Source organism: Tranquillimonas alkanivorans (assembly GCF_900115595.1).
GTDB lineage: Bacteria > Pseudomonadota > Alphaproteobacteria > Rhodobacterales > Rhodobacteraceae > Tranquillimonas > Tranquillimonas alkanivorans.
In genome coordinates this window covers 55,325-278,112 of sequence record NZ_FOXA01000002.1, presented here as the reverse complement: position 1 = coordinate 278,112, position 222,788 = coordinate 55,325, and the positions used below count along the sequence as shown (strand labels likewise).

At 68.4% G+C, this 222,788-nt stretch carries 216 protein-coding genes, 1 tRNA gene, 1 other RNA gene and 3 pseudogenes (2 of these 221 running past the window's edge); 106 read left to right on the top strand and 115 right to left on the bottom strand.

All coding sequences use genetic code 11. The features are described 5' to 3' along the window. Both BM162_RS04870 and BM162_RS04865 read left to right on the top strand, forming a co-directional pair. Positions 1-524, top strand: partial view of a phosphoglycerate kinase gene (locus tag BM162_RS04870; protein WP_093418490.1) — the end only. Its footprint begins 655 nt before the window's first position; only the last 524 of its 1,179 coding nucleotides appear in the window; its start codon lies off the left edge, out of view; its stop codon occupies positions 522-524. Between the two features lie 132 nt (positions 525-656). Then, positions 657-1,586 (top strand): class I fructose-bisphosphate aldolase, encoded by a 930-nt coding sequence (locus tag BM162_RS04865; RefSeq protein WP_093418487.1) that lies wholly within the window; start codon positions 657-659, stop codon positions 1,584-1,586. A gap of 137 nt (positions 1,587-1,723) precedes the next feature. On the opposite strand, the gene BM162_RS04860 is transcribed toward BM162_RS04865, so the two are convergent. Beyond that, positions 1,724-3,319, bottom strand: a complete 1,596-nt coding sequence (locus BM162_RS04860; RefSeq protein WP_093418484.1) for an acyl-CoA dehydrogenase family protein — start codon at positions 3,317-3,319, stop codon at positions 1,724-1,726. Positions 3,320-3,465: 146 nt separating this feature from the next. Here BM162_RS04860 and BM162_RS04855 point away from each other — a divergent pair, with 146 nt between their 5' ends. The 5 genes from BM162_RS04855 (at position 3,466) to BM162_RS04835 (ending at position 8,070) form a co-directional block, all read left to right on the top strand. Continuing rightward, positions 3,466-3,768 carry an FtsB family cell division protein gene (locus tag BM162_RS04855; protein WP_245759169.1) on the top strand — a complete coding sequence of 101 codons (303 nt, stop codon included), beginning with the start codon at positions 3,466-3,468 and terminating at the stop codon, positions 3,766-3,768. Positions 3,769-4,062: 294 nt separating this feature from the next. After that, positions 4,063-5,058 (top strand): pyruvate dehydrogenase (acetyl-transferring) E1 component subunit alpha, encoded by a 996-nt coding sequence (pdhA, locus tag BM162_RS04850; protein WP_093418481.1) that lies wholly within the window; start codon positions 4,063-4,065, stop codon positions 5,056-5,058. A gap of 43 nt (positions 5,059-5,101) precedes the next feature. Beyond that, complete coding sequence (locus BM162_RS04845) at positions 5,102-6,475, top strand: pyruvate dehydrogenase complex E1 component subunit beta (RefSeq protein ID WP_093418478.1); 1,374 nt, start codon at positions 5,102-5,104, stop codon at positions 6,473-6,475. Positions 6,476-6,482: 7 nt separating this feature from the next. After that, the gene (locus BM162_RS04840; protein WP_093418475.1) at positions 6,483-6,740 is read left to right on the top strand and encodes a hypothetical protein; all 258 of its coding nucleotides are present in this window, start codon (positions 6,483-6,485) and stop codon (positions 6,738-6,740) included. 1 nt (position 6,741) lies between these two features. Beyond that, positions 6,742-8,070: a pyruvate dehydrogenase complex dihydrolipoamide acetyltransferase gene (locus BM162_RS04835; protein ID WP_093418472.1), complete on the top strand. Its 1,329-nt coding sequence runs from the start codon at positions 6,742-6,744 to the stop codon at positions 8,068-8,070. 93 nt (positions 8,071-8,163) lie between these two features. On the opposite strand, the gene BM162_RS04830 is transcribed toward BM162_RS04835, so the two are convergent. The 6 genes from BM162_RS04830 to BM162_RS04805 form a co-directional block, all read right to left on the bottom strand. Further along, a complete protein-coding gene (locus BM162_RS04830) occupies positions 8,164-9,453 on the bottom strand; it encodes an O-acetylhomoserine aminocarboxypropyltransferase/cysteine synthase family protein (RefSeq protein ID WP_093418469.1) in 1,290 nt (429 codons plus the stop codon). Between the two features lie 376 nt (positions 9,454-9,829). Further along, on the bottom strand, positions 9,830-10,306 hold the full coding sequence (locus BM162_RS04825; RefSeq protein ID WP_093418467.1) for an Hsp20 family protein: 477 nt from the start codon (positions 10,304-10,306) through the stop codon (positions 9,830-9,832). A 179-nt stretch (positions 10,307-10,485) separates the two neighbouring features. After that, positions 10,486-11,307 carry a trypsin-like serine peptidase gene (locus BM162_RS04820; protein WP_245759168.1) on the bottom strand — a complete coding sequence of 274 codons (822 nt, stop codon included), beginning with the start codon at positions 11,305-11,307 and terminating at the stop codon, positions 10,486-10,488. Between the two features lie 66 nt (positions 11,308-11,373). Next, positions 11,374-12,774: a glycolate oxidase subunit GlcF gene (gene glcF / locus BM162_RS04815; RefSeq protein ID WP_093418464.1), complete on the bottom strand. Its 1,401-nt coding sequence runs from the start codon at positions 12,772-12,774 to the stop codon at positions 11,374-11,376. Between the two features lie 37 nt (positions 12,775-12,811). Next, the gene (locus BM162_RS04810; RefSeq protein ID WP_093418681.1) at positions 12,812-13,927 is read right to left on the bottom strand and encodes an FAD-binding protein; all 1,116 of its coding nucleotides are present in this window, start codon (positions 13,925-13,927) and stop codon (positions 12,812-12,814) included. 93 nt (positions 13,928-14,020) lie between these two features. Beyond that, a complete protein-coding gene (locus BM162_RS04805; protein WP_093418462.1) occupies positions 14,021-15,454 on the bottom strand; it encodes an FAD-linked oxidase C-terminal domain-containing protein in 1,434 nt (477 codons plus the stop codon). 84 nt (positions 15,455-15,538) lie between these two features. Here BM162_RS04805 and BM162_RS04800 point away from each other — a divergent pair, with 84 nt between their 5' ends. From BM162_RS04800 to BM162_RS04785, 4 genes are all read left to right on the top strand, one after another. Then, positions 15,539-16,246 carry a DUF599 domain-containing protein gene (locus BM162_RS04800; protein ID WP_093418459.1) on the top strand — a complete coding sequence of 236 codons (708 nt, stop codon included), beginning with the start codon at positions 15,539-15,541 and terminating at the stop codon, positions 16,244-16,246. Positions 16,247-16,281: 35 nt separating this feature from the next. Next, the gene (locus tag BM162_RS04795) at positions 16,282-16,632 is read left to right on the top strand and encodes a hypothetical protein (protein WP_093418456.1); all 351 of its coding nucleotides are present in this window, start codon (positions 16,282-16,284) and stop codon (positions 16,630-16,632) included. Positions 16,633-16,713: 81 nt separating this feature from the next. Continuing rightward, positions 16,714-18,000, top strand: coding sequence for an MFS transporter (locus BM162_RS04790; protein WP_093418453.1), 1,287 nt, complete (start codon positions 16,714-16,716; stop codon positions 17,998-18,000). A gap of 56 nt (positions 18,001-18,056) precedes the next feature. Further along, a complete protein-coding gene (locus tag BM162_RS04785) occupies positions 18,057-18,449 on the top strand; it encodes a hypothetical protein (RefSeq protein ID WP_093418450.1) in 393 nt (130 codons plus the stop codon). Between the two features lie 42 nt (positions 18,450-18,491). Here the strand turns inward: BM162_RS04785 and BM162_RS04780 are convergent, their stop codons facing one another. Next, positions 18,492-20,054 (bottom strand): bifunctional metallophosphatase/5'-nucleotidase, encoded by a 1,563-nt coding sequence (locus BM162_RS04780; protein WP_093418448.1) that lies wholly within the window; start codon positions 20,052-20,054, stop codon positions 18,492-18,494. Positions 20,055-20,207: 153 nt separating this feature from the next. Between BM162_RS04780 and BM162_RS04775 the strand changes: the two genes are divergently transcribed. From BM162_RS04775 to BM162_RS04740, 8 genes are all read left to right on the top strand, one after another. After that, the gene (locus BM162_RS04775; protein WP_093418678.1) at positions 20,208-20,546 is read left to right on the top strand and encodes a DUF952 domain-containing protein; all 339 of its coding nucleotides are present in this window, start codon (positions 20,208-20,210) and stop codon (positions 20,544-20,546) included. Next, complete coding sequence (locus tag BM162_RS04770) at positions 20,543-21,601, top strand: quinone-dependent dihydroorotate dehydrogenase (protein WP_093418445.1); 1,059 nt, start codon at positions 20,543-20,545, stop codon at positions 21,599-21,601. The genes BM162_RS04775 and BM162_RS04770 overlap by 4 nt, the downstream gene beginning before the upstream one ends. A gap of 238 nt (positions 21,602-21,839) precedes the next feature. After that, positions 21,840-22,877 (top strand): rod shape-determining protein, encoded by a 1,038-nt coding sequence (locus BM162_RS04765; RefSeq protein WP_093418443.1) that lies wholly within the window; start codon positions 21,840-21,842, stop codon positions 22,875-22,877. A gap of 96 nt (positions 22,878-22,973) precedes the next feature. Then, a complete protein-coding gene (mreC, locus tag BM162_RS04760) occupies positions 22,974-23,876 on the top strand; it encodes a rod shape-determining protein MreC (RefSeq protein ID WP_093418440.1) in 903 nt (300 codons plus the stop codon). Further along, on the top strand, positions 23,869-24,408 hold the full coding sequence (locus BM162_RS04755) for a rod shape-determining protein MreD (protein ID WP_093418438.1): 540 nt from the start codon (positions 23,869-23,871) through the stop codon (positions 24,406-24,408). The genes mreC and BM162_RS04755 overlap by 8 nt, the downstream gene beginning before the upstream one ends. Continuing rightward, positions 24,405-26,351 carry a penicillin-binding protein 2 gene (gene mrdA / locus BM162_RS04750; protein ID WP_093418435.1) on the top strand — a complete coding sequence of 649 codons (1,947 nt, stop codon included), beginning with the start codon at positions 24,405-24,407 and terminating at the stop codon, positions 26,349-26,351. The genes BM162_RS04755 and mrdA overlap by 4 nt, the downstream gene beginning before the upstream one ends. Next, the gene (gene rodA / locus BM162_RS04745) at positions 26,348-27,493 is read left to right on the top strand and encodes a rod shape-determining protein RodA (protein ID WP_093418432.1); all 1,146 of its coding nucleotides are present in this window, start codon (positions 26,348-26,350) and stop codon (positions 27,491-27,493) included. Before mrdA ends, rodA begins: the two co-directional genes overlap by 4 nt. Then, positions 27,490-28,419, top strand: a complete 930-nt coding sequence (locus BM162_RS04740) for a 2-hydroxyacid dehydrogenase (protein WP_093418429.1) — start codon at positions 27,490-27,492, stop codon at positions 28,417-28,419. The genes rodA and BM162_RS04740 overlap by 4 nt, the downstream gene beginning before the upstream one ends. A 164-nt stretch (positions 28,420-28,583) precedes the next feature. Here the strand turns inward: BM162_RS04740 and BM162_RS04735 are convergent, their stop codons facing one another. Together BM162_RS04735 and BM162_RS04730 are read right to left on the bottom strand one after the other, a co-directional pair. Then, entirely contained in the window at positions 28,584-29,369 is a 786-nt protein-coding gene (locus BM162_RS04735; protein ID WP_093418426.1) for an SseB family protein, read from the bottom strand. Further along, on the bottom strand, positions 29,366-29,950 hold the full coding sequence (locus BM162_RS04730; protein ID WP_093418423.1) for a uracil-DNA glycosylase family protein: 585 nt from the start codon (positions 29,948-29,950) through the stop codon (positions 29,366-29,368). Before BM162_RS04730 ends, BM162_RS04735 begins: the two co-directional genes overlap by 4 nt. Before the next feature lie 281 nt (positions 29,951-30,231). On the opposite strand from BM162_RS04730, the gene BM162_RS04725 reads away from it, so the two are divergent. The 6 genes from BM162_RS04725 to BM162_RS04700 all read left to right on the top strand — a co-directional run bounded on the left by BM162_RS04725 (position 30,232) and on the right by BM162_RS04700 (position 37,118). Then, positions 30,232-30,573 carry an ArsR/SmtB family transcription factor gene (locus BM162_RS04725; RefSeq protein ID WP_093418675.1) on the top strand — a complete coding sequence of 114 codons (342 nt, stop codon included), beginning with the start codon at positions 30,232-30,234 and terminating at the stop codon, positions 30,571-30,573. Continuing rightward, positions 30,566-31,606 (top strand): permease, encoded by a 1,041-nt coding sequence (locus BM162_RS04720; RefSeq protein WP_093418421.1) that lies wholly within the window; start codon positions 30,566-30,568, stop codon positions 31,604-31,606. Before BM162_RS04725 ends, BM162_RS04720 begins: the two co-directional genes overlap by 8 nt. A 149-nt stretch (positions 31,607-31,755) precedes the next feature. Beyond that, a complete protein-coding gene (locus tag BM162_RS04715; RefSeq protein WP_093418673.1) occupies positions 31,756-32,415 on the top strand; it encodes an ABC transporter ATP-binding protein in 660 nt (219 codons plus the stop codon). Next, on the top strand, positions 32,393-34,036 hold the full coding sequence (locus tag BM162_RS04710; RefSeq protein ID WP_093418418.1) for a KpsE/RkpR family capsule polysaccharide export protein: 1,644 nt from the start codon (positions 32,393-32,395) through the stop codon (positions 34,034-34,036). Before BM162_RS04715 ends, BM162_RS04710 begins: the two co-directional genes overlap by 23 nt. Before the next feature lie 743 nt (positions 34,037-34,779). Continuing rightward, positions 34,780-34,854 (top strand) — tRNA-Gln (locus tag BM162_RS04705). 308 nt (positions 34,855-35,162) lie between these two features. After that, complete coding sequence (locus BM162_RS04700) at positions 35,163-37,118, top strand: tyrosine-type recombinase/integrase (protein ID WP_093418415.1); 1,956 nt, start codon at positions 35,163-35,165, stop codon at positions 37,116-37,118. A 334-nt stretch (positions 37,119-37,452) separates the two neighbouring features. Here the strand turns inward: BM162_RS04700 and BM162_RS04695 are convergent, their stop codons facing one another. The 3 genes from BM162_RS04695 to BM162_RS23090 form a co-directional block, all read right to left on the bottom strand. Then, entirely contained in the window at positions 37,453-39,552 is a 2,100-nt protein-coding gene (locus BM162_RS04695; RefSeq protein ID WP_143096108.1) for an ATP-binding protein, read from the bottom strand. Positions 39,553-39,613: 61 nt separating this feature from the next. Next, complete coding sequence (locus BM162_RS04690; protein WP_093418409.1) at positions 39,614-40,363, bottom strand: LuxR C-terminal-related transcriptional regulator; 750 nt, start codon at positions 40,361-40,363, stop codon at positions 39,614-39,616. 977 nt (positions 40,364-41,340) lie between these two features. After that, positions 41,341-41,790, bottom strand: coding sequence for a helicase RepA family protein (locus tag BM162_RS23090; protein WP_218153071.1), 450 nt, complete (start codon positions 41,788-41,790; stop codon positions 41,341-41,343). An 18-nt stretch (positions 41,791-41,808) separates the two neighbouring features. Here BM162_RS23090 and BM162_RS04685 point away from each other — a divergent pair. Both BM162_RS04685 and BM162_RS04680 read left to right on the top strand, forming a co-directional pair. After that, positions 41,809-42,689 (top strand): annotated as a pseudogene (locus BM162_RS04685) (IS3 family transposase); the annotation flags it as partial. Between the two features lie 41 nt (positions 42,690-42,730). Then, positions 42,731-42,919 (top strand): annotated as a pseudogene (locus BM162_RS04680) (transposase); the annotation flags it as partial. 296 nt (positions 42,920-43,215) lie between these two features. Here the strand turns inward: BM162_RS04680 and BM162_RS04670 are convergent. The 3 genes from BM162_RS04670 to BM162_RS04660 are packed head-to-tail and all read right to left on the bottom strand — an operon-like array spanning position 43,216 to position 46,311. Beyond that, positions 43,216-44,271 (bottom strand): ABC transporter substrate-binding protein, encoded by a 1,056-nt coding sequence (locus BM162_RS04670; RefSeq protein WP_093418402.1) that lies wholly within the window; start codon positions 44,269-44,271, stop codon positions 43,216-43,218. Next, entirely contained in the window at positions 44,268-45,644 is a 1,377-nt protein-coding gene (locus BM162_RS04665; RefSeq protein WP_093418399.1) for a sensor histidine kinase, read from the bottom strand. The genes BM162_RS04670 and BM162_RS04665 overlap by 4 nt, the downstream gene beginning before the upstream one ends. Further along, positions 45,637-46,311, bottom strand: coding sequence for a response regulator transcription factor (locus BM162_RS04660; RefSeq protein ID WP_093418396.1), 675 nt, complete (start codon positions 46,309-46,311; stop codon positions 45,637-45,639). Before BM162_RS04660 ends, BM162_RS04665 begins: the two co-directional genes overlap by 8 nt. A gap of 158 nt (positions 46,312-46,469) precedes the next feature. Between BM162_RS04660 and BM162_RS04655 the strand changes: the two genes are divergently transcribed. The 3 genes from BM162_RS04655 to BM162_RS04645 all read left to right on the top strand — a co-directional run bounded on the left by BM162_RS04655 (position 46,470) and on the right by BM162_RS04645 (position 49,515). Next, positions 46,470-47,462, top strand: coding sequence for a Bug family tripartite tricarboxylate transporter substrate binding protein (locus tag BM162_RS04655; protein WP_093418394.1), 993 nt, complete (start codon positions 46,470-46,472; stop codon positions 47,460-47,462). A 70-nt stretch (positions 47,463-47,532) separates the two neighbouring features. Continuing rightward, entirely contained in the window at positions 47,533-47,964 is a 432-nt protein-coding gene (locus tag BM162_RS04650) for a tripartite tricarboxylate transporter TctB family protein (RefSeq protein WP_093418392.1), read from the top strand. A 9-nt stretch (positions 47,965-47,973) separates the two neighbouring features. Further along, a complete protein-coding gene (locus BM162_RS04645) occupies positions 47,974-49,515 on the top strand; it encodes a tripartite tricarboxylate transporter permease (protein ID WP_093418389.1) in 1,542 nt (513 codons plus the stop codon). A 186-nt stretch (positions 49,516-49,701) separates the two neighbouring features. Here BM162_RS04645 and BM162_RS04640 read toward each other — a convergent pair whose 3' ends face one another. The 9 genes from BM162_RS04640 to BM162_RS04600 form a co-directional block, all read right to left on the bottom strand. After that, complete coding sequence (locus BM162_RS04640) at positions 49,702-50,748, bottom strand: ABC transporter ATP-binding protein (protein ID WP_093418387.1); 1,047 nt, start codon at positions 50,746-50,748, stop codon at positions 49,702-49,704. 4 nt (positions 50,749-50,752) lie between these two features. After that, positions 50,753-51,991: an MGH1-like glycoside hydrolase domain-containing protein gene (locus tag BM162_RS04635; RefSeq protein ID WP_093418384.1), complete on the bottom strand. Its 1,239-nt coding sequence runs from the start codon at positions 51,989-51,991 to the stop codon at positions 50,753-50,755. 61 nt (positions 51,992-52,052) lie between these two features. Continuing rightward, a complete protein-coding gene (locus BM162_RS04630) occupies positions 52,053-53,255 on the bottom strand; it encodes a carbohydrate ABC transporter permease (protein WP_093418381.1) in 1,203 nt (400 codons plus the stop codon). Continuing rightward, positions 53,252-54,484, bottom strand: a complete 1,233-nt coding sequence (locus BM162_RS04625) for a carbohydrate ABC transporter permease (protein WP_093418379.1) — start codon at positions 54,482-54,484, stop codon at positions 53,252-53,254. The genes BM162_RS04630 and BM162_RS04625 overlap by 4 nt, the downstream gene beginning before the upstream one ends. Positions 54,485-54,537: 53 nt before the next feature. Then, complete coding sequence (locus BM162_RS04620) at positions 54,538-55,890, bottom strand: ABC transporter substrate-binding protein (RefSeq protein WP_093418376.1); 1,353 nt, start codon at positions 55,888-55,890, stop codon at positions 54,538-54,540. A gap of 13 nt (positions 55,891-55,903) precedes the next feature. Then, entirely contained in the window at positions 55,904-56,974 is a 1,071-nt protein-coding gene (locus tag BM162_RS04615; protein WP_093418374.1) for a LacI family DNA-binding transcriptional regulator, read from the bottom strand. Positions 56,975-57,234: 260 nt separating this feature from the next. Further along, complete coding sequence (locus BM162_RS04610) at positions 57,235-58,659, bottom strand: mannose-1-phosphate guanylyltransferase/mannose-6-phosphate isomerase (protein ID WP_093418371.1); 1,425 nt, start codon at positions 58,657-58,659, stop codon at positions 57,235-57,237. A 353-nt stretch (positions 58,660-59,012) separates the two neighbouring features. Then, on the bottom strand, positions 59,013-59,648 hold the full coding sequence (locus BM162_RS04605; protein ID WP_093418369.1) for an SGNH/GDSL hydrolase family protein: 636 nt from the start codon (positions 59,646-59,648) through the stop codon (positions 59,013-59,015). A 118-nt stretch (positions 59,649-59,766) separates the two neighbouring features. Beyond that, positions 59,767-60,810, bottom strand: a complete 1,044-nt coding sequence (locus BM162_RS04600) for an aldo/keto reductase (protein ID WP_093418366.1) — start codon at positions 60,808-60,810, stop codon at positions 59,767-59,769. A gap of 106 nt (positions 60,811-60,916) precedes the next feature. Between BM162_RS04600 and BM162_RS04595 the strand changes: the two genes are divergently transcribed. From BM162_RS04595 to BM162_RS04565, 7 genes are all read left to right on the top strand, one after another. After that, the gene (locus BM162_RS04595; RefSeq protein ID WP_093418363.1) at positions 60,917-61,513 is read left to right on the top strand and encodes an ImuA family protein; all 597 of its coding nucleotides are present in this window, start codon (positions 60,917-60,919) and stop codon (positions 61,511-61,513) included. A 217-nt stretch (positions 61,514-61,730) separates the two neighbouring features. Then, positions 61,731-62,474, top strand: a complete 744-nt coding sequence (locus BM162_RS04590; RefSeq protein ID WP_093418360.1) for an SDR family NAD(P)-dependent oxidoreductase — start codon at positions 61,731-61,733, stop codon at positions 62,472-62,474. A gap of 72 nt (positions 62,475-62,546) precedes the next feature. Next, positions 62,547-64,265 (top strand): methionine--tRNA ligase, encoded by a 1,719-nt coding sequence (metG, locus tag BM162_RS04585; RefSeq protein WP_093418358.1) that lies wholly within the window; start codon positions 62,547-62,549, stop codon positions 64,263-64,265. A gap of 99 nt (positions 64,266-64,364) precedes the next feature. Then, positions 64,365-65,000, top strand: coding sequence for a paraquat-inducible protein A (locus tag BM162_RS04580; protein ID WP_093418355.1), 636 nt, complete (start codon positions 64,365-64,367; stop codon positions 64,998-65,000). Then, complete coding sequence (locus BM162_RS04575) at positions 64,958-65,614, top strand: paraquat-inducible protein A (RefSeq protein ID WP_439332815.1); 657 nt, start codon at positions 64,958-64,960, stop codon at positions 65,612-65,614. Before BM162_RS04580 ends, BM162_RS04575 begins: the two co-directional genes overlap by 43 nt. Then, positions 65,611-68,706, top strand: a complete 3,096-nt coding sequence (locus BM162_RS04570; RefSeq protein ID WP_093418350.1) for a PqiB family protein — start codon at positions 65,611-65,613, stop codon at positions 68,704-68,706. Before BM162_RS04575 ends, BM162_RS04570 begins: the two co-directional genes overlap by 4 nt. Before the next feature lies 1 nt (position 68,707). Further along, positions 68,708-69,265 carry a PqiC family protein gene (locus BM162_RS04565; RefSeq protein WP_093418348.1) on the top strand — a complete coding sequence of 186 codons (558 nt, stop codon included), beginning with the start codon at positions 68,708-68,710 and terminating at the stop codon, positions 69,263-69,265. Between the two features lie 6 nt (positions 69,266-69,271). Here the strand turns inward: BM162_RS04565 and BM162_RS04560 are convergent, their stop codons facing one another. The 5 genes from BM162_RS04560 to BM162_RS04540 form a co-directional block, all read right to left on the bottom strand. After that, the gene (locus tag BM162_RS04560; RefSeq protein ID WP_177215055.1) at positions 69,272-70,873 is read right to left on the bottom strand and encodes a Tad domain-containing protein; all 1,602 of its coding nucleotides are present in this window, start codon (positions 70,871-70,873) and stop codon (positions 69,272-69,274) included. A gap of 309 nt (positions 70,874-71,182) precedes the next feature. Then, a complete protein-coding gene (locus BM162_RS04555) occupies positions 71,183-71,986 on the bottom strand; it encodes a hormone-sensitive lipase (protein WP_093418342.1) in 804 nt (267 codons plus the stop codon). Then, on the bottom strand, positions 71,986-72,222 hold the full coding sequence (locus BM162_RS04550; RefSeq protein WP_093418340.1) for an Lrp/AsnC ligand binding domain-containing protein: 237 nt from the start codon (positions 72,220-72,222) through the stop codon (positions 71,986-71,988). The genes BM162_RS04555 and BM162_RS04550 overlap by 1 nt, the downstream gene beginning before the upstream one ends. A gap of 398 nt (positions 72,223-72,620) precedes the next feature. After that, positions 72,621-73,835, bottom strand: coding sequence for a PQQ-dependent sugar dehydrogenase (locus tag BM162_RS04545; RefSeq protein ID WP_093418337.1), 1,215 nt, complete (start codon positions 73,833-73,835; stop codon positions 72,621-72,623). Positions 73,836-73,948: 113 nt separating this feature from the next. Beyond that, positions 73,949-74,290: a TraR/DksA family transcriptional regulator gene (locus BM162_RS04540; RefSeq protein WP_093418335.1), complete on the bottom strand. Its 342-nt coding sequence runs from the start codon at positions 74,288-74,290 to the stop codon at positions 73,949-73,951. Between the two features lie 80 nt (positions 74,291-74,370). On the opposite strand from BM162_RS04540, the gene cysE reads away from it, so the two are divergent. After that, complete coding sequence (gene cysE, locus BM162_RS04535; protein ID WP_093418332.1) at positions 74,371-75,195, top strand: serine O-acetyltransferase; 825 nt, start codon at positions 74,371-74,373, stop codon at positions 75,193-75,195. Between the two features lie 39 nt (positions 75,196-75,234). On the opposite strand, the gene BM162_RS04530 is transcribed toward cysE, so the two are convergent. Continuing rightward, entirely contained in the window at positions 75,235-76,140 is a 906-nt protein-coding gene (locus tag BM162_RS04530) for a LysR family transcriptional regulator (RefSeq protein ID WP_093418330.1), read from the bottom strand. Positions 76,141-76,235: 95 nt separating this feature from the next. Between BM162_RS04530 and metF the strand changes: the two genes are divergently transcribed. Next, positions 76,236-77,102: a methylenetetrahydrofolate reductase [NAD(P)H] gene (metF, locus tag BM162_RS04525; RefSeq protein WP_093418328.1), complete on the top strand. Its 867-nt coding sequence runs from the start codon at positions 76,236-76,238 to the stop codon at positions 77,100-77,102. A gap of 283 nt (positions 77,103-77,385) precedes the next feature. Beyond that, positions 77,386-77,865 (top strand): PaaI family thioesterase, encoded by a 480-nt coding sequence (locus tag BM162_RS04520; RefSeq protein WP_093418327.1) that lies wholly within the window; start codon positions 77,386-77,388, stop codon positions 77,863-77,865. Here the strand turns inward: BM162_RS04520 and BM162_RS04515 are convergent. The 3 genes from BM162_RS04515 to BM162_RS04505 all read right to left on the bottom strand — a co-directional run bounded on the left by BM162_RS04515 (position 77,849) and on the right by BM162_RS04505 (position 82,470). Next, positions 77,849-78,925, bottom strand: coding sequence for a T6SS phospholipase effector Tle1-like catalytic domain-containing protein (locus tag BM162_RS04515; protein WP_245759167.1), 1,077 nt, complete (start codon positions 78,923-78,925; stop codon positions 77,849-77,851). The two genes, BM162_RS04520 and BM162_RS04515, sit on opposite strands and share 17 nt — an antisense overlap. A gap of 16 nt (positions 78,926-78,941) precedes the next feature. Continuing rightward, positions 78,942-81,248: a xanthine dehydrogenase family protein molybdopterin-binding subunit gene (locus BM162_RS04510; protein ID WP_093418324.1), complete on the bottom strand. Its 2,307-nt coding sequence runs from the start codon at positions 81,246-81,248 to the stop codon at positions 78,942-78,944. Positions 81,249-81,327: 79 nt separating this feature from the next. Then, on the bottom strand, positions 81,328-82,470 hold the full coding sequence (locus tag BM162_RS04505; RefSeq protein WP_093418321.1) for a type III PLP-dependent enzyme: 1,143 nt from the start codon (positions 82,468-82,470) through the stop codon (positions 81,328-81,330). Positions 82,471-82,722: 252 nt separating this feature from the next. Here BM162_RS04505 and BM162_RS04500 point away from each other — a divergent pair, with 252 nt between their 5' ends. After that, the gene (locus BM162_RS04500) at positions 82,723-83,163 is read left to right on the top strand and encodes an Lrp/AsnC family transcriptional regulator (protein WP_093418318.1); all 441 of its coding nucleotides are present in this window, start codon (positions 82,723-82,725) and stop codon (positions 83,161-83,163) included. A gap of 287 nt (positions 83,164-83,450) precedes the next feature. On the opposite strand, the gene BM162_RS04495 is transcribed toward BM162_RS04500, so the two are convergent. Next, positions 83,451-83,768, bottom strand: a complete 318-nt coding sequence (locus tag BM162_RS04495) for a DUF6280 family protein (RefSeq protein ID WP_093418316.1) — start codon at positions 83,766-83,768, stop codon at positions 83,451-83,453. A 216-nt stretch (positions 83,769-83,984) separates the two neighbouring features. Between BM162_RS04495 and efp the strand changes: the two genes are divergently transcribed. Beyond that, positions 83,985-84,548, top strand: a complete 564-nt coding sequence (efp, locus tag BM162_RS04490) for an elongation factor P (protein WP_093418313.1) — start codon at positions 83,985-83,987, stop codon at positions 84,546-84,548. A gap of 4 nt (positions 84,549-84,552) precedes the next feature. On the opposite strand, the gene BM162_RS04485 is transcribed toward efp, so the two are convergent. The 4 genes from BM162_RS04485 to BM162_RS04470 are packed head-to-tail and all read right to left on the bottom strand — an operon-like array spanning position 84,553 to position 88,335. Continuing rightward, positions 84,553-85,101, bottom strand: a complete 549-nt coding sequence (locus tag BM162_RS04485; protein WP_093418311.1) for a C40 family peptidase — start codon at positions 85,099-85,101, stop codon at positions 84,553-84,555. Positions 85,102-85,155: 54 nt separating this feature from the next. Beyond that, positions 85,156-85,902 carry a CAF17-like 4Fe-4S cluster assembly/insertion protein YgfZ gene (gene ygfZ / locus BM162_RS04480; RefSeq protein ID WP_093418307.1) on the bottom strand — a complete coding sequence of 249 codons (747 nt, stop codon included), beginning with the start codon at positions 85,900-85,902 and terminating at the stop codon, positions 85,156-85,158. Positions 85,903-85,918: 16 nt separating this feature from the next. Continuing rightward, a complete protein-coding gene (locus BM162_RS04475; protein ID WP_093418670.1) occupies positions 85,919-87,655 on the bottom strand; it encodes an ABC transporter ATP-binding protein in 1,737 nt (578 codons plus the stop codon). Further along, the gene (locus tag BM162_RS04470) at positions 87,652-88,335 is read right to left on the bottom strand and encodes a phosphatase domain-containing protein (protein ID WP_093418304.1); all 684 of its coding nucleotides are present in this window, start codon (positions 88,333-88,335) and stop codon (positions 87,652-87,654) included. Before BM162_RS04470 ends, BM162_RS04475 begins: the two co-directional genes overlap by 4 nt. Before the next feature lie 131 nt (positions 88,336-88,466). Between BM162_RS04470 and BM162_RS04465 the strand changes: the two genes are divergently transcribed. Continuing rightward, entirely contained in the window at positions 88,467-89,663 is a 1,197-nt protein-coding gene (locus BM162_RS04465) for a pyridoxal-phosphate-dependent aminotransferase family protein (RefSeq protein WP_093418302.1), read from the top strand. On the opposite strand, the gene BM162_RS22695 is transcribed toward BM162_RS04465, so the two are convergent. From BM162_RS22695 to BM162_RS04455, 3 genes are all read right to left on the bottom strand, one after another. After that, positions 89,660-89,818: a hypothetical protein gene (locus BM162_RS22695; protein WP_177215054.1), complete on the bottom strand. Its 159-nt coding sequence runs from the start codon at positions 89,816-89,818 to the stop codon at positions 89,660-89,662. The two genes, BM162_RS04465 and BM162_RS22695, sit on opposite strands and share 4 nt — an antisense overlap. A gap of 77 nt (positions 89,819-89,895) precedes the next feature. After that, on the bottom strand, positions 89,896-90,087 hold the full coding sequence (locus BM162_RS04460) for a hypothetical protein (protein WP_093418300.1): 192 nt from the start codon (positions 90,085-90,087) through the stop codon (positions 89,896-89,898). A 68-nt stretch (positions 90,088-90,155) separates the two neighbouring features. Beyond that, the gene (locus tag BM162_RS04455; RefSeq protein WP_093418297.1) at positions 90,156-91,268 is read right to left on the bottom strand and encodes a pyridoxal phosphate-dependent aminotransferase; all 1,113 of its coding nucleotides are present in this window, start codon (positions 91,266-91,268) and stop codon (positions 90,156-90,158) included. A gap of 74 nt (positions 91,269-91,342) precedes the next feature. On the opposite strand from BM162_RS04455, the gene BM162_RS04450 reads away from it, so the two are divergent. Continuing rightward, a complete protein-coding gene (locus BM162_RS04450; RefSeq protein ID WP_093418295.1) occupies positions 91,343-92,566 on the top strand; it encodes a cation:proton antiporter in 1,224 nt (407 codons plus the stop codon). Here the strand turns inward: BM162_RS04450 and BM162_RS04445 are convergent. The 4 genes from BM162_RS04445 to BM162_RS04430 all read right to left on the bottom strand — a co-directional run bounded on the left by BM162_RS04445 (position 92,563) and on the right by BM162_RS04430 (position 98,385). Beyond that, on the bottom strand, positions 92,563-95,475 hold the full coding sequence (locus BM162_RS04445; RefSeq protein ID WP_093418292.1) for a valine--tRNA ligase: 2,913 nt from the start codon (positions 95,473-95,475) through the stop codon (positions 92,563-92,565). The genes BM162_RS04450 and BM162_RS04445 overlap by 4 nt on opposite strands. Positions 95,476-95,782: 307 nt before the next feature. Further along, complete coding sequence (locus BM162_RS04440) at positions 95,783-97,936, bottom strand: malate synthase G (RefSeq protein WP_093418290.1); 2,154 nt, start codon at positions 97,934-97,936, stop codon at positions 95,783-95,785. Between the two features lie 69 nt (positions 97,937-98,005). Continuing rightward, complete coding sequence (locus BM162_RS04435; RefSeq protein ID WP_245759178.1) at positions 98,006-98,137, bottom strand: DUF2256 domain-containing protein; 132 nt, start codon at positions 98,135-98,137, stop codon at positions 98,006-98,008. 50 nt (positions 98,138-98,187) lie between these two features. Beyond that, positions 98,188-98,385, bottom strand: coding sequence for a hypothetical protein (locus BM162_RS04430; RefSeq protein WP_093418285.1), 198 nt, complete (start codon positions 98,383-98,385; stop codon positions 98,188-98,190). A gap of 105 nt (positions 98,386-98,490) precedes the next feature. Between BM162_RS04430 and pepN the strand changes: the two genes are divergently transcribed. The 4 genes from pepN to BM162_RS04410 all read left to right on the top strand — a co-directional run bounded on the left by pepN (position 98,491) and on the right by BM162_RS04410 (position 103,107). Beyond that, positions 98,491-101,046 carry an aminopeptidase N gene (pepN, locus tag BM162_RS04425; RefSeq protein WP_093418282.1) on the top strand — a complete coding sequence of 852 codons (2,556 nt, stop codon included), beginning with the start codon at positions 98,491-98,493 and terminating at the stop codon, positions 101,044-101,046. Beyond that, positions 101,039-101,467 (top strand): PH domain-containing protein, encoded by a 429-nt coding sequence (locus tag BM162_RS04420; RefSeq protein ID WP_093418279.1) that lies wholly within the window; start codon positions 101,039-101,041, stop codon positions 101,465-101,467. Before pepN ends, BM162_RS04420 begins: the two co-directional genes overlap by 8 nt. A 59-nt stretch (positions 101,468-101,526) precedes the next feature. Then, entirely contained in the window at positions 101,527-102,087 is a 561-nt protein-coding gene (locus BM162_RS04415) for a type 1 glutamine amidotransferase domain-containing protein (protein ID WP_093418277.1), read from the top strand. Between the two features lie 138 nt (positions 102,088-102,225). Then, positions 102,226-103,107, top strand: a complete 882-nt coding sequence (locus BM162_RS04410; RefSeq protein ID WP_093418274.1) for a lysophospholipid acyltransferase family protein — start codon at positions 102,226-102,228, stop codon at positions 103,105-103,107. Between the two features lie 29 nt (positions 103,108-103,136). On the opposite strand, the gene BM162_RS04405 is transcribed toward BM162_RS04410, so the two are convergent. Next, positions 103,137-103,916: a transglycosylase SLT domain-containing protein gene (locus tag BM162_RS04405; RefSeq protein ID WP_093418272.1), complete on the bottom strand. Its 780-nt coding sequence runs from the start codon at positions 103,914-103,916 to the stop codon at positions 103,137-103,139. A 64-nt stretch (positions 103,917-103,980) separates the two neighbouring features. Then, positions 103,981-104,559 carry a transglycosylase SLT domain-containing protein gene (locus BM162_RS04400; protein ID WP_093418269.1) on the bottom strand — a complete coding sequence of 193 codons (579 nt, stop codon included), beginning with the start codon at positions 104,557-104,559 and terminating at the stop codon, positions 103,981-103,983. 245 nt (positions 104,560-104,804) lie between these two features. Here BM162_RS04400 and gatB point away from each other — a divergent pair, with 245 nt between their 5' ends. Next, positions 104,805-106,316: an Asp-tRNA(Asn)/Glu-tRNA(Gln) amidotransferase subunit GatB gene (gene gatB / locus BM162_RS04395; protein WP_093418267.1), complete on the top strand. Its 1,512-nt coding sequence runs from the start codon at positions 104,805-104,807 to the stop codon at positions 106,314-106,316. A gap of 111 nt (positions 106,317-106,427) precedes the next feature. After that, positions 106,428-106,880 carry a DUF4177 domain-containing protein gene (locus BM162_RS23085; RefSeq protein ID WP_093418264.1) on the top strand — a complete coding sequence of 151 codons (453 nt, stop codon included), beginning with the start codon at positions 106,428-106,430 and terminating at the stop codon, positions 106,878-106,880. Between the two features lie 3 nt (positions 106,881-106,883). On the opposite strand, the gene BM162_RS04385 is transcribed toward BM162_RS23085, so the two are convergent. After that, positions 106,884-107,141, bottom strand: coding sequence for a BolA family protein (locus BM162_RS04385; RefSeq protein ID WP_093418262.1), 258 nt, complete (start codon positions 107,139-107,141; stop codon positions 106,884-106,886). A gap of 74 nt (positions 107,142-107,215) precedes the next feature. Here BM162_RS04385 and BM162_RS04380 point away from each other — a divergent pair, with 74 nt between their 5' ends. Further along, on the top strand, positions 107,216-107,845 hold the full coding sequence (locus BM162_RS04380; RefSeq protein WP_093418259.1) for a DnaJ domain-containing protein: 630 nt from the start codon (positions 107,216-107,218) through the stop codon (positions 107,843-107,845). 27 nt (positions 107,846-107,872) lie between these two features. On the opposite strand, the gene BM162_RS04375 is transcribed toward BM162_RS04380, so the two are convergent. The 4 genes from BM162_RS04375 to msrB form a co-directional block, all read right to left on the bottom strand. Next, the gene (locus BM162_RS04375) at positions 107,873-108,118 is read right to left on the bottom strand and encodes an ATP-binding protein (RefSeq protein WP_245759176.1); all 246 of its coding nucleotides are present in this window, start codon (positions 108,116-108,118) and stop codon (positions 107,873-107,875) included. Continuing rightward, on the bottom strand, positions 108,115-108,627 hold the full coding sequence (locus tag BM162_RS04370; protein ID WP_093418254.1) for a histidine kinase dimerization/phosphoacceptor domain -containing protein: 513 nt from the start codon (positions 108,625-108,627) through the stop codon (positions 108,115-108,117). The genes BM162_RS04375 and BM162_RS04370 overlap by 4 nt, the downstream gene beginning before the upstream one ends. Next, positions 108,578-109,063, bottom strand: a complete 486-nt coding sequence (locus BM162_RS04365; RefSeq protein ID WP_093418252.1) for a hypothetical protein — start codon at positions 109,061-109,063, stop codon at positions 108,578-108,580. Before BM162_RS04365 ends, BM162_RS04370 begins: the two co-directional genes overlap by 50 nt. Positions 109,064-109,162: 99 nt before the next feature. Next, positions 109,163-109,645, bottom strand: a complete 483-nt coding sequence (msrB, locus tag BM162_RS04360; RefSeq protein WP_093418250.1) for a peptide-methionine (R)-S-oxide reductase MsrB — start codon at positions 109,643-109,645, stop codon at positions 109,163-109,165. A gap of 301 nt (positions 109,646-109,946) precedes the next feature. On the opposite strand from msrB, the gene cobS reads away from it, so the two are divergent. After that, positions 109,947-110,933: a cobaltochelatase subunit CobS gene (gene cobS / locus BM162_RS04355; protein WP_093418247.1), complete on the top strand. Its 987-nt coding sequence runs from the start codon at positions 109,947-109,949 to the stop codon at positions 110,931-110,933. Positions 110,934-110,947: 14 nt separating this feature from the next. Next, entirely contained in the window at positions 110,948-111,325 is a 378-nt protein-coding gene (locus BM162_RS04350; protein WP_093418245.1) for a hypothetical protein, read from the top strand. A gap of 3 nt (positions 111,326-111,328) precedes the next feature. Here the strand turns inward: BM162_RS04350 and BM162_RS04345 are convergent, their stop codons facing one another. Continuing rightward, a complete protein-coding gene (locus BM162_RS04345; RefSeq protein WP_093418243.1) occupies positions 111,329-112,120 on the bottom strand; it encodes a lytic transglycosylase domain-containing protein in 792 nt (263 codons plus the stop codon). A 347-nt stretch (positions 112,121-112,467) separates the two neighbouring features. Between BM162_RS04345 and BM162_RS04340 the strand changes: the two genes are divergently transcribed. The 14 genes from BM162_RS04340 (at position 112,468) to pdeM (ending at position 127,529) form a co-directional block, all read left to right on the top strand. Then, complete coding sequence (locus tag BM162_RS04340) at positions 112,468-112,701, top strand: Flp family type IVb pilin (protein WP_093418241.1); 234 nt, start codon at positions 112,468-112,470, stop codon at positions 112,699-112,701. Between the two features lie 136 nt (positions 112,702-112,837). After that, entirely contained in the window at positions 112,838-113,674 is an 837-nt protein-coding gene (gene cpaB / locus BM162_RS04335) for a Flp pilus assembly protein CpaB (RefSeq protein ID WP_093418239.1), read from the top strand. A 176-nt stretch (positions 113,675-113,850) separates the two neighbouring features. Next, positions 113,851-115,272 carry a type II and III secretion system protein family protein gene (locus BM162_RS04330; protein WP_093418236.1) on the top strand — a complete coding sequence of 474 codons (1,422 nt, stop codon included), beginning with the start codon at positions 113,851-113,853 and terminating at the stop codon, positions 115,270-115,272. A 5-nt stretch (positions 115,273-115,277) separates the two neighbouring features. Next, positions 115,278-115,925, top strand: coding sequence for an OmpA family protein (locus BM162_RS04325; RefSeq protein WP_093418668.1), 648 nt, complete (start codon positions 115,278-115,280; stop codon positions 115,923-115,925). 221 nt (positions 115,926-116,146) lie between these two features. Beyond that, the gene (locus BM162_RS04320) at positions 116,147-117,388 is read left to right on the top strand and encodes a CpaE/TadZ family protein (RefSeq protein ID WP_093418233.1); all 1,242 of its coding nucleotides are present in this window, start codon (positions 116,147-116,149) and stop codon (positions 117,386-117,388) included. Between the two features lie 16 nt (positions 117,389-117,404). Continuing rightward, a complete protein-coding gene (locus BM162_RS04315; protein ID WP_093418231.1) occupies positions 117,405-118,865 on the top strand; it encodes a TadA family conjugal transfer-associated ATPase in 1,461 nt (486 codons plus the stop codon). A gap of 3 nt (positions 118,866-118,868) precedes the next feature. Continuing rightward, entirely contained in the window at positions 118,869-119,837 is a 969-nt protein-coding gene (locus BM162_RS04310) for a type II secretion system F family protein (RefSeq protein WP_093418228.1), read from the top strand. A 10-nt stretch (positions 119,838-119,847) separates the two neighbouring features. After that, positions 119,848-120,825: a type II secretion system F family protein gene (locus BM162_RS04305; protein ID WP_093418226.1), complete on the top strand. Its 978-nt coding sequence runs from the start codon at positions 119,848-119,850 to the stop codon at positions 120,823-120,825. A 5-nt stretch (positions 120,826-120,830) separates the two neighbouring features. Further along, positions 120,831-121,385, top strand: coding sequence for a tetratricopeptide repeat protein (locus tag BM162_RS04300; RefSeq protein WP_093418223.1), 555 nt, complete (start codon positions 120,831-120,833; stop codon positions 121,383-121,385). 35 nt (positions 121,386-121,420) lie between these two features. Continuing rightward, the gene (locus tag BM162_RS04295; RefSeq protein ID WP_093418221.1) at positions 121,421-122,278 is read left to right on the top strand and encodes a tetratricopeptide repeat protein; all 858 of its coding nucleotides are present in this window, start codon (positions 121,421-121,423) and stop codon (positions 122,276-122,278) included. 1 nt (position 122,279) lies between these two features. After that, a complete protein-coding gene (locus BM162_RS04290) occupies positions 122,280-122,777 on the top strand; it encodes a prepilin peptidase (protein ID WP_093418218.1) in 498 nt (165 codons plus the stop codon). Between the two features lie 133 nt (positions 122,778-122,910). Then, a complete protein-coding gene (locus BM162_RS04285) occupies positions 122,911-124,218 on the top strand; it encodes a DUF8689 domain-containing protein (protein WP_093418216.1) in 1,308 nt (435 codons plus the stop codon). A 157-nt stretch (positions 124,219-124,375) separates the two neighbouring features. Further along, on the top strand, positions 124,376-126,814 hold the full coding sequence (locus BM162_RS04280) for a ligase-associated DNA damage response DEXH box helicase (protein WP_093418213.1): 2,439 nt from the start codon (positions 124,376-124,378) through the stop codon (positions 126,812-126,814). A gap of 37 nt (positions 126,815-126,851) precedes the next feature. Beyond that, on the top strand, positions 126,852-127,529 hold the full coding sequence (pdeM, locus tag BM162_RS04275) for a ligase-associated DNA damage response endonuclease PdeM (protein WP_093418211.1): 678 nt from the start codon (positions 126,852-126,854) through the stop codon (positions 127,527-127,529). A gap of 105 nt (positions 127,530-127,634) precedes the next feature. Here pdeM and BM162_RS04270 read toward each other — a convergent pair whose 3' ends face one another. From BM162_RS04270 to BM162_RS04255, 4 genes are all read right to left on the bottom strand, one after another. Next, on the bottom strand, positions 127,635-128,528 hold the full coding sequence (locus tag BM162_RS04270; protein ID WP_093418208.1) for an SDR family oxidoreductase: 894 nt from the start codon (positions 128,526-128,528) through the stop codon (positions 127,635-127,637). Between the two features lie 56 nt (positions 128,529-128,584). Next, on the bottom strand, positions 128,585-129,886 hold the full coding sequence (locus tag BM162_RS04265) for an 8-oxoguanine deaminase (protein WP_439332818.1): 1,302 nt from the start codon (positions 129,884-129,886) through the stop codon (positions 128,585-128,587). A 38-nt stretch (positions 129,887-129,924) separates the two neighbouring features. Next, positions 129,925-130,731, bottom strand: a complete 807-nt coding sequence (locus BM162_RS04260; protein ID WP_093418203.1) for an inositol monophosphatase family protein — start codon at positions 130,729-130,731, stop codon at positions 129,925-129,927. 67 nt (positions 130,732-130,798) lie between these two features. After that, on the bottom strand, positions 130,799-131,167 hold the full coding sequence (locus BM162_RS04255; RefSeq protein WP_093418200.1) for a helix-turn-helix domain-containing protein: 369 nt from the start codon (positions 131,165-131,167) through the stop codon (positions 130,799-130,801). 277 nt (positions 131,168-131,444) lie between these two features. On the opposite strand from BM162_RS04255, the gene BM162_RS04250 reads away from it, so the two are divergent. Further along, positions 131,445-132,404, top strand: coding sequence for an NADPH:quinone oxidoreductase family protein (locus tag BM162_RS04250; protein ID WP_093418198.1), 960 nt, complete (start codon positions 131,445-131,447; stop codon positions 132,402-132,404). Here BM162_RS04250 and BM162_RS04245 read toward each other — a convergent pair. Continuing rightward, positions 132,401-133,255, bottom strand: coding sequence for a LysR family transcriptional regulator (locus tag BM162_RS04245; protein ID WP_093418195.1), 855 nt, complete (start codon positions 133,253-133,255; stop codon positions 132,401-132,403). The two genes, BM162_RS04250 and BM162_RS04245, sit on opposite strands and share 4 nt — an antisense overlap. Before the next feature lie 127 nt (positions 133,256-133,382). Here BM162_RS04245 and BM162_RS04240 point away from each other — a divergent pair, with 127 nt between their 5' ends. After that, positions 133,383-133,592 carry a DUF1127 domain-containing protein gene (locus tag BM162_RS04240; RefSeq protein WP_093418193.1) on the top strand — a complete coding sequence of 70 codons (210 nt, stop codon included), beginning with the start codon at positions 133,383-133,385 and terminating at the stop codon, positions 133,590-133,592. Positions 133,593-133,747: 155 nt separating this feature from the next. Continuing rightward, on the top strand, positions 133,748-134,503 hold the full coding sequence (locus BM162_RS04235) for a Bax inhibitor-1/YccA family protein (protein ID WP_093418190.1): 756 nt from the start codon (positions 133,748-133,750) through the stop codon (positions 134,501-134,503). 102 nt (positions 134,504-134,605) lie between these two features. Here BM162_RS04235 and BM162_RS04230 read toward each other — a convergent pair whose 3' ends face one another. From BM162_RS04230 to BM162_RS04190, 9 genes are all read right to left on the bottom strand, one after another. Further along, on the bottom strand, positions 134,606-135,085 hold the full coding sequence (locus tag BM162_RS04230; RefSeq protein WP_093418188.1) for a GNAT family N-acetyltransferase: 480 nt from the start codon (positions 135,083-135,085) through the stop codon (positions 134,606-134,608). Positions 135,086-135,159: 74 nt separating this feature from the next. Beyond that, positions 135,160-135,327 carry a 50S ribosomal protein L33 gene (gene rpmG / locus BM162_RS04225; RefSeq protein ID WP_093418185.1) on the bottom strand — a complete coding sequence of 56 codons (168 nt, stop codon included), beginning with the start codon at positions 135,325-135,327 and terminating at the stop codon, positions 135,160-135,162. A gap of 78 nt (positions 135,328-135,405) precedes the next feature. Then, positions 135,406-135,846 (bottom strand): PAS domain-containing protein, encoded by a 441-nt coding sequence (locus BM162_RS04220; protein WP_093418182.1) that lies wholly within the window; start codon positions 135,844-135,846, stop codon positions 135,406-135,408. A gap of 98 nt (positions 135,847-135,944) precedes the next feature. Then, positions 135,945-136,317, bottom strand: an RNA gene (gene rnpB / locus BM162_RS04215) — RNase P RNA component class A. Positions 136,318-136,328: 11 nt separating this feature from the next. Continuing rightward, positions 136,329-136,988, bottom strand: coding sequence for an N-acetylmuramoyl-L-alanine amidase (locus tag BM162_RS04210; RefSeq protein WP_093418666.1), 660 nt, complete (start codon positions 136,986-136,988; stop codon positions 136,329-136,331). Positions 136,989-137,053: 65 nt separating this feature from the next. Beyond that, positions 137,054-137,785 carry a hypothetical protein gene (locus BM162_RS04205; RefSeq protein ID WP_093418180.1) on the bottom strand — a complete coding sequence of 244 codons (732 nt, stop codon included), beginning with the start codon at positions 137,783-137,785 and terminating at the stop codon, positions 137,054-137,056. A gap of 35 nt (positions 137,786-137,820) precedes the next feature. Next, complete coding sequence (gene gatA, locus BM162_RS04200; protein WP_093418177.1) at positions 137,821-139,302, bottom strand: Asp-tRNA(Asn)/Glu-tRNA(Gln) amidotransferase subunit GatA; 1,482 nt, start codon at positions 139,300-139,302, stop codon at positions 137,821-137,823. A gap of 2 nt (positions 139,303-139,304) precedes the next feature. Further along, positions 139,305-139,592 carry an Asp-tRNA(Asn)/Glu-tRNA(Gln) amidotransferase subunit GatC gene (gene gatC, locus BM162_RS04195; protein WP_093418175.1) on the bottom strand — a complete coding sequence of 96 codons (288 nt, stop codon included), beginning with the start codon at positions 139,590-139,592 and terminating at the stop codon, positions 139,305-139,307. A 30-nt stretch (positions 139,593-139,622) separates the two neighbouring features. Further along, positions 139,623-140,285 carry a ceramidase domain-containing protein gene (locus BM162_RS04190; RefSeq protein WP_093418171.1) on the bottom strand — a complete coding sequence of 221 codons (663 nt, stop codon included), beginning with the start codon at positions 140,283-140,285 and terminating at the stop codon, positions 139,623-139,625. A 57-nt stretch (positions 140,286-140,342) separates the two neighbouring features. Between BM162_RS04190 and BM162_RS04185 the strand changes: the two genes are divergently transcribed. Then, a complete protein-coding gene (locus tag BM162_RS04185) occupies positions 140,343-141,035 on the top strand; it encodes a metal-dependent hydrolase (protein WP_093418169.1) in 693 nt (230 codons plus the stop codon). A gap of 154 nt (positions 141,036-141,189) precedes the next feature. On the opposite strand, the gene thpR is transcribed toward BM162_RS04185, so the two are convergent. Beyond that, a complete protein-coding gene (gene thpR, locus BM162_RS04180; protein ID WP_093418166.1) occupies positions 141,190-141,732 on the bottom strand; it encodes an RNA 2',3'-cyclic phosphodiesterase in 543 nt (180 codons plus the stop codon). Next, positions 141,729-142,889 (bottom strand): acetoin utilization protein AcuC, encoded by a 1,161-nt coding sequence (locus BM162_RS04175; protein WP_093418164.1) that lies wholly within the window; start codon positions 142,887-142,889, stop codon positions 141,729-141,731. Before BM162_RS04175 ends, thpR begins: the two co-directional genes overlap by 4 nt. 125 nt (positions 142,890-143,014) lie before the next feature. Between BM162_RS04175 and BM162_RS04170 the strand changes: the two genes are divergently transcribed. The 3 genes from BM162_RS04170 (at position 143,015) to ptsP (ending at position 147,057) form a co-directional block, all read left to right on the top strand. Beyond that, positions 143,015-143,455 (top strand): DUF1178 family protein, encoded by a 441-nt coding sequence (locus BM162_RS04170; protein WP_093418161.1) that lies wholly within the window; start codon positions 143,015-143,017, stop codon positions 143,453-143,455. Between the two features lie 90 nt (positions 143,456-143,545). Next, the gene (locus tag BM162_RS04165; protein ID WP_093418159.1) at positions 143,546-144,787 is read left to right on the top strand and encodes an aspartate kinase; all 1,242 of its coding nucleotides are present in this window, start codon (positions 143,546-143,548) and stop codon (positions 144,785-144,787) included. Between the two features lie 17 nt (positions 144,788-144,804). After that, positions 144,805-147,057 carry a phosphoenolpyruvate--protein phosphotransferase gene (gene ptsP / locus BM162_RS04160; RefSeq protein WP_093418156.1) on the top strand — a complete coding sequence of 751 codons (2,253 nt, stop codon included), beginning with the start codon at positions 144,805-144,807 and terminating at the stop codon, positions 147,055-147,057. Between the two features lie 9 nt (positions 147,058-147,066). Here ptsP and BM162_RS04155 read toward each other — a convergent pair whose 3' ends face one another. The 3 genes from BM162_RS04155 to BM162_RS04145 all read right to left on the bottom strand — a co-directional run bounded on the left by BM162_RS04155 (position 147,067) and on the right by BM162_RS04145 (position 149,033). Then, the gene (locus BM162_RS04155; RefSeq protein WP_093418154.1) at positions 147,067-147,843 is read right to left on the bottom strand and encodes an EcsC family protein; all 777 of its coding nucleotides are present in this window, start codon (positions 147,841-147,843) and stop codon (positions 147,067-147,069) included. Positions 147,844-147,944: 101 nt separating this feature from the next. Then, positions 147,945-148,421: a hypothetical protein gene (locus BM162_RS04150; RefSeq protein ID WP_093418151.1), complete on the bottom strand. Its 477-nt coding sequence runs from the start codon at positions 148,419-148,421 to the stop codon at positions 147,945-147,947. Between the two features lie 114 nt (positions 148,422-148,535). After that, on the bottom strand, positions 148,536-149,033 hold the full coding sequence (locus BM162_RS04145) for a GNAT family N-acetyltransferase (RefSeq protein WP_093418148.1): 498 nt from the start codon (positions 149,031-149,033) through the stop codon (positions 148,536-148,538). A gap of 74 nt (positions 149,034-149,107) precedes the next feature. On the opposite strand from BM162_RS04145, the gene BM162_RS04140 reads away from it, so the two are divergent. Then, positions 149,108-149,713: a flavin reductase family protein gene (locus tag BM162_RS04140; RefSeq protein WP_093418146.1), complete on the top strand. Its 606-nt coding sequence runs from the start codon at positions 149,108-149,110 to the stop codon at positions 149,711-149,713. A 4-nt stretch (positions 149,714-149,717) separates the two neighbouring features. Here BM162_RS04140 and BM162_RS04135 read toward each other — a convergent pair whose 3' ends face one another. Beyond that, positions 149,718-150,050, bottom strand: a complete 333-nt coding sequence (locus tag BM162_RS04135; protein WP_093418143.1) for a GYD domain-containing protein — start codon at positions 150,048-150,050, stop codon at positions 149,718-149,720. Between the two features lie 272 nt (positions 150,051-150,322). Here BM162_RS04135 and BM162_RS04130 point away from each other — a divergent pair, with 272 nt between their 5' ends. Next, a complete protein-coding gene (locus BM162_RS04130) occupies positions 150,323-151,201 on the top strand; it encodes an S-methyl-5'-thioadenosine phosphorylase (protein ID WP_093418141.1) in 879 nt (292 codons plus the stop codon). A 70-nt stretch (positions 151,202-151,271) separates the two neighbouring features. Beyond that, positions 151,272-151,811 carry an adenine phosphoribosyltransferase gene (locus BM162_RS04125; RefSeq protein WP_093418138.1) on the top strand — a complete coding sequence of 180 codons (540 nt, stop codon included), beginning with the start codon at positions 151,272-151,274 and terminating at the stop codon, positions 151,809-151,811. A 59-nt stretch (positions 151,812-151,870) separates the two neighbouring features. On the opposite strand, the gene BM162_RS04120 is transcribed toward BM162_RS04125, so the two are convergent. From BM162_RS04120 to coxB, 11 genes are all read right to left on the bottom strand, one after another. Continuing rightward, complete coding sequence (locus tag BM162_RS04120; RefSeq protein WP_439332817.1) at positions 151,871-153,286, bottom strand: FAD-binding oxidoreductase; 1,416 nt, start codon at positions 153,284-153,286, stop codon at positions 151,871-151,873. A gap of 39 nt (positions 153,287-153,325) precedes the next feature. Further along, the gene (locus BM162_RS04115) at positions 153,326-154,153 is read right to left on the bottom strand and encodes an MBL fold metallo-hydrolase (RefSeq protein WP_093418133.1); all 828 of its coding nucleotides are present in this window, start codon (positions 154,151-154,153) and stop codon (positions 153,326-153,328) included. A 240-nt stretch (positions 154,154-154,393) separates the two neighbouring features. Next, positions 154,394-154,978, bottom strand: a complete 585-nt coding sequence (locus tag BM162_RS04110; RefSeq protein WP_093418131.1) for a GNAT family N-acetyltransferase — start codon at positions 154,976-154,978, stop codon at positions 154,394-154,396. After that, positions 154,978-156,240: a M16 family metallopeptidase gene (locus tag BM162_RS04105; protein WP_093418128.1), complete on the bottom strand. Its 1,263-nt coding sequence runs from the start codon at positions 156,238-156,240 to the stop codon at positions 154,978-154,980. The genes BM162_RS04110 and BM162_RS04105 overlap by 1 nt, the downstream gene beginning before the upstream one ends. Beyond that, positions 156,237-157,628 carry a threonine synthase gene (thrC, locus tag BM162_RS04100; protein WP_093418126.1) on the bottom strand — a complete coding sequence of 464 codons (1,392 nt, stop codon included), beginning with the start codon at positions 157,626-157,628 and terminating at the stop codon, positions 156,237-156,239. Before thrC ends, BM162_RS04105 begins: the two co-directional genes overlap by 4 nt. Then, positions 157,625-158,305 carry an SURF1 family protein gene (locus tag BM162_RS04095; protein ID WP_093418123.1) on the bottom strand — a complete coding sequence of 227 codons (681 nt, stop codon included), beginning with the start codon at positions 158,303-158,305 and terminating at the stop codon, positions 157,625-157,627. Before BM162_RS04095 ends, thrC begins: the two co-directional genes overlap by 4 nt. Positions 158,306-158,425: 120 nt before the next feature. Beyond that, positions 158,426-159,217, bottom strand: coding sequence for a cytochrome c oxidase subunit 3 (locus BM162_RS04090; RefSeq protein WP_093418121.1), 792 nt, complete (start codon positions 159,215-159,217; stop codon positions 158,426-158,428). A 27-nt stretch (positions 159,218-159,244) separates the two neighbouring features. Beyond that, positions 159,245-159,826, bottom strand: coding sequence for a cytochrome c oxidase assembly protein (locus BM162_RS04085; protein WP_093418118.1), 582 nt, complete (start codon positions 159,824-159,826; stop codon positions 159,245-159,247). Next, the gene (locus BM162_RS04080; protein ID WP_093418115.1) at positions 159,823-160,005 is read right to left on the bottom strand and encodes a cytochrome c oxidase system small membrane protein; all 183 of its coding nucleotides are present in this window, start codon (positions 160,003-160,005) and stop codon (positions 159,823-159,825) included. The genes BM162_RS04085 and BM162_RS04080 overlap by 4 nt, the downstream gene beginning before the upstream one ends. After that, complete coding sequence (gene cyoE / locus BM162_RS04075; protein ID WP_093418113.1) at positions 160,005-160,934, bottom strand: heme o synthase; 930 nt, start codon at positions 160,932-160,934, stop codon at positions 160,005-160,007. The genes BM162_RS04080 and cyoE overlap by 1 nt, the downstream gene beginning before the upstream one ends. 80 nt (positions 160,935-161,014) lie before the next feature. Continuing rightward, positions 161,015-161,917 carry a cytochrome c oxidase subunit II gene (coxB, locus tag BM162_RS04070; protein WP_093418110.1) on the bottom strand — a complete coding sequence of 301 codons (903 nt, stop codon included), beginning with the start codon at positions 161,915-161,917 and terminating at the stop codon, positions 161,015-161,017. A gap of 214 nt (positions 161,918-162,131) precedes the next feature. Here coxB and tldD point away from each other — a divergent pair, with 214 nt between their 5' ends. The 4 genes from tldD to BM162_RS04050 all read left to right on the top strand — a co-directional run bounded on the left by tldD (position 162,132) and on the right by BM162_RS04050 (position 168,387). Further along, positions 162,132-163,553, top strand: coding sequence for a metalloprotease TldD (gene tldD, locus BM162_RS04065; protein WP_093418108.1), 1,422 nt, complete (start codon positions 162,132-162,134; stop codon positions 163,551-163,553). A gap of 135 nt (positions 163,554-163,688) precedes the next feature. Then, on the top strand, positions 163,689-164,873 hold the full coding sequence (gene dprA / locus BM162_RS04060) for a DNA-processing protein DprA (protein ID WP_342741137.1): 1,185 nt from the start codon (positions 163,689-163,691) through the stop codon (positions 164,871-164,873). 173 nt (positions 164,874-165,046) lie between these two features. Next, complete coding sequence (locus BM162_RS04055) at positions 165,047-166,030, top strand: TAXI family TRAP transporter solute-binding subunit (protein WP_093418663.1); 984 nt, start codon at positions 165,047-165,049, stop codon at positions 166,028-166,030. 119 nt (positions 166,031-166,149) lie between these two features. Next, positions 166,150-168,387, top strand: a complete 2,238-nt coding sequence (locus BM162_RS04050; RefSeq protein ID WP_093418103.1) for a TRAP transporter permease — start codon at positions 166,150-166,152, stop codon at positions 168,385-168,387. Positions 168,388-168,457: 70 nt separating this feature from the next. On the opposite strand, the gene BM162_RS04045 is transcribed toward BM162_RS04050, so the two are convergent. The 8 genes from BM162_RS04045 to BM162_RS04010 all read right to left on the bottom strand — a co-directional run bounded on the left by BM162_RS04045 (position 168,458) and on the right by BM162_RS04010 (position 175,420). Continuing rightward, the gene (locus BM162_RS04045; protein WP_093418100.1) at positions 168,458-169,597 is read right to left on the bottom strand and encodes a sensor histidine kinase; all 1,140 of its coding nucleotides are present in this window, start codon (positions 169,595-169,597) and stop codon (positions 168,458-168,460) included. Next, complete coding sequence (locus BM162_RS04040; RefSeq protein WP_093418098.1) at positions 169,594-170,598, bottom strand: ATP-binding SpoIIE family protein phosphatase; 1,005 nt, start codon at positions 170,596-170,598, stop codon at positions 169,594-169,596. The genes BM162_RS04045 and BM162_RS04040 overlap by 4 nt, the downstream gene beginning before the upstream one ends. Further along, a complete protein-coding gene (locus tag BM162_RS04035; protein WP_093418095.1) occupies positions 170,595-171,002 on the bottom strand; it encodes an ATP-binding protein in 408 nt (135 codons plus the stop codon). Before BM162_RS04035 ends, BM162_RS04040 begins: the two co-directional genes overlap by 4 nt. Then, complete coding sequence (locus BM162_RS04030) at positions 170,999-171,361, bottom strand: STAS domain-containing protein (RefSeq protein ID WP_093418093.1); 363 nt, start codon at positions 171,359-171,361, stop codon at positions 170,999-171,001. The genes BM162_RS04035 and BM162_RS04030 overlap by 4 nt, the downstream gene beginning before the upstream one ends. After that, positions 171,354-172,238, bottom strand: a complete 885-nt coding sequence (locus BM162_RS04025) for an STAS domain-containing protein (RefSeq protein WP_093418090.1) — start codon at positions 172,236-172,238, stop codon at positions 171,354-171,356. Before BM162_RS04025 ends, BM162_RS04030 begins: the two co-directional genes overlap by 8 nt. Positions 172,239-172,338: 100 nt before the next feature. Beyond that, complete coding sequence (locus tag BM162_RS04020) at positions 172,339-173,829, bottom strand: PhnE/PtxC family ABC transporter permease (RefSeq protein WP_093418660.1); 1,491 nt, start codon at positions 173,827-173,829, stop codon at positions 172,339-172,341. A gap of 38 nt (positions 173,830-173,867) precedes the next feature. Continuing rightward, complete coding sequence (locus BM162_RS04015; RefSeq protein WP_093418658.1) at positions 173,868-174,533, bottom strand: ATP-binding cassette domain-containing protein; 666 nt, start codon at positions 174,531-174,533, stop codon at positions 173,868-173,870. Between the two features lie 17 nt (positions 174,534-174,550). Further along, positions 174,551-175,420: a putative selenate ABC transporter substrate-binding protein gene (locus BM162_RS04010; protein ID WP_093418088.1), complete on the bottom strand. Its 870-nt coding sequence runs from the start codon at positions 175,418-175,420 to the stop codon at positions 174,551-174,553. A 126-nt stretch (positions 175,421-175,546) separates the two neighbouring features. On the opposite strand from BM162_RS04010, the gene BM162_RS04005 reads away from it, so the two are divergent. Continuing rightward, on the top strand, positions 175,547-176,518 hold the full coding sequence (locus BM162_RS04005; protein WP_093418085.1) for an SDR family oxidoreductase: 972 nt from the start codon (positions 175,547-175,549) through the stop codon (positions 176,516-176,518). Positions 176,519-176,532: 14 nt separating this feature from the next. Here the strand turns inward: BM162_RS04005 and BM162_RS04000 are convergent, their stop codons facing one another. Next, positions 176,533-176,910 (bottom strand): response regulator, encoded by a 378-nt coding sequence (locus tag BM162_RS04000; RefSeq protein WP_093418083.1) that lies wholly within the window; start codon positions 176,908-176,910, stop codon positions 176,533-176,535. Positions 176,911-177,341: 431 nt separating this feature from the next. Here BM162_RS04000 and BM162_RS03995 point away from each other — a divergent pair, with 431 nt between their 5' ends. Next, a complete protein-coding gene (locus tag BM162_RS03995) occupies positions 177,342-178,373 on the top strand; it encodes a sodium:calcium antiporter (protein WP_093418655.1) in 1,032 nt (343 codons plus the stop codon). Positions 178,374-178,594: 221 nt separating this feature from the next. Here the strand turns inward: BM162_RS03995 and BM162_RS03990 are convergent, their stop codons facing one another. The 3 genes from BM162_RS03990 to gdhA all read right to left on the bottom strand — a co-directional run bounded on the left by BM162_RS03990 (position 178,595) and on the right by gdhA (position 180,989). After that, entirely contained in the window at positions 178,595-179,086 is a 492-nt protein-coding gene (locus BM162_RS03990; protein ID WP_093418080.1) for an MgtC/SapB family protein, read from the bottom strand. 81 nt (positions 179,087-179,167) lie between these two features. Next, complete coding sequence (locus tag BM162_RS03985; protein WP_093418078.1) at positions 179,168-179,569, bottom strand: DUF1622 domain-containing protein; 402 nt, start codon at positions 179,567-179,569, stop codon at positions 179,168-179,170. 73 nt (positions 179,570-179,642) lie between these two features. After that, complete coding sequence (gene gdhA, locus BM162_RS03980; RefSeq protein ID WP_093418075.1) at positions 179,643-180,989, bottom strand: NADP-specific glutamate dehydrogenase; 1,347 nt, start codon at positions 180,987-180,989, stop codon at positions 179,643-179,645. 159 nt (positions 180,990-181,148) lie between these two features. Here gdhA and BM162_RS03975 point away from each other — a divergent pair, with 159 nt between their 5' ends. The 8 genes and pseudogenes from BM162_RS03975 to BM162_RS03940 all read left to right on the top strand — a co-directional run bounded on the left by BM162_RS03975 (position 181,149) and on the right by BM162_RS03940 (position 189,683). Beyond that, entirely contained in the window at positions 181,149-181,517 is a 369-nt protein-coding gene (locus BM162_RS03975; RefSeq protein WP_093418073.1) for a response regulator, read from the top strand. Further along, positions 181,517-183,424 (top strand): chemotaxis protein CheA, encoded by a 1,908-nt coding sequence (locus BM162_RS03970; protein WP_177215051.1) that lies wholly within the window; start codon positions 181,517-181,519, stop codon positions 183,422-183,424. The genes BM162_RS03975 and BM162_RS03970 overlap by 1 nt, the downstream gene beginning before the upstream one ends. After that, positions 183,421-183,936, top strand: coding sequence for a chemotaxis protein CheW (locus tag BM162_RS03965; protein WP_093418067.1), 516 nt, complete (start codon positions 183,421-183,423; stop codon positions 183,934-183,936). Before BM162_RS03970 ends, BM162_RS03965 begins: the two co-directional genes overlap by 4 nt. Beyond that, positions 183,927-185,585 (top strand): methyl-accepting chemotaxis protein, encoded by a 1,659-nt coding sequence (locus BM162_RS03960; protein ID WP_093418065.1) that lies wholly within the window; start codon positions 183,927-183,929, stop codon positions 185,583-185,585. Before BM162_RS03965 ends, BM162_RS03960 begins: the two co-directional genes overlap by 10 nt. A gap of 7 nt (positions 185,586-185,592) precedes the next feature. Beyond that, positions 185,593-186,072 (top strand): chemotaxis protein CheW, encoded by a 480-nt coding sequence (locus BM162_RS03955; protein WP_093418652.1) that lies wholly within the window; start codon positions 185,593-185,595, stop codon positions 186,070-186,072. Then, positions 186,069-186,901 (top strand): annotated as a pseudogene (locus BM162_RS23550) (CheR family methyltransferase). Before BM162_RS03955 ends, BM162_RS23550 begins: the two are co-directional and overlap by 4 nt. Next, the gene (locus BM162_RS03945) at positions 186,898-188,010 is read left to right on the top strand and encodes a protein-glutamate methylesterase/protein-glutamine glutaminase (protein ID WP_093418062.1); all 1,113 of its coding nucleotides are present in this window, start codon (positions 186,898-186,900) and stop codon (positions 188,008-188,010) included. Before BM162_RS23550 ends, BM162_RS03945 begins: the two are co-directional and overlap by 4 nt. Continuing rightward, positions 188,007-189,683, top strand: a complete 1,677-nt coding sequence (locus BM162_RS03940; RefSeq protein ID WP_093418060.1) for a hypothetical protein — start codon at positions 188,007-188,009, stop codon at positions 189,681-189,683. The genes BM162_RS03945 and BM162_RS03940 overlap by 4 nt, the downstream gene beginning before the upstream one ends. A 13-nt stretch (positions 189,684-189,696) precedes the next feature. On the opposite strand, the gene BM162_RS03935 is transcribed toward BM162_RS03940, so the two are convergent. Then, positions 189,697-191,142, bottom strand: a complete 1,446-nt coding sequence (locus tag BM162_RS03935; RefSeq protein ID WP_093418057.1) for an aldehyde dehydrogenase — start codon at positions 191,140-191,142, stop codon at positions 189,697-189,699. A 217-nt stretch (positions 191,143-191,359) separates the two neighbouring features. Here BM162_RS03935 and BM162_RS03930 point away from each other — a divergent pair, with 217 nt between their 5' ends. Next, the gene (locus BM162_RS03930; RefSeq protein WP_245759163.1) at positions 191,360-193,087 is read left to right on the top strand and encodes a thiamine pyrophosphate-requiring protein; all 1,728 of its coding nucleotides are present in this window, start codon (positions 191,360-191,362) and stop codon (positions 193,085-193,087) included. A 31-nt stretch (positions 193,088-193,118) separates the two neighbouring features. Here BM162_RS03930 and araD read toward each other — a convergent pair whose 3' ends face one another. The 5 genes from araD to chvE all read right to left on the bottom strand — a co-directional run bounded on the left by araD (position 193,119) and on the right by chvE (position 199,800). Beyond that, positions 193,119-194,861 (bottom strand): L-arabinonate dehydratase, encoded by a 1,743-nt coding sequence (gene araD / locus BM162_RS03925; RefSeq protein WP_093418052.1) that lies wholly within the window; start codon positions 194,859-194,861, stop codon positions 193,119-193,121. Between the two features lie 35 nt (positions 194,862-194,896). Further along, positions 194,897-195,889, bottom strand: coding sequence for an AraD1 family protein (araD1, locus tag BM162_RS03920; protein WP_093418050.1), 993 nt, complete (start codon positions 195,887-195,889; stop codon positions 194,897-194,899). 5 nt (positions 195,890-195,894) lie between these two features. Next, positions 195,895-197,070, bottom strand: coding sequence for a multiple monosaccharide ABC transporter permease (gene mmsB, locus BM162_RS03915; protein ID WP_093418649.1), 1,176 nt, complete (start codon positions 197,068-197,070; stop codon positions 195,895-195,897). A gap of 29 nt (positions 197,071-197,099) precedes the next feature. Next, positions 197,100-198,629, bottom strand: a complete 1,530-nt coding sequence (gene mmsA / locus BM162_RS03910; RefSeq protein WP_093418047.1) for a multiple monosaccharide ABC transporter ATP-binding protein — start codon at positions 198,627-198,629, stop codon at positions 197,100-197,102. A 103-nt stretch (positions 198,630-198,732) separates the two neighbouring features. Continuing rightward, complete coding sequence (gene chvE / locus BM162_RS03905) at positions 198,733-199,800, bottom strand: multiple monosaccharide ABC transporter substrate-binding protein (RefSeq protein WP_093418044.1); 1,068 nt, start codon at positions 199,798-199,800, stop codon at positions 198,733-198,735. Positions 199,801-200,055: 255 nt separating this feature from the next. Between chvE and BM162_RS03900 the strand changes: the two genes are divergently transcribed. The 3 genes from BM162_RS03900 to BM162_RS03890 all read left to right on the top strand — a co-directional run bounded on the left by BM162_RS03900 (position 200,056) and on the right by BM162_RS03890 (position 202,808). Next, complete coding sequence (locus tag BM162_RS03900; protein WP_093418042.1) at positions 200,056-201,015, top strand: LysR family transcriptional regulator; 960 nt, start codon at positions 200,056-200,058, stop codon at positions 201,013-201,015. A 66-nt stretch (positions 201,016-201,081) separates the two neighbouring features. After that, the gene (locus BM162_RS03895; RefSeq protein ID WP_093418039.1) at positions 201,082-202,212 is read left to right on the top strand and encodes an aminodeoxychorismate synthase component I; all 1,131 of its coding nucleotides are present in this window, start codon (positions 201,082-201,084) and stop codon (positions 202,210-202,212) included. Next, entirely contained in the window at positions 202,173-202,808 is a 636-nt protein-coding gene (locus tag BM162_RS03890; RefSeq protein ID WP_093418037.1) for an aminotransferase class IV family protein, read from the top strand. Before BM162_RS03895 ends, BM162_RS03890 begins: the two co-directional genes overlap by 40 nt. On the opposite strand, the gene ruvB is transcribed toward BM162_RS03890, so the two are convergent. From ruvB to ruvC, 3 genes are read right to left on the bottom strand one after another with little or no spacing between them, the layout of a single operon-like run. After that, entirely contained in the window at positions 202,809-203,834 is a 1,026-nt protein-coding gene (gene ruvB, locus BM162_RS03885; protein WP_093418034.1) for a Holliday junction branch migration DNA helicase RuvB, read from the bottom strand. A gap of 3 nt (positions 203,835-203,837) precedes the next feature. Next, positions 203,838-204,509, bottom strand: a complete 672-nt coding sequence (ruvA, locus tag BM162_RS03880; RefSeq protein ID WP_093418031.1) for a Holliday junction branch migration protein RuvA — start codon at positions 204,507-204,509, stop codon at positions 203,838-203,840. Next, positions 204,506-205,000: a crossover junction endodeoxyribonuclease RuvC gene (gene ruvC, locus BM162_RS03875; RefSeq protein WP_093418028.1), complete on the bottom strand. Its 495-nt coding sequence runs from the start codon at positions 204,998-205,000 to the stop codon at positions 204,506-204,508. The genes ruvA and ruvC overlap by 4 nt, the downstream gene beginning before the upstream one ends. 314 nt (positions 205,001-205,314) lie before the next feature. Between ruvC and BM162_RS03870 the strand changes: the two genes are divergently transcribed. After that, positions 205,315-205,521: a DUF1127 domain-containing protein gene (locus tag BM162_RS03870; protein WP_093418026.1), complete on the top strand. Its 207-nt coding sequence runs from the start codon at positions 205,315-205,317 to the stop codon at positions 205,519-205,521. 54 nt (positions 205,522-205,575) lie between these two features. On the opposite strand, the gene BM162_RS03865 is transcribed toward BM162_RS03870, so the two are convergent. Continuing rightward, positions 205,576-205,857 (bottom strand): hypothetical protein, encoded by a 282-nt coding sequence (locus BM162_RS03865; protein WP_143096106.1) that lies wholly within the window; start codon positions 205,855-205,857, stop codon positions 205,576-205,578. Positions 205,858-206,036: 179 nt separating this feature from the next. After that, on the bottom strand, positions 206,037-206,906 hold the full coding sequence (locus BM162_RS03860; protein ID WP_093418020.1) for a 50S ribosomal protein L11 methyltransferase: 870 nt from the start codon (positions 206,904-206,906) through the stop codon (positions 206,037-206,039). A 174-nt stretch (positions 206,907-207,080) separates the two neighbouring features. On the opposite strand from BM162_RS03860, the gene BM162_RS03855 reads away from it, so the two are divergent. From BM162_RS03855 to BM162_RS03820, 8 genes are all read left to right on the top strand, one after another. Then, positions 207,081-208,016, top strand: coding sequence for a phosphate acyltransferase (locus BM162_RS03855; protein WP_093418017.1), 936 nt, complete (start codon positions 207,081-207,083; stop codon positions 208,014-208,016). Beyond that, the gene (locus tag BM162_RS03850) at positions 208,013-209,077 is read left to right on the top strand and encodes an acetate/propionate family kinase (protein ID WP_093418015.1); all 1,065 of its coding nucleotides are present in this window, start codon (positions 208,013-208,015) and stop codon (positions 209,075-209,077) included. The genes BM162_RS03855 and BM162_RS03850 overlap by 4 nt, the downstream gene beginning before the upstream one ends. A 60-nt stretch (positions 209,078-209,137) precedes the next feature. Continuing rightward, the gene (locus BM162_RS03845; protein ID WP_093418011.1) at positions 209,138-210,127 is read left to right on the top strand and encodes a 2-hydroxyacid dehydrogenase; all 990 of its coding nucleotides are present in this window, start codon (positions 209,138-209,140) and stop codon (positions 210,125-210,127) included. Next, positions 210,111-211,292: a glycosyltransferase gene (locus BM162_RS03840; protein WP_093418008.1), complete on the top strand. Its 1,182-nt coding sequence runs from the start codon at positions 210,111-210,113 to the stop codon at positions 211,290-211,292. Before BM162_RS03845 ends, BM162_RS03840 begins: the two co-directional genes overlap by 17 nt. Positions 211,293-211,344: 52 nt before the next feature. Then, positions 211,345-212,034 (top strand): phosphatidylserine decarboxylase, encoded by a 690-nt coding sequence (locus BM162_RS03835; RefSeq protein ID WP_093418005.1) that lies wholly within the window; start codon positions 211,345-211,347, stop codon positions 212,032-212,034. Between the two features lie 4 nt (positions 212,035-212,038). After that, positions 212,039-212,791 (top strand): CDP-diacylglycerol--serine O-phosphatidyltransferase, encoded by a 753-nt coding sequence (gene pssA, locus BM162_RS03830; RefSeq protein ID WP_093418002.1) that lies wholly within the window; start codon positions 212,039-212,041, stop codon positions 212,789-212,791. 4 nt (positions 212,792-212,795) lie between these two features. Continuing rightward, positions 212,796-213,416, top strand: a complete 621-nt coding sequence (locus BM162_RS03825) for a class I SAM-dependent methyltransferase (RefSeq protein ID WP_093418000.1) — start codon at positions 212,796-212,798, stop codon at positions 213,414-213,416. A 75-nt stretch (positions 213,417-213,491) separates the two neighbouring features. Continuing rightward, positions 213,492-214,247, top strand: a complete 756-nt coding sequence (locus tag BM162_RS03820) for a dienelactone hydrolase family protein (RefSeq protein WP_093417997.1) — start codon at positions 213,492-213,494, stop codon at positions 214,245-214,247. Here BM162_RS03820 and BM162_RS03815 read toward each other — a convergent pair. From BM162_RS03815 to BM162_RS03805, 3 genes are all read right to left on the bottom strand, one after another. Continuing rightward, a complete protein-coding gene (locus tag BM162_RS03815; RefSeq protein ID WP_093417995.1) occupies positions 214,244-214,957 on the bottom strand; it encodes a hypothetical protein in 714 nt (237 codons plus the stop codon). The two genes, BM162_RS03820 and BM162_RS03815, sit on opposite strands and share 4 nt — an antisense overlap. A 137-nt stretch (positions 214,958-215,094) precedes the next feature. Then, positions 215,095-215,661, bottom strand: coding sequence for a DUF1523 family protein (locus BM162_RS03810; protein ID WP_245759162.1), 567 nt, complete (start codon positions 215,659-215,661; stop codon positions 215,095-215,097). Between the two features lie 84 nt (positions 215,662-215,745). After that, positions 215,746-216,120, bottom strand: a complete 375-nt coding sequence (locus BM162_RS03805) for a hypothetical protein (RefSeq protein WP_093417992.1) — start codon at positions 216,118-216,120, stop codon at positions 215,746-215,748. A gap of 199 nt (positions 216,121-216,319) precedes the next feature. Between BM162_RS03805 and BM162_RS03800 the strand changes: the two genes are divergently transcribed. Beyond that, positions 216,320-217,318, top strand: a complete 999-nt coding sequence (locus BM162_RS03800) for a P1 family peptidase (RefSeq protein WP_093417989.1) — start codon at positions 216,320-216,322, stop codon at positions 217,316-217,318. A 14-nt stretch (positions 217,319-217,332) separates the two neighbouring features. Here the strand turns inward: BM162_RS03800 and BM162_RS03795 are convergent, their stop codons facing one another. From BM162_RS03795 to BM162_RS03785, 3 genes are all read right to left on the bottom strand, one after another. After that, a complete protein-coding gene (locus BM162_RS03795; protein WP_093417986.1) occupies positions 217,333-219,225 on the bottom strand; it encodes a bifunctional sugar phosphate isomerase/epimerase/4-hydroxyphenylpyruvate dioxygenase family protein in 1,893 nt (630 codons plus the stop codon). Between the two features lie 4 nt (positions 219,226-219,229). Then, on the bottom strand, positions 219,230-220,081 hold the full coding sequence (locus BM162_RS03790) for a shikimate dehydrogenase family protein (RefSeq protein ID WP_093417983.1): 852 nt from the start codon (positions 220,079-220,081) through the stop codon (positions 219,230-219,232). A 110-nt stretch (positions 220,082-220,191) separates the two neighbouring features. Continuing rightward, positions 220,192-221,058, bottom strand: coding sequence for an NAD(P)-dependent oxidoreductase (locus tag BM162_RS03785; protein ID WP_093417980.1), 867 nt, complete (start codon positions 221,056-221,058; stop codon positions 220,192-220,194). Between the two features lie 171 nt (positions 221,059-221,229). Here BM162_RS03785 and BM162_RS03780 point away from each other — a divergent pair, with 171 nt between their 5' ends. Next, complete coding sequence (locus BM162_RS03780) at positions 221,230-222,033, top strand: lytic murein transglycosylase (protein WP_093417977.1); 804 nt, start codon at positions 221,230-221,232, stop codon at positions 222,031-222,033. A gap of 5 nt (positions 222,034-222,038) precedes the next feature. Here BM162_RS03780 and BM162_RS03775 read toward each other — a convergent pair whose 3' ends face one another. Then, positions 222,039-222,788: the 3' portion of a GGDEF domain-containing protein gene (locus BM162_RS03775; RefSeq protein ID WP_093417975.1), read on the bottom strand. It continues 207 nt past the right edge of the window; the window shows 750 of its 957 coding nt (coding positions 208-957); its start codon lies beyond the right edge, outside the window; it ends in the stop codon at positions 222,039-222,041.

The window sequence follows — 222,788 nt, the reverse complement described above, 5'->3', positions numbered from 1 at the left end:
ACACCTTCCTCGCCGCGCAGGGTTACGACGTCGGAAAGTCGCTGTGCGAACACGACCTCGCCGACACCGCCCGCCAGATCGCCGACAAGGCCGCCGAGGTAGGCTGCGAGATCCTGCTGCCCCGCGACGTGGTCGTGGCGCGCGAGTTCAAGGCCGGCGCCGAGAGCGAGGTGGTGAAGGTCGAGGACGTGCCCCACGATGCCATGATCCTCGACACCGGCCCCGACAGCGTGGCGCATGTCATCCAGGTGTTCGAACGCTGCGAGACGCTGATCTGGAACGGCCCCCTGGGCGCGTTCGAGATCGCGCCCTTCGACGCCGCCACCAACGCCGCCGCCGCCCGCGCGGGCGAGCTTTCGACCGAAGGCAAGCTGATCTCGGTCGCCGGCGGCGGCGACACGGTCGCGGCGCTCAACAAGGCCGGCGCGGCCGGGAACTTCACCTACGTCTCGACCGCGGGCGGCGCATTCCTGGAATGGATGGAGGGCAAGACCCTGCCCGGCGTCGCCGCGCTGGAAGGCTGAGACCCGGCGATCCAGCGGCGCCCCCGCCGGATCGCCCGAATTGCGCGCGTGTTAGCGCCACCGACGTTGCGCCCGGGCGCGCCGTCTCCTAAGCCTGCGTGCAACGTCAAATTTCGGTGAAGGGAGCCTTGCATGAAAGCCTCGCGCAACGTCCAGAAAATCCTGTCGTATTACGAGGGCGAGACGCCCGGCGTGAAAGGCAAGCTGTGCCAGATGCTCATGCACGGCCGTCTCAAGGGCACCGGCAAGATGATCATCCTGCCCGTGGACCAGGGCTTCGAGCACGGCCCCGCCCGTTCGTTCGCGCCGAACCCGCCAGCCTATGACCCGCACTACCACTACCAACTGGCCATCGACGCGGGGCTGAACGCCTATGCCGCGCCGCTGGGGCCGCTCGAGGCCGGGGCCGATACCTTCGCGGGCCAGATCCCCACGATCCTCAAGTGCAACTCCGCCAACTCGCTCATGTCCTCGACCGCCGGGAAGAACCAGGCGGTGACGGCCAGCGTGGACGACGCGCTGCGGCTGGGCTGCGCGGCCATCGGCTTCACCATCTATCCCGGCTCGGACATGGCGCTCGACATGTTCGAGGAGATCGTCGAGATGCGGAAGGAAGCCGCCGCCAAGGGCGTGGCGACCGTCATCTGGTCCTATCCGCGCGGCGAGGCGATTTCGAAAGAGGGCGAGACGGCGGCCGACATCGGCGCCTATGCCGCCCATATCGCCGCGCTCCTGGGCGCCCACATCATCAAGGTGAAGCTGTCGACCGACCACCTCGAACAGCCCGAGGCCAAGAAGGTGTTCGAGGAGCAGAACATCGACATCTCGACCCAGGCCGCCCGCGTCAAGGAATGCGTGCGCTCGGCCTTCGACGGCAAGCGCCTGATCGTCTTCTCGGGCGGCGCGAAGAAGGGCGAGGATGCGGTCTACGAGGACGCCCGCGCAATCCGCGACGGCGGCGGCAACGGCTCGATCATCGGCCGCAACTCGTTCCAGCGCTCGCGCGAGGACGCGCTGGCGATGTTCGACAAGCTGGTGGCGATCTACAAGGGCCAGGAGTGAGCTTCGGCTTCATCCGGTGAAGCAAGCGGTGCGGGCCCTTCGGGGCCCGCATTCTATTTTGGAGCGCGCCTGCGGCGCGGCCGGGGGCTGTCTGCCCCCGAACCCCCGAGGATATTTCAGGACCGAAGATGCAGCCTTCAAGCGTTGTCCAGGCGTGAGAGGATGGCGGTGACATCGAGCGCCGGAAGACTGCCGGCAAGGCGGCCCCGATCGCCGGTGAGGCGCGTGGCGCAGTAGGCGTCGGCGACGGCCGGAGGTGCGGTGCGCAGGAGCACGGACGCCGTCAGGAGCGTGGCGCTGCGTTCGGCGAAGAGGCGGGCTTCGGCCTCGCCCGGCGAGCCGGTCCAGCGGGCGCGGTAGTCGCCCACGGCGGCATCGAAGCGGCGGTCGACGCCACGCGCGGCGTCGAGGTCGGCGGCGAGCGCCGCGGCGGCCTCGGGGTCGCGCGCGAGCGTGCGCAGGATGTCGAGGCAGATGACGTTTCCCGAGCCTTCCCAGATCGAGTTCAGCGGCGCCTCGCGGTAGAGCATCGGCAGCGGCGTGTCCTCGACATAGCCCATGCCGCCGAGCGCCTCCATCGCCTCGTAGGTCACGCCGGGACAGAGCTTGTTGTTGAGGAACTTGGCCAGCGCCACGGCGATGCGCGCGAAGGGTCGCTCGTCCGCGTCGAAGGCGCGGGCGACGCGGAAGGCGAGCGCCGTCGCCCCCTCCCAGTCGAGCGCGAGGTCGGCCAGCACGCTGCGCATCAGCGGTTGGTCGATCAGCTTGCGCTGGAAGGCGGTGCGGCGGGCGGTCCAGCGCTGCGCCTCGGCCAGCGCGGCGCGCATCAGGCCGGCGGGCGCCATGGCGGTGTCGAGCCGGGTGTGGTGCACCATCTCGATGATGGTGCGCACGCCCTGCCCCTCCTCGCCCAGCCGGTGGGCCAGCGCACCATGATACTCGATCTCGGCCGAGGCGTTGGCGCGGTTGCCGAGCTTGTCCTTGAGCCGCATCAGGTGGATGGCGTTGCGCCCGCCCTCGAGCCACCGGGGCACAAGAAAGCAGGTGAGACCGCCGGGCGCCTGCGCCAGCGTCAGGAAGCCGTCGGACATGGGGGCCGAGCAGAACCACTTGTGACCGGTCAGCCGGTACGCGCCGTCCGCCGGTTCGGCGCGGGTGGTGTTGGCGCGCACGTCCGAGCCGCCCTGCTTTTCCGTCATCGCCATGCCCAGCGTCGCGGCACGTTTCGCGGTGACCGGTGCGACCGACGAGTCGTGGCAGCGCGCCGTCAGCTTCGGCCGCCATACCGCCGCGAGCTCCGGGTCGGCGTCGAGCGCGGGCACGGCGGCGTAGGTCATGGTCATCGGGCAGCACGTGCCGGGTTCCACCTGGCTGTGCAGGTAGACCAGCGCCGCGTGCTCGACGTGCGAGCCTCCGTCCCAGGGCGCGGCGGCGTAGCCCGCGCTCAGCCCCAGCTCCATCAGCCGGTGATAGCCGGGGTGAAAGGCGACCTCGTCCATCCGCCGCCCGCCGCGGTCGAAGAGCCGCAGCTCGGGCGGGTGGCGTTCGGCGTCGCGTGCGGCCTCGCGCACTTCGGCCGATCCCAGCGTGCGCGCATGGGCGGCCAGTGCCTCGGCCCCGGCGCCGGTTGCGTGGTCGCGCAGCACCGGGTCGGAGGTCCAGAGGTCGAGGTCGCGGGGCGGCTCCGGCTGGTTCGTCACCTCGTGCGTCGGCAGATCGGCTTTGGGCTGCATCGGCTGTCCTCCCTTCCTCGAGCCTAGCGCCGCCGCGCCCCGCGCCGAAGCGCGCCGCTGCGTCACGAAGGGGATTCCCTGACGCGCCGCCCTGTGGCATGCTGCCTCGAAAGGCCCGCCAGAGGCCGTGACCGAGAGGCCGTGCAGTGACCCATTCCCGCAGCAGACCCGCCATCGGCGTGGTCGTCTATTTCTCGCTCGCCTTCGTGCTGGGCATGTATTTCACCTATGCCAGCGTGCAGGGCGACTATGGCATCTTCCGACGCGTCCAGATCGATGCCGAGGCCGCCGAGCTGAGGGACGAGCTCGCCGGGCTCGAGGCCGAGGTGGCGAAGCTTTCCAACAAGACGCGGCGGCTGTCGGACGCCTATCTCGACCTCGATCTTCTGGACGAGCAGGCGCGCGACGTCCTGGGCATGGTGCGCGCGGACGAGATCGTGCTGCGCTGAGGCGCGGGCGAGCGCGTTCGCGCGCTCTCTTGTCTGCCTGCGGAAGTCGGCGTGTGGGCCTTCTGCTCTGACGGTGAGAGATCCCCGCTTGCGCGGGGATGACAGGGTGCGGAACGGCGCGCCTTCGCCCTCTGTCATGCCCGCGGAAGCGGGCGCCTCCCGATCACCTGCGCCGTCGGTGAGACCTGCCGCTCTGAAGACACTGACCCCGGCGCACCCCCTTTTCATCTCCCGCATCCTGTGAAATGGTTTAATACTGAACCAATTTCCCGGATGACGGAGGGACCGCCTCTTATGGCCGCCAGGAAACCCGCCAAGCAGGCGAACGTCTCGAAGGACGAACTGCTTGCCTATTATCGCGACATGCTGCTGATCCGCCGCTTCGAGGAGAAGGCCGGACAGCTTTACGGCATGGGACTCATCGGGGGCTTCTGCCACCTCTACATCGGGCAGGAGGCCGTCGTCGTCGGGCTCGAAGCCGCCGCCGACGAGGGCGACAAGCGCGTGACCTCCTACCGCGACCACGGGCACATGCTGGCCTGCGGGATGGATCCCAAGGGCGTGATGGCCGAACTCACGGGCCGCGAGGGGGGCTACTCCAAGGGCAAGGGCGGCTCCATGCACATGTTCTCGAAGGAGAAGCACTTCTACGGCGGGCACGGCATCGTCGGTGCGCAGGTGCCCATCGGCGCGGGGCTCGCCTTCTCGGACAAGTACCGGGGCACCGACCGGGTGACCTTCACCTATTTCGGCGACGGCGCGGCGAACCAGGGCCAGGTTTACGAGACCTACAACATGGCCGAGCTGTGGGACCTGCCGGTGGTCTTCGTGATCGAGAACAACCAGTACGCGATGGGCACGAGCGTCAAGCGTTCGACGAAGTCGCCCAGCCTGTGGGAACGCGGCGCGGCCTACGGCATCGAGGGCGAAGAGGTCGACGGCATGGACGTGCTCGCGGTGAAGGCCGCCGGCGAGAAGGCCGTCGCGCACTGCCGCGCGGGCAACGGACCCTACATCCTCGAGGTGAAGACCTATCGCTACCGCGGCCACTCCATGTCGGACCCGGCCAAGTACCGCACCCGCGAAGAAGTCCAGAAGATGCGCGAGGAGCGCGATGCGATCGAGCACGTGCGCCAGCTTCTCCTGACGGGCAACCATGCCTCCGAGGATGAGCTCAAGGCCATCGACAAGGAGATCAAGGACACGGTCAACGAGGCCGCCGATTTCTCGCGCGAGAGCCCCGAGCCGTCCGTGGACGAGCTTTACACCGACATCTATGCGGGGGCCTGAGATGCGCGCCGCCGACACCCGTGCCAAGGGAGACCTCTGACACATGGCAACCGAAGTCCTGATGCCCGCCCTCTCGCCGACGATGGAGGAGGGCACGCTGGCCAAGTGGCTGGTCAAGGAAGGCGACAGCGTGAACTCGGGCGACATCCTCGCCGAGATCGAGACCGACAAGGCGACGATGGAATTCGAGGCCGTCGATGAAGGCGTCGTCGCGAAGATCCTGATCCCCGAGGGGACCGAGGGCGTCGCCGTGGGTTCGCCCATCGCCGTGATCGCGGCCGAGGGCGAAAGCGCCGACGACATCCAGGTCAGCGAGGCCGCGACACCCGCGACCGAGCCGCCGTCGTCCGAGGACATGCCGTCCGACAGCCGCGCCCACCCTGCCCCGGCGCAGCCGAAGGCCGCGCCGGAGATCGAGGTGCCGCCGGGGACCGAGATGCGCAAGACCACCGTGCGTGAAGCCCTGCGCGACGCCATGGCCGAAGAGATGCGGCGCGACGAAGAGGTGTATCTCCAGGGCGAGGAAGTCGCCGAGTACCAGGGCGCCTACAAGGTGTCGCAGGGGCTGCTTGACGAGTTCGGCGCGCGCCGTGTGATCGACACGCCGATCACCGAGCACGGCTTCACCGGCATCGCGGTGGGCGCGGCCTTCGGCGGCCTCAAGCCCATTGTCGAGTTCATGACCTTCAACTTCGCCATGCAGGCGATCGACCAGATCATCAACTCGGCGGCCAAGACGCTCTACATGTCCGGCGGCCAGATGGGCTGCCCCATCGTGTTCCGCGGCCCCAACGGCGCGGCGGCGCGCGTGGCGGCGCAGCACAGCCAGGACTATGCCGCGTGGTATTCGCACATCCCCGGCCTCAAGGTCGTGCAGCCCTATGCCGCCGACGACGCCAAGGGACTGCTCAAGTCCGCGATCCGCGACCCGAACCCGGTGATCTTCCTGGAAAACGAGATCCTCTACGGCCGCTCGTTCGACGTGCCGGTGATGGACGACTGGACCGTGCCGATCGGCAAGGCCCGCATCTGGCGCGAGGGATCGGACGTCACCATCGTCAGCTTCGGCATCGGCATGACCTATGCGCTCGAAGCCGCCGAGAAACTGGCCGAGCAGGGGATCGAGGCCGAGGTGATCGACCTGCGCACCATTCGCCCGATGGACACCGCCACGATCATCGAGAGCGTGAAGAAGACCAATCGTTGCGTGACGGTCGAGGAAGGCTTCCCGCAAAGCTCGGTCGGCAACTACATCACCTCCGTGCTGATGCAGGAGGCGTTCGACTGGCTCGACGCGCCCGTGATCAACTGCACCGGCAAGGACGTGCCCATGCCGTACGCCGCCAACCTCGAGAAACTGGCGCTGGTGACCACCGACGAGGTCGTGGACGCCTGCCGCGCGGTGACCTACCGCTGATCGCGCCATGCGAGTTCTGGGACGGGATACCGCACAAGACGCCTACCGCGTTCGCTTCGAAAGCGACGGCAAGGCGATCGTCGGTCTCGTCCCGGAAGCGCTTGTCGCCGAGGAAATCCGTGCGGCGGGAAACCCGTCGCACGAAGACGCCTACTCTTGGATCGGCCGGAACAGCGCCGCCATCGAGAAGGCATTGACGCAAATGTCCCGCGGTGCCCCCGTGCGGAGGCCGTTCGACCGGCTGAGACTCGTAGAGGACGAATGACATGCCCACCGAAATCCTGATGCCCGCCCTCTCGCCGACGATGGAGGAAGGCACCCTTGCCAAGTGGCTCGTGAAGGAGGGCGACACCGTCTCCTCCGGTGATCTGCTGGCCGAGATCGAGACCGACAAGGCCACCATGGAGTTCGAGGCCGTCGACGAGGGTGTCGTGGGCAAGATCCTCGTGGCCGAGGGCACCGAGGGGGTGAAAGTCAACTCCCCCATCGCCGTTCTGCTGGAGGACGGCGAAAGCGCCGACGACATCCAGACCGACACCACGCCCAAACCGCGCGAGGCGTCCTCGCACGCCGAGCCGGCCGAAGCCTCCGAACCGACCGCCCCCGCCGGCGGTTATGGCCGTGGCGAGGAACCGGCGAAGGAGGCGAAGGCCCCCGCCGCTCCGGCCTCGGGCACGGGCGAGCGCATCTTCGCCTCGCCGCTCGCCCGCCGTATCGCCAAGGATCGCGGGCTCGACCTGGCGCAGATCAAGGGCACGGGCCCCAAGGGCCGGATCGTGAAGGCCGACGTGGAAAGCGCCCAGCCGCAGGCCGCCGCCGAGAAGCCCGCCGCCGCGGCCCCGGTCTCCGCCCCTGCCGCCACCGGCCCCACGGCGCAGCAGGTCGTCGCCATGTACGAGGGCCGCGCCTATGAAGAGATCAAGCTCGACGGAATGCGCAAGACCATCGGCGCGCGCCTGACCGAGGCCAAGCAGACGATCCCCCATTTCTACCTGCGCCGCGACATCCGGCTCGACGCGCTGCTCGACTTCCGCAAGACGCTGAACGCCCAGCTCGAAGGACGCGGCGTGAAGCTGTCGGTCAACGACTTCATCATCAAGGCCTGTGCGCTGGCGCTCCAGCAGGTGCCGAAGGCCAACGCCGTCTGGGCCGGCGACCGCATCCTTCAGCTCAAGCCCTCGGACGTGGCCGTCGCCGTCGCTATCGAGGGCGGGCTGTTCACGCCGGTCCTGAAGGACGCCGAGATGAAGTCCCTCTCGGCGCTCTCGGCCGAGATGAAAGACCTCGCCACCCGCGCCCGCGACCGCAAGCTCGCGCCGCACGAATACCAGGGCGGCAGCTTCGCGATCTCGAACCTAGGCATGTTCGGCATCGACAACTTCGACGCCGTCATCAACCCGCCCCACGGAGCCATCCTCGCCGTCGGGGCGGGTGTGAAGAAGCCGGTGGTGGGCAAGGACGACCAGATCGAGGTCGCCACGATCATGTCCGTCACGCTGTCGGTCGATCACCGCGTCATAGATGGCGCGCTGGGGGCCGAGCTGCTGAACGCGATAAAGGACAACCTCGAGAACCCAGTCGCCATGCTGGCATAAGCGGCGGGGGAGGTCGCCCCTGCCCTCGCAGGCCTTCATCAGATGCGCGCCGCGGTTCCCCGCGGCGCGCAGTCGTTCAAGGGGCGTCCCTGCTCAGGCCGTGGCCTTGGCCAGCGCCTGGTCGAGGTCGGCGATCAGGTCGTCGGCATCCTCGATCCCGATGGACAGGCGCACCACCTCGGGGGCCGCGCCGGCCGCGCGCTGCTGTTCCTCGGTGAGCTGGCGGTGGGTGGTCGAGGCCGAGTGAATGATCAGCGAGCGCGTGTCGCCCAGGTTGGCCACGTGGCTGAACAGCTCGACCGAATCCACCAGCTTCACGCAGGCTTCGTAGCCGCCCTTGACCGCGAAGGTGAACAGGCCGCCCGCGCCGCGCGGGCAGATCGTCTCCATCCGCGAATGGTAGGGCGAGCTTTTCAGCCCGGCATAGGTCACCGTCTCGACGCGCGGGTCGTTCTCGAGCCACTCGGCCACTTTCACGGCATTCTCGCAATGCTTGCGCATGCGCAGGCTCAGCGTCTCGATCCCAAGGAGCGTGTAGTGCGCCGCCTGCGGGTTTAGCGTCATGCCGAGGTCGCGCAGACCCACCGCGATGGAGTGGAAGGTGAAGGCGGCGGGGCCGAACGTCTCGTGGAACTTCAGGCCGTGATAGGCGGGCTCGGGGGCACTGAGCGACGGGAACTTGTCCGAGGCCGACCAGTCGAACTTGCCCGAGTCGATCACGCAGCCGCCGGTCACGGTGCCGTTGCCCGTCAGGTACTTGGTCATCGAGTGTACGACCAGCGTCGCCCCGTGTTCGATCGGGCGGCAGAGGTACGGGGTGGCCGAGGTGTTGTCGACGATCAGCGGCAGCCCGGCCTCGTCGGCGATTTTCGCCAGTGCGTCGAGGTCGGTGATGTAGCCGCCGGGATTGGCGATGGACTCGCAGAAGATCGCGCGGGTGTCGTCGTCGATCGCGCCCTTAACGGCGTCCAGATCGTCGGTGTCCACGAAGGTGGCCGACCAGCCGAAGCGCTTGATGGTCTGGCTCATCTGCGTGACCGTGCCGCCGTAGAGACGGGTCGAGATCACGATGTTCTTGCCCGGCCCCATCAGTGGGAACAGCGCCATGATCTGCGCCGCGTGCCCCGACGAGCAGCAGACTGCGCCCGCGCCGCCCTCGATCGCGGCCATCCGGTTCTGCAGCGCCATGACCGTCGGGTTGGTCAGGCGCGAGTAGATGAAGCCGACTTCCTGCAGGTTGAACAGCGCGGCGGCGTGGTCGGCATCGCGGAAGACGTACGAGGTGGACTGGTAGATCGGGGTCTGACGCGCGCCGGTGGCGGGATCGGGCTCGGCGCCGCCGTGGATCTGCAGCGTGTCGAAACCTTGGGCTCTGTCGGACATGGGGGCCTCCCTTGGGTCAAGATTGCAAACGGGTTTAGGCGATGGGCCGGCGCCGCACAACATTCCGCTCGGCGCGGGCGCGAAACCTGCGTCCCTTTCCCGCCTGCGTGGTCCGACGATGATCCGAAGGCCGCGTGCGGTCCAACGACTATGTCCTTCGAGCGCCTGGTGACCGCGCTGATCCCGCTCGGCATGACGCTGAAGGGATGCCCTGTCGATGTGGCCGCGTCCCGCCCGTGTTCGGCGCGGACAATGGTCACCTCGCACGTGGCCCCTTTCCTGTTCAGCGAATGCCGAGTTTCCGCGAAAAGCCGATCTGCACGCAAAAGGGGCCGCTCCATCGGAGCGGCCCCGCGTCATGCCGAGCAGGCGGCAATCAGGCGTCCTGCGGCTCTTTCCGGCCCTCGACGGCCTTCGCCTCGACCGTGTCGCCCGAGGCGATCTCGATCCGGCGGGGCTTGAGCGCCTCGGGCACTTCGCGCACCAGGTCGATGTGCAGCATGCCGTTCACGTGGGTCGCGCCGGTGACGCGGACGTGGTCGGCCAGGGCGAAGCGGCGCTCGAAGGCGCGGGTCGCGATGCCGCGGTGCAGGTACGTGCGCTCTTTCTCCTCGGGCGCCTTTCGGGCCGCGACGATCAGGGCGTTCTCGCGGACCTCGACCGACAGTTCCGCATCGGTGAAGCCGGCGACGGCGATCGAGATGCGCCAGGCGTCGTCGGCGGTCTTTTCGATGTTGTAGGGCGGGTAGGTCTGGCTGCCGACGTTGTCGGACAGGACGCGGTCCATCAGGTCGGCCATCTGGTCGAAACCGACGGTGGCGCGATAGAGCGGGGCAAGATCGAAGCTTCGCATGAGGTCATCCTCCGTTGAGCGATACCGTATGTTCTCCGGCCCTCCGACGTGGACGGGCCGTCGTGCTGCGTGCCGGACCCTGTGGCGGCATCCGGCGAGGTTGAGTTAGGTATCGCCGCGCGGCGCTTCAAGTCCCACGCACCGAATTTTCTCGTGCGAAAGCAGAGGGCTGGGTCGGATCAGGGCCGCACGAACTTGGCGCCCGTCCGCCGCCGTGCCTCGGAGGCCGAAAGCCGCTCGACCCGAGGCTCGGCGCGCGTGAAGATGCCGTCGGTGCGGTTCATCAGCGCCATGAGCTCGGCCAGCGGCGCCTCGAGCGACGCCCCGAGCGACACCTTGCCGGAGGTGGCCCGCGCCTTGGCCGAGACGACCGAAACGATCCGGGGCTGCCCGTCCTCGATCACGAAGACCGGCGCGCCGGACGAACCAAAATCGACATCGCAGGACAGGATCAGCGCCTGCGAGCGGCGGTCGAGCACGTGGCAGAGCTCTTGCAGCGACGGCCGCTCGGACCGGTCGTGGGCGTAGGAGACGACGCCGACCTCCGCCCCGTCGGCGGGCCGCTTCTGGGTCGGGAACGGCAGAACCTGCGTGTCGCGGATGGGCCGGTCCAGTTCGACCAGCGCGATGTCCCGCGCCACGACGGCCATCTCTCCGGACCCGCCGGGCACGAACTCGGGATGCGGCAGGGCGCGCCGGACGCCGCGATAGGACTGTGCGCGCCCGTCGCGCCAGCCGGCGAGGAACTGGAAACCCGCCTCGTCCAGCCGCGCGCCGGTGCGCTTATCGAACAGGCAGTGCGCGGCGGTCAGCACGAGTTGCGGCGCAATCAGCGACGCCGTGCAGAACCCGCCGCCGCCGAGGTCGAGCCGCCCGACCCCGTCCCATTCGCGCGTCTCGTCCGCAGTCATCAGCGCGCGCAACGGCGATTCCTGCGCCTGCGCCACAAGCGGAAGCGCCGCCACCAGCAGCCCCGCCATCATCCGCCGAAGTCGCGCCATGCCCTGCCTCCTGCCGCTCAGCACCGTCAGCCTAGGCACGGCGTCGGGCAGGATTGTGGCCCGCGCTCAGCGAAGATCGGGCACGGCGGGCTCCCGCCGCGTCAGCGCAGGTGGCACGGGGCCGCCGGTGGCCCAGTCGAGTAGTTCGACCGTGTGCACCACCGGCGTCTCGGTGCCCGAGCCGATCTGCATCATGCAGCCGATATTACCCGCCGCGATCACGTCGGGCATCTTCGCCTCGAGCGTGCGCACCTTGCGGGTCTTGAGTTGGGCCGACAGTTCGGGCTGCATCAGGTTGTAGGTTCCGGCCGAGCCGCAGCAGAGGTGGCTGTCGGCGGGTTCGACCACCTCGAACCCCGCGCGTCTGAGCAGGTCTTTCGGGTACGTCTTGATCTTCTGGCCGTGCTGGAGCGAGCAGGCGGCGTGATAGGCCACGCGCATCGGCCCGTCCCCGCCGGGGCGCGGCGGCGCGTGCACGCCCTTGCCCGGCGCCGCGTCGATGCCCGCAACGCCATCCTTCGCGACGTTACCCGTGCGGGCTTCGTCCTCGCCCATCAGCTTGACCAGCACCTCGCTCACGTCCTTTGCCAGTGCGCTGACGCGCGCCGCGTCCTCGGCCAGCGGCGTGGTGCGGAACATGTGGCCGTAATCCTTCACCGTCGTGCCGCAGCCGCTGGTGTTGATCACCACGGCGTCCAGCCCCTCGCCCCGGTCCTCGGCCATCCAGGCGCGGATGTTCTTCTCTGCCGCCGCGTGGCTTTCGTCCTCTTTGCCCATGTGGTGGACCAGCGCTCCGCAGCAGCCCATGCCGCGTGCGATCACCACCTCGCAGCCCAGCCGGGTCAGAAGCCGGATCGTAGCGTCGTTGATGTCGGTGTTCAGCGCCCGCTGCGCGCAGCCGGTCATCAGGGCCACCCGCATGCGCCGCTCGCCCAGCGCCGGGAAGACCTGCGGGTTGTCGTTGCGGCTGACCGGCGGGATCGTCTTCGGCGCCATCTCGAGCATCGCGCGCAGCCGCACGTCGGGCATCCAGCGTGCGAAGGGCCGGCCCAGCTTCGCCCCCAGCAGCGCCAGCCGGAAGCGGCCCGGATACGGCAGCACCCGCGCCAGCACCCAGCGCAGCGCCCGGTCGCGCCACGGGCGACGATAAGTCCGCTCGATATGCGCCCGCGCGTGGTCGACGAGGTGCATGTAATGCACACCCGAGGGGCAGGTCGTCATGCAGGCCAGACACGACAGGCAGCGGTCGATATGCTTGACCGTCTTGGCGTCCGCCGGCCGGTCGTTTTCGAGCATGTCCTTGATCAGGTAGATGCGGCCCCGCGGGGAGTCGAGCTCGTCGCCCAGCACCTGGTAGGTGGGACAGGTCGCCGTGCAGAAGCCGCAATGGACGCAGGCGCGCAGGATCTCGTTCGATCGCGCGGTGTCCGGGTCCCTCAGCTGCGCCTCGGTGAAGTTCGTCTGCATGATGCCTCCAGGCCCTCGCCAGATGCGCGGCCGCGTGTCAGTCCATCAGCCCGGGGTTCAGGATGCCCCTCGGGTCGAATTTCCGCCGCAGGCCCGTCGTCAGCGCCGCGACGGGCGCGGGCTCGGGCGGGAATGGCGCGATCGAAGCCCGCGTCGCCTCCGCCGCCCTGACCAGCGTGGCGTGGCCCTTGAGCCCGTCGATGCGCGGACGCAGGTCCCGGCCTTCGGGGGTCAACAGCCAGACGAGCCCGCCGCCCCAGTCATAGAGCACCGCCTCCGCCCCGGCGCGACGGGCGAGCTCCGGCCCGTCCGAGGGCTTCACCGACACCCGCCACACGTCGCCCGCGCGATCCGCGAAGGCTTCGACGTCGCGCACCCGCCGCCACGCGGCGCGAACGTGCTCCGGGTCGCGCTCCACCTCGACCTCGCCGAACGGCGCCAGCACATCGCCCAGCCGCCCAGCGCGATAGGCCACCGAGTCCGCAAACCCCTCGATCCGCAGCATCGTCTCCCCGGCCTGCGGGTCGTGCGCCGCGCCCGTCACCTCGAACGGCGAGCCGAGGCCGGCGGTCAGGGCGCGCACGGCGTCATCGTCCGACAGCCCGCGCAGCCGCAGCGTCGCCACCTCGGCCGTGCGTGGAAGCACCTTGAAGGACACCTCGGTCAGCACGCCCAGCGTGCCCCACGACCCCGCCATCAGCTTCACGAGGTCGTAGCCGGTGACGTTCTTCATCACCCGCCCGCCGTTCTTCACGACCTCGCCAGAGCCGTCCACGAAGCGCACGCCCAGCAGAAAGTCGCGGCAAGCCCCCGCCTGAACCCGGCGGGGACCCGAGGCGTTGGCGGCGACCATGCCGCCCAGCGTCGGCTGCCCCTCGGTTCCCAGCAGCGCCCGGTGATCCACCGGTTCGAACGGCAGGCGCTGCCCCGCGCCCGCCAGCACCTCCTCGACCTCGGCCACCGGAGTGCCCGCCCGCGCCACCAGCGTCAGCGCACCCGGCTCGTGAAGCGTCACGCCGGACAGGCCGGCGACCGACAGCGCCTCGCCCGTCACGGGTCGGCCCACCGAGCGCGTGCCGCCGCCAATGATCCTGAGCGGCCCGTCGGTCGTCCGGACGACCTCGGCCAGTTCGGTTTCGCTATCCGGCGTCAGCACACGGCGCTCCGATCATTGTTCTGGAAATACTCTCGAGGTATCCCGCTCGGACGCTGGGGGCAGACAGTCCCCTCTCTACCGACCAGTCGCTCACGCCGCCCGCCTCTGCGCGCTCGCGTCCAGCGGAAACACCTTTGCCGGGTTCAGCAGCCACTTCGGGTCGAACACGTCCTTCACGCGCATCTGCGCTTCGAGGTCCGCGGGCGCGTACTGGTCGGCCATCAGGTCGCGCTTCTCGATGCCAACGCCATGCTCACCGGTCAGGCAGCCGCCGACCTCGACGCAGAGGCGCAGGATGTCGGCGCCGAGCGCCTCGGCCTTCTCGAGCTGGCCCTCCTCGTTCGCGTTGAACAGGATCAGTGGGTGCATGTTGCCGTCGCCCGCGTGGAAGACGTTGGCAACCTCGAGCCCGTAGCCCTCGGACAGCTCGCGGATGCGGCGCAGGACGTGGGGCAGCTCGCTCACCGGGATAGTGCCGTCGAGGCACATGTAGTCGTTGATCTGCCCCATTGCCCCGAAGGCCGACTTGCGGCCCAGCCAGATGCGCCCAGCCTCGTCGGCGTCCTTCGCCTCGCGCAGTTCCACGGGGTCGTGGCGGCGGGCGATCTGCAGGATCAGGCCCAGCTGCTCGTCGATTTCGGCGTCCGAGCCCTCGACCTCGACGATCAGCAGCGCCTCGCAATCCGGGTAGCCGGCATGGGCGAACGCCTCGCAGGCGACGATGCAGGGGCGGTCCATGAACTCGATCGCCACCGGCAGGACCCCGGCCTTGATGATGTCAGACACGCAGGCGCCCGCGACTTCGTTTGAGGAGAAGCCCATCAGCACCGGGCGCGCGCCCTCGGGTTTGCGCAGGATGCGCAGCGTCGCCTCGGTCACGACGCCGAGCTGCCCCTCGGATCCGCAGGCCAGCCCCAGCAGGTCCAGCCCGCCGGCGTCGAGATGCGCGCCGCCCAGTTCGACCACGGTGCCATCCATCTGTACCAGCGTCACGCCCAGCAGGTTGTTGGTGGTGACCCCGTATTTCAGGCAGTGCGCGCCGCCCGAGTTCATGGCGATGTTGCCGGCGATGGCGCAGGCGAGCTGCGAGGACGGGTCGGGGGCGTAGAAGAAACCGTTTTCCTCGACTGCGCCGGTGACGCTGAGGTTGGTGCGCCCGGTCTGCACGCGGATGAAACGGTTGTCGTAGTCGGTCTCGAGCACCTCGTTCAGCCGCGCGACGCCCAGGATCACGCTGTCGGCCGTGGGCAGCGCGCCCCCGGCGAGCGACGTACCCGAGCCGCGGGGGACGACCGGAACACCTTCGTCGTGGCAGATGCGCAGCACCGCCGCGACCTCCTCGGTCGAGGACGGCAGGACGGCGGCGAGCGGGGGGCATTTATAGGCCGTCAACGCGTCGCATTCATATGCGCGAACCTCGTGCGCCTCGTCGATGACGGCGTCCGCCGAGAGCACCCCACGCAGGCGCTCCACGATCCTCGCCTTGCGCGACAGGATCGCGGCGTTGGGTTCGGGCATCTGCATCGCGGGATCCTCCGACTGGATTGGTCAGAAAGTATAACCAATTTGCCACTGGGGCAAGACAAACCGCCACACTAAGGTGCGCGCATGTCCTTGCTCGACCGTCTTTCCCTGCTCTCCGTCCTCGACCTGGTCGCCGTCGCTTTCCTGCTGGGCGGCTGGGCCGTCATCGGCTGGTGGATCGAGCATCCGGGCACGCGCCGCCCCTCGGTCACGGTGGTGATGGCTGAGTACCGCCGCGCCTGGATGCGCGAGCTGGTGACGCGGCAGCCGCGCATCTTCGACGCCACGATCCTGGGCTCGCTGCGGCAGAGCACGTCGTTCTTCGCCTCGACCTGCGTCATCGCCATCGGCGGCGTGCTGGCGCTTTTGCGCAACTCCGAGCAACTGACGGGGCTGGCCGAGGATTTCACGGCACAGGACGTCCCCGACGTGATCTGGGAGATAAAACTCCTGCTCGTCGCGCTTTTCCTGACCAACGGGTTCCTCAAGTTCGTCTGGGCCAACCGGTTGTTCGGCTACTGCGCCGTTGTCATGGCCGCCGTGCCGAACGAAATTGACGACCCCCTTGCCTATCCCCGCGCGGCACAGGCGGCGGAATTAAACATCCGCGCGGCATGGAACTTCAACCGCGGCCTGCGCGCGATGTACTTCGCGCTGGGGGCGCTGACGTGGCTGCTGGGTGCGGTGCCGCTGATGATCGCCACCGGCGTGGTGCTGTGGCTGTTGTGGTCGCGGGAATTCGCATCGAAGCCGCGCGACATCCTCAAGGAGCCGCCGCACACGGCGACGTGAGGACGCGCGGTGTCCGGCTGCGCTAGGCTGGCGGCATGCACTATCTGCTTGTCCTAACTCTCTCCGCCGCCCCTGCCCTCGCCGATCCGGCCGTCGTCGAGGATATCTCGGCCACCCGCTCCGACGAGGGGTGGCGCTTCTCGGTCACGCTTGCCCACGGGGATACCGGGTGGGACGACTACGCCGACGGCTGGCGGGTGGAGACACCGGACGGCGAGGTTCTGGGCAGGCGGGAGCTGGTGCATCCGCACGTCGACGAGCAGCCGTTCACGCGCAGCCTGTCGGGCGTTGCCATACCCGCCGAACTGGACGAGGTGCACATTCGCGCCAGCACCAGCGTCGAGGGATGGGCCGAGACGACCGTCACGTTTCCGCTGCCGCGCTGACGGCCCGCTTGATCGCTCTGGCGCCGGCTGATTTTCTCGCCTACGAGCCGCGCCAAGAACGACGACCGGGGACAGTACGTAATGGTTCGCCAGATTCTGCCGATCAGCGCATTGCTGCTGGGGTCGGCCTTCCTTCTTTTCGCGGGCGGCGTGAACGGGCTGATCCTGCCGGTGCGCGGCTCGTTCGAGGGGTTCACCGCATTCTCGCTGGGCCTACTGGGGACGGGATGGGCTGTCGGTTACGTGCTGGGCTGCTTCTACACGCCCCGGCTGGTGGCGCGGGTCGGGCATATCAGGGCCTTCAGCGTCATGGCCGCTTTCGCCGCCATCGCGGTGCTGGGGTCGCTGCTGCTGCTGACGCCGTGGGCGTGGATTCCGCTGCGCGGCATCTCGGGCTTCTGTTTCGCGGGCGCGGCGATGATCGTGGAAAGCTGGCTGAGCGAGCGGGCCGAGCCGCAGACGCGCGGGCGCATCTTCGGAATCTACACGATGGTGAACCTGGGCGCGACGACCGGCGGGCAGATGATCCTGACGCTGGGCGACACGGCGGGCTTCGTGTTTTTCGTGATCCCGGCGATGTTCTACTGCCTGGCGCTGGTGCCCACGGCAATTTCCTCGACCACCACGCCCAAGCCGCTGGTGTCCGTGAAGCTGGACCTCGGCGCGCTGTGGCGGAACTCGCCCGTGGCGGTGTTCGCGGTCTTCATGGTCGGCATCTCGAACGCGAGCTTCGGCGCGCTGGCGGCGGTCTACGGCGACCGGATCGGGCTTTCCATCGCGCTGATCGCTCTGTTCACCAGCGTCCCGATCCTTGCGGGCGCGGTGGCGCAGGTGCCCATCGGGAACCTGTCGGACCGGATGGATCGCCGGAAAGTGCTTGTGGGCATCGCGGCGCTGGCCATCGTCGCGGACCTGGGCTTCATCCTGCTCGCGCCCGAGGGGCAGCTTCTGAACCTCGTGCTGGCGGGCATCTTCGGGATCGCCATCTTCTCGATGTACCCGGTGATCGTGGCCCACGCCAACGACCACGCCGAGCCCGACACCTATATCCAGACCAGCGGCGGGCTGCTGATGGTGTTCGGGCTGGGCTCGATCATCGGGCCGGTCGTGGCGGGCTACGGGATGACGGCCCTGGGCATCCGAGCGCTGTTCCTGACGACGGCGGCGGCGCACGTGCTGGTCATCGGCTACGCCATCTGGCGGATCATGCGCAGCGACCAGGTGAAGGCCGAGGAGAAGATCTCGTTCGTGGCCACGCCTGTGGCGCGGGCGAGCACGCCCGAGACCGCCGCCCTGGCGCTGCAGGACGACGTGGACGCCGCCATGGAGGCCAAGGAGGAAGAAGAGGCTGCGGCGGAGCAGCGCTGAAACTCCGCTGCCGCGTCGGACGTTGAGCCGGTGACGCAACCGCATCCGGAGGTCACATGCGCCGCAGCTTCATCCGCCCCGCCCTCGCCGCCAGCCTCGCCCTCGCCGCGCCCGCCGCCCCCGCGCAGGAGGAGGACCGCGACGAGACGCGCCTGCCGCCGGTTTCGTGGGAGACACGCTACGTCGGACGCTACGCCGTCGACGGCGAATGCGACGACCCGGCGAAGTTCTGGGTGCTGGCCGAGACCGCCGTGGACATGGGCCACACCGTCTGCATCGGGATCGGCAAGAGAACGTGGGAGGGTGACCGCCTGATGGTCCCCATGTCGGACTGCGTCGAGCGGGGCGAGGAACGGCCGGACCGAGTGCTGGGCTTCGAGGTCGTGGGGCCGGACGAGATCCTCGTTACCGCGGACGGGGAAGAGGTGATCCTGCGCCAGTGCTCGTGACGTGGGGGCGTCCCCCGGCGGGGCCGGAGGACGCGAAGGCGATTACTGCGCCTCGGTGATACGGCCGTCCGTGTAGGGCTCGTAGGGCGAATTCTCGGCCAGGTACTCGGCCGTCACGTCGGCAAGGTCCGGCCCGTAGTCGTAGGCGTTCTCGGCATCGACGAACATCGAGTAGCCGTCGCCGCCGTTGCGGACATAGTTGTTGGACACCGCGCCATAGGTCGCTTCGGGGTCTAGCGGCTCTCCATCGACCATGACCTCGGCGATCCGGCTGCCCGGCTCGGCGGAGGGATCGAAGGTGAAGGTCATGCCCGCGACCTGCGGGAAGCGGCCGGCGCCGTCCTCGATCTGGCTCACGCCGTTCTCGAGCGCCTCCTTCAGGGTCGCGCCGGTGATCTGGAAGGTCGACAGCGTGTTCTGGAACGGCAGAACGGTCAGCACCTCGCCCATCGTCACCTCGCCCGCGTCGATCGAGGCGCGCAGGCCACCCGAGTTGGCGATGGCCACGTCGATGCCCTGATCCGCCACGCGGTCGAGCATGGCGTCGGCGACGAGGTTGCCCATCTCGCATTCCTGCGCGCGGCAGACCGAGCGGTCGCCTTCGATCGCGGCGGCGCTTTCGGCGACCACCTGGTTGCGGATCTCGTCGAGCGGCTGGGCCAGCTCCGAGATACGATCGACCGTGTCCGGATCCTCGACCACCGCGGCATCCAGAAGCTGCGGCTCGCCCTCGGCCGAGATGATGTTGCCCTCGTCGTCGAACGTCACGTCGAGCTCACCCAAGAACTTGCCGTAGGCATAGGCCTGCACGATGGCGGTGTTGTCGATCATCGTCGGGTACGGCCCGGCCGCGCCCTCCTGCTCGTTCGACAGCAGCGTGTTGGTGTGCCCGCCCACGATCACGTCGACGCCGGTAGTGTTGGCCGCCACGTGCTGATCGACGCCGTAGCCCGAGTGCGACAACACGATGATCTTGTTGACGCCCTGCTCGGTCAGCTTGTCGACCTCGCCCTGCACGGCCTCGGACGGATCGGTGAAGATCACGTTGGGGCCGGGGCTGGCCAGCTCGTCGGTGTCCTGCGGCGTCAGGCCGATCAGGCCGATGCGCTCGCCATCCTTCTCGACGATCGTCGACTTCTGGATCGCGTCCTTCAGCAGCGGCTCGCCCGAGATGTCGGCGTTCGACATCAGGATCGGGAACTCGACCGCGTCGACGAAGCCGCGCAGCACTTCGGGGCCGTCGTCGAACTCGTGGTTGCCCACGGTCATCGCGTCGTAGCCCATCTTGTTCATCATCTCGGCCGCGGCCTCACCCTTGTAGTAGGTGTAGAACAGCGTGCCCTGGAACTGGTCGCCGCCGTCGACGAGGATCCAGTTGTCGTTGTTGGCCTTGGCCTCCTCAATCGCGGTGACGAGCCGGGCGGAGCCGCCGAAGCATTCGCCGGCGTCGTTATCCTCGGCGGCGCAGGTCGAATCGTACTTCGAGATCGGCTCGAACCGCGCGTGGAAGTCGTTGGTGTGCAGGATCGTCAGCGAGTACTCGGCCTGCGCGGCGCCCGCGCAGAGCGCGGCGGCGGCCGCCGTCGCTAGAAGTCTGACAGTCATAGGAAACTCCCGGTGTTGAACGTGTGGGGCGAGAGTGACCCGCCCCCGTGGGGCTGTCAAAGCCCGATGCGCGGGTGGCGTAGCGTCGCTTTGCGACGTGTTCGTGACAGGGCGCACTTGACCATGTGGCGGGCGCGCGGCATGCAGCCGCCCATGCTGATCTACAAGGTACTGCGTTCGGACGAATACGCCGCCCTGCGGCTCGCGGGCGAGACGCGCGGCGCGCCCGTCGACGTCTCGGACGGCTACATCCATTTCTCCGACGCCACCACGCTGCGCGGAACGCTCGAGAAGCACTTCGCGGGCGAGGACGGGCTGATGCTGCTCGCGGTCGAGGCCGACACGCTGGGCGACGACCTGAAATGGGAGCCGTCGCGCGGCGGCGCGCTGTTCCCGCACCTTTATCGCCGGCTTCGGATGGACGACGTCGCGTGGAGCAAGCCCGTCGCGTTGGTCGGGGGGCGCCACGACCTGCCCGAGGACCTGGCGTGAGCCTGCCCGAGCGGCTGGGTCTCGCCCTGCTTCACCGAATGGATCCAGAAGCGGCGCATGGTTTGGCCCTGCGCGCGCTCAAGGCGGGGCTGACCGCGACCCCCGGTCCCGTCACCTCGTCCCGACTGCGCACGACGCTGGCGGGGATGGAGCTGCCGAATCCGGTCGGATTGGCCGCGGGGTTCGACAAGAACGCCGAAGCCGTGGACCGGCTGGCCGCGGCGGGCTTCGGCTTCCTGGAGGTCGGCGCCGCGACGCCGCGCCCGCAGCCCGGCAACCCGAAGCCGCGGCTGTTCCGGCTGACCGAGGACCGGGCGGTGATCAATCGCTTCGGCTTCAATAACGAAGGCGCCGAGGTCATTGCTGCGCGGCTGGCCACCCGCCGCAGCACCCTGCCCTGCGGATTGAACCTGGGTGCGAACAAGGACAGCGCGGATCGGGCGCGGGATTTCGTCGAGGTGCTGTGCACCGCCGGGCCGCACGTCGAGTTCGTCACCGTTAATGTCTCGTCCCCCAACACCGAGAAGCTGCGCGACCTTCAGGGCAAGGCGGCACTCGCCGACCTGCTGGCGCAGGTGGTCGAGGCGAACCGGACGCTTGCCCGGCCGGTGCCGGTGTTCCTGAAGATCGCGCCGGACCTGACCGAGCCCGAGATCGTGGACGTGGCCGAGGTGTCGCTGGCCTCGAAGATCGCCGGCATCATCGCCACGAACACCACGCTGACACGGGATGGCCTGAAAAGCGGGCATGCCGGCGAGAAGGGCGGCCTGTCCGGCGCGCCGCTGTTCGAGATATCGACCCGCGTGCTCGCCCGGCTCTCACGCGAAACGGGCGGCGCGCTGCCGCTGATCGGCGTGGGGGGCATTGCCTCGGCCGAGGATACCTACGCCAAGATCCGCGCGGGCGCCTCGGCGGTGCAGCTTTATTCGGCGCTGGTTTACGAAGGGCTGTCGCTGGTGCCGCGCATCGCGCGGGGGCTCGACCGGCTGCTGGAGCGCGACGGTTTCGCCTCGGTCTCCGAGGCCGTGGGCAGCGGCCGCGACGCCTGGCTCTGATCCCGGAAGGCCGAATCGCACGGTCCCGCCCCCGGGGATCCGGGGCGCGAACTCTACCATCGAAGCCCGCAAGTCCCGCGCAGGGCGCGATGCAAGCCCGGGACTGGGCGAAATCACGCTGACGCCGCGCCGCACTGGCGCTTTCACCGAGGCTCTGCACTGTTATAAGGGCATCGGCCCGCTCCCTCGCTCAGAGTCGCGGGCCTTTCGCGCGAATGGGGAACGGGAAGGCCAAATAATGGCGAGTATTGCGGGTCTGTTTTCGTCGGACATGGCGATCGACCTCGGGACGGCGAACACGCTGGTCTACGTGAAGGGGCGCGGCATCATCCTGAACGAGCCGTCGGTGGTGGCCTACCACTCGAAGGGCGGTCGAAAGGAAGTGCTGGCCGTGGGCGAGGACGCCAAGCTGATGCTGGGCCGGACGCCCGGCTCGATCGACGCGATCCGGCCCATGCGCGAGGGCGTGATCGCCGACTTCGACGTGGCCGAAGAGATGATCAAGCACTTCATCCGCAAGGTCCACAAGCGCACGACCTTCTCGAAGCCGAAGATCATCGTCTGCGTGCCGCACGGCGCGACGCCGGTGGAGAAGCGGGCGATCCGGCAATCGGTGATCTCGGCCGGCGCACGCCGCGCCGGGCTGATCGCCGAACCCATCGCGGCGGCCATCGGCGCGGGCATGCCCATCACCGATCCCACCGGCAGCATGGTCGTCGACATCGGCGGAGGCACGACCGAAGTCGCCGTGCTGTCGCTGGCCGACATCGTCTATGCCCGCTCGGTCCGCGTGGGCGGCGACCGCATGGACGAGGCGATCGTCAGCTATCTGCGCCGCCAGCACAACCTGCTGATCGGCGAAAGCACGGCCGAGCGCATCAAGACCACCATCGGGACCAGCCGCATGCCCGACGACGGGCGCGGCGCGGCGATGCAAATTCGCGGCCGCGACCTCCTGAACGGCGTCCCGAAAGAGACCGAGATCAACCAGGCGCAGGTGGCCGAGGCGCTGTCCGAGCCGGTGCAGGCGATCTGCGAGGCGGTGATGACCGCGCTTGAGGCGACGCCGCCCGACCTTGCCGCCGACATCGTGGACCGCGGCGTTATGCTGACGGGCGGCGGCGCGCTTCTGGGCGATCTCGACCTCGCGCTGCGCGAGCAGACGGGGCTCGCCATCTCGGTGGCCGACGAGTCACTGAATTGTGTAGCCTTGGGCACCGGCAAGGCGCTGGAGTATGAAAAGCAGCTCCGGCATGTGATAGATTACGAAAGCTGATCCGGCGCCTGCGGGCGCCGGGCGGCAGAAGGCCGGACAACGGCCGATTGACGAGGCTTCATCAGGCCGGACGGGGACCCGGCCCGGGAGCAGCCCATGGCGAACGACACTTCCAGCGCGCAGTTCACCCGCCCGATCCGGCGCATCCTGATCGGCGGGCTGGTCCTTTTCCTGTTCGCGATCTTCCTGCTGTGGCGCATCGACAGTCCGCGGGCCGAGCGCGTGCGCGCGCAGATCGTCAACGAGGTGGTGCCGTCCTTCGAGTGGGCGCTGGTCCCCGTGACGCGCGTCGCCCGGATGGTCGAGGATTTCCAGAGCTACACGCACATTTACGAGCAGAACCAGGAACTGCGCCGCGAGCTCAAGCAGATGAAGGCCTGGAAAGAGGCCGCGCTCCAGCTCGAGCAGGAAAACGCGAAGCTTCTGGACCTGAACAAGGTGCGGCTGGACCCGCAGCTGACCTATGTCACCGGGGTGGTGCTGGCCGATTCCGGCTCGCCCTTTCGGCAGTCGGTTCTGCTCAACGTCGGCGCGCGTGACGGCATCCGCGACGGCTGGGCGACGACCGACGGGCTGGGGCTGGTGGGCCGTATCTCGGGCGTGGGCGCCACCTCGTCGCGGGTGATCCTGCTGACCGACAGCAACAGCCGCATCCCGGTGACCATTCAGCCCTCGGGCCAGCAGGCGATCCTGGCCGGCGACAATTCGAAGCTGCCGCCCATCGACTTCCTCGAGTCGCCTGAACTCGTGCGTCCCGGCGACCGGGTCGTGAGCTCGGGCGACGGCGGCGTATTCCCGGCGGGCCTGCTGGTGGGACAGGTCGCACTCGACGCCGAGCGGCGGCTGCGCGTGCGGCTGGCGGCCGATTACGAGCGGCTGGAGTTCCTGCGGGTCCTGCGTTCGCACCGGACCGAGGCCGTGGACGACCCCGGCACGCTTGTGGTTCCCGACCGCCGCGACACCCTGGCCGGCGCGCCCGGAGGGGGCGAGGATGGTTGATCCCGTCACCACCGAACGTTGGGGCTACCGGGCGCTCTTCGCGGCCCTGGCGGCGCTGGTCCTGTTCATCCAGATCCTGCCTTTCCAGGTGGTCAGCAGCCGCCTGCCCGGCCCCGACCTGCTGGTCGTGCTGGCCTTCGTCTGGGTGCTGCGGCGGCCTGATTACGTCCCCACATTCCTGGTCGCCGCCGTGGTGCTGGCCGCCGACATCCTGCAGGTCCGGCCCATCGGGCTTTGGGCCGGCATCACGGTGCTGGGGCTCGAGTTCCTCCGTGCGCGCGAGCACCTGATCCGCGATCTGCCGTTCATGCTGGAGTGGGCGATGGTTGCGGGGGTCCTTCTGATGATGAAACTGGCCTACGTCGCAGCGCTGGGGCTGTTCATGGTGCCGCAGCCGCCCTTGCGGCTGAGCATTCTGCAGGTCGCGACGTCGGTGCTGAGCTACCCGGTCCTCGCCGCGCTGTCGCGCTACGCCCTCGGCGTGTTCAAGCGTGCCCCGGGCGAGGTCGACGCGCTGGGGCATCGCCGATGAAGAGATCGTCCAGAGACACCGCGACCTCGGCCCGCCGCGTTTCGCGGCGCGCGCTGGTGCTGGGTGGGCTGCAACTGGGCGTCATGGGCGCTCTCGGCCTGCGCATGCGGCAAATGCAGATCGAGCAGGCCGACGAGTTCCGCCTGCTGGCCGACGAGAACCGCATCAACATGCGGCTCATCGCGCCCGCCCGCGGCCTTATCTTCGACCGCAACGGGCGGCCCATCGCCGAGAACGCGCAGAACTACCGCATCGTCATCGTCAAGGAGGACGCGGGCGACGTGGACGAGGTCATCGCCCGCCTGCAAAAGCTCATCCACCTCGACGAGGGCGAGCTGGAGCGCGCGCGCCGCGAGCTCGACCGCCGCAGTCCCTTCGTGCCGGTCACCCTCACCGACCAGCGGTCGTGGGAGGATATCGCAACCGTCGCCGTCAACGCGCCCGCCCTGCCCGGCATCACGCCGGACGTTGGCCTGACGCGCAACTATCCCCTGCGCGACGACTTCGCGCACGTGGTGGGCTATGTCGGCCCGGTCAGCGACTACGACCTCAGCCGCATGGACGACGACGACCCGCTTCTGCAGATCCCGAAGTTCCAGATCGGCAAGACCGGCGTCGAGAACAAGCTCGAGCGCCGCCTGCGCGGCAAGGCCGGCACCAAGCAGATCGAGGTGAACGCCGCCGGCCGCGTCATGCGCGAACTCGGCCGCGACGAGGGCACGCCCGGCTCGAACCTGCAACTGACCGTCGATGCGGGGCTGCAGAACTTCGTGCAGGCGCGCCTGGCGCTGGGGCATTCCGCGGCGGCGGTGGTCATGGACGTGCGAGACGGAGACCTTCTCGCCGTCGGCTCGGCCCCGGCCTTCGACCCCAACAAGTTCGTGCGCGGCATCTCGAGCGCGGATTACGCGCTCCTGACCGAGAACATGTACCGCCCGTTGTCGAACAAGGCGGCGCAGGGCGGCTATCCGCCGGGCTCGACCTTCAAGATGATGGTCACGCTCGCCGCGCTCGAGATGGGAGAGGTCACGCCTGACGAGACCATCTGGTGCCCCGGTTATCACACGCTGGGCAACCGGCGCTTCCACTGCTGGAAGCGCGGCGGGCACGGGCACGTGGATCTCGAGGAAAGCCTCCAGCAATCCTGCGACGTCTACTATTACGAACTCGCGCAGCGCGTCGGGATCGACAAGATCGCCGAGATGTCGCGCCGCTTCGGCTTCGGCCACAGGTTCGACGTGCCCATGTCGGCGGTCACCGACGGCATCATGCCCACCAAGCAGTGGAAACGCGACCGCTACGACAAGGGCTGGCTGGTCGGCGACAGCCTGAACGCTGCCATCGGCCAGGGCTTCGTGCTGGCCTCGCCCCTCCAGCTTGCCGTGATGAGTGCGCGGCTGGCCAGCGGCAGCGCAATCGAGCCGCGGCTGATCAAGTCCGTCGACGGGGTCGAGACCGAGGTGAAGGGCGGCGGTCCGCTCGGCGTGAACGAGAATCACCTGCGCCGGGTCCGCAAGGCGATGTACGCGGTGTCGAACTCGCGACGCGGCACCGCCTACGGCAGCCGCATCCAGGACGAGGCGCTGGCGCTCGCCGGGAAGACCGGCACCAGCCAGGTCCGCAACATCACCGCCGCCGAGCGGGCGCGGGGCGTGACCTCGAACGCCGACCTGCCGTGGAAACGGCGCGACCACGCGCTGTTCGTGGGCTTCGCACCCTACACTGCCCCGCGCTACGCGGTCTCGGTCGTGGTCGAGCACGGCGGCGGCGGGTCGTCGGCGGCCGCACCGGTGGCCCGCGACATCCTGCTCTATGCGCTGCACGGCAAGCTGCCGCCGCTGGAGAGCTATCCCACCAGCCAACGCCAGGAGATCGAGGAGATGCAGCGCACCCTGCCGCTCTCTCCGCTCGACCGCGATGGCGGAGGCCGCAGCCGCGCATGAGCTACCTCGAGTACAACGTCCCGCGCGTGCCCCGCGGCGTCGCCAAGGTCTTCTACCTGAACTGGGCGCTCGTGCTGCTCCTGACCGCGGTCTCGGCCGTAGGCTTCCTGATGCTCTACTCGGTCGCGGGCGGGGACCTCTCCCGCTGGGCCGAGCCGCAGATGAAGCGCTTCGCCATGGGCATGGTGTTGCTTTTCATCGTGGCGATGGTGCCGATCTGGTTCTGGCGCAACATGGCCGGACTCGCCTATCTCGGCTCGCTCTTCCTGCTGGTGCTGGTCGAGCTGATCGGCACCACCGGCATGGGCGCGCAGCGCTGGATCGATCTGGGTTTCATGCGGCTGCAGCCGTCCGAGCTGATGAAGATCACGCTCGTGATGATGCTGGCCGCCTATTACGACTGGCTGGACGTCGACAAGGTGTCGCGGCCCCTGTGGGTCCTGGTGCCGCTGGTCTTGATTCTCGCGCCCACCTTCCTCGTCCTCAAGCAGCCCGACCTGGGCACGGCACTTCTGCTGATCATGGGCGGCGGCGCGGTCATGTTCGCCGCCGGCGTCAGTTGGTGGTACTGGGGCGTCGTGGTCGCCATGGGCGCGGGACTCGTCAGCGCCGTGTTCTATTCGCGCGGAACACCCTGGCAGCTTCTCAAGGATTACCAGTACCGGCGGATCGACACCTTCCTCGACCCGTCGACCGATCCGCTGGGCGCGGGCTATCACATCACCCAGTCGAAGATCGCGCTGGGATCGGGCGGCTGGACCGGTCGCGGCTTCATGCAGGGCACGCAGTCGCGCCTGAACTTCCTGCCCGAGAAACATACCGACTTCATCTTCACCACTTTGGCCGAGGAATTTGGCTTCGTCGGCGCCTTCTCTCTACTCACGCTCTACGCGCTGATCATCCTGTTCTGCATCCACTCGGCCGTCACCAACCGCGACCGGTTCGGCTCGCTCATGACGCTGGGGATCGCGGCGACGTTCTTCCTGTTCTTCGCGGTCAACATGTCGATGGTCATGGGCCTCGCCCCCGTCGTCGGCGTGCCGCTGCCCCTGGTCAGCTATGGCGGCTCGGCCATGCTGGTGCTACTCGTCGCCTTCGGGCTGGTGCAGTCGGCCCACGTGCACAGACCGAGGGGACCATGATCAACGTTCTGTTTTCCGCGCCGGAGGGCCGCTGGGCGCAGTACGAGCGTCCGCTGACAGAGGCGCTAGACGACGCCGGCGTCGCGGCAAACCTCTCCACCCACCATTCCCCGGAAGACGTGGATTACGTCGTCTACGCCCCCAATGGCGGCCTGTCGGACTTCACCCGCTTCACCCGCACCAAGGCGGTGCTCAGCCTCTGGGCCGGGGTAGAGAGCATCGTGGGGAACGAGACCCTGACCATGCCGCTCGCCCGCATGGTGGACGACGGCCTGACCGAGGGGATGGTCGAGTGGGTGACCGGACACGTCCTGCGCCATCACCTGAACATCGACCTGCACCTCCACGGGCAGGACGGCGTGTGGCGCGACTGGGTGCCGCCGCTCGCCCGCGACCGCAAGGTCGGGGTGCTGGGCCTCGGCGCGCTCGGCTCCGCCTGCGCGCAGGCCCTCGCCGCGCTGAACTTCGACGTCACGGGCTGGAGCCGGACCGGGAAGGCCGTCGACGGCATCGCCTGCCACCACGGCCCCTCCGGACTGGACACGGTGCTGGCGCGGTCCGAGATCGTGGTCCTCCTCCTGCCCCGCACGCCGCAGACTGAGAACATCCTGGACGCCGCCGCCATCGCCAGGCTTCCCCAGGGCGCGGTCGTGGTGAATCCCGGCCGCGGCGCGCTCATCGACGACGACGCGCTGTTGGCCGCGCTCGACGCCAGTCACCTCGCCCACGCCACGCTCGATGTCTTCCGGACCGAGCCGCTGCCCAAGGACCACCCGTTCTGGGCACACCCTAAGGTAACGGTCACACCCCACATCGCCTCGGAAACCCGCCCGGCCAGTGCCGCGCGCGTCATCGCCGAAAACATCCGCCGCGGCGAGGCAGGTAAACCGCTTCTGCACCTCGTGGATCGCGATGCGGGCTACTGACGCCGCGCTCCAAATCCACTGACGCCGCGCTCCAAATCCAGCGCAGCTCCCCTACCATCTTTGGTCCTGAAATATCCTCAGGGGTCCGGGGGCAGACAGCCCCCGGCATCGCGGCTGGCGAAGCCCGCCGCAACAAAAGCAGTCGCGCCGCAGGCGCGTCCGCCTTACTTCAGCTTCGGCGGTCGGTCGGGGTCCATCCCCGGCGCGCCCCCCGGCACCTGCGGCCGCTCGGGCTCGGGCAGGTCGATCCTGAGCCCGGCGCGCGCCAGCCGCGCGGCGACCGGGTCGGTGCTGGCGAAAAAGGCGACGTCGAGCACGCCCGCCTCGAGACCCGAGAACGTCAGCGCCTCGCCCGTGGCCTGCGCCAGCGCGGCCTCGGCACCCGGGGCGGCGTCGATGAAGGCCAGGAGATGCCCCTTCGCGCCGGTGTCGTAGGTGACGGCGGCGAGATAGGCGAGCCGCGCGAGGCCCGAAGCCGTCGCGAGCTTGGCGTCGAGCGCATTGAGCAGGCGGTCGGGCAGCCCGTCGGGGCGGGACAGGTCCTGCGGCCGCGCCTCGACCGTTTCGGGCCGGTGCGACAGCGTCTCGGCCAGCCAGGCCAGCGCGTCACTGGGCAGCAGGATGGCCGACGGCGCGACGCCCAGATTGAGCCCCAGCGCCGCCCCCTGCCCCGCCAGCATGCCGGCGACCGCCCGCCCCGAAAGCGCGGCGTAGGGGCTGATCTGCCCGGTGAACTCGGCCAGCCGCTCCTCGGTGTCGAAGGCCAGCACCGTCGGTCCGCTTTCCAGCGGCCAGACGGCGGGGTTCAGCGTCTCGCCCTCGGGCTCTTCGTCGAGCAGCAGGAACAGCTCGGCCTCGGCCAGTCGATCGTAGAAGGCCAGCCGCGCCGCGTCGTCGTCGGGGGCGGCCTCCATCGTGGCATGGGCGCGGTCGAGCGGTGTCTCGGTCATTCCATCTCCTCGCGGACGCGGGCCCGCAGGACCGGCAGAAGCTCGGTTTCGAACCACGAATTTCGCTTCAGCCACGCCGTATTGCGCCACGAGGGATGCGGCAAGGGGAAGGTATGCGGCGCGTGGTCCCGCCAGCCCGCCACCGTGTCCGTGACGCCCTGCTTCGTGCCCAGGTGCCACTTCTGCGCATAGCCGCCGATCAGGATCGTCAGGCGGATGGTGTCCAGCCCCTCGAGGATCGGCGCGCGCCAGGTCCGCGCGCAGACGGGCGGCGGCGGCAGGTCCGAGCCCTTCGCATCGTAGCCGGGAAAACAGAAGGCCATGGGAACGATCGCGACGCGCTCGCGGTCGTAGAACTCGTCCTCGGTCATCCCGAGCCAGTCGCGCAGGCGGCGCCCGGACTGGTCCCAGAACGGGGTATTCGCCTCGTGCACGCGCAGCCCCGGCGCCTGGCTCGCGATCAGGACGCGTGCGCCCGGCTTGAACCAGACGACCGGGTTGGGGCGGTGGCGCGTGGCAGTGGCGGCAAAGCGGTCGGCGCAGAGCGTGCAGGCGCGCAGGTCGGTGCAGAGGGCATCCATGGGCCGCGAGGTAAGCTCCCGGGCCCGGCCGCTCAAGATGCACGCGACCGGGCACGCGGCCCGGTCACGCCAATGTTGATCCCGGCACGGGCGGTCAGCGCCGGACGAAGCGGCGGAAGACACGCCAGAGGGCGAGGAATTTCACGAGCTTCTTCATGGTCGGCCTCCTTTCGGGCTGCGCAGGGGCGCCCAACGCGCGGACGCCGACCCGGTTCGCCGGACATTTCGACGAACCTGAAAATGTTTTGCCGCCGGGGCGTCATTTCGATAAACGTCGAAACATGGAACCCGACGACCTGACCGACGCCACCCTCGCCCGCACCGCCACCGCCTTCGCGGCGCTGGGGTCCGAGCAGCGGCTGAACGTCCTGCGCACGCTTGTCCGCGCCGGGCCCGACGGCCTGAGCATCGGCGCGCTTGGCGCAAGGTGCGGCGTCACCGGGTCGACGCTGACGCACCACGTGAAGATCCTGGCGCAGGCCGAACTCGTTCAACAGACGCGGCAGGGGCGCAGCATCATCTGCGCCGCCGCCTCCTATGGCGAGGTGCGGGCGCTGTCGGATTACCTGCTCAGGGAATGCTGCGCGGATGCCGCGCCCGAGAAATGCCACGACCATGACTGATCTTGCGCCATCCACACCCCGCCTCGCGTCGCACTGGGCCCGCCTGCCGAAAGCCTGGCTCGCAATCGTCGCGATTCCGCCGGGCGTGGCGGTCCTCGACCCGGCGCAGGCCGTCGAGACGGTCGTCTTCGCAGCCAGCGCACTCGCGGAGACAGCCCCGTTCATCCTGTTCGCGGTGCTCGCCGTGGGCTACCTGAAGGCCAGCGGGGCCGAGCATCTTCTGGCCCGCGCCTTCCAGGGCCGCGAGGCGCGCATGATCCTGTTCGCCGCGCTGCTGGGCGGCCTCGCGCCCTTCTGCTCGTGCGAGGTGATCCCGTTCATCGCCGCCCTGCTGGCCGTGGGTGCGCCGCTTTCGGCGGTCATGGCGTTCTGGCTCGCCTCGCCGCTCATGGACCCGGCGATGTTCCTGATCACCTCGGGCACGCTTGGCTGGGACTTCGCGGTGGCGAAGCTGGTTGCGGCCGTTGGCATCGGCGTACTGGGCGGCGGCGTGGCGATGGCGCTCAAGCGCTCGCCCGTCTTCGCCGATCCGCTCAAGGCGCGTCCGAACACGGGCGGTTGCGGCTGCTGCGGCACGCCCGCCCCCTTCTCCGGCCGCCCTGCCTGGGCCTTCTGGCGTGACGGCGCGCGGGTCGAGACGTTCCGCGACACCGCGAAGGACAACGCGCTGTTCCTGCTCAAATGGCTGAGCCTTGCCTACCTGGCCGAGGCGCTGATGCTAGCCTACGTTCCCGCCGACTGGATCGCCGGCGTGCTGGGCGGGACGGGCGTCGGACCGATCCTGCTGGGGGCGCTGGTGGGCGCGCCGGCTTATCTGAACGGGTATGCCGCCATCCCGATGGTCGACGCGCTTTTGGCGCAAGGCATGTCACAGGGCGCGGCGATGTCATTCGTCATCGCCGGCGGCGTCAGCTGCATCCCCGCCGCGATCGCCGTCTGGGCGCTGGTCAAGCCGCGCGTCTTCGCGGCCTATGTCGGGATCGCGATGGTCGGCGCGGTGCTGGCCGGGCTTGTCTGGGCCGCCGTCGCGTAACGGGCGTCACGCGTGCCGCACGGGTGTGGCGAGAGTTCCGCGACCACGACATAATACCGCCAGATTGGACCCTTAGCTCTTAGCCTTGAAGCGGCGCAGCACGTAGCGTCGCACAGGGGCGGATCGCGCCCGTGGTCCGAAAGGCGCAGATGATCGAGTTCGACAACGTCAGCAAGTCGTTCTGGACGGGGCGGCAGAGGAAAGTGATCCTTGACCGCGCGTCGTTCCGGGTCGACCTCGGGCGGTCGATGGGCATCCTCGCCCCCAACGGCACCGGCAAGACGACGATCATCAACATGATGGCCGGGCTCGAAAAGCCCGACGAGGGCGAGATTCGGCGCACCAGCCGAATCTCGTTTCCGCTGGGCTTCATGGGCGGTGTCGTCAACCGGCTGTCGGCGACCGAGAACGCGCGCTTCATCGCCCGGATGTACGGGCTCGACCCCGATTACGTCGAGGCGTTCTGCCGCTGGCTCTGTCATCTCGAGGAATACTTCGACATGCCGGTCGGCACCTACTCGGCCGGGATGCGCGCGCGGCTGAGTTTCGCGCTGCTGCTGGCGCTCGACTTCGACATCTACCTGATCGACGAGGGCATGCCCTCGACCACGGATGTCGAGTTCAACCGCAAGGCCGGCGGGATCCTGCGCGAGCGGCTGGAGCGGGCGACCGTGGTGGTGGTGTCCCATCAGCCCGAAACGCTCGAGAAGTTCTGCCAGTCTGCGGCGGTGCTGCGCGACGGGCAGTTGTACATGTTCGATACGTTGGAAGAGGCGAAGCGGCTCTATGACTACCAACTCTCGGCCTAAGAAATACCGCATCCGCCGCTCGAGCGCCCTCGCCCAGGGCGTCGGCGCGGGACGTGCCGTTAACGACACCGCATCGCCCGAGGCCACGGCCCGCGTGCTGGTCGACGGCAGCATGGCGCTGCGGTCCGAGCCGGGTTCCGCCCCTACCGACCCACCGCATGCGGCAGGACGGGCCGAGCGCGACGCCGCGGACGCGATCGAGGAGATCCGGCGCGAGGGCCTGACCGGCCGCCAGCTTCGCATGGCTCGCCGGCTCGCCAACAAGCACGGGCTGTCGCCGGCCAACGATCTCGACGCCGTCCGCCTGCTGCGCGACCGCGGCATCGACCCGTTCGAACGCGCGAACCTTCTGGAACTGGTCGTCGCCGACCGCGGCTCCCCGGACGACGAGGCGCGGGTGCAGTTGCCCCAGACCGTGGACCGCGGCCCCGGCACCGACGTCGGCGCACCCGCCGCCCCCTATGGCCCGCCGGGCCGCGCGCGCGAGATCCTCGAGATCCAGCGCGACATCGCCCGCCGCCGCCGCCGCAAGCTCGCCCTGCTGTTCACGCGGCTGGCCTTCTTCGTAGGCCTGCCGACACTGCTGGCCGGCTATTACTACTACGCGATGGCGACGCCGATGTACGCCACCCAGTCCGAGTTCGTGATCCAGCAGGCCGACAACGCGCAGGCCGGGGCGCTTGGCGGCCTGTTCTCGGGCACGGGGCTGGCCACCAGCCAGGATTCGATCACGGTGCAAAGCTACCTGACCTCGCGCGACGCCATGCTGCGGCTAGACGACGAGGCCGGCTTCAAGTCGCATTTCAGCGACCCCTCGATCGACCCGATCCAGCGCCTGCCCGAGCAGGCCACGAACGAGCAGGCCTATGACCTTTACCAAGACAACGTGAAGATCGGCTACGACCCGACCGAGGGCATCATCAAGATGGAGGTCGTTGCCGCCGATCCCGAGGTCAGCGCCGAGTATTCCCGCCGCCTGATCTCATACGCGGAGGAACAGGTCGACCGCCTCACGCAGCGCCTGCGCGAGGACCAGATGCAGGGCGCGCGCGAAAGCTTCGAGGAAGCCGAGGCCAAGATGGCCGCTGCGCAAGCCCGCGTGCTGGCGCTGCAGGAAGAGCTGGGCGTGCTCGACCCCACCTCGGAAAGCTCGACGGTCTTCTCACAGATCGCGACCTTCGAGACCCAGCTGCGCGAGAAGCGCCTGGAATTGGCCCAGCTGACGGCCAACGAGCGGCCCAACCAGGCGCGCGTCGCCGGCGTCCGCGGCGATATCCAGCGTCTTGAGTCAGTGGTCGAAGAGCTGCGCGCCGAGCTGACCGAGGGCAGCGACGCCCGCGGCTCGCTCGCCAGCGTGACGGCGCAGCTGCGCGTGGCCGAGGTCGACCTACAGACGCGGACACTGATGATGCAGCAGGCGCTGCAACAGCTCGAAACGGCCCGGGTCGAGGCCAACCGCCAGGTCCGCTACCTGTCGACCGGAGTCTCTCCCGTCCCGCCGGACGAGCCCACCTATCCCCGCGCCTTCGAGAACACGATCCTCGCCTTCCTGATCTTCTCAGGCATTTACCTGATGATCTCGCTCACCGCTTCGGTGCTGCGCGAGCAGGTCACGAGCTGAACCCGCGGTTCCGCCACCCCGACGGCTGCATCGCGAATTGAGCCGGAAGCCTGAGCGCAACGCCAGCTGACCGCGAGCCGGCTTCGTGGCCGAGACAGTGCCGGCAAGCACACTTCAAGCTGAGCGAACAGTCTCCGTGCTGCGCGAACCGCTCGCAAGGGATCTTGATCACGGTTGCGCGGCCTGCCCCCCACGCTTCGCGCGCAACAACCTTCGCGCAACGTTCCGAACTGCCGGCGAGAGCCGTATCCCGGCTTCGCAGCGCCGGGACAAGCGCGAACCGCGCCCCTCTACCGCTGCTTGAATCCATCTCCGTTATCCATCCAGCGGTACAGGTTCACACATCGCGAAGGGGTTCTGACGGCGGCTGCCTCCGCAAAAGCGAGGAAGCGTCCGCCGATCCCTGCCAATCGTCGTCTTCTGGATGAATCGCCTCGTCGCCACCGCAATGTGCTTCTGGAAGATGCGCCGGCTTCACTGTCGCCCGGCTGCGTGCGCTTACCGGCCTTCTCGTGCCGCGACGCTCCTCAACGCTGAGACGCCCACTCCTGCCCGCAGCCAAGACCCGGCGCACATGCTCGTCAACCTGCCGCTCCGTGTATAAAGCGCCGACACATCACGCTCGCCCCTACTTCACCCACGTCTCATCGAGAAGGCTGCAGGTTGACGCCAAGTCCGTCCATTTTTCCGCCTCCCGCCCTCTTGCATCCAGCGCCGCCCTTGGCTAGTAACCGCCTCACCGTTGGGGTGTAGCCAAGTGGTAAGGCAGCGGTTTTTGGTACCGTGTACCGTAGGTTCGAATCCTACCACCCCAGCCATGATCCAGAAAAAATGCAGCAAAATCAGTGGCCCCGCCCCTGAGGCCGCAGGCCGGATCCAGGACCTTCCGACCGCTCCTGCCGCATCATCCCTCCCCTCCCGTCCGTTCGCAGTCGCCTCCCGGTGCGCGCGCCCCGGCGCGGATTCGCCCGCGCCCGGACCGCGGCCTCCCGCAAAAAAATCTGGGCGGGGGGATCAAACGGTTTGGGCCGGTTTTCCGTCTTTCCGCGACCGCATCGATGTCCCCTCCGCCGCGGCGACGGGGGGCATCCCGCTCCTCACCCCGACCGCGTCGGAGTGACAGAGCATGCATCATACCGAGACGGCCGCCCAGGCTCCCGTCAGCGTCGCCCAGATCAGCCGCGAAGTGGTTCGCCACGCGGTCTCCCGCATCATGACCGAAAGCTGCGATCCCGGCTTCGACGCCGAGGAGCGGCTCCAGGCGGTCGAAGACCTGCATGACATCCTCAAGCAGGAGATCCGGCAGAAAGCCTTCTCGACGGCCCTGCCGCTGGCCATGGAGGCCGCCCAGCGCCTCGGAGCCCCCTGCCCGGTGCCGATGCCGCCCGAGTTCGGCCGCGCCGTCTCGACCACGCTGAAGAGCCTCTGCCGGATCGAGATCGACGTCTACGAGGACGGCGAGGACGTGATCGAGGCGGCTTCCGGGCTTCTCAGCCGCCACGGGATCAGCGTCACCGACGGGAAGATCGCGCCCCTGCTGCGGATCTCCGACGCCCGGGACGCGGCCCTGCAGGGGGCGACCGAGGAAATGCGCCGCAAGCTCAAGGCCACGGCCGCCCTGGTCCTCGAGTTCCTCGGGGACATCCCGCTGGAGCTCCTGCCCGGGCAGGTCGAGAGCCTGATGGTCCAGCTCTCCCGCCTGCCCAAGCACCACGGCCAGCAGCACGGCAAGAACCGCTACGAGAAGGAGGGCAGATCCCTCTCCAAGCGCGAGGCCATCGCCCTCGCCGATCTGGCGGACGAGCAGAACGCGACGGCGCTCCGCGACCGGAGGGACCTCTCCGACGCCCAGCGGCGCGCCATGCTGGCGGAACGTCTGACCAAGCGCGTCACCCATACCAATCTGGAACGTCATCTCGACCGGCTGCACCAGATGCTCCGGGAGGCCGAGAAGAAACTCGGCTATGCCGGCAAGACGAAGCTGCTGACCTATGCCGAGCTGGCGAAGACCATGAAGGCCGATGCCGAGCGCCGGCGCAAGCAGGACCCCCTCTTCATCCGGGCGACACAGCCGAAGATCCGGCTGCGCTGGGCCGGCGCCCGGATCAAGACGCTTCTGACCTCGCCGCTCTACCGCGGCTGCTCGAGCCTGGGACGTCGGACCAATCCCGGGCGCCTGATCTTCCGCGACGCCAAGTACTGGGTCCCCCTGATCATGGTCACCATGGGCACCCGGGTGACCGAGGTCCTGCAGGCCAAGAAATGCGACCTGCTCCTGCGCGACGGCGTACACTGCCTGCGCCTGTGCTGGTCGGCCGAGCAGGACGGCAAGACCGTCAGCAGCACCCGCTTCGTGCCGATCCCCCAGGTGCTCCTGGATCTGGGCTTCGTGGAATGGGTCCGCGATCGCGGCGACGACCCCTCCACGCTGCTGTTCCCGGAGATCATCGGCGCCAACCCGGACCGCCCCGACCAGATCTTCACCAAGCAGATGCTCACCATCCGCAAGGGACTCGGCATCAAGGATTACAACGAGGACCTCTACGCCCTGCGCAAGACCCTCTCCTCGGCGCTGTGGAAGGGCGGCGTCAACGCCGAGGACCGCCAGATGATCATCGGCCACGTCTCCGACACCACGATCGGCAAGCACTACACCGAGGCCGATCTCGCCGCTTTGAAGACGCTGCTCGACAAGGCGGACCACGGCATCGTGGTCACCCGCGACACGGCTCACCGGTTCCCGGTGATCGCCGACTGCACGCTGATCTCCGGTGTCCCGGCCCGCCTCGACATCGTCCTCGACGACCATGGCAACCTCGGCGCCGTCCGCGTGCTCCGCGAGCATGACGGCCACCCATTGCTCGCGCTCGCCATCGACGGCGCCGCGCTCCCGGCCTTCCCGCAATGGGATGGCCTCGAGGTGGCCAGCCGTGCCGCGGCGCCGGAGATGGTGGCGGATCTTCTCGTCGAGTATCACATCCTGACGCCCGGCACCCCTGCCTGTCGCGACGCCTGGGAACACTTCATCGCCATGGCGGCGGATGGAAGCGAAGGAAAGGTGTGCCGGCGCAACACCAAGTGATTGATCCACAGGCGGCGGCTGTTCCTCAAGCCCGGCCGGAAAGGCTCGCGCGGCCCCGAGATGAAATAGCCGTCCGCGCCTGCCTCGAGCAGGAAATGTCGCTGGTGTCGTGACGGGGACGGCCCCCGGCCGGGACTGCGTCAAGAGCCGTAGTGAAGCCGAGGCGATGCGTCAGGCTGCATTCTCAGGCAACCTTCTTCGGGCGAATTCAGTGCTTCCACGGGGCGAAGCGACGCTCAGGACCCCGGTGCTTTGCCGTCACCAGCTCGACGACGTACGCGCCGAAACGACCGCTTCTGGCCGTGTGGCCCTCTTCACTTCGGTGACCGCCCTCTCAGGCGCTCTCGGCCGGGCACTCGGGAGCGCTCCCACGTGACAGTTCGACCGCCGCTTCCCCGGCCCGTGCGAAGGCGAACTCGACCCCGACGCCTTCCCGGCACGCCTCTTCCAGAGCAACGCAGGCCTCGGCGAACGCCATGTGGCCCAGCATACTCGACAGCGAGATCAACTCGTGGGCCCGCTGAGCCAGGTCGGGACGTCCGGCGCCGGCGGTTCCCGCCGAGAAGATGTCGGAGACCCGCCGGCGCAACTCGGCGCGAGCCGCTTCGGCTCTGCGCGGCCCCAGAAGGGCGAGGATGTCGCTCTCTTCGCCGCTATCCGCTTTCGTGGGCGCCGACGCCTCCGTCCGACTTAGGCAAACGGCAACCTTCTCGAGCAGTTCGCCCTTGCGAAACGGCTTCGCAACATGCCCGGTCATGCCCACCTCGCCAAACTTCTTGATCTGGTGCGGCAGGACGTTCGCTGTCATCGCGAGGATCGGGACGTCGGCGACCGGAGAGCCAAGCGCCCGGATCCGTTCCGTCGCCGCCAGCCCGTCGAGTCCCGGCATCTGAATGTCCATCAACACAAGGTCGTAGGGCTCCGCCTTGACCATCTCGATCGCCTCCAGGCCGTCCCGGGCAACGGCGACGAAGTAACCCGCCCCCGCGAGGATCACGGTCGCGAGATCGCGATTATACTCAAGATCCTCGACGAGCAGGAGCCGCGCGCCCTTCGCCGAAGCCGAAGTGGGCACAGCCTCGTCGGCCAGCGCGGCGCGCTCGTCGGCGGTCGGGTAGCGACAGGGTATGGTGAACCAGAACGCAGATCCCTCGCCCGGCTGGCTGCGAACGCCGATTTCCCCTCCCATGGCCTCCGTCAGGCGCTTCGAGATCGCGAGCCCGAGCCCCGTGCCACCGATACACGGCCTTCCAACCTGGCTGACCTGGTAGAACTGGTCGAAGAGCCGGTCGATCTGCTCCTCGCTGATCCCGATGCCGGTATCTTCGACGGTGAACCGGATGCAGGGCCCGGATGCGTGATCGATCCGGTCCACTGCCACGCGCACCTGGCCCCGTTCGGTGAACTTGACGGCGTTGTTCATCAGGTTCAGGAGCACTTGCCTGATGCGGTTCTCGTCTCCCAGGAGCATGTCCGGCAGGTCTTCCGCCAGGTCGAGGTTGAGGACCAATCCCTTTCGCTCCGCCTGATCGGCGACGATGGAGGCGGCGTTGTTGACCAAAGGCGACAGCGAAAACGCGTGCGGGCGGAGCTGCACATGTCCAGCCTCGATCTTCGAGAAGTCGAGGATGTCGTCCACCGTGGCCAGGAGCGCCGACCCCGCGAATTGCACGCGCTCCAGATAGCGGCGCTGCACGCGGTTGAGCTCGGTGTCGGAGATCAATTCCGAATAGCCGATGATCCCGTTGAGCGGCGTGCGGATCTCATGACTCATCGCGGCGAGGAATTCCGATTTGGAGCGATTCGCCTCCTCGGCGCGACGCAGGGCCGCCTCCGTCGCTTCATGGGCAAGACGCAGGGCGCGCGCGCCGCGTCGCGTCTGGCGAACATAGGCGAAGCCGGCGATACCCAGGATGAGGATCAACGCGATCAAGAGCGTCTGAAATCCGCTAGCCAAGAGTGTCAGGGCAACGGTTGGCCGCCGTTCCGATCGGGCATACGCCGCCACTTCGGCGCTGGCAGCGGTGATGAGCGCGCGGAGAGTGTCGTAAACGTGGTCAGTTAGGTCTGCCCCGCCCTGCGCCCGGAAGGCTCCCGCGTCGGTCCAGTCCCGCAGACCCGCGATAAGACGCTGGGCATCATTCTCCAGAGTCGTATCTTCGGTCAGCCGATCAAGCCGGACAAGAAGCGCCTGCAGTGCGGCGAGAATTGCGGCGCTGCGGTCGCGGGACGCTTCCTCGCCGGTTGCAGCATAGCGCAGACCCGCGATCTCGGCTTCGCGCACCGCGTCGCGTACCGACCAGATGACCGTGCGCGTCTCGATCATGGAATTCAGGTCGGTCACGCTGCGATCTCTGTCGATGTCGTCCCGTCGCAGCCCGCCCAGAACTACGCTGATCAGCAGAAGCAGCGTCAGTGACAGGAGCGCCGCCAACGGGATGACCCGCGCATCTCTGCGGGCCTGTGCGATGTCCTCGGACACGTCCTGCTCCGGCTCAGCCGGCCAGGATCTTGGCGCCCACCGCAGCCGCAGCCGAGCGGCTGCGGGTGCCGAGGCTCCGGAACAGCGCGGACATGTGCACCTTCACGGTGCCCTCGCCCAGGTCGAGGACGCGCGCGATCTCCTTGTTCGACTTGCCCAGGATCAAGAGGTTGAGGACATCTCTTTGCCGCGGCGACAGGCTGTCGAGCTTCGGTTGAGCCTGGTCCGCCTCCTGCGCCTCCCCTCCGTCTATCTCGGTGATCGACTGAGGCACATAAATCTGCCCCTCGAGTACCATCGTCAGCGTCTGATAGAGGTTGGTCGCTCCGATGCTTTTCGGGATGTATCCGTGGACACCACTGGTCAGAGCCGTCAGGATATCGCTGCGCCGCCGCGATCCAGAGATCACCGCGATCTTCAGAGCCGCGAACTCCTCGCGTACCGATCTGAGGCTGGCGGCACTCTTCATGCCCGGCATGGCGAGGTCGAACAGCGCCAGCGAAATGTCGCTGCGGCTGGAAAGCTGGTCGAGGGCGTCGTCGAGCGACGTCGCTTCAATGACTTCGGCGAACCCCAACCGGTCGGTCAGGATGACACCGAGCGCCATGCGGAAGAATTCGTCATCATCGGCAATGAGAGCAGCCCCCCGAGCGGCACTCGCCGGTCGTTTCGCGGCCTCTGTGACTTCTCTCCAACTCTGGCCGGCGCCGCCTTGCACGGAGGACGTTGCGTCCCAGTTCGCACCAAATTCGTCCGAGAACATGTTTTTGTCTCATTCTTCTACTAATAAGATCGTGCACAACTGAAGGCTGTCGCTGCAAAAAACACACAGCTAAAAAGAATCACCCAGCTGCAAGGTTCATGTTCACATGAGCGCTCCCCTTCCGGTAAAGATAAGATTTCGCGGGAGAATTGGCCGGATCAGCGGCTTCTCAACCACAGGCTGTGAAGGCGGGGAAATCCTCTCGGATAGATTGCACCCCAAGCCGCTCTTTCATTCAGAATCATGAAAATCACCTGCCCTGCGCGCCGGTTTCCGCACCGCAAGATCACAGAATTGTGATCAGATGCAGCGATCCTCGGCATGTTCCCGCTAGGGAAACGATCTCCGGCAGGGTCTCTGATTGGCCCCCTTTTCGCCTTCCGGACTGTTGGCAGCCGACGCGGGTCTCGAGTCGACAGCGGTCGCGCACGGGGTGCAAACAGGCGAGCCCGAGCCCACTTCTCGGCAGGCAGAACGCCGAGGTCCAGCGCCGGCGCCGGCCCCCGATGCCCGGGCGCCATCGGAAAACGGACCACCAAGGCCCGCTCCTCCAGCCATCGCCCGATGCCTGCCGCGAGGTCCATCGGCGACGCCGCCCGGACTCTCGCGCAGTCACGTTATCGTGATGCAGAGCGGTGATCGAGCCTCGTTATCCGGTCGTCATGCCTCAGGCCGCAATGGCGATGCGCTAAGCCCTGCCTGAAATAGTGGCGAACTATTTGCGGGCCACTTCGCGCATACGCCTCTCCGGGACCGACGCGCTCCGCTTTATGAGTTCGGAACCACTCGGTAAGAGCTTGAACGGCGGCGGCATCCTCGAGCAAGCAGGGAATGGCGATATCCGCATTGGCAACTGCCAATCGTCGCGAGTGGTGGCGCGGCGGCTCAAAGACGCGCCACGCCCCACCTCCGTCAGGTGATGATCCAGCCGTCGCCGTCCTTGAGGACCATGGCCCCCTCGCCTTTCGCAGCCTCCGTCAGCAGATCCCGCACGACCTTTTGCCGGCTGCCGGGCGCGAGACCCGTGAGCGTGCTGTCCGGGAGGTCGCCCAGCATCTGCTGGAGCGTGAAGCGGCAATGCGGCGCACCGAGGTTCTTCGCGTGGTCAGGACCGCGAGCAATGCCGTCCTCCGCGCCTCCTTACGGGAGCCTTTCGCGGCGGTCCCGGCACTCTCTGCCGGAGCCTCCTTCGGGACGATTTTGACCGTGGTGTAGGGCTCGTCGTCCTCGTCGAGGCCGAGGGGCACGGGTCCGGTGCCGAAGCTGAACTTCGCGCTCTTGGGCATGGTCCGCTGCTTCTCCACGGTCGCCAGCACGGCGCCCCCCCAGATCTGCAGCCGCAACTTGGTATCCACGGCGGCTTTCAGAGCCGATGTCCGGCGCGCGCCGCGCGCCTCGTCCTTGCCGCAATGGTGCACGAACAGCACGTGCGCATCGAGATTTTGCGCGAGGAGTTCGGGGTCGAGCCGATCTGCAGATCGCTGCCGATCGCCCGTCCACCTACTACGAACGCAAAGCGGTCGCACAGAACCAGAGGCGGGCGTCCCGGCGGGCCCAGCGGGACGCCGCGCTGTCGGACCGGATCCGGGAGGTTTGGTCGGCAAATCGCGGGCTCTACGGCGTCCGGAAGGTTTGGCATGCCCTGAAGCGCGACGGCGTCGTCGTCGCACGCTGTACCGTGGAGCGACTGATGCGTGAAATGGGGCTCAGGGGGGTGGTGCGCGGCAAGAAGGTCATCACGACGAACCCGGACGTCGCGCGGCCTTGCCCGGACGGCAAGGTCAATCGTGCCTTCCATGCCGAACGGCCGAACCAGCTCTGGGTGTCAGACTTCACGTATGTTCCGACCTGGTCGGGCACCGTCTACGTCGCCTTCGTGATCGACGTTTTCGCGCGTCGCATCGTGGGATGGCGTGCCTCTACCTCAATGACAACGCCCTTGGTGCTCGACGCGCTGGAGCAGGCCATATGGCAGAGAAAACCAATTGGAAACAGGAGCTTGATTCATCATTCCGACCGCGGCTCGCAGTACCTGTCCATCAAGTACACCGAGCGCCTGGCCGATGCCGGTATCGACCCTTCGGTCGGCACCGTCGGGGACTCGTACGACAATGCGCTCGCCGAGAGCGTGATCGGCCTGTTCAAGACCGAGGTCATCAAGCAGCGCGGGCCTTGGAAGACGATGCAGGACGTCGAGTGGGAGACCATGCAGTGGGTGGAATGGTACAACGAGCACCGGCTTCTCAGCTCGATCGGATACATCCCGCCGGCGGAGGCAGAGCGGCGGCATCTTGATCACGTCGGGACAATGGATAAGGTCGCCTGACGCGTTGAACGAAACGCCCTCCGGGCAACCCGGGGCGGTTCATCCCTGGCCGGAAGCAGCGGAACAAACCGGTGAAGTATGACAAGCGCCGCTACAAACGCCGAAATCGGATCGAGATCATGTTCGGCAGGCTCAAGGACTGGCGGCGGGTGGCCACGCGCTACGACCGGTGCCCCAAGGTCTTCCTCTCGGCCATCGCTCTCGCCGCTATGGTCATCTACTGGCTATGAGTCCTGACCTTAGAACAGCGTGCACTGCATCCGCCTGTGCTGGTCGGCGGAACAGGACGGCAAGACCGTCAGCAGCACGCGCTTCATGCCGATCCCCCAGGCGCTCCTCGATGCGGGTTTCGTCGACTGGGTTTGCGATTGCGGGACGATCCCTCTACGTCGCTTTTTCCGGGAGACCATCGGCGCCAACCCGCACAGTCCCGGCCAAATCGGTTCCAAGCAGATGCTCACCATCCGCAAGGGACTCGGCATCAACGATCAAACGCGCGGAGGCCGATACTCCGGACGCCTGAGGCTCACTCCACCTGCGGAAACGCGTCACGCCAGCGATGGACGAAAATCTCGCGCTTGTCGTCGTCCGTCGCGACCAGCAGCGTCGGGTCCAACGGGATGCGCCGCTCGATTGTCTCTACAGCACCCGAGACCTCTATCGGAGCGCCATCCTCCTCGCCCAGCCGAACAATCAGATCCTGTGCTTCGAGCTCGTCGCGTCCCGCGGGCGACAGCAGGTAATCTATCAGGTCTCCGGCCACGGACGCCGAACCTGCGCCGTGCGGGATCATGGCTGCCCGCGCGAGCACGAGTGTGTAATCTTTCGGTGCGACCACCCCAAGCCGTTCCTCCTCCCGCGCCCTTTGAAGGGCATAGGAGCCGAGGACATTGTAGGCGACCATGAAGCGGCCCGCCGTCACTGCATCGATGATTTCGGCCGAGCAACAGGTGGCGACGGCGCCGCTTCGCCCAAAGGCCTCCATCAGCCCGCCGAAGGTCGTGGCCTCCAGCGAGTCGCTGAACGCCAGGAGGAATCCCAGGCCCGAGTCCTCTATGTCGTACGTCGCGACTCGGCCCGCAAATCGGCTCCCGCTCGGGCGAAGGAGGTCGAGCAGGTCGAAGCGGGATCGCGGTATGTCTTCAGGTGCGAGCAGCTCCCGATTGTAGACCATCACCGCCGGTTCGCGCGTCACTCCCCAAAGCTGGTTGCGCCACACCAGTTGTGCCGGCAGCGCTCTGGTGGCGTTCGACGCGTAGCTCTCGGCGCAGCCTTGATTAACCAGGTCCACCAGGTGGTGAAGGGCCGAGCTGATGATCAGGTCGGCACCGGCTTGTCCCGCGACACAATCGGCCGCGCTCAGCGTGTACAGGTCGTTCGAGCCCCACTGTTCGTAGAGAATCCGCGTGTTGGGGCGCGTGTCCAGGTATGCCTCAATAACCGGACCGAGCGCGGCGATGTCGGTTGTGCTGCGCACCGTGGCTTGCCGAGCGGCGTCCTCGGGGCCAAAGGAGGCCGTCAACTCCGCCGCCGGCGCGGACAGTGGAAGACTGGCCAGTGCAAGCGCCGCAAGTCGTCTCATCCGCTCATCCTCGGCAGTTCGAGCGCCACCGTGAAGCGGGCGCCGTCATGGTTCATCCTGATCCTCCCTCCGTGCCCCTCGGCCACTTCCCGTGCAATGGCCAGCCCGATACCGCTGCCGCCGCTCCGGCCGGCCCCGGCGAACCGGGTGCTCAGCGTGGCCGCGCTGCCGGCCGGGGGGCCGCCCCCGCCGTCGCTGACCCACAGGCGGACCGTGGGACCGTCGGAGACGCCCAACCGGATTGGCGCGCGCCCATGGCGCAGCGCGTTGATCAGCAGGTTCTTGCCCGCTTCGGTCAGCGAAAGCGCATCGCCGCGAACGGGCACCACACGATCCGCGAGCTGCAGCTCGACTTCCAACCCCGCCTGCACAAGCAGATCGTCGCACGCCTCAAGCGTTTCGACCGCGACATCACGCAGATCGAGCTGCGCGGCCGGCTCACTGTCGGCGCGGTGAATGATCATCGCCCGGCTCAGTAGCTGGTCGAGAAGATGGCCCAGCCCGGCTGCGCGCTCTTGGACGCGGTTCACGATCCGGTTTCGCTTCACCGGGTCGGTTTCGCTCGCGGCAAGCTGGGCCTGCGCCCGGATCGCCGCGACTGGCGTGCGCAACTGGTGCGCCGCGTCGCCGATGAGGTTGCCCGTCGCCACGCTTTGGCGCTGAAGGCGGGTCATGAAGCCGTTAAGCGAGGCGAGCATGCCGGCGACTTCCTGCGGCGCCGACAGCGACAGGGGCGTCAGATCGGTCGGTTCTCGTGCAGCAAGAGCGGCTCCAATCCTTTGCAGCGGCCTGAGCGCGCGGCTGACGACGAGCCAGGCGAAGACCGCCATGGCGGCCCCTGCGATACCCAGCACCAGCAGCGCGTTCTGCGCGATGTCGCGCGCCAGTTCCCGCCGCGCCAGCAGGGTGTGGCCAACGATGACCTTCACGGGGCCGGAGAAGCTGCGCTCGGCGAAGCGACGGGTGAACGCGACGTAGCGCGCCGGCTCCGTACCAAAGGTGCCGTCGTAGAACGTGCTGCCTTCGCCATCCTTCTCCGGTGGCAACGGCACCGCCTCGTCGCCCGTGAGCGTCTTTCCGTCCGGTCCGACCACGCGGTAGCGGATGCGGTCGTCGGGGGCGAGCGACAGAAGCTCGAACGCCGAGACAGGCATGTCGACTACCGCCACGCCGTCGTGCACCAGTATCGTGCCCGCGATATCCGCCGCCGCGCCCAACAGCAGACGATCATACGCCTCGCGCGCCGCCTGCCGACCGTAAGCCAGTGCCGCAATCAGGACTACAACGCCGCCAAGCACGAGCACCGATGTGACGGCGATGGCAACGCGGCTCTTGAGTGACAGGGTTGCCTTGACCTGCCGCGTCTCAGCCATCCTTCGCGTCCAGCCTGTAGCCCAGGCCGCGATGCGTCTCGATCTCGACGCGCGAGCCAGCCAGCTTCTTGCGGAGCCTGGCCACGTAAAGCTCGACCGTGTTGGTACCGACCTCGGCACGGTCGAACGAGAAGAGGCCTTCGAACAGGCGCTCCTTCGAAAGAATCTGCCCAGGGTGCGAAAGCATCAAATTGAGCAGCGCCAGCTCCCGGCGGGTCATCTGCACCGGCGCGCCGCCGACGCGCGCGGTGCGGCCCACGGGATCCAAAGACAGATCAGCCAGCGTCATCACGTTGTCCGCCTGCCCTTTTTCGCGTCTCAGGAGCACACGCAGGCGCGCTTCCAGTTCGCGTAGGTCGAAGGGTTTGACCAGATAATCATCCGCTCCTGCGTTCAACGCCTCGACCCTCGCCGCGACTTCGAACTCGGCTGTCAGCATCAACACCGGCGTCCGCGTGCCACCGCCGCGCAGCTGTTTCAGAAGGTCCCGACCATCACCGTCGGGCAGGCTGATGTCGAGCACCAGAGCATCGTATTGTTGGACCGCCAAGAAGTCACCGGCATTGTCGAGCGTCGTCGCGAGGTCGCAGGCGAACCCGGCGCGAGAGAGGCTCGCCACGACCGCGTCTCCAACATCGGAGGTGTCCTCAACGATCAGTACGCGCATTCGTCGCCTCCTTCGCCGGGTGACCGTATTCCTCCCAGCGCCTGCGGAAAAGCGCCCGTTATGTGGGCATGACAGGTTCATGACAGGTTTCCGGCGTATCGTCAGCGCCGACCGGCTGCCCCCGTGGCGGCCGGCTGCATATTCGTGGAGGAGAATCTATGCAAATCTCGACAATCCGGCGCGGCCTTGTAGCTGCGGCTTTCGTGGTCTGCGCGCCGCTCGCGGCGTCCGCACAGGATTTCACGCCCGAGAACCCCGAGTGCATCGCGCCGGCGAACCCGGGCGGCGGCTGGGACTTCACGTGCCGGCAGGTCGGCAAGTCGCTTCAGGACCTCGGCCTGATCCCCTCGACCATGCAGGTCGTGAACCTTTCGGGCGGCGGCGGCGGTGTGGCCTTTGCCGAGGTCGTCAACAAGCGCAACGATGACGACGACCTCATCGTGGCCGCGTCCTCGGCCACTGCGACGCGGCTGGCGCAGAACGCTTTCCCGGGCAATACCATGGACCAGGTCCGCTGGATCGGCGCCGTGGGCGCGGATTACGGCGTGATCGCCGTGGCCGACGACAGCGAGATCCAGACGCTGCCCGAGCTGATGGACGCCATCAAGGAGGACCCGACCTCGGTCTCGATCGGCGGCGGTTCGGCCGTGGGCGGTTGGGACCACCTGAAGGTGCTGATCGCCGCGCAGGAAGCCGGTGTCGAGGACGTGCGCAACGTCAAGTACATCGCCTTCGCTGGCGGCGGCGAAGCCGTGACCCAGCTTCTCGCCGGATCGCTCCAGGCGTTCACCGGCGATCTGTCCGAGGCCCGCGGCTTCGTCGAGTCCGGCGACATTCGCGTGATCGCGCTGCTCGCGCCCGAGCGGCTCGAGGGCGAGTTCTCGGGCTTCGCCACCGCGCGCGAGCAGGGCATCGACGCCATCGGCGCGAACTGGCGCGGCTTCTACGGCCCGGGCAACATGAGCGACGCGGCCTACGACTACTGGGTCGAGCAGATCGACACGCTTTATGACAGCCCCGAGTGGAAGGCCGTCATGGAGGCCAACGGCCTCGCGCCCCTCGACCTTCAGGGCGAGGAATTCGAGCAGTTCGTCGCCGAGTCGGTCCAGAACATCGAGGAGCTCTCGCGCGAGATCGGTATCCTTCAGTAAACCTGTCGCGCCAGGCGCTTCCGGCCCGGCCGGAAGCGCCACCCTTCGCATACATCCGAGAGGAGTTCGCATGAGCGACCGGATCTTCGGCGGGATCGGGCTGATCCTCGCCGTCTTCTACGCCTGGCAGGCGTCGGTCATCCAGGAGAGCTTTCTGACCGATGCGGTGGGGCCGAAGATGTTTCCCTACATCATCGCCGCCGTCATGGGATTATCGTCGATCTACTTCCTGCTGAAGCCGGACCCCGAGCCGCACTGGCCCCGCGCGGGACGGCTCGCCGAGATCGGCTTCGCCGTGCTGGTTCTGTTCGCCTATGCACAGGTATTGCCGGAACTCGGCTTCGTCATCTCGACCGCCCTCGCCGCCACGTACCTGACCTGGCGGCTCGGGTCGCGGCCGCTGGAGAGCGTGGTGATCGGCATAGGCACGTCGGTCGGCATCTACGTCGTCTTCCGGCTTCTGCTGGGCCTGAGCTTGGCCCGTGGCCCCTTCGGTTTCTGAGGAGACACAATGGAACTGATGTCGAACCTCGCCGACGGTTTCGCCGTCGCACTGACCTGGCAGAACCTCGCGCTGGCGCTGATGGGCTGCTTTCTGGGCACGATCATGGGCGCGCTGCCCGGTCTCGGCCCCTCGAACGGCGTGGCCATCCTGATCCCGCTGGCCTTCACCCTCGGGCTGGGCGCGACGCCGTCGCTCATCCTGCTGACCTCGGTCTATTACGGCGCGATGTATGGCGGACGGATCAGCTCGATCCTGCTGAACATCCCCGGGGACGAACCGGCGATGATGACCTGCCTCGACGGCTATCCGATGGCACAGCAGGGACGCGCCGGAGAGGCGCTGGCGCTGTCGGGCATCGCGTCGTTCGTCGGCGCGTTCTTCGCCACCTGGGGGCTCGTGCTGCTGGCGCCGCAGCTCGTCAAGGTCGCGCTCCTGTTTGGGCCGGCGGAATACTTCGCGCTGTTCGCCCTGGCCTTCGCAACGCTCGGCGGCATCTCGTCCACAAACCAGGCGAAATCGGCCTTCGCCGCGGCCCTGGGGCTGGGCCTCGCCATGATCGGCGTCGACACCCAGACGGGCGTGCCCCGCTTCACCTTCGGCGAGGTGCACCTTTACGACGGCATCGACTTCCTCGTCGCCATCGTGGGCCTTTTCGCGCTGTCCGAGGTGTTCATCTTCCTCGAGCATCGGGGCACGGACCAGGACATTTCGACCAAGCCGAAGATGGTGATCGGGCGGATCGTCCCGACGTGGAGCCTGATACGGTCATGCATCCCGACCATGGGCCGCACGACGGTGCTGGGCTTCGTCGCCGGCGTCCTTCCCGGGGCGGGCGCGTCGCTGGGCTCGTTCATCTCGTACTCGATGGAAAAGCGGCTGGTCGACCGCAAGGGCACGTTCGGAAAAGGCGACCCGCGCGGGGTGGCCGCGCCCGAGACGGGCAACAACGCTGCCGCCGGTGGCGCGCTGGTCCCGATGCTGGCGCTCGGCGTGCCCGGCTCGGGAACCACGGCGGTTCTTCTCGCCGTGCTGCTGGCGCTCAACATCACGCCGGGGCCGCTTCTGTTCACGCAGAATCCGGACGTTGTATGGGGCCTTATCGCGGCGCTCTTCATCGGAAACGTCATGCTGCTGGCGATGAACATCCCGATGGTCGGGCTGTTCACCCGCGTCCTGCTGGTGCCGCCGCGCATCCTGATGCCCATCGTCGCCATGATCTCCTTCGTCGGGATCTACGGCATCTCGGGCTCGAGCTTCGACCTGATGGTGATGGTCGGCTTCGGCGTCATGGGCTGGGTGCTGCGCAAGCTCGATGTTCCCCTGGTGCCCGTGATCCTCGGCACGCTTCTCGGCAACGAGATGGAGGTGAACTTCCGCCGCGCGGTGAATATCGCGAACGGGGACTACTCGGTGCTGATCTCCTCGCCACTGACGATCCTTCTCTGGACCATCGCGGTGATCGGCTTCGTCCTGCCGATCCTCGTCGGCGGACTGATCCGCCGCCGGATGCGCATGGCGCGGGACGCGGAAGGCGGCGTGCGCGACTGACGTCGCCCGCAATGGCGGGAGGTCCGGTGGTTCAGCCACGACCGGACCTCCCGCCGACTGTGCAGGACTAGCCAAACAGCGGCCGCGGGCCCACCACCAAGCAGAATCGCGGTGTTCCGGGCCGGCCGCGCCCATGCCACTGGACGGCAACGGATTCAGCCACGAAGGCACGTTGATTGTCGGCCTTCAGCGCAGGGCGTGGCCCTCGGCGTCGAACAGGTGAACGGGGCCGGTGGCACGAATGCCGATGCGGTCGCCCACGGCCACGCCGGGCTCTCCGGCGACGCGGATCGTGATGCGCCCGACCTCGCCGGCATCGACGATCAGGTACGTGTCAGCGCCCAGATACTCCAGCACCTCGACCGTCGCATCGGCCAGGCCCTCGCCGGGCGCAGCGGGCGCCAGGTGCTCGGGCCTCACGCCCAGCCGCACCGGCGCGTCCGTGACCGGCACCTCGACCGGGCGCCCACCCGACACGACGACGCGGCCGCCCGAGACCCCGCAGGGCAGGATGTTCATCGCCGGCGAGCCGATGAACTCGGCCACGAAAAGGTTCGCGGGCCGCTCGTACAGCTCGCGCGGCGTGCCCGCCTGCGCGATGGTGCCGTACTCCAGAACGACGATGCGGTCGGCCAGCGTCATCGCCTCCACCTGGTCGTGCGTGACATAGATCATCGTGCGCCCCAGCGCGCGGTGCAGCTTGGCGATCTCGTAGCGCATCTCGACCCGCAGCGCCGCGTCGAGGTTCGACAGCGGCTCGTCAAAGAGGAACGCTGTGGGATCGCGCACGATCGACCGCCCTATGGCGACGCGCTGGCGTTGCCCGCCCGACAGCGCCTTGGGCCGCCGGTCGAGAAAGTCCTCGAGCTTGAGGACCCGTGCGGCCTCGCCCACCTTCTCGTCGATCTCGGACTTGGGCGCACCGGCGGTTTTGAGCGAGAAACCCATATTGTCGCGCACGCTCATGTGCGGGTAGAGCGCGTAACTCTGGAACACCATCGACAGGCCGCGCTTCGAGGGCGGGTCGCTGGTCACGTCGCGACCGTCGATCACCAGGTTGCCGCGGCTGATCTCTTCCAGACCGCCGATCATCCGCAGAAGCGTGGACTTGCCGCAGCCCGACGGGCCGACGAAGACGACGAATTCGCCGTCGCGGATGCCCAGGTCGATCCCCTTGATCACCTGCAGATCACCGAACCATTTCTCGATCCGGTTCAGTTCGATGGCGCCCATCGGCTCAGTCCTTTCCGTTCGCCCAGGCCAGCCAGATGGCGGCCGTCCAGGTGAAGTTGTCGCCTCCGCACGCCGTGCCATCGAGCGGGTCGAAGTACTCGAAGAAGCCGCCCTGGCGGATCAGCTCGGCCGTCTCGCGGCGCAGCCTGCGTTCTTCCTCGACACGGCCGGCGCTTTGCAGGCCGATGGCGATCAGCGCGTTCACCACGGGCCAGGTCGGCCCGCGCCAGTAGCGTCGGGGGTCGAAACTATCGGCGGCGGGATCGTTCGACGGGATGCCGTACCGCACGCTGTCCCAGATCCGCGCAAGCCGCGCCTCCATCGCCGCGTTTTCGACCCCCGCCAGCAGCCCCAGCGCCGCGCCGGACGAAATGGCCGAGGCGAACGAGCCGGTCGCGACGTCGCGCGCGACGTAGGCCTGAAGCGCGTCCGACCACAGCCAGGGCAGCGCGGCTTCAAGGTCGTCGGCCCATCGCAGGGGTGAGCTGTCGTCCTCGCCCAGGACGCGGGCGATGGCAGCAAGATCGCGGTTGGCCCGGATCAGGATGAAGGTGATCGCCGGGTCGCCCATCAGGAACGGCCCGTCGCGCAGGATCGTCTCTTGGTCCCAGCCGCAGGCGCGACCGAACTGCACGATCGCGATATAGCGGTCGTAGTCCTCTTTCCCTGGCCGCATCGAGGCGTCAACGTGGCCGGTGTCGCGGCGCGTGTATTCGCCGACGTCGCTGGTATCGACCCGTGCCATGCCGAGGTCCCAGTCGGGGCAGTTGTCCCGCCCCGATTCCCATGGATGCGTGACGCAGGCAACGCCATTCGGACACCGCCAGTCTCGCCACCAGCGATGCCACGCCAACAGCTTGGGGTAGAGTGCGCGCAGCCGCTCGGTATCTCCGGTCGCCTCGTGCATCCGTCGCGCGAGGATGGCTGCGACCGGCGGCTGCGAGATGCCCGAGGACGGCGGCGTCGCCCCGGTGGCCCAGACATCGGCTCCAGGGAAGTAGCCGGCGTCTTCCTTGTGGAAGATGATGTGCGGGACCATGCCGGTGACCCACTGGGCCGCAAACAGGGTGTCGAGCTCGTCCCAGCCCCGGCCGGGATCGAAGGTCGAGAAGCCCCAGGCCGCGAAGGCCGAGTCCCAGTTCCATTGAAAGGGATAGAGGCCGCCGGTCGGGATGGTGTAGCCGCCGCGGTCGTTGGCGCGCAGGATGGCGCGGGCGGTTTCGTCCAGGTCGCGATCTGTCATGACTTTCCTTCCGCGAAATCCGGGCGCTCTTGCCGAGGGCGAATTTGCGCCGCGTTCTTCGTCATCCCTTCACCGATCCCGCCGTAAGGCCGCGCGTCATGAACCGCTCGAGCCCAAGAAAGATCGCCATGATCGGGACGGTCGCGATGACCGAGCCGGCCATCAGGTGCTGGCGCGGGATCTCGGACGAGTTCAGTGAGGCGATCCCTCGCGTGAGCGTGAACTTCGACGGGTCGTCGAGCAGCATGAACGCCAGCAGGAACTCGTTCCAGGCGATCATGAAGACGTAGAGCGACACGCTTGCCAGTGCGGGCAGCGACAGGGGCAGTGTGATCTTCCAGATGACTTGTAGCCGCGAAAGCCCGTCCATCAGGCCGGCCTCCTCGACCTCGGCGGGCAGGCCCCGGAAATAGCCCTGCAGCATGTAGAGGGCGACGGGGATGGTCGTGACCGGATAGATCAGCACGATCCCGAGGATCGAGTTGCGCAGGCCCACCATCGAGTAACCGATGTAGATGGGCAGAGCGAGGACGATCATCGGCACCATGTAGATTAGCAGGATCGAGCGCGAGAACACTGCCGCACCACGGAACCGAAGCCGGGCGACCGCATAGGCCCCGGGGATCGAGAATGCCAGCGTCAGCGCGACCGTCAGGATCGAGACGAAGAAGCTGGTCCAGAGGTAGGAGCCGAAGTTGAACGTCGTCATCAGCTCGACATAGCTGTCGAACAGGCCCCATCCCCGCGACAGGTCCAGCGAAAAATCCAGAGGATTCTGAACCAGTTGCTGCTGGTTCTTCAGGCTCGTCATCACCATCACGTAGAACGGGATGGCCACGATCGCGGTAAAGAACACGTAGCCGAAGCCGGTCAGGAAACAGATCACCGCCGCCTCGAACTCGTGCCGGGTCAGCGGCCCGGCCCGCGCACCCACGAGTATCTTCACCAACCCCGCACCCGTCGCCGCCGCCAGCGCAACGTGCGCCATCACCGCGGCGAGCGGACCGGTCTCGGCCGTCTGCACCGGCCCTGCGCCCAGCAGACCGAGGGCCGCCAGCACCCCCGCCGCACCCATCGCGATTGCTCGGCCGTGGATCGAGGCTCCGCCGGCCAGCGCGCCAAGGCCCAGCGACAGCAGAAGCGACGGGCGGAATGCGTCGCCGGTGACGAAGGACATCGCCACCGCAACCATCACCGCCATCGTGAAGGTCCAGAGCGCCCCCAGCACAGCGCCGGTGACGTATCCGTTGCGCAGCAGTGTCATAGCCCCTCCTCCCGGCTGAGCACCTTGAAGAAGATTACCGAGAACAGCAGCAGGCAGGCGAAGATCACCACCGCCACAGCGGCCCCCGCGCCGATGTTCGAGACCGCGAAGGCCTGCTCATAGACGTTGACGGTCAGCGTGCGGGTGCCCGCGTTGCCGCCGGTCAGCAGGAAGATGTCGTCGAACTTGTTGAAGGTCCAGATGAAGCGCAGCAGGAACAGGACAGACAGGATCCCGAGAAGCTGCGGCAGCGACAGGTACCAGAACTTCTGGAACGGAGACGCGCCGTCCATGTCGGCCGCCTCGTACATGTCCTCGGGGATCGACTGCATTCGCGCCAGGATGAACAGGAACGACAGCGGGAAGTAGCGCCAGATCTCGAACACCGTCACCATGATCAGGGCGAGCGGCCGGTCTCCGAAGAAGTTGATTGCGCTCTCGGTCACGCCCATCCGCAGCAACAGCGCGTTGGCCGACCCCGAGAACGGGTCGAACAGGATGACCCAGGTGAACGCCACAGCAATAACGGGCGCGACGTAGGGAAACAGGTAGAGACCGCGCAGCACACCCTGCCCGCGGAACGAGGTATCGAGAAGCAAGGCCGCGAACAGCCCGACGACGAGTGCGCCGATGGTGCCGAAGACGGCGTAGAACAGCGTGACGCCCAGCACGCCCCAGAACTCGCCACCGTCGAAGATGCGGATGAAGTTCTCGAACGTGAACACGAAGTTGGTCAGCACGTTCGGCGCATCCCCGGTCAGGCGCGGCGGGCTCGCCTCGGCAAGATCGCCCAGCGGGTCGGTCGCAGTTTCGGCGGTGACGAATATCTCGATCTCGTGCCGTCCGCCCGGCTCAAGGTCGCCGAGGTCGCAGAACACGGCCGTCCCCTCGACCTCGCAGCGCGCATCTGGCTCGCGCACCGTAAGTCCCTTGGGTAGCGAATCCGATAGCGTCACCCCGCTGATCGCCACGTCGCGCGACGAATTCCTGAGCCGGTACTGCACGCGAAGGTCCTCGCCCTCCCCGCGCAGGTTCTCGCGCACAACCGGGGCGGGCGGGCGCAGGTCGGCCAGCCCGATGGGCTTGACCGAGATCCAGAAGATCGCGAGCAACGGCACAACCACCACCGCCGAGACGATGGCGATCGTGGGCAGAAGCAAACCCCACGCCAGCCGCGCCTCACGGCGCGCCAGCGGTCCGGCGCCCTTTGGCGGAATGGCTTCGGTCATCGCGCTCTCTCCCTTGATGGGCCGCGCGGGCCGAAGCGCGCGCGGCACCAGCCTCACTCGATCGAAGCCAGTTCGTCGTTCATCCGCGCCACGGCTTCGGATGCCTCGATCTCGCCGTCGATGAACTGGCGGACCACCCGATTGATGACCTGGCTGTTGATGATCTTGGACGCCAGCGCGAGCTGGCCGTCCTCGATGCCCCAACGCTGCGCGGTATCGAGGCCCGCGACGATCTCGTCGATCATCTCCGGGTCGTAAAGCTCGGACAGCGGCGCCTTGCGGTCCACGCCTACGGGAAGCTCGGACCACGCCTCGATGAACTGCTCGGGGTTTTCCGACGTCCCGCGGCGCACGGGAAACTTGCCCTCGGGCGCGATCGCGAGCGTCTGGGTGTAGCCGTCGCCCATCGAGTACTCGACGAACTGCTGCGCCTCGTCGATGTCGGCGTCCACTGTGATCCCGAAGTAGCGCACGTCGGCCCAGGCCGCGCCGTCGGGATTGGACGGTCCCGAGAAGCTGGTCACGATCCCGGTCTTCGACGCAAGCTCGGTCGAGGTGGGATCATCGTTGATGGTCGGCGGCGCGCTGTCGCGCAGGCCGGCGAGCTCGTCCAGGATGAAGGGCGACCAGATGATCATCGCGGCGTCGCCCCCGAAATAGAGCGTGCGCGACTGGTCCCAGTAAAGCTCGCCCGGCGGCGATGCCTCGGCCAGCGTCTTGTAGAACTCCAGAACCTCCGTCGTCCGGGCCTCGTCAAAGCCGGTGAAGCCGTCCGGCCCGACCGGGCTGGCGCCGTTGGCCAGGAACACGTGCTCGAGCACCTGGCTCATGAAGTTCTCGTCCACCTTGGTGGCGGCCACGAAGCCGAACATCTCGGGCGGGTTGTGCAGCGCCTCGATGGCGGCCTCGACCGCGGCATAGGTTGTCGGCGGCTCCAGCCCGTTCTCCTCGAACAGGTCCTTGCGGTAGAGGATCATCTGGGTCCAGCCGTCCACCGGAACGGCCGCCCAGCCGTCCTCGGTCGCGGCGAAATCCAGCGCACCGGGGGCGAAGGTGTCCGGGCCCAGCGCCTCGATCACCTCGGTGGCCGCGTCGACGTCCAGAATGCCCGCCTCGACCCAGGGCAGCGCGTATTGCAGCGTGTGATAGATGACGTCGGGCAGGTCGCCGGCGGCGAAAGCGGCCGTCGCGCGGGTGCCGAGCTCGGACTCGGTCACCGGGATCACCTCGACGGCGATGCCGGTCTCCTCCTCGAAGGCGGCGGCCAAGTCCTGCTGACGTTCCAGCCGCTCCGGCTGCTCCTCGGTCGTCCAGAAGCGGATGTCGGCCGCGGCGGGCCCTGCGGCGAGCGCCGTCAGCACCGTGCAGGTCAGCGCCCGCGTGACGATGGAAGATGTCGGTTTCATGTAGTCCTCCCGTTCAGGTCCTCTTTGATTGCGGAGCGGGGCCATCGGTCCCGCCGGGCCGCAGGGTCGCCTCTGCGGTCTCCCGCAGGGATTCGGGATCGGTGCCGTCGATCAGCGCGATCAGGATGTCGGCCAGGCGCGCGCCGGCGGCCGTCTGGTCCACAGCGTAGGTGGTCAGCGGCGGATCGGCTGCCCTGCCCTCGGGCGCGCCGTCGTAACCGATGACCGACACGTCCCGCCCCGGCTTCAGCCCCTGCATTCGCAGCGCCCTCACCGCACCGACGGCCAGCGTGTCGGTCGCGCAGACAAGCGCCGTCGGCGCCGGCTTGCCGGCCAGCAGCCGTGTGGCCGCGGCAAGCCCGTCTTCCGATGTCGCGTTGCCTTCATCGAACAGCACGTCGTCCGTCGGTAGCCCCGCCTTCAGCAGGGCCGCGTGCAGCCCTTCGCGGCGCTTCCTGGCATAGGTGAACTCGGGAGCGGCGCCGATGAACCCGATCCGGCGGTGGCCGAAGCCCTGCAAGCGCCGCACCGCGTCCTGCATCGCGGCGCCGCCACGAATATCGTACCATGCGCAGCCTTCGGCCTCGGCATCGGCGGTCCGGCCGAACAGCACGAACGGGCACCCCGCCGCACGCAGAAGGGCCACCCGCGGGTCGTGCCAACGCGTCCGAGGCAGGATGAAGCCGTCGGCCTTGCGCTCGGCGATCAGCCGCTCGTAGGTCTCAAGCCCCTCCTCCTCGCTTTCCGCGGTCGCCACCGTCAGCGTCCAGTTACGGGCCGAGGCGGCACGGGTGATCCCCCGCAGGAACTCGGCCAGGAACGGCCGCTGCGCGTCGTGCTGCTCCATCTGCAGGACCAGCCCCAAGGCGCGTGCCCGGCCGGTGCGGATGGCCTGGGCATGCGCGAGCGGTGCATAGCCCAGTTCGACCGCCGCCTGCGCCACGCGGGCACGCGTCGCGGGGCTGATGTCCGCATAGTTGTTCAGCGCCCTTGAGACGGTGCCCTTCGACATCCCCACGGCCTCCGCGACGTCGCGGATCGTGGGCCGCCCACCGGTGCGCTTTGTAGGACCATTGGTCGACATGGCGCCAATTCTGCCGCACCGAAACCGGTTTCGTCAACCGGAGAGAAGGCATCCCACGCCGCGGCTGGCCGCCCCCGCGCGACCGCCCGCACGATGCGGGTGTGGAGGGACGGAAGTCGCCGCCGACGACCAGCAGGCCGCCATGTTCGGTGCTGTGCAGGAAGGCGCGGGTGTAGCGGGCGCAGAGCTCGTCGGTCAGGTGCTCGATGAGGGCGCGCAGGCCGCTGGTGCCGACCTTCGGGGGGCTCCTTCAGGGGGCGTCAGCCGCGGGCGTAGACGTCTTCGTAGCGGATGATGTCGTCCTCGCCGAGATAGGCGCCGGTCTGCACCTCGATCAGCACCATCGGCACCTTACCGGGATTCTCCATCCGGTGCACCGCGCCGAGGGGGACGTAGATCGACTCGTTCTCGCTCACGAGCTTCACCTGGTCGTCCACCGTGACCTTGGCGGTGCCCGAGACGACGATCCAGTGCTCGGCCCGGTGGTGATGCGATTGCAGCGACAGCGACGCGCCCGGGTGCACCAGGATGCGCTTGACCTGGAAGCGGTCGCCCATAACCAGGCACTCGAACCAGCCCCAAGGGCGGTGGTCCTTCGGAAAACTCGTCGCCTGCTTGGCCTTCTTCGCCTTCAGCGCCTCGACCGCCTGCTTGACGTCCTGCGCGCGCGAGGCGTCGGCCACAAGCACCGCATCCGACATGGCCACGGCGATGGTGTTCTTCAGCCCCAGCCCCACGATCTCCAGCGTCTCGTCCTCGGATCGCAGCAGCGTATCGTCGCAGTCGATGGCGGTGGCGTGGCCGGCGGTGGCGACGCCGCGGTCGTCCCGGTCGCCCTCGCGCCAGACGGCGTCCCAGCCGCCGAGGTCCGACCAGCCGCCGTCGAAGGGCACGACCGCGAGGTTGTCGGCCCGCTCCATCACCGCGTAGTCGATCGAGATATCCTCGGCGCCCGCCCAGGCCTCGGGATCGAGGCGCAGGAAGCCGAGGTCGGGCCGCGCCTGGTTCACCGCCGCCTCGACCGGGGCGACGAGGTCCGGCGCGTGCGCGCGGAAGGCCTGCAGGATGGCGGAGACCTTGAAGAGGAAGATGCCGGCGTTCCACAGATGCTGTCCGGAAGTCAGCATCTCCTCGGCGCGGGCGGTGTCGGGTTTCTCGACGAACCGCTCGAGCGCCAGCGGGCGCGGCGTGAAGTCGGCCGGCACCTCGGCCAGTTCCAGGTAGCCATATCCGGTCTCGGCCCGGGTCGGGCGGATGCCGAAGGTGACGAGCTTGCCCGCCTCGGCCGCGCCGCGCCCCGCCTCCACGGCCGCCCGGAACGCCTCGGCGTCCGGCACCACGTGGTCCGACGGCGCCACCAGCATCAGCCCGTCAGGGTCGCTTTTCTCCAGCCACAGCGCAGCGGCCAGCACGGCGGGCGCGGTATTGCGCCCCTCGGGCTCGATCAGCACGCCGGCGGGGTCAATGCCGGCCCCTGCGAGCTGCTCGGTCACGATGAAACGGAAATCGGCGTTCGTCAGCACCGTGGGCGGCGCGAAGCCGCTCCCCGACAAGCGCCTAGCGGAGGCTTGGAACAGCGTCTCCTCTCCGACGAGGGGGACGAACTGCTTCGGGTAACTCTTGCGCGACAGCGGCCACAGGCGCGTGCCCGAGCCGCCGCAGAGAAGGATGGGGAAAATGTTCATGAATCTGTTCTTCAAACGAAAATGCCAAGAATGCGTTTCGTCCGGATGCGAAATCTGCACCCGTCGAACATCATCATTGCATGATTCCCGCTTTGCGGAGGTAAAAAAATGCAGCTCGCAGCAGGCGGTGCGACCTGAGGCCGGGCGTCACGGGGCCGCGCAGATCCAAGCCGCCCCTCGTCAACCACGTGCTAGGCGGCGTCTACGAGACGGCGGAAATCCTATCGCTCACATTCACCTCCAGCGGCCGCAGGCTGTGTCACGTTGTGCGTCGGAGACCCGATGAAGTCCCCTCACGGCCATCGGCACCGGGCGCAGGCAAGCCTTTTTTCCTTCATTTGCATGAGCGGTCTTCACGTGGCGCCGAACGTCGAGCGGACGACCTGCGCAAGCGCGCGGCCAAGGCGGACGTGAGCCTCGGGGGCGAAATGTACCCCATCGAGCGGATCGACCTTGACCTTTACATTGGCGTCGAAGAAGGCGAAGCCGTCGTTGTCGGCGATGCGCTCGACCATGGCCGGCAGCCCCTGCCCCCGCGCCTCGCATCCTTCGTAGATGGCGGCCAGCGCCCCTTGGGCGCGGGGCAGCGGCGGGCAGACGAGCATCACGGCCTTCGCGTGTCCCGAAGCGCGGATGGTGCGACCGATCCGGCCCAGCGCCAGCGCGACGTCCTGCGCCGGCACCCCGAACCGCATCTTGAGGTCGTTCGTCCCCAACATGACCAGCACGAGGTCGAGCGGCGCGTGGCTCTCCAACAGCGCCGGGAGCACGGTCAGGCCGTTGCGGTGCGGGCCGTCGATGGGGTCGTCGTGGACCGTAGTGCGGCCGGGCTGACCCTCTTCGAGCACCTCCCATTCCGGCCCGAGGTCCGCGGCCATGACGACGGGCCATCGCGTGGCGGCGTCCATGCGCTGCCAGGGGGCGCCCAGCACGTCCAGCGGCGGCGTACCGTGGGTGTTGCTGTCTCCGAAGCACATGACGCGGGGCATCTTTTCCTCCCTGATCGCTCCACGGGAGGGAACGCCAAATGGCGGGCCGGCGCAAGATGATCCCCGGCTCGTGCGAGGCAGGCCGGGGATCTTGGGTAACGTAGAAGAAGCCCCGGGCTTAGTACGGCATCGGGTGGGCCTTGTGGGTGGCCTCGATGTCGTCGAGCACCTCCTGGTCCAGCGTCAGGTCGGCCGCGCCCAGCGCCGTCTCGAGTTGCTCCATCGAGGTCGCGCCGAAGATTGGGATCGTCGGGAACGGCCGCGTCCGGGTCCAGGCGAGCGCCATCTGCACCGGGTTGAGCCCGTGCTTGGCCGCGACGGCGTGGTAGGCGTCGATCGCGGGGAAGACGCGCTCGGACTTGCGGCCACCCAGGTCGGGCGTCAGCGACATGCGGCTGCCCTCGGGCACCTGACCGTTCTGGTACTTGCCCGACAAAAGCCCCGCGGCGAGCGGCGAATAAGCCAGGAGCGTGACGTCCTCGTGCACCGCAAGCTCGGCGAAGTCGCTGTCGTACTGCCGGCAGAGCAGCGAGTATTCGTTCTGCATCGTGGCGACGCGGGGGCCGTCCGCGGCCTCGGCGGCGCGCAGCCACTGCATGGTGCCCCAGGCGGTGTCGTTAGACAGGCCGAAGGTGCGGATCTTGCCCTGCTGCACGAGGTCCTTCAGCACCTCGGTCACGCCCGCCATGGTGTCGAGGATCTCGGCCGTGTCCTGGCCCGAGGGATCGTAGCCCCAGATCTGGCGGAAGTGATACGAGCCGCGGTTGGGCCAGTGGAACTGGTAGAGGTCGATCACGTCGGTCTTCAGCCGCTTCAGAGAAGCCTCGACCGCCTCGGTCACCGTTTCGGGGTCAATGCCGCGCCCGTCGCGGACGAAGCCGCCGTTCTTGCCCGAGATCTTGGTGGCGAGGACGACGTCGTTGCGGCGGCCCGTCTTCTCGATCCAGTTGCCGATGATGGTCTCGGTGTCGCCCACCGTCTCGGCCTTGACCGGGTTGGTGGGGTACATCTCGGCCGTGTCGATGAAGTCCACCCCCGCGTCGAGCGCGTGGTCGATCTGCGCGTGGCCCTCGGCCTCCGTATTCTGGCTTCCCCAGGTCATGCTGCCCAGGCAGAATTCCGAGACCTCGATCCCGGTGCGTCCCAGCGTCATCCGTTTCATGTTCGTCCCTCCGGTTGCGGCTGCCGAAGGGGTAGCGGGCGTGGCGGGATTGGCAAGGGCAAGAACGGCATTGAGAACGTATGAGGAACATTCTAGAGTCGCACCCATGACCGCCCATACCGCATCCCACCTGCTGACCCGCGGTGCACACCGCCCCCGTCCCGGCCTGAACGTGCTGGGCGAGATGACGCTCGCTCCCGGCCGGGTGCACGAATTCTGCGGCCCCGCCCGCCGGACGCTGGCGGCGATGGTCGCGGCCCGCACCGAGGGTGAGGTGTTCTGGATCGCCCCCTCCTGGACGCTGGGCGGCCCGCATCCCGACGGGCTGCTGCGGTTCCTGTCGCCCGCCCGGATGACCTTCGTCAGCCCCAGGCGGCCCGAGGACCTGTTCTGGTGCATGGAGGAGGTGCTGCGCGCCGGCGTGGTGCCGCTGGTGATCGCCGATCTGCCCGCGCCGCCGGCCCTGACGCCGGTGCGCCGGCTGCACCTGGCGGCCGAAACCGGGGGCCAAGCGTCGCTGGGGCTGATCCTGACGCCCGAGGGCGCGGCGCAGGGGGTCGAGAGCCGCTGGTCCCTCGCCCCCCGCCACCACGGCGAGGAGGGGGAGGCGTGGAGGCTCGAACGGCTGCGGGCGCGCACTGCGCCGCGGGCGGCGTGGACGGTGGCGCCGGGGCGCGGGGGATACGTGGCGGAGGCTGTCTGAGTCGTTGCGGCGGTCACGAGGGCGAACCGGGGGATTTTCCGTCCGTCGCCATTGGGGCTCGAACCAATGCTGAGCCCGGAGGACATTCCCAGACAGAAGAAGCAGGGCCTTCGCGACCTTCGGCAGTTGCGCCAGATCAATGCCCGTGCGCCCGGGGCCTGCCATCACGCAGGCAACAGGCCGCCGAGGGGGCGGCCGCTGACGTGAGGGCTGAACGATGGAACACAGGTTCGAGGGCAAGACGGCGATCGTGACGGGCGGCGGCTCGGGAATCGGAGCGGCGATCGCGCGGGAGCTCGCGGCGGGCGGCGCGACGGTCATCGTGGCTGATATCGACGAGGGGCACGCCACCGCGGTGGCCGAGGAAATCGGCGAAAACGCGCATCCCTGCTCGGTCGACACCGGCAAGGCTGACTCGGTCGAGGCGATGGTGGAGTTCGCCGTGCAGACCACCGGCGCGCTGCATCTCTTGGTCAACAACGCCGGGATCGGCGGGCCGCAGGCGGTCACCGGCGAATACCCGGTGGACGCGTGGCAGCAGGTGATCGACGTCAACCTGAACGGCGTCTTCTACGGCCTGCGCTTCGGCCTGCCGAAGATCGAGGCTTCGGGCGGCGGCGCCGTGGTCAACATGGGCTCGATCCTCAGCTCGGTCGGCATCGCCCAAAGCCCGGCCTATGTCGCCGCAAAGCACGGGCTGGTGGGGCTGACCAAGAGCGCCGCCCTCGAATACGCGCCGCGCGGCGTGCGGATCAACGCCGTGGGCCCGGCCTTCATAGACACGCCGCTTCTGCAGAACCTGCCGAGGGAGATGTACGACGGCCTGGCGGCGCTGCATCCGGTGGGGCGGCTGGGGAAGGCCGAGGAGGTCGCGGCGCTGACCTGTTTCCTCCTGTCCGACGCGGCGAGCTTCATCTCGGGCAGCTATCACCTGGTCGACGGAGGATATACGGCGCAGTAGCGCACGCCCTCTGGCCCTTCCGGCGCGGGAACGCTACATGCGGGCGCGACGGCAAACGGAAGGCGGTTTCAGATGGCGCGCGTGCTCATCACCTCGGCGATTCCCTACATCAACGGGATCAAGCACCTCGGAAACCTGGTGGGCAGCCAGCTGCCCGCCGACCTCTACGCCCGCTACATGCGGCAGCGGGGGCACGAGGTCATGTTTCTGTGCGCCACCGACGAACACGGCACCCCGGCCGAGCTTGCCGCCGCCAAGGCGGGCGAGCCGGTGGCCGAGTATTGCGCGCGGATGCACGGCGTCCAGAAAGAGCTGTCGGACGGCTTCCGCCTGTCCTTCGACAAGTTCGGGCGTTCGTCCAGTCCGCAGAACCACAAGCTGACCCAGCATTTCGCCGGCCGGCTGGCCGAGGCCGGGCTGATCGAGGAAGTGACCGAGAAGCAGGTCTATTCGAACGCCGACGGCCGTTTCCTGCCCGACCGCTATATCGAGGGCACCTGTCCCAACTGCGGCTACGACAAGGCGCGCGGCGACCAGTGCGAGAACTGCACCAAGCAGCTCGACCCCACCGACCTGATCGAGCCGCGCTCGGCGATCTCGGGCTCCACCGACCTCGAGGTGCGCGAGACGAAGCACCTCTACCTGCGCCAGTCGCAGATGCGCGACACGCTGAACGAGTGGATCGACAGCAAGCGCGACTGGCCGGTTCTGACGACCTCGATCGCCAAGAAGTGGCTGAATGACGGCGACGGGCTGCAGGACCGCGGCATCACCCGTGACCTCGACTGGGGCATCCCGGTCAAGAAGGGCGACGAGGACTGGCCGGGCATGGAAGGCAAGGTCTTCTACGTCTGGTTCGACGCACCGATCGAATACATCGCCTGCGCCAAGGAGTGGGCCGACGAGAAGGGTCTGGGCGACGAAGCGTGGGAGCGCTGGTGGCGCACCGAACGCGGCGCGGACGACGTGCGATATGTCCAGTTCATGGGCAAGGACAACGTGCCGTTTCACACCCTGTCGTTCCCGGCCACGATCATGGGCTCGGGCGAGGACTGGAAGCTCGTCGATTACATCAAGTCGTTCAACTACCTGAACTACGACGGCGGCCAGTTCTCGACGTCCCAGGGCCGCGGCGTGTTCATGGACCAGGCGCTCGAGATCCTGCCGGCGGACTACTGGCGCTGGTGGCTGTTGTCGCACGCCCCCGAAAGCGGTGATGCCGAGTTCACGTGGGAGAATTTCCAGGTCTCGGTGAACAAGGACCTGGCCGACGTGCTGGGCAACTTCGTCAGCCGCGTGACCAAGTTCTGCCGCTCGAAGTTCGGCGAGGAAGTGCCCGGGGGCGGCGACTACGGCTCGGCCGAGATGGCGCTGATCGAGAGGCTGACGCCCCGCATCCGCGCCTATGAGGCGCACATGGAGGCGATCGAGGTCCGCAAGGCCGCGACCGAGCTGCGCGCCATCTGGGTCGAGGGGAACGAGTATCTTCAGGCCGCCGCGCCCTGGTCGGTGTTCAAGGAGGACCCGGACGCCGCCGCCGCGATCATCCGCCTGTCGCTGAACCTGATCCGCGTCTACGCCGTGCTCTCGCGCCCGTTCATCCCCGACGCGTCGGCCCAGATGCTCGCGGCGATGCAGACCGACGACGACAGCTGGCCAGACGACGTGCACGCGGCGCTGACCGCCCTGCCCCCGGGCCACGCCTTCACCGTGCCCGACGTGCTGTTCCGCAAGATCACCGACGAGGAGCGCGAGGGCTGGCAGGAGAAGTTCGCCGGCGTCCGCAAGTGACGCGGACGCGCCTGACGCGACGGCTTCGCGCGGGCCGCGGTTGCACATCCCCCTCGGCGGGCTATTGAATCGTCCAACGCCCCGCGCCGGGGCGCGGGGATGCACACGTTGGACACCAGCGACCTGTCGAAGCTGATCGCCTGCCCGAGCTGCGACGCCCTCTACTCCGAGGTGCGTCCCGGCCACGGGCGACGCGCGGTGTGCGAGCGGTGCCACACGGTGCTGATCTCGCCGCGCCGGAATGCGGGACTTCAGGTCATCGCCCTGTCGACGGCGGCCGTGATCCTAGTGATCGGCGCGACGATCTTCCCGTTCCTCCAGATCAACGTCGCGGGGATGAGCAACTCGGCCACGGTGCTCGACGCCGCGATGGCCTTCGCGGGCGGGCCGCTGCTGGCGCTGTCGCTGGCCGTCACGGCGCTGATCGTGCTGTTGCCGTTGATCCGGCTGCTGCTGATCCTCTACGTGCTCACGCCCATCGTCTTCGACCGCCCGCCCGCGCGGCGCGCGAAGCGGGCGTTCCGCATGGCCGAGCAGCTCAAGCCGTGGTCGATGGCCGAGATCTTCGCGCTCGGCTGCGCGGTGTCCCTCATCAAGGTGGCCGACCTCGCCCGGATCGAGTTCGGCCCCGCTTTCTGGATGTTCCTCGGACTGGTGGTCATCATCGTCGTGCAGGACGCCTTCATCTGCAGATGGTCGGTATGGAAGTCGCTGGAAGAACGTCGGCGCCCCTGACGGCGCGCCAAGCCGGGCTCGTCGGCTGCCAGCGCTGCGCGCGCGTCTGGCCGATGGGAACCGTCCGCTGCGGGCGCTGCGGCAGCCGGCTGGTGTCGCGCGACCGGAACTCGCTCCAGCGGGTGTGGGCATGGTGGATTGCCGGTGTCATCTGCTATATCCCTGCGAACCTGTACCCGATGCTGCGCACGCGCACGTTGTTCCAGAGCCAGGAGGACACGATCATCGCCGGGGCCATCGAGCTTTTCACCCACGGCGCGCCGTTCGTGGCGATCATCGTGCTGATCGCGAGCGTTGCGATCCCGCTGGCAAAATTCGCCGCCATCGCGGTGCTGGCGCTCGGCGTACGGCAGGGCTCGCGCATCCCGGCGGGGCGGCGGCATATCGTCTACGAGATCGTCGAATACATTGGCCGCTGGTCGATGATCGACGTGTTCGTCGTGGCGATCCTGTCGTCGCTGGTGCAGCTGAACGTGGTGGCGTCGATCAATCCCGGCCCCGCGTCGCTGGCCTTCGCGCTTTCGGTGATCTTCACCATGCTTTCCGCCCAGAGTTTCGACAGCCGGATGATCTGGGACCACATCGAGCCGGATCAGAAAGGCCCCGCCGCGTGACCGACACCCCACCCGAACCCAAGGTGCAGCCCGCGCGCCGCGCCCTCTTCCGCGGCGCGTCCGTCGTCTGGATGATCCCGCTGGCCGCGCTGGCCGTGGCGCTGTGGGTGGCGTGGCAGTCCATCGCCGACCGTGGGCCGCTGATCCAGATCGCCTTCGACGACGCCTCGGGCATCACCGCGGGCGAAACCGAGTTGCGCTACCGAGACGTGGCCGTGGGTATCGTCGAGGATGTGGCCTTCACCGCATCGCTCGACCAGGTTCTGGTGTCGGTCCGCATGGAGAACCAGGTCGCGCCCTTCGTGGACGACGGGGCCGAGTTCTGGGTGGTCGAGCCCGAGGTGACGACGCGCGGTGTCTCGGGCCTCGGCACCGTGCTGTCGGGCGTCTACATCGAGGGCCGCTGGGACACGACGCCCGGCGGGTTCCAGGAACGGTTCACGGGGCTGGCGGACGAGCCGCTGGGCGAAGCGGGCCGCGACGGGCTGCGCATCATGCTGCGCGCGAGCCGCGACCACGGGCTGAACGACGACACGCCCATCGTCTACAAGGGGGTCGAGGTCGGCCGCGTCGGCGAGGCCGAGATTTCCGAAGCCGGCACCTCGGTCATCGCGCCGGCCATCATCTACGAACCACACGACCGGCTGGTGACCACTGCCACGCGGTTCTGGGACACCTCCGGTTTCACCTTCTCGATCGGTCCCGGGGGCGCCGAGCTGGACTTCGGCTCCATCGCTTCGCTCGTTGCCGGCGGCATCACCTTCAACACGCTCGTCTCGGGCGGCGAAACGGCCGAGGACGGGGCGGTGTTCGAGGTGTACCCCGACGAAGCGCTGGCCCGCTCCAGCGTGTTCGAGGCCACCGAGGGCCGCACCATCGCCGTCGCCTCGATCTTCGAAAGCAACGTCGCTGGGCTCGCCTCGGGCGCACCGGTCGAGTTGCGAGGTATCCGCATCGGCGAAGTCGTCAACGTCACCGGCCTGGTGGACGAGGATCGCTTCGGCGACGACCGCGTGCGGCTGCTCGCGGTGATGGAGATCCGGCTCAACCGCCTCGGGCTCGCCGACGCGCAGAACCCGAACGCCGCGCTCGAGTTTTTCGACGAACGGGTCGAAGACGGCCTGCGCGCCCGCCTCGCCTCGGCCAACATCCTGACCGGCGGCCTGAAGGTCGAGCTCGTGGAGACGGAGGACACCGCCCCCGCCGCCTTCGATCCCGATGCCGAGCCGTTCCCGCTGATCCCGACCGTCGAGGCGCAGATCGAGGATGTCGCCGCAACGGCCGAAGGCGTGTTCCAGCGCATCAACGCCCTGCCCATCGAAGAGCTTCTGGAAAGCGCCGTGGTCTTTCTCGACACCGCCACGTCGCTTGTCGGCAGCGAGGACGTGCGCCAGACCCCGGCTGAGGTTCGCGGGCTTCTGGCCGAAGCCCGCGGCGTGATCGGCTCGGATGACGTGCAGGCCATTCCGATGGAGGTGTCGGCGCTGCTTGCCGAGCTTCAGGCGACGGCGACGCAGCTGAACCGCGTGGTCGCCACGGTGGAAGAGGCGCAGGCCGTCGACCGCGTGCTCGCCGCCGTCGACAGCGCGACGGCCGCCGCCGAGGGCGTTACTACGGCAATCGAGGGCGTGCCCGCGCTGGTCGCCGAGATCGAGGGCCTCGCCGCCGATGTCCGGGCGCTTCCGCTGGACCCGATCCTCGCCCGCGTCACCTCGCTTCTCGACGAGGTACAGCAGATCGCCTCCTCCGACGCCGTCCAGAGCCTGCCGGCCGAGGTGCTCGCCGCCGTGGCCGGTGTCGAGGACGTGGTGAACCAGGCGCGGGCGCTTGTCGCGTCCGAGGGCGTGCAGCAGGCCCCGCAGGAGCTGTCGGCACTGCTGTCGCAGGCACGTTCGGCGGTCGCCACGCTGGACACCGCCGTCACCGACTTCCGCGCCGAGGGCGGCGTCGCCCGTGCGCTCGCCGCGCTCGACGCCGCCTCCGCAGCGGCGGAAGAGGTCGAGCGGGCCGCCGCCGGCGTCCCGTCGCTCCTGTCCGAGATCGAGGCGCTGGCCGCCGAGGCCCGTGCCCTGCCCCTCCAGACCCTCGTCGCCCGCGCCTCGGACATCGTGGCCACCGCCGACAGCGTGCTAGACACCGAAGCCGTGCGCGCCCTGCCCGCCGAGGTCACCGCCGCCGTCGCCGACCTGCGCGGCCTCGTCACTTCGGCGCAGGCCACCGTGGCGCGGCTGAACGAGGAAGACGGGGTGGAGCGGCTGCTGGCAGCGGTGGACGCCGCCGCCGCCGCCGCTGACGACGTGAGCGTCGCGGTCGAGGGCGTGCCGTCGCTCCTGTCCGAGATCGAGGCGTTGGCCGCCGAGGCCCGTGCCCTGCCCCTCCAGACCCTCGTCGCCCGCGCCTCGGACATCGTCGCCACCGCCGACAGCGTGCTCGACACCGAAGCCGTGCGCGCCCTGCCCGCCGAGGTCAGCGCCGCCATCGCTGACCTGCGCAGCCTCGTTACCTCGGCGCAGAGCACCGTGGCGCAACTGAACGAGGGCGAGGGCGTCGAGCGGCTGCTGGCCGCCGTCGACGCCGCCGCCATCGCCGCCGACGACGTGAGCGCAGCAGTCGAGGGCGTGCCGTCCCTGGTCGCCGAGATCGAGGCCGTCGCCGCGCAGGCCCGCACTCTTCCGCTGGAACAACTGGTCGAGCGCACGAGTGCGATCCTCGCCACCGCCGATGAACTGATCGGCTCGGAGTCGGCGGCGCAGCTTCCCGCCAGCCTGAACGGTGCGCTGGCCGAGGTCGAGGCCGTGCTGGCCGAGATCCGCGAGGGCGGCGCCGTGCAAAGCGCCAACGCCGCCTTCGCCTCGGCCGAGGAAGCCGCCGACGCCATCGCCGTTGCCGCCGCCGAACTGCCGGGCCTTGTCGCGCAGATCAACACCGTGCTCGCGCAAGCCGACACGACATTGTCGGGCATCGACCCGAGCTCGGACCTCAGCCGCGAGGTGCGCGCCGCGATCCGCGACGTGCAGCGCGCCGCCGACGCCGTAGCCTCGCTCGCCCGCACAATCGAGCGCCGACCGAACTCCATCCTGCTGGGACGCTGACATGAGATACGCCGCCTTCCTCCTGCCCCTCGCCCTGATGGCCTGCGGCGACGACATCACGCGCTATGCCGCGCCCACCGTCGCCGCGCAGGACAGCGTGCGCATCGACTTCCGAACGCTCGAGGTGGCCGAGGTCGGCCTGCCCCTCTATGCGGCGAGCGAGGAGATTTGGGTCGAAACGCCCGAAGGCGCGCTGCAAAGCTCGCCGTCGCTGCTGTGGGCCGACGATCCGGCCCGTGCCGTGACACTGGGCCTGGTGCGCAACCTGACCGAGATCACCGGCGCCCGCGTCGCCCCAGGACCGTGGCCGTTCGAGGAGTTCCCCGACGCCCGGCTCGAGGTGCAGATCGAGGAAATGACCGCCGACCTTGCCGGAGAATTCCGCATCGCCGGGCAGTACTTCGTCGCCGCCGGGCCGGACGTGGGCGCCGACGACGCCGACCTCTTCAGCCTTTCGATGCCAATGCCCACCGCCCCCTCGGCCGGCGACGTCGCCGCTGCCCGCGCCGCGGCGCTGGCCGATCTCGCCCTGCTCATCGCGCGCGACGGGCTGCGCTAGCGCCCCTCACTTCGTCAGCTTGAGCTGCGTGATCGAGGTGGCGATGGTGTGGAAGGCGTCGTCGATCTCGGGCCCGTCGACATCGAAGTAATGGCTGGGCGACGAGGCGCAACCCTGCAGCGCGTTGAGCGAGCGCAGCGAGTCGACTTCGAAGCCGATGGTGAAGACGGTGATGCCCCGGCGGCGCGCGGCGGCGCAGATCGACTCGAGCCGATCGTCCTTCTCGCCGGGCTCGACTTGAGTGTAGGTGTCGTAAAACGTGTCGTAGAAGTCCGCGCCCTGCTGCGCCCGAAGCCAATAGGCCTGGTAGGCCATGGACATCTCGGCCCAGACCTCGCGCCAGGAAAGCTGCTTTTCGTCCAGCGGCGGGTTGTAGTTCTCGCCGATGGTGCCCCAATCGGTTCGGGAATAGCGCGAGGTTTCGTGGTTGTAGGCCCAGAAGTAGTACGGCTCGTCGCGGTCCCGGCCTCCGCGCCCCCACCGGGGCCCGCCTCTGTGAGAGCGCGACTCCTCCAGCAGGACAGAATAGTACGACCTCCCGTTGGCGCGGGCGCGCCAGATGTCGGAGGGGCCGTTCCGGAAGTCGGGCTCCAGCCTGTATTCGGGCATGTTTTCCCCGTCGGTCATCACCACGAGCAGTTTCATCGTGTCGCCGTTGCGCCCGTAGTCGAGGGGACGTTTGCCGAGCGAGGCGTCCACCACGCCCTTCTCGATCAGCGCGTCGATCAGCGGGCGCGAGGACGGGTCCAGCAATGCCACGCCCCACTTCACACCGATGTCGATCGAGGTCGATCCCTCGGCGTACAGCCCCTCGATCTGCCGCTTGAGCTCGAAGGCCGAGTTGGAGAACGCCCTGATGTGAAAGTCGTCGTCGATGCGGCACGTCCACCCGTCCGTGAGTGGCTCGTCCACCGTCAGGTACCCGCGCCGGTCCGTGCCCATCTGGAAGTGTGACGCCTGGCGCACGCCCAGTCCGCGCGGAATCGACGGCTGGTTGAAGTCGTTGGCACCGAACTCTAGGCAGTGAGAATACGGATGCGCGTCCTGCGGCGAGAACTCCTCCATGATGTCGGGCCCCGCCGAGACCTGCGTCGCGTACGGGATGAGCGAGATCGACACCCGCTCGGGATCCGAATTCTCCAGGATCTCGTCGATGAAGTTGCTGGCCGCGAAGCGCAGGTTCTCGATCCGGCCGTAGTTGCCCATCGACCCCGACACGTCGAGCACCAGCGAGATCTCGATGTTGTTGATGGCCTGCGTGGCCTGCGACAGCACGTTGACGTCCAGGCTCGGCATGTCCGCGAGGCGCATCAGGAAGGTGTTCATCGGAACGCTGGCCGACGCGGTGAGGGATCGTCCCGTGACCAAGGGGCCGGCCTTCGTCTCCTCGACCTCGATCTCAACGGGCAGGTCGCCGTACCCGGCCCTTGCGAGATAGTCCTGCACGACCAGTTCCGGATCCCGCTCCTGATCGACGCGGGTGGCGGCCAGCACGGCATTGTCCAGCGCGGCCTGCATCTCGGCGCGCCGGTGCTCATGGCGGAACAGATCCAACGCCACGCCCCCGATCAGCACCATCCCCAGGAACAGGAACAGCGAGAGGATCATGATCGACCCGCGCTCATCGCGCAGGAAAGGATGAACGGCTCTCCGCCGGCAAGGACTCATCAAGCACCTGGGTATTGTGTCACGGTGCTTGTGGCGCCGCACCTCGACCGAACGAAGTTTATTAAAAGGCCATTCGTTGAAAGACATGACGCGCGGCGGGTTTCATCGTGGCGGACATGTGACGGTACTCCCGCGTGCACCGTTGGCAAGAGGAGCAACGCGGCGATCGCCCCGACCAAGCGACGTCGCCACGCCTTGGTGGCGACGTAGACCAGGTGGCTGGGCGCCCTCGCCCGCCGGGCTCCCTGCCTAAGACAACAGCGCCCGCGTCAGTGGCGAGTCCGGCGTCTCGAGGTCCGCGATGACGTCGAAGTGGTGCCGATCCGGCGCGACGTGCAGTTCGGTGCCGGTCCATGCCTCGGCCAGCCACTCCGCCTGGTCTAGGAAGGCCGGGCGTTCCGCCCCGCCGACCCAGACCGTCACCGGTACGTCCCGCCGCTGGTCGTGCAGCATCGGGCTTTCGCGCAGCGCCTCGTCTTCGTCGATCCGCAGGTCGTCGTTCATCGTCGTCTCGATCAGCGGGCGCAGGTCGGACAAGGGCGAGATCGGCACGACGCGCCTCAGCCGCGCCTCGACCGGCGCGGGAAGCGGCACGTCGCGGCAGGCCATGCGGGCGACGAGGTGACCGCCCGCCGAGTGGCCCGTCAGGACGAGAGGTCCGCTCACCTGTTCGGCGATAACCGTGACGGCCTGCGCGATCTCCTGCGTGATGTCCCCGATCCGGGCGCCGGGCGCGAGCGTGTAGGACGGCATCGCTACCGCCCAGCCGCGGGCGCGCGGTCCGGCGGCGAGGTGCGACCACGTCTTGCGGTCGAAGGCGCGCCAGTATCCGCCGTGCACGAAGACGACGCAGCCCTCGGGCTTTCCGTCCGGCAGGAACAGGTCGAAGGCGTGCCGCTCACCGTCGCCATAGGGAAGGTCGAGCCGCGCCCGCCCCTCCCCCGTCAGTCGCTCGCGGAACGCCTCCGCCTCGGCGGTCCAGCGCGGCGGGTAACTTTGGGCGTCGGGGATGAAGTCGGCGTTGGCGTACGCAGTATCGTTCTTCTTCGCCATCAGAAAGCCTTGAAAGTCAGGGTGGTCAACGTACGCTCGATATCCTCGATATCCAGAAGGTTGTCGTTGATGTATTTGCCCACGTCCTGCTCTTCGGGGATGTAGAGCTTGAGCAGCAGGTCGAAGGCTCCGCTGGTCGAGTAAAGCTCGGAATGGATCTCGCGCAGGACGATGGCGTCGGCGACCTTGTAGGCGGTGCCGGGCTTGCAGCGGATTTGCACGAAGACGCAGTTCATGGGGCGGCCCTTTGCTGTGGTGTCGCCGGTATATGGCATGGCCGGCGCATGCGGGGCCAGTGCTTCGGACGCGCGGCGGGGCAGCGGAGGCCCAGGCCGGGCACATGGCGAGTTGCGGCAGTGCCAGCGGGTCGCGTGAACTCCCGCGCGCTGTGGTCAGCGCGCACCTGAAAACCGGACAGCGGACGTCCCATGGCTCTGGTGGCCGCGGCAGGACTGGCCGCACGCACCTCTGTCGGGGGCGGCATCCGTTCATGGCAGACGCGCAAATGCTGTCGGTCCGCCCGCCCCCCCCGGTGAAGGTCCGGACCAAGGGATGACAGGGCAGCGGGTCGAACATGCGCCGCCCTGCCATTGTCATGCCCGCGTCAAGCGGGCACCTCCATGCACCCGGCGCCTTACCCGCCCGAGGGCGTCACGTGGATCAGCTCGCCGTTGTCGTAGTCGGTGACCACCAGCAGCGTCCCGTCGTCCAGCACCTCGACGTCGCGGGTGCGGCCGACGTCGGTGATCAGGCGCTCCTCGGCTGAGGCAAGGTCGTTTTCGAGCGCCACCCGGACCAGGCCGCCCGAGACGAGGCCGCCGATCAGGATGTCGCCTTCCCATTCGGGGAACGCGTCGCCGCTGTAGAAGGTCATGTCGCCCGGCGCGATGACCGGGTCCCAGTAATAGAGAGGCTGCTCCATGTCCGGAGCCTGCGCTTCGCCGCTGCCGATGGGCTCGCCGCCGTAGCGCTCGCCGTAGCTGACGATGGGCCAGCCGTAGTTCTCGCCTGGCTCAGGGACGTTGATCTCGTCGCCGCCGGCGGGCCCGTGCTCGATGATGTAGAGCCGGTCACCGTCGCGCATGGCGGCGCCCTGAATGTTGCGGTGTCCGTAGGACCAGATCGAGTCGTCGGCGTCGGGATTGCCGACGAACGGATTGTCGTCGGGGATCGAGCCGTCGAGGTTGACCCGGATCACCTTGCCGTAGGTCTTGTCGAGGTGCTGGGCATAGTCACGCTCTTGCATGGTGAAGTGCTCGCCGGTGGTGATGAAGGCGTGGCCTGCCCCGTCAAAGACGATGCGGCTGCCATAGTGCATCGGCGAGGGCGACGGGGGCTGCTGGATCCAGATGTCCTCGAACCCCTCGATGGCGGTCAGGTCCTCGCTCAGCGTGCCGCGCCCGGCGGCGGTGGCGGACATGCCCTCGCCCTCCATCGGCTTGGCGTAGGTGAGATAGACCATCCGGTCTTCGGCGAAATTCGGGCCGAGCTTGACGTCGAGCAGTCCGCCCTGCTCGACCGCGTGAACCTGCGGCACGCCGGACAGGCGGGTCATGATCTCGCCGTCGGGGCCGATGTGCAGCAGGTTGCCGGTGCGTTCGGTCACCAGGTAGCCCTGATCGTCGGGCAGCGTCTCGACGGCCCAGGGATGCTCCAGCTGGTCGGTCAGGACCTCCGTCTGAAGCTCGTACGGCGACACCTCGATGGGCGCGCGGAACTGCTCGGGGAAGTTCGGCTCGAAGTCGGGGACGTTCATCTCGCCCCATTCGTGCGCCTCTCCGCCCGACTGGGCGAAGGCGGGGACGGCAAGCGCGAGCGTGAGCGCGGCGAAGCTGACGGCGGTCTTCATGGCGATTCCTCCTGTCGTGGACGTTCGCCGGCCAACTCTTGAACGAGGCGCCGGGGTTCCCGCGCCACTCCGCAAAGGCTGTGCGCTGACGCGGAGTTGATCGCCTCCGGTCCTCAGCCGCGCATGCAGGCGGCGCAGCGCGCGACGGTCGGATCGAGGTCGAGCCGCGCCTCGGCGATTTCGTCGCCGCACTCGGCGCAGAAGCCGTACTCGCCCTCGTCGATGCGGGCGAGCGCGGCGTTGATCTTGCGGCGAAGCTGCGCGCGGCGGGCCTGCGTGGCCTTGGCCATCGCCTGGTGCTGCATGGCGTCCAGGCGCGCCAGCCGCCCGACGCTCTGCTGGTCGAGTTCCACGGGCCGCGTTCCGTCGCGGCCCAGCGCGTCCTCGGAGTCGAGCGCGGCGCGGTCGGCCAGAAGGCGGTCGCGGAAGCGGGCGTCGATCTGCTTGTCAGTCATATTGGTTCCAGATTAAGCCTTCCCGCCTGTTGCGAAACCCCTATCTGCGCTACAACGGGCACGGCTGGAAAGGACATGTCATGGCCGATGTGAGAGAGAAAATCGCCGAGGTCGACCCGGTCTGGACACGGATCAAGGCCGAGGCCGAGGACGCCGTGCGCGACGAGCCGCTGCTGGGCGGCTTGGTGCACTCGTCGCTGCTGCACCACGCCACGCTGGAGCGGGCGCTGGCCTTCCGCATCTCGATGAAGCTGGCCTCGGGCGAGATGTCCGAGCAGATCCTGCGCGAGATCGCGGACGAGGCCTATGCCGCCGACGATCGGCTGGGCATCGCCGCCCGCGCCGACCTCGTCGCCGTCTACGAGCGCGACCCGGCCTGCCACCGGTTCCTGCAGCCGATGCTGTTCTTCAAGGGATACCAGGCGGTGCAAGCCTATCGGCTGGGCCACTGGCTATGGACGCAGGGGCGGCGCGACCTGGCGTATTTCATCCAGATGCGGGTGAGCGAGGTCTTCGGCGTCGACATCCACCCGAACGCGCGTATCGGCAAGGGGATCATGATCGATCACGCCCACTCGATCGTCATCGGCGAGACGGCGGTGGTCGGCGACAACGTGTCCATGCTCCACTCGGTAACGCTGGGCGGCACAGGGAAGGAAGACGACGACCGGCACCCCAAGATCGCCGACGGCGTGCTGATCGGCGCGGGCGCGAAGGTGCTGGGCAACATCAAGATCGGCTACTGCTCGCGCATTGCCGCAGGCTCGGTGGTGCTGGAAGAGGTGCCGCCGATGAAGACGGTCGCGGGCGTGCCCGCGCGCATCGTGGGCGAGGCCGGATGCTCGCAGCCCTCGGTGATGATGGACCACCTGCTCAGCGGCAGCGACCACTTGCCCGAGGGCTGAGCCCGGCCGGTCCCTGACTCAAGGGACCGCCCGCCCGGACTAGGCGCGTTGCAGCTTCAGCGGCTCGGTGCGCGCCAGCCGCAGAAGGTGCGACATGAAGGGGCGCGTCGTCTCGTCGCTGCGGGTGGCGGCATAGAGGCGGCGGGTCAGCCCGCCCTCGGTGATCGGCCGCGTGACGTAGTCGGAGTGATACTTCACCTCCCGCACCACCCAGTCCGGCAGCACCGCCACGCCGCGATTGGACGCGACCAGCAGCAGGATCACCGCCGTCAGCTCCACCTGCCGCACGGCGCGCGGCTCGACCTTGGCCGGGATCAGGAGCTGGCTGAAGACGTCGAGCCTCTGGCGCTCGACCGGGTAGGTGATCAGCGTCTCGCCGCGGAAGTCCTCGGCCTCGACGAAGGGCTTCTGCGCCAGCGGGTGCTGGGCCGCGGCGACGAAGACCGGCTCGTAGTCGAAAAGCGGCGTGAAATCGACCCCGTCGAGCGTTTCCGGGTCCGACGACACCACCAGGTCCACCTCCTCGCGCTGGAGCGCAGGCAGCGCGCCGAAGGCGAGGCCGGGGCGGATGTCCACGTCCACGTCCGGCCAGGCGTGGCGGAACTTCTCGAGCACCGGGAACAGCCACTCGAAGCAGGCGTGGCACTCGATGGCGATGTGCAGGCGGCCGGACTTGCCGGACTGGAGGCCCGCGAACTCGTGCTCCAGCGCCTCGATCTCGGGCAGGATTCGCTCGGCCGCGCGCAGCAGCTTCATCCCCGCCGCCGACAGCTTGAGCGGCTTGGAGCGGCGCACGAACAGCTCGACCCCCGCCTGGTCCTCGAGCCCCTTCACCTGATGGCTGAGGGCGGACTGCGTGATGTGCAGTTGGTCCGCCGCGCGGGCCAGTCCGCCGGCTTCGTGGATGGCCTTGATGGTCCGCAGATGACGGAATTCGATGTGCATGTGAGGGAGGGCTCATGAAGGTGATGAGTATTATGAATTTGTCTCACACCGCCCGGAATGGGACAAGGGGGCAACTTCAGGACAGGATCTCCGTCATGCCCCGCCCCAACGTTTCGTTCGAATTCTTCCCGCCGCAGTCGCTCGACGCGTCGTTCCGGCTGTGGGACACGGTGCGCCACCTCGCGCCGCTCGACCCGACCTTCGTCTCGGTGACCTACGGCGCCGGCGGGACGACCCGCGATCTGACACACGACGCCGTCACCACCATCGGCAAGAACTATGGCCTGAACGTCGCCGCCCACCTCACCTGTGTCGAGGCCACGCGGGACGAAACGCTGGCGATCGCCAAGCGCTATGCCGAGGCCGGAGTGACCGAACTGGTCGCGCTGCGCGGCGACCCGCCGAAGGGCAAGGGGCCATTTCGCGCTCACCCCGACGGCTTCGCCGACTCGTACGAACTGATCTCGGCGCTGGCCGAGACCGGCGACTTCCACATCCGCGTGGGCGCCTATCCCGACCCGCACCCGGACGCGGCCCACGACGGTGCGGACGTCGAGTGGCTGAAGCGCAAGGTGGATGCCGGCGCGACCTCGGCCATCACGCAATTCTTCTTCGAGGCCGAGACCTTCTTCCGTTTTCGCGACGCCTGCGAGAAGGCCGGCATCGACGTGCCGATCATCCCCGGCATCCTGCCGGTCGAGAACTGGAAGGGCGTGCGCAAGTTCGCCGAGACCTGCGGCGCGCGCATTCCGGCCTGGGTCGACGAGGCGTTCACAAAGGCCGAACGCGACGACCGCACGGAGTTGCTGGCGACGGCCCTGTGCAGCGAGCTGTGCAGCGAGCTGCTCGACGGCGGGGTCGAGGACCTTCACTTCTACACGCTCAACAAGCCGCACCTGACGCGCACGGTTTGTCACGCGCTCGGCGTGGTGCCGGAGGCGGTGCTGGAGAAGGTGGCCTGAGCGGAAGCGGCGTCCTGTTGTCGGGGAGGTGAGGTCGCACCGACCGTCTCGGCCCGGGCCGGCCTGCGCCCAGCCATGCCGGCAGGACACGGCGAGCGTATCTCGTCGCCTCTCCCCCCCCACGCCCGGGCCAGCGGCTTGGGCAGCATCCGCCCGCCCCCCATGGGCGGGCGCTGCCTTCGGGGCGGAGCCCGCCCCCCCCGGCGCAGCAGCCGCCTCTGGTTGCACGCCTGCACGGCGCTCCCTACACAGGCGCGATGCCAGCAGACGGAGCCCCTTCCCCATGAAGATCGCCCAGACGCCCGACGAACTCGCCACGCGGGAACAGATGCTTTCGATGTCGGGGCTCGAGTTCATGCACGCCATGCTCGAAGGGCGCGTCAGCGGTCCGGTGATCGCCGGCGTGATGAACTTCGCGCTCAAGTCCGTCGAGCCGAAGCGCGTGGTGTTTCGCGGCACGCCGGACACCCGGCACCTCAACCCGATGGGCGGCGTGCATGGAGGTTGGTACGGCACCGTTCTGGACAGCGCCTTCGGCTGCGCGGTGATGACGACGCTGCCCAGGGGCTCGTACTACACGACGCTTGAATACAAGGTGAACCTCACCCGCGCCCTGCCGATGGGGATGGAGGTCCTGGCCGAGGCCACCGTCTCGCACGCCGGCCGCAGCACGGCCGTGGTCGCCGGCGAGATTCGGGGCCGGGAGGACGGCAAGCTTTATGCCACCGGGACGAGCACCTGCCTGGTCATGACGCCGCGCTAGGCGGGCCCGGCAGCTCGGGTTCGACCGGGCCGAACAGCCGGTCGCGGATCGGGCGGCGGGAGCGTGCGGGCCGTCGGGCGGCCGGGTGCATCACCTCGGACGGGTCGGCGCCGATGACGCGTGGGTGCCGCGCAATGAAGCACTTGCCCCAGCCATGCATCGTGCCGATCGACGGCGCGTCGGGGTCCGCCGGGAAGCGGCGCTCCCACCTGTGGGGCAGGGTCAGGCCGCATTCCTCGGCCCGGCCCAACATCCAGCGGAGCGACACGTTGGCCAGGGGCCGCGCCGCCGCCACGTCCTCGATCTGCCCGCCCACGTCGCCATGGGTGCCGGGGAACCACATCTGCTCGAGCCGTCCGTCGAAGTCCGGCGGCGTCGTCCAAAGCACCGGGGCGTAGGCATCGCGCGTCTCGTCTGTGGCGAGCGCGTGGAAGCCGTTGCGGGTCACCCGCGTCAGATCGTGACCATGGAAGTCATGCGCCGGCTCGGTATAGCGCCAGACGACCGGCGCGCGCAGCCCCAGCGCCTTGACCGTGTCCCAGACGCCGATCACCTCGATCCGCACCTCGTCGTCGTGGCAATGCAAGCGGCGGAAGGCCTCGGCCGTGTCGCTGTTCGGGGAATACCGGTAGTGGCGATAGGCCTGCTCGATCGTGCGGACGGTTGCGTGCTCGGGGCGGACCAGCCCGACGCGGTCGATGACGCCCGCCAGCGAGCGTACGGCATAGGCGCCGCGAGAATAGCCGAAGAGAAAGATGCGGTCGCCGGGGCGATAGCGCGAGGCAAGCGCGCCATAGGCCCGCTGGATCTGGCGGTTGATGCCGCGCCCTTCGATCACGTCGCGAGTCGCGGACCAACTGCGCCACTGGATGCCGGCCTCGTAGCGCAGCGAGAGGCCCGCGCAGGGGGCCATCTCGCTCAGCAGTCGGTAAGTGAGGCCGGCGTTGGTTTCGCGCCCGGGCGTGAGTTCCGACATCGTGCCGTCGAGGATCACGATATGATCGACCGGCCCCCGCCGCTTGCGTCGCGGCGTCTGCTCGACCCGGCGAACCTTGTTCAACCAGGTCCATATGCGGTTACTCGGCCGCAATCCTCTCCGGTTTCGCCTCCTTAAGCATCGCCCACACCCGGTTCGGCGTGAACGGCATGTCCGCCTGCCTGATCCCGCGATCCCACACCGCATCGAGCGCGGCGTTCGCCACGGCGGCGAGCGCACCGACGGTGCCGGCCTCGCCGCAGCCCTTCATGCCCATCGGGTTCGCGGTCGAGGGCACGGGTTCTGTCGCGAACGCGATGAGCGGCATGTCGTGCGCGCGCGGCATCGCATAATCCATGAAGGTCGCCGTCAGAAGCTGGCCTTCCGGGTCGTAAACCGTGCGTTCGGTCACGGCCTGGCCGATGCCCTGGGCGATCCCGCCATGCACCTGACCCTCGGCCAGCATCGGGTTGATGAGGTTTCCGAAGTCGTCGACCACGGTGTACTTCTCGACGCTCAGCACGCCGGTCTCCGGATCGATTTCGACTTCTGCAACATGAGCACCATTGGGAAAGGAACGCCCCGGAAGCTTGGCGGTTTCATGAACCCGCAGAAGATCCTCGCGCCCCTTGGCGCGCGCCATTTCGGCCATCTCGAGCATTGTGGGGCTTTCGTTTCGGTTGCGCACGCGGAAGCGTTCGTCATCGAAGTCGACATCGGCAGCGTCGACGCCCAAATCCTCGGCCAGAAGCTCGGAGAAGCCATTCACCATCGTCGCGACCGTAGCGAGCGTGGCGTTGGTCTGCACGGTGACCGAACGCGAGCCGCCCGTGCCCCCGCCAGAGGCGATACGGTCGCTGTCGCCCTGCACGACGGTGATTCTGTCGGCGGGGATCCCGGTCTGGTCGCTCAGGAACTGGGCGAAGACGGTTTCGTGCCCCTGCCCGTTCGATTGGGTGCCGACATAGATGGCGGCGGTGCCATTCTCGTTGAATTCGACCGTCGCGCCCTCTGACGGGTCGCCCAAGATCGACTCAATGTAATAGCACAGGCCCATGCCCCTGAGCTTACCACGTTTTTCCGAGTCGGCCTTGCGCTGCGCAAAGCCCTGGCGGTCGGAGAACTCCTCGGCCCGCTTCAGCACGCGCGCGAAGTCGCCGACGTCATAGGTTTCGCCCGTGGCGGTCTTGTACGGGAAGTGGTCGGCGGAAATGAAGTTGCGGCGGCGCAACTCCCACGGGTCGACGCCAAGTTCGCGCGCAGCATAGTCCACGATGCGTTCAAGCGCATAGATCGCCTCGGGCCGGCCGGCGCCGCGATAGGCGTCGACGGGGGCGGTGTTGGTGAAGATACCCTTGCAGCGCATCCACGTGGTCTGCACGTCGTAGGTGCCCATCAGCACTCTCGAGAACAGGTTCGTCTGGATCTGCTGCGCGAAGTTCGAGCAGTACGCTCCGAGGTTGCAGACCGAGTCGATTCGGTAGGCGGTGATCTTCAGGTTCTCGTCGAAGGCCAGTTCGGCCTCGCTGACCAGGTCGCGGCCGCCGTTGTCGGTGAGCATCGCCTCGGTCCGGTCCGACATCCAACGCACCGGGCGGCCCAGCTTCATGGCGGCGGCGGCGATGGCGAAGTACTCGGGATAAGCGAAGCCCTTCATGCCGAAGCCGCCGCCCACGTCGGGGTTCGTGACGCGCACGTTGTCGGGGTCAAGCTTGAAGATCTTGCTCAGGTCGCCCTTGAGGCCCCAGACCCCTTGCCCGCCGAAGCAGACGTGCAGGCGGCCGTCCTCCCACTCGGCAAAGGCGCCGCGCGGCTCCATCGAGTTGACGATGATCCGGTTGTCCTCGATCCGCAGCTTCACGGTACGCGCGGCCTTTGCGAACGCGGCCTCGGCCGCCTCCTCGTCGCCCATGCCGAAATCGAAGGCGACGTTGTCGGGTGCCTCGTCGTGGAGGGCTGCGCCGCCGGGCACCGGGTCGATGTGGGCGTCGCGCTCATCGACGTCGAACTCGATCAACTCGGCGGCATCCTTGGCCTGCGCCAGCGTCTCGGCCACGACGACCGCGATCGGCTCGCCGACGAAGCGCACGCGGTCGCGGGCCAGGAAAGGACGCTCGGGCCGCGCGCCATCACTGCCATCAATGTTCTTCACGGTGGTGAAGGACATGCCCAGCCGCGCACCCATCTCCTCGATGTCTGCTGCGGTGAGGATGCAGTGCACGCCCTCGGCCTCGCGCGCGTCGTCGACGTTCAGCGTAGTGATGTCGGCATGCGAAACCGGCGCGCGGAAGAAGACGGCGTGCAGCGCCCCCTTCGGCGCGATGTCGTCCACGTAGCGACCGTGCCCCGTCAGGAGGCGCGCGTCCTCGACCCGTTTGACCGGCTGCGACTTGCCGAACTTTTCCATGCCGCCCTCCCTGCACATGTGGCTGTCCGGGGGCACGATAACGGCGAGCGGGGCCAAGTCCAGCCCCGCCCGGACGACGTCAGTCGGTCAGCGACATCACCGTCGCGATGTCGAGCAGTCCGAAGCCGTTGAACCGCGTCACCGTGGCCGTCGAATAGGCACCGAGCCCGTGGAACAGGACAAAGTCGCCCTCCTCCATGTCCGACGGCAGCGCCAGTTCGCCCGGCAGGCGGTCAACGCTGTCGCAGGTCGGGCCGAACACGATGCGGTCCCGCCCCGCGCCGGCGCGGCGGGCACCGTCTTCGTCGCGCACCTCGGTGCGATCGATGATGCCGATCAGAGGCAGCTCGGCGAGGCCGCCGTAGACCCCGTCGTTGAGAAACACGTGCGCGTCGTCGCGGATGGCGCGGACGCGGGTGGCCAGCGTAAAGCTTTCCGCCACCAGTCCCCGGCCCGGCTCGCAGACCAGCGCGGGGCGGTCGGCGCCGAACGCTTCGCCGGTCACGCGGTCGATGAGCGCGAAGATCGATTCCAGCTCCGGCGCGATCTGGTTCAGCCGGTGCGAGGGGAAGCCGCCGCCGACGTTGAGCCGCTGCAGGCGCACGCCCGCATCGCGGGTGATCTGCGCCGCCGTGCGGATATAGGCATCCCACGCCAGCGGGTCGGTGCATTGGGTGCCCGGGTGGAAGGTCAGCGAGGGCGCGTAGCCCAGGCGGTCGGCCTCGGCCAGAAGCTCGGTCGCCAGCTCGGCGGTCGCGCCGAACTTCGCGCCGAAGTTATAGGCGGCGCCCTGCACCGGCAGCTTGAAGCGCACCGAGATCTCGGCGCCCGGCGGCACGATGCCGGCCAGCTTGGCCAGCTCGGAGCGGCTGTCGACCGAGAACGAGCGCACGCCCTTCTCGACCGCATCGGTGATCTCGCGGCGGGTGCGAACGGGGTTGTTGTAGTGCATGGATGCACCCGGCGCGACGCGCCGGATCAGGTCGATCTCGTGGATCGAGGCGACGTCGTAGCCACGGATGCCGGCGGCGTCGAGGTTGGCGATCACCATCTCGTCCGGGTTCGACTTCACGGCATACGTGACGAGCCCGGGAAAACCGGCCAGGAACCGGTGCGCGGTCGCCTGCAGAACGGCGGGCGAGAAGAACAGCACCGGATTCTCCGGCTGCTCCTTGGCGAGGAATTCGGACGGTTTCGCCCAGATCGTCTTTGAAAGCCCCATCGACTTGCCTCCAGTCAACAAGGCGCAGCCACCTCTTGCCCCGGCTTTACGGGTCGGGAGACGCTTACGCGTGTCACCAAACCAGGCCAGGTACGGTTCGTCTGCCGCCCTTTGCTCCTGAAGAAAGTGTGCGGGATATGATCGCGAACTTCACCGATGAAAAGGGTTGAATTGTGCGATTTCGTGGGCAGAATAACGGTATATGCATACACATTAACGACGTTGCCAAGGCACAACGGAACGCAGGGCGCGATGGCGGAACTCGACGAGCTGGACCAGAAGATCCTGGCCGCCTTATCGGCGGACAGTTCGACCTCGACCTCGCGCCTGTCGCGGCGCTTCAAGGTCGCACGCTCAACCGTCCAGGCGCGGATCGAGCGGCTGGAGCGCTCCGGCGTGATCGCCGGCTACACGGTGAAGCTGGGGCAGGAAATGACACTCAGGCGCATCCGCGCCACGGTGCTCTTGCAGGTCGAGCCGCGCACGACGCCGGGCGTTCTGCAACGTCTCAAGGCCATGCCCGAGGTCGAGGTCGCGCACACGACGACGGGGCGCTTCGACCTGATCCTGCAGGTCGCCGCCGAGACGACGCAGGATCTCGACAGCGTGCTCGACCGGATCGGCACGATAACCGGCGTGAAGTCGTCGGAGAGCCTGATCCACCTGTCGACGAAGTTCGACCGGTCGATGTGAGGGGCGGGAGGGCGCGGGAGCCTTTCGCCGCAAGAGCGGGTGCCTGGTGCGTCGCGCTGGCGGCACGAGATCCCCGCTGGTGCGGGGATGACATCGGAGGACACGGCGGGTGAAGCGCGGCTGGCCTCGGCCTTAACCGCCGCCTGTCACCCCCGCGCAAGCGGGGGCCTCTCACGGTCCAGGCACCGCCCAGACCACAACCGGTCCGCTTTCACGGCACACCGGCCCTGCCGCCGAAAAAGAAGACGCGCCCCGGAGGGCGCGTCGTCAGTCGGAACGTCGAGAGGTCAGGCCGCTTCGGCTTGAGCGGCGTTGCGGCGCTCGCTCTCTTCGCGCGACAGCGCGACAGAGGTGCGCACACCTTTCGAAACGAATTCCATGAGACCCTGAACGACGCGTTCGTTCGGGTCGATACCGGCACAGCTCAGCACCTCGCGGCCATCGCGCGAGCGTGCCCAGCGGGCGATTTGTTCGGGACCATTGCCGTACTTCTTGTCGTCGGCGATGGCGTCGTCGAGCGCCGCGAGGACCACGGCGGCAAACAGCTTGCGTGCGCGGTTGCCTTGCTCGTGGTTGAAAGCGGTGCCGTCAACGAATTCAGACATCTCGTCGTCCTCGTGTTCTTGCTCTTGCGTTTTTCGGGCGTGCCGCTCCTTATGACGGATCGCCCCCGATTCTGGTTCTCTCATTCGGAATGGCAGGCATGCGCTTGGCGCATATCTCGGCCCCGCGGCAAGCTAGACCGGCCGCCTTGTCAGCGCTCCGATGCCCAGATATAGGTGCCGCCAATTTTCCATCAACCTCTCGCCAAGGTTTCGCCAATGCCCAAGATAAACGGAAACGAGATCCGCCCCGGTAACGTGCTCGAGCACAACGGCGGGCTGTGGGTCGCCGTGAAAGTGGACCACGTCAAACCGGGTAAGGGAGGGGCGTTCGCTCAGGTGGAAATGCGGAATCTCCGCAACGGTTCCAAACTGAATGAACGTTTCCGCAGCGCCGACAAGGTCGAGCGCGTGCGCCTGGAACAGAAGGATCAGCAGTTCCTGTACGAGACCGACGGCATGCTTGTCTTCATGGACAACGAGACGTTTGAGCAGATCGAACTGCCCGCCGAGATCCTGGGCGAGCGTCGGCCCTTCCTGCAGGACGGCATGACCATCCAGATCGAGTATTACGAGTCCGAGGCGCTGAACGCCACGCTGCCCCAGAAGGTCACCTGCACGGTCGTCGAGACCGAGCCGGTGGTTAAGGGCCAAACCGCCGCCAACTCGTTCAAGCCCGCCGTGCTGGACAACGGCGTGCGCATCATGGTTCCGCCCTTCGTCGGGCAGGACGAAGACATAGTGGTGAACACCGAAACGATGGAATACTCCGAGCGCGCCTGACCCGTCAGCCGAAGGGTTCGGCCGCCTCGGGCGGCGCATACCGCCGCCGTCCCGTCCGGGCCAGCCCTTCGGGCCAGCGGACTGTCACCAGCCGGTCCTTCGGGTAGCGCTGAATGGTGATGTGGTCGCGCTGGTTGCCGCCGAGCACGTGGAAGGCGTCCTCGTCCTCTGCCCAGTAGAACGCGACGTGCCCGAACGGGCTGCCCTGCCAGTAATGCCAGAACACCATGACGGCGCCGATCTGCGGATCGGCGTCCTCGCCCCAGGCCTTCCAGGGCCGGGCGCGGGCGTGGTGCGTCGGGATGTCGACCGCGGGAACCGCGGCGCGCAGGCAGTGCCCGACAAACAGGCCGCACCACGGCACCCCGAGGGGGACGCGGTGGTTGACCTTGGAAAGCAGGCGGAGCGCGGCGCGCCCCGAGTGCAGCCCGACGCGTCCGTCGTCCAGCATCAGTCGCCGCGCCTCGTTCAGCCAGGGAACTCCGGCGGGCAGCGGACGGCCGGCGGCCGAGTGTTCAGCCTGCTGCTCCCGTATCTCGAGTAGATCGCGCATGACACCAACCCGCCTGTTTCGCTGCGGGGGCAACGCCGCAAGCGGGCGGTTGGTTCATCCCGCCCCGTTGAAGGCGACCCGCGCCTCGCCCGCCTGCATGTCGCCCGTCGCGCGGTCGAAGCGCAGATAGGCGATCCCCCTGCCCCCGGCCTGCGTGTAAAGCGTGCCCGCGGCCTTGCCGCCAGCCGTGATGTCGGTGCCCACCGGCGCCTCGCCCTCGACCTCGACCGTGGCGAACCCTTTCCTGAGTTCGGTCTTGTGCTTCATGCGCGCCGTCACCTCCTGCCCGACATAGCAGCCCTTGCGGAAGTCCACGCCGTGCAGCCGGTCGAATCCGGCCTCGAGGATGAAGGTGTCGTTGGCGATCAGTTCGGTCCCGGCCTCGGGGATGCAATGCTCGACCCGGATGGCGTCGAAGTCGGTGCCGTCGTCGCCGCCCTCGGCGCCGTAAAGCCGCCAGCCCATCGCCGGGTGGCGCGGGTCGACCAGCGCACCCTCGGGCGCCTCGCCGGTGCCGCGGCGCACCTTCAGGTCGGTCTCCTCGAACGCAACGTCGCGGCGCAGCTTGTACATGCGCAGCCGTTGCAGCAGGTCGCCCGCCATCGGCTCGGCCACGTCCAGCATCAGCGTGCCGTCGCGCTCGAACAGGAAGAAGTCGGCCAGGTACTTGCCCTGCGGCGTCAGCAGCGCGCAATAGACCAGCCCCTCGGACACCCGGTTCACGTCGTTGGTCACGAGGTCCTGGAGAAGCTCGCGCGCCTCATTGCCCGTCACGGCAATCACCCTGCGGTCGGTCGTCATCGTGTGCTCCCTTCGGTCAGCTGCCGGCAAATTGCAGCCGGTGGAGATCGGCGTAAAGCCCGCCCCGCGCCAGAAGTTCCTCGTGCCGGCCCTGGTCCACCACCCGGCCGCGCTCCATCACGACAATGCGGTCGGCGTCCTGGATGGTCGACAGCCGGTGCGCGATGACCAGCGTCGTGCGCCCCTGGCTCAGCCGTTCGAGCGCCTCTTGGACCGCCGCCTCGGACGCGGCGTCCAGCGCAGAGGTCGCCTCGTCCAGCAGCAGGATCGGCGTGTCGCGCAAGAGCGCGCGCGCTATGGCCACCCTCTGGCGCTGTCCGCCCGACAGGTTCGCGCCGCGCGGCCCCGCCGGCGTGTCGAGCCCGCGTGGCAGGCCGTCCAGGAAGTCGGCCACATGCGCCGCCTCAATCACCTCGCGCAGCGTCTCGTCGTCGACGTCGGTGCGGCCCAGAAGGATGTTCTCGCGGATGGTGTCGTCGAACAGGAGCGTCTCCTGGCTGACGACCGAGATCCGGTCGCGCAGCGCCTCTAGGTCGACCTCCTCGACCCCCGTCTCGCCCAGCGCGACGCGGCCCGACTGTGGCTCGATCAGGCGGGTGATCAGCGCGAAGACGGTGCTCTTGCCCGCGCCCGAGGGGCCGACCAGCGCCGTCGTCTCGCCCGCCCGCGCGGTGAAGCTCAGGCCGCTGAGCACCGGGTCGCGATCGTAGGAGAAGCTCACCTCCTCGAACACCACGTCCGCGTCCTCGGCCTTCACGGCGCGGGGCCTGGCGGGCGACAGGATGGTCGGCCGTTCCTCGAACACGCCGTGCAACCGCTCGAGGCTGGCCGCGGCGACCTGCCATGTGCCCGACACGTTGCCCAGCCGGCGCAGCGGTTCGAAGACCAGCGCCATGGCGGTGAAGAAGGACATGAACTCGCCCACCGACTTCTCGCCATCGATGATCTGGAAGCCGCCATAGACCAGCACGCCGAAGAACCCGATCGCCGCCACCACGTCGATCAGCGCGGGAATGCCCGCTTGCCCCGCCGCCGCACGCAGCTCGGCCCCGACGAAACGGTCGAGCACGGCGTCGAAGCGGCTGCGGTCATGCTCTTCTATTCCGTTGAGCTTGATGGTGTTGATGCCGTGGAACGTCTCGTCCAGCCGGGTCGAGATCACGGCGGCGGCGCTGCGCGCGGCGCGTGTGGTGCGCCGCACCAGCCGCTGCAGCATCGCGATTGGCAGCATCAGAAGCGGCGCACCGGCCACCGCGATCAGCGTCCACAGCCAGTCCACCGACAGCGCCACGGCCAGAAGCGAAACCAGCGCCACCGTGTCGCGCCCCGCCGCGCCCAGCACCGCCGACCAGATCGAGGAAACCACCCGCGTGTCGCCCCGCACCCGTTCGATCAGCGTACCGGGCGAGTTGTCGCGGAAGTACGACGCGTCGAGCGTCAGCATGTGGCGCAGAAGGTTGCTTTGCATCTGCGCTGAGATGCGCCGCCCGACCACCGCCATCAGAACCCGGTGCCCGAACCCCGCCAGCGCACGGATGCCAAAGACACCGGCCACGCCGAAGGCCACCCAGACCACGGCCGAGCGGTCTCCGGCGACGAAAACCTGGTCGAACATGGGCTTCACCATGTAGCTCAGAAGCCCCAGCATCCCGCCTTCGAGCGCCATCAGCCCCAGCGCCGCCGACACCTTGAGCCAGTGCCCCCGCAGGTAGCCGCGCCAGATCCAGGCGATGAGGTCACGCTCGCGCGTCATCGGCCGGTCTGCGCCTTCCACTCCGCCGTCAGCCGCTCGGGGTCATAGCGGGTCTCGATCCAGTCGCGGATGCCCATCGGCGTCGCGCGACTGTCGGCTTCGTAGGCGTCGAGCGCGTGGTCGAGGATGCCGTAGACCGAGTTGCGCCAGTGGAAGTGGCGCCAGTGCAATTGCCGCCGGGCCTCGCCCACGCTCGCCCCCTCCTCGGCCAGCAGGTACAGCGCCGCGGCGAAGCCCGCGCGGTCGGCGCCCGACTTGCAGTGGATCAGGAACGGCTTCTCGACCTCGCGGAACGCGTCGAGAAGATCCAGCAGCCGGTCCTTCTCGGACAGGCGCTTGCCGCCGATCTGCCGGGTGACCAGCGCGATGTCGTGGCGCGCGCAGGCCTCCTCTTCGAGCAGGGTATAGCTGCGCCGCGACCGCCCGCGCAGCGAGATGATGGTGCGGATGCCCATGTCGGCATAGCGCGCCACGCGCCGCGGGTCCGGCTGGTTCGAACGGTAGACCCCCGGAGCGACCTGCGCCTGGTTGCTCCACAGCACCCGCAGGAAGGCGTGGTCGAACAGATGGAAATGCCTGAGCGCCGCGCGGCGTCCTTCGGGCGTCGCGATCTCGGCACCCTCCGGGCGGCTGGCCCGCCGCCACATCTGTTTCGCCCGCTGCGCGATGCCCGAGTGCATTGCCGTCCGTCCATGATCCGCGTCCCGCCCATGTAGCCGCCAGGCCCCGGGCACACAAGCTTGGCCGGATTGACGCACCTTTCCTGCGCGCGTAACGGATTGGCGTCGCCACGTCTTTCGGAGCCAAGCCCATGAGCCTCGCCGCAGGTCGCGAATACCTCGCCATCCCCGGACCTTCGGTCGTGCCCGACCGCGTGCTGCGGGCGATGCACCGCGCCTCGCCCAACATCTACGAAGGGTCGCTGCTGGAGATGGCGCCGACCATCCAGGCGGACCTCAAGCGCGTGGCCCGGACCGAGGGCGACTGCGCCATCTACATCGCCAACGGCCACGGCGCGTGGGAGGCGGCGCTGTCGAACACCATGTCGCGCGGCGACGCCGTGCTCGTGCTGGCCACCGGGCGCTTCGCGCTGGGGTGGAGCGAGGTGGCGCGCCGGCTGGGTCTCGAGGTCGAGGTCATCGATTTCGGCAAGCGCGCCGACGCCGACCTGGACCGCGTGGCCGAGGCGCTGAAGGGCGACGCCGCCCACCGCTTCAAGGCGGTGCTCACGGTGCAGACCGACACGGCGTCGAGCGTGCGAAACGACATTCCCGGCCTGCGCCGCGTGCTGGATGACGCCGGGCACCCGGCCCTGCTCATGGTCGACTGCATCGCCTGCCTGGCCTGCGACCGCTTCGAGATGGACGCCTGGGGCGTGGACGTGACGGTTGCGGCCTCGCAAAAGGGGCTGATGACCCCGCCGGGGCTGAGCTTCGTGTGGTTCAACAAGAAGGCGGCGCAGGCGCGCGAAACCGCCGACCTTGCCACTTTCTACTGGGACTGGCAGCCGCGGGCCGAGCCGGCGGAGTTCTACCAGTTCTTCGGCGGCACCGCGCCCACGCACCACCTGTTCGGCCTGCGCGAGTCGCTCGACATGATCTTCGAGGAGGGGCTGGAGAACGTATGGGACCGCCACGCCACGCTGGCCCGCGCCGTCTGGGCGGCGTTCGAGGCCTGGGGCGCAGACGGTCCGCTGGAGCTGAACATCGCGGACCCGGCCAAGCGCAGCCATGCCGTGACAGCGGTGCGGGTCGGCGGCCCGCAGGGCACCGAGATCCGTCGCTGGGTGATGGACAACGCGGGCCTGACGCTGGGCATCGGGCTGGGCATGGCAGAGAAGAGTTCGCCCGAGTGGCACAACTTCTTCCGCATCGCGCACATGGGCCACGTAAATGCGCATATGGTGCTGGGCGCGCTCGGCTCGATTCAGGCGTCGCTCAAGGCGGTGGGCGTGCCGCATGGCCCCGGCGCGCTGGACGCCGCGGCCGAGGTCTGCGCCGGCGGCTAACGCCGGTCCGTCGCCGGCCGCCCGATGCAGCGGTCGGCGACGAAGCCTGTGGCAAGCGCCGCGAACAGGCCGAACTTCACCCAGATGGCGAACAGACCGCAGAAGAGAAGGATGCACGCCCACACGAGGAAGGCATTGGTATAGTCCTCGACCATGGCGGCCTCCAATACGTGACCGGCTTCAGTTTACCGCACGCGGCGCGCCTGTCTCGCACGACTTCGTGCGGGCGCGATCAGCGCTCGTCGTTGTGGTCGCGCACCGTCACGCGCAGGCGCTGGCGGTTGATCTCGACATATCGCACGACAAGCTCGGCGGCGGCGGCGACGGCCACCACGGGCAGCAACCCCGCGACGGACCAGATCATCACCAGCAGCGACAGGACGGCGACATAGGCGGCGCAGAGGGACGTCGGGAAGATGGGCATGGCTCTCGAACCTCGATCCGTGTTCCTGGACTGTACGGTCAACGAAGCCGATGAAGAATTGGTTTCCGTCACTGACCGCCCTTGGCGTCTTCCAGCGCACGCGGCAGTTCCTGCGCCAGCACCTCCATGTCGGCGGGCGTGCCGCAGCTGATCCGGATGCAGCGATCCTCGGGCGCGACGAAGGGCATCCGCACGAAGACATCCCGCGCCACCAGCGCCTGCAGCACCTTCCGCGCGAAGGCCCCGTCCCGCCCGCAATCCACCGCGACGAAGTTCGTGGCCGACGGCAGTGCCTTCAGCCTGTTCGACGCCGCGATCTGCGCGATGCGCGTGCGCGACTGCGCCACCTGCGCCCGCACGTCGGCTAGCCACACGTCGTCCTGCAGCGCCGCCAGCGCCCCCGCCTGCGCCGCCCGGTTCATGCCGAAGTGGTTGCGGATACGCTCGAACATCGCGACCACCTCAGGGTGGCCGATGACATAACCGACGCGCGCGCCGGCCATGCCGTAAGCCTTCGAGAAGGTGCGCATGCGCAGGACATTCGGGTTCGTCACGTCGAGCGGCGGAGCCACGCCCTCGGGCGCGAACTCGACATACGCTTCGTCCAGCACCAGCAGCGTGCCGTCCGGCACCCGCGCGATCATGTCCGACACCACGCCCGCATCGTGCCAGGTGCCCATCGGGTTGTCGGGGTTCGAGAAGTAGACGATCTTCGCGTCAACCTCCGCCGCCTTCGCCAGCAGCGCCGCCGGGTCCTCGCGGTCGTCGCGATAGGGCACCTTGTGCAGCATGCCGCCGAAGCCCGCGACGTGGTAGTTGAAGGTCGGGTACGCCCCGTCCGAGGTCACCACCGCGTCGCCCTGCCCCACCAACAGCCGCACCGTGTAGCCCAGCAGCCCGTCGATCCCCTCGCCCACCAGCACCGCCTCGACCGGGACGCCGTGGTGGTCGGCCAGCGCGTGGCGCAGGTCGTGGCTGGTGGAGTCGCCGTACTTCCAGATCTCCGCCGCCTCGGCCTCCATCGCCTTCACCGCCTTGGGCGAGGGCCCGAACACGCTTTCGTTCGCGCCGATGCGGGCGCGGAACGGACGGCCGCGGGCGCGTTCCTGCGCCTCGGGGCCGACGAAGGGCACGGTGGCGGGAAGCGAAGCGACGAGCGGGGTGAAGCGAGGTCCGGTCATGCGCGCAATTCACCGCATAACCCCGCCGACAGCAAGAGCAGGAACCCGCCCGCAAGGCCCCGCCTTCAAGGAACATGGAGCAACTGAACCTGGCCATCGCATTGTGTGGGCTCATCGTCGTGGCGACGGGCCTGGTGTCATCGAAACTTCAGAACACTCCCCTTTCGGCGCCCCTCATAGCCTTGGCCGCAGGGGTTGCAGCGGGGCCGTTCGGCCTGAACTGGCTCAACACTCACGGATGGACGTCGCCCGAGCCGATCCTAAAAGAGGCGGCGCGCTTCACGCTCGCCATCTCGGTCTTTGGCGTTGGCATCCGGACGCCGCCGCAGAACTTCACGCGCCTTGCGCGGCCCGTGGGCATCCTGCTGACGCTGGGCATGGTGGCAATGTGGGCGGTGTCCTCGGCCGTCGCTTGGGCGGTCCTGGGCGTGGCGCCGCTGATGGCGCTTTTGCTGGGCGCGATCGTCACACCGACCGACCCGGTGGTGGCCTCGTCCATCGTGACCGGCAACGCGGCCGAGCGGATGCTGCCCGACTATCTACGCTCGACGCTGTCTCTGGAGTCCGGGGCCAACGATGGGCTGGGCTACCTGATCGTGATGCTGCCAATCCTGCTGATGACGGCGTCGGACGCGGCGTGGTCGCGGTGGCTGTGGGACGTGCTGGCCGTGGGCATCCTGCTGGCCGTCGCCATCGGCGTCGCCGTGGGCTCGGCGGGCGCCTGGCTTCTGCACCGGGCAGACAAGGCGCAGTGGGTGGAAAAGCACTCGCTCCTCGGCATGTCGGTGGCCATGTCGCTGATGGTGCTCGCCGGGGCGCATCTGATCGGGTCCGACGGCATTCTGGCCGCCTTTGCGGCCGGCGCCGCCTTCAACGTCGGCATCGACCGGCAAGAGGATCTCGAGGAGCAGCAGGTGCAGGAGGCGATCTCGAAACTGCTGAACCTGCCGATTTTCGTGCTGCTGGGCGCGATGCTGCCGCTCGCCGCCTGGAGCGCAGACGTTCCGCGCCTGGCGCTGTTCGCGGTGGCCGTATTGCTCCTGCGTCGTCCGCTTGCCGTGGCGGCCTGCACGCCGTTCCTTGGCGGAGGCTTACAGCGGCGGGACGATCTGTTCCTGGGCTGGTTCGGACCCGTGGGCGTCGCTGCCCTCTACTACGCGCTGCTGGCGCAGGAGAAGACGGGCGAAGGCCTGCCGTGGCACGCGACGAGCTTCGTCATCGCCGCGTCCGTCGCCGCGCACGGCCTGACGTCGGGGCCCGGCGTCAAACTCTATGCGCGGCGGGCGGCCCCGGCCTAGCCGACCTCGGCCAGCCGCTCCAGCGCCGCCTTCAGGCGCACCTCCTCGGCCTCCTTGTCGCGGGCCAGCTCGCGCGTCTCCTCGACCACCTCCTCGGGCGCGCTCTCGACGAACTTGGGGTTCGACAGACGGCCCTTGAGCCCGCCGAGTTCTTTCCCGAGCTTCTGGAGCTGCTTTTCAAGCCGCGCCTTCTCGGCCCCGACGTCGATGATATCGGCGAGCGGCAGGGCGAAGGTGCCCCCGGTGACTGGGATCGTCGCCGCGCCCTTCGGCGCGCTCTCGGCCTCGGTCACGCTGTCGATGCGGGCGAGCCGCAGGATCAGCGACTCGTTGCGGGCGAAGGCGTTGCGCCCGGCATCGTCGAGTTCCAGTTGCAGCAGCGGCACCTTCATGCCCGCGGGGACATTCATCTCGCCCCGGACCGAGCGGACCGCCTCGATCATGCCGATGACCCAGTTCATCTCGGCATCCGCGCCGGCATCCACCAGGTCCCTGGCGGTATAGGTCGGCCATTCGGCGTGGACGAGCATCTTGTTGCGCGTCGCCGTCTGGCCCCACAATTCCTCGGTGATGAAGGGCATGATCGGGTGCATCAGGATCAGGCACTGGTCCAGCACCCATGCCATCGTCTCGCGCGTCTCGGCGATCGCCGCTTCGTCGTCCGAGTTGAAGAGCGGCTTGGCCAGCTCGAGATACCAGTCGCAGACCACGCCCCAGACGAAGCCGTAGAGCGCGCTCGCCGCATCGTTGAAGCGATAGGCTTCGAGTGCGGCGTCGACCTCTTCGCGGACCTTCGCCGTCTCGCCCACGATCCACTTGTTCACGGTTGCCTGCGGCGCGGGAATGGTTGCGCTGCCGGTGCGCCCCTCGAACACGCCGTTCATCTCGGCGAAGCGGAAGGCGTTCCAGAGCTTCGTGCCGAAGTTGCGGTAGCCCTTGATGTTGTCGCGGGAAAGCTTGAGCGTCCCGCCCAGGGCCGCCATCGCGCAGTTGGCGAAGCGCAGCGCATCCGCGCCGTACTCCTCGATCAGCTCGATCGGGTCGATGACGTTGCCCAGAACCTTGGACATCTTCACGCCCTTCTCGTCCCGGACGAGGCCGTGAAGATAGACGGTGTGGAACGGCTTCTGCCCCACCACCGCGTATTGCATCATCATCATCCGGGCGACCCAGAAGAACAGGATGTCCTGCCCGGTCACCAGAACGTCAGTGGGGAAGTATTTCTCGTACGCCTCGTTCGGCTGCGGCCAGCCCAGAGTGCCGATGGGCCAGAGACCGGAGGAGAACCAGGTGTCGAGCACGTCAGGATCGCGGTAGACCGGCAGCGCCGTCGGCGCCTCGGGCGTACGGATCGCGCCTTCGTCACGCACTTCTCCGATGGCGGCGATCAGCAGTTCCTCGGCCTCGCGCTGGTCGGTGACGACCTTGAGATCCTCGTGGCCGTAGTACTCGGCCATCTTCGCGAAGGCCTCGTCCTGGGTCGGGGCGCAGAACGCGGTCCAGCCGGCGTCGGCGTCGATGGCGCCGTCGGTCAGCGTCGGGCCGTACCAGACGGGGATGCGGTGGCCCCACCACAACTGGCGCGAGATGCACCAGGGCTCGATGTTCTCGAGCCAGTGGTAATACACCTTCTCGCCGCTCTCGGGGATGATCTTGGTCTCGCCGTTGCGCACGGCGTCGAGCGCGGGGCCGACGATCTTGGCGGTGTCCACGAACCACTGATCCGTAAGGTACGGCTCGATCGCCACTTTCGAGCGATCGCCGTGCGGGACCGCATGGCGGTCGGTGTCGATCCCGTCGAGCCAGCCGTCGTCGCGCGCCGCGGTCACGATCGCATCGCGCGCCTCGTACCGGTCCACCCCGTCGAGCATCTGAACCACGTTCGCGAGCGCCTTGGCGTCGCAGCCCTCGGCGAAGGCCGGGTTGTCCTTCAGCCACATCGAGGCGTCGGGGTTCATCACGTTGATCGCGCGCAGCTCGGCGCGCTTGCCGACCTCCCAGTCGTTGAAGTCGTGCGCGGGCGTGATCTTCACCGCGCCGGTGCCCTTGGTCGGGTCCGCGTAGCTGTCGGCGACGATGGGGATCGAGCGGCCGACGAGCGGCAGGCGCACCGTCTTGCCGATCAGGTGGGCATAGCGCGCGTCGTCAGGATGCACGGCGACGCCGGTGTCGCCCAGCATGGTCTCGGGCCGGGTGGTGGCGACGGTGATGTAGTCGCGCGTCTCGCGCAGCGTCTCGTTGCCGTCCTCGTCCTTTTCGACGTACTCGAACGTCTCGCCGTTCTCGAGCTGATAGCGCAGGCGCCACATGTGGCCGTCGACCTCGACCTGCTCGACCTCGAGATCCGAAATCGCGGTCTCGAAATGCGGGTCCCAGTTCACCAGCCGCTTGCCGCGATAGATCATGCCCTTGTCGTACATGTCGACGAAGACGCGGATCACGGCGTCGTGGAACTGGCCGTCCATGGTGAAGGCCTCGCGGCTCCAGTCCATCGACGCTCCCAGCCGCTTGTCCTGCTGGACGATCATGCCGCCCGAGCGTTCCTTCCACTCGTGCACCTTCTCGAGGAACTTCTCGCGCCCCAACTCGCGCCGGCCGGGCTGCTGCGTCCTGGCCAGCTCGCGCTCGACCACCAGCTGCGTCGCGATGCCCGCGTGGTCGAGGCCGGGCTGCCAGAGCGTGTCGTGCCCGCGCATCCGGTGCCAGCGCACCAGGATGTCCATCAGCGTGTGGTTGAAGGCGTGCCCCGCGTGCAGGAAGCCCGTCACGTTGGGCGGCGGCAGCATGATGCAGAAGGTCTCGGCCCCCGGCGCGGCGTTGGCGCCTGCGGCGAAGGCGTCGGCCTTCTCCCACTCGGCGTAAATCCGCGGTTCGGCCTCGGCGGCGTTGAAGGTCTTTTCCATCGGCATCGCATCGGTCCTCTGCAGGGTCGCGGCACGGTCTAGCGAAGCCGCGCGAGAAGGGAAAGGGCGCGCGGGAGGTGGAGGCCGGCGGCGGCCGTGCATGCGTGGCGGCGGAAGCGCGAAAAGAGTGCGGCGTCCGCCCGTGAGGAGCTTTGCCGGAGCCGCTGCGCGGCGTAGGCGGGGTCAGGTATTGCGGGTAGGCCCTGTCATTCCCGCGAAAGCGGGAACCTCCAGCCGAGCGCGCAACATCCAAGCGTTACGCCCGCGGTGGGAGCCCCCCGCTTGCGCGGGGGTGACAGCGGAAGGCGGGCTCTTAGCCCTGCACCTTGCGCTCCAGGCGGCGGCGATGGAGGACCGGTTCGGTGTAGCCGGACGGCTGCTTCGTGCCCTCGAACACCAGGTCGCAGGCGGCCTTGAAGGCCGCGCCGCCGAAGTTGGGGGCCATGGGCGTGTAGGCCGGGTCGCCCTCGTTCTGGCGGTCGACGACCTGCGCCATCTTCTTCATCGTCTCCATTACCCGGTCGCGGTCCACGACGCCGTGATGCAGCCAGTTGGCCAGCGCCTGGCTGGAGATCCGGCAGGTTGCGCGGTCCTCCATCAGGCCCACGTCGTGGATGTCGGGCACCTTCGAACAGCCGACGCCCTGATCCACCCAGCGAACAACGTAGCCCAGAATGCCTTGGGCGTTGTTCTCGATCTCGGCCGTGATCTCCTCGTCCGACCAATTGACGCCGTGGGCGAGCGGGATGGTCAGGAGATGGTCGAGCGTGCCGCGCGGGCCGCCTGCGGCGATCTCGTTCTGCCTCTCGTGGACGTTCACCTTGTGGTAATGGATCGCGTGCAGCGTGGCGGCGGTGGGCGACGGCACCCAGGCGCAGTTGGCGCCGGATTCGGGGTGGCCGATCTTGGCCTCCAGCATCTCGGCCATGCGGTCGGGCATGGCCCACATCCCCTTGCCGATCTGCGCGCGGCCCTGAAGGCCGCAGGCCAGGCCGATGTCGACGTTGCGGTCCTCGTAGGACTTGATCCAGGCCGAGTTCTTCATCTCGCCCTTGCGGATCATCGGCCCCGCTTCCATCGAGGTGTGGATCTCGTCGCCCGTGCGGTCGAGGAAGCCGGTGTTGATGAAGGCGACCCGGTGCTTCGCGGCGCGGATGCACTCCTTGAGGTTCACCGAGGTGCGCCGCTCCTCGTCCATGATGCCGAGCTTCACCGTGTCGCGCGGCAGGCCCAGCATCGTTTCGACGCGGGTGAAGATTTCGTCCGCGAAGGCGACTTCTTCCGGCCCGTGCATCTTGGGCTTCACGACATAGACCGACCCGGCGGTGGAGTTGCCGCCCTCGCGCTTTAGGTCGTGGATCGCGATCAGAGTTGTGAGAGCGGCGTCCATCAGTCCTTCGAACACCTCGTCGCCATTGGCGTCGAGGATCGCGGGGTTCGTCATCAGGTGGCCGACATTGCGCACCAGCATCAGCGCGCGGCCCTTCAGCGTCAGTCGGCCGCCATCGGGCGTGGCGTAGGTCTGGTCGGGGTTCAGAGTGCGGGTGAAGGTCTCGCCACCCTTGGTGACCTCTTCGCTCAGGTCGCCCTTCATCAGCCCCAGCCAGTTGCGATAGGCCAGCACCTTGTCCTCGGCGTCCACGGCCGCGACGCTGTCCTCGCAATCCATGATGGCGCTGATCGCGCTTTCCAGCCGCACGTCGGCGACGCCGGCGGCATCCGTCTTTCCGATCTGGTGGTCGCGGTCGACCGAGATGACGACGTGAAGGCCATTGTTTTCCAGCACGATCTGCGACGGCGCATCCTCCGCGCCCTCGTAACCCACGAATTGCGCGGGATCGGTGAGTTCCAGCGCGCCGCCGTCCGTCGCGGCCTCGAGCTTGCCTCCGGCGACGCGGTAGCCGGTGACGTCGGCATGGCTGCCACCGCCGAGCGGCGTGGCCTCGTCCAGGAACTGCTTGGCCCGCGCGATCACGCGCGCTCCACGCTCGGCGTCATAGCCGCCGGCCTGCGGCAGGTCGCCCAGCGCGTCGGTGCCGTAGAGCGCGTCGTAAAGCGAGCCCCAGCGCGCGTTCGCCGCGTTCAGCGCGTAGCGCGCGTTCATGATCGGAACGACAAGCTGCGGACCCGCGATGGTCGCGATTTCGGGGTCGATGTTCGAGGTGTCGATCGAGAAGTCGTCCCCCTCGGGCACGATATAGCCGATCTCGTCGAGGAAGGCGCGATACTCGGACAAGTCGAGCGTCGCGCCCTTGCGGTCACGGTGCCAGGCGTCGATCTTGCGCTGAATATCCTCGCGCTTTTCCAGAAGGGCGCGGTTCTTCGGGGTCAGATCACCCACCAGCCGCGCGAAACCGTCCCAGAATTGCGCCGCCTCGACGCCCGTGCCGGCCAGCGCCTCGTTCTCGAGGAACTCCGCCAGCTCCGCCGCGACTTTCAGCCCGTTGCGATCCACCCGATCCGCCATGCCTGTTCCTCCGCTTCGAAATGGTTTGCGCACGATAAGCGAAGCGGTGCGGATGGCAACCGGATGCGGTCAGGAAAGTTGACCAGATCTGCGGCTCCGGCGACACCGTTCGCTGCAATGGCGCACGTTTTCCCAGTCGCGCGCCCATTTGCGCCGCCACGAAAACGGCCTGCCGCAGGTCGCGCAGACCTTCTGCGGCAGGCCGCTTTTCTTCCTATGCCTCCCGGCGTCGCCGCCGCGGGACGGCGGCGTCAATCCTCGACCATCGTATCGGCGGGACCGCCGGTGACCTCAACCTCCTCGGAATCCGGGACGTTACCGCTGTAGGTGAGCCAGCCGGTAAGAAGGACAAGCAACACAACCGCGAAGGCGACGACGCCGACCATGCCGACCAGCGGGGTCTTGTGGCGCTTTTCCTGCTTCTCGACGTTGGTCTTCGGTGCGGACATGACGTACCTCGTTTCTTGCGTCGGCCGCTGTTGAAGCGGCCCGTTCAGGACAATAACGTCCCCAAGACGTAAAAGTTCGCCGAGCTTCTTCCACCGGAGACCGCCATGAAAGATGCCGCCCCGCGCGCAGTCCTGCTGTCCGAGTACGCGCCGTACCCGTTCGTGATCGACGGCGTGCAACTGACATTCCGCCTGCACCCCACGGCCACAAGGGTCGTCTCGGCGATCCGGTTCCGCCCCAACCCGGCCGCCGCGCCGTCGCGCCAGCTCAGGCTGGATGGCGAGGGGCTGACGCTGATCCGGGCCGCCATCAACGGGCAGGAGGTGACGCCGAAGGTCGACGCCTCGGGCCTGGTCTGCGAGGTGCCCGAGGGCGAGTTCCTGTGGGAAGCCGAGGTCGAGATCAGCCCAGAGACGAACACGGCGCTGGAAGGGCTCTACATGTCCAAAGGCATGTACTGCACCCAGTGCGAGGCCGAGGGCTTCCGCAAGATCACCTACTACCCCGACCGCCCCGACGTGATGGCGACCTTCCGCGTCCGGATCGAGGGCGACAAGCCGGTGATGCTGTCGAACGGCAATCCGGTGGAGTTCGGCGAAGGCTTCGCCGAGTGGGACGACCCCTGGCCCAAGCCCGCCTACCTGTTCGCGCTGGTGGCCGGCGACCTGGTGGCGCACTCCGACACCTTCACCACGAAGTCCGGCCTGCCCGTGGCGCTGAACATCTATGTCCGACCCGGCGACGAGGCGAAGTGCGACTACGCCATGGACGCGCTCAAGCGGTCGATGAAGTGGGACGAAGAGGCCTATGGCCGGGAATACGACCTCGACGTGTTCAACATCGTCGCCGTGGACGACTTCAACATGGGCGCGATGGAGAACAAGGGGCTCAACATTTTCAACTCGAAGTACGTGCTCGCCTCGCCCGAGACGGCGACCGACCGCGACTACGAGCTGATCGAGGGGATCATCGCGCACGAGTATTTCCACAACTGGACCGGCAACCGCATCACCTGCCGCGACTGGTTCCAGCTGTGCCTGAAAGAGGGGCTGACGGTCTTCCGCGACCAGGAGTTCTCGGGCGACCAGCGCTCGCACGCGGTCAAGCGCATCGACGACGTGCTGATGCTGCGCGCCCGCCAGTTCCGCGAGGACAACGGGCCCCTGTCGCACCCGGTTCGGCCGAGCTCGTATATCGAGATCAACAACTTCTATACGGCCACGGTCTATGAAAAGGGCGCCGAGGTGATCGGCATGCTCAAGCGGCTGGTGGGCGATGACGGCTACCGCAAGGCGCTCGACCTCTATTTCGAGCGGCACGACGGCGACGCCGCGACGATCGAGGACTGGCTGAAGGTGTTCGAGGACGCCACCGGCCGCGACCTGGCGCAGTTCAAGCGCTGGTACGAACAGTCGGGGACGCCCCGCCTGACGGTGAAGGAAGACCACGCCGACGGCACCTACACCCTCACCTTCCGCCAGCACACGCCGCCGACGCCGGGTCAGCCGGACAAGGCGCCACAGGTGATCCCGATCGCCGTGGGCCTGCTGAACCCCAACGGCGACGAGGTGGTGCCGAACACGATGCTGGAGATGACCGAGGCGGAGCAGAGCTTCACCTTCGAGGGGCTTTCCGCTAGGCCCGTCCCGTCGATTCTGCGCGGCTTCTCGGCCCCCGTCATCCTGAACCGCGAGATGTCGACCGAAGAGCGCGCCTTTCTGCTGGCCCACGACACCGACCCGTTCAACAAGTGGGAAGCAGGCCGCGCGCTGGCCAAGGACGTGCTGGCGCGCATGGTGACCGAGGACGCGGCGCCCGGCCCGGATTACCTGGATGCGCTGGAACGGGTGGCGCGGGACGACGCGCTCGACCCGGCCTTCCGCGCGCTGGCGCTGGGGCTGCCGTCGGACGACGACATGGCGCAGACGCTGGCCGATGGCGGCGTGACGCCGGACCCGCTGAAGATCTATGGCGCGCGCGAGGCTCTGATGCAGCGCGTGGCCGAGCACCTGAACGATGTCCTGTCGCGCCTTTACGACGAGATGGACGTGCCCGGCCCCTACACGCCCGATGCTCGGGCGGCGGGCCGGCGGGCGCTGCGGCAGACGGCGCTGACGGTTCTGTCGCGCGTCGACGGCGGCAAGCGTGCGCAGCGCCAGTTCGAGACCGCCGACAACATGACCGAGCAGCTTGGCGCGCTCGCCTGCCTCGTCCGGCTGGGCCGGGGCGAGGAGGCTTTGGCGAGCTTCTATCGCCAGTGGCGCCACGATCACCTGGTGATCGACAAGTGGTTCGCATTGCAGGCCGGACAGGCCGCGCCCGCCGACGCGGCGGCGGTGACGAAACGGCTGACCGAGCATCCCGATTTCGACTGGAAGAACCCCAATCGCTTCCGCTCGGCCATCGGGGCGCTGGGGATGAACCACGCGGGGTTCCACGACCCCTCGGGCGCGTCCTATGAGCTGATCGCGGACTGGCTGATCCGGCTCGACCCGCTGAACCCGCAGACCACGGCGCGCATGACGACGCTGTTCGAGACCTGGCACCGCTACGACGCCGACCGGCAGGCGCTGATGCGCGAGGCGCTGGAGCGGATCGCGAATACCGAGGGCCTGTCACGCGACACCGGAGAGATGGTCGGCCGCATCCTGAATGGCTGAGCCGCTGGCCTTCTCGCGCTCGGGGCGGGCCCCGGGCGCGGTGGCCCTTCTTGCCCTGACCTTGGGCGGCGCGGCGGCCGCTGCGCTTTTGCTCGACGCGGCGTGGTGGGTGGTCTCGGCGCTCGTCGCAGTGTCGCTTCCGTCGCTTCTCGACGTGGCGCACGGGCGTGCGGCGTGGCTGAGGCTGGACGACGACCGCATCGCCTGGCGTTCGGGCGGGCGGACGGGGGACGTTCCACTGTCCCGCATCCGGGCCGCGCGGCTTCGCGTCGCGTTCGACCTGTCGCAGCGCTGTGTCCTGACGCTGGAGGACGGGACGCAAGCGCGCATCCCGCCCGACTGCGTGCCGCCGGGGCTGACGCTTCAGCACGCGCTCGAGGCCCGGGGCATCCCCACCGCTCGCGCAATCCTGAGGCCGTGACCGGGAACGGACGCGCCCGCCCCTCGTTGCCCCGCCGAACGCGAACAAGGAGCAACGACATGCCCAAGATCCAAGACGCGAAAATCCTGATCATGGCCACCGACGGGTTCGAGCAGGTCGAACTGACCGTGCCCCGCGACAAACTGCGCGAGGCAGGCGCCACCGTCCACGTCGCCAGCCCCTCGGGCGAGGCGATCAAGGGCTGGGACAAGACCGACTGGGGCGACAGCGTGGACGTCGACCTAAAGATCGAGGCCGCGAAGGTCGAGGATTACGACGCCGTGGTCCTGCCCGGCGGTCAGATCAACCCCGACAAGCTGCGCACCGAGGCAGAGGCCGTGACCCGGGTGCGGCATTTCGCCGAGGCCGGCAAGATCGTCGCCGCCATCTGCCACGGCCCCTGGATGCTGATCGAGGCCGACGTGGTGCGCGGACGCGAGATGACCTCCTTCCCGTCGATCCGCACCGACCTGAAGAACGCCGGCGCGAACGTCGTCGACAAGGAGGTCGTGGCCGACGAGGGCTTTGTTACCAGCCGCAACCCCGACGACCTCGACGCCTTCTGCGCCAAGATCATCGAAGAGGTCGAGGAAGGCCGCCACGAGCGTCACGCGGCTTGACCGGACGCTGCCGCCGCCCCGGACCCGGGGCGGCGGGCATCCGCCCCGGACCCGGATTCACGTTGCGCTCCATTCCAATCCGCCGAATAAACGGGCAGAATGTCATGAACGCGTTATCTCGATCTGGTGTCTGGGCGCATGCGAGAAAGACTTGATCCGCTGATCTCGGAACGGGCCCCGTGGCTGTTCGCCGACCGGCCCGGCACGCAGATCGCTCGCCGTCTGCTCAACCGGATGCTGGCCTACGACACGACGCTGAAGCTGGCCGAGTATTTCGAACATCGCGAGACGCCCGAGATCATGGAGACGATGGGCACCTACCTCGCGCAGGACGTCGAGGCGACGGGCCTGGAAAACATCCCCCGCCAGGGCTCGGCCCTGATCGTGGCGAACCACCCCACGGGCATCGCCGACGGCATCATCCTGCACCACCTGATCGCGCCCTACCGGCCCGACCTGTTCATCTATACCAACGCCGATATCCTGCGCGTGCTGCCGCAGATGGACACGATGATCGCCCCGGTCGAGTGGCGGCCGAACAAGCGCACCCATGCCAAGACGCGCGAGACGATGGCCTATACCCGCAAGGCGATCGACGAGGGGCGGCTGGGGGTCATCTTCCCCGCCGGCCGACTGGCCAAGCGCCGGGGGCTGCGGCTCTACGAGCGTCCTTGGATGGCCTCGGCGGCAATGATAGCGCGCAAGTTCGACCTGCCGGTGATCCCGGTGAACATCCGCGCGCGCAATTCGCTGCTGTTCTACCTGTTCGACCTGATCCATCCGACGCTGCGCGACATCACGCTGTTCCACGAGACGCTGAACAAGTACCGCCAGCCGTTCCGCGTCACGGTGGGCGAACCGATTTCGCCCCGCGCCCTGCCCTCGACCTCGGACGAGGGGATCGAGTTCCTGCGCGAAGCCACGTTGGCGCTCGGAGGCCGCTATGCCCCGACGGTTTCGCTGGTGGACAGCACCGGCATGCCGAGCCTCAGCCGCCGGCGCGTGCAGCGCCCGGTCTGACCGCGAGAAAATTTCCTTAGGAAACGAGGTCAGCGCGTCCGCGTGGTCGGCAGGTCCAGCAGCACGTCGGTCTGAGCCACGTCGTACCCGACCTTCGGCGCGAAGTCCGCAGGGCGCGGCGGGGCCTGCAGCACCGGCCGCACCGGGCCGGCCACCAGTGCCTCGGGCGCCGGGCGCGGCATCGGGCGGGGGCTCGCGTGCATCTGGCAATAGTCCTGCTGGCGCAGCCACGAGGCCATCTCGCGCCGCTTCGTGTCGGACCGCATCGGCCCCCAATCGGCTGACACGCCCGACCACTTCGGGCTGCGGGCATGTATCACGCCGTCGCGCCGCACGGTGCGGGCCATGATCCGAATGGCGCAGGACAGGTTCGCAGCGCCGTCCTTCAGCGCCGAGCCCGTCCGGGCCCGGCAGCCGTAACCGCGCGCCGTGGCCGGCAGGATTTGGAGAAGCCCGTACCACTTGCCGCCCCCGCCCACGGCGGTCGGGCGCCAGGTGCTTTCGTGCTTGGCCAGCGCCGACATGAAGCCGACCCAGAACGAGGCCCGCGCCGGTTCGGGCGCTCGCTCGTAGCCCGGGCACCAGTCGGTGATGTCGCGCGGAACGAGTTCGACCAGCGGCCTGCCATGGCCCTGCAGCGCCTGCATGGCCGATCGGCTCCAGACCTGCCCCTCGGGGCGGAAGTCCCAGCGGGCGACCGGCACTATGTCGAAGACCTCGGGCCGCGGCTTCGGGCGGACCGTCCCTTCGGACGCCGCCGCCGGAAGCGCGAGCCCCGCGACGAGCGCGATGGAAAGGAGGCGGCGCATCCGGGTCACGTCGTGCGCTCCGTGAGCAGGTGGCCGCGCGGGCCCCGGATGACGCCGCGCGCGATCACGACTCGATCGCGCAATACGGCTGCGCACGGGTCCAGGCCTGCATCTCGGCCCGCTTCGACCCGCTGTGGAACGGTCCCCAGTCGCGCATGCCGCGATTTACGTTGCCGTAGTTCAGCACCTGCCGCGACGCGATGCGCACAGCGCAGGTCAGGTTGGCCGCCCCGTCCTTCAGCGCCTGCCCGCTTTGCGCCCGGCAGCCGTAGCCGCGCGCCGTGTTCGGATCGATCTGCACCAGCCCGAACCAGCGCCCGCCGCCTCCGACGGCCGCGGGGTTCCAGGTGCTTTCGTGCTTGGCCAGGGCCGAGAACAGGCCGACCCAGAAGGCCTGCCGGTCTTCCAGGCTGGCGGTCCGGTAGCCGGGGCACCAGGTTTCGATGTCCGCCGGCGTGAAGGCCGGGAGCGAGGCGCCGTGCGTCTGCAGCGCCTCCAGCGTCGCCTCGGTCCAAAGCGGCGCCTCGGGGCGATGGTCCCAGCGGGTCACGGGCAGCGCGGGCGGCTCCTCGGGCTCCTGGCTGACGGCGGCACAGCCACCGAGGGTCATCAGCGCCGCGAGGGCGAGTGAAGCGAGCTTCATGTACGTCTCTCTGAACGGACGGTATGCGATCAACCGCCCGCGAAAGTACCCATCGAGGCCCGTCTGGCAACCTGCGGGCGCGCGGCTCGGCGGATTTCTGCACAAATCAACCCCCGAACGGGCTTTCTGTGCGCCTGTTGCAGTCTCGCCGCCCCCGCCTTGGCCGGCGCGCGGCGGCCCGCTTGCCCTGCGCCGGTGGCTCGCCTAGAAGTCGCGGCGATCCGCCGACAAGTCAGGACAGCCAGATGCTCGACCTTACCTACGAAGCCCCGAAGCCCAAGGTCCTCCAGGGAGCGAAGCACGACTGGGAGCTCGTCATCGGGCTCGAGGTGCACGCGCAGGTCGCCTCGAAGGCCAAGCTGTTCTCGGGCGCCTCGACCGAGTTCGGGGCCGAGCCGAATTCGAACGTCGCATTCGTGGACGCGGGCATGCCGGGGATGCTGCCCGTGATCAACGAGGGCTGCGTCGCGCTGGCGGTGAAGACGGGGCTGGGGCTGAAGGCGCAGATCAACCTGATGTCGGCCTTCGACCGGAAGAACTATTTCTACCCGGATCTGCCTCAGGGTTACCAGATCAGCCAGCTTTACCACCCCATCGTGGGCGAGGGCGAAGTGCTGGTCGACATGGCGCCGGGAGTGGCGCGCAAGGTCCGGATCGAGCGCATCCACCTCGAGCAGGACGCCGGCAAGTCGATCCACGACATGGACCCCAACATGTCCTTCGTGGACCTCAACCGCACCGGCGTCGCACTGATGGAGATCGTCAGCCGGCCCGACATCCGCGGCCCCGAGGAAGCGGCGGCTTACGTCGGAAAGCTGCGCCAGATCCTGCGCTATCTGGGCACCTGCGACGGCAACATGCAGAACGGCAACCTGCGCGCCGACGTGAACGTGTCGGTCTGCCGGCCGGGCGATTACGAGAAATACCAGGAAACGCAGGATTTCTCGCATCTTGGCACGCGGTGCGAGATCAAGAACATGAACTCGATGCGCTTCATCCAGCAGGCCATCGAGTACGAGGCGCGCCGCCAGATCGCGATCATCGAGGACGGCGGCCAGGTGGTCCAGGAAACCCGCCTCTACGACCCCGACAAGGGCGAGACGCGCTCGATGCGCTCGAAGGAAGAGGCGCACGATTACCGCTACTTCCCCGACCCCGACCTTCTGCCGCTCGAGATCGAGCAGGCGTGGGTGGACGGCATCGCCGCCGACATGCCCGAACTGCCCGACGAGAAGCGCGCGCGCTTCGTGCTGGACTACGGCATGACCGAGTACGACGCGAGCGTGCTGACCGCCGAGGTCGAGAACGCCGTGTTCTTCGAGGAGGTCGCCAAGGGCCGCGACGGCAAGATGGCCGCCAACTGGGTCATCAACGAGCTGTTCGGCCGGCTGAAGAAGGACGACCTGTCGATCAAGGAGTCGCCCGTGTCGGCGGCGCAGCTCGGTGGCATCCTGGACCTGCTGGCGAAGGACGAGATCAGCGGCAAGATCGCCAAGGACCTGTTCGAGATCGTCTGGACCGAGGGCGGCGATCCGGCGAAGATCGTCGAGGAGCGCGGCATGAAGCAGGTCACCGATACCGGCGCGATCGAGGCGGCGGTCGACGAGATCATCGCCGCCAACCCCGCGCAGGTCGAGAAGGCCCAGCAGAACCCCAAGCTCGCCGGCTGGTTCGTGGGCCAAGTGATGAAGGCCACCGGCGGCAAGGCGAACCCGAAGGCCGTGAACCAGATCGTGACTGCGAAGCTGGGGCTGTAAGCTCCGGCGCCGGGTCCCGGCGGCCCGTCGCCGCTCCGCCAGCTGTGTCTGGAACCGCCGGGCGGGCGCTGATACTGTCCGCCGGCGCCGAGAACCCGACGGAGTCCGAGAATGCCGTTCTACGAATACATGGTCGTGCCCGCGCCCCGAAAGGGCACCCGCACACGCGGGGTGAAGGGCAGCGACATGCGCTTCGCCCACGCCCTGTCCGAGCTGATCAACGAACATGCCGCCGAAGGGTGGGAATACCAGCGGGCCGAGTCCCTGCCCTGCGACGAGCGCACCGGCATGATCGGCCGCACGACCACCGTGCAGAACGTGCTGGTGTTCCGACGCGAGCTGTTCGACGACCTCACCGGGTCGCGCGACACCCGCACCTACGTCCAGGAATCCCCGCCGCCCGAAGAGATGGCGCGCGAGCTTGAGCGTCAGGATCACGGCACGCGCCTGTCGGCCACGCGCGACGGCGCAGGCGGTGCCGGGCATCGCCTGGGGCCGGCGGCGCCGCAGCGGGGCGCGGTGCACCCGCTGCGCGGCCCCGGCCCGCGCGGGCAGGACAGGTGAGCGCTAGCCGCTGACGTGGAGCGCCAGCGCGTGGATGCGCCCCACGAGGTCCGGGCCCAGCGCCTCGTGGATCGCACGGTGACGCTCGATGCGCGTCATCGGCGTGAAGGCGGGTGCCTGGATCGTCACGCGGAAGTGGCTGTCGCCTCCCTCGCGATATCCGGCGTGGCCGCGGTGGCGCTCGCTTTCGTCCTCTACCTGAAGCACGGTCGGGTCGAAGGCGTCTCTCAGGCGGCTCTCGATTTCGTCAGCAGCGGTCATTTTCCGGGTCGCTCCCCTTTCCTATCTGAACCGAACGTCTAAACTCGCGGGTCCGAGTCGAAAAGGTGCGCGTCATGGCCAAGAATGATCCGTTCGGATTTGACCTTAGGGTCTCCTCAGCCAAGAAGAAAAACCCGCGTGGCAGGCGGGGCATGTCCGGCGCCTTCGAGACGTCGCAGCGGGTGTGCGAGCATCCGGGCTGCCAGGAGGCCGGGCAATACCGCGCGCCCAAATCGCCCGATCACCTGGACGAGTACCTGTGGTTCTGCAAGGATCACGTGCGCGATTACAACCTGAAGTGGAATTTCTTCAACGGCACCACCGAGGAGGAGTTCGCCGATCAGATCGACAAGGATCGTGTCTGGGGCCGCGAGACCAAGCCGTTCGGCAAGAAGTCGGCCGAGCAGCGCGCGTGGTCGCGGCTGGGGATCGAAGATCCGCACGAGGTTCTGGGCGAGAATGCCACGCGCAACCCGGGCCGCCAGAAGGTCGGGCGCAAGCTGCCCCCGACCGAGCGCCGCGCGCTCGACATCCTGGACGCCAAGGACAGCTGGACCAAGACCGAGATCCGCCGCGCCTACAAGGCGCTGATCAAGGTGCTGCACCCCGACATGAACGGCGGGGACCGGGGCCACGAAGAGCAGCTTCAGGAGGTCGTCTGGGCCTGGGACCAGCTCAAGGACAGCCGTAACTTCCAAGGCTGAGGGCGCGGCGGTCCTGCCGCCGCCCCGTCACTGAGGCGTGGGAAAGCGGATGCTGAAGCGCTTCGGGTGGCGCTCGACCGTCAGGCGGCCGTCGATCCGCTCGGCAAGCTGCCGCACCAGCCCGAGGCCAAGCGCTCCTTCCCGCACGTCGTCCGGCATGGGCCGGCCATCGTCGCTTACCGACAGCTCCAGCGCCTTTTCGTGCTGCGTCAGGGCGATGCGGATCGCGCCTTCGCCGTGGTCCGGGAATGCGTGCTTCAGCGCGTTGGTCAGTAGTTCGGCGACGAACAGGCCGAGGACACGTAGCGTCTGCGGCGGCAGCTCGGCCGCCGCGATGTCGAGGTCGCAGCGCAGGTGGGGTGGTCCGAGAGCAGCGATACGACCACCCGTTCAATGAGGGCGCACGCGTCGCTGTCCCCGTCGAGGGTCTGCAGGGCCGTCAGCGCGTCGAGTTGGCGAGTGGCGGCGGACACCGCCTGCTGGACTTCCGGCTGGTCGAGATGGCGCAATTCGCGCCGCAGGAGCGCACCGGACATGGCGACGGCATTCTTCACCCGGTGCTCGAGCTCGCGCATTTCCAGGACCGCCCGCTCCGCCTCGGCCCGCGCGGCGCGTCCCGCGGCGGCGAGCCTCAGCCCCTCGACGACGAAGGCCGCGATGCGCTGCATCGCGCGCGCGTCGCGGCTGGTGAAGGGGCGCGAGTCGTCGTGCGAGATGAGCCAGATGGTCGCCTCAAGCGGCTCTTCGCGGTCGGTCAGCGGCACCAGCAGCACCTCGTGCATACATTGCTCGCTCACGAGGTAACTGTACAGCCGCTCGGGCCGGTGCATTGAGCACGGGCATGGCGCCGTCCACGCAGACGCCGCAGGGCGAGAAGTCGCGCGGTGCCGATCCGCCGAGCCGAGCCGCCATTGGGCCTTCGACGGCGATCCAGCGGAACACGTCGCCCTCGTCCGCGTCGGGTTCGTGCAGGCTGATGCCGCAGGTGTCCGCCCCGCTCAGGTCGATCGCCGCGCGGCAACAGGCGCGGAAGACCGCGGCGGCCTCGCCGCTTTGCAGGGCATCCGACAGACGCCGCATGGCCGCGACCTCGTCTGCGACGTCCTCGGCAGCGACGGGCCTGGTGTCGAGCTGCGAACTGATGGTGATGTCGCGCAGCATTTGCGCAACGCGTTCGGGCGCGGGCTGTGCCGCGCTGATCATGCTCGCGTCGTTCATCCCGGTTTTCCCTGCCTAAGAAGATAGTCGCCCCGGGGCACTTTCGCCCCGGGGCATCATCATGTCCAGTACCAGCCGTTTCGCACGGCCGCGCGCGGCTCAGGCCGCGGCGGGCTCGAAGGTCAGGCTGACGCCGTTGATACAGTGGCGCTTGCCGGTCGGCTCGGGCCCGTCGTCGAAGATGTGGCCCAGGTGCGAGCCGCAGCGCGAGCAGTGGCACTCGGTCCGCACCATGAACAGCAGCTTGCGGTCCTGCTTGGTGCCGATGGCGCCCGGCATCGCTTCGTAGAAGGACGGCCAGCCGGTGCCACTGTCGAACTTCGTCGCCGCGTCGTAGAGCGGCAGGTCGCAGCCCTTGCAGTGGAAGATGCCCAGCTCCTTGATGTCGTTGAGCGGAGAGGTGAAGGCGCGCTCGGTCCCCTCCTCCCGCATGACCTCGTATTCGAGATCGGTCAGCATCTCGCGCCATTCCTCCTCGGTGCGGGTGACCTCGAAGCTGCCCTCGGCGGCCCAGGAGAGGCGCGCGAGGAGCGGCGCTGCGGCGGTGGCGGTCGCGGCGGCGATGAAGGCTCGGCGATTCATGGCGGGGTCCTCCGGCGTTGATCCGGCCCGGCTGCGCGCCCGGGCGATGGTCTTGTCTTGGCGTAAAGGTGGGGCTGCGGGCGATAAATGAACAGTATCAATCGCGTGAATGACGGCAATGCGAGCGCGCGTGACCGCCGGACGGAAAAGCGGCCGGACGCGGCGGCCGCGTGCGCCGGCGGTGCCTGCAACCCCGGCCGGCTGTTCCGACGGGCCTTCCCCTTGCACCGCCCGGCTATATGTTGCACCACGCGAGGCGATTGAGAGACGGGCCACGGGCCCCGGCGAAAGGGTTCACGACATGGCGGACGGCACGATCGACATCCACGCGAAACCGACCGAGGAGATCTCGGTGCGCGAGACCTTCGGGATCGACAGCGACATGATCGTGAAGGGCTTCGCCGAGCGGACCGACCGCGTGCCCGAGATCGACTCAACCTACAAGTTCGACCGCGACACCACGCTCGCTATCCTCGCCGGCTTTTCCCACAACCGCCGCGTGATGATCCAGGGCTATCACGGCACCGGCAAGTCCACCCATATCGAGCAGATCGCCAGCCGCCTGAACTGGCCCTGCGTTCGCGTGAACCTCGACAGCCACATCAGCCGCATCGACCTGATCGGCAAGGACGCGATCAAGCTGCGCGACGGCAAGCAGGTCACCGAGTTCCAGGAGGGCATCCTGCCCTGGGCCCTGCGCAACCCCACCGCCATCGTCTTCGACGAATACGACGCGGGCCGCGCCGACGTGATGTTCGTGATCCAGCGGGTGCTCGAGGTCGAGGGCAAGCTGACCCTGCTAGACCAGAACGAGGTGATCACCCCGCACCCGTATTTCCGCCTGTTCGCCACCGCGAACACGGTGGGCCTGGGCGACACGACCGGCCTTTACCACGGCACCCAGCAGATCAACCAGGGCCAGATGGACCGCTGGTCGCTGGTGGCGACGCTGAACTACCTGTCGCACGACGCCGAGGCCGCGATCGTCCTGTCGAAGGCGCCCAGCTACAACACCGAGAAGGGCCGCCGCACGATCAGCCAGATGGTGACCGTTGCCGACCTGACGCGCACGGCCTTCATGAACGGCGACCTCTCGACGGTGATGAGCCCGCGGACCGTGATCGCCTGGGCGCAGAACGCCACGATCTTCCGCGACATCGGCTATGCATTCCGGCTGACCTTCCTCAACAAGTGTGACGAACTCGAGCGCGAGACGGTGGCCGAGTTCTTCCAGCGCTGCTTCGACGAGGAACTGCCCGAGAGCGCCGCGTCGGTCAGCGTCCGGTGAACCACCGGCGGCATATGCGGTGGATCAGGGGCCTGCCGGCAACGGCGGGCCTTTTGCTTTTCGGGCTGGTGGCGACGGCGCAGGAGGACGAGGCGCTTTACCCCGCGGCACAGTGCGCAGCCCTGTGGCTGGGCTTCTCGGACTACATAGGCGGCACTGCGGAGGCGGATCTGGGCCGCGCCTTCCGCGACGTGGCGGTACGGCTGTCGGGCGACGCGGCACGGGTGGACGCGTTCATCGCCGAGCAGCGCCCGCTCATGTCGCTGATGATCGACGCCCACGTGTGGGAGCAGGACGAGGACAGCCGCGACATCTTTGAGCGCCTTGCCCAGACCTGCGAAGCGTTCGGGGCGCGCCACCCAGAGACGCGGGCCCTGTTGCGGGCAGAGTGACCCTCAGCCGCCCTGCCCCGCCAGGAAGACGCAGCCGTCCGACAGGAGCTCGGGCGGCGTCACGCACAGCGCGCGCGCAACGCGCCACGCCGCTAGCACCTTCGGCACATAATCCTGTGTCTCGGCAAAGGGCGGCACACCGCCGTGATTGAGCACGGCGTTCTCGCCCGCGTTATAGCCCGCCAGCGCCAGCACGGCGTCGCCGCGGAACTCCTTGAGCAGCCAGTCGAGGTAGGCGACGCCGCCCCGGATGTTGTCGGACGCGATGAAGCTGTCGCTCACCCCGAAGCGCGCGGCGGTGGCGGGGACGAGCTGCATCAGCCCCTGCGCGCCCGCGGGACTAACGGCGGCCGGCCGTCCACCCGACTCCACCGCAATCACCGCCAGGGCCAGCGCGGGCGAGACGCGCGTGCCGACCGTCGCCTTCAATATGGCGGGACCGTGCGTGGCGGCGATCCGGTTCAGCGCGTCGAGCCGCGGCGCCGGCGGCGCCTCCCGCGCCAGCACGTCGAGCGCGAGGGCGGTGCGGGCATAGGGATCGGCCCCCAGCCCGGGATCGACGGCGCTCCAGAACCAGTGACCGTCGCGGAGTGGGCGGTCATCTTCGGGAGGCCTCTCCTCCCGTGGCACTTCCGGCGGCGCGGGCGGCTTCGGCGTGATCTGCACGGTGATCCGCCGCGTCACGCCCGGGGCGGGCGGCGCCACGCGCTTGAACGTGAACTCCGGAAACGGCGGCGGCTCCGCCGCGACGGGCGCGGCGAGAAGGATCAGGGCGGCGACAAGGACTGCTCGCATGCGGTTGGCTCCGCATCTATGCGTGACTGCTCAGCCCTTTGTGCGCGAGGTGGCGACTCGAATCCAGCCCCGACGGGGGCTCAGGACGTGCCCGTGAGGCCCTTTCAGCGCACGCGATGGGGGACAACCGCAATCCGAGGGAGAGAAAGAATCTCCTGTTTGCAGTGCCTTATGCAAGAAATTCCGCGCTGGGAGCGCCGGTAGAAAAAGGTCGTACCCCGGTCAAATTGCTGCCCGAATCCAACGGCTTATTGCACCTGTACCGAGGCACTGAGCCGACCCTGAGAGACGCGGCGGCCTGAGGTTTCGGGAAGCGAAGCCAGAGCGAAACCTAGAGGACCAGAAACATGAAACTCTTCGATCTGATCAAGACCTTCCGCAACGACGAAGACGGCGCCGTGACCGTCGACTGGGTCGTCCTGACCGCCGCCATCGTGGGGCTGGGGATTGCTGTGATCACAGCTGTAAGTGGTGGGGTCAACAACCTCGGCGACAGCATCAACACTTCTCTTTCGGAGGCTACGGTTGATAATCTAAGCGATCTGGCTACGGCGGCGGATAAGCCGGCTGGCACTGAATAATGCGGAACGTAGCTGGAGGCTCCGACAAGGCGGCCTCCAGCAGCAGCCGAAAGCTTGGTAGCTGCATGCCGCAGGAAATCTTGAAGCGCATGCAAGATAGATTTCGGCAGTCTTGAGCCTGAAGAGGATCAATAAGATGCGCGCAATCTTTGGCTTAGTCCTGATCCTCGGCCTCGCCCTAGCAGGCGGCGCCGTTTACATGGCGAAGGACTACCTGTCCCAGACGCAGGCCCAGCTCGAACAAGAGCGTGAGTTGCGCGACCAGATCGTCCCCACCAAGGAGGTCATCGTCGCGAACCGCCAGATTCGCTACGGCGAGTGGCTGGCGCCCGAGGACCTGCGCAAGGTGAAGTGGCCGGAGCAGGCCGTGCCCGCCGGGGCCTTTACCAGCGTCGACGAGCTTTTCCCGCAGGGCTTCGAGGAGCCGCGCGCGGTGCTCCGGACAATGGAGAAGGACGAGGCGGTGCTGGCCGTCAAGGTGACCGACCCCGGCGAGGATGCGGGCGTGTCGTCGCGGCTGAGCCCCGGAATGCGGGCCTTCGCGATCCGGGTAGACGTGACCTCGGGCGTGTCGGGTTTCCTGCGACCGGGCGACCGGGTGGACGTCTACTGGTCGGGCAGCGTGGGCCGCGAGGAGGTGACCAAGCTGATCGACGCCAACGTCAAGCTCGTTGCGATCGACCAGTCGGCGGACGAGGACCGCTCCTCCCCCACCGTTGCGCGCACCGTGACGGTCGAGGCGTCGCCGCGGCAGGTCGCCTCCCTCGCCCAGGCGCAGGAGACGGGACGGCTGTCGCTCAGCCTTGTCGGCGCCGAGGACCAGGGAACCGCCGACATGGTCGAGATCAACCAGCGCGAGCTTCTGGGCCTCAAGGAAGAAAAGGTCGTCGAGGTCGAGCGGGAAGAGGTCTGCACCATCAAGACGCGCAAGGGCGGCGAGGTGCACGAGATCGCGATTCCCTGCACCAACTGACTTTCGCAAAGGCCGAAAGCACGAAGAAGGCGCAACACCGGGCGTGTTGCGCCTTTTCCACATAAGGGGTGGCGCGCAACGGACTGTTTCTTGCAAAAATTCCCCGCCTCCCGCATCGTGACCCGAACCGGGCGAAAGACCCGCACCGCCAAGCGTGATCAGAGAGGCAGGATCGCATGAGCCTGAAACCCGTCGTGACGGCCGCCCTCGCGGGCCTCGCCGTCGCCGCCTACGCGCCCGCTCCGGCGGCGGCGCAAACGCTGCGCGTGCTGGACCAGACGACCTCCGGCGACCTGCAGGTTCCGATGAACCGGGCCGTGGTCGTGGAAAGCGACGAACCCTTCGCCGAACTTTCCATTGCCAACCCCGAGATCGCCGACATCTCGACCCTGTCGGACCGGACGATCTATGTCCTGGGGCGCGCGCCCGGTCGCACCACGCTGACATTGCTGAACGCTGAGGGCCGGCTGATCACCAATGTCGAGGTGCAGGTCACGCCCGATGTCGGCGAGTTCAAGGAGCGGCTGCGCCAGATCCTGCCGGGCGAGCCGATCGAGGTGCGCACCGCCAACGACGGCATCGTGCTTTCGGGCACGGTGTCGAGCATCGTGGCGCTGGAACGCGCGCTCGACCTCGCACAGCGCTACGCGCCCGAGCGGGTGTCGAACCTGATGACCGTAGGCGGCACGCAGCAGGTCATGCTGAAGGTCCGCTTCGCCGAGATGCAGCGCTCGGTCAGCAAGGCGCTGTCGGGCTCCCTGGCGCTGGGGGGCACGGTCGGCGGCGGCGATGGACAAGTGGCGCTGTTCGGCGGCACCGGCGCGCTCGCCAACGCGTCCGGCAGCTTGGGCAACGGTCCCGTGACGCCGCGCACCGACGCCAACGGACAGGTCGGCATCGGGTTCAGCGCGGGCGACCTGGAGTTCGCGGTGCTGCTCGAGGCGCTCGAGTCCAAGGGCGTGCTGCGCACCCTGGCCGAACCGAACCTGACCGCCCTGTCGGGGCAGGAAGCCTCGTTCCTCGCGGGCGGCGAGTACCCCATTCCGGTCGTCGGCGACGAAGGCTCGATCAGCGTCGAGTACAAGCCCTTCGGCGTCGAGCTGACCTTCGTGCCGCGCGTGGTCGACGGCGACAGGATCAACCTCGAGATGGCCGCGGCCGTGTCGGGCATCGACAACTCCGTCGTCGTCCAGAACGAAGGCTTCTCGGTCAACGGGTTCCGCCGGCGCGAGACGACCACCACGGTCGAGATGCGCGACGGCGAGAGCTTCGCCATCGCGGGCCTGCTGCAGGACGACTTCCAGGACCTGTCGGGCCAGGTGCCCTGGCTGGGGGACATCCCGGTGCTGGGCGCGCTGTTCCGCAGCGCCGAGTACGAGCGCCAGCAGAGCGAACTGGTGGTCATCGTGACGCCGCACCTGGTCTCGCCGGTGCGGGGCGAGGCGCTGGCCCTGCCGACCGACCGGGTGGTGCCGCCGACCGAGCAGGAGCTTTTCCTCTACGGACGCACCGTCGGCGGGGGCCGCAGCCTTCCGGGCGCGGCGGGCGAGGTCGCGAAGCAGGACTTCAGCGGCTCCTACGGCTACGTGATGGAGTGACGGACATGAAGGCCAGCGGAAAGATCCTTGTGGCGGTTTCGGTCCTGGCGCTCACCGCCTGTACCGCCGAAAACCGCACCGCCCTGGCGTGGAACGAAGAGGCCGGCGGCTACCTCGACGACACCGGCTTCGGCGATGCCACGATGAACAACACGCTCGTGCAGACGGGCGAGCGGGGCTACGTGCTCGACCTCAACCGGCGCTTCGCGTCCGAGGTCGACCCGATGATCACCTTCCCCTTCGACAGCGCAGCGCTGACGCCGCAGGCGCGGGCGACCCTGGTCCGGCAGGCGCGCTGGATCCGGCAGTTCCCCGAGGTCCGCTTCGCCGTCTACGGCCACACCGACCTCGTGGGGTCCGAGGAGTACAACTACCGCCTCGGGCTGCGGCGGGCGCAGGCGGCGGTGAACTACCTGGTGTCGCAGGGCGCGGACCGGTCGCGCCTCAAGGCGCTCGTATCCTACGGCGAGGAGCAGCCGCTGATCGTCACGCAGGGCCGCGAGCGGCAGAACCGCCGCACGATCACGGAAGTCTCGGGCTTCGTGCAGTCCCACCCGATGGTACTGAACGGCAAGTACGCCGAGGTCGTGTTCCGCGGCTACGTCGCCAGCGCGACACCGGGCACGAACATCGCAGCCGACGCGGTGGAATGAGGCGCGGGGCCGGGACGCGGCCCCGGCGCTGCCGCCCGGCACGGGACGGGCACAAAACGTCCCGGCACGGCAGATAATCACGGTTTTGTGGCCGTAATATCGCCAAGTTTCCCCGCGAAGGAGGATACAAGCCCCGGCACGAGGGACGCGGCGAGTCGCCCGCGCCGATGCACGTGTTCCGCCGCCACTCCGGCGGAGTGCGAGAACCAAGGATGTGAGTCATGAGCAGCAATGCCGTCGCGCAGACAGACCCGGAGCCGATCGTCGCCTGCACCATCTGCCGGGACATCCAGAACTTCGACCTTCTGATCGAGGACATGGAGTCCGAGCTCGGCGAGCGCTGGGGCGATTTGTCGTTCGAGGACGCGGCGCTGTTTCTCCAGCAGCCGGATGCGGATGCGCTCGAGTTCGTCGCCGTCGCCATGGACGAGGACGACGAGCCCGACCTGCCGGTCATTGCCGCGACCGTGAAGGCCGCGGTCGAGAAGGGCGTGAAAGTCATCGTCATCGCCGAGGAAGTGAGCCCGATGGTCCTGCACCGTCTGCTCAAGCTCGGCGCGACCGAATTCGTGCCCTATCCCCTGCCCCAGGGCGCGCTGCACGAGGCGATCGAGCGGCTGCGCACGCCGCCCCCCGAGGCCGAGGCGCCCGCCGCCGAGCGTCCGAAGCTGCAGGCGACCGGCGACCGCGACGGCGTGGTGCTGGCGGTGCACGGTCTGTCGGGCGGCGTGGGCGCGACGACCTTCGCCGTCAACCTGGCCTGGGAACTCGCGACGATCGAGAAGCAGGACGCCCCGCGCGTCTGCCTTCTGGACTTCGACCTGCAGTTCGGCGCGGTGGCGACGTATCTCGACCTTCAGCGCCGCGAGGCGGTGTTCGAGCTTCTGTCGAACACCGAGGCGATGGACACCGACAGCTTCATGCAGGCACTGCTGACCTATGGCGACAAGCTGCACATCCTGACCGCGCCCGCCGACATGCTGCCGCTCGACATCGTGACCGGCGAGGATATCGAGCGCGTGCTAGCCGCGGCGCGGGCGAACTTCGACTATGTGGTGATCGACATGCCACGCACGGTCGTCCACTGGACCGAGACGGTGCTGAACCAGGCGCATGTCTACTTCACGCTGCTCGAGCTCGACATGCGGTCAGCCCAGAACGCGTTGCGGCTGCTGCGGGCGCTGAAGTCCGAGGAGCTGCCGGTCGAGAAGCTGCGCTACATCCTCAACCGCGCGCCCAAGTTCACCGACCTGACGGGCAAGAGCCGTGTCAAGCGCATGGCCGAAAGCCTCGACATCTCGCTCGACGTGCAATTGCCCGACGGCGGCAAGCAGATCCTGCAGGCCTGCGACCACGGCCAGCCGCTGGCTGAGATCGCCAAGAAAAGCCCCGTCCGCAAGGAAATCCAGAAGATTGCCCGCCAGGCGCACGAGGTGAACCGGGCCGAGGCGAAGGAAGGCTGAGAGGAGTTCGCAAGGCATGTTCTCGCGTTACAAGAAGACGGGCGGCGGCAAGCCCGCACCGGTGGCTGCAGCGGCCGAGGCCGACGCCGCCCCCGCGCATGCCCCCGCCGCGGCACCGAAAGCCGCGCCGCCCAAGCCCACGCCGATGCAGACCCGCCGTTCGCCCGCCAAGCCCGCGCCGGTCGACAAGGAGCGCAAGCGCAAGGAGCGGCTGGCCGAGATCAAGGTCGAGCTGCACAAGCGCCTGCTGGACAACCTGAACCTCGCCGCCATCGAAACCGCGGCCGAGGCGGACCTGCGCGCCGAGATCGTGTCGATCGCGGGCGAGGCGCTGGACGAGCTGGGCGTGGTGCTTAACCGGGAGGAACGCCAGGCCCTCAACCAGGATCTCTATGACGAGGTGAAAGGCCTGGGCCCGCTCGAGACGCTGCTCAAGGACGACAGCGTCAACGACATCCTGGTGAACGGCCCGCAGCAAATCTTCGTCGAGCGCAACGGCAGGCTCGAGCTGACGGACATCACCTTCAAGGACGAGCGCCACCTGCTGCGGATCATCGACAAGATCGTGTCCGCCGTGGGCCGCCGCGTCGACGAGTCGAACCCCTATGTCGACGCGCGTCTCGCCGACGGCTCGCGTTTCAACGCGATGGTGCCGCCGATCGCGGTGGACGGCTCGCTGGTCTCGATCCGGAAGTTCAAGAAGGAAAAGCTGGGCATCCGCGATCTCGTGGGCTTCGGCGCCTTCTCGGAAGAGATGGCGCTATACCTCGAAGCCGCAGTGTCGACCCGGCTGAACGTGATCGTTTCGGGCGGGACCGGCTCGGGCAAGACCACGACGCTCAACGCGCTGTCGTCCTTCATCGACAACTCCGAGCGTATCCTGACCATCGAGGACACCGCCGAACTTCAGCTTCAGCAGACGCATGTGGGCCGGATGGAAAGCCGTCCCGCCAACGTCGAGGGCAAGGGCGCCGTCACGCAGCGCGACTGCCTTCGCAACGCGCTGCGGATGCGTCCCGATCGCATCATCGTGGGCGAGACGCGGGGAGAGGAAGTCATCGATATGCTCCAGGCCATGAACACCGGCCACGACGGCTCGATGACCACGATCCACGCGAACTCGTCACGGGACGCGGTGTCGCGGCTCGAGAACATGATCGCGATGGCCGGTATCGAGATGCCGATCAAGGCGGTGCGCAGCCAGATCGCCAGCGCCGTGCACCTGATCGTGCAGGCCAGCCGCCTGCAGGACGGCTCGCGCCGAATGGTGTCGATCACCGAAGTGACCGGCATGGAGGGCGACGTAATCTCGATGCAGGAGGTCTTCCGCTTCCAGCGCGTCGGCCTGACCCCCGACAACAAGATCATCGGCCATTTCACGGCGACCGGCGTGCGGTCGCATTTCTCAGAACGGTTCCGGATGTGGGGCTTCAACCTGCCGCCCGAGATCTTCGAACCCGTCAATCCGGGACGCTGAACCATGCCCATCAGTGCCGAACCGCTGATCTATGGACTGATCTTCGTCGCCGTTCTGGTGCTGGTCGAGGGCCTGTATCTGACGGTCTTCGGCAAGTCGATCAGCCTCAACAGCCGGGTGAACCGCCGTCTCGAGATGCTCGAGAAGGGCAAGGGCCGCGAACAGGTGCTCGAACAGCTCCGCAAGGAGATGTCGCAGCACATGAAGTCGCAGAAGATCCCGGTCTATGCGCTTCTGGCGGCCAAGGCGCAGAAGGCCAACATCGCCTTTTCGCCGGTGCAGCTGATCCTGGTGATGGCGGTTCTGGCCGGGGTGGCTTTCGCCGGCCTGACCTTCGCGACCGAGGCAAGCCCCGTCGTGCGCGCCGCCGTCGCAATCGCGATGGGCGTCGGCGGGGTCTATGTCTGGATAGACAACAAGGCCAAGAAGCGGATGGGCCTGATCGAAGAGCAGCTGCCCGACGCGGTCGAGCTCATGGTCCGCTCGCTGCGCGTGGGTCACCCGTTCTCGTCGGCGATCAACATCGTCGCGAAAGAGGTGCCCGATCCGCTGGGATCCGAGATGGGCGTTATCGCAGACGAAAGCGCCTATGGCCGCGACGTGGGTGAATCGCTCAAGGCGATGGCCGAGCGGATGGACATGCAGGATTTGCGCTTCCTGGCGGTCGCCGTGACCATCCAGCAGCAATCCGGCGGCAATCTGGCCGAGATCCTGGACGGCCTGGCAAAGGTGATCCGCTCGCGTTTCAAGCTGTTCCGCAGGGTCAAGGCAATCACCGCCGAGGCCAAGTGGTCCGGCATGTTCCTGTCAGTCTTCCCGCTCGTCGCGCTTGTGGCCATCGTCGTCATCAAGCCCGACTACTACGACGACGTGAAAGAGACGGCGTACTTCATCCCCGCCTGCCTTGTCGTCGCAGGCTTCCTTGTCGCCAACATCTTCGTGATGCGGGCACTGGTGAACATCAAGGTCTGAGGAGGGTCCGATGGACGCCATTAACGCGCTTCTGACCGAGCAGCTCGGTCCCCTCGGCCCGCTGATCGCGGTCGGCGGTCTGGGCCTGCTGCTGGTGCTTCTGGCCCTGCCCGCGCTGCTCAAGCGGAAGGAAGACCCGCTCGACCGGCTCAGGAAGTCGGCCGCGGCCGGACGGCAGGACGCCAACGCGAAGGACAAGCGCCTGCGCGTGGGCGGCAAGCAGGACAAGCTGGCGAAGTACTCCGACTTCCTCGAGCCGCAGAACGAGGCCGAGTATTCCGCAGTGCGCCTGAAGCTCTTGCAGGCCGGCTATCGCTCGAAGAACGCCGTGCGGATGTACCACTTCGCGCAGTTCGTGCTGGGACTGGGTGCGCTGCTTCTGGGCGGCCTCTATGCCGTGCTGTCCAGCGCGACGGGCGAGCCCACCACCACGAACCTCATCCTGTCGATCCTGATCCCCGGCACCATCGGCTACATGGCGCCGAAGTACTGGGTGACCAAGCGACAGCAGCAGCGGCAGGAAGAGATCACCAACGGCTTTCCCGACGCGCTGGACATGATGCTGGTCTGCGTCGAGGCGGGCCAGTCGCTGGATCAAGCGATCATCCGGGTGGCCAAGGAAATCCGCGCGGGCTTCCCCGCACTGGCCGACGAGTTCGAAATGGTCAGCTACGAGATCAAGGCCGGCAAGGACAAGGTCAGCGTCCTGCGCGACATGTCCGAGCGTTCGGGCGTGTCCGATGTGTCGAGCTTCGTGACCGTGCTGATCCAGTCCGCCACCTTCGGCACCTCGGTCGCCGAGGCGCTGCGCGTCTACGCGGCCGAGATGCGCGACAAACGCGTCATGCGCGCTGAGGAAAAGGCCAACACCTTGCCGACCAAGATGACTCTGGCCACGATGATGCTGACCGTGCCGCCGCTGTTGATCATCCTTCTCGGCCCGTCGGTCTATGACATCGTGGTGACGCTCGGCAACTTCTCGATGTAGCCCGGATGATGCGCCGCCCCGTCGCCCTCCTGCCCCTTCTGGCCCTGCTCGCGGCCTGCACCGCGCCTGGCGGTGAGGTCTCCGGCCCCTTTGCCCCGGCCAGCGTGCCAGCGTCGGAACAGGCGGTCGACGGGCTGGTCGTCGGTCACCGCCTCATGGCGGCGGGCGAACACGAGCTGGCGCTGAAATCCTTCCTGCGCGCCACGGCCGAGCACGGCGCGACGGCCGAGATCCTGTCCTCGATCGGCTCGGCCAACCTGCGCCTCGGCCGCCTGAACCAGGCCGAGGGGCTCCTGCGGGAAGCGGTGGAGACCGACCCGGACTATCCCGCGGCCTGGAACAACCTCGGGGTTGTCCTGATGGAGCGGGGGAAGGTGCCCGAAGCCGCGCAGGCCTTCCACCGGGCCTTCGCGCTCGACAGTGGCCGCAGTGTCGAAATCCGCGACAATCTGGCCTTGGCGCTCGCAAAAAAGGGAAATCCGTCGTACGCTCCGGCGCAGAACAACTTCGCCCTGGTGCGGCGCGGAACGGGCGACTTCCTGATCCGCACCGATCCCTGAGGCGAGGGACGCGAGCAGCACGGGACCACAGGCACATGCGCCACTCAATCCTGATTCCGCTCTGCCTCGGCAGCGCCGTCGCCCTGTCGGCGTGCGAGCGCGGCGCCGAGGCCGAGGTCGACCGCGCCATCCAGAGCGTGAACGTCATCGACGAAAGCAACCTCAACGACGTCATGCTCACCGCCGCCGATCCGCAGGAGGCGGTGAACTACTTCCGCCGCGCCACCGCCGAAAAGCCCGACCGGATCGACCTTCAGCGCGGGCTGGCCAAGTCGCTGATCCGCGCCAAGAGCGCAACCCAGGCCGTCGCCGTCTGGGCCCGGGTGGCCGAGCACCCCGAGGCGACGAACGAGGACAAGGTCGCCTATGCCGACGCCCTGATCCGCTCCGGCGCATGGGAACGTGCGGAGGCCGTGCTCGATGCGGTGCCGCCGACCTACGAGACCTACCAGCGCTACCGGCTCGAGGCGATGGTCGCCGACAGCAATGAGGAATGGCGGAAGGCCGACAGCTTCTACGAGGTCGCGACGGGCCTGACCACGGACCCGTCCGGCGTGCTCAACAACTGGGGCTACTCGAAGCTGTCCCGCGGCGATTATGCGGATGCCGAGCAGCTGTTCAGCGAAGCGATCGTGCACCGGCCGGACCTCTTCACCGCCAAGAACAACCTGGTGCTGGCGCGCGGGGCGCAGCGGAAATACGACATCCCCGTCGTCCCGATGGACCAGACCGAACAGGCGCAGCTAATGCACACGATGGCGCTGGCCGCGATCAAGCAGGGCGACGTCGCCATCGGCCGCGGGCTTCTGCGCGAGGCGATCGAAACGCACCCGAGGCACTTCGACGCCGCCGTGCGGGCGCTTCGTGCGCTCGAGGCCAACGTCGCCGGCTGACATGCTCGCCCTGCCCGACCACGCCGCGCTGGCTTTCCTTCCCTTCGCCTTGCCGGTCTGCTTCTGGGTCGCCTGGAGCGACATGGCGCGGATGAAGATCCCCAACCTCGCGGTCCTCGCGCTGATGGGGCTGTTCCTGCTGGTCGGGCCGCTCGTCTTGCCGCTGCCGGCTTGGGGTTGGGCATGGATGCATTTCGCCGTAGTGCTGCTGGCCGGGTTCGTGCTGAACCTCGTGGGCGCCCTCGGCGCGGGGGACGCCAAGTTCTCCGCCGCCGCCGCGCCCTTCGTGGCACCGGCGGATGCCGGCATCGTGCTCTACCTTCTGGCGACGGTGACGCTGGCCGCTTTCGTGACGCACCGCGCCGCCCGCGCCGTCCCGGCGATTCGCGGGCGGGTGGCCCACTGGGAAAGCTGGCACCGCACCCGCGACTTCCCCATGGGCATGCCGCTCGCTGGCACGCTTGCCGCTTATCTCGCGCTCGCCGCGGCGGGGGCCTGAAGCCGCGCAAGGTCGCATTTTCGACAATGCGGCGAACCCTCTCCATCTTTTGGCCATCAATCGCCGACAGGATCGGGCGCAGGACGGGCCTTCCGGGGTCCGTCATGCGACAGTGACGATTGCGAGGCCCCAGATGAACATGCAGACCGGCGCCGTCACCGCTCCGCCGCCGCCCCGCTCGCTCGAAGAAATGCGGCTACCGATGGTGATGATGCGGGACATCCTGCTCAAGACGATGTTCCGCCAGAACCTGGAGCATGTGTCAGAGATCGCGCGGAAGATCTGCCTGCCCGTCGCGGTCACGCAGGAACTCGTGGACCTCGCCCGCAGCCAGAGACTGGTCGAGGCGACGGGCACGCTGCACGCCACCGCCTCCTCGGAAATGGGCTACCAGCTCTCGGACGCCGGCAAGGCGCGTGCGCTCGACGCCCTGTCGCAGTCCGAGTACTTCGGCCCCATGCCGGTGCCGCTGGACGTCTACCGCGAACAGGTCCAGCGCCAGTCGGTGCGCAACATCCACGTCACTCGAAAACGGCTGATCGAGGCGATGGGCCACCTGATCCTGCCGGGCCACCTGCTCGACCATCTCGGGCCGGCGGTCAGCGCGGGCCGGTCGATCCTGATGTACGGGCCGCCCGGCAACGGCAAGTCCTCGATCTCGAATGGCATCCGCAACGCGCTCGGCGATCGCATCTACGTCCCCCGCGCGATCGAGTATGCGGGCCAGGTCATCACCGTCTACGATCCCATCGTCCACTCGGCCGCCGAGGTCGAAGAGGACGACCCGACCGTGCTGCGCCGTCGTGCCCGCTTCGATTCGCGCTACGTGCTCTGCGAACGGCCGACGGTGGTGACGGGGGGCGAGCTGTCGCTGTCGATGCTCGACCTCGTCTACAACCCGACCGCCCGCACCTACCAGGCGCCGCTCCAGCTCAAGTCGACGGGGGGCATCTTCATCGTCGACGATCTCGGCCGGCAGGAAGAGCCGCCGCAGGCGCTGGTCAACCGCTGGATCGTCCCGCTCGAGGAAAGCAAGGACATCCTCGCCCTCCAGTCCGGCGAAAAGTTCGAGGTGCCCTTCGACACGCTGGTCATCTTTTCCACCAACTTCCACCCGAACGAGATCTTCGACCAGGCGGCGCTCCGGCGGATCTTCTTCAAGATCAAGATTGACGGCCCGAACCAGTCCGACTTCCTCAAGATCTTCGCGCTGGTGGCGAAGAAGAAGAACATGCCGCTGGACGAAAAGTCGCTGCTGCACCTGATGAAGGTGAAGTACCCGACGATCAACAACGTCTACGCGAACTACCAGCCGGTGTTCCTGATCGACCAGATGATCTCGATCTGCGATTTCGAGGGGCTGCCCTACCAGATGACGCCCGACCTGATCGACCGGGCCTGGGACAACATGTTCGTCCGCGACGAGGAGATCGTGCGCTAGGGACTTCCTCTTGCTCCAAATACTCGAAGCGCAGGGCCAACCTCAGGCGGCGCGGGTGCCACGCAGGCGCACCCTGCGCAACCAAAGCAACTTCCTTTGAAGGAAGTTGGCGAAACTTTTGCAGAAAAGTTTCGGCCCCGCCGCTATCTAGCGCGGCATGACCACGCTTCCTGCCCGCTTCACCGATTGGTTCGCCGCCCGGGGCTGGACCATCCACCCCCACCAGCAGGACATGCTGGACCGCGCCGACGCGCCCGCCCTCCTGCTGATCGCGCCCACGGGCGGCGGCAAGACGCTCGCGGGCTTCCTGCCCTCGTTGGTTGAGTTGGCCGACGGCCGGCACGCGGGGCTTCACACGCTCTACATCTCGCCGCTCAAGGCGCTTGCCGCCGACATCCGGCGCAACCTCGGCACGCCGATCGGCGACATGCGCCTGCCGATCCGCGTCGAGGACCGTACCGGCGACACCTCGGCCACACGAAAGAAGCGCCAGCGCGCCGACCCGCCGCACATCCTGCTGACCACGCCCGAAAGCCTCGCGCTCCTGCTCAGCTACGAGGACGCGCCGCGCATGTTCGCGGGGCTCAAGCGCGTGGTGGTGGACGAAATCCACGCGCTCGCCGAGTCGAAGCGCGGCGACCAGCTGATGCTCGCCCTCTCGCGCCTTCAGGCGATCGTGCCGGACATGCGGCGCGTGGGCCTGTCGGCTACCGTCGAGGACCCGGCCGCCATCGCCGGCTTCCTGGCCCGCCACCCCGACCCCTGCGATATCCTCTATGCCGACCCCGGCCCCGACCCCGACATCGCCATGCTGCGGACGGAAGAGCCGCCGCCCTGGGCCGGCGGCGGCGGCAAGTACGCGATCCCGGCCGTGCTCGAACAGGTGCGCCGGCACAAGACTGCGCTGATCTTCCACAACACCCGCGCGCAGGCCGAGATCTTCTTCCACGAACTCTGGCTCGCCAACGAAGATGCCCTGCCCATCGGCATCCACCACGGCTCGCTCGCCCGCGAACAACGCGAGAAGGTCGAAGCCGCGATGGTCCGCGGCGACTTGCGCGCCATCGTCTGCACCGGGTCGCTCGACCTCGGGATCGACTGGGGCGACGTGGACCTCGTGATCCAGGTGGGCGCACCGAAGAACGTGAAACGGCTGGTGCAGCGGATCGGGCGGGCGAACCACCGCTACAACGCGCCGTCGAAGGCGCTGCTGGTGCCCGCCAACCGGTTCGAGATCGTGGAGTGCGTCGCCGCGCTCGAGGCGGTGAAGGCCCGCGACCTCGACGGCGACCCGCGCGGGCCGGGGCCGCGCGACGTGCTGTGCCAGCACATCCTGATCCGCGCCGCCGCCGGGCCGTTCGACGCGGCCGAGCTTTACCACGAGGTGAAGACGACCGGCGCCTATGCCGGCCTCACCCGCGCCGCCTTCGACGACTGCCTCGACTTCGTGGCGACCGGCGGCTACGCGCTGCGTGCCTATGACCGCTGGCAGCGGCTGGTCGAACGGGACGGGCTGTGGCAGCTGCGCGACCCCCGCGCGGCGCAGCGCATCCGCATGAACATCGGCACGATCCAGGACACCGACCTGCTGAAGGTCCGGATGAAGGGTCGCGGCGGCCAGCCGCTGGGCGAGATCGAGGAAGGCTTCGCCGCCACCCTCACTCGGGGCGACACGTTCCTGATGGGCGGTCAGGTCGTTCGCTACGAGGGCCTGCGCGAGATGACGGTCGAGGTCACGCGCCGCGCCGACAAGGCACCGAAGATCGCCACCTTCATGGGCACGAAGTTCGCCACCTCCACCCAGCTGTCGCAGCGTATCCTGCGCATGTTCCATCAGGAGGCCTGGCCGGAGCTGCCCGGCCACACCGCCGACTGGCTTCGCCTCCAGCGCAACCGCTCGAAGCTGCCCGAGGCCGAGACGCTGCTGGTCGAGAGCTTCCCCCATGCCGGGCGCGAGCACACCTGCGTCTACGGCTTCGCCGGCCGCAACGCGATGCAGACGCTCGGGCTGCTGGTCACGCAGCGGATGGAGCGGACGGGCCTGCACCCGATGGGCTTCGTGTCCACCGACTACGCCGTCCTGATCTGGGGACTGGACCCCGTGACCGACCCCGCCCCCCTGTTCGAGCCCGGCAACTTGCGCGAGGACTTCGAAACCTGGCTCGCGGGCAACGCCGTGATGAAGCGCACGTTCAAGGCCTCGGCCGTGATCGCGGGGCTCATCGACCGCAACACCGGCGGGCAGCGCAAGACCGGGCGGCAGGCCACGTTCTCGTCCGACATCCTCTACGACACGCTGCTGCGTTACGACCCGGACCACCTGATGATGCGCATCACCCGAGAAGAGGCGCTGAAGGGCCTGGTGGATTTCGGCCGGATCGAGGAGATGCTCGCCCGCACCGCCGGCCGGGTCGATCACGTCATGCTCGACCGCGTCACGCCGCTGGCCGCGCCCCTGTTGCTCGAGGCCGGGCGCGTGCCTGTCGAGGGTGCGGCGACCGAGCGCCTGTTGGCGGAAGAGGCCGAGAAGATGCTGGCCGAGGCCGGTCTGGCCGATCCCGACCCCGTGAAGCCGGCGTGGCGCGTGCCGTTCTGACCTTGCGAAACGTCGGCGCGCGCGGCAGGAACGCAGCATGAACGGACACGACTTCACGCTGGCGGGCGAAACGCTCACCGCCCTCGGCTCCGGCGCACTCTGGTTCGGGCCGCAGCGGTTGCTTTGCGTCTCGGACCTCCACCTCGGCAAGTCCGAGCGCACGGCCCGCCGCGGCGGCGGGCTGCTGCCGCCATACGAGATGACGGACACGCTCGCCCGTCTCGAAGCGGACATCGCCGCCGCCGATCCGGCCGTGGTCGTATGCCTCGGCGACAGCTTCGATGATCTCGCCTCGGCCGAAGCGCTGCCCGACACGGTGGTGGAGTGGCTGCGCCGGCTTCAGGCCGGCCGGAGCTGGATCTGGATCGCCGGCAACCACGACCCGACCCCGATCGATCTCGGCGGCACGCACCGGGACGAGCTGAAGGTCGGCCCCCTCACCTTCCGCCACATTGCGGATCCGTGCGCACGCCATGACATCTCGGGCCACTACCACCCGAAGGCCGCGCTCAACGTCAGGGGCAGGCTGATCTCGCGCCCCTGTTTCCTGCACGACGCGACCCGCCTGATCCTGCCCGCCTACGGCACCTATACCGGCGGCCTGCGCTGGACCGACAAGGCACTGCAGAACCTGATGGACGGCGACGCCCGGGCAATCCTCACCGGTCCGACGCCACGCCCGTTCCCCATGCCCCGCGCCGCCTGCCGCGCCTGAGGGCATCTTCGGTCCGGAAATATCCCCGCCGGAGGCATCGCGCCGGGCCACCGGCCCGGCGCAAACCGATACCGTGCGCCGAAGGCGCTCCTTTTACCTATCCAGTCAACTCGTCGGCTTGCCCCCGGTCACGCCGAGGATTTCGCCCACGGTGTAGCTCGCCTCGTTCGACGCGAGGTAGACGAAGGCCGGCGCGATCTCGGCGGGCTGGCCCGGGCGGCCCATCGGGTTGCCTTCGCCGAAATGCTCGACCTTCTCCATCGGCTGCCCGTGGGAGGGCTGCAACGGCGTCCAGAACGGGCCCGGGGCGATGCCGTTCACGCGGATGCCGCGCTCCAGCGCCAGGGGCGCCAGCCCCTCGGTGAAGCCGCGGATGGCGAACTTGGTGGTGGCATAGTCGAGGATCTGCGCCGACGGCTTGTAGCCCTGGATCGACGTCACGTTGATGATCGCCGCGCCCGGCGGCATGACCTTCAGCGCCTCCTGCGTCATCCAGAACATGGCGTAAACATTCGTCTTCATCGTCTGGTCGAACTGCTCCGAGCTGATCTCGGTCAGGTGGGGCTGGGTGATCTGCTTGCCCGCGTTGATCACCAGAATGTCGAGCCCGCCCATCTTCTCGGCCGCGTCGTTGACCAACTTGCGCGCCGTGGCCTCGTCGCTCACGTCGCCGGGCATCTTGTGGAGGCTGTGACCCTCGCCCGTCAGCAGGTCCGCAACCTGGCCGGCGTCCGGCCCCTCGACCGGCAGGTAGTTGATGCAGACCTCCGCGCCCTCGCGGGCATAGGCGATGGCGACGGCGCGGCCGATGCCGCTGTCGCCGCCCGTGATCAGCGCGCGGCGGCCTTGCAGTCGGCGCGAGCCCTTGTAGCTTTCCTCGCCGTGGTCGGGCAGCGGCTCCATTTCCTGCGCAAGGCCGGGCTCGGGCTGCTCCTGCTGCGGGAAGGGCGGTTGCGGGTAGAGCGTGCGCGGATCGCGCAGCTTGGGATCATTGGCCATCGGACGTCTCCTGTCGCTGTCGGTTGCCCGATCAACGCCGCGCCCCGGCGCTTGTTTCAGCCTGCCGCCAGCCGCTCGGCCAGGTCCCGCTGCCGCTCCAGCACGCGGGGCAGGTCGATGGTCACGAGTTGCCCGTCGCGCACCACCTGCCGCCCCTCCACGAACAGGTCGCGCACCCGGCGCGGGCCGGCCAGCAGCAGCGCCACGCGGTCCCAGCTTCCCGCTGCCTCGACGCCCGAGACATCCCAGACCGCGATATCCGCGCGCTTGCCGACCCCGATCCGCCCGCAATCGTCGCGGCCCAGAACCTCGGCTCCGCCGCGGGTGGCGATCTCCAGCGCCGCCCGCGCGGACATGGCGTCGGCACCGCCGGAGGCGCGCTGAAGCAGCATCGCCTGCCGCGCCTCCCCGATCAGGTTGCCGCTGTCGTTCGAGCCCGAACCGTCCACGCCGAGCCCAACGGGCACGCCCGCCTCCCGCATGGCGCGGATCGGCGCAATGCCCGACCCGAGGCGGCAGTTCGAGCACGGGCAATGCGCCACGCCCGTTCGCGTGCGCGCGAAGAGGTCGATCTCGTCTTCGTCCAGCTTCACGCAGTGGGCGTGCCACACGTCGTCACCGGTCCAGCCCAGGTCTTCGGCGTACTGGCCTGGGCGGCATCCGAACTGCGACAGGGAATCGGCCACGTCCTCGTCGTTCTCGGCCAGGTGGGTGTGCAGCCGCACGCCCTTGTCGCGCGCCAGCAGCGCCGCGTCGCGCATCAGCTCGCGACTGACGGAGAAGGGTGAGCATGGTGCCACGCCCACGCGCACCATCGCGCCCTCGATCGGGTCGTGGAAGCCGTCGATCACGCGGATGCAGTCGTCGAGGATGTGTTTCTCGGTCTCGACCAGCGCGTCGGGCGGCAGGCCGCCGTCGCTTTCGCCGATGGACATGGCACCGCGGGTCGGGTGGAAGCGCAGACCGACCTCGACCGCCGCGTCGATCGTGTCCTCCAGCCGCGCGCCGTTGGGGAACAGGTACAGGTGATCCGAGCTCAGCGTGCAGCCCGACAGCGCCAGCTCCGCAAGGCCCGTGAGCGCCGATACGCGCATCTCTTCCGGCCCGAAGCGCGACCAGATCGGGTAGAGCGTCTTGAGCCAGCCGAACAGCAGCGCGTCCTGCGCGCCGGGCACGGCCCGCGTCAGCGTCTGGTACAAGTGGTGGTGCGTGTTCACGAGGCCCGGCGTCACGATGCACCCGGCGGCATGCACGACCTCGGCCGCCTCGTGCGGATGCAGGTCGGGGCCGATGCCGGTGATCACGCCGTGCTCGATCAGGACGTCTGCCCCCGCCAGCTCGCGCCGGGCGTCGTCCATTGTGACGACGGCTTCGGCGCCCGTGATCAGGATCGCGCTCACAGCGCCGCCGCCAGCTCGGCCATCGCGGCGGCGTGGATCTCGGCGTTGGCGGCCGCCAGGACACGCCCGCCGTGATGGGCCGGGCCGCCGTCCCAGGCAGTCACGATACCGCCCGCGGCCTCGATCACCGCCATCGGGCCCTGGATGTCGTAGGCCTGAAGCCCTGCCTCGACCACCAGATCCACCTGCCCCGCCGCGACGAGCGCATAGGCATAGCAGTCGATGCCGTAGCGAGTGAGCTTGACCTTGCGCGACAGTGCGGCGAAGGCGCGGCCCTCCTCCTGGGTGCCGACCTCGGGGAAGGTGGTGAACAGCACCGCCTGGTCCAGCGGGCGGGCCGGGCGGGTGCGCAGATCGCTGCGCCCTCTCGGCCCGTCGGACCATGCCTGTCCCAGTCCGCCCGCAAAGCGTTCGCCGATGAAGGGCTGGTCGACGATGCCGTAGATCGGACCGGAGTCGTCCCCCACCGCGATCAGCACTCCCCACGTGGGTGTGCCGGAGAGGTAGGCGCGTGTGCCGTCGATGGGATCGAGCACCCAGGTCAGGCCCGAGGTGCCGGCTTTTGCCGCGAATTCCTCGCCCAGGATCGCGTCCTCCGGTCGCCGCCGCGCCAGCACGTCGCGCATGGCGCGTTCGGCGGCGCGATCGGCCTCGGTCACCGGATCGAAGCCCGCGGACAGCTTGTTGTCGGTCAGCAGGTCCGGCGAGCGGAAGTGGCGTAGGGTTTCGACACGGGCGGCGTCGGCCAGGGCCGACGCCGTGGCAATCAGGTCGTCGCGCAGATCGTCGGGGATATCGGGCATGGCTCCTCCGGCGCTTGGTCGTGCCTTCGGCTATGCCCTGCCCGTCTCCCGGTCAAGACCGCCGCTTTCAGGCGACGTCGCTCAGGACGCGGGCAAGCTCGAACAGCCGCCGGCGCTGGTTTTCCGGGATCGCGTAATAGGAGCGCACGAGCTCGAGCGCCTCCTTGTCCGACAGGATGTCGCCGGGAAGGGTAGTGCCCTCCGCCCTCTCGTGATCTTCCTCGAGACCCTCGAAGAAGAACGACACCGGCACGTCCAGCGCCTCGGCGATGTCCCACAGGCGCGAAGCGCTGATGCGGTTCATCCCCGTCTCGTACTTCTGGATCTGCTGGAATTTGATGCCGACCGCCTCGGCCAGCTGCTGCTGGGTCATGCCCACCATCCACCGGCGATGGCGGACGCGTTTGCCCACATGGACGTCAACTGGGTGTTTCATCTGCGCGCTCTCGCTTTCTGAATTGGGAATATAAATCGACCTTAGATTGGGTATAATCAACCCGACCTTTCGGGTAGGTAGTGCAAATTCGTCTACAAACTCTTCAACCGGATGCACTCGCAGGAACTGGCGGGCAAGCCACGCCAACATACGAACACAACCAATACATGAAGTTTACGGGCCGCGGCACAATCGATCAATCGGTTCTTTCGGACAGGTCCACTCGCCTGCCGAGCTGTACCGGGCTACCAATGGTACAGGGCAGAAGGAGCGTCAGATGCGGGCCTACCAAGTCGTTGACACCGATGCGTCCCCTCAGTGGCGGGACGTTCCGTCGCCTGAACCGGGCGCGGGCGAGGTCGCGGTCGGGATCGCAGCCTGCGGGCTGAATTTTGCCGACCTGCTGATGGCGAAGGGAAAATACCAAGAACGCCCGCCCCTGCCCTTCACACTTGGCATGGAACTTGCCGGCACGGTCGAGGCGGTCGGTCGCGATGTCGACGCCCTTGCTCCGGGCACGCGCGTCGCCGTCTTCGCCGGGCATGGTGGGCTGGCCGAGCGCGGGGTATTCCCCGCCGACCGCTGCACCGCGCTGCCCGACGACATGCCGTTCGAGCATGCAGCGGCCTTCCAAGTCGCCTATGGCACGGCGCACGTGGCCCTGAACCACCGCGCGCGCCTGTGCGAGGGCGAGACGCTGCTGGTCACCGGTGCGGCAGGCGGCGTGGGGCTGACGGCGGTCGAGATCGGCAAGCTCATGGGCGCCCGCGTCATCGCCGCCGCCCGCGGGCAGGACAAGCTCGCTGTCGCCCGCGAGGCCGGTGCGGATCACCTGGTCGACATAGGGGCGGAGGATTTGCGAAAGGCGGTCAAGGCGCTCGGCGGGGCCGACGTCGTCTATGACGTCGTGGGCGGAGAGCTTTTCACCGCCGCCCTGCGCGCCTGCCGGCCCGAGGCGCGCGTGCTGGTCGTAGGCTTCGCCAGCGGCGAAGTTCCGCGCATCGCGGCCAATCACCTGCTGGTCAAGAACGTCGACGTGATGGGCTTCTACTGGGGCGGCTACGCGGCGTTCCGGCCCGAGGTGCTGACCGGCAGCCTTGCCACGCTGTTCGACTGGTACTCCGACGGCCGCCTCAGCCCGCATATCAGCCACGTCCTGCCGCTCGACCGGGCGGCCGAGGGGCTGGAACTGATCCGCGACCGCCGCTCCACCGGCAAGGTCGTGATTACACCCTAGACGGCGCGATAATGCTGGCGGATCAGCGCCGCCATCGCCTCGGCCACCTCGCCGGTGGCGAGTTCCGAGCGATAGAGGTTGATGCTCTGCGACTTCAGCTCGGGCAGCGCGCCGCCATGGGGGATCGGCTCGGTATACGGCGGCTCGGTCCCCTCGATGACCGCGTGAACTGCAAGGTCGGCGGCGACCGTTGCCTCGATCGTGCGGTCGGACTGGGATTCGACCGCCATCTCCCACGGGATCTGAACTGCGTCGAGCGCCCGCTGCACGCCGGTGCGGAAGATGCAATGCGTGCCGAAGGCCAGCCTGAGCGGACGGTCGCGCCAGGCGTTACCGCCGATGGCGCCCACCCAGACCAGGCGGCGCACGCTGAGCGTCTCGCCGCCCACGTCGCAGCCGTCCTCGGTCGTGAGGATGAAGTCGATCTCGCCGCGCCCGTACATCGATTTAAGATTTCGTGTGAAGGACGACAGAAGCTGTACTCGCACGCGCGGAAAATCGGCGGCGAATCGCTGAAGGATCTGCGGGATTGCTGGATAGACGATGTCGTGCGGCACGCCCAGCACCAGCTCGCCCTCGAAGGCGGTGTCGGTCATCCGCGACATCACCTCGTCGTTCAGCTCGAGCATGCGGCGGGCATAGCTCAGAAGCTGTTCACCCGCGCTGGTGAGCGATACGCTACGCGACGAACGGTCGAGCAGCGACAGACCCAGCGCCTCTTCCAGCCGCTTGAGCTGCATCGACACGGCGGACTGCGTGAGGTTCAGAAAGCCCGACGCCTTGGTGACGCCGCCGGTGTCGGCCACGGCGACGAACGAGCGCAGGGCGGTCAGATCGAGGTTGCGGGGCATGTCATCAGCCTTCGTGATGCTTCACGTCATAAACATTCGTTTTTCATATTGAACACCATCCTCCATATCCATCAACAGAAATGATGACGCACCACCGTCTCGTCACGGAATTGAAAGGTACAACGAGATGCACGCCGCAGCCTCCTCCTCCCTCTATCGCCCCGCCCATGCACGCCGCGCCGGCCTTCTGGCCCGCGTGATCGGGCTGCACGACGTCTGGCGCCAGCGCCGCCGCCTCGCCACGCTCGAGGCGCACATGCTGCGCGACATCGGCCTGACCCGCGACGCCGCGGCGCTCGAAGCGAAGCGCCCGTTCTGGGATCGTCCGTCCGTCTGATCAAGCCGGCCCCGCATGCGGCGCTACGGCGCGGCGAAAACGGACCGCGCCGGGTCCGGAACAGCTTGAAAAGATGATGCCGTTTCCCGATATTCCCATTCAAGCGCGGACCGTCTCCGGACCCGCGTACAACAGGAATCCTTGGGAGGCGATCAATGGCTGACTTCCAGACGATCCGGGCCGGCGTCGGCGCCCGCGCCGGTCAGATCGACGAGGGCCTCAAGGCCCACATGAACAAGGTCTACGGCACGATGTCCGTGGGCATGCTGATTACCGCGCTTGCCGCTTGGGCCTTCTCGGGCCTGGCGGTCACCAGCGGCCCGGCGGGCGAAACCGTGCTCACCGCCTTCGGCCAGGCGATCTATGCTTCGCCGCTGAAGTGGCTGATCATGTTCGCGCCGCTGATCATGGTGTTCGGCTTCGGCGCCGTCATCAACCGCATCTCGGCGGCCGGCGCGCAGCTTTACTTCTATGGCTTCGCGACCCTGATGGGCCTGTCGCTGAGCTCGATCTTCCTGGTCTACACCGGGGTATCGATCGCGCAGACATTCCTGATCACGGCCATCGCCTTCGCCGGTCTATCGCTGTGGGGCTACACCACGAAGAAAGACATCTCGGGCTGGGGATCGTTCCTGATCATGGGCCTGATCGGCCTGATCGTGGCCTCGATCGTGAACATTTTCCTCGCCAGCCCGGCGCTGCACTTCGCGGTTTCGGTCATCGGCGTGCTGATCTTCGCCGGCCTGACGGCGTACGACACGCAGCGGATCAAGACCGACTACATTCAGCACGCGCAGGCGATGGACCAGGAGTGGCTGGCCAAGTCCGCAATCATGGGCGCGCTGAACCTCTACCTCGACTTCATCAACCTGTTCATGTTCCTGCTCCAGTTCCTCGGCAATCGCGAGTGATCGTAGGGACGCACTGAACGACAGGAAGGGCCGGCCAAGCGCCGGCCCTTTTCTTTTGCAGGCACCGGCCTGCCTAAACGGGAAAGCTGCGCCTCGCGCCCCTCAAAGCTCCCGCGCCATCTCCACGATCGGGAAGTCGATGCCGGGTGCCAGCGGTACGCTCGCGCGACCGAGCGTGCGGAAGCCCATCGACGCATAGAACGGCTCGGCCGTCAGCGTCGACTGGCAGACGATGCACCGGCAGCCCGCGGCGGCCGCACGGACCAGCACCTCGCCCACCAGCGCACGGGCCACGCCCTGCCGCACGCGCCGATGGTCGGTGACCAGGTGGCGCATGACGGCCGCGCCGCTCGAACCACGGCTCCAGCCGCCTGCGCCCACGACCGCGCCCTCCACTGCGACGAGGTAGCGGCCCGAGGCCAACAGCCCCGGCTGTGCCCGCGCCAGGCGCGGCACGGCGGTTACAAGGACCGAAGGCGGGTAATCGCGCTTCAGAAGGGCCGGGTACGACCTGGCGAACAGTGCGTCGACCTCCGCCAGATCCGCAGGCGCCGCGGTCCGCACCGTCAGCGTGCCGATCATCGCATTCCCCCGAAACGGAAAAAGCCGCGCGAGGGCATCGCGCGGCTTCGGATCAGACCGGAAGGGATCGAGTCTTACTTGATCTTGCCTTCCTTGTACTCGACGTGCTTGCGCGCGACGGGATCGTACTTCTTGATGGTCATCTTCTCAGTCATCGTACGCGCGTTTTTCTTGGTCACGTAGAAGTGGCCGGTATCCGCCGTCGAGTTGAGACGGATCTTGATGGTCGTCGGCTTCGCCATGCCTCTCTCCTCAACAAGGCAGCCTCGCCGCCCGTGAAAACTCTGGAATGCCGCCTTCTACTCGGTTGCCAAGCGGTGTCAACCGCTTTCCGAAGCCTCGTTCGCCCCCTTGTCGCGCAGGACGACCATGAGCGTTTCCACCCGCCCGTCCGGGTCGATGATCGGGCTGAGGACGACGTCCCAGCGCACCTTGCCGCCGCTGCGCGCGCCGATGGGAAACCGCGCCATGTCGCCCGCAGCGGCGCGCGCCACCGCGTCCCTCAGAAGCGGGGCGTCCTCCTCGGGCCAGAGATCCCAGATGTCGCGGCCCGAAAGGTCCCCTTGGGCAGGGCCGAAGCGGGTGCGCGCGCTTTCGCTGACGAACGAGATACGCCCCTCCCGCGTAAGCAGCACGACGCAGTCCGCGCAGGTGCGCAGGAAGGCCAGGCTGAACTGCGGTGCAGCGCCGCCCGGTCCCGGTGCCCTGATCGTGTCCCTGAACGCGTCCTGACGGTCACGTCCGAATCCCAGCGCTCCCATGCGCACCTCCGCTCCGCGGATCAACCCTAGGTAAACCCTAGAGAATCATGGGAGCCGGTCAACCGGGTCCATAGCGATTCTATCGCGTTCACGGAAACGTGCGCGGACGGCCTGTAAGCCGGATTCTGTCCCGGGGTTGCCCCCGTGGATGACCATTCATCTAGCCCCGCCCTTGCGGACGGGGTCTTGCTGCCAACCCGGATCCCTGGGCTGAAGCCGCCTTGGGGTCCGTGCCCCGCGGGATCCCTATTCGGCATTGCTCCCGGTGGGGCTTGCCGTGCCGGTCCTGTTGCCAGGCCCGCGGTGGGCTCTTACCCCACCGTTTCACCCTGACCCTCGCACGAGGCGAAGGCGGTCTGTTTTCTGTGGCGCTTTCCGTCGGGTCGCCCCGCCCGGGCGTTACCCGGCACCGTCGCTTCATGGAGTCCGGACTTTCCTCACCCCGAAGGGTGCGGCCATCCAGCCGTCCGCGCCGTGCCGATTTAGGCGCTGGCCCGCACGCGGTCAACGGGGAACCGGCGCGCCATGTCCTCGGCAAGCGCAAGGTCAACGGCGTCGGCGGGACCGAGAGCGTGCGGACGGACGCGCAGGCGAAAGGCCGCAAGCAGCACGTCGGGGGCCGCGTCGGCCGTGTAGCCGCAGCGCCGCAGCGCCGCCGTCAGCCGCGCCGCATCGGTCCCTCGCGGTCCCTCTTCGCCCGAGACAGGACTGTCAGGGACCGCCGAGGCCCCCGGCCAGACCGTCAGCCCCCGCAACGCCAGCCGTCGCCAGTCGAAGCGCGGGCCCGGGTCGATCTTCCTCCCGGGCGCGGTGTCGGAATGGCCAATGACCCGGCAGGGGGACACATGCCACCGGCCCATGATCCCCTGCAGAAGCGCCTCGAGCGCCGCCATCTGCGCCTCGGGGAACGGCGATGCCGCGTCGTTCGCCAGTTCGATGCCGATCGAGCGCGAGTTGACGTCACTCACCTCGCCCCACGCCCCCGCCCCGGCGTGCCAGGCGCGCGCGTCCTCGTCCACCATCCGCACCACCGTGCCGTCCTCGGCCACCAGGTAATGCGCCGAAACCTCGGCCTCGGGCGCGCACAGCCGCCTCACGGCCGCCTCGGCGCTCGCCATTGCGGTGTAGTGGATGACCACCATGTCGGGCCGCACGCCGCCGCGCCGCGGACCGCGGTTGGGCGACGGGCGCTCGACGATGTGCACGCTCAGTTCCGGACGGCCCGGCGGAACGGGGTTGGGTCCCAGTAGCAGGCAAAGCCGTCGCCGTCGGGGTCCAGCCCCTTTCGGTCCCGCTCGGGCCCGCCGCGGGCCAGGAAGTCCTGCTGCGCCAGGTCCGACGAAGCATATTCCGCGCAATTGCGCAGGAAGCGGCTTTCCTTCGCGATCCCGATCCGGCGGTACACCTGTTCGCCCACATCGTTGCTGGTGTTCAGCGCGTACTGCACGATGTTCGGCCCGGTGTCGCCGCGCCGCGTCGGCAGCGGCTCGGGGCGGATCACCTCGTACGCCTCGCGCTGCGCTTCCAGCCGCTCGCGGTCGCTTTCGATCGTCTCGCGGCTCGACACGGCCTCGAAGCTCTGCTCGTCCGAGATGCCGGGATTGTTGATGTCCACCCGCGCCGACGGCGCCGTTTCAGGCCGGTCAAAGCTCGGCGTCGCGCGCTCGCCCACCGGCAGGCCGGCCGCGCTCAGCTCTTCGGCCGAGATCGCGTCGGACGACGTGCCCGCCGCGGCGGAGCCAGCGCCGGTCGCGTCGAGCGGCCCCTCCCACATCGTCGGCGCGGCCGGCCGGTCGCCGCGCAGCTCGGCCTCGCGTGCAAGGCGCGCCGCCTCGTAGCTGTTGTAGTCGCCGAAACCGACGCCGGCCCCGCTGTCGGGGATCGTCGGAGCGCAGGCCGTCAAGGCCAGCGCCGCCGCCACACCGCAAAGAAGTCTCATCACCCGTCCGTCCGCCTGTATCCCTGCCCGAAGGGTTACCACCATTTATCCGGCTTGGAAACGAAGCCCGCCGACTGCTCGAGCGCGTAGGCCGTGTTGAGCAGGTCGCCCTCCTCCCACGGCCGCCCGATCAATTGCAGTCCAAGCGGAAGGCCCTGTCCATCAAGCCCCGCCGGCACCGCGATGCCCGGAAGGCCCGCAAGGTTCACCGTCACCGTGAACACGTCGTTGAGGTACATCTGCACCGGATCGGCGTCGGTCATCGCGCCCAGCGGGAAGGCCGCCGAGGGCGTCGCGGGCGTCAGGATCGCGTCCACGCCCTGCGCGAAGACGTCCTCGAAGTCCTTCTTGATCAGGGTCCGGACCTTGCGCGCGCGGTTGTAGTAGGCGTCGTAGAAGCCCGCCGACAGCACGTATGTGCCGACCATGACGCGGCGCTTCACCTCGTCGCCGAACCCCTCGGCGCGGGTCTTCTCGTACATCTCGGTGATGCCGTCGCCCTGCGCCAGCTTGGCGCGGTGGCCGAAGCGCACGCCGTCATAGCGCGCCAGGTTCGAAGACGCCTCGGCCGGAGCGATCACGTAATAGGCGGGCAGCGCGTACTTCGTGTGCGGCAGCGAGATGTCGACGATCTTCGCGCCCGCATCCTGAAGCATCTTGCGGCCGTCGGTCCACAGCGCCTCGATCTCGGCGGGCATGCCCTCCATGTGGTATTCCTTGGGAATGCCGATGGTCTTGCCGCGGATGTCACCCGTCAGCATCGACTCGAAGTCGGGCACCGGGATGTCCGCGCTGGTGGAATCCTTCGGGTCGTGCCCGGCCATCGCCTGGAGCATGATCGCCGCGTCGCGCACCGTCTTGGTCATCGGCCCGGCCTGGTCGAGCGACGAGGCGAAGGCGACGATGCCCCAGCGCGAGCAGCGGCCGTAGGTGGGCTTCAGACCGACCGTGCCCGTGAAGGCGGCGGGCTGGCGGATCGAGCCGCCGGTGTCGGTGCCGGTGGCCGCAAGGCACAGGTCGGCGGCTACCGCGGCGGCCGACCCGCCCGAGGACCCGCCGGGCGTGCGCTGCGCGTCGTCCACCTTCCACGGGTTCACCACGTCGCCGTAGACGCTGGTTTCGTTCGACGAGCCCATGGCGAACTCGTCCATGTTCAGCTTGCCCAGCATCACCGCGCCGGATTCGAAGAGCTGCCGGGTGACGGTCGACTCGTATTCCGGCTTGAACCCTTCGAGGATGCCGCTGGCCGCCTGGGACGGCACGTGCCGCGTGCAGAACAGGTCCTTGATGCCCAGCGGCACGCCGCACATGGCGGGCGCCTCGCCGTCCTTGATGCGGGCGTCGGCGGCTTTCGCCTGCTCGAGCGCGAGGTCGTGGGTCGGATGCACGAAGGCGTTCAGCGCCTTGGCGCCGTCGGCGGCCTTAAGGCAGGCCTCGGTCAGCTCGACGCTGGTGACGTCGCCCTTGCGCAGGGCGTCGCGGGCGTCGGCGATGGTCAGGGCGTTCAGGTCGGTCATGTTCACTCCACCACCTTCGGGACCGCGAAGAAGCCTTCGCGCGCGTCCGGCGCGTTGGCCAGAACCTTGTCGGGCATGCCGCCGTCGGTGACGACGTCCTCGCGCCGCTTCAGGCGCATGGGCGTCACGCCGGTCATCGGCTCGACGCCCTCGACGTCCACCTCCTGCAGCTGTTCGATGAAGCCGAGGATCGCGTTGAACTCGTCGGCCAGCGCCGGGAGATCCTCCTCCGGCACGGCGATGCGGGCGAGGTGCGCCACGCGGCGCGCGGTGTCGAGGTCGATGGACATGGGAACTCTCCGTTTCCGAACGCTGCGCGTTTAGCGCCCCGCCCCGCCGGCTTCAAGCCGGTGGCGGCGATAGACCTCGATCATCCACCCCAGCATGAGCGCGTTGAGCAGGTGCCACAGGAAATGCGTGCCGACGGGGACGGCATCGCAAAGCGGCGCATCGAGCGAGCGAAAGACGAGGCTGGCGACCAGGATGCCCGCCCCGATAGCGAGACCCCGCGCCGTCAACGGCGTGCGCCGGCGCAGGAGCACGGCGTAAAGCAGGATGAGCACCGGCACGGGCCAATAGAAGGACGAGGCGGCGAAGAAGGGCAAACCCGCGAAGACGGGCGTCAGCAGCACGGTCCAAGGGATGAAGGCGGCCGTGCCGAGCACCGCGGCCCAGACCGGCATGGCCCAGAAATGCCGGTTGGCGGCGAAGAGGTAAAGCAGGATGAACGCCCCGATGGGCGTCGTGTCCGCCGTCGCCGCCCAGCGCGTGGCGAAGGTATGGAACAGCAGCGAGCCGATACCGATCGTGGCGAGCACCAGGCACAACAGGACCGCCAGCGTCAGGCCCTGTCCCCGCACCCGCCGCCATATCACCCAAGCGGCGAACAGGAAGGCAAGGTTGGTCGCGGCGTTCACGGGCTCGGCCCACAGCGCCGGCCCCAGCCGTTCGCAGTACCCGTCGATACTGTCCGACCAATCCATGTGACACCCGCGCCCTGTCCGCTACCATGCAGCCCGAGGCAACATAGGGAGACGAGTATGAAGATCACGTGGCTCGGACATGCCAGCTTTCGCATCGAGATCGCGGACCAGGTGCTGCTGGTCGATCCCTGGCTCGAAGGAAACCCGGTCTTTCCCGACGCGCGCAAGGAGGACGCCATCCGCGGCGCGACCGCCATCCTGCTGACTCACGGTCATTTCGACCACGCCAGCGGGGTGGCGGGGCTGGCCAAGACCCTGGGCGTCCCGGTTCTGGGCATCTTCGACCTGATGGGGCACCTCGAGAAGACCGAGGGGATCGAGGTCACCGGCTTCAACAAGGGCGGCACGGTGGCGCTCGGCGAGGTGAAGGTGACGATGGTGAACGCGGCCCACTCCTCCTCGATCGCGACGGATCACGGCCCGATGTACGCGGGCGCCGAGGCCGGCTACATGATCGCCGGCGAAGGACGCACGCTTTACGTCTCGGGCGATACGGACATCATGGCGGACATGGCGTGGATGGGCGAATACCACGCGCCCGAGATCGGCATCCTGAGCGCCGGCGGCCACTTTACCATGGACATGGAGCGCGCGGCCTGGGCGGCGAAGCGGTACTTCGACTTCAAGACCGTGATCCCGTGCCACTACAAGACCTTCCCGCTGCTGGAGCAGTCGGCCGACAAGCTGGTCGAGGCGCTGCCGGGCGTCGACGTGAAGACGCCCGACGTCATGGAGACGGTAGAGCTTTGAGCGCGCAACTTCCTTCAGAAGGAAGTTGCCAAGACCTTTCTTGAAAGGTCTTGGCCCCACGGCACCCGGTATGGCGGGCGGCGGGCCTGCGTGGGGGCTGCCTGCCCCCAAACCCCCGGGGATATTTCAGGGCCGAAGATGAGAAGGGGCGTGCTCAGCCGGTTAGGGGATAGCAGGCCAGCGGCGTGTAGCGCGCCGGGCCGCCGCCGAGGTCGGAGCGGTAGAGGCAGAATTCCTCGACGCGCACCGGCGGCGCGCGCCAGCCCGACAGGGCGGCCCCGCCCTGTTCCAGCCGCATCAGGTCCGGACCGCGCGGCCGCTCGCGCGACAGCGTGACGTGTGGCACGAAGCTGCGGCTTGCGACCTGCGCGCCGCCGGACCGCGCCGCGCGCGCGACCTTGGCCTGGAGCGCGTCGAGCTCCGGGCCGGGCGCCACCTGTGCGTGAACCGAGCGCGGCTTATCGCCGCCGAACGTGCCGACTCCGGCAAGCTTAAGTTCGATCGGCGGGGCCGCGATCGCCTGCAGCCCGTCATGCACGGCTTCCAGCGTCTCGTCGTCCAGATCGCCCAGGAAGGCGAGCGTGAGGTGCATGTTCTCGGGCGGCACGCGGCGCGACAGCGGCAGCATGTGCTGGAGCATCGCCAGCGCCTCGCGCGTCTCGCCGGGCAGCGGCAGGGCGATGAAGGCCCGGATCATCGCGCGGCGAGGCGCGCGAGCCGGTCGCGCACCTCTTCCCTGACCGCGCCCTCGCGCGGGACGTCGCGCAGGGTGGTGAACCAATGATCGGGCGGATTGCGGCCGCGCGAGTTGCCGCGCCAGGCGATCCCGCGCAGCACCGCCTCGGCCGCTTCGGGCAACCGCTCCGGGATCTTCAAGCCGTTCAGCACCGCCCAATTGCCCGCCCAGAGCCGGCCGACGCTCCACGGGTTGTAGCCGCCCCCGCCCAGGACGAGGTAGCGGGGCGAGAGCGGCCGCAGCGCCGCGACGACCTCCCAATGCGCGTTGTTCGACAGGGAAAGACGCGACAGCGGGTCCTCCTCGACCGCGTCCGAGCCGCATTGCAGCACGATGGCCTCGGGGCGGAAGGCGTCGATCCGCGGGAGGATCAGCGTCTCGAGCACCGTGCGCATCTCGGTGTCGTTGAACGCGCGCGGGACCGGCAGGTTGAAGACGCTCCCTGCGCCCGCCTCCTCGAGCGCGCCGGTGAAGGGCCAGCGCCGCTCTTCGTGCACCGAGATCATCAGCACCTCCTCGTCCCGGGCGAAGGCGTGCTCAACCCCGTCGGGGTGGTGCGCGTCGATGTCGACATAGGCGACGCGGTGCACGCCCGCCGCGCGCAGCGACAGGATGGCGAGGACCGGGTCGTTGAGGTAGCAGAACCCGTTGGCGCGGTCGGGCATCCCGTGATGCGTCCCGCCGCCGGGCGAGTGGATCACGCCCCCGTCGCGCAGAAGCTGCCCGGCGAGGATCGAGCCGCCGGCGGCCGTGGCGGGGCGGCGAAAAACCTCCGGATAGACCGGGTTCGACGCGGTACCCAGGTTGTGGCGCGCCCGGACCTCGGGGCTGACCTCTCCGTCCCGCTCGGCCTGCTGGAGCGCGGCGATGTAGCCGGGCGTGTGCCAGGCGGCCAGCGCGGCGGGCTTGGCGCGCGGGCTCGACACGTACTGGCCCGGCGCGAGCCAGAACATGGCGCGGATCAGGTCGATGACGGTCGGCACGCGCGGGATTCGCAGCGGATGCAGGCCGCCGTAGCTCGACCCCCGATAGACCTCGGACCCGATGAAGCGGGGCGCCGTGGCGGCGGTCGGGGCGCGGTCGAGCGTGGCGGCGAGCGTCGGGTCGGCGGGGCGCATTCACGGCAGGTATGCCGAGCCTGCACCGCGTCAATCGCGGAGATGCCGGATTGATCTTGCCCGGCTGTTGCATAAATAACAGGGGCCTGTGTCCCGTGGGACGCGATGATGGGTGTGCCTGAGAAATGATCCGTTACACGCTGAAGTGCCGCGACGACCACGTGTTCGAAAGCTGGTTCCAGTCCGCCTCGGCCTACGACGCCTTGCGCAGCGCAGGTCACGTGGCCTGCCCCGAATGCGGCGGCACCGAGGTCGAGAAGTCGCTGATGGCGCCGCAGGTGCAGGCCAGCCGGAAGAAGGCGCAGGCCTCCGAGCAGAAAGCGCCGTCTCTGCGCGAACCGGCCTCTCCGGCCGAGAAGGCGCTGGCCGAGCTGAAGAAGAAAGTCGAGTCGAACTCGGAATACGTCGGCATGAAGTTCGCCGCCGAGGCGCGCAAGATGCACGAGGGCGGCGCGCCCGAACGGTCGATCTATGGCGAGGCGCGGATCGACGAGGCCAAGAAGCTGATCGAGGACGGCATCCCGGTCGCGCCCCTGCCCTTCCGCCCGGCGCGCAAGTCGAACTGAGCGCGGCGATAACGCGCGCTTCACCAAGTCTTGCGCGGTGTCGCGGCTTCTTCTAGGAAGCGCCGCGAAGGGGACAGGAAAGGCGTGCCGATGCCGCTTCTCGTGATGAAATTCGGGGGCACCTCGGTCGCGACGCCGGACCGGATCCGCCGCGCGGCCAAGCGCGTGGGGCGCGAGGTCGCCAATGGCTACGACGTCATCGTGATCGTCAGCGCGATGGCCGGCAAGACCAACGAGCTCGTGGGCTGGGTCAACGAGATCTCGCCGTTCTACGACGCGCGCGAATACGACGCGGTCGTGTCGTCGGGCGAGAACGTGACCGCCGGGCTCATGGCGCTGACGCTTCAGGAAATGGATATCCCGGCGCGGTCGTGGCAGGGCTGGCAGGTGCCGCTCAAGACCTCGTCCGCCCATGGCGCGGCCCGGATCGAGGAGATCCCGACCGACAACATGAACGCCAAGTTCGCCCAGGGCATGAAGGTCGCCGTGGTCGCCGGCTTCCAGGGGATCAGCCCCGAGGGGCGGATCACCACGCTGGGCCGGGGCGGATCGGACACCACCGCTGTGGCCTTCGCCGCCGCCTTCGGGGCCGAGCGCTGCGACATCTACACCGACGTGGACGGCGTCTATACCACCGATCCGCGCATCACGCGCAAGGCCCGAAAGCTCGACCGCATCGCCTTCGAGGAGATGCTCGAACTGGCGAGCCTGGGGGCGAAGGTGCTCCAGACCCGCTCGGTCGAGCTGGCGATGCGCTACAAGGTGAAGCTCAGGGTCCTGTCCTCGTTCGAGGACAACGACGAACATGCGGGAACGCTCGTCTGCGACGAGGAGGAAATCATGGAATCCAACGTGGTCGCCGGGGTCGCCTACAGCCGCGACGAAGCGAAGATGACGCTGATCTCGGTCGCCGACCGCCCCGGCATCGCCGCGGCGATCTTCGGCCCCCTCGCCGATGCCGGCGTGAACGTGGACATGATCGTGCAGAACATCTCGGAAGAGGGTCGCACGGACATGACGTTCTCGTGCCCGGTCGATCAGGTGAAGCGCGCCGAACGCGCGATGCAGGACGCCAAGACGCGGGGCGAGATCAACTTCCACGATCTCTATGCCGACACCGAGGTGTCGAAGGTGTCGGTCGTGGGCATCGGCATGCGCAGCCATGCCGGGGTCGCTGCGAAGATGTTCAAGGCGCTTCGTGACGAAAACATCAACATCAAGGTCATCACGACGTCAGAGATCAAGATATCGGTCCTGATTGACCGAAAGTATATGGAATTGGCGGTTCAGGCGCTGCATGATGCCTTCGAACTTGAGAAGGCCGCCGGATAAGGCCCCGGAAAGGGACCATGCCACAGGGAACGGAAACGGAAAGCCGCAAGCTGCTCGGCCGCTTGCGCGAGGCGCTTGCCGAGGACAGCGCCGGCCAGGCGCGGCTGGACCGCGTCACGCAGCTTGTCGCCGATTCGATGCAGACCGAGGTCTGTTCGATCTACCTGTTCCGCGATTCCGAGACGCTTGAGCTTTGCGCGACCGAGGGACTGAAGCCCGAGGCCGTGCACCAGACCCGGATGCGCGTGGGCGAGGGCCTGGTCGGCCGCATCGCCAAGGTCGGACGCCCGATCAACGCCGCGAACGCGCCCGCCGAGCATGGCTTCCGCTACATGCCCGAGACCGGGGAGGAGATTTACTCCTCGCTCCTCGGCGTGCCGATCCAGCGGCTGGGCGAGCGGCTGGGCGTGCTCGTGGTCCAGTCCAAGGACGAGCGGCAGTATTCCGAGGACGAGGTCTATGCCCTCGAAGTCGTGGCGATGGTGCTGGCCGAGATGACCGAGCTCGGCGCTTTTGTCGGCGAGGGCGCGGCGCTGGCGGCCCGCCACCAGGACCCGGTGATGTTCCGCGCCACAGTGGCGCAGGAGGGCACGGCCGAAGGCCGCGTCTGGCTGCATGACCCGCGCGTGGTCGTCACCAACCCCATCGCCGACGATCCCGAGGGCGAACACAAGCGCCTGCACGAAGCCGTCGACCAGCTGCGCCTGTCGGTGGACGACATGCTGTCGAACCACGACTTCGCCGACGGCGAGCAGCGCGGCGTGCTCGAAGCCTATCGCATGTTCGCCAACTCCCGCAGCTGGATGCGGAGGATGGAGGAGGACATCGCCCGCGGCCTGTCCGCCGAGGCGGCGGTCGAGAAGGAGCAGTCGGCGGCGCGAGCCCGGCTTCAGGCCGTTCCCGACGCGTATCTGCGCGAACGCCTGCAGGATCTCGACGACCTGTCGAACCGGCTGCTGCGCATCCTTACCGGGCAGGGCAACCAGACCGGCGCCGAGATGCCGGACAACCCGATCCTGATTGCCCGCAACATTGGTCCCGGCGACCTTCTGGACTATGGCCGCAAGCTCAAGGGCGTCGTGCTGGAACAGGGCTCGGTCGGCAGCCATGCCGCCATCGTTGCCCGGGCCCTCGCCATTCCCCTGGTCGTCCATGCCGAACGCATCACGACCGAGGCGCTGAACGGCGACCAGATCATCGTCGACGGCGAACAGGGGGTTGTCCACCTGCGCCCCGAGGAAAGCGTCGCCAAGGCGTTCCGCGACAAGATCGCGATGCAGGCGCAGGCGCAGGAACGCTATGCCGGCCTCAGGGACCAGCCGGCCGAGGCGCTGTGTGGCACGCGCGTGTCGCTGCTGATGAACGCGGGGCTCATGGCCGACCTGCCCTCGCTCGAAGGATCGGGGGCCGAGGGCGTGGGCCTCTTCCGGACCGAGCTGCAGTTCCTCACGCGCAACAAGGTGCCGCGCCGGGGCGATCTGGCCGCGCTTTACCAGCGCGTCATCCGGGCGGCCAAGGGGCGGCCCGTGACCTTCCGCACGCTCGACATCGGATCCGACAAGGTCCTGCCCTACATGAAGCGCGAGGATGAACCGAACCCGGCACTCGGCTGGCGCGCGATCCGGCTGGGCCTCGACAAGCCGGGCATCATGCGGATGCAGCTTCAGGCGCTGATCCGGGCCGCCGACGGCGGGCCGCTCAACGTCATGTTCCCCTTCATCGCGCAGTTCGACGAATTTCGCGAGGCCCGCGGCCGCCTGCTGGAAGAGATCGAGCGCGAGCGGAAGCTGGGCCATCCCCTGCCCTCGAAGCTCCAGATCGGCGCGATGCTGGAAACGCCCAGCCTCGCCTTTGCGCCGCGGCAGTTCTTCGAGCTGGCGGATTTCATCTCGATCGGCGGCAACGACCTGAAGCAGTTCTTCTTCGCCGCCGACCGCGAGAACGAGCGCGTGCGCCGCCGCTACGACACGCTGAACGTCAGTTTCCTGGCGCTGATCGAACACGTGGTCGAGCGCTGCGCGGAAACCGGAACGCCCGTCAGCTTCTGCGGAGAAGACGCCGGTCGCCCGATCGAGGCGATGTGCTTCGCCGCCATGGGCCTGCGGTCGCTGTCGATGCGCCCGGCCTCGATCGGCCCGGTCAAGCACCTGATCCGGCGCGTCGACCTGAAAGAGGCCCGGCGCGTGATCCATGAGGCGCGCGACTCCGGCGCGCAGTCGGTACGCCCGGCCATCATGGACTGGATGGGCCGGACCGGCTGGGCCGTCTGAGCCGCAAACTCAGCCGACCTGGCGCGGCGGCTCCACCAGAAGGCGGAATTCGCGCAGCACGTCCTCGGTGTCGAGCCCGCGGTCCCGGGCAAGCGCGCGCAGCCCGAAATACACCCGCGCCATGTCCTGGTAATAACTGGTGAAGGCATAGTTCGTCGCCGCCCCAGCCGCCGCGCCCAGAACCGGCACGGTCTGCGCCGCAAGCTTCTGGCCCATGACCGTCGCCAGGCGCGGCGCGATCCGCGCGATCAGGCCATGAACGGTCGCGCCCGTCAGCGTGATCCGCGCCGACAGGAACGCCATGTCGGTGCCGTCGTCGCGCGACAGCGGCCCGGCCGCGCCGAACACCTGAAGGCAATGCATCCGCACCGCCGGATCCTCGGTGTCGAAGCCGTTCTCGGCCGCGATGCCCTGGATCGCGCGCAGAAGCACCGTCGTCGTCACCGGCAGCTCGGCCAGCGCCGTGGGCAGACCGCCCGCCCCGCCGGCAGCCCCCATCGCGGTGGTCACGGCCGTGTTCAGCCAATCCGCGCGGTCGCGCACCCGCCCGCGCGAATGATGGGCAAGGTCCGAGGCGACGGAAAGCGCCCGCTTCGTCGCGTCGTCCAGCCGCTCGCGCACGCCATCGGGCAGCCGGTCGAGCAGGCCCTCAGCCCGCCCGCCCACAAGGTTGAGCACCTGCATGCCCACGTTGTCGGCCGCGCGGAAACGCTGCGCCAGCGCCTCGAGTTCGGTTCTGACATCGGGGGAAAGGCTGTCGGTCGAAGCGGAATGTGCGTGTGTCATGCCGTTGAAGATGGTCGGGAGAGGACGACAGGACAAGCACCTGTCACGAAGAAAGGCCGCCCGGCATCCGGGCGGCCCTTTATCCGTCTAACCGGTCGCGATTACTGCAGAACGCCGCGGATGCGGTCGTCTTTCGTGGTCGCGTCGTCGGTGCTGGTGAGGATCAGGTACAGCTCGGCCACCTGATCGTCCGTCAGCGTCGACACGTCGACGTCCTCTTCATAGGTGACGTCCAGCCGGTTCGCGACGCGGGCCCGCAGTTGGTTCGCCGGAACCTCGATAGCCACCGTCGTGGCCGGGTCCACGACATAGACTTCGCCGGTCCGCAGGCGCACGCCGTAATCTTCAAGCACGCTGCGCACGCGGTTCTGCGTGATGCTCTCGCTCTCCTGCGTGTCGCTCGTCAGGTACAGGTGAAGCTCGGCCACCGCGGCGTCGGGCAGCGCGCTCACGTCCACGTTGTCCATTCCGATTTCGCCCAGCTCAACGTCGACCAGCTCGTCGAGCTGCTCTTCCTGAGCGAAGGCACCGGTGGTGGTCATCGTGGCGATGGCGGTCGCAATCATCAGCTTTTTCATAACGAAACTCCGTGTTTCTCGCGGCGCCAGGGCACCGCATCATGGTATGCTGCCTCAACAACCTCCCGCGGCTCCGGGTTCCACGAAGGTTTCACCGCCTTCCAAGGGCTTAGATCAACAGGCGCCTTCCGCCGCCCGCGTCACCTGACCGGTCACGCCCTCCCATGCGCCGGGCACCAGAGCGACGCCCAGAACCCGGTCCGGATTGGTGGGCGGGGGCATCTCGACGCCGCTCAAGTGACTGAATCCAAAGCGGGAATAATAGGGTGCGTCGCCGACCAGCATCACCCGCAGCCAGCCCTCGCGCCGCGCCAGCAGAAGGCTCTCGCGGATCAGCAGCGCGCCCAGCCCCTCGCCCTGCCGCGTGGGGTGCACGGCGATCGGTCCAAGCAGTAACACTCGCTGTGCGCCCACGCACACGGGCCAGAAGCGAATGGCCGAGGCGAGGATGCCCTGCTCGTCCCGCGCCGTCAGGCACAGCGCACGCACCGGCGCCACGCCGTCTCGCAGGCGATAGGAGGACAGCGCCTCGCGTCCCGGCGCGAAGCAGAGGTCGTATAGGGCCTCGACCTCCCACCAATCCTCGTCCCGTTCCTCCTCGATCTGGATCACGCCCTGCCCCCGTCGCCACTGGATTTGCGCCTAGCATGCGGCTAGGTCACCGGCAAACCGGATCAGGAGAGCGCATGTTCTATCGTCCAGAAGACGGCCACGGGCTGCCGCACAACCCGTTCAACGCCATCGTCACGCCGCGCCCCATCGGCTGGGTCTCGACGCGCGGCTCAGACGGGGCCGAGAACCTCGCGCCTTACTCGTTCTTCAACGCGGTCGCCTATGTCCCGCCGCAGGTGATGTTCGCCTCGACCGGCCAGAAGGACGACCGCGAAGGCACCAAGGACAGCGTCTCGAACATCCGCGACACCGGCGTGTTCTGCGTCAACATCGTTGAATATGCGATGCGCGACGTGATGAACGTCTCGTCCGGGCCATGGCCGCGCGAGGTCGACGAGTTCGACAAGGCGGGAATCGAGCGAGCGGAATGCGACACGATCCCCTGTTCCCGGGTCGCCAATGCTCCGGCCAACCTGGAATGCGAGCTGACGCAGATCGTCCAGCTTCCCGGCGCGGCCAATTTCGTGGTGTTCGGCGAGGTCACAGGCATTCACCTGCGCGACGATTGCCTGGTCGACGGCCAGTTCGACGTCACGCGCTTCCAGCCCCTCGCGCGGCTGGGTTACCGCGATTACGCGCGGGTCACCGAGGTCTTCAGCCTGAAACGCCCCGGCGAATGAAGCGTCAACCGGTCACGGGCGTGTAGCTTTTGGCGACGGTCTGCGCGGCCTCCATCGCCGCCTTAGCCTCTTGCGCAGTAAGCAGCTTGGTCGTCGACCCGCCCGCGAAGGCCCCCGACGCCGCCAGCGTCATGGCGGCGGCGGCCATCGCCTGATCGTCCGGCATCTCGATGAGCGCAATGACGTCTTCCTTGCCGAAGCAGAAGAACAGGTTGTGCAGCTTGCCGCCTGCCGCCTCGACCACCGCCGTGCCGGCGGCTGTCCGGTCCTGGGGAGTGTCGACCAGCGCCTTGTAGGCCTGGGTCGTGTACCGGCCCTTGAAAAGGTAGTACGGCATCGTCGTGCCCTCCTCGAGGTTTGTCGATTGAACGGAAACGGCGGCGAACGGCGCCCCCGATAGCTCCAGTCTAGAACCGGAGGCGCGACGCGGCGTTGACAGCTGTCAATCGGGGCGCGGCCGGAGTCGCTTGAATAGGCGACCAGCCCCGCCCCCCTTGGGCTGTCCTCTGCCAACCGCGAAGCCACGATCCCCGGCCGTACCCCGCGCCTTGCACTCCGCTCGCGGGCCGCTAGAGACGGCACAGGTGCAGCGCGAGAAGGGCGGAAACCATGACGCAGACGATGATCGGTGTGATCGGCGGCTCGGGGCTTTACGAGATCGAGGGCCTGCGGGACGCGCAGTGGCAACGGGTCGAGACGCCGTGGGGCGCCCCCTCGGACGCGATCCGGACCGGCACGCTCGACGGTGTGCCGATAGCCTTCCTGCCCCGCCACGGCCGCGGGCACGTCCACTCGCCCACCACCGTGCCGTACCGCGCCAACATCGACGCGCTGAAGCGGCTGGGCGTCACCGAAGTGGTGTCGCTGTCCGCCTGCGGCTCGTTCCGCGAGGAGATGGCGCCGGGCGATTTCGTGATCGTGGACCAGTTCATTGATCGCACCTTTCAGCGCGACAAGTCGTTCTTCGGCACCGGCTGCGTCGCCCATGTCAGCGTCGCGCACCCCACCTGCCCCCGCCTCGGCGCCGCCTGCCGGGACGCGGCCGAAGCCGAGGGCATCACCGTTCACGACGGCGGCACGTACCTCGTGATGGAGGGGCCGCAATTTTCCTCGGTCGCCGAGTCGAAGCTCTACCGCGAGGTCTGGGGCTGCGACGTGATCGGCATGACCAACATGCCCGAGGCCAAGCTCGCCCGCGAGGCCGAGCTTTGTTATGCCAGCGTCGCGATGATCACCGACTACGACAGCTGGCATCCCGATCACGGCGCGGTGGACATCAACGACATCATCCGCACCCTGACCGGCAACGCCGACAAGGGCCGCGGGCTGGTCCGCCGCCTGCCGGACCTGCTGGGCCCCGACCGCACCCCCTGCCCGCACGGCTGCGACCGGGCGCTCGCCTTCGCCATCCTCACCGCGCCGGACAAGCGCGACCCGGGTGTGGTCGCGAAGCTCGAAGCGGTGGCGGGGCGCGTGCTCGGCGCCTGATCCGCCTTGCGTGCCCGCCGCGCTTCCGCCATCAGGGGCAGCGTCTGAAAATCAGCCGGGACCGAGGGCGATGACCGAGCGCAAGACCGTCAAGGATTACATCCGCACCATCGTGGACTTCCCCCACGAGGGGATCATGTTCCGAGACGTCACCACCCTCTTCTCCGACCCGCGCGGCTTCCGCATCTGCGTCGACCAGATGCTCGACCCCTATGCCGGCCAGCGCATCGACAAGGTAGTCGGGCTCGAGGCGCGGGGCTTCATCCTGGGCGGGGCCATCGCCCACCAGCTGGGCTGCGGCTTCGTGCCGATCCGCAAGAAGGGCAAGCTGCCCGGCACCACGATCAGCCAAGATTACAAGCTGGAATACGGCGAGGCGATCGTCGAGATCCACGACGACGCCCTTCAGCCGGGCGAGACGGTGCTCCTGGTCGACGACCTGCTGGCCACCGGCGGCACGGCCGGCGCGGGCATCAAGCTGCTCAAGCGGCTCGGGGCCGAGATCGTGGGCTGCGCCTTCATCATCGACCTGCCCGAACTCGGCGGCCGCAAGCTGCTGGAAGACCTGGACATGGATGTCCACGTCCTGTGCGAGTTTGAGGGCGCCTGAGCGCCCCGAATTCCTTCAGAAGGTATTTGCGAAGACCTTTCAGGAAGGTCTTCGCCATCTCACTCCGGCGCGCGCAGCACCGCGCCCGGGTTCATTATCCCGCTGGGATCCAGCGCCGCCTTGATCGCCCGCATCGCGGCCAGCTTCGCCGGATCGCCATAGCGCTCCAGTTCGCCCACCTTCAGCCGCCCGATGCCGTGCTCCGCGCTGAACGATCCCTCCATCTCGTGCACCATGTCATGCACCAGCGCGCTTACCTCGCGCCGCGCCTCGCCGTACTCCGTCTTGCTGCGCCCATGCGCGGGGAAGACGTTGTAGTGCAGGTTCCCGTCGCCCAGATGCCCGAAGCAGTTGATCCGGAAATCCCCCAGCTTCGCCAGCGCCGCATCCGCGCGCGCGATGAAGTCCGGGATCGCCGACAGCGGCAGAGAGATATCGTGTGAGGCGATGGCCCCCACGTGCTTGTTCGCCTCCGGAATGGTCTCGCGCACCGCCCAGAACTCGGCGCGCTGCTGCTCGCTCTGCGCGATCAGCCCGTCGTCGACCAGCTCCGCCTCCAGCGCCTCGGCAAACAGCTCCTCCAGCGCCGCCTCGGAGTCGAGCGCCGCCGGAAGCCCCAGCTCGACCAGCACCAGCCAGTCGGGCGACGGGTCGAACGGCCGGCGCACCGGCCTCTCGGTCTCGCGCAGGAACTCCAGCCCCATGCCCGAGATCAGCTCGAACGCGGATACGCCCTCGCCCAGCCGCCGCCGCGCCATGGCCAGCAGGTCCAGCGCGGCTCCGGGGTCGCGCACCACCATGAAAGCCGCCGCACGCCGCTCCGGCCGCGGGAACAGCCGCAGGCTTGCCGCCGTGATCACGCCCAGCGTCCCCTCGGCCCCGATCAGCAGGTGCCGCAGGTCATAGCCGGTGTTGTCCTTCCTCAGCCGCCGCAGCCCGTGCCAGATGCTGCCGTCAGGCAGCACCGCCTCAAGCCCCAGGCAAAGCTCGCGCGCATTGCCGTAGCGCAGTACGTTCACGCCTCCCGCGTTGGTCGCCAGAAGCCCGCCGATTCGCGCCGATCCTTCCGAGGCAAGCGACAGCGGAAACAGCAGCGCCGCCTCCTCGGCCGCCGCCTGCACGTCGGCCAGGATCGCCCCCGCCCCGGCCACCAGCACCGCCTCGCGCGGGTGGACGGCCCGGATCGCCGACATGCGCTCGAGGCTCAGCAGGATTGGCGCCGCCCCGTCCGGGCTCACCTGCCCGCCGACCAGACCCGTGCCACCGCCATAGGGCACCACCGGCACGCCATGCGCCCCGGCGAAGCGGATCACCTCGGCCACCTCCTCGGCCGTGGCGGGCGCGACGACGCACGCGGCCTGCCCGGCCCACTGGCCGCGCGGCTCTTCCAGGTAACGAGGCTCGACCTCTCGGATCGCGGCGGCGGGCAGGCGCGTGGCGAGATCCTGTGCCAGCGCCTCGGTCATGGGGTTCATCATGACTAGATGAGTAACGGCCGCGCCGGCGAGCGCAAGTCACTCCATCCGCATCAGCTCCGGCTCGAGCACCATGACCGTAGGGCGGTCGGGAAGCGTCCGCAGGCCCACCGTCAGGCTGCTCTCGCCCGTCCGCTCGATGACGAAGTCGTCCTCCATCCCGTCCAGGAACCGATCGAGCGTCGCGCGTCCGAACCAGTGCATGGGGATCACGACCGAGGATTTCAGCCGACCGAGCACGCGGATCATCGTCGGCAGGTCCACCGTCAGGCCCCCGTCCACCGCCGCCATCACCACGTCGACCCGACCCAGCGCCGCGTACTGCATCTCGTCGGGCTCGTGGTGAAGGTGGCCCAGGTGGCCAATGCACATCCCCTCGACCTCGAAGACGAAGATCGAGTTGCCGTACTTCTCCGCCCCCTCGTCCCAGGCCGAGCGGATATCGGTCGGCACGTTGCGCACCAGCATCTCGCCCAGGTCCACGTGATGCTCGTTCGGCGTCCGCCCGTCGCCCCAGCCCTTGAGCACGTGGGGAATGCGCTCGTCCGGCATCGCGGTCCAGTGGCTGGAATGGGCGTGGTTCATCGTCGCCACGTCCGGCACGAAGTCCGCGGGCCCGAGGTAGCCGGTATAATCCGTCACCGCCGACAGCCCGCCCGGCGTCTGGATCAGGAACATCGAGTGGTCGAGATAGCTGATCCGAACTTCATAATCCGGCACGGGCTCCGCCCAGCTCGCCCGGTGCAGATACTCGATGCCCGGCGCGGCGTCGGCGATGGCGATGCAGTGGGACGGCCGCCGCTCCTGCGCCGAGGCCGCTGTCGCGGCAGACGCGAGTGACACGGCGAGGACGGAAAACAGACGCATGGACACCTCCCTGACCAAGCGGAAACTAGCACGCCCCACCGCCCTGTCGGCAGTTCGCCCGTTCACGATTTCGCGGGCCACGGAACCCGCAGATCGCGAACACCGCTCGCAGGCGAAACGTCCGCTCCATCTTTGGTCTGGAAGTATCCTCGGGGGTGAATGCGCCCGCAGGGCGCAGAGGGGGCAGACGGCCCCCTCACGATCCTTCGCAGAAGGATCGCGGCCCCGGAGAGCACCGCCTCAGCCCGGCGCCACCCGTCCGCGCCGGTCGGCCCGCAGGTTGGCGTAAAGCACGTGGTTGCGCCAGCGCCCGTTGATCTGGAGGTAACTCTGCGCCACGCCCTCGTACTTGAACCCGCAGCGTTCGAGCACCCCGCGCGAGGCGGCGTTCTCGGCCAGGCAGGCGGCCTCGATCCGCGACAGGTCCAAACCGGTGAAGGCGTGGTGGACCAGCGCCTCGATCGCCTCGCGCATGTAGCCCTGCCGCGCGTGGGGCTCGCCGATCCAGTAGCCCAGCGTGCCGGCCTGGGCGGGACCGCGGCGGATGTTGTCGAGCGTGATCGCGCCCAGCAGCATCTGGTCTTCGCGCCGGATCAGGAACAGCGGCACCGCCGTGCCGCCGGCGATCGACCGCTGCGCCCAGTAGACGCGGTTGGTGAAGCTCTTACGAGACAGGTGGTCCGGCGACCAGGTCGGCTCCCACGGCTTGAGAAAGCCGGCCGAGCGCTCCCGCAGCGTCGTCCAGGTGCGGAAGTCGCCGTGCTGGGGCGCGCGCAGGGTCATCCGCTCGGTCTCGATCCGGACGCGCCGGCGCGTCACCAGCATCAGGCGGCAAGCCTTCCCGCAAGGTCATCAAGGCCCGGAGCGTCCTTGAGCGGCCCGTAAAGCGCCATGGCGCCGCGCCCTGCCCCGGCGAGATCGCGGGCGAAGCGGCTCACATCGTCGATGCTGACCGCGTCGATCCTGGCGACCGTCTCGTCCAGGTCGGGCACCCGGCCCCAGATCGACAGAAGCCGCGCCAGCCGCTCGGCCCGGGCCGAGGGACTTTCCAGGCCCATCAGCAGCCCCGCCTTCATCTGGGCGCGGGCGCGGGCGATCTCGGCCTCGGTCATGTCGGTGGCGAAGCGGCGCATCTCGTCCGCCGTGACCTCGGCCAGCCCCCGGATCTGGTCGGGTGAGGTGCCGGCATAGACAGTCATCAGCCCGCTGTCGGCATAGGACCCGGCCTGCGAGAAGATGGTGTAGCACAGCCCCCGCCGTTCGCGCAGTTCCTGGAACAGGCGCGAGGACATGCCGCCGCCAAGCGCGGTGGCGTAGATCTGGGCGGTATAGATGTCGGGGTCGCGGTAGCCGGGGCTTTCCAGCGCCAGCGTGAAATGCACCTGTTCAAGCTGGCGGTCGCGCCGGAACTCGCCGCCCGAGAAGCGCGCGGGCTCCACCGGCTGCGAAGTGCGGGCGCGCAGATCGCCGAACAGCGCCTCGGCGGCGCGCACGATGGCGTCGTGGTCCACCGCGCCCGCGGCCGACAGGATCATTTCGCCCGGGGCGTACCGCTCCTCGACGAAGGTCGAGAGGTCGTCGCGCGAGAATGCGCTGACCCGCTCGGCGGGGCCGAGGATGGTGCGGCCCAGCGGCTGGTCGGGGAAGGCGGCTTCTTGCAACCAGTCGAAGACGATGTCGTCGGGGGTGTCGAGCACCTGCCCGATTTCCTGAAGGATCACGCCGCGCTCGACTTCCAGCTCGCGCGCGTCGAAGACGGGGTTGAGCACAATGTCGGCGATGATGTCGAGCGCCAGCGGCACGTCGGCTTCGAGCACGCGGGCGTAGTATGCTGTCATCTCGCGGCTGGTATAGGCGTTGATGTAGCCGCCGACATCCTCGATCTCTTCCGCGATCTGCAGGGCCGAACGCGTGGCCGTCCCCTTGAAGGCCATGTGCTCGAGGAAATGCGCGATGCCGTTCTGCTCGATCCGCTCGTGCCGGCCGCCCGCGTTGACCCAGATGCCGATGGAGGCGGATTTGAGGCCCGGCATGTGTTCGGTCACGATGCGCAGGCCGTTGGCGAGCGTGTGGAACTGGACGGTCACTTGGCGCGGGTCTCCCTGATCAGATGCTCGATCCGGCCGAGATCGTTGTCGACCTCGGTCACGCGTTCCGGCCTGTCATAAAGGGCGGACATGCGCTTTGGAAGGCCCGGGCGCTGTCCTGTCGCAGCCTCGACCGCGTCGGGAAACTTCGCCGGATGCGCGGTGGCCAGCGTGATCATGGGGCGCGCGGGGTCGATGTTCTCTTCGGCCACCTTCACGCCGACGGCGGTGTGGGGGCAGAGCGTCTCGCCCGTGCGCGCGTGCATGGCGCGGATGGTGGCCGCCGTCTCCTCCTCGGAGGCGCGGCCCGAGGCGTAGGTTTCGCGCAGCGCCTGAAGCGCCCCCTGGCTGACCGGGAAGCCGCCCTGCCCCTTCAGCTCGTCCATCAGCTGCGCCACCGCGCTTCCGTCGCGGCCATAGGCGTCGAACAACGCGCGTTCGAAGTTCGACGACACCTGGATGTCCATCGACGGGCTGATCGTGGGCTGAACGCCCTCCTTGCGGTGTTCTCCGGTGACCAGCGTGCGGTGCAAGATGTCGTTGCGGTTCGTGGCCACGACCAGCTTGCCGATGGGCAGGCCCATGGCCTTCGCTATCCGCCCCGCGAAGATGTCGCCGAAATTGCCGGTGGGCACGGTGAAATCGACCGACCGGTGCGGCGCGCCGAGGGCGGTCGCGGCGGTGAAGTAGTAGACGACCTGCGCCAGCACCCGCGCCCAATTGATCGAGTTGACGGCGGTCAGCCCGACCTCGTCGCGGAAGGCGAAGTCGTTGAACATGTCCTTCACGGCGGCCTGGCAATCGTCGAAATCGCCGTGCAGCGCCAGCGCGTGCACGTTCGGCTCGTCCGGCGTGGTCATCTGCCGGCGCTGCACCTCGGACACCCGGCCATGGGGGAAGAGGATGAATACGTCAACGTTATTGAGCCCACGGAACGCCTCGATCGCGGCGCTGCCGGTGTCGCCCGATGTCGCGCCGACGATGGTGATCCGCTGGCCGCGCCGCTTCATCGCCTGCTGGAACAGCTGGCCGATGAGCTGCATGGCGAAGTCCTTGAACGCCAGCGTCGGCCCGTGGAACAGCTCGAGCAGGAAGTGGTTCGGGCCGAGTTGGACCAGGGGCGCGCGGGCGTCGTGGCCGAAGCCGGAATAGGCCTTCTCGATCGCATCGCGCAGGTCGGCGTCGGTGAAGCTGTCGTCGACGAAGGGGCGCGTGACGCGGAATGCCACCTCCTCGTAGCGCAGACCCGCCAGCGCGGCGATATCTTCGCGCGAAAACTGAGGCACGGCCTCAGGAACGTAGAGCCCGCCGTCGCGGGCGAGGCCCGTCAGCATTGCCTCTTCGAAGGTCAGCGCCGGCGCGCGGCCGCGTGTTGAGATGTATTTCATGCCGTTCCCTCTTGCCCCTGCCGCCTGATACGCCACAGCAGGAAACCTGTCATCCCCGCCCAGATGGCGGCGAGCGAAAACCAGGTGATTGCGTATTCCAGATGATCGTTGGGGATGTTCTCGGTCCCCACGGGCAGCGGCACCACGCCGTCACCGGTTGTTTCGCGCGCGACAATCAGGATCGGCGCGGCGTCCAGTGCGTCGGCCATCGCCGGCACGTCGCGGGCGAACCAGATGCCGGCGTCGAGGTCCGGGTCCGGTGTGAAGCCGTCGACCTCTTGCGGCCAGTGCAGGTTGCCCACGACCGTGGCGTTACCGCCCGGGCGCGGCGCGTCTTTCTCGTCCGTCGGCACCACGCCCCGGTCCACCATGATGCGGCGGCCCGCCTCCGTCTCGAACGCCTGTACGATGCGGTAGCCGGGGCCGGTGCCCTTGACCGACACCAGCACGTCCAGCGCCGCCTCGTCGAAGCGCCCGCCGACCCGCACGGGGAGGTAGCGGTCGGCCTCGGGGTCAGGGTCGGCAGGCAAGGGCACGGGATCGGCGGCAATGCGTGCCTCGATCTCGGCCAGCACGCTTTGCTTCCACGTGAGCCGCTGCACCTGCCAGGCGCCGAGCGCCAGCAGGATCGTCGTCCCGACGACTCCGAAGACCAGGGGCCAGATCATCCTGCGCATGTCTGCTCTCCTCAACGCGAAGGGCGCGAGGCCCACGCCCCACGCCCCTTGTTCATCTTTTGAGTGTCCCGGCCGAGAACCACGAATTTCCTGAGAAAATCCGGAGCGCGGCGGTATCGCTCAGCCGCCCCAGATGTAGATGGAGGCGAAGAGGAACAGCCAGACCACGTCGACGAAGTGCCAGTACCAGGCCGCGGCCTCGAAGCCGACATGCTTGGCGGGCGTGAAGTCGCCCACCCGCAGGCGCAGCCAGCACACCGCCAGGAAGATCGTGCCGATGATCACGTGCGCGCCGTGGAAACCCGTCGCCATGAAGAAGTTGGCGCCGTAGATGTTGCCCGAGAAGCCGAAGGCCGCGTGCGAGTATTCGTAGGCCTGGAAGAAGGTGAAGATCAGGCCCAGCACGACGGCGATGGCCAGCCCCCAGGACATGTCCTTGCGGTTGTTCTCGTGCACCAGCGCGTGGTGCGCCCAGGTGGCCGCCGCGCCCGAGCACAGCAGGATCAGCGTGTTGATCAGCGGCAGGTGCCAGGGATCGAAGGTCTCGATCGACGGGGGCGGCCACTGGCCTTCCGAGAACTCGGCCATCGGGTACATGGCGTGCTTGAAGAACGACCAGAACCAGGCCGAGAAGAACATCACCTCGGACATGATGAACAGGATGAAGCCGTAGCGCAGGCCGATGGTCACCACCGGCGTGTGGTCGCCCTGCCGGCTTTCGTGGATGACATCGACCCACCACGCGAACATCACGTAGAGCACCACGGCGAAACCGATGAGGAACATCCACGGCCCGCTGTCGTGCATCCACAGCACGCCGCCGAAGAGCATGATGAAGGCCCCGACCGCGCCGAGGAACGGCCATATCGATGGGGGCAGGATGTGGTAGTCGTGGTTCTTCTCGTGCGCCATTGGCGTTCGTTCCCTCGTCTGGGGCCTTTAGTTGAAGTCGGAACCCGCGCCGGCCTCGGGCGCGAGCGACGCCTGCTCTTGGGGCAGGTCGATCTCGTGGAAGGTATAGGACAGCGTGATCTTGTGGATGTACTTCGCGTCACGGTCGTCCACAATCGCCGGGTCGACGTAGAAGGTCACCGGCATCTGCACCCGCTCGCCCGGCTGAAGCACCTGTTCGGTGAAGCAGAAGCAGTCGATCTTGGTGAAGAAGCCGCCCGCGTCGAAGGGGGCCACGTTGTAGCTGGCCTGTCCCGCCACCGGGCGGTCGGTGGGGTTGTAGGCTTCGTAGAAGGCCAGACCAGTTTCGCCGATGCGAATCTCGATCTCGTCTTCCAAGGGCTTGAACTCCCACGGCATGTCGCGGGCGAGCGAACCATCGAAGCGGACCCTGATCGTCTCGTCCAGAATCTCGTCCGAGCCCTGTTCGGCGACCGAGGTTTCGCCGCCATAGCCGGTCACGGCGCAGAACAGGTCGTAAAGCGGCACCGACGCCCAGGCCATGGACCCCATGAACACGATGACGCCCACCGCCTTCAGCGCCGTCTTCTGGCGCGGGTCCATGCTCATTGCGCGCCTCCCGCGCTTTGCTGAACGGCCGGGGCGTAGTCCTGCACGGGGCCTAGGTTCGTCACCTTCACCACGGTCAGCCCGAAGACCAGCGCCACGAGCCCGACGAGCACCAGCCCGAGGCCCATGTTGCGGGAGAAGCGGCGGTCGTGCAGTTCGTGTGTCACGCGGATGGTCATCAGATCACTCCCAGGCCGCGCAGGGTGGCGTCCACCAGCAGCGCGCCGAAATGCAGGAAAAGGTAGAGCAGCGAGAACTTGAAGAACCCTTTCTCGACCGCGTACTTGTCGGCCTCGGCCTGGGTCTCGTCGCGCCGCGCGATGGCGACGGCGCCTTTCAGGAACCAGGCGTTCATGAGGATTGCGCCGATCAGGTAGACGGGCCCGCCGATCGAGGTGAAGCCCAACCCCACCGCCACCGGCGCAAGCAGCGCGGTGTAGACGAGGATATGGCGACGGGTCGTGCGGCGCCCGTGGGTCACGGTCAGCATCGGCACGCCGGCGTCGTCGTAGTCCGAGCGCATGAACAGCGCGAGCGCCCAGAAGTGCGGCGGCGTCCACATGAAGATCACCGCGAACATCAGCACCGCTTCCAGCGAAATCGACCCGGTCGCCACGACCCAGCCGATCATCGGCGGGAAGGCCCCGGCGGCGCCGCCGATGACGATGTTCTGCGGAGTCGTGCGCTTGAGCCACATCGAATAGACGACGGCATAGAAGAAGATGGTGAAGGCCAATAGCGCCGCGGCGGCCCAGTTCGCCGCCAGCCCCAGCATGATCACCGAGAAGCCCGACAGCGCCAGCCCCAGCCCCAGCGCGTCACCGGCCGTAACCCGGCCCGACGGCACCGGGCGCTTGGCGGTTCGGCGCATCACTGCATCGATATCGGCATCCCACCACATGTTCAGGGCACCCGACGCGCCCCCGCCCACGGCGATGAACAGGATCGAGGCGAAGCCGACCAGCGGGTGCACGCCCACGGGCGCCACCAGCAGGCCGACCAGCGCGGTGAAGACCACCAGCGACATGACGCGCGGCTTGAGCAACGCGAAGTAGTCGCCGAAGCCGGCCTCGTACTCGGTGTCGTATGATGTCGTGACGTCGGTCATCGCAGTTCCATCCTGGGCGGCGGATCCCTGCCCGCCCCTGGGCGTGCGCGAGCGGCGGTTGCCGCCGCCCGCGATCCGTCTCACTCGGCCGAGGCGAGCTTCACGCCGGCATCGGCGCGCGGGGTGCCCGCGAAGGCTTCGACTTGCGCGTCGATCCAGGCGTCATACGCCTCCTGGCTGACGACCTTCACCGTGATCGGCATGTAGGCGTGGTCCTTGCCGCACAACTCCGAGCATTGGCCGAAATACACGCCCTCTTCCTTCGCCTCGAACCACAGCTCGGCCAAGCGGCCCGGGATGCCGTCCTGCTTCACGCCGAAGGCGGGCACGGTCCACGAGTGGATCACGTCGGCGCCGGTCACCTGCACGACGACGGTGGAGTCGACCGGCACGACCATGGCGTTGTCCACGGCAAGGCGGAACTCGTCCTCGGAATACCCCTGCTCCTGCAGTTCGGCGCGGATTTCGTCGGTGACGTAGTTCGAGCCATAGCCGATCATGAAGCTGTCATAGCCGAAGTCGTGGTCAGGGTATTCGTAGCCCCAGTACCACTGGTAGCCGGTGGCCTTCACGGTCACGTCGGCCTCGGGGATCTCCTGCTGGTCGAACAGCACCGGCAGCGAGAACGCGCCGATGAACAGCAGGATGAGGATCGGGACCAGCGTCCACGTCACCTCGATCGGGGTGTTGTGCGTGAAACGCGCGGGAACCGGGTTGCGCTTGCGGTTGTAGCGCACCAGCACCGCGACCAGCAGGCCCGACACGAACAGCACGATCGCGGTGATGATGATCAGCACGAGCCCATCGAGCGCCTGAAGATCGGCGGCCAGGTCGGTGGCGGCGGGCTGGAAGCCGGTCGCGCCGTAGTCCGGCTTGCCGATGATCGGCAGCTCGTTCATGGCATCCTGCGCCATCGCACCCTGTCCGGCGAGGCTAACAAAGGCTGCGGCCGCAAGGCCCTTGAGAGAGGTGTTGAAACGCATGTGCCCCTTGTCCTGTTCGGCATCCTGATCGGGTGTCGGCGGGCGCGCCGCCTCCGCCGGGCGCCACGCCGCGGAACGTCTCGGGACCCGCGGCAGACTCCCGTTGTGTCCGGGCCTTCTGAAACCATATTAGGCCGGAGGGAACAAGCGAAAGCGTTGCGGCATTCGGCCGCTTTCTTGATCCAGATCATACCGTCCCGGCCAGGAGCACCCCATGACAGACGCCCCCTTCCGCCCCTTCGACGACCAGCTCGACGAGCAGGCTGCGCTGGCGCATCTGCGCGACGCGGTGGCTGGCGCCGACGACGGAGAGCTGTTTCTCGAGCGGCGGCGCTCCGAAGTGATCTCTTTCGACGACGGCCGGGTGAAGACGGCGAGCTACGACGCGGGCGAGGGCTTCGGCCTGCGCGCCGTTCGCGGCGAGACGGCCGGATACGCCCACTCCACCGAGATCAGCGAGGCGGCGGTCAAGCGCGCGGTCGAGACGGCGCGGCTTGCCGTGGGCGACGGCGGCGGCACCCTGGCCGAGGCGCCGCGCGCGACAAACGTGAGGCTTTACGGCGATGCCGATCCGGTGTCCGACGCGGAGTTCCCGGTCAAGCTCGACACCCTGCGCGAGATCGACGCCTTCGCCCGCGCGCTCGACCCGCGCGTGGTGCAGGTCTCGGCCACGCTCGCCGCGTCGCTCCAGGAGGTCGAGATCCTGCGCCCCGAGGGGCTACGCGTGCGCGACGTGCGCCCGATGACCCGGCTCAACGTCAGCGTCATCGTGGAAGAGAACGGCCGGCGCGAACAGGGCGGCATGGGCGGCGGCGGCCGCTTCGGCCTGACCGACCTGATCGACAAGGCCAACTGGGAGCCTGTCGCCCGCGAGGCGCTGCGCATCGCGCTGGTCAACCTCGACGCCGAACCGGCGCCGGCGGGCGTGATGGACGTGGTGCTGGGCCCCGGCTGGCCCGGCATCCTGCTGCACGAGGCCGTGGGCCACGGGCTGGAGGGTGATTTCAACCGCAAGAAATCCTCGGCCTTCGCCGGTCTCATGGGCCAGCGGGTCGCCGCGCCCGGCGTCACCGTTCTGGACGACGGCACCATCCCCGACCGGCGCGGCTCGATCAGCATCGACGACGAGGGCACGCCCTCGGGCAAGAACGTTCTGATCGATGACGGCATCCTCGTGGGCTACATGCAGGACCGGCAGAACGCGCGGCTGATGGGGGTCGAACCCACCGGCAACGGCCGGCGCGAAAGCTTCGCCCACGCGCCGATGCCGCGCATGACCAACACCTACATGCTCAGCGGCAACGCCGACCCGAAGGACATCCTGGCCGATCTGAAGGACGGTATCTATGCGGTGGGCTTCGGCGGGGGCCAGGTGGACATCACCAACGGCAAGTTTGTGTTCTCCTGCACCGAGGCTTACCGCGTGAAGGACGGCAAGGTCGGCCGCCCAGTCAAGGGCGCCACGCTGATCGGCGACGGCGCGACGGCACTTCAGAAGATTCGCGCCATCGGCAACGACATGACGCTGGACCCGGGCATCGGGAACTGCGGCAAGGCCGGACAGTGGGTGCCGGTGGGCGTAGGCCAGCCGACCCTCATGATCGGCGGCCTGACCGTGGGCGGCAGCGCGGCCTGAGCGGGAACGCGGCGGGCCGGGGACGCCCCGGAGGCAAAAAAACGGCGGCGGGGAAAATTTTGTCGCCGACGCTAACCTGGCCTTAACCACCCCGGCCCCACCTTGGCTCTGCAAGCGGACGGAGCCAGTGAGGCCTTGGATTTAATCCCTTCCCCACCCCTCACCCCACCCCCCTCAGAGGAAGAACGGTTTGACTGGCTCCGTCTCTTGCGCTCACGCCGCGTCGGCGTGAGCACCTTTTTCCGGCTGATGCGCGAATACGGCAGTGCCGCCGCCGCGCTGGAAGCCCTGCCAGAGGTCGCCCGCGCCGCCGGCGTCGACAAATACACCCCCTGCCCGCCCGAGGTGGCCGAGGCGGAGTTTAGGGCCGGGCGCCTGGCCGGCGCCACAATGATCTGCTTCGGGGACCCGGCCTATCCCGCCCGCCTGACCGACCTGTCGGACCCGCCGCCCATCCTCTGGGCGCTCGGCGACGCCGGGCTGCTCGACCGCCCGGCCGTGGCGCTTGTCGGCGCGCGCAACGCCTCGAGCCTTGGCACCCGCATCGCACGGCGGCTGGCCGAGGAACTGGGCGCGAAGGGCTTCGTCATCGTGTCCGGGCTGGCCCGCGGCGTGGACGCCGCCGCCCATACCGGCGCGCTGGGCGGCGGCACCATTGCGGTCATGGCCGGGGGCGTCGACGTCGTCTATCCGGTCGAGAACGCGGTGCTGGCGCAGGAAATCGAGGCGCGCGGCCTGCGCTTGTCGGAACAGCCGATGGGCCTGCAACCGCAGGCGCGCCACTTCCCCCGCCGCAACCGACTTATCTCGGGCCTGGCACGGGCGGTCGTGGTGGCCGAGGCGGCGGCGAAATCGGGCAGCCTTCTGACCGCGCGCGACGCGGCCGACCAGGGCCGCGACGTGCTGGCGGTGCCGGGCCACCCCTTCGATGCGCGCGCGGCCGGCTGCAACCTGTTGATCCGCGACGGCGCGACGCTGGTGCGCGGCACCGAGGACGTGATCGAGGCGCTGGGTCCCCTCCCGCACCCGCAGGAACAAGCCGAAATGCCGCTGATCGAAGAGGAGCCACCGCGGGCCTCGGCAGCGACGCCTCCTTCCGAAGACGAAAAGACCGGTAAGAAGAAACCCCGCAAGAAGGAGGAGATCGCCGCGCTCCACCGGCAGATCCTCGACCGGCTCGGGCCCAGCCCGCTGGCGGAGGACCAGCTCATCCGCGATCTCGGGCTGGCGGCGGGCGACGTGACGCCGCAACTCGTGACGCTCGAGATCGAAGGCCGGATCGAACGGCAACCAGGCGGTCTGCTCACGCGGCTGCACTAGCCGGCCCGACGCTGTGACCGGCGCCTGCACGTGCGAAGAACCGTCTGCTACGCCGCCTCGCCAGTCCGCGAAACCGGCAACGGCTTGCCAATCCTTTCGGGCGACTTAAGGTTGGCACCCATCGCGGCAGGAAGATGCCGCGCCAAAGGAACGGGAGGAAATTCCTAATGAAAATGTTCTTCACCTCTGCCGCCGCCTGCGCCCTGATCGCGGGTGCCGCGCACGCGGAACAGCACGAGATGGACCGCGAGGGCTGGCCAGAAAGCTTCACCGTGGGCACCGCCAGCCAAGGCGGCACGTACTTCGCCTACGGCTCGGGCTGGGCGAACCTTGTCGCGGACGAGCTTGGCATCTCGGGCGGCGGCGAAGTCACCGGCGGCCCCATGCAGAACATGGCGCTGGTGCATACCGGCGACGCGGCCTTTGGCATGACCACCATGGGCCCGGCCGCAGAATCTCTGGCCGGCGAAAACCCGATCGCGCCGGGCCTCGAGATGACGAATGCCTGCGCCATGTTCCCGATGTACCAGACGCCGTTCTCGGTGACGGCCCTGTCGTCGTCGGGCATCGAGTCAATCGACGACATCCCCGAAGGCGCGCGCATCGGCTTCGGTCCCGCTGGTTCCACCTCGGACACCTACTTCCCGCGGATGATGGACACGCTGGGCGTCGAGTACGAACGGCGCAACGGCGGCTGGTCCGACCTGGGCGGTCAGCTTCAGGACGGCCTTCTGGACGTGATCGCCTTCGCGGCCGGCGTGCCGGTCCCGGCGGTCAGCCAGCTCGAGGTGCAGACCGACGTGAACATCATCGAGTTCACCGAGGAAGAGCAGCAGCAGATCCTCGACAACTTCCCGGTGTCGGAGTTCGAGATCCCGGCCTCCACCTACACCACGCTGGAAGAGCCGGCGCGCTCGGTGTCGATGTGGAACTTTGCCATTGCCAACTGCGACCTGCCGGAAAGCTTCGTCAACGCAGTGGTCGACGTGGTGATGTCGGACAACGAGCGTATGGTGAACATCCACCGCGCCGCCCAGTCGACGGTGCCCGAGAACTGGGACAAGAACACCGTCCTTCCCTGGCATCCCGGTGCCGCGCGCTGGTTCGAAGAAAATGCCGGTGCCGATATTCCGGACGACATGATCCACGGAAACTGATTTTCGCGGCATAGCCGTGGCAGCGGGTCGCGTTCCATCCGGGACGCGGCCCGTTCTTTAACTGGCGCGATGCGCGCCGCGCTCATAATGTGAACAAAACGAGCGACAGGGGACCGACCATGACCGCCCGCGAACCCGATCCCATGGATCTCGCCATCGCCGACGGCGTCGACGACGAGGCGATCGAGACCAATCGGAGGCTATACCAGGGCTGGCGCTTCTATGCCGTCAGCGCGCTCGCCACCATCTATGCCGCGTTCCACATGGCGGCGCTGAACGGCGTTTCGATTTCGGACTGGACGGGGATCGAGATCCCGTTCCTGCCGACCTTCCCGATGGAGACATGGAACTTCCGCATCGTCCACGTGGCCGGCGCGCTGTTTCTGGGCTTCATCCTCTTCGCCTCGACCGCCTTCGACGACGAGCGCGAGGTGCGCGAGAGGCCGGTGCTGAACTGGCTTGCCGTGGCGCTGATGCTTCCGGCCCTGTTCTCGCTGGGGGCCGCCATCTGGTTCGCCTTCCAGATCGCGGGAGGGCTGACCTGGAACGGCATCGACGCGACCATCCAGTTCTGGGAAATCTGGTATTTCGGCGTGCCGCTGATGGTGGCCACGGCGGGCGGGATCGTCCTGTCGTGGTTCCACCGCCGCCGGCGCGACGCGGTGGCGCCCACCGACCTTCTGCTGGGCGTCTGCGGCTTCGCCGTCGCGGCTTACCTGATCACCATCTACGGCACGCTGATGCGCAACTCGACGGGCACGCCCTTCGCGCCCATCGGCATCTCGCTCGCCGCGCTGGCGGGCACGCTCTTGATCATGGAGCTGACGCGGCGGGTCGCGGGCCTTGCGCTCGTCATCATCGCGACGGTGTTCCTGGCCTACGTCTTCCTCGGGCACTACCTGCCCGGTTTCCTGAACTCGCCCGAGATCGGCTGGGCGCGGTTCTTCAGCCAGGTTTACACCGACGCAGGCATCCTTGGGCCCACGACGGCGGTCAGCTCGACCTACATCATCCTGTTCATCATCTTCGCCGCCTTCCTGCAGGCGTCGAAAGTCGGCGACTACTTCGTCAACTTCGCCTTCGCCGCCGCCGGGCGCGCCCGCGGCGGGCCGGCCAAGGTGGCGATCTTCGCCTCCGGACTGATGGGGATGATCAACGGCACGTCGGCGGGCAACGTGGTGGCGACCGGGTCGCTCACCATCCCCCTGATGAAGAAGGTCGGCTACAAGAAGCAGACCTCGGGCGCGGTCGAGGCCGCGGCCTCGACCGGCGGACAGATCATGCCGCCGATCATGGGTGCCGGCGCGTTCATCATGGCCGAGATCACGGGCATCCCCTACACCGACATCGCCATCGCGGCGATCATCCCGGCGGTGCTTTACTTCGTGTCGGTCTATTTCATGGTCGACTTCGAGGCGGCGAAGCTGGGCATGCGCGGGATGCGCGACGACGAGCTGCCGCGCGTCAAGACGATGGCCAAGCGGGCCTTCCTGTTCCTGCCCATCATCATCCTGATCGCCGCGCTGTTCATGGGCTACTCGGTGATCCGGGCCGGCACACTCGCCACCATCTCGGCGGCGGTGGTCAGCTGGCTGACGCCGTACCGGATGGGGCTGCCGTCGATCGTCAAGGCGTTCGAACTGGCCGGCATCATGTCGATCCAGATCATCGCGGTCTGCGCCTGCGCGGGCATCATCGTAGGCGTGATCTCGCTGACCGGGGTTGGCGCGCGGTTCTCGAACCTGCTGCTGGGGCTTGCGGGCGTCAGCCAGCTTCTGGCGCTGTTCTTCGCCATGTGCATCGCGATCCTGCTGGGAATGGGCATGCCCACCACGGCGGCCTATGCCGTGGCGGCCTCGGTCGTCGCTCCGGGCCTGGTGGAGCTTGGCATCCCGACGCTGACGGCGCACTTCTTCGTCTTCTACTTTGCCGTCCTTTCGGCCATCACGCCGCCCGTGGCGCTGGCCTCCTACGCCGCGGCCGGAATTTCGGGCGCGAACCCGATGGAGACGTCGGTCGCGTCGTTCAAGATCGGCATCGCGGCCTTCATCGTCCCGTTCATGTTCTTCTACAACTCGGCGATCCTGATGGAGGGCACGTGGTTCGAGGTGCTGCGCGCGGCCGTCACGGCGACCGTGGGCGTATTCCTCCTGTCGGCGGGCGTGCAAGGCTGGTTCCTGGGCGGTCGCGCCGCCTGGTTCGTGCGGGTCGGCCTGATCGCGGCGGCGCTCTTCATGATCGAGGGCGGCTGGACCACCGACTTGATCGGCATCGGTCTGGCGGCGGCGGGCTGGCTGGTGCAGCGCGTGTTCCACCCCGACCCCGACGCCCGGCTCGAGGTCAAGGGCGCCGACTGAAGCGATCGGCGGCGGGCAAGGCACCCGCCGCCGGACCGCGCTTTCGGGGGATGGCCCCTCGCAGGCTGGCCTATTCCAGCGCCATGAGTTCCGTGTTGAACCGCATCACGACATGCAGGCCGCCGGCGCTTTCGGTCGTCAGCGTGCCGCCGTGCTTCTGCACCATCGAGCGCACCATCTGCCAACCCAGCGAACTGGACCGCTCGGGGCGTTCGGCATCGGCGGGCAGGCCGATGCCGTCGTCCCACACATCGAGGATCAGGTCGCCGTTCTCGCGCCGGCAGGCGATGGTGATCCGCCCCTTGCAACGACCGATGAAGGCGTGCTTGCAGGCATTGGTGATCAGCTCGCCCGTCACCAGGGCCAGGTCCACCGCCGGGCTGCTGCCCATGCGCACCGGGTCGCCCTCGACCGAGATCTCGACGCTCAGATCCGCCGTGGCGAAGGCGCTGCGGGTCTGCATGGCCACCTCGCGCAGCAGAGACAGCAGCTCGACCGTGTTCGCCGCGGCCGTGGTCTGAAGCTGGTCGTGCACCTTGGCGATGGCGCCCACGCGGCCCTCGAGATCGCGCAGCACCGCCTTCGTCTCGTCCGAGGCCGAGGCGTTTCGGCTGAGCCGCATCAGCCCCATGACGAGGCTGAGGTTGTTCTTGGTGCGGTGGTGCACCTCGGCCATCAGCATGTCGCGCTGTTGCAGGGCGTCCAGCAACTCACGGTTCTGCCGGGCCAGAAGCTCGGCCGGGTTGTCGCGATCCAGCCGCGCGACCGCCTCGGTGATCTCGCGCACGAACTGCGCCTGCTGCCGTTCGGGTAAAGACGTGCGGAAGGCGGCGGTGACGCGCGTGCCCTCGTGTCCGGTCTGGACGTCGAAGCGTCCCGCCATCCGGTAGACGCCGCGCAGCCCCAGGCCCAGGCCCTGACCGCTGGTGGGCGGCTCGCCCTCCAGATAGCGCTGCGGGTCACGGATGCCGGGGCCCTGGTCCACCGCCTCGATCACCAGGTCCAGTCCGCCGCCATGCTTCGACAGGAACAGGCTCACCCGTCCGCCCGAGGCATGGTCGATCATGTTGCGACCCAGCTCGAGCAGGGCGGTGACGATGCGTGTGGCCGCGAAGCCCGAGAAGCCGGCGCCCGCGACGACCGCTTCGCCCACGGTGCGCAGACGGACGATGTCGCGGTCGTTCTCGACCTTCAGCGTGACGATTCTCATGGACGCGCCGCCCCTGTCACCTGCGCCACCGCAACGCAGGCATCGTCGCGTCCGCGGTTGAGATCGCGCATCAGCGTCGCGGCCACCACGGCCGGGCTCTGGCGCATCAGGGACCGCATCGGCCCGTCTTCGCGCACGGTCGAGATGCCGTCGGAGTGCAGTATCAGAAGATCACCGGGGACGAGCGCGCGGTTCTCGTCGTTGGCCCTGCGGCTTTGCCCGCCGACGCGGCCCTCGCGGCTGATGAGCCGGGTGATCTGGCCGTTCTGCCCCGCCACCAGGGCCGAGATATTGCCGATCCCGGCATAAGTCAGTCGCCCGTCCGCCGCCTCGACCCGCGCCAGGCCGGCGACCGAGCCGCGGGTGCCCGCCAGCCGCGACGAGATACGCGCCAGCGCGTCGCCCGGCTCGGGGGTCGAGATATCCTCGAACGCCTCCAGCGCCTCGCGCGCGGCGGCTTCGGCGCGCCGCCCGTGGCCCAGCCCGTCGATCACCAGCAGTTCGAGCGCGCCGTCGCGGTTGCGCGCGGTCCAGGCGTCGCCGCAGGCGAATTCGCCCGGGTGGTTCGACAGGAAAGCGCCCAGCTCGACGCCGGCAAGCTGCCGCGCGCCGGTGCCGAATTCGCAGACGATGACGGTGCCCTGCCCCGGGATCGAGTGGATCGCGAACCGGTCGGCGAGGCGCTGCATCGCACCCAGCCCCGTCCCCGCGGAACCGGCCGTCGAGACGCCGTCACGCAGCGCATCCTCGGTGTCGGGGATCCCGCTGCCGGTGTCGACCACGGCCAGCGACAGCCACCACCCGGCATCGGCGGGCACGCCCTGCAACAGCACTCGACCCCCGCCGGCATGCTTGAGAAGGTTCGTCGCCGCCTCGGACGCGACGATCGCCGCCTTCTCGACACGCGTTTCGTCGAGTTCCAGCCGCTCGGCGAGCGCACGCGCCTGCCTGCGGCATTCCGCGACGCCGCTGGGCTCCGATATCTCGATGACGTGTTTCAAAGTGCCGACACCAGCCTCACTTCAAGCCCCCCCGAGGGGCGGTTGCTGATTTCGAAGATATCGACCAGGCGCCGCGCACCGCCAAGCCCCTTGCCCATGCTTCCCGCCGTCGTGAACCCGTCCCTCATCGCTTCTTCTATGTTCGGGATACCGGCCCCCTCGTCAATGCAACGCACCCCGATGCGCGTCGGTTTGCGCAGAATCTCGATGTCCAGCCAGCCGCCGCCGCCATGGTCGACGCAGTTGCGCGCGACCTCGCTGACCGCCGTGACGAAGCGCACTTTGCGCAGGGCCCGCGCGCCCAGCTCGTCGCAGACCTTCGACACGGCGTAGCGGGCCGACGCGATGTCCCGCTCGCGGTCCAGCGATACCGTCTTGACGACTCCGGATCGGAGGGCGTTCACGCCAGCCCGTCCCTCCGCAACCGCCGCAGCGCGTGCGACAGGCTGAGGGCCGTCTTGCTGCCCGACAGGTCCATCCCCAGCTCGACCAGCGTCATTGCCACCGCCGGGCGCATGCCGACGACGTAGGTCTCGGCTGCCAGCAGGCGCGCCATCGACGACAGCTGCGCCAAGACGCGGCCCACGAAGGTGTCCACGATCTCGAGCGCGGCGATGTCGATGACCACCCCGCGCGCGCCCTCGGCCACGATGCGGTCCGACAGCTCTTCCTGCAGGTTCATGATCTCGGTGTCCGTTATGTTGTCGCGGATCGCGACCAACAGCACCCTCTCGACCAGATAGACCGACGCCGCCTCAGCCACGGTCGGCGTCCCCTCGCCGTTCGATCGAAAAGCCGACCTTGCGGAAGGCGTCGGACAGCGCCGCGCGGATCGTCGGGCGCGTCGTCACCTCGCCCACGTCGACGCCGAGTTCGACCATGGTCTGCGCGATCTTGGGACTGATGCCGCTGATGATCGCCTCGGCCCCCATCAGCCGCACCGCCGCCGCGGTGCGCAGCAGGTGCTGGGCGACCTGCGTGTCGACGACGCGCACGCCGGTGATGTCGACGATGACCACCTCGGCGCTTTCCTCGACGATCGAGTTCAGCAGGTTCTCCATCACCTCCTGCGCACGGACCGAGTCCAGCGTGCCGATCAGCGGGATGGTCAGTACCCGGTCCCAAAGCTGCACGACCGGCGTCGACAGCTCCATCATCTCGGTGCGCTGCCGCTCGATGATCTGGTCGCGCTCGGCGATGAAGTGCTCGTTCGTGTGCATCGCCACGGCGTCGAGCAGGCGGCTGAACTCGGTGATCTCCTCGATCAGCTTGTCCGGCGCGGCCTCGAGCTTCTGGCGCAGGCGCGCGAAGACAGGCTGCTTCAACGCCAGAACGAAAGTCGCCATTTCCGACGGCGACACCCCACGCTCGACCCGTTCGTGGGTCACCTCCTCGAGCGCGGCGCGCAGGCCGGCCCAGGGTTCGGCCTCGAGGTTCAGCGTCCGCTGGTCGTCGGCCGCGTCGATGCCGTCGCCCAGGCCCCGCAGGAGCTCGCCCAGCTGGCGGCGGCTTTCGCGATCGGAAAACAGGTCGGGACGGCGCACGCCCTCGGCCTTCTGCGTCTCGAGCCAGGCGCTCAGAAGCTCGTCGAACTCCTCGCGAAGTATCGCCAGGACCGTTTCGAGGCTGGTTCTCGTCATGGGGCACCCCTTATCTCACCGACAGTTGCGTAGCACCGCAGGTCGGGTAAGGAAAGGCAGAGGGCCGAGCCGCCGTAACGGAAGCCTTTCACCGCAGGTGTCACTCTTCGTGCAACACCTGTTTTGCACCGGGCGCATGCGCCAACCGCATGCGGCGCCGCAGGTGCGTGGACAGGGTGTCGATGGCCAGCGTCAGCCCGCCCATCGCCAGAAGCAGGGCCACCGCCCGGTCGATACGCAGGGTCTGGATCGCGGCATCGACGTGAAAGCCCAGCGTGGCCACGCCGATCAGCCCGAAGATGGCGCTGTCGCGCACGATGATCTCCCACCGGTAGAGGCACAGCGCCAGGAAGCTCGCGAACTGCCGCGGCAGAAGCTCGTAGCCCCACAGCACCGATCCGCGCGGCGCGTCGGGCCTGAGGTCGGCGCACAGTCCCTCGGCCTGCCGCCCCATCAGGTGCGCCATGATTGCCCCGTTATGCACGGCGAGCGCCAGGATCGCCGGCAGCATCGAGGGGCCGAAGAGCTGAAGCAGGATAAAGGCCAGCATGTATTCCGGGATCGAGCGGCCCAGCACCAGCAGCGCGTGGCCCGCCAGCGCACCCGCCCGGCCCGTCACGCGCGGCACGATCAGCGGAAAGCCCACGACGGCGATGAGCGCGGCCAGCGCCAGCGCCACCTGCGACAGGATCATCGTGGTCCAGACGCCGGGCGCGATCTGCTCGACGCCCAGCCGCCACAGCCAGCCGGCGAAGTCGAGCCATCCGGTCAGGGTTGCCCAGCCGCCGCTGCGCAGCGGCGCAGGCACGATGTCGTGGGTCACGAAGCGCCACAGGACGCCCGCCCCGGTCGGCGGCGTCTCGACCCGCGAAAGCAGCCAGGCCGAGACGGCGACGTAAACCGGGACCAGCGGCCAGCGCATCCACAGCCGCAGCGGCAGGATGAGCGCCAGGAACACCGCCAACACCGCCGCCGCCTCGCCGTAATGAGCCTGCCGGAAATAGCTCTCCAGCAGGAAGCCCAGAGTCGGCAGCCCGATGAAGCCCAGCACGGCCGACGACCGCAGCCCGCACTCCAGCCGGTAAAGGACATAGGACCGCATCTCGCGCAGCGCGAGCGGCAGGCGCGCGAAGACCAGCGCCGACAGCCGCGGGCTGCCGCGGGGCAGCGCACGGGCGGCGGCGGGGTCGGCCTCTTCCAGGTACTCGGCAAAGACCTTGGCGAAGATGCCGGCATAGGGCAGCCCGATGGCAAGCACCCCGGTCAGCGGCGACAGGCCCGTCACCTGCATCAGCAGCAGCGCCCAGAACAGCTCGTGTATGGCACGAACGGCGATGCACAGGTGGCGCAAGGGCCGCAGGTGGTAGAATGGGGCCAGCACCAGCCCCGCCGCCGCGCCCCCGAACACGCCGCAGAAGGCGAAGGCCAGCGTGAGCGCCGCCGCCTCGGCCAGCGCCGGAAGGTCAGCGAATGAGGGCGAAAGCAGGCCCGTCCCGATCCGCCCCAGCGTCTGCCACGGGTCGGGCGCGAGCAGCCGCAGATCGGCAAGCCAGAGCGCCGCGAGCGTCGCCAACGCGAAGCCCAGCAGCATGCTCCGGCGGCCGAGCCGGCGGCGGTCGGCCCGCGCCTTCACCGGCGATAGAGCGCGGCGATCTCGTCGTCCGAGATCTCCGCCACCGACTTGTCGAAGGCGACGCCACCGCCGCGCAGACCCACCACGCGGCTTGCCAACCGCAGCGCGGCCGCCGTGTCGTGAAGCGCCAGCACCACCGTCGGAAACCGCTCGCCCAGCGCGTCGAGCAGCGCCGCCCCGTGCGCCGGGTCCACCGCGCTTACCGGCTCGTCCGCAAGCGCCACGTCGCCGCCCCTGAACAGCGCGCGGGCCAGCGCGGTGCGCTGCCGCTGTCCCCCCGACAGCGTCTCGACCGCGCGCCGGTCGAGCCCGGCCAGCCCCACCCGGTCGAGCCACGGCGCCACGGCCCGCCTTTCGCGCGCGAAGGGGCGGACGAGGTTGGCAAGGTTGTAGGCAGTGCCGTGGTCGTCGAGCCGGCCCATCCAGGCGTTCAGGTGTACCGAAAGCTGCGGCACCAGCCCGTGATCCTGCGGCACCAGCGCCACGCGCGGGCCGCCGCGCCCGGTCTCGAGCCGCTCGCGCAGCGCGCCGATCAGAGTCGACTTGCCCGCGCCGCTGCGTCCCAGCAGCACCAGCCGCTCGCCCGCCCGCAACTCGAGCCGCACGTCGCGCAGCACGGGCTTGCCCTGCCAGGCCAGCGTCTCGCCGTCGATCCGCGCCATCGGCGCCGCGCCATCCATCAGTCGATCAGGTCGAGCTCGCGCGCGGTGTCCTCGATCGGCACGTAAAGCGCGTTGTCCGCCGGAATGAAGGCCGAGCGCGGGAACGAGGCCAGAAGGTCCGGGTCGTCCATGTCGACCAGCGCCGACTGTACCCGGTCGGCGAATCCCTCGCCCCAGCGCGCATCCACGTCGCCGCGGATGGTCCAATTGTAGTCGGGGTACGGCGGCGTCTTCCAAACGACCTTCGCCGTCTGGACCTCGGGCGCGCCCTCCTCGACCGCCTGTTCATAGACGGTGTAGTTCAGCGCGCCCAGCTCATAGGCGCCCGAGGCGACCAGCCGCAGCGTCTGCCCGTGATCGCCCGAAAAGCCAACGTCCGGGAACAGCTCATTCGGCGCCTGCTCCGTCTGCTGGTGAATGTGGTACTCGGGCATCAGCCGGCCCGAGGTCGAGGTTTGCGCGCCGAAGGTGAATCGCAGCCCAGCGACCTCCTGCGGAAACGTCTCGCTCTCTTCCAGCCCGGTAGCTTCGTGCGCGATGAAATAGGTGACGAAGGCCTCGTCCTCGGCCCCCTGCGCGATGGCGCGCGACCCGGGCACCGCCTGCCGCGCCTGCACCCCGGACAGTCCGCCGAACCAGGCCAGCTGAATCTGGTCGTTGCGGAAGGCGGTGACGGCGGCGGCGTAGCTTTTGACGGGGATGTATTCCACCGGCACGCCCAGCTCGTCCGACAGGTAGTCCGCCACCTTGCCGAACCGCTCGGTCAGCCGCGTCTCGTCGTCGTCGGGGATCGCCGAGAAATACACTGTCGGCGCGTCCTGCGCGGATAATGCGCCGCCGGACAGGGTGGCGACGGCGGCGAGAAGGGCGGCGGCGAGGGGGCGCATGCTGGGGCTCCGCTTTGGTGTTGTCGGGCCGGGTCTAGCGGCTGCGGCCAGCGCATGCCATAGCCGGCGGAACCGGGCCCGCGCCGCTCCGGTTGGGCCCCTGGCAGCAGGAACAGGAGGCGGACCATGACGCAGGCGGCGCGCACGGCCATCGTTCTGGGCGGCAGCGCGGGCGTTGGGCGGGCCGTCGTCGACCGGCTGGTCACCGAGGGCTACGCCGTCGGCGTCGTGGCCCGCGACCCGGATCGCCTGCGCCTGATCGAGCACGAATACGAGGCCGGCCAAGTCTCCGCCACGCCCGCGGACGTGGCCGATGCGGCGGCGCTCGCCGCGGCGGTCGAAACGCTGGTGGCCCGCCTGGGCCCGCCCGAGGTCTGGGTGAACGTGGCGATGGTCACCGTCTATGCCCCCTTCGACCAGATGACGCCCGAGGAGTTCGAGCGCGTGATCGACGTCACTTTCCTGGGCCAGGTCAACGGGACGCGCGAGGCGCTGCGGCACATGAAGCGGGGCAACATCGTCAATATCGGCTCGGGCCTCGCCTATCGCCCGATCCCCATCCAGTCCGCCTATTGCGCCGCCAAGCACGCCATCAACGGCTTCACCGGCGCCGTGCGCTCCGAGGTGCTGCGCGCCGGGAGGCCCATCGCGTTGTCGCTCGTCCAGCTTCCGGCGGTGAACACGCCGCAGTTCGACTGGGCGCGCAACAAGATGAGCCAGAAGCCGCAGCCCGCGCCGCCGATCTATCAGCCCGAGGTCGTCGCCGAGGCGGTGATGAAGGCGATCCGCACCGATGCCCGCGAGCTGCTGATCGGGGTGTCGACGCTGAAGATGCTGTTCGGGCAGGCCACCCTGCCCGGCTGGCTGGACTGGAAGATGGCGCGCGAGGGGCCGGGCATGCAGAAGTCGGGCGAGCCCGAGCCGGGTGGCCGCCCCGACAACCTGATGACGCCGGTCAGCCTGCCCCCGAACGCACGCGGGCGCTTCGGCGACGGCGCACGCGACAGCGGGCTGATCGTCGACGCCGGAGTGGTGCGCAAGGCAATCTATGGCGGCGGGCTGGTCGCCGTCTTCCTGCTGGGACTGCTGCTGGGCTGACCCGCGCGGGCGGCTCAGTGCGGCGCGGCGACATCCTTCGCGGTGAGGTTGCGCAACAGGGCTCCGATGCGGCTGAGATCCGCCGGTTTCTGGATCAGGTGGCAGTCACGCAGCGACGCCGGGCGCTCGCGCCCCTCGCGTCCCGTCAGGAACACCACCGGAAGCCCCTTCTTGCGCAGGCATTCGGCCAGCGCGAAGGTCGTCTCGCCCCGAAGCTCGATGTCGAGCAGGGCGATGGTCGGGCGGCGATCCCTGATGCTGCTCAGGGCCTGGCTGACGGACGCGGCCGGGCCCATCACGGTCCATCCCGCATCCTCGAGCTCCGCCTGGAGATCGAGCGCAATCACGGCCTCGTCCTCGACAATGAGGACGCTTGCGTCTTCGGCAGCCATCTATCCCTCCATTCCCCCACGCGGCAGAGCCATCGCTATACGATAGGCTAGATCATCCCGACGGCCGCGTTAAGGAAAATTGCGCCTGGATTGGATGATCATGCACGCGGATAAGCCCGAGGATGTCATATTGAGCGGGTTTCCGCCAGCGGTGCATCCCGGCGATTCCTCGCCCGGGACCGGGTGAGCCGGCCAAGGCGCGACGACGACGCGCGGGCGGTTTCCCTCTGCCGGACTGGCGTGCTCTGGGTGCCCGCAACCGCCGCGCGCCGGGACGCGGCAGCGTCATGCCCGCCGCGATCAGGACGTGCGCTGGCGGACGATCGTCAGTGGCAACCGCTGGATTCATCGACGACACCGGCAACAGCAGCATGTTCCTATGCAACGAAGCCGGCGCGCAAGGCGTTGAAGCGCGAAAGGAAATTGCAGGCATGTTCTCTTCGCTCCCGCTCGCCGCGCTGATGGGCATCTTCGCGGCCGCCGCTCTCGTCATCCTGTTGTGCGGCACGCGGCTGACCAACCTCGCCGACCGGCTGGCCGACCGCACGGGCTTCGGCGAGGCCTTGGTCGGCGGCGTGCTGCTGGGCGCGGCGACGTCGCTGTCGGGTACCATCGTTTCGCTGACCGCGGCGCTCGACGGGCGCGCCTCGCTCGCGTTTTCGAACGGGATCGGGGGCATCGCGGCGCAAACCGCGTTCCTGGCCGTGGCCGATACCGTCTATCGCCGCGCGAACCTTGAACACGCGGCGGCCGAGCTTGCCAACGTTTTTCAGGGTGCACTCCTGATGCTTCTGCTGGCCCTGCCCGTGGCGGCCTTCACCGCGCCCGAGGTGGCGATCGCCGGCATCCATCCCGTCTCAATCCTCCTGCTCGCGATCTATGCCGGCGGGGTCGTGGCCTCGAACCGCGTGCGGCAAGAGCCGATGTGGAAACCCGTGAACACCGGCGAGACCTCGCCCGACGAACCCGACGAGGAGGAAGAGAGCCGCCGCAACACCGTGATCCTGCTGGCCACTTTCGCGGGCCTGATGCTCCTGATGGGCGTGGCGGGCTGGGCGATCGCCAAGGTGGCGAGCGTCCTGACCGACCGCTACGGCTTGTCGGCCTCGCTCGTGGGCGCGCTGATGACGGCGGTGGTGACCTCCCTGCCCGAGCTGGTCACCACGCTGGCCGCCGTGCGGCGCGGGGCGCTGCAACTCGCCGTGGGCGGCATCATCGGCGGCAACACCTTCGACACCCTGTTTCTGACGATTTCGGACGCGGGCTACCGCGATGGCTCTATCTATCACGCGCTGCAGAAGGCCGACTATTTCTGGCTGACGACGGGCATGATCATGACCGCGATCCTCGTGCTCGGGCAGCTTTATCGCCAGAAGGAGGGGCCGGCGAATATCGGCCTGGAAAGCGCCGGTATCCTCGGGGTCTACGCCGTGGCGATCCTGGTGCAGGGCGTGTTCATGTGACGCCCGGTCGACGGGCCCTTGCGAGGCGCATCGCCCGACTGGATTGGCACGCGCATGATGAGCAGCCACGGAAGCGCCGTCCCCATCGGCCGAAAAGCCGGGCGTGATGGTGATGGGCGGCTTCCAGCGGCAACAGCGGGGCGGCCAGCGAATGCTCGGGTGAGGGCGCCTGCGCACCTCCTGTGCATGCCGCGACGCGCCTCGGCGCAGTCCCGGACCGCTCAGTCGTCGAGGTCCTTGTGGAAGGCCCGGCGCTCTATCGCCTTGAGGCCGCGCATGATCACCAGGCACAGCACCGCCGTCGCCACCGCCATCGGCCACATGCCCAGGCCGATGCACAATCCGACCGCCGCGGCCAGCCACATGCTGGCCCCCGTGGTCAGCCCCTTCACCTTCTCGCCGGTGAAGACGATCATCCCGGCGGCCAGGAAGGCCACGCCGCTGGTGATGCCCTCGATGATGCGGATCGGATCAGCGCGCACGTGGTCGGGATACTGGGTCGAGCGCGCCAGAAGCTCGAGCATGACGATCGAGTAGACGCACGAGGCCAACCCCACCAGCATGTGCGTGCGCAGGCCGGCGGGGCGGTCGCGCCGTTCCCTCTCGAACCCGATGGCGCCGCACAGGACGACTGCGCCCAGCAGGCGGATGCCCAGCACCTCCCACGACAGGATCGTCGGGCTCGACATCTCGTTGACGATGTTGTTCCACATCCCCGGTGACCTCCGCATTCGCCCAATCAATGTGCGATGCCGAAGGCCGGTTCCTGAAGCTGTCCGGGCGGGCGTGCGACGTCAGCGCGACATCTCTTCACGGATGTCCCGGATTTCGCGGTCCAGGAAATAGCTGACCGTCGCCCGAATGAGCACCAGCAGGCCCAGGAACACCAGGTCGCCCAGCGCGAGGCTGAGGGCCGTGTGGATGATGTCGGACACGATCAGCAGTTCCAGCCCGGCAAGGATGTAGCGGCCCAGCGCCATGCGCTCGGCGTTCAGGCCCTGCACCCGCCGTTCGGGCACGCGGCTCGCCTCGGACCGCGCGACGCCCCAGACGAAGCGCGCAGCCCCCATCAGCATGATCAGGATCGACAGCAGATCGATCCCCGCCGCCACCCATTCAAGCGCCATGACCACGCCCTCGAGCTCGGTATGCAGCACGCCCTCGGTCCCGGACATGTCGAGGCTCAGACCCTCCATCGCCGTCTCCTCTTCCGCGCCGTGCGGATCAGCCTCACCCGCAACAGTTGCATCTGCAACTTGTTCCGGCCGCTCAGAACACCCCGAAGGACCGCATCGCCTGCGCCACGCGCCGGAACCCGGCAAGGTTGGCGCAGCGGACGTAATCCACCTCGCCCGCACCGTCGCCGTCGTGCATGTCGAGGCAGCGTCCGTGGATGCCCTTCATGATCTCCTTGAGCCGGCGGTCGACCTCGTCGCGGCTCCAGCTCTGGCGTTGGGCGTTCTGGCTCTGCTCGAACCCGCTGACGGCGACGCCGCCGGCATTGCTGGCCTTGCCCGGCCCGTGCAGCACGCCCGCCTCGCGCAGGCGCCCCGCCGCCTCCGCCGTCAGCGGCATGTTCGCACCCTCGCAGATCGCCTTCACCCCGCCATCCAGCAGCGTTGCGGCGTCCTCCTCCTCGACCTCGTTCTGCGTGGCGCACGGCATCGCCACGTCGCACTCCACGCCCCACGGCTTCGCGCCGTCGCGATAGTCGAGCCCCGCGCCGTCGAGTTCGGACAACCGCCCGCGCCCCGCCTTGATGCGCCGGATATCGGCGAAGTCGTCTTGCCGCAATCCGTCCTCGCGCACCACGACGCCGCCGCTGTCGCTGAGCGTGACGACCTTCGCCCCTCGCTCGACCGCCTTCTCGGCGGCATGCAACGCGACGTTGCCGCTGCCGCTGATGGCGACGCGCTTGCCTTCGAGCGTGTCGTCCCGCGCGCCCAGCATCAACTCGCAGAAATAGACGCAGCCATACCCCGTCGCCTCCAGCCGCACGGGGCTGCCACCGAAGGTGCACCCCTTGCCCGTCAGCGCGCCGTGCCAGGTGTTCGTCAGCCGCAGGTACGCGCCGAACAGCACGCTGATCTCCTCTGCCCCCACGCCCATGTCGCCGGCAGGCACGTCGATGTCCGGGCCGATATGGCGGTGAAGCTCAGCCATGAATGACTGGCAGAAACGCGCGATCTCTCGGTCGCTGCGGCCCTTCGGGTCGAAGTCGGCGCCACCCTTGGCACCGCCCATCGGCAGGCCGGTCAGGCTGTTTTTCAGGATCTGCTCGAAGCCCAGGAACTTCAGCACGCTCTGATCCACGGACGCGGCGAAGCGCAGCCCGCCCTTGTAGGGCCCCAGCACGTGCGAAAACTGCACCCGCCAGCCCCGGTTCATCTGCACCGCGCCCGCGTCGTCCTCCCACGCCACGCGGAAGCTGATGGTCCGGTCAGGCTCGGCCAGCCGCTCGAGCACGCCGGCCCGGCGCAGATCGTCCTGCTCGAGGTACCATGGCATGACAGCCGAGACGACGTCTTCGACCGCCTGGTGAAACTCCTTTTCGTGCGGGTCCCGCGCTTTCAGCGCGTCCATGAATTCGTCCGTGGCGCGTCCTGCGTCGGTCATCGAACCTCCTTCGTCTGCACCCGAAGTTGTGGAGCGCGATAGGCCCGCGACAACCCCGCGGCCGCTTCCACCCTTTTTTAAGCCTATGCCCGTAAGCCTGCCTCCCGTGACCCAGGACATGCGGGCGCGGCCGCCGCACCCGAACGGCAAGGAGACTCCATGAGCAAGACGATCCTCGTGGTTGACGATTCCCCCTCCGTCCGGCGCATGGTCTCGATGACCCTGCGCGACGCCGGCTACGGCGTGGTCGAGGCGCAGGATGGCCAGGACGCGCTGGAAAAGGCCGCGGCGTCGCCGCTCGCCGGCGTGATCACCGACCAGAACATGCCGCGCCTCGACGGGCTGGGCTTCATCAAGGCGTTCCGCGCCATGCCCGCCAGCCGCGGCGTGCCCGTGGTGGTGCTGTCCACCGAAAGCGAAGAGGGGTTGAAGGCGCAGGCCCGCGCCGCCGGGGCCGTCGGCTGGATGCGCAAGCCGTTCGAGCAGGCGCAACTCCTGGCCGTCGTCCGCAAGGTGGTGGGGGCCTGATGGACGCTGAAACCCTCGCCGTCTTCCGCGAAGAAGCCGACGCGCTGGTGGAAAGCCTGCAGGACGGGCTGCTCGCGCTGCACGACGCGCCCGGCGACACCGCCTTGATCGACCGCGTCTTCCGCGACCTCCACACGATCAAGGGCACCGGCGCGATGTTCGGGCACACCGCACTCGCCGCCTTCGTCCACGACTTCGAGACCGCGTTCGAAAAGATCCGCTCGGGCGAGACCGCCGTCACGCCCGACCTCGTCAACCTGTCGCTGCGCGCGTACGATTGCATCGTGCGGCTCCTGGCCGGGGAAGGCCGCGACGAGGCGGAAGAGCGTAGCGTCCTCGCCGACCTCGCCCGCCATATGGAGGGGGCGGAGCCCCCCGCCGAAGGCTGGAGGGTAACCTTCCGCCTGCCGCCCGACACGCTGGCGCTCGGCGGCAAGCCGGAACTTTTGCTCGAGGAACTCTCGGCGCTTGGGCAGGCGCGGGTGCAGGTCCTGGCCGACCGCCTGCCCGACCTCGGCACGCTCGAAGCCGACCGGCTGCACCTCGGCTGGCAGATCGAGATCGAGGGCGCGCCGGACGAACAGGCGGTGCGCGACGTCTTCCTCTTCCACGAGGACGACATGGAGCTCGAGATCGCACCACTCCACCCCGACGCCGCGCCCGCCGAGCGGGATGCCCCGGCCCCGCCCGACGCCAAGGCGCCGGCGGCGGCCGCACCGCCCAAGACCGGCGCCGCTCCCGCGATGCGCGTCTCCGCCGAGCGGCTGGACGAAATGATGGACCGCGTCGGCGAACTGGTCATCGCCGAGGCGCGCCTGGCCGAGCTCGCCGCCGCCAGCAGCGACCCGGCCCTCATCAGCGTGGCCGAAGACATCCAGCGCCTCGCCATGGGCATGCGCGACACGACCATGTCGATCCGCATGACGCCCATCGGGTCGATCACCGGCCGCTTCCGCCGGCTCGTCCATGACCTGTCCGAGACGCTGGGTAAGCCCATCAATTTCTCGGTCACGGGCGAGGAGACGGAACTTGACAAGACGGTGATCGAGCAACTCACCGACCCGCTTATGCACCTGATCCGCAACGCCGCGGATCACGGTCTGGAAGGAACGCCCGAGGCGCGGGCCGAGTTCGGCAAACCGCCGGCCGGGCGCATCGATCTCTCGGCGCGCTATTCGGGCGCCGAGGTGCTGATCAGCCTCAGCGACGACGGGCGCGGTCTGGACGAGGATCGCATCCGCGCCCGCGCCATCGATCGCGGCCTGATCGCGCCCGACGCCGACCTGCAAAGGCCGCAGGTCCTGTCTCTAATCCTGGAACCCGGCTTCTCGACCGCGGCGACGGTGACGGAACTCTCCGGCCGCGGCGTCGGCATGGACGTGGTCAAGCGCACGATCGAGACGCTGCGCGGCAGCATCGACGTGTCGTCCGAACCCGGCCACGGCACGAGCGTGACGCTCCGCCTGCCCCTGACGCTTGCCATCATCGACGGCCTGCTGGTCGATGTCGGGGGCGAACGCTACACGCTGCCGCTCGCCGCCGTCGAAGAAATCGTCGAGCTTCCGCCGGACAAACGACACTCCAACGGCAGCACGCAATTCCTCGACATCCGCGACCGCCTGGTGCCCTTCCTGCGCTTGCGCGACCTCTTCTCGACCACGGGCGAACCAGACCCGTTCCAGAAGGTTGTCGTGGTCAGCGCGGGCAGTTCGCGGATCGGGCTGGTCGTCGACCGGATCATCGGCTCGAACCAGACGGTCATCAAGCAGCTCTCCCCGCTGCACGCCCGGCTCACCACCTTCTCCGGCGCGACGATCCTGGGAGACGGGACAGTGGCGCTGATCTTGGACGTGCCGCACCTGGTCGAGCACGGACCGACCGCTCCAGTCCTGGAGAGCGCGGCATGACCGCCCCGCACCGCGCAAGCGAAGGCAGCCGCGACGTGGTCACGCTGCGGCTGGGAGACGAAGTGCTCGCCGTGCCGGCCCGCAGCCTGCGCGAGGTGCTCGAGCCGATGCAGATCACCAGGGTGCCCCGCACGGACGACTTCGTTCGCGGCCTGATCAACGTGCGCGGCGCCGTGGTGCCGTTGGCAGACCTGCGCGTGCCTTTCGACATGCCCCGAAAGCCCGCCGACGCCGACACCCGCATCCTCGTTCTGGAACTGCCGCTCGCCGGCACGCTGTCGGTCGTCGGCGTGATTGCGGACGCAGTGCACGAGGTGACGCAGTTCGATCTTTCGTCGCTCGAGGACGTACCAGCGGTCGGCACCCGCTGGCCGCCGCACCTCGTCACGGCCATCGGCCGGTGGAACGGGCGCTTCGTCATCCTGCCCGACCTCGAAGCAATCTTCGACAGCTATCTCGGCGGCGCAGACACGTCGCCCCCTTCCGAACTGGAGCATTCATCATGCGACTGACCCTCAAGACAAAGCTCATCGCGACGTTCGTCGCCTTGATCGCCATTTTCGGCACGGCGATGTTCTTCGCGCAGACCAGCCTTGCCGACCTCCAGTCGCGGCTTGACCGGATCGTCACCGTCGAAGCCAAGCGGGTGGAGCTGTCCTCCAACCTCGTCAAAGAGGAACTGCGGACCCAGCGGGACATCCGCGACTACATGCTCGCCGAGTCACCTCAGGTCCGCGAGGAGATTCGCGACCGGATTGCCGAGAACGCGGCACGTCAGGCGGCGAACATGGAAACGCTCCTGCCGCTCGCGTCCGACACCGGCCGCGAAGAGCTGGCGCAATACCAGCAGGCTTTGGAGCGGATTCAGGGAGTCTCCGACCGCGCCGTAGCACTCGCCGATGCCGGCAACGCGGCGGACGGAAACCGGCTCCTGAACCGCGAGGGGCAACAATACTGGCTCGAGATGCGGGACAGCCTCGACCAGATCCTGCAGTCGAACGAAGACAACATGGCGCGGGCTGCCACGGCATCGGAGGAGGAATACCGCAAAGCTCGCGCCACGCTGCTGATCGCGATGGCCGTGGCGGCCACAATCGGCGCCGCTGGCGCCACCTGGGTGGTACTCGGCGTCACTCGAGGCCTGGCACGGGCCGCAGCGATCGCGAAGAAGGTCGCGGCGGGCGACCTGGCGGAGCGGGCCGAGCTGCGCGGCAACGACGAGATCACCGATCTTCTGAAAACGCTCAACGCCATGGTGACGAAGCTGCGTGAGGTGGTGGGCGAAGTTTCCGCCGGCGCGCGCAACGTCGCCGCGGGGTCGAACCAGATGGCCTCCACGTCCGAAGAGATGAGCCAGGGCGCGACCGAACAGGCGAGCTCGACCGAGGAAGCCTCGAGTTCGATGGAGCAGATGACCGCCAACATCAAGCAGACGGCCGACAACGCGGCCCAAACCGAAAAGATGGCCGAAAAATCCGCCTCCGACGCCCGCGCAAGCGGCACCGCTGTCGCCGACGCGGTCGAAGCCATGAAAACGATCGCCGACCGCATCATGGTGGTACAGGAAATCGCGCGCCAGACCGACCTGCTCGCCCTCAACGCGGCCGTGGAGGCGGCGCGCGCGGGCGAACACGGCCGCGGCTTCGCCGTTGTCGCAAGCGAAGTGCGCAAGCTGGCCGAGCGCAGCCAGACCGCAGCTGGTGAGATCTCGGGCCTGTCGGGCAACACAGTCCGCGCGGCCGAGGACGCTGGACGCATGCTCGAGGGACTCGTGCCGGACATTGAGCGGACCTCGGCGCTGGTCAGCGACATTTCGTCCGCCAGCCGCGAACTCGCAACCGGCGCCTCACAGGTGAACACGGCGATCCAGGAACTCGACAAGGTGACGCAGGAAAACACCGCTGCTTCCGAACAGCTTTCCGCCACGGCCGAGCAGCTTTCCGCGCAGTCGGAATCCCTGCGTAGTGCTGCCAGCTACTTCCGCGTCGAGAATGACTTCAGCGCACCGCCTGCGCCCTCGGCGACGCGGACAGAGCGGAAGCCGGTAAAGCGCCCGAGGGACCAAATCTCCGAGCACTCGCTGGCGGGCGGCGGCTTCGACTTCGACATGAGCGGCGGCGAGGATGACCTTGACGCCCAGTTCGACCGCAGCGCCGCGTGAGGTCCGCATGACGATCGGAACCGTCGTGACCTTTTCGATGAACGACGCCCTGTTCGCGCTTCCCGTAGCGCGTGTGCAGGAAATTCTGGACGCGCGTACAATCGCACCTCTTCCGAACGCGCCGGACTACCTGCTTGGGCTCATCGACGTGCGCGGCGCCTCCGTCGCCGTCGTCGATCTGCGCCGGCTCATGGGAGAGCCGCCGCGGGAGGACACGCAGGACACCCGGATCATCGTCTTCCATGCTGGGGACGGACCGGACGGCTTCGTCGCGGCGCTTCGCACGGACCGGGTCATCGAGGTGGCCGAACTCGACGAGGCACCGGCTGGCGAGGTGCCGATCTCGGACCGCCTGCAGTGGCGCGCGCGGATCGTCGAGGAGATTGGGCGGCGCGAAGGAGCATTCGTCAGCGTGCTCGATTCAGGGCGATTGCTGGCGCAACCTGCCGCGGCGGCGGCCATTGAGCCGTTGGGTGCCGCGACATGAGACACGCGGCCGAAGCGGCTTCGCACGTGACACGGCTGCGGGAGCTCGTCTACAAAACGACCGGCATAAAGATGCCGCCGAGCAAGTGGAGCATGGTGGAATCACGACTGCGCCGGCGCAGCGCGGCGCTGGGGATGGACAGCGTGGAGGACTATCTCCGCTTCGTCTTCGACGACGGCGGCCTCGACCGCGAGATGCCGCACATCATCGAGCGGATCACGACTAACAAAACCGACTTTTTTCGTGAACCCGAGCATTTCCGGATCCTCGCGGAACGGGTTATTCCGGAGTTCCGGTTGAGCGGGCGGCGCGGCCTGAAGCTCTGGAGCGCTGCCGCCTCCGTGGGCGCGGAAGCGTGGAGCGCCGCGATGGTGCTGGCCGAGGCAGGACGGGAGAAACCGATCGACTTTGCGATCCTCGGCACCGATATCTCCCGCGCGTGCTCAAGGCGTGCCGCCGCGCTGTGTACCCTGCCGCCGAACTCGACCCGGTGCCACACGCGTTGAGGGGCCGCTACGCGATGCAGGGACGGGACGAGAACGGCGCCACCTTGCTCCGCATCGTGCCCGAACTTCGGCGCCGCGCCCGCTTTTCGGCGCTCAACCTGATCGAGATCCCGTATCCGATCGATCAGGACCTCGACGTCATCTTCCTGCGCAACGTGCTGATCTATTTCGAGCCCGACCTGCAAGAGCGCATCGTGACAGCGATGTGCGGACACCTTCGGCCAGGCGGATACCTGTTCGTCGGCCACACGGAATCTGCCGTGGTCCGGGCGCCTGCCCTGCGCCAGCTTTCGCCCGCCGTTTTCCGTAAGGAGGTGTCATGACGCCCTCGCCACACGACTCGCCAATCGGCGTGTTGATCGTCGATGACTCGGCGACGGCCCGCGCTGTCTTGAAATCGCTTGTGTCCGCCGACCCGTCCCTGCGCGTCATAGGGACCGCGCCCGACGCTTTCTCGGCCGCGCGTTCGATGCGCGACGCGCTTCCCGACGTCATGCTTCTGGACCTCGAATTGCCGCAGATGGACGGCTTGACGTTCCTGCGGAAGATCATGACGCAGCGCCCGATTCCGGTGGTGATCTGCTCGAGCCACACCGGCGCGGGCTCGGACGTGACGCTTCGCGCACTCGAGCTTGGAGCCGCGGACGTGATTGGCAAGCCCAGCGTCGCCGGCCCGACAGAACGGCAGGAGGCGCAGGTGCGGGTCTGCGATGCCATCCACGCGGCTTTCCAGACACGGCGGGGGCGCAAGAAGAGCCCGCAGCCGTTCCAGCCCGGCCCGAAGTTGAGCGCCGACGAGATCCTGCCGCCGCCGCGCCCGGGGCTACGCCGGCCGGCGCGGCGGCTGAGCCCCATGGTCGCCATCGGCGCCTCGACCGGCGGGACCGAAGCGCTTTCGTCGGTTCTGCGGGCGCTGCCGCGGGACGCGCCGCCCGTCGCCGTCGTTCAGCACATGCCCAAGGGGTTTACCGCAGCCTTCGCGCGGCGGCTCGACGGGCTGTGCCCCGTGACGGTGCAGGAGGCGCGGGATGGCGACGCGCTGGAGCAGGGGCGCGTCCTGATCGCGCCCGGGGACAGGCACATGCTGGTGCGGCGGACGGGCGGCGGCTACCGGGTCGAACTGGCCGACGGGCCCTACGTGTCGCGCCACCGCCCCTCGGTCGACGTGCTTTTCCGGTCGGTCGCGCAGGCGGCGGGGCCGGACGCGCTGGGGATCATCATGACGGGGATGGGCGACGACGGCGCGCGCTGCATGGCCGAGATGCGCGACGCCGGCGCCCGCACGATCGCCCAGGACGAGCAGAGCTGCGTGGTCTACGGCATGCCGCGGGAGGCGGTGCGCCACGGCGGCGTAACGCTGTCCCTTCCGCTTGACCGGTTGTGGCGCGAGATCGCCGCCTGGAACATCGAGAGGAGCACCGCGGCCCGATGATCCGCGACCGACGCCTTCCGCCGACGCCACGTGGCGTCCTGCGCGACGTCGCGCGACTGCGCCAGCGCACGGAGCGGGATTTCGACCGCTCCGGACAGGAGCTGTTCGCCGCGACCGAACTTCTTGACCGCATGCATTCCAGCTTCGGCGAGGTGGCGGAGTTCTTTGCGCCGGCAAACCTTCAGCGGCTCGGCGGGGTCGCGCGGGACCTGACCACGCTGGCGGAGGGGGCGGAGGCGGGCGTGGCGGCGTTCCGCACCTCGGTGGGCGAGCTGGGCCGCGCGGTCGACGCGGCACGCCTGTCGCTGCGCGATCTGCGGCTGCGCACCCATACCGCCGCCATGGTGTCGCTCAACGCGCGGGTCCTGGGCGAGTCGTTCGCGGCCCGCGACCCCGCTCTCGACGGGTTCGGGCAGGACATGCGGCGGCTGTCGCGCGACGCGAGCGACGCGGTGGAGGATTTGGTCACGCGCATGGAGGATGGCGCCCGCGGGATCGAGGGGCTGACGCGCGATGCGGTGGCGATGGACGCCGTGATCTCGGGCACGATCCTGCCGCGCCTGCGCGACTTCGCGGGCCTGCTGCTGAAGCTTGAGGCGGAGGGTGCGCAGTTGCAGAAAACCGCCGCCGGCATCTCCGATCGCGTGCAGGCCGTGCGGCGGGGCGTGTCGGACGTGGTCAGCCAGCTTCAAAGCGGGGATGCGACGCGGCAGAGGCTGGAACACGTCGAGACGATGCTGGACCGCCGAGACGGCGAGGTGGTAACGCGGGCCGTCCTGGCGCTTGCCTCCGCCCAGCTTCATGCGGCTGCGGAAGAGGTGCGCGGCGCGCTCGACCGCACCGGGCGCAGCCTGAACGAAGTGCACCAGAATGCCACGACCCTCGCCTCGGCCGCCGGGGGCGCGCTGCCCGCCCGGGGCGGCGGCGCGGGCGATGTGGAGCGGCTGGGAGCGGAAGTGGCGACGCTGCGCGAAAGCTTCGCCGCCTGCCGCGGGCACGAGCGGCGGATTGGCACGGCGGCGCGGCCCCTGCACCGGGCGCTTGACGAGATCCTGGACCAGTCCCGCCAGATCGCGGACTTTGAAAGCAGCATGACGCTGATCGGGCTGAACGCGATCCTGGTGTCGTCGCGGCTGGGGCAAGACGGCAGCGCGATGACCGAGGTGTCGCAGCAGCTTCGTGACGTGTCGCGCCAGATCAGCGCAAGCTATCGCGACCTGCTGGACGCGATCCGGCGGATCGGGGCGCAGAAGGACCGGCTGGGCACCGGAGACGGCGACGGCGATGCGATCTGGAGCGAGGCGCAAGCCGATGCGGGGCTCGACGCGCTGGACGGCATCGTAACGGACCTGCGCGAACGGCGGGCGACCACCGAGGCGCTGATCGGGCGGTGCCGTGACGAGGTTCTAACCCCCCTTCGCGAGGCCGAGGCGCGGCTGCGGGCGTTCCGCGACGCCACGGGCGCACTGGACGCGGCGGCCGAAGCGGCGGCGCGGCTGGCCGACGGCGCCGCGCCGGCCGCGCACCCGGACCTGATGGCGGAGCTGCGGCGGCTCTACACGATGGAGGCCGAGCGGCAGGTGCATGACCGGGTGGCCGGACACGCCCCGTTTGAGACGGAAACGTCCCCCGCCGAGCCGGCGGAGGACGATATCGACAATATCCTGTTCTGAGCGGCGGCGCCGATCAGAACGGGTAGTGCTGGTTCGGATCCTCGATGGTGATCCAGCGCAGCTCGGTGAACTCGTCGATCCCGGCCGTGCCGCCGAAGCGGCCGTAACCCGAGGCCTTCATGCCGCCGAAGGGCATTTGCGCCTCGTCGTGCACGGTGGGGCCGTTGATGTGGCAGATGCCGGCCTCGATCCGCTTGGCGACGTCCATCGCGCGGCGGATGTCCTGCCCGAAGACCGACGAGCTGAGCCCGTACTCGGTGTCGTTGGCCAGCTCCACCGCGTGGTCGGTGTCCTTGGCGCGGATGATGCAGACGACGGGGCCGAAGCTTTCCTCGCGGAAGAGCTTCATGTTCGGCGTGACGTTGTCGACGATTGTGGCGGGCATGACGGTGCCTTCCTCGGCCCCGCCGGTCATCAGCGACGCACCGTTGGAGATGGCGTCGTCGATCAGGCCGTCGACCTTGTCGATGGTGCTCCGGTCGATGACCGCGCCCAGCACCACCTGCCCGCGCGGGTCGCCGTGGGGCAGGCCACCGGCCTTCTCGGCGAAGCGCTTGGCGAACTCGTCGGCGATCTTCTCGTCGACGATGATCCGCTCGGTCGACATGCAGATCTGGCCCTGGTTCATGAAGGCGCCGAAGGCGGCCGCGTTCACCGCCGCGTCGATGTCGGCGTCGTCCAGCACCACCAGCGGCGCCTTGCCGCCCAACTCCAGCAGCACCGGCTTGAGGTGCTTCGCCGCCGTTTCGGCGATGATCTTGCCGACGCGGGTCGAGCCGGTGAAGTTGATGCGCTTCACCTTCGGATGCTCGATCAGGCGGGTGACGACCTCGGGCGCGTCCTCGGCGGCGTGGGTGACGACGTTGATCACGCCCTTCGGGAGCCCCGCATCCTCAAGGCATTCGCCGATCATCAGGTGCAGCTTGGGGCACATTTCGGACGCCTTGAGCACCATGGTGTTGCCGCAGGCAATGGGCATGGCGACGGCGCGCACGCCCAAGATCACCGGCGCGTTCCACGGCGCCATCCCGACCAGCACGCCGACCGGCTGGCGGTAAGCCATGGCCAAGTTGCCCGGCTTGTTCGACGGCACCACCTCGCCCTTGATCTGCGTGGTCATCGCCGCAGCCTCGCGCAGGACCGAGGCGGCGAACGAGACGTTGAAGCCGATCCACGGGCCGGTTGCGCCGGTCTCGGCGATGCCGGTCTCGATGAACTGCGGCGCGCGCTCCTCCATCAGGTCGGCGGCCTTGTTCAGGATCGCGCGGCGCTTGGCCGGGCTTTCCTGCGACCAGCCGGGGAAGGCGGCGGCCGCGGCCTCGACCGCCGCGTCGACGTCGTCGGCCTTCGCGGCGGGAGCACGAGTGGCCACGTCGCCGGTGTAGGGGTCGCGCCGCTCGAAGGTCCCGCCGGCCTTTGCCGAAGCCTTGCGGCCGCCGATCAGAAGCTCGATGTCCATGTATCCTCTCCTCCTCGCGCAAGATGCGCGGTCAAAACTGTATACATCCGGTGCGGAACCTGCGGCATCGCGCCCGGTGCCGCAAGATGCTTCTGCCGGCGCATTCCGTGCGGGATGCATGTGCGCCGTTGCGCTGGTCCTTCCCCGCAGCGCGCCCTATGCTGCGTCCGCTTTGCCGTGCCTTGGGGGGCACGGTCTGCCGGCAAGGGAGGGCCACGTGAAGGACAACAGCACGCAGACCGCAGCCGCCGCGGGCGACACCACGGCCGGGGGCGCGATCTTCGCCCGGCTCAAGGCGCTCGGAGTCGATTACGTGTTCACCAACTCGGGCACCGACTTCCCGCCGATCATCGAGGGACTTGCCGAGGCCGCCGCGAACGGCACCGACCTGCCCGAAGCCGTCGTCATCCCGCACGAACACGCGGCGCTCGGGATGGCGCACGGCTACTACCTGATCTCGGACAAGGCGCAGTCGGTGATGCTGCATACCAACGTCGGCCTGTCGAACGGGGCCACCGGCGCGATCAACGCCGCGTGCGAACACATCCCGATGCTGCTGATGTCCGGCCGCACCCCGGTGACCGAGAAGGACCGCTTCGGCGCGCGCACCGTCCCCATCGGCTGGGGACAGGAGATGCGGGATCAGACCGCGCTGGTCCGGGAAAGTTGCAAGTGGGACTATGAGCTCAAGTTCCCCGAGCAGATCCGCGAATTGCTCGACCGCGCCTCGGCCATCGCGAATTCGACGCCGAAGGGGCCGGTTTACCTGTCGCTCCCGCGTGAGACGCTGTGCGAGACGATCAACGACGATCTGGCCGCCGCGCCGTCGATGCGGCCGGTGCTGGGTGCGCCCAACCCGCGCGATATCGAGCAGGCTGCGAAATGGCTGGCCGAGGCCGAGCATCCGCTGGTCATCGCACAACGCGGCGCGGGCGACGAGGCCAGCTTCGCGGCGTTCGCCGACTGGGCGCTGGAATGGGGCATCCCGGTCTCGTCCTGGTGGGCGACGCACCTGGCGATCTCGACCGAGCATCCGTGTCATATCGGGCCGAACCCGAAGAAATGGCTGGAGAAGGCCGACGTGGTACTGGTGCTCGACTGCCTCGCGCCCTGGTGGCCGGACGAGCATCCCGTGAACCCCGACGCGAAGATCATCAACATGGGGCCGGACCCGATCTTCAGCCGCTTCCCGGTGCGCAACTTCCGCTCGGACCTGTCGATCCAGGGCGAAAGCGCGCTCACCATCCCCGCGCTGGTCGAGGCGATGGACGCCCTGCCCCGCCGGCCTGACAAGATCGCCACGCGTCGGCGCGAGGTGTCGGACGCGGCCGACGCCACCCGTTCGGGCATGCGCTGGCAGGCGGCGGCGCGCAACGCGCAGGGCATCACGAAAGAATGGTTCAGCGTCTGCCTGGGCAAGGCGCTGGAGGGGCGTACGTCGTCGGTGTTCTCGGAACTGGGCACAATGTTGGGGATGCTCAAGCGCGAGGATCACAAGTCGTGGTTCCAGGAGCCGCATTCCGGCGGGCTGGGGTGGTCGTTCCCCGCGGCACTGGGGGCGCAGCTGGCCGACCGCGACCGGCTGTGCGTGGCGACGATGGGCGACGGATCGTACATGTTCGCCAACCCGGCGGTCTGCCATCAGATCGCCGAAGCGATGAACCTGCCGGTGCTGATCGTGGTGCTCAACAACGAGGAATGGGGCGCGGTGCGCGCCTCGGTCACGGGGATGTACCCGGACGGGCACGCGTCGCGGGCGAACCGGATGCCGCTGACCGCGCTCCAGCCTTCGCCCGACTTCCTGAAGACGGCCGAGGCGAGCCGCGCCTGGACCCGCCGCGTGACCACGGCGGCCGAGGTGCCCGAGGCCATCGCGGCCGCCATCGCCGCCGTGACGGAAGAAAAACGCTGCGCGTTGCTCGAGGTGCGGACGCTGCGGAACTGAGTGGCGGCGGGGCGCGCGGCCCCGCCCACCATCAGTGGCTGTCTTTGGGGACCGCGCGGCCGCGGCAGCCGACGAGGAAGTCAAAGTCCGCGCCGGTGTTCGCGCCCTGCACGTGGTCATGGAACATGCGGGCATAGCCGCTTTCAGGCGGCTGCACCGTGGGCGTCCACTCGGCCAGCCGCCGCTCCAGCTCTTCGTGGGGAATGTCGAGGTGCAGGCGCCGCGCCTCGACGTCGAGCTCGATCATGTCGCCGTTCTTCACCACGGCCAGCGGGCCGCCCGCCGCCGCCTCGGGCGTGGTATGCAGGACGACGGTGCCGTAGGCGGTGCCCGACATGCGCGCGTCGGAGATCCGGACCATGTCGGTGATGCCCTTCTTCAGAACCTTCGGCGGCAGGCCCATGTTGCCGACCTCGGACATGCCGGGATAGCCCTTGGGCCCGCAATTCTTCAGGACCATCACGCAGGTCTCGTCGATGTCGAGCGCGTCGTCGGCGATCTTCGCCTTGTAGTCGTCGATGTCCTCGAACACGACCGCCCGGCCCCGGTGCTTCATCAGGTGCGGGCTCGCGGCCGACGGCTTGAGCACCGCGCCCTCGGGTGCAAGGTTGCCCCTCAGCACCGCGATTCCGCCCGAGGCGGTGAGCGCCTTCTCGACCGGCAGGATCACATCTATGTTCCAGTTGCGGGCGTCCTTCACCTCGTCCCAGATCGCCCCGCCCGAGACGGTGATCGCGTCGCGATGAAGCAATCCGCCCTCCCCAAGCCGCTTGAGCACGACGGGCAGGCCCCCGGCATAGAAGAACTCCTCCATCAGGTACTTGCCCGAGGGCATGAGGTTCACGACGGTCGGCACCTCGCGCCCCAGCCGGTCCCAGTCGTCGAGCGTCAGGTCAACGCCGACGCGGCCCGCGAGCGCGAGGATGTGGATGACGGCGTTCGTCGAGCCGCCGATGGCGCCGTTGGTGCGGATGGCGTTCTCGAACGCGGCGCGGGTGAGGATGTCGGACGGCTTCAGGTCGTCCTTCACCATGTCCACGATGCGCCGGCCGGAAAGCTGCGCCATCACCCGCCGCCGGGCGTCCACCGCCGGGATCGCGGCGTTGCCCGACAGCGCCATCCCCAGCGCCTCGGCCATGCTGGCCATGGTGCTGGCGGTGCCCATCGTGTTGCAGGTGCCCGACGACCGGCTCATCGCCTGCTCGGCCTCGAGGAAGTCGTCCTGGCTCATCTTGCCGGCCTTGATGTCTTCGGACATCTGCCAGAGTGCCGTCCCCGAGCCCACGCGCTCGCCCCGGAACCAGCCGTTCAGCATCGGGCCCCCGGTCACGACGATCGAGGGGATGTCGGTCGAGGCCGCGCCCATCATCAGGCTCGGCGTGGTCTTGTCGCAGCCCACCAGCAGCACTGCCCCGTCGATGGGCTGGGCGCGCATCACCTCTTCGACCGCCATGGCGGCGAGGTTGCGGTACATCATCGCTGTGGGCCGGAACGTGTTCTCGGAGGCCGAGAAGACCGGCACCTCGAGCGGGAAGCCGCCGGCCTCCCAAACCCCGGCTTTCACCTTCTCGGCCAGCTCGCGCAGGTGGCCGTTGCAGGGCGTCAACTCGCCCCAGGTGTTGAGGATGCCGATGACAGGGCGGCCGTCGAACAGATCGTGCGGGTAGCCCTGGTTCTTGAGCCAGCCGCGGTGGTAGATGTTGTCGCGCGACGTGCCGCCGTACCATTCCTGCGACCGCAGGCGGCGCGGCCATTCGGCCTTCTTGAAGGTCATGGCGTCTGCCTCTCGTCAGTTGTTTCGCGCCGGCGCTAGAGCGTGCGGACGGCGACGGTTTGCTCGGCCCGCGGTGCGGGCATGCCAGACAGCGCGTTGCGCAGCGGCAGGCCGAACGCCGGGGCCTCGATCTCGAACACGTCGCCCGGCTGGGTGCGCACGCCCTCGGCGAAGGACAGTGTGGCGGTGCCGAACATGTGCACATGGACGTCGCCGGGCTGGCGGAAGACGTCGTACTTGAAGTGGTGGTGTTCCAGATTGGCGATGGTGTGGGACATGTTCGCCTCGCCCGACAGGAACGGCGCCTCGAAGATCACCTCGCCGCCCCGGCGGATGCGCGACGTGCCCTCGACGTGCTCTGGCAGGTCGCCCACCAGAAGTTCGGGCCCCAGCGAGGCCGGCCGCAGCTTCGAGTGGGCGAGGTAGAGGTAGTTCTCGCGCTCCATCACGTGGTCCGAGAACTCGTTGGCCAGCGTGAAGCCCAGCCGGACGGGCGTGCCATCGGGGCCGATGACGTAGACGCCCGCGATCTCGGGCTCTTCCCCGCCATCCTGCGCGAAGGCCGGCGAGGTCAGTTCCGCCCCCGGCGCGACCAGAGCGGCGCCGTTGCCCTTGTAGAACCACTCGGGCTGCACGCCGATCCCGCCCGCGCGCGGCTTGCCGCCCTCGAGCCCGAGGCGGAACATCTTCATCGAATCCGTCAGCGCCGTGTCCGCCCCGGCATGCATGGCGTCGCGGGTCGAGGCCGAGCCGAGATGCGTGAGCCCCGTGCCGGTCAGGTGCAGGTGCGCCGGGTCCGGGTGCAGGATGGGCGGCAACAGGCGGCCCTCGGCATAGGCGGCCTCGAGGTTGACCGCCGGCCCCAGCCCCAGCGCTCCGATGCGCTGAGCCAGCCCTTCGCCCCCGGCCGCGCAGCCCGTCGCCAGGTCGTAGACGGTGGCGACGTCGCGAACGGCGTAGGCCTCAGTCCCTTCTCGGACGACGACCCGCGTGCCGCCGTCGTCCGTCCTGATCTGCGACAGGAGCATGGCCGTCAGCCCTTCTTCTTGTTCATGACGTCGAAGATCACGGCGGCGAGCAGCACCAGCCCCTTGATCACCTGCTGCCAGTCGATGCCGACACCCAGGATGGACATGCCGTTGTTCATCACGCCCATGATGAAGGCGCCCACGACCGCGCCGACGACCGTGCCCACGCCGCCCGACATCGACGCCCCGCCGATGAACACGGCCGCGATGACGTCGAGCTCGAAGGCGATGCCGGCCTTGGGCGTCGCGGTGTTCAGCCGCGCCGCGAAAACGAGCCCCGCGAGCGCGGCAAGCATGCCCATGTTGGCGAAGGTCAGGAAGGTCAGCCGCTCGGAGTTGATGCCCGAGAGCTTCGCCGCCTTCTCGTTCCCGCCGATGGCATAGATGCGGCGGCCGATCGTCGTGCGGCTGGTCAGGAACGAGTAGACCGCGATCAGCAGCGCCATGACGATGAACACGTTGGGCAGGCCGCGGAAGGTCGCCATGAGATAGCTCATGTAGACCAGAGCGATGAAGATCAGCCCGTTCTTGGCGGCGAAGAAGGCGAAGGGCTCGTCGGCCACGCCCGCGCGCTGCTGCTGCCGGCGCGAGCGCACGGCCATCGCCAGCAGGATCACCGCCACGACCACGCCCGCGGCCAGCGAGAACAGGTTGAGGTCTTCGCCCCCCAGCAGGTCGGGAATGAAGCCCGAGGCGATGAGCTGGAAGTCGCCCGGGAACGGCCCCACCGACTGCCCGGCCAGAAGCCACAGGGTCAGGCCCTTGAACACCAGCATCCCGGCAAGCGTCACGATGAAGGATGGGATCTTGAAGTAGGCGACCCAGAACCCCTGCGCCATGCCGATCAGCGCACCCGTCGCCAGGCAGATCACGCCCGCCAGAAGGTAGTGCACCTCCCAATTGACGATCATCACCGCGGCGAGCGCGCCGATGAATCCCAGGACCGAGCCCACCGACAGGTCGATGTGCCCGCAGACGATCACCAGCAGCATTCCGATCGCCATGATGACGATATAGCTGTTCTGCAGGATCAGGTTGGTCAGGTTCACCGGCATCAGAAGGATGCCGCCCGTGGCGATCTGGAAGAACGCCATGATCGCGATCAGCGCGAAAAGGATGCCGTACTCGCGCAGGTGCCCGCGCAGGAAGGACCACGACGCCTTCATCTGCGACTTGGGCATCGCCTCGTTGGCGGGGTTGGCGGTGTCGGTCATTTCGAGCCCCCGGATTTGATGATCATGGACATGATCCGCTCCTGCGACGCTTCGGGCGTCGGCAGTTCGCCGACGAAGCGCCCTTCGTTCATCACGTACAGCCGGTCGGTGATGCCCAGGAGTTCGGGCATCTCGGACGAGATGACGATGATCGACTTGCCCGCGCGGGCGAGGTCACGGATCACGGTGTAGATTTCGAACTTCGCGCCCACGTCGATGCCGCGCGTCGGCTCGTCGAGGATCAGGATGTCGGGATCGGCGAAGAGCCACTTGGCCAGCACCACCTTCTGCTGGTTGCCGCCCGAAAGGTTCACCGTCTCCTGCTCGATGGACGAGCTCTTGATGTTGAGCCGGCCGCGGTATTCCTCGGCCACCGCCGCCTCGCGCGCGGGGTCGACGACCGTGCGGTCCGAGATGGCTTCGAGGTTGGCCAACGGCACGTTGCGCCGGATCGTGTCGTCAAGCACGAGGCCAAAGCCCTTGCGGTCCTCGGTGGCATAGGCCAGCCCTTCGTTGATGGCCCGGCGCACGGTGGACAGGTTGGCCTTGCGCCCGCCGATCCACGCCTCGCCCGAGATGTCGCGCCCGTAGGAGCGGCCGAAGAGGCTCATCGCGAGTTCGGTGCGCCCTGCCCCCATCAGGCCCGCGATGCCCAGAACCTCGCCGCGTTTCAGGTGGAAGCTCACGTCGTCCACGACCTTGCGCTCGGCGTGCAGCGGGTGGTGCACGGTCCAGTTGCGCACCTCCATCACCGTCTCGCCGATCTTCGGGTCGCGCGGCGGATAGCGGTCGTCGAGCGACCGGCCCACCATGTCGCGGATGATCTCGTCCTCGCTCACGCCCTGGTGGCAGTCGAGGCGCGCCACGGTCGCGCCGTCGCGCAGCACGGTGATGGTGTCGGCGACCTTCGAAACCTCGTTGAGCTTGTGTGAGATTAGGATCGAGGTGACGCCGTGTTCCTTGAACTCCAGAAGCAGGTCTAGGAGCTTCTGGCTGTCGGTTTCGTTCAGAGACGAGGTCGGCTCGTCCAGGATCAGCAGGCGCACTTCCTTCGACAGCGCCTTGGCGATCTCGACCAGCTGCTGCTTGCCCAGCCCCAGGTCGTCGACCAGCGTCTCGGGGTGTTCCTTCAGCCCCACCCGCGCCAGAAGCTCGGCGGTGCGCCGGTTCGTCTCGCGCCAGTCGATGACGCCGCCGCGGGCGCGTTCGTTGCCCAGGAAGATGTTCTCGGCGATGGACAGGAGCGGCACCAGCGCCAGCTCCTGGTGGATAATGATGATGCCGGCGCGTTCGCTGTCGGGGATGCCGCGGAACTGGCGCACATCGCCGTCGAAGACGATGTCGCCGTCATAGGTGCCGTGCGGATAGACGCCGCTAAGCACCTTCATCAGCGTGGACTTACCGGCACCGTTCTCGCCCACCAGCGCGTGGATTTCGCCCTGCTCGACCGACAGGTTCACGTCGTCGAGCGCCTTGACGCCGGGGAATTCCTTGGTGATGCCGCGCATTTCGAGGATCGTGCCCATGGGACCGTCTTTCGATTGCTTCGGGGTCGTTGGGGGCTGACCGGGCGTGCCGGTCAGCCCGTGCGGAGGGACGTCTGCGCGCCCCGTCCAGCAGGGAGAGCGATCACTCGATCTGGTCGCGCGTGTAGTAGTTGCTGCCCAGCAGCACGTCTTCCCAGTTCTCGGCGGTGACCGGCACCGGCTCGAGCAGGTAGGACGGCACGACCTTCACGCCGTTGTCGTAGGTCGAGGTGTCGTTGATCGGGGGCTCGCCGCCTTCCACGATCGCGTCCACCATGCCGACGGTCACGCCGGCCAGTTCGCGGGTGTCCTTGAAGATGGTCGAGTACTGGTCGCCGCGCAGGATCGCCTTGATCGACGGGATCTCGGCGTCCTGGCCGGTGACGATCGGCATTTCCATGTCGCCCGAGCCGTAGCCCACGCCCGACAGGGACGAGATGATGCCGATGGACAGCCCGTCATAGGGCGACAGCACGCCATGCACCGTCTTGTCGGTGTAATTGGCCGACAGCAGGTTATCCATGCGCGCCTGCGCGACCGAGCCGTCCCAGCGCAAGGTGCCGACGGTGTCCATGCCCATCTGTCCCGACGGGATGACGATGTCGCCCGCGTCGATCAGCGGCTGCAGCACGCTCATCGCACCGTCGTAGAAGAAATAGGCGTTGTTGTCGTCGGGCGAGCCGCCGAACAGTTCGACGTTCCACGGCTTCTGGTCCGGGAAGCGCTCTTCCAGGCCCTCGACCAGCGTGTTGGCCTGCTGCACGCCCACCTGGAAGTTGTCGAAGGTGGCGTAGTAGTCGACGTTCTCGCTGTCGCGGATCAGCCGGTCATAGGCGATCACGTCGATGTCCATTGCGGCGGCGTTGGCCAGCGCGTTCGACAGGGTGGTGCCGTCGATGGCGGCGATCACCAGCACGTCGACGCCCTTGGTGATCATGTTCTCGATCTGGGCGAGCTGGTTGGGGATGTCATCCTCGGCGTACTGGAGGTCGGCGGTGTACCCGGCCTCTTCGAACTGCCGCACCATGCTCTCGCCGTCCGAGATCCAGCGCGCCGACGACTTCGTGGGCATGGCGATGCCGATATAGCCCTTGTCCTGCGCCACGGCCGGCGCGGCCAGCGACGCGGCGACGAGCGCGGTGGTCGCGAGAATGCGAACGGATGTCTTCATCTTGTCCTCCCTGCCGGTTGCGAACCGGACCCTTGCTATGTGCGGCAGGTCGCTTGGACCGCCGCCCGCCGGGGCCGCATCGCTCGGCAAACTGGTTGCTCCTCCTTCCGGCGCGGGTCCTCCTCGGAGCCGTGCGCCGCAAGCGCCCTTGGACGCTCCCGCAATGGGTAAGACGAAATCCCTATCCGCTCCAAATGATATCGTTGCGCCGCGTTATGCCGATCATGTTATATCGGCGACGGGAGGCGAGGACGCATGAGCGAACACACGGGGCGCGACCGGCTCGTCCGGCAGGGGCTTACGCTGAGACACCTGCGCCTGATGGCGGCGGTCGAGGAGACGGGACAGATCAGCGCCGCTGCGGCGCAGCTTTCGGTGTCTCAGCCCGCCGCCTCGCGCATGCTGTCCGACATCGAGCGGCTGGTCGGCGCGAAGCTTTACGACCGGCATCCGCGCGGCATCGTCCTGAACGAGGCGGGCGCGCTTCTGGCCGCGCGCGCCCGCCGCACCCTGCGTGACCTGGACGAGACCGGGCACGAGATCGCGCAGCTGTCCTCGGGCCGGCGCGGCCGGGTCGAGGCCGGCGCGGTGACCGGCCCGGCGCTGGAACTGGTGCTTCCGGCGATCCGGCAGGCGCGGGTCACCCACCCCGAGATCGGGGTCAACGTGCTGGTCGACACCTCGGACAAGCTGGGCGAGGCACTGCTGTCCGGGCGGCTCGACTTCTATATCGGCCGACTGCTCGACACCGTGGACCCGCGCGCGGTCTCGCTGCGCACCATCGGCCCCGAGCCCGTCAGCCTGATCGTGCGCGAGGATCATCCCCTGTTGAAGCGCAACGTGCCCACGCTCGAGGAATGCCTGACCTATGACTGGGTGATGCAGCCGCCCGGCGGGCTTCTGCGCCGCACGGCCGAGTTGTACCTGCTTGAACGCGGCCACCCCCTGCCCGCCCGCGTGGTCAGCACCTCGTCGCTTCTGGTGACGCTGGCCATCATCGGCGGCTCGAACGCCGTGGCGCCCGTGGCGCGTTCCGTCGCGGGCTTCTATGCCAGCGACGAAGGCCTGGCCGGGCGCATCCGGACGTTGCCGCTGGCCACCGACATGACGGTGGTCCCCTACTCCATCGTCACCCGGAAGGACGAGCCGCTGCCCCAGGCCGCCGAGGTCTTCCTGCGCATGATCGAGGCGCGAACGGGCGACGTTGCGCGCTGATCTTCCATCCGCCCGCGCGAGCCGTTAGCTGGGCCGCATCGCGGCGGTGCGCGGAGCACGGGAACCATGACGTCAGGCCGGATCATCTTCGACGCGGGGCCGCTGCCCGGCGGCACCCTATTCGAGCGGCCGCGCCGCATCGTGCGCGCCGACACGCCCGCCGAGGTGCCCGCAGCGCTTTCCGATCTCGACGCGGCGCGGCGGGACGGGCTGTGGGTGGCGGGCTATGCCTCTTACGAGTTGGGGTACTGCTTCACCGGCAAGCTCGGTCCGCTGATGCCGGCGAAACGAACGCTGCCGCTGATGCTCTTCGGCGTGTTCGACGGCCCCGACGCGCTGCCCGCGCTGCCGACGGACCCGGACGCGCGGCTGAGCCAGCCGCAGCCGCTCTGGTCCGCCGACGACTACCGCGCCGCCTTCGGCCGGGTGCACGACTACATCGCGGCGGGCGACACCTATCAGGTGAACCTGACCTTCCCGATGCACTCGCGGTGGCAGGGCGATCCGCTCGACCTCTATGCTGCCCTGCGCCGCCGCCAGCCGGTGCCGCACGGGGCGTTCGTGGACCTTGGCGGCCCGGCGCTGCTGTCGCGTTCGCCCGAGCTGTTCTTCCGCACCGGCGCGGATGGCGTGATCGAGACGCGCCCGATGAAGGGCACCGTCGCCCGCGGCGCGACCGAGGCCGAGGATGCCGAGCGCCGCGCCTGGCTGGGCGTGTCCGCGAAAAACCGGGCCGAGAACCTGATGATCGTGGATCTTCTGCGCAACGACATCTCGCGCGTCGCCGAAACCGGCAGCGTCGAGGTGCCCGAGCTGTTTCGGATCGAAGCCTACAGCACCGTGTTCCAGATGACCTCGCTGGTCCGCGCCCGCCTGCGCCGGAATGCGCAGCTCTCCGACATCCTGCGCGCGCTGCATCCCTGCGGCTCGGTCACCGGCGCGCCCAAGGTGCGCGCGATGGAGATCATCCACGAGCTCGAGCCAGCCCCGCGCGAGGCGTATTGCGGCGCCATCGGCTGGGCCGCGCCGGACGGGCGCGCGTCGTTCAATGTGGGCATCCGCACGCTGATGCTGATGGCGGACGGCGAGGCGCGGCTCGACGTGGGCGGCGGCGTCGTCTACGACAGCACCGCCGATGCCGAGTACGAGGAGGCGCTGTGGAAAAGCCGTTTCGCCGACCTCTCCCGCCCGGCCTGAAGCTGATCGAGACGCTGCGCCGCGACCCCGGCACGCCGCCCGCCCGGCTGGAACGTCATCTCGACCGGCTTGAGCAAAGCGCTGCGCGGCTCGGCTTCCCCTGCGACCGCGACACGGCGCGGGCGCGGCTGCTGGAGTGTGAAGGCGACCTCCCCCTCCGCCTGCGCCTGACACTCGGCGCGGACGGCACTCTGGAAGTGACGCAGGCTCCGCTGGGCGAGGTGCCGTCGCTCTGGCACGTGCGGCTGGCCGAGATGCGGCTGCGGTCGGACGACCCGTGGCTGGGCGTGAAGAGCACACAGAGGGTCCTGTACACCGCTACCCGCGCCGCGCTGCCCGCCGGGGTGGACGAGGTGCTCTTCCTCAACGAGCGCGGCGAGGTGGTCGAGGGGACGATCACCAACGTTTTCCTCGACCGCGACGGAACGCTCCTGACGCCGCCCCTGTCGAGCGGCGCGCTGCCCGGGGTCCTGCGCCGCACGCTGCTGGACGAGGGCCGGGCGTTGGAGGCGGTGCTGCACGCGCCGGACCTGGAACACGGTCAGCTCTTCGTCGGCAACTCCGTGCGCGGGCTGGTCCCGGCGCGGCTGGGCTGACTACTTCCCGAACAGGTCCCCCTGCCCCGGCGCTTTCGGCGCGACGAGGCCCATGTGCGTCCAAGCCTTCTGAGCCAACATGCGCCCGCGCGGCGTGCGCTGGATCAGGCCCTGTTGCAGTAGGTAAGGCTCGATCACCTCTTCCAGCGCGTCGCGGCTTTCCGACAGCGCCGCCGACATCGTCTCGACCCCCACCGGGCCGCCGCCGTAATTCTCGGCGATCAGCCGCAGATAGCGCCGGTCGGCCCCGTCGAGGCCCAGGTCGTCCACTCCCAGCCGCGTCAGGGCGCTGTCGGCGATCTCGCGCGTGAGCCGACCGTCGCCCTCGACCAGCGCGAAATCCACGACCCGGCGCAACAGACGACCGGCGATGCGCGGCGTGCCCCGGGCGCGGCGGGCGATCTCGCGCGCGCCGTCGTCCTCGGCCGGCACGCCCAGAAGCCGCGCACCGCGGGTGACTATCTGGTGCAGCTCCTCGACCGTGTAGAATTGCAGCCGGATCGGGATGCCGAAGCGGTCGCGCAGAGGCGTGGTCAGCAGCCCCAGCCGCGTGGTCGCCCCCACCAGCGTGAAGGGCTGCAACTCGATCCGCACGGTCCGCGCCGCCGGTCCCTCGCCGATCACGAGGTCGAGTTCGAAATCCTCCATCGCCGGATACAGCACTTCCTCGACCACGGGGTTCAGGCGGTGGATCTCGTCGATGAACAGGACGTCGCGCGCCTCGAGGTTGGTCAGGATCGCGGCAAGGTCACCGGCCTTGGCCAGGACGGGCCCGGAGGTCATGCGGAAGTTCACGCCCAGCTCACGCGCCATGATCTGCGCCAGCGTCGTCTTGCCCAGCCCCGGTGGCCCGTGAAACAGCGCGTGGTCCATCGCCTGCCCGCGCATCCGAGCGCTTTCGATGAAGACGCGCAGGTTCGCCCGCGCCTCGGCCTGCCCGATGAACTCGCCCAGCCCCTGCGGGCGCAGGGCGCGGTCGTCCTCGGGCAGTTTCTCGGGCCGCAGGGTCGGGTCGGGCTGGTCCATCAGTTATCCCTTCGGCGCGAGCAGGCGCAGCGCGGCGCGGATCAGCCCCGCCGTGTCGGCGTCGGGCGCGTCGCCCGCCGCCTCGGCCACCGCGCGCGCGGCTTCCGAGGGACCGTAGCCCAGATTGGCCAGCGCCGACATCGCCTCGGACTGGGCGGGGTTTGACCGGGGCGCGGCGGGGCGCGGGGCCGGCGCGGCCTCGATCACCTCGCCGTCGTCCTCGGCCGGGGCGGCGACAGGCGTGATCTCGGACTGCACGCCCATGGCCATGACCGTCGGCGCCTTGTCCTTCAGTTCGTTCACCACCCGCTGCGCGATCTTGGGCCCCACGCCCTGCGCTGCACGAATGGCGTTCCAGTCGCCCAGCGCGATGGCGCGGCTGACCCCGTCGGGGCCCAGCGCGCCCAGGATCGCCATCGAGGCTTTCGCGCCGATGCCCTGGACGCTCATCAGCAGGCGGTGCCACTCCTTCTCGGCCAGCGAGAGGAAGCCGAAAAGCTGCAACAGGTCCTCGCGCACCAGCAGGTCGGTATAAAGCGCCGCATGCTCCCCCGCCCCCGGCAGCGCCATCATGGTGCGGTCCGAGCAATGGACGACATAGCCCACGCCGCGCACGTCGATCAGCACGTGGTCGGGGCCGCGATAGTCGATGCGTCCGGCGATGCGTCCGATCATGCGCCCGCCCTCGCCATGCGGTCGGCGGTCTGGCGATGGAAGGCGTGGCAGATGGCGATGGCCAGCGCGTCGGCGGCGTCGGTGCCCACGATCTCGACCCCCGGAAGCTGCATCCGCACCATGTGCCCGACCTGCCGCTTGTCGGCGTGGCCCACGCCCACGACCGTCTTCTTCACGGCATTGGGCGCGTACTCTCCGACGGGCAGGCCGGCCTGCGCCAGCGACAGAAGCGCCACGCCCCGCGCCTGGCCCAGCTTCAGAGTGCCCGCGCCGTCGCGGTTGACGAAGGTCTGCTCGATCGCGGCGGCGGTGGGCGCGTATTTCTCCAGCACGCGGCCGAGCTGGCGGTGCAGACTGAGAAGCCGCGCGGCGAGGTCGTCGCCCTCGGACACGCACTGGCCGTTTGCGACGTGCGACAGGCGGCTGCCCGCGACCTCGATCACGCCCCAGCCCATGCACCTCAGGCCCGGGTCGATTCCCATCACACGCATGTCCCTGCTCGCCTTTCGCCGACTTTTTTCGACGGCTAGCACGAAAGGCGAACATTGGCCAAGGCTCAATGCCGTTTCTCCGCGGCAACGGGACGGTGCATGTCGGGTCTGAAAACGGCATCGTAAGCGTCGTTCGCGACACGTCTGACGCCGATTTTACTAAACTATTACAGTGCGTTAGGGCATTTTTGCCACATGCACACAGCGCATATCTGCCATGCAGATTTTCCTGCTTGCGCGGGTGAAACCGCGCTTCTAGCTGCGAGTTTCAGGAGCTGATCGCACCGCCACCCCGAGCGTCAAGGAAACACGCCATGGCCCTTTACGAACCCGACCGCTTCATCGCCCACGCCGCCATGCCCGACGGCCGTGTCGTCCGCGCCATTCTGCGCACGTTCGCCGGCATTGCCGCCTGGAACGACGCCCGCATCAGCCGAAAGGCGCTGAACGCGCTCAGCGACCGCGAACTCGACGACGTCGGCCTGCACCGCGGCGCGATCGAGCGCTTCGTGCGCCGCTGATCGCCGCCGACGCGACGGACCTTCAGGCCGCCCTCGCCCCGGGGGCGGCCTTTTTCATGGCAGGTAGGGTGCGATCACTGACGCGATTTCCTGCGTCGCCAGCCCGGGATGCATCGCCCAGGCGCCGGCCCGCTCGACCGGGCCGCCAGCCTCAAGCTCGGTGACCCGCTCGCCATAGGCGACGGGACCCAGATGCGCGTAGAGCGCGGCCTTCCCAAGCATCAGCGTCAGAAGCAGCAGGAACAGCCCCCGGACGGACAGCACCGGGCCTCGCGCACGCGGGCGCACCATCAGCAGGCCGTCCGGCCCGATCCACGTCTCGCGTCCGTACATCATGCGCCGATGCTTGCGCTGCAGGCGCCGGGCGCGATCGTGAAATCCGTCATGAGAGCGGGACAACATGGCAAACACGTACTCCGTTACGTCGGCCCCCACCGACGATGTCGGAAATATGTCGAACTGCGGCGCAATTGGAGCGAAATCTTCCGATACGACGAAATTGCGCCCCGTTTGCCTCATTTTCGCCGCAGGGTCAGGGTCGTCCAGTCAACAATCTCTTCCCGGTGTGCAACATTGAAGCCCGCGCGGGAATAAACGTCCACGACCTCGTCCGCCTGATGGTTCAGGATGCCGGACAGGATCGCATAGCCGCCGGAAGCAACGTGGTCGGCCATCGAGGGGGCGAGGTCGATCAGCGGGCCCTTCAGGATGTTGGCGAAGACCAGGTCGAACGGCGCGGCCCCTTTCAGCGTCGCATGGTCGAAGCCCGCCGCCTCGACGCAGATCACCCGGCCATCGAGGCCGTTGACCCGCGCGTTCGCCTCGGCCACCTCGACCGCCACCGGGTCGATGTCCGAGGCCAGCACCGGGCGCGGCCACACCTTCGCCGCCGCCATCGCCAGCACCGCCGTGCCGCAGCCGATATCGGCGACGTTCTGCCCCTCCAACCCGCCGTCCATCAGCCGGTCGAGCGCGCGCAGGCAGCCCAGAGTCGTGCCGTGGTGCCCGGTGCCGAACGCCATCGCCGCCTCGATCAGCAGCGCGATCCGGCCCTCGGGCACCTTGTCGGCGTCGTGGCTGCCGTAGACGAAGAAGCGCCCGGCCTCGACCGGGACCAGCTCGCGCCGCACCTTGGCGACCCAGTCGATCTCGGGCAGCTCCGACACGGCGAAGGGTTTCGCGCCCCAGGCGGCGGCCAGAAGCGCCAGCCCGGCCTCGTCCGGCGCCTCCTCGAAGTAGGCGCCGACCTCCCACAGCCCCGAGTCGTCCTCGATCTCGAAGACGCCGATGCCGGTCGGCTCGGGCTGAAGCTCTTCCAGCGTCTCTCCAAGCGCCTCGGCGGCCTCTTTTCCGGGCAGGGTCGTCAGGGCGGTGAAGGTCGGCATGGGGCGCTCCGGTGTCAGGTCGCGCCGGGCTTAGTCCCGCCCCGCCGCACAATCAAGCGCGCCGGGCTATCCCGCCGACGTCGGAGGAAGGAGTCGCACCCGCCTGGCGGGAAAGATCTTGCATGCGCCCCCCGTCCCCGTGGCATCCAGAGCGCGACCGTCGCGAGGACCGCCATGACCGACCCCTTCCCCTTCCTCTCCCAGATCACGCCGCGCGTGCCGCAGCGGCTGCTCGACCGGGCGCGCAGCCTTCCGCCGCCGCGCGTGGGGCTGGTCAACGCCGGCGCGGTCAACCCGCTTCAAGGCCTGCGCGAGGCGATGGAGCTGGGCCTGGCCGAGCCGGTGCTGGTCGGCGATACCGACAAGATCCGAGAGGCGGCCGAGCAGATCGGCTGGGACATCTCGCCCTTCCGGCTGGAACACGCCCCGCATGCCGAGGCCGCGCACCGCGCCGCCGCGCTGGCGCGCGAGGGGGACGCGGACGCGATCATGAAGGGGCAGGTGCACACGGCCACATTCCTCAAGGGCCTGCTTCCCGCCCGCGCCGGGCTGCGGGCGCCCGACGCCCGCTGCGGCCATGTCTTCCACATCACGCCGCCGCACTCGGACCGGCCGCTTCTGCTGACCGACGCGGCGCTCAACGTCGATCCGGACGTCGAGACCCGGAAAGCCTGCCTGTCCCACGCCGTCGCGCTGGCCCGCCGGCTGGGTGTCGAGCGGCCCAAGGCCGGTATCCTGAGCGCTAACGAGGACCCGATCCCGTCGCTTCCGAACTCGATGGAGGCCGCCGAGATCGCCGCCTGGGCCAAGGACGCCCTGCCCGAGGCCGAGGTCGCGGGGCCCATGGCGCTGGACCTCATCTTCTCGAAGGAGGCGGCCGAGGCGAAGCATTACGACAGCCCCGTCGCGGGCGACGCCGACATCATGGTGACGCCGAACATCACCACCGGCAACGCGCTTTTCAAGCTGATGGTACTGGGCATGGGCTGCTGCGCGGGCGGCATCGTGCTGGGGGCGAAGGTGCCGATCCTGTTGACCTCGCGGTCGCAGAAGGCGGCGGCGCGCATCGCCACCGCCGCGCTCGGCGCCATCGTGGCGGCGGCGCCGTGATCCTCGTCGTCAACGCGGGCTCCTCCTCGATCAAGGTGGAGCTTTTCGCCGCCGACCTGACCTCTTGCCTGCGCGCCGACGTCTCGGGCATTGGCGGGGCCCCGCGCCTGCGCGTGAACGGGGTGGCGCGCGAGGTGGAGGCCTCGGACCATGCCGCCGCGCTCGACCGCCTGCTCGCGGCTCTGGCGGATGAAGGCGTCACCCCCGGCACGCTCATCGCCGCCGCACACCGGGTGGTGCATGGCGGCGCGGCACTGACCCGTCCCGTCCTGCTCGACGACGACACGATCGCCCGCATCGAAGCGTGCATCCCGCTCGCCCCGCTGCACAACCCCTCCAGCCTCGCCGCCATCCGCACGTTGCGCCAGCGCGCGCCGGAGCTGCCGCAGGCGGCAAGCTTCGACACCGCATTTCACGCCACCAACCCCGCCGTCGCCACGGCCTATGCGCTGCCCGGCGACATCCGGGCCCACGACATCCGCCGCTACGGGTTTCACGGGCTGAGCTATGCCTGGCTGGTCACGCGGATCGATCCGCTTCCGTCCCGCCTGCTGGCCTGCCACCTGGGCAACGGCGCGTCGCTCTGCGCCATTCGTGACGGGCGCTCGGTGGCGACAACGATGGGGTTTTCGCCGGTCTCGGGGCTGACCATGGGCACGCGCAGCGGCGACGTGGACCCGGCCGTGGTCCTGCGGCTGGCCGCAGCGCGCGGGATCGAGGCGACCGAGCGCCTGCTCAACCACGACAGCGGGCTTACGGCCCTTGGCGGCACGAACGATATGGCCGCGCTTCTGGCGCGCGACGACGACACGGCGCGCTTCGCGGTCGAGCATTTCTGCTACTGGGCGGTGCGCCACGCGGGCAGCATGATCGCCGCGATGGGCGGGCTCGACGCCGTCGCCTTCACCGGCGGCATAGGCGAGAACGCGGCCGAGGTACGGGAGCGAATCGTCGAGGACCTGTCTTGGGCCGGGCGCGTGCCCGTGCACGTCGTCGAGGCCGACGAGGAACGGCAGATCGCGCGAGACGTGCTGGAGTTGCTGCGCACCGAAGACGCTTGAACCCCGGCCCGTCTGCACCGTTAGCTGGACGCACCGAGACCCGAACCGCAGGAGGCCCCGATGCGTGTCGCCGTCTTCAGCACGAAGCCCTACGACCGGACCTACCTGGAACGCGCCAATGCCGGCGCACACGACCTCGCCTTCTTCGACGCGCACCTATCGAAAGAGACCGTGCCCCTGGCCGCCGGGGCCGAGGCCGTCTGCGCCTTCGTCAACGACGACCTGTCGGCCGACACCGTCAATGCGCTGGCCGAGCTCGGCGTGCGACTGATCGCTCTGCGCTCGGCCGGCTTCAACAACGTCGATCTGAACGCGGCGCGCGAGGCGGGGATGCAGGTCGCGCGCGTGCCGGCCTATTCCCCCCACGCGGTGGCCGAGCACACGGTCGCGCTGATCCTCGCGCTCGATCGCAAGCTGCACCGCGCATACAACCGCGTGCGCGAAGGCAACTTCTCGCTCGACGGGCTCCTGGGGTTCGACCTGAACGGCCGCACCGCCGGCATCGTCGGCACGGGCGAGATCGGATCGGTCGTCGCCCGCATCCTCACCGGCTTCGGCTGCCGCATCTTGGCCCACGACCCGCACGAAAATCCCGACTGCCTGGCGCTCGGCGTCCGCTACGTCCCGCTGGACGAGCTGCTCGCGGAAAGCGACATTGTCACGCTGCAGTGCCCGCTGACGCCGCAGACCCACCACCTGATCGACGCCGAGGCACTGGAGAAGATGAAACCGGGCGTCATGCTGGTGAACACCAGCCGCGGCGCAGTCGTGGACACCACCGCCCTGATCGGCGCGCTCAAGAGCGGGCGCATCGGCAGCGTCGGGCTCGACGTCTACGAGGAAGAGGCCGACCTGTTTTTCGAGGATCTGTCGAGCCAGGTGATCCCCGATGACGTCTTCGCGCGGCTGCTGACCTTCCCCAACGTCCTGATCACCGGCCACCAGGGCTTCTTCACCGAAGAGGCATTGACCGCCATCGCCGAAACCACCATCGCCAACGTCACGGCATTCGAAAAGGAGGGCGCGCCAGTTCATGGTGTTGGAGAATGAAGGTCCGGCCGCGCCGGACGACCGGGTAAGGCAGGTGCAGGCGAACGAGCACGAAGCGGACGTCGCGCGCGTACGGCCCCTGAAGGGCTTCGTGACCTATGGCCCGCGCCAGTCGCTGACGTCTTTCCGGACCTCCCGGGACGCGCTCGCCGACCTTGGAACGGAAATCGACCTGGTCAGCTTCCGGTCCAGCGGGTTCATGGCGAAGATCACCGAGCCGCTCCGCCATGCCCGCATCGTGGGGCAGCTTCGCAACAAGCCCTATGACTTCGCCATCCTCAACTCCGGCGCGTCCCTGATCGCCGAGCCGCGCCTTGTCGTGCGGCTGGTCGAGGAATGCCGCCACCGGCAGATCCCCACCTTCGTGCTGTGGCGCAACGCGCGCGTGAAGCTGGAAAGGCTGCGCCGCAGGATGGGCGCGCGCCGCTTCGACCGCAGCGCCGCCGCATTGCGGGATGCTGCGCTGCGCCACCTCGCCATCTCCGAGCGCGCGGCAGAGGACGTGGCCGAGTTCCTGGGCGTCTCCCGCGCCGAGGTCATCTATAACTGCCAGCGCCTCCCGGCGGAGCACCTGACGCTGCGCGAGCCCGAGGACCCGCCGCTGATCCTGAACGTCGCCACCGCATCGCGCCGCAAGCGGCCGGATCTGTTTGTCGAGGTCGCGGCACGCGTCTGCCGGCGCCACGCCTCTGCTCGGTTTGTGTGGCTCGGCTCGGCCGCCCCGTCGACGGTGCAGCGGCAGATCGACGCCCACGGGCTGGGCGAGCGTTGCACATTCCTGCCATTCGACCCGGACCCGTTTCGCTACATGGCGGCGTGTTCCGTCTTCCTGCTTACCAGCGAGCAGGAGGGGTTCGGCTTGGTGGTGGCCGAAGCGATGGCCTGCGGGCGCACGCCCATCGTTTTCGCCGGGACTGGTGCCGAAGAAGTCGCGTCCTCCACCGGCCGGGCCGTAGCGCACGGAGACGTCGACGCGATGGCGGATGCGGTGCTGGAGGTCATCGATGTCCCCCCGGACGCACGGATCAATCCCGCGGCGCGCCAGCGCTATCTCGACACGTTCGCGCCCAAAGCCTATGCCGCGCGGCTCGACGGCCTGATCCGCCGCACGCTCGACGGGGCGTCGGACCCGCGCAGGGTGGAAGGGGCGCCGTCGAAGCTGTAGGTAGGTCCGGATGCGGGCGGTCCGGCCCGCGCGATCCGGAGACCGATTGCACATGCACCTTTCGATGCTGCGCACCTTCATCAAGCCAATGCACCCCGAGGGGCGGAAGTTCGTGGCGATCTTCGCGGTCGCCACCGCCGTGCTGTTCCTTCTGTCCGACTTCCTGGGCTGGATCGGCGTCGGCCTGACGGTCTGGTGCTACTACTTCTTCCGCGACCCCGAGCGCGTCGTGCCGGAACGCCCCGGCGTCGTGGTCAGCCCCGCCGACGGCATCGTGTCGCTGATCGAGAAGGCCGTGCCGCCCGCCGAGCTGGGCGTGTCGGACGAGCCGCTCACCCGCGTCAGCGTGTTCATGAGCGTGTTCAACTGCCACATCAACCGCGCCCCCGCCGCCGGGGAGGTCACGGCCGTGCACTACCGGCCCGGCAAGTTCTTCAACGCCTCGCTGGACAAGGCCAGCGCCGACAACGAGCGCAACAGCCTCGCCCTGCGGATGGAGGACGGGCGGCAGCTGGTCGTCGTGCAGATTGCGGGGCTCGTGGCCCGTCGCATCCTGTGCTTCGTCAAGCCCGGCGGCCGGGTGGCGCGGGGCGAACGCTTCGGGCTGATCCGCTTCGGCTCGCGCCTCGACGTCTATCTGCCCGACGGCGTGGAGCCCTTGGTGCACATCGGTCAGACGATGGTTGCAGGTGAAACCGTCATCGCCGAGCTCGACCACCCCGCGGGTGACAGGACGGGATGAGCGCATGGCCGAGCGGGAGGAGAAGACCAGGAACGAGTTCGCGCTGATCCAGCTTCTGCCGAACATGCTGACGGTGGCGGCGATCTGCGCCGGCCTAACGGCGATCCGCTTCGGCGTGCAGGGCGACTATATCCGCGCGGTGCTGCTGATCCTCGCCGCCGGCGTGCTCGACGGGCTCGACGGGCGCATCGCGCGGCTTCTGCGCAGCTCCAGCCCCATCGGGGCCGAACTCGACTCGCTTGCCGACTTTTTGAACTTCGGGGTCGCCGCGCCACTGCTCATCTATTTCTGGGCGTTGCAGGACACCCGTAGCGCGGGCTGGCTGAGCGTGCTGGTCTTCTCGGTCTGCTGCGTCATCCGGCTGGCCCGCTTCAACGTCACCGCCAAGACCGAGACGAAGGGCTCCGCCAGTGCCTATTTCACCGGCGTCCCCTCACCCGCGGGCGCGGGGCTGGTCATGTTGCCGATGTTCATCTCGTTCGCGTTCGCCGACGCGCCGCTGATCCCCGACGCGCTGATCTGCGCGTGGACGGCAATCGTGGGCTTCCTGATGATCAGCCGCATCCCGACCTGGTCGTTCAAGACCACGCGTGTTTCGCGCGAGAACGTGAAATACTTCCTCGTCGGCTTCGCCTTCGTCGGCGCGGCACTCCTGACTTACGCGTGGATCACGCTGGTCGTACTTTGTATCACCTACGTCGCGATGGTGGTCTGGGCGCTTCTTCGACGCTCCGCCGCCTCGGACCAAGAGGGGTAGTTTCGTGGACCTGAAGGCCGTTCAATCCTCCTATGCCCGCTGGGCCCCGATCTATGACAGGACGTTTGGCGCGATCACCCAGGCAGGCCGCCGCCGGGCCGTCGAGTACATCAACCGCCGCACCGGTCGCCTGCTCGAGGTCGGGGTCGGTACCGGGCTGTCGCTTCAACACTACCGGCCCGAACTGAAGGTCACCGGCATCGACTTCAGCGCCGAGATGCTGGGCAAGGCGCGCCAGAGGGCCGCCGACCTGCGGCTGTCCCATGTCGAGGCGCTGCGCCAGATGGATGCGCGCGAGCTGGACTTCCCGGACGGGTGTTTCGAGACCGTCGCGGCCATGCACGTCTTGTCCGTCGTTCCCGAGCCCGAACGGGTGATGCGCGAAATCGCCCGCGTTTGCGCGCCGGGCGGCAAAGTGGTGATCACCAATCACTTCGCGGCCGAGCGCGGCGTCATGGCGTCGGTCGAAAAGGCCACCGCCCCCTTCGCCGACCTTCTGGGCTGGCATTCGGACTTCACGCTGGGCACGGTTTTGCAGGAAGCCTCGCTGTGCGTGGAACACCGCGAAGCCCTTCCGCCGGTCGGCATGATGACGTTCCTCGTCCTGACCAAGGCCGGCGGCTGAACCCGCAACGGGTGAACTTCCCGGCCCGCGCGCTATCTCCCGCCGCGTGAACCTGACCAAAGGGGAGATTGCCTGATGCCATTCCGTCTTTTCGCCACCGCCTCGGCCGTGGCGCTGTCGGCCGCCGCAGCGAACGCGCAGATCGTGGGCGAGCCGCACACGTACACCGTCGGCGACACCACGTTCGAGGGGTACGTCGCGCGCAACACCGACCTCGAAAACTCGCTGGGCACCGTGCTGATCGTGCACGACTGGGACGGGCTCACCGAGTACGAACAACGCCGGGCCGAGATGCTGGCCGCGCTCGGCTACACCGCCTTCGCCATCGATGTCTACGGTGCCGAGACCGACCCGCAATCGGTGGACGAGTATCGCGAGCTCTCGGGCGCGCTTTACGAGGACCGCGACCTGTTCCGCGAACGGCTGCTGGGTTCGGTCGACGAGGCCGCGAACGTCCCCGGCGCGACCGACGGCATGGTCGTCATGGGTTACTGCTTCGGCGGTGCCGCCGTGCTGGAAGCCGCGCGCGCCGGGGCCGAGCTTGACGGGTTCGTCAGCTTCCACGGCGGCCTTGGTACGCCCGAGGGGCAGGATTATTCCGCCGTCACGGCACCGGTCGTGCTGTTCCACGGCACCGCAGATCCGGTGTCGGGCATGGACGCGCTCGCCAGCCTCCTGACCGACTTGCAGGACGCCGGCGTGACCCATACCGCCGACGTCTTCGGCGGCGCGCGCCACTCCTTCACCGTCTGGGGCTCGGACGACTACGACCTCTCGGCCGACCAGGAATCCTGGTCCGAGCTGATCGAGTTCCTGGACGAAACGCTCTAATCCTTCCGCGACGCCCGCCGGAACGGGCTGGGCGCCGCGCTCTTGACCGGGCGCGGCGTCCGCGTGGCGTCACCCACCTCGACCGAGACGCGCACCGGGCGGACGGCGGCATCGGGCGCGACGTGCCCGACGCGGTGCGAGACCGGCAGCCCGACCATGCCAAGCACCTCGGCCACGACGACGGGGATGCCCGGCGCGGCGGCTTCAGACAGCGATGCGCATTCGGCGAAGAAACCCTCGGTCGTCCGGCGCAGGCCGCGCAGAAGCCGCCGGCGCTCTGCTCCCTTCGCCTCCTGCAATCCGTCCACCGCCAGCATGCTGCGCGCGCGCAACGGCCGCCCCGCCCGCGCCCAGACCAGCGCCTCACGCGAGGGCCAGGGATCGGCCGCGCTTGTACACCAGATCGCCGCCTCGCACAGGTCAAGCGCCCGTTCCAGCGGCCCGACTGGCGCCGCCGGGTCGGTGAAGCAGGAGAGGTCCACCAGATCGCACATTTCGAGAACCGGGCTGCACGCCTGCACCCGCAGGACGCCGTTGCCGTCATGGTCGTCCTCGTCCGTCCCGAAGGACAGGTGCCGCAGGCGGCTTGCCGAGCCTTCGGGCGGCGACCGGCCCGCCAAAGTGTCCCAAAGGGCCTCGACCGCCTCGGCATCGGCGGCCAGCATCGCGATCTGGGGCCTCGCCGCGGCCGGGTCGGGGGCCAGGGTCATCGGGTGCACCCCCGGATGGAACAGACGGTCATGCCTCTCCCGCTTGAATTGTGGCGCGACGGATGTGCCGCCGCCTCAACCGAAAGTATATGCGGCTTCGTGGCGGCAATTTGGCACGCGTCTGGCGAAAGGTGCGCTCAGCCCCCGCGACGGTCGAAAAGCGGGTCGATCGTGCGCTCGCGGAACATGATCCAGAACCGGCGCAGCACAAGGAACACGATCACCAGAAGCGTCACGAACACGATGTTGAACCAGGGGATCAGCCGCACCTCCGGCCCCGCCACCGGCTCGATCGAGACGGCGTTGGGGAACGCGCTGAACAGCGGTATGCGCCAGCCGTAATGCCGGATCGCGTACCAGCGCGGGTCGTCGCGGCTCGACACGGCGTCCGCCGCCTCGGTCTGCAGGTTGGCAGTGTCGAACTTGAAGTACGGCGGCCAACCCCAGCCGGTATCTTCGTTGCGATACACCATCGGATCGCCGTCTTCCTGGATCGTCTGGATGAACAATACGTCGCGGTTCGGCACATCCGCCCCGCCGGTGCTGGGACCCGACCAGAAGATCGCGTTCCAGCCGAAATCCTGCCGCTCTTCATAGGTATTCACGATGCGCACGATATCGCGCTGCGGCAGCGTGTAGTGCAGGAAGGCGAGCACGGCGAGGGCGAGGATCGCCCGCAGGGTCCATCTCAGGTAGCGCAGCATCGGGTTCCCTCGGCGGTTGCGTTCGGGCCGGCGCGGGTCCGGCCTGGCCACGAATACGCGACAGGCGCGCGCGGCGCCACCGCTTCAGCCGTTGCCGTGTAGCTCCCGGTGCTTGAGCGCTTCGCCGCGCGCCTCCTCGACCCGGCGGGTCAGCGCGAACAGCGTCAGCGCGAGGATCGGGCCCCAGACCAGCGCGGCGCTCAGCCCGCGGCCGAGAAACATCAGCCCCGTCGCCAGCGGCGCGGTGCCGAACGCGGCGGCAAGGTCCGCGCCGCCGATGGCATAGGCCCAGGCGAAGGCGATGCCGCCGGCGACCAGCAGCAGCGTCAGCGACAGAAGCGCCGCGATGGCAAGCCCGGCATAGGTGCGCCGCACCAGCCGAAACAGCGCGAGCGGGCACAGCACCGCCAGCACTCCCAGCACCGCGATCGGCGGCAAGGTCGCGAGCGACCACTCCATCTCGAACAACTCCTCCACTCCGCATACCGGATTGTTGCGGGAATAGCGCAGTCAAGAGCGGATTTCACCCCTGTAGGCGCCAAAAAATGCGGCAGACCGCGATTACAAGGCGGGGTAGACTGGCGGCGTCCGCCTGCACCCGGCCGGGAGAGGCGCGTGCGCATCTGAGGCGCGGTTCCAGTAACAACCCTCCGCTTCAATGGCTTGGAGAGCGATCTTGACGCAAACCGACAGCGCGAACCTGATCACCGACCTCGCCGGCCTGCGCGTCGGGAACGCGCAAGACGACACCCTGCGCTCGGGCGTCACCGTCGTGACAGCGGCCGAGCCGTTCGTCGCCGCCGTGCACGTCATGGGCGGCGCACCCGGCACGCGTGACACCGACCTCCTCGCCCCCGAGAACATGGTGGACCGAGTCGATGCGCTCGTCCTGTCCGGCGGCTCGGCGTTCGGGCTCGCCGCGGCCACCGGCGTTGCGGATGCACTGCGCGCCCGCGGGCGTGGATTCGAGGCGGCGGGCCACCGCGTCCCCATCGTGCCCGCCGCGATCCTCTTCGACCTCGCCGGCGGCGGCGACAGCGGGTGGAGCCAGAACCCTTATCCCGCGCTCGGCCACGCCGCGTTTGAGGCCGCAGCCGAGACCTTCGCCCAAGGCTCGGTCGGGGCGGGCACCGGGGCCACGACCGCCACCCTGCGCGGCGGCCTCGGATCGGCCTCCACCCGCCTGCCCGACGGCACCACGGTCGGCGCGCTCGTCGCCGCCAATCCCGTCGGCACCATTTGCGACAGCCGCTCCGGCCGCTTCTGGGCCGCCCCGTTCGAGCAGGGCGGAGAGTTCGGCGCACACGGCCTTCCGCCCGCGCCCGAGGGCCTGCCGACGAAGCTGGGAGCGCCGGGGCAGGCCACCACCCTCGCCATCGTCGCCACCGACGCCGCGCTGACCAAGTCGCAGGCCAAGCGCATGGCCGTGGCCGCACATGACGGCTTCGCCCGCGCGATCCTGCCCAGCCACACGCCGTTCGACGGCGACCTCGTATTCGCGCTGTCCACGGGCGCGCGCCCGGCCCCCGACCCGGCGGCGCAGATGTGGCTGGGCCACGCCGCCGCCACTTGCGTCGCCCGGGCCATCGCGCGCGCGGTCTTCCACGCCCGCGCCCGCCCCGGCGACCCCCTGCCCGCCTGGCGCGACCGCTACTGACGCAGGACGCCCTTTCAGTCCCTCGGCACCCCGCCCGGCCGGGTCAGCCGTTGCTGCGCCGCCGTGCGGTAGGGCGCGTTGGGGGCGCCGTAGCCGGCGTAGCCGCCCTGGCGCTGCACGATCTCGAAGAACATGCCTTCGCCGAAGGGGCGGGAATAGAGCTGGAAGTAGCTCCCCTGCCCGTCCTCGTCGTACAGGATGTGATGCCGGCGCAGCCGCTCCACCAGGTCGTCGGGCAGCGGGAAGCGGGCGGCGAGGTCGTCGTAGTAGTTCGGCGAGATCGGCAGCGCCTCGAACCCGTTGCGCGCCAGTTTCTCGGCGGTGGCGAAGATGTCGTCGGTCGCCAGCGCAACGTGCTGAACCGACGAGCCATAGCTGTCCGCCACGAACCGCCCGGCAAAGGTGCGGTGCGACTCCGCTCCGTTCAGCGTCACGCGCAGCCGGCCGTCGCCGCTTTCGATGGCGCGGCTGCGGACCAGCCCGCCGGGATCGACCACGTCGACCATCGGCGCCTTCTCCACCTCGAAGATCGAGGTGTAGAACAACGTCCAGGTCAGCATCTCCTCGTAGTTCATCGTCTGCGCCAAGTGGTCGATCCGCGTCAGCCCCGCGTCGGGGTCCGGGGCGGGCGGTACGACGGCGTCGAACTCGATCTCCCATACGCGGGCGAGGTCGGACTTGGTATCGACGAAATGCATCACGCCCGCGCCCACGCCCCGGATCGCGGGGATGTCCAGCTCGCCCTCGCCCCGCGCCTGCCGGAAGGTCTGCGCGCCAAGCGCATGCGCCCGCTCGACCGTGGCCGCCGCGTCCTCGACCCTCAGGCCCACGTCGCAGACCGACAGGCCGTGCAGCGCCCAGGCCGAGTGGGCGAAGCCCTCGGGTTCCGTGTTGATGACGATGTTGATGTCGCCCTGCCGCCACAGGCTGACCTGCTTCGAGATGTGCCGCCCGGCGGGCGCGAAGCCCAGCGTCGTCAGCAGCGCCCCCAGCGCCTCGGCCTCGGCGGCGTCGGCGGCGAACTCGACGAACTCCACGCCATCGGCCCGGATGCGCGGCGGCATCGCGGGCGCGTCGACCTGCAGCGCCGGTTCGGCCCGGCGCACCTGGTCCATGAGGTAGAGAAGCGAGCGGTGCCCGTCCACGGCGATGGCCCGCGGGCTGCCGCCCCGGAACTGGTCGTTGAAGATCTCGAGGCTCAGCGGCCCGGCATAGCCCGTGGCCGCGACGGCGCGCATGAAGCCGGTGACGTCCAGGTCGCCCTCGCCCGGCATGTTGCGGAAGTGGCGTGACCAGTAGAGCAGGTCCATCTCGATCAGCGGCGCGTCGGCAAGCTGGACGAAGAACACCTTGTCGCCGGGGATGCGTCGGATGCTTTCGGGGTCGATCTTGCGTCCCAGCGTGTGAAAGCTGTCGAGGATCAGGCCCACGTTCGGGTGATCGGCGCGGCGCACGACCTCCCAAGCGTCGCGGTGGTCGAACACGTGCTTGCCCCAGGCCAGCGCCTCGTAGCCCACGCGCAGACCGCGCGCCGCCGCCCGTTCGCCCAGTTCGCGGAAATCGTCGGCGGCACGGTCGATGCCGCCCATCGCCTCGGGATGCACCGACGAGCAGACGAGGATCAGGTCGGTGCCCAGCTCCTGCATCACGTCGAACTTGCGCTCGGCCCGGTCGAAGGCGCGCATGCGAAGCGGCTCGGGCAGCCCCTCGAAGTCGCGGAACGGCTGGAACAGCGTGATCTCGAGCCCGTGGTCGCGCACCATCGCGCCGACCTCGCGCGGCGCGCCGTCGAAGGCGATGAAATCCTGTTCGAAGATCTCGATCCCGTCGAACCCGGCGGCGGCGATGGCCGCGAGCTTCTCGCGCAGGTCTCCTGCGATCGAGACGGTGGCGATCGATGTCTTCATGGTGTCACTCCGCCCTTTTCAGCGCCGCGCGCAATGCGTCCTCGTCCACCGGCCGCCCCGAGAAACGCGACCAGGCGTGCACGCCCTGCCAGAAGAACAGCTCGTAGCCCGAGATCACCTCGGCCCCCGCCGCCTGCGCGTCGCCAAGGAAGGTCGTGTCGGCGGGGGTATAGACGGCGTCGAAGGCCCAGCGAAGGCCCGCCAGCGCCGAGGCCGCGACCGGCGTGCCCTCGTAGCCCACCATACCGACCGGAGTGCAGTTGACCACGCCGTCCGCCCCGCGCGCGCCGTCCTCGGCCGCGCCGAGCACGGTGAGCCGCGTGGTGGAAGAGGCGCGGCGCAGGTCGTCGGCCAGTGCCTCGGCCTTGGCCGCGTCGCGGTCGACCAGCCGTATCTCCTCGGCCCCCAGCTCAAGCAGCGCGAAGGCGATGGCCCGGCCCACCCCGCCGGTGCCGATCATGCACACCGTGCCGGGATCGCGCGCCGTGGCCGCGCGGTAGGCGGCGACGAAGCCCGAAAAGTCGGTGTTGTAGCCCCGCGCCGCGCCCTCCTCGAACACGACCGTGTTCACCGCGCCCATGGCCTCGACCATGGGATCGGCGATTTCGACCTTGCGCGCCGCGCGCTCCTTGTAGGGGTAGGTCACGTTGATCCCCCGGAAGCCGCCGCCGGCGCAGAAGGCGAAGACCTCGTCGAAGTCCTCTCCCCGCTCGCGCGGCACCAGCCGGTCATAGGCCACCCGCAGCCCCGTCTGTTCGCCGCACAGCCGGTGCAGGACCGGCGCGCGCGAGGCGGCGATGTTGTCGCCGATCAGGCCCAGTTGCAGGTCGATCTCGTCCGTCGTCTCAGCGCTCATGCCTCACCATATCTCCGTCGCCTTGCCTGCTCGGTACCCCGGTCCCGGCGCACCGGGGGCAGCATAGGCCGTTGCGCTCCGGCGCACAAAGATCCCCGGCCGCGCCCGAGTCAGCCCTTCGCGACCCGCAGCTTCGCGATCTCGGCGACCGCCTGCTCCAGTTCGCCCTCCGGCACGTCCGCCAGCGGAAGCGCGCCCATCTCGTCCTGAACCGCCGCGATCTCGGCCGCGAGGCCGCCGCGCAGGCCGAGCGCATCAAGCGTCGCCGCGCTTTCGCGCATCTCGGCGGCGCGGCGCTTGCCGTGGCGCAGGGTCCGTTCAAGATTGTAGCTCACGTTGTCCGGCCAGCCGAGGCCGGGAAAGCTCTTGCTCAGGGACGCCAGCACCCGGTCGAAGCAGCCCGAGGCCGAGGCCGCCAGCATCGCCTCGACCGTGATCGCCTCGAGCCCCTTCACGAAGAGCGACCGGACCATCTTGATCGCCGTCGCCTCGCCCGGCGCATCGCCGGCCACCTCGAGCGCGAAGCCCGCCTCGGCCAGCCGGGGCGCCAGCGCCGCCGCCTCGGTCCCCGCCAGCAGCACCGGCGTGGCGTGACCGCGCGGGTGCACCGGGGCCATCACCGCCATGTCCAAATAGAGGCCACCCGCCGCCTCGACCTCGTGCGCCGTGGCGCGCTTGCGGTCGGGCGAGACCGAGTTGATGTCGACCAGAACCTGACCCCGTGACAGGTGCGGGGCGACCGAGCGCGCGGCTTCCAGGCTCTGGTCGGCGGTGACCGCGCTGACAATCCACTCGGCGCCGGCCACCGCGTCGGCCGGATCGGCCCCCTGCCGCACCCCGCGCGCCGCCATCGCCCGGGACATCTCGTCCGTTTCGAGGATATCGTACGCGGCGAACTCACGCGACCCGTCCGCCGCCTGCAAGCTGTCGGTGAAGGCGCGCGCGGCCTCGCCGAACCCGATGAACGCGATCTTCATTTTCCTTACTCCTCGACGGTCTGCCATGCGCCCAAGGGGCGCGGCGTCATTCGTTCACGCGCGGCGGGCGGGTTCAAGCCCCGCCGCCGACCGCTCTGCAGCGGAACCGTGATTAGGTTTTTGCCGTTCGTTCCCTAAGGTTTCAAACATGACCCTGTCGGAGCAGACCGCATGAAGATCATTCTCAAGCCGCTCGCCGCCGCGGCCGTTTTCCTGTCGGGCGCCGCCGCCGCGCTCGCCGCGCCGTGTGGCAACGACGCCTCGGGCTTCGAGTCCTGGAAGCGCGCCTTCGCGCAGGAGGCCGCGGCCGCCGGCATCGGGCAGCGCGGGCTGAACGCGCTCGCCTCGACCAGCTATTCCCGCGGCACCATCTCGGCCGACCGCAACCAGACCGGCGTGAGCTATTCGCTCGAGGATTTCATGCGCATCCGGGGCACCGATGCCATCGCGCGCATCGGCCGGCAGCGCAAGGCGCAGAATCCCAGCCTCTACCAGGCGCTCGAGCAGCGCTATGGCGTGCCCGCGGGCATCCTGCTGGCGATCCACGGAATGGAAAGCGGCTTCGGCAACACGTTCGGCAACCACCGGGTGCTGTCCTCGGTCGCCACCGTGGCCTATGACTGCCGTCGCTCGGACTTCTTCACGCCGCACCTGCTTGCGGCGATGGAGCTGGTGGACCGCGGCTGGCTCGCCTCCGACGCCATCGGCGCCGCCCATGGCGAGATCGGGCATACCCAGTTCCTGGCCGGGAACGTGTTGCGCTATGGCGCCGATGGCAACGGCGACGGACGCGTGGACCTCTATAACCTCACCGATGCGCTTGCCTCGACCGCCAACTACCTGCGGCAGAAGGGCTGGCGGCCAGGCCAGCCGTACCAGGAGGGCACCCACAACTTCCGCGTCCTGAACGAATGGAACGCGGCGACCGTCTATCAGAAGGCGATCGCACTGACGGCGGCGCAGATCGACCGTTAAGGGCCTCAGGCCGCCGCGCCGCGAAACATCTTGTGGCAGTCCCGGCCTGCCGCCTTCGCCGCGTAAAGCGCGACGTCCGCGTCGCGCAGAAGCCGCGCGGGGGAAGGCCGCGTGTACTGCACCGACAGGGTCGAGCCCAGGCTGCACGACAACCGGTATGCGCCGGGCAGCGCGCCGCGGATCAGGCTCAGCACACGCTCTGCCACGCGCTCGACCCGCGCGGGCGAGGTGACGTCGGCCAGAAGCACCACGAACTCGTCGCCGCCCATCCGGGCCACTGTGTCGTCGCGCCGGGTCGCCTGCAGAAGCGCGCGGGCGGCCGCGCGCAGCGCCGAGTCGCCGGACGCGTGACCGAACGTGTCGTTGATGTGCTTGAAGTCGTCCAGGTCGACCCGCATCAGCGCGAAGGGCGCCCCTCGCCCGGTCAGCCGTTCGAGCTCCTCGTTCAGCGCGCGGCGGTTGCTGAGCCCCGTCAGCGAATCCGTGACCGCCTGCGACTCGGCCGTGCGACGCGCCTCTTCCAGGCGCGAGACCATGTCCCGCGCCTCGAGCAGGGTAAGCGAGCGCGCCTCGATCAGGAACAGCAGGTCCACCAGCGCATCCGTCGCGGCGAAATCCGACAGCTCGAGCCCGTGGTCCCGCAGCCGGTCCAGGCCCGAAAGCGCCGGGGCAGCGTTCATGATCGCTCCGTCCGCGTACGGCGCCAGCAGGCCGCGCAGGCGCACCTCCGGGCGCGCGCGCAAGGCGAGGTTCAG

Excerpts from the sequence above, each read along its gene's own strand:
- BM162_RS04865 (WP_093418487.1), top strand. The coding sequence starts at position 657 with ATGAAAGCCTCGCGCAACGTCCAGAAAATCCTGTCGTATTACGAGGGC.
- BM162_RS04860 (WP_093418484.1), bottom strand. The coding sequence starts at position 3,319 with ATGCAGCCCAAAGCCGATCTGCCGACGCACGAGGTGACGAACCAGCCG.
- pdhA (WP_093418481.1), top strand. The coding sequence starts at position 4,063 with ATGGCCGCCAGGAAACCCGCCAAGCAGGCGAACGTCTCGAAGGACGAA.
- BM162_RS04845 (WP_093418478.1), top strand. The coding sequence starts at position 5,102 with ATGGCAACCGAAGTCCTGATGCCCGCCCTCTCGCCGACGATGGAGGAG.
- BM162_RS04840 (WP_093418475.1), top strand. The coding sequence starts at position 6,483 with ATGCGAGTTCTGGGACGGGATACCGCACAAGACGCCTACCGCGTTCGC.
- BM162_RS04835 (WP_093418472.1), top strand. The coding sequence starts at position 6,742 with ATGCCCACCGAAATCCTGATGCCCGCCCTCTCGCCGACGATGGAGGAA.
- BM162_RS04830 (WP_093418469.1), bottom strand. The coding sequence starts at position 9,453 with ATGTCCGACAGAGCCCAAGGTTTCGACACGCTGCAGATCCACGGCGGC.
- BM162_RS04825 (WP_093418467.1), bottom strand. The coding sequence starts at position 10,306 with ATGCGAAGCTTCGATCTTGCCCCGCTCTATCGCGCCACCGTCGGTTTC.
- BM162_RS04820 (WP_245759168.1), bottom strand. The coding sequence starts at position 11,307 with ATGGCGCGACTTCGGCGGATGATGGCGGGGCTGCTGGTGGCGGCGCTT.
- glcF (WP_093418464.1), bottom strand. The coding sequence starts at position 12,774 with ATGCAGACGAACTTCACCGAGGCGCAGCTGAGGGACCCGGACACCGCG.
- BM162_RS04805 (WP_093418462.1), bottom strand. The coding sequence starts at position 15,454 with ATGCAGATGCCCGAACCCAACGCCGCGATCCTGTCGCGCAAGGCGAGG.
- BM162_RS04800 (WP_093418459.1), top strand. The coding sequence starts at position 15,539 with ATGTCCTTGCTCGACCGTCTTTCCCTGCTCTCCGTCCTCGACCTGGTC.
- BM162_RS04795 (WP_093418456.1), top strand. The coding sequence starts at position 16,282 with ATGCACTATCTGCTTGTCCTAACTCTCTCCGCCGCCCCTGCCCTCGCC.
- BM162_RS04790 (WP_093418453.1), top strand. The coding sequence starts at position 16,714 with ATGGTTCGCCAGATTCTGCCGATCAGCGCATTGCTGCTGGGGTCGGCC.
- BM162_RS04785 (WP_093418450.1), top strand. The coding sequence starts at position 18,057 with ATGCGCCGCAGCTTCATCCGCCCCGCCCTCGCCGCCAGCCTCGCCCTC.
- BM162_RS04780 (WP_093418448.1), bottom strand. The coding sequence starts at position 20,054 with ATGACTGTCAGACTTCTAGCGACGGCGGCCGCCGCCGCGCTCTGCGCG.
- BM162_RS04775 (WP_093418678.1), top strand. The coding sequence starts at position 20,208 with ATGCTGATCTACAAGGTACTGCGTTCGGACGAATACGCCGCCCTGCGG.
- BM162_RS04765 (WP_093418443.1), top strand. The coding sequence starts at position 21,840 with ATGGCGAGTATTGCGGGTCTGTTTTCGTCGGACATGGCGATCGACCTC.
- mreC (WP_093418440.1), top strand. The coding sequence starts at position 22,974 with ATGGCGAACGACACTTCCAGCGCGCAGTTCACCCGCCCGATCCGGCGC.
- BM162_RS04755 (WP_093418438.1), top strand. The coding sequence starts at position 23,869 with ATGGTTGATCCCGTCACCACCGAACGTTGGGGCTACCGGGCGCTCTTC.
- mrdA (WP_093418435.1), top strand. The coding sequence starts at position 24,405 with ATGAAGAGATCGTCCAGAGACACCGCGACCTCGGCCCGCCGCGTTTCG.
- rodA (WP_093418432.1), top strand. The coding sequence starts at position 26,348 with ATGAGCTACCTCGAGTACAACGTCCCGCGCGTGCCCCGCGGCGTCGCC.
- BM162_RS04740 (WP_093418429.1), top strand. The coding sequence starts at position 27,490 with ATGATCAACGTTCTGTTTTCCGCGCCGGAGGGCCGCTGGGCGCAGTAC.
- BM162_RS04735 (WP_093418426.1), bottom strand. The coding sequence starts at position 29,369 with ATGACCGAGACACCGCTCGACCGCGCCCATGCCACGATGGAGGCCGCC.
- BM162_RS04730 (WP_093418423.1), bottom strand. The coding sequence starts at position 29,950 with ATGGATGCCCTCTGCACCGACCTGCGCGCCTGCACGCTCTGCGCCGAC.
- BM162_RS04725 (WP_093418675.1), top strand. The coding sequence starts at position 30,232 with ATGGAACCCGACGACCTGACCGACGCCACCCTCGCCCGCACCGCCACC.
- BM162_RS04720 (WP_093418421.1), top strand. The coding sequence starts at position 30,566 with ATGACTGATCTTGCGCCATCCACACCCCGCCTCGCGTCGCACTGGGCC.
- BM162_RS04715 (WP_093418673.1), top strand. The coding sequence starts at position 31,756 with ATGATCGAGTTCGACAACGTCAGCAAGTCGTTCTGGACGGGGCGGCAG.
- BM162_RS04710 (WP_093418418.1), top strand. The coding sequence starts at position 32,393 with ATGACTACCAACTCTCGGCCTAAGAAATACCGCATCCGCCGCTCGAGC.
- BM162_RS04700 (WP_093418415.1), top strand. The coding sequence starts at position 35,163 with ATGCATCATACCGAGACGGCCGCCCAGGCTCCCGTCAGCGTCGCCCAG.
- BM162_RS04690 (WP_093418409.1), bottom strand. The coding sequence starts at position 40,363 with ATGTTCTCGGACGAATTTGGTGCGAACTGGGACGCAACGTCCTCCGTG.
- BM162_RS04670 (WP_093418402.1), bottom strand. The coding sequence starts at position 44,271 with ATGAGACGACTTGCGGCGCTTGCACTGGCCAGTCTTCCACTGTCCGCG.
- BM162_RS04665 (WP_093418399.1), bottom strand. The coding sequence starts at position 45,644 with ATGGCTGAGACGCGGCAGGTCAAGGCAACCCTGTCACTCAAGAGCCGC.
- BM162_RS04660 (WP_093418396.1), bottom strand. The coding sequence starts at position 46,311 with ATGCGCGTACTGATCGTTGAGGACACCTCCGATGTTGGAGACGCGGTC.
- BM162_RS04655 (WP_093418394.1), top strand. The coding sequence starts at position 46,470 with ATGCAAATCTCGACAATCCGGCGCGGCCTTGTAGCTGCGGCTTTCGTG.
- BM162_RS04650 (WP_093418392.1), top strand. The coding sequence starts at position 47,533 with ATGAGCGACCGGATCTTCGGCGGGATCGGGCTGATCCTCGCCGTCTTC.
- BM162_RS04645 (WP_093418389.1), top strand. The coding sequence starts at position 47,974 with ATGGAACTGATGTCGAACCTCGCCGACGGTTTCGCCGTCGCACTGACC.
- BM162_RS04640 (WP_093418387.1), bottom strand. The coding sequence starts at position 50,748 with ATGGGCGCCATCGAACTGAACCGGATCGAGAAATGGTTCGGTGATCTG.
- BM162_RS04635 (WP_093418384.1), bottom strand. The coding sequence starts at position 51,991 with ATGACAGATCGCGACCTGGACGAAACCGCCCGCGCCATCCTGCGCGCC.
- BM162_RS04630 (WP_093418381.1), bottom strand. The coding sequence starts at position 53,255 with ATGACACTGCTGCGCAACGGATACGTCACCGGCGCTGTGCTGGGGGCG.
- BM162_RS04625 (WP_093418379.1), bottom strand. The coding sequence starts at position 54,484 with ATGACCGAAGCCATTCCGCCAAAGGGCGCCGGACCGCTGGCGCGCCGT.
- BM162_RS04620 (WP_093418376.1), bottom strand. The coding sequence starts at position 55,890 with ATGAAACCGACATCTTCCATCGTCACGCGGGCGCTGACCTGCACGGTG.
- BM162_RS04615 (WP_093418374.1), bottom strand. The coding sequence starts at position 56,974 with ATGTCGACCAATGGTCCTACAAAGCGCACCGGTGGGCGGCCCACGATC.
- BM162_RS04610 (WP_093418371.1), bottom strand. The coding sequence starts at position 58,659 with ATGAACATTTTCCCCATCCTTCTCTGCGGCGGCTCGGGCACGCGCCTG.
- BM162_RS04605 (WP_093418369.1), bottom strand. The coding sequence starts at position 59,648 with ATGCCCCGCGTCATGTGCTTCGGAGACAGCAACACCCACGGTACGCCG.
- BM162_RS04600 (WP_093418366.1), bottom strand. The coding sequence starts at position 60,810 with ATGAAACGGATGACGCTGGGACGCACCGGGATCGAGGTCTCGGAATTC.
- BM162_RS04595 (WP_093418363.1), top strand. The coding sequence starts at position 60,917 with ATGACCGCCCATACCGCATCCCACCTGCTGACCCGCGGTGCACACCGC.
- BM162_RS04590 (WP_093418360.1), top strand. The coding sequence starts at position 61,731 with ATGGAACACAGGTTCGAGGGCAAGACGGCGATCGTGACGGGCGGCGGC.
- metG (WP_093418358.1), top strand. The coding sequence starts at position 62,547 with ATGGCGCGCGTGCTCATCACCTCGGCGATTCCCTACATCAACGGGATC.
- BM162_RS04580 (WP_093418355.1), top strand. The coding sequence starts at position 64,365 with ATGCACACGTTGGACACCAGCGACCTGTCGAAGCTGATCGCCTGCCCG.
- BM162_RS04575 (WP_439332815.1), top strand. The coding sequence starts at position 64,958 with ATGGTCGGTATGGAAGTCGCTGGAAGAACGTCGGCGCCCCTGACGGCG.
- BM162_RS04565 (WP_093418348.1), top strand. The coding sequence starts at position 68,708 with ATGAGATACGCCGCCTTCCTCCTGCCCCTCGCCCTGATGGCCTGCGGC.
- BM162_RS04560 (WP_177215055.1), bottom strand. The coding sequence starts at position 70,873 with ATGATCCTCTCGCTGTTCCTGTTCCTGGGGATGGTGCTGATCGGGGGC.
- BM162_RS04555 (WP_093418342.1), bottom strand. The coding sequence starts at position 71,986 with ATGGCGAAGAAGAACGATACTGCGTACGCCAACGCCGACTTCATCCCC.
- BM162_RS04550 (WP_093418340.1), bottom strand. The coding sequence starts at position 72,222 with ATGAACTGCGTCTTCGTGCAAATCCGCTGCAAGCCCGGCACCGCCTAC.
- BM162_RS04545 (WP_093418337.1), bottom strand. The coding sequence starts at position 73,835 with ATGAAGACCGCCGTCAGCTTCGCCGCGCTCACGCTCGCGCTTGCCGTC.
- BM162_RS04540 (WP_093418335.1), bottom strand. The coding sequence starts at position 74,290 with ATGACTGACAAGCAGATCGACGCCCGCTTCCGCGACCGCCTTCTGGCC.
- cysE (WP_093418332.1), top strand. The coding sequence starts at position 74,371 with ATGGCCGATGTGAGAGAGAAAATCGCCGAGGTCGACCCGGTCTGGACA.
- BM162_RS04530 (WP_093418330.1), bottom strand. The coding sequence starts at position 76,140 with ATGCACATCGAATTCCGTCATCTGCGGACCATCAAGGCCATCCACGAA.
- metF (WP_093418328.1), top strand. The coding sequence starts at position 76,236 with ATGCCCCGCCCCAACGTTTCGTTCGAATTCTTCCCGCCGCAGTCGCTC.
- BM162_RS04520 (WP_093418327.1), top strand. The coding sequence starts at position 77,386 with ATGAAGATCGCCCAGACGCCCGACGAACTCGCCACGCGGGAACAGATG.
- BM162_RS04510 (WP_093418324.1), bottom strand. The coding sequence starts at position 81,248 with ATGGAAAAGTTCGGCAAGTCGCAGCCGGTCAAACGGGTCGAGGACGCG.
- BM162_RS04505 (WP_093418321.1), bottom strand. The coding sequence starts at position 82,470 with ATGGGGCTTTCAAAGACGATCTGGGCGAAACCGTCCGAATTCCTCGCC.
- BM162_RS04500 (WP_093418318.1), top strand. The coding sequence starts at position 82,723 with ATGGCGGAACTCGACGAGCTGGACCAGAAGATCCTGGCCGCCTTATCG.
- BM162_RS04495 (WP_093418316.1), bottom strand. The coding sequence starts at position 83,768 with ATGTCTGAATTCGTTGACGGCACCGCTTTCAACCACGAGCAAGGCAAC.
- efp (WP_093418313.1), top strand. The coding sequence starts at position 83,985 with ATGCCCAAGATAAACGGAAACGAGATCCGCCCCGGTAACGTGCTCGAG.
- BM162_RS04485 (WP_093418311.1), bottom strand. The coding sequence starts at position 85,101 with ATGCGCGATCTACTCGAGATACGGGAGCAGCAGGCTGAACACTCGGCC.
- ygfZ (WP_093418307.1), bottom strand. The coding sequence starts at position 85,902 with ATGACGACCGACCGCAGGGTGATTGCCGTGACGGGCAATGAGGCGCGC.
- BM162_RS04475 (WP_093418670.1), bottom strand. The coding sequence starts at position 87,655 with ATGACGCGCGAGCGTGACCTCATCGCCTGGATCTGGCGCGGCTACCTG.
- BM162_RS04470 (WP_093418304.1), bottom strand. The coding sequence starts at position 88,335 with ATGCACTCGGGCATCGCGCAGCGGGCGAAACAGATGTGGCGGCGGGCC.
- BM162_RS04465 (WP_093418302.1), top strand. The coding sequence starts at position 88,467 with ATGAGCCTCGCCGCAGGTCGCGAATACCTCGCCATCCCCGGACCTTCG.
- BM162_RS22695 (WP_177215054.1), bottom strand. The coding sequence starts at position 89,818 with ATGGTCGAGGACTATACCAATGCCTTCCTCGTGTGGGCGTGCATCCTT.
- BM162_RS04460 (WP_093418300.1), bottom strand. The coding sequence starts at position 90,087 with ATGCCCATCTTCCCGACGTCCCTCTGCGCCGCCTATGTCGCCGTCCTG.
- BM162_RS04455 (WP_093418297.1), bottom strand. The coding sequence starts at position 91,268 with ATGACCGGACCTCGCTTCACCCCGCTCGTCGCTTCGCTTCCCGCCACC.
- BM162_RS04450 (WP_093418295.1), top strand. The coding sequence starts at position 91,343 with ATGGAGCAACTGAACCTGGCCATCGCATTGTGTGGGCTCATCGTCGTG.
- BM162_RS04445 (WP_093418292.1), bottom strand. The coding sequence starts at position 95,475 with ATGCCGATGGAAAAGACCTTCAACGCCGCCGAGGCCGAACCGCGGATT.
- BM162_RS04440 (WP_093418290.1), bottom strand. The coding sequence starts at position 97,936 with ATGGCGGATCGGGTGGATCGCAACGGGCTGAAAGTCGCGGCGGAGCTG.
- BM162_RS04430 (WP_093418285.1), bottom strand. The coding sequence starts at position 98,385 with ATGTCCGCACCGAAGACCAACGTCGAGAAGCAGGAAAAGCGCCACAAG.
- pepN (WP_093418282.1), top strand. The coding sequence starts at position 98,491 with ATGAAAGATGCCGCCCCGCGCGCAGTCCTGCTGTCCGAGTACGCGCCG.
- BM162_RS04420 (WP_093418279.1), top strand. The coding sequence starts at position 101,039 with ATGGCTGAGCCGCTGGCCTTCTCGCGCTCGGGGCGGGCCCCGGGCGCG.
- BM162_RS04415 (WP_093418277.1), top strand. The coding sequence starts at position 101,527 with ATGCCCAAGATCCAAGACGCGAAAATCCTGATCATGGCCACCGACGGG.
- BM162_RS04410 (WP_093418274.1), top strand. The coding sequence starts at position 102,226 with ATGCGAGAAAGACTTGATCCGCTGATCTCGGAACGGGCCCCGTGGCTG.
- BM162_RS04405 (WP_093418272.1), bottom strand. The coding sequence starts at position 103,916 with ATGCGCCGCCTCCTTTCCATCGCGCTCGTCGCGGGGCTCGCGCTTCCG.
- BM162_RS04400 (WP_093418269.1), bottom strand. The coding sequence starts at position 104,559 with ATGAAGCTCGCTTCACTCGCCCTCGCGGCGCTGATGACCCTCGGTGGC.
- gatB (WP_093418267.1), top strand. The coding sequence starts at position 104,805 with ATGCTCGACCTTACCTACGAAGCCCCGAAGCCCAAGGTCCTCCAGGGA.
- BM162_RS23085 (WP_093418264.1), top strand. The coding sequence starts at position 106,428 with ATGCCGTTCTACGAATACATGGTCGTGCCCGCGCCCCGAAAGGGCACC.
- BM162_RS04385 (WP_093418262.1), bottom strand. The coding sequence starts at position 107,141 with ATGACCGCTGCTGACGAAATCGAGAGCCGCCTGAGAGACGCCTTCGAC.
- BM162_RS04380 (WP_093418259.1), top strand. The coding sequence starts at position 107,216 with ATGGCCAAGAATGATCCGTTCGGATTTGACCTTAGGGTCTCCTCAGCC.
- BM162_RS04370 (WP_093418254.1), bottom strand. The coding sequence starts at position 108,627 with ATGCACGAGGTGCTGCTGGTGCCGCTGACCGACCGCGAAGAGCCGCTT.
- BM162_RS04365 (WP_093418252.1), bottom strand. The coding sequence starts at position 109,063 with ATGAACGACGCGAGCATGATCAGCGCGGCACAGCCCGCGCCCGAACGC.
- msrB (WP_093418250.1), bottom strand. The coding sequence starts at position 109,645 with ATGAATCGCCGAGCCTTCATCGCCGCCGCGACCGCCACCGCCGCAGCG.
- cobS (WP_093418247.1), top strand. The coding sequence starts at position 109,947 with ATGGCGGACGGCACGATCGACATCCACGCGAAACCGACCGAGGAGATC.
- BM162_RS04350 (WP_093418245.1), top strand. The coding sequence starts at position 110,948 with ATGCGGTGGATCAGGGGCCTGCCGGCAACGGCGGGCCTTTTGCTTTTC.
- BM162_RS04345 (WP_093418243.1), bottom strand. The coding sequence starts at position 112,120 with ATGCGAGCAGTCCTTGTCGCCGCCCTGATCCTTCTCGCCGCGCCCGTC.
- BM162_RS04340 (WP_093418241.1), top strand. The coding sequence starts at position 112,468 with ATGAAACTCTTCGATCTGATCAAGACCTTCCGCAACGACGAAGACGGC.
- cpaB (WP_093418239.1), top strand. The coding sequence starts at position 112,838 with ATGCGCGCAATCTTTGGCTTAGTCCTGATCCTCGGCCTCGCCCTAGCA.
- BM162_RS04330 (WP_093418236.1), top strand. The coding sequence starts at position 113,851 with ATGAGCCTGAAACCCGTCGTGACGGCCGCCCTCGCGGGCCTCGCCGTC.
- BM162_RS04325 (WP_093418668.1), top strand. The coding sequence starts at position 115,278 with ATGAAGGCCAGCGGAAAGATCCTTGTGGCGGTTTCGGTCCTGGCGCTC.
- BM162_RS04320 (WP_093418233.1), top strand. The coding sequence starts at position 116,147 with ATGAGCAGCAATGCCGTCGCGCAGACAGACCCGGAGCCGATCGTCGCC.
- BM162_RS04315 (WP_093418231.1), top strand. The coding sequence starts at position 117,405 with ATGTTCTCGCGTTACAAGAAGACGGGCGGCGGCAAGCCCGCACCGGTG.
- BM162_RS04310 (WP_093418228.1), top strand. The coding sequence starts at position 118,869 with ATGCCCATCAGTGCCGAACCGCTGATCTATGGACTGATCTTCGTCGCC.
- BM162_RS04305 (WP_093418226.1), top strand. The coding sequence starts at position 119,848 with ATGGACGCCATTAACGCGCTTCTGACCGAGCAGCTCGGTCCCCTCGGC.
- BM162_RS04300 (WP_093418223.1), top strand. The coding sequence starts at position 120,831 with ATGATGCGCCGCCCCGTCGCCCTCCTGCCCCTTCTGGCCCTGCTCGCG.
- BM162_RS04295 (WP_093418221.1), top strand. The coding sequence starts at position 121,421 with ATGCGCCACTCAATCCTGATTCCGCTCTGCCTCGGCAGCGCCGTCGCC.
- BM162_RS04290 (WP_093418218.1), top strand. The coding sequence starts at position 122,280 with ATGCTCGCCCTGCCCGACCACGCCGCGCTGGCTTTCCTTCCCTTCGCC.
- BM162_RS04285 (WP_093418216.1), top strand. The coding sequence starts at position 122,911 with ATGAACATGCAGACCGGCGCCGTCACCGCTCCGCCGCCGCCCCGCTCG.
- BM162_RS04280 (WP_093418213.1), top strand. The coding sequence starts at position 124,376 with ATGACCACGCTTCCTGCCCGCTTCACCGATTGGTTCGCCGCCCGGGGC.
- pdeM (WP_093418211.1), top strand. The coding sequence starts at position 126,852 with ATGAACGGACACGACTTCACGCTGGCGGGCGAAACGCTCACCGCCCTC.
- BM162_RS04270 (WP_093418208.1), bottom strand. The coding sequence starts at position 128,528 with ATGGCCAATGATCCCAAGCTGCGCGATCCGCGCACGCTCTACCCGCAA.
- BM162_RS04265 (WP_439332818.1), bottom strand. The coding sequence starts at position 129,886 with ATGGACGACGCCCGGCGCGAGCTGGCGGGGGCAGACGTCCTGATCGAG.
- BM162_RS04260 (WP_093418203.1), bottom strand. The coding sequence starts at position 130,731 with ATGCCCGATATCCCCGACGATCTGCGCGACGACCTGATTGCCACGGCG.
- BM162_RS04255 (WP_093418200.1), bottom strand. The coding sequence starts at position 131,167 with ATGAAACACCCAGTTGACGTCCATGTGGGCAAACGCGTCCGCCATCGC.
- BM162_RS04250 (WP_093418198.1), top strand. The coding sequence starts at position 131,445 with ATGCGGGCCTACCAAGTCGTTGACACCGATGCGTCCCCTCAGTGGCGG.
- BM162_RS04245 (WP_093418195.1), bottom strand. The coding sequence starts at position 133,255 with ATGCCCCGCAACCTCGATCTGACCGCCCTGCGCTCGTTCGTCGCCGTG.
- BM162_RS04240 (WP_093418193.1), top strand. The coding sequence starts at position 133,383 with ATGCACGCCGCAGCCTCCTCCTCCCTCTATCGCCCCGCCCATGCACGC.
- BM162_RS04235 (WP_093418190.1), top strand. The coding sequence starts at position 133,748 with ATGGCTGACTTCCAGACGATCCGGGCCGGCGTCGGCGCCCGCGCCGGT.
- BM162_RS04230 (WP_093418188.1), bottom strand. The coding sequence starts at position 135,085 with ATGATCGGCACGCTGACGGTGCGGACCGCGGCGCCTGCGGATCTGGCG.
- rpmG (WP_093418185.1), bottom strand. The coding sequence starts at position 135,327 with ATGGCGAAGCCGACGACCATCAAGATCCGTCTCAACTCGACGGCGGAT.
- BM162_RS04220 (WP_093418182.1), bottom strand. The coding sequence starts at position 135,846 with ATGGGAGCGCTGGGATTCGGACGTGACCGTCAGGACGCGTTCAGGGAC.
- BM162_RS04210 (WP_093418666.1), bottom strand. The coding sequence starts at position 136,988 with ATGGTGGTCATCCACTACACCGCAATGGCGAGCGCCGAGGCGGCCGTG.
- BM162_RS04205 (WP_093418180.1), bottom strand. The coding sequence starts at position 137,785 with ATGAGACTTCTTTGCGGTGTGGCGGCGGCGCTGGCCTTGACGGCCTGC.
- gatA (WP_093418177.1), bottom strand. The coding sequence starts at position 139,302 with ATGACCGACCTGAACGCCCTGACCATCGCCGACGCCCGCGACGCCCTG.
- gatC (WP_093418175.1), bottom strand. The coding sequence starts at position 139,592 with ATGTCCATCGACCTCGACACCGCGCGCCGCGTGGCGCACCTCGCCCGC.
- BM162_RS04190 (WP_093418171.1), bottom strand. The coding sequence starts at position 140,285 with ATGGATTGGTCGGACAGTATCGACGGGTACTGCGAACGGCTGGGGCCG.
- BM162_RS04185 (WP_093418169.1), top strand. The coding sequence starts at position 140,343 with ATGAAGATCACGTGGCTCGGACATGCCAGCTTTCGCATCGAGATCGCG.
- thpR (WP_093418166.1), bottom strand. The coding sequence starts at position 141,732 with ATGATCCGGGCCTTCATCGCCCTGCCGCTGCCCGGCGAGACGCGCGAG.
- BM162_RS04175 (WP_093418164.1), bottom strand. The coding sequence starts at position 142,889 with ATGCGCCCCGCCGACCCGACGCTCGCCGCCACGCTCGACCGCGCCCCG.
- BM162_RS04170 (WP_093418161.1), top strand. The coding sequence starts at position 143,015 with ATGATCCGTTACACGCTGAAGTGCCGCGACGACCACGTGTTCGAAAGC.
- BM162_RS04165 (WP_093418159.1), top strand. The coding sequence starts at position 143,546 with ATGCCGCTTCTCGTGATGAAATTCGGGGGCACCTCGGTCGCGACGCCG.
- ptsP (WP_093418156.1), top strand. The coding sequence starts at position 144,805 with ATGCCACAGGGAACGGAAACGGAAAGCCGCAAGCTGCTCGGCCGCTTG.
- BM162_RS04155 (WP_093418154.1), bottom strand. The coding sequence starts at position 147,843 with ATGACACACGCACATTCCGCTTCGACCGACAGCCTTTCCCCCGATGTC.
- BM162_RS04150 (WP_093418151.1), bottom strand. The coding sequence starts at position 148,421 with ATGAAAAAGCTGATGATTGCGACCGCCATCGCCACGATGACCACCACC.
- BM162_RS04140 (WP_093418146.1), top strand. The coding sequence starts at position 149,108 with ATGTTCTATCGTCCAGAAGACGGCCACGGGCTGCCGCACAACCCGTTC.
- BM162_RS04135 (WP_093418143.1), bottom strand. The coding sequence starts at position 150,050 with ATGCCGTACTACCTTTTCAAGGGCCGGTACACGACCCAGGCCTACAAG.
- BM162_RS04130 (WP_093418141.1), top strand. The coding sequence starts at position 150,323 with ATGACGCAGACGATGATCGGTGTGATCGGCGGCTCGGGGCTTTACGAG.
- BM162_RS04125 (WP_093418138.1), top strand. The coding sequence starts at position 151,272 with ATGACCGAGCGCAAGACCGTCAAGGATTACATCCGCACCATCGTGGAC.
- BM162_RS04120 (WP_439332817.1), bottom strand. The coding sequence starts at position 153,286 with ATGAACCCCATGACCGAGGCGCTGGCACAGGATCTCGCCACGCGCCTG.
- BM162_RS04115 (WP_093418133.1), bottom strand. The coding sequence starts at position 154,153 with ATGCGTCTGTTTTCCGTCCTCGCCGTGTCACTCGCGTCTGCCGCGACA.
- BM162_RS04110 (WP_093418131.1), bottom strand. The coding sequence starts at position 154,978 with ATGCTGGTGACGCGCCGGCGCGTCCGGATCGAGACCGAGCGGATGACC.
- thrC (WP_093418126.1), bottom strand. The coding sequence starts at position 157,628 with ATGAAATACATCTCAACACGCGGCCGCGCGCCGGCGCTGACCTTCGAA.
- BM162_RS04095 (WP_093418123.1), bottom strand. The coding sequence starts at position 158,305 with ATGCGCAGGATGATCTGGCCCCTGGTCTTCGGAGTCGTCGGGACGACG.
- BM162_RS04090 (WP_093418121.1), bottom strand. The coding sequence starts at position 159,217 with ATGGCGCACGAGAAGAACCACGACTACCACATCCTGCCCCCATCGATA.
- BM162_RS04085 (WP_093418118.1), bottom strand. The coding sequence starts at position 159,826 with ATGAGCATGGACCCGCGCCAGAAGACGGCGCTGAAGGCGGTGGGCGTC.
- BM162_RS04080 (WP_093418115.1), bottom strand. The coding sequence starts at position 160,005 with ATGACCATCCGCGTGACACACGAACTGCACGACCGCCGCTTCTCCCGC.
- cyoE (WP_093418113.1), bottom strand. The coding sequence starts at position 160,934 with ATGACCGACGTCACGACATCATACGACACCGAGTACGAGGCCGGCTTC.
- coxB (WP_093418110.1), bottom strand. The coding sequence starts at position 161,917 with ATGCGTTTCAACACCTCTCTCAAGGGCCTTGCGGCCGCAGCCTTTGTT.
- tldD (WP_093418108.1), top strand. The coding sequence starts at position 162,132 with ATGACAGACGCCCCCTTCCGCCCCTTCGACGACCAGCTCGACGAGCAG.
- BM162_RS04055 (WP_093418663.1), top strand. The coding sequence starts at position 165,047 with ATGTTCTTCACCTCTGCCGCCGCCTGCGCCCTGATCGCGGGTGCCGCG.
- BM162_RS04050 (WP_093418103.1), top strand. The coding sequence starts at position 166,150 with ATGACCGCCCGCGAACCCGATCCCATGGATCTCGCCATCGCCGACGGC.
- BM162_RS04045 (WP_093418100.1), bottom strand. The coding sequence starts at position 169,597 with ATGAGAATCGTCACGCTGAAGGTCGAGAACGACCGCGACATCGTCCGT.
- BM162_RS04025 (WP_093418090.1), bottom strand. The coding sequence starts at position 172,238 with ATGACGAGAACCAGCCTCGAAACGGTCCTGGCGATACTTCGCGAGGAG.
- BM162_RS04020 (WP_093418660.1), bottom strand. The coding sequence starts at position 173,829 with ATGCTGCTGGGCTTCGCGTTGGCGACGCTCGCGGCGCTCTGGCTTGCC.
- BM162_RS04015 (WP_093418658.1), bottom strand. The coding sequence starts at position 174,533 with ATGGCGCGGATCGACGGCGAGACGCTGGCCTGGCAGGGCAAGCCCGTG.
- BM162_RS04010 (WP_093418088.1), bottom strand. The coding sequence starts at position 175,420 with ATGCGCCCCCTCGCCGCCGCCCTTCTCGCCGCCGTCGCCACCCTGTCC.
- BM162_RS04005 (WP_093418085.1), top strand. The coding sequence starts at position 175,547 with ATGACGCAGGCGGCGCGCACGGCCATCGTTCTGGGCGGCAGCGCGGGC.
- BM162_RS04000 (WP_093418083.1), bottom strand. The coding sequence starts at position 176,910 with ATGGCTGCCGAAGACGCAAGCGTCCTCATTGTCGAGGACGAGGCCGTG.
- BM162_RS03995 (WP_093418655.1), top strand. The coding sequence starts at position 177,342 with ATGTTCTCTTCGCTCCCGCTCGCCGCGCTGATGGGCATCTTCGCGGCC.
- BM162_RS03990 (WP_093418080.1), bottom strand. The coding sequence starts at position 179,086 with ATGTGGAACAACATCGTCAACGAGATGTCGAGCCCGACGATCCTGTCG.
- BM162_RS03985 (WP_093418078.1), bottom strand. The coding sequence starts at position 179,569 with ATGGAGGGTCTGAGCCTCGACATGTCCGGGACCGAGGGCGTGCTGCAT.
- gdhA (WP_093418075.1), bottom strand. The coding sequence starts at position 180,989 with ATGACCGACGCAGGACGCGCCACGGACGAATTCATGGACGCGCTGAAA.
- BM162_RS03975 (WP_093418073.1), top strand. The coding sequence starts at position 181,149 with ATGAGCAAGACGATCCTCGTGGTTGACGATTCCCCCTCCGTCCGGCGC.
- BM162_RS03970 (WP_177215051.1), top strand. The coding sequence starts at position 181,517 with ATGGACGCTGAAACCCTCGCCGTCTTCCGCGAAGAAGCCGACGCGCTG.
- BM162_RS03965 (WP_093418067.1), top strand. The coding sequence starts at position 183,421 with ATGACCGCCCCGCACCGCGCAAGCGAAGGCAGCCGCGACGTGGTCACG.
- BM162_RS03960 (WP_093418065.1), top strand. The coding sequence starts at position 183,927 with ATGCGACTGACCCTCAAGACAAAGCTCATCGCGACGTTCGTCGCCTTG.
- BM162_RS03955 (WP_093418652.1), top strand. The coding sequence starts at position 185,593 with ATGACGATCGGAACCGTCGTGACCTTTTCGATGAACGACGCCCTGTTC.
- BM162_RS03945 (WP_093418062.1), top strand. The coding sequence starts at position 186,898 with ATGACGCCCTCGCCACACGACTCGCCAATCGGCGTGTTGATCGTCGAT.
- BM162_RS03940 (WP_093418060.1), top strand. The coding sequence starts at position 188,007 with ATGATCCGCGACCGACGCCTTCCGCCGACGCCACGTGGCGTCCTGCGC.
- BM162_RS03935 (WP_093418057.1), bottom strand. The coding sequence starts at position 191,142 with ATGGACATCGAGCTTCTGATCGGCGGCCGCAAGGCTTCGGCAAAGGCC.
- araD (WP_093418052.1), bottom strand. The coding sequence starts at position 194,861 with ATGACCTTCAAGAAGGCCGAATGGCCGCGCCGCCTGCGGTCGCAGGAA.
- araD1 (WP_093418050.1), bottom strand. The coding sequence starts at position 195,889 with ATGCTCCTGTCGCAGATCAGGACGGACGACGGCGGCACGCGGGTCGTC.
- mmsB (WP_093418649.1), bottom strand. The coding sequence starts at position 197,070 with ATGCCCAAGTCGCAGATGAAGGCGTCGTGGTCCTTCCTGCGCGGGCAC.
- mmsA (WP_093418047.1), bottom strand. The coding sequence starts at position 198,629 with ATGGGCACGATCCTCGAAATGCGCGGCATCACCAAGGAATTCCCCGGC.
- chvE (WP_093418044.1), bottom strand. The coding sequence starts at position 199,800 with ATGAAGACATCCGTTCGCATTCTCGCGACCACCGCGCTCGTCGCCGCG.
- BM162_RS03900 (WP_093418042.1), top strand. The coding sequence starts at position 200,056 with ATGAGCGAACACACGGGGCGCGACCGGCTCGTCCGGCAGGGGCTTACG.
- BM162_RS03895 (WP_093418039.1), top strand. The coding sequence starts at position 201,082 with ATGACGTCAGGCCGGATCATCTTCGACGCGGGGCCGCTGCCCGGCGGC.
- ruvB (WP_093418034.1), bottom strand. The coding sequence starts at position 203,834 with ATGGACCAGCCCGACCCGACCCTGCGGCCCGAGAAACTGCCCGAGGAC.
- ruvA (WP_093418031.1), bottom strand. The coding sequence starts at position 204,509 with ATGATCGGACGCATCGCCGGACGCATCGACTATCGCGGCCCCGACCAC.
- ruvC (WP_093418028.1), bottom strand. The coding sequence starts at position 205,000 with ATGCGTGTGATGGGAATCGACCCGGGCCTGAGGTGCATGGGCTGGGGC.
- BM162_RS03870 (WP_093418026.1), top strand. The coding sequence starts at position 205,315 with ATGGCCCTTTACGAACCCGACCGCTTCATCGCCCACGCCGCCATGCCC.
- BM162_RS03865 (WP_143096106.1), bottom strand. The coding sequence starts at position 205,857 with ATGATGTACGGACGCGAGACGTGGATCGGGCCGGACGGCCTGCTGATG.
- BM162_RS03860 (WP_093418020.1), bottom strand. The coding sequence starts at position 206,906 with ATGCCGACCTTCACCGCCCTGACGACCCTGCCCGGAAAAGAGGCCGCC.
- BM162_RS03855 (WP_093418017.1), top strand. The coding sequence starts at position 207,081 with ATGACCGACCCCTTCCCCTTCCTCTCCCAGATCACGCCGCGCGTGCCG.
- BM162_RS03845 (WP_093418011.1), top strand. The coding sequence starts at position 209,138 with ATGCGTGTCGCCGTCTTCAGCACGAAGCCCTACGACCGGACCTACCTG.
- BM162_RS03840 (WP_093418008.1), top strand. The coding sequence starts at position 210,111 with ATGGTGTTGGAGAATGAAGGTCCGGCCGCGCCGGACGACCGGGTAAGG.
- BM162_RS03835 (WP_093418005.1), top strand. The coding sequence starts at position 211,345 with ATGCACCTTTCGATGCTGCGCACCTTCATCAAGCCAATGCACCCCGAG.
- pssA (WP_093418002.1), top strand. The coding sequence starts at position 212,039 with ATGGCCGAGCGGGAGGAGAAGACCAGGAACGAGTTCGCGCTGATCCAG.
- BM162_RS03820 (WP_093417997.1), top strand. The coding sequence starts at position 213,492 with ATGCCATTCCGTCTTTTCGCCACCGCCTCGGCCGTGGCGCTGTCGGCC.
- BM162_RS03815 (WP_093417995.1), bottom strand. The coding sequence starts at position 214,957 with ATGACCCTGGCCCCCGACCCGGCCGCGGCGAGGCCCCAGATCGCGATG.
- BM162_RS03810 (WP_245759162.1), bottom strand. The coding sequence starts at position 215,661 with ATGCTGCGCTACCTGAGATGGACCCTGCGGGCGATCCTCGCCCTCGCC.
- BM162_RS03805 (WP_093417992.1), bottom strand. The coding sequence starts at position 216,120 with ATGGAGTGGTCGCTCGCGACCTTGCCGCCGATCGCGGTGCTGGGAGTG.
- BM162_RS03800 (WP_093417989.1), top strand. The coding sequence starts at position 216,320 with ATGGCTTGGAGAGCGATCTTGACGCAAACCGACAGCGCGAACCTGATC.
- BM162_RS03795 (WP_093417986.1), bottom strand. The coding sequence starts at position 219,225 with ATGAAGACATCGATCGCCACCGTCTCGATCGCAGGAGACCTGCGCGAG.
- BM162_RS03790 (WP_093417983.1), bottom strand. The coding sequence starts at position 220,081 with ATGAGCGCTGAGACGACGGACGAGATCGACCTGCAACTGGGCCTGATC.
- BM162_RS03785 (WP_093417980.1), bottom strand. The coding sequence starts at position 221,058 with ATGAAGATCGCGTTCATCGGGTTCGGCGAGGCCGCGCGCGCCTTCACC.
- BM162_RS03780 (WP_093417977.1), top strand. The coding sequence starts at position 221,230 with ATGAAGATCATTCTCAAGCCGCTCGCCGCCGCGGCCGTTTTCCTGTCG.